The 208,096-nt window shown below is 62.6% G+C and carries 218 protein-coding genes, 6 tRNA genes and 3 pseudogenes (1 of these 227 cut by a window edge); 67 read left to right on the forward strand and 160 right to left on the reverse strand.

From position 1 onward, the window contains the following. Window positions 1–612, reverse strand: partial view of a tetratricopeptide repeat protein gene (locus JQ574_RS16255; RefSeq protein WP_212212396.1) — the start only. 624 nt of this gene lie to the left of the window's left edge; 612 of the gene's 1,236 nt are visible here — the first part of the coding sequence; the start codon lies at window positions 610–612; its stop codon lies beyond the left edge, outside the window. Window positions 613–889: 277 nt separating this feature from the next. Here JQ574_RS16255 and JQ574_RS16260 point away from each other — a divergent pair, with 277 nt between their 5' ends. Next, window positions 890–1,261, forward strand: a complete 372-nt coding sequence (locus JQ574_RS16260) for a PilZ domain-containing protein (RefSeq protein WP_212212407.1) — start codon at window positions 890–892, stop codon at window positions 1,259–1,261. A gap of 24 nt (window positions 1,262–1,285) precedes the next feature. On the opposite strand, the gene JQ574_RS16265 is transcribed toward JQ574_RS16260, so the two are convergent. The 3 genes from JQ574_RS16265 to clpS form a co-directional block, all read right to left on the reverse strand. Continuing rightward, window positions 1,286–2,887: a sensor domain-containing diguanylate cyclase gene (locus JQ574_RS16265; RefSeq protein WP_249119389.1), complete on the reverse strand. Its 1,602-nt coding sequence runs from the start codon at window positions 2,885–2,887 to the stop codon at window positions 1,286–1,288. Window positions 2,888–3,096: 209 nt separating this feature from the next. Continuing rightward, window positions 3,097–5,511, reverse strand: a complete 2,415-nt coding sequence (clpA, locus tag JQ574_RS16270) for an ATP-dependent Clp protease ATP-binding subunit ClpA (protein ID WP_192733728.1) — start codon at window positions 5,509–5,511, stop codon at window positions 3,097–3,099. A gap of 270 nt (window positions 5,512–5,781) precedes the next feature. After that, a complete protein-coding gene (gene clpS, locus JQ574_RS16275) occupies window positions 5,782–6,114 on the reverse strand; it encodes an ATP-dependent Clp protease adapter ClpS (RefSeq protein ID WP_192733729.1) in 333 nt (110 codons plus the stop codon). A gap of 496 nt (window positions 6,115–6,610) precedes the next feature. On the opposite strand from clpS, the gene JQ574_RS16280 reads away from it, so the two are divergent. Beyond that, complete coding sequence (locus tag JQ574_RS16280) at window positions 6,611–7,969, forward strand: pilus assembly protein (protein ID WP_212212410.1); 1,359 nt, start codon at window positions 6,611–6,613, stop codon at window positions 7,967–7,969. Window positions 7,970–8,121: 152 nt separating this feature from the next. On the opposite strand, the gene JQ574_RS16285 is transcribed toward JQ574_RS16280, so the two are convergent. After that, the gene (locus JQ574_RS16285) at window positions 8,122–8,460 is read right to left on the reverse strand and encodes a phasin family protein (protein WP_212212413.1); all 339 of its coding nucleotides are present in this window, start codon (window positions 8,458–8,460) and stop codon (window positions 8,122–8,124) included. A gap of 397 nt (window positions 8,461–8,857) precedes the next feature. Between JQ574_RS16285 and JQ574_RS16290 the strand changes: the two genes are divergently transcribed. Then, window positions 8,858–10,705 carry a D-alanyl-D-alanine carboxypeptidase gene (locus JQ574_RS16290; protein WP_212212417.1) on the forward strand — a complete coding sequence of 616 codons (1,848 nt, stop codon included), beginning with the start codon at window positions 8,858–8,860 and terminating at the stop codon, window positions 10,703–10,705. A 252-nt stretch (window positions 10,706–10,957) separates the two neighbouring features. Here JQ574_RS16290 and JQ574_RS16295 read toward each other — a convergent pair whose 3' ends face one another. From JQ574_RS16295 to JQ574_RS35900, 4 genes and pseudogenes are all read right to left on the reverse strand, one after another. Further along, window positions 10,958–11,686 (reverse strand): DnaJ domain-containing protein, encoded by a 729-nt coding sequence (locus JQ574_RS16295; RefSeq protein ID WP_212212420.1) that lies wholly within the window; start codon window positions 11,684–11,686, stop codon window positions 10,958–10,960. Between the two features lie 67 nt (window positions 11,687–11,753). Beyond that, complete coding sequence (locus tag JQ574_RS16300) at window positions 11,754–12,518, reverse strand: VWA domain-containing protein (protein ID WP_212212423.1); 765 nt, start codon at window positions 12,516–12,518, stop codon at window positions 11,754–11,756. Window positions 12,519–12,627: 109 nt separating this feature from the next. Next, window positions 12,628–13,512: an alpha/beta fold hydrolase gene (locus JQ574_RS16305; protein ID WP_212212425.1), complete on the reverse strand. Its 885-nt coding sequence runs from the start codon at window positions 13,510–13,512 to the stop codon at window positions 12,628–12,630. A gap of 161 nt (window positions 13,513–13,673) precedes the next feature. Continuing rightward, window positions 13,674–14,275: pseudogene (locus tag JQ574_RS35900) on the reverse strand (hypothetical protein). Here JQ574_RS35900 and JQ574_RS16315 point away from each other — a divergent pair. Further along, window positions 14,228–14,497, forward strand: a complete 270-nt coding sequence (locus JQ574_RS16315; RefSeq protein ID WP_212212427.1) for a hypothetical protein — start codon at window positions 14,228–14,230, stop codon at window positions 14,495–14,497. The pseudogene JQ574_RS35900 and the gene JQ574_RS16315 sit on opposite strands and share 48 nt — an antisense overlap. 38 nt (window positions 14,498–14,535) lie before the next feature. Here the strand turns inward: JQ574_RS16315 and JQ574_RS16320 are convergent, their stop codons facing one another. Continuing rightward, window positions 14,536–15,459 (reverse strand): division plane positioning ATPase MipZ, encoded by a 924-nt coding sequence (locus JQ574_RS16320; RefSeq protein WP_212212429.1) that lies wholly within the window; start codon window positions 15,457–15,459, stop codon window positions 14,536–14,538. Between the two features lie 325 nt (window positions 15,460–15,784). On the opposite strand from JQ574_RS16320, the gene panC reads away from it, so the two are divergent. After that, entirely contained in the window at window positions 15,785–16,636 is an 852-nt protein-coding gene (panC, locus tag JQ574_RS16325) for a pantoate--beta-alanine ligase (RefSeq protein ID WP_212212431.1), read from the forward strand. Window positions 16,637–16,640: 4 nt separating this feature from the next. Here panC and JQ574_RS16330 read toward each other — a convergent pair whose 3' ends face one another. The 4 genes from JQ574_RS16330 to JQ574_RS16345 all read right to left on the reverse strand — a co-directional run bounded on the left by JQ574_RS16330 (window position 16,641) and on the right by JQ574_RS16345 (window position 19,478). Continuing rightward, window positions 16,641–17,078 (reverse strand): DUF1489 family protein, encoded by a 438-nt coding sequence (locus tag JQ574_RS16330; protein ID WP_212212433.1) that lies wholly within the window; start codon window positions 17,076–17,078, stop codon window positions 16,641–16,643. A 39-nt stretch (window positions 17,079–17,117) separates the two neighbouring features. Next, entirely contained in the window at window positions 17,118–18,146 is a 1,029-nt protein-coding gene (locus tag JQ574_RS16335) for a hypothetical protein (RefSeq protein ID WP_212212442.1), read from the reverse strand. A 200-nt stretch (window positions 18,147–18,346) separates the two neighbouring features. Continuing rightward, window positions 18,347–18,550: a hypothetical protein gene (locus tag JQ574_RS16340; protein ID WP_192733742.1), complete on the reverse strand. Its 204-nt coding sequence runs from the start codon at window positions 18,548–18,550 to the stop codon at window positions 18,347–18,349. 271 nt (window positions 18,551–18,821) lie between these two features. Continuing rightward, the gene (locus JQ574_RS16345) at window positions 18,822–19,478 is read right to left on the reverse strand and encodes a glutathione S-transferase family protein (RefSeq protein WP_212212444.1); all 657 of its coding nucleotides are present in this window, start codon (window positions 19,476–19,478) and stop codon (window positions 18,822–18,824) included. Between the two features lie 98 nt (window positions 19,479–19,576). Between JQ574_RS16345 and JQ574_RS16350 the strand changes: the two genes are divergently transcribed. The 3 genes from JQ574_RS16350 to JQ574_RS16360 all read left to right on the forward strand — a co-directional run bounded on the left by JQ574_RS16350 (window position 19,577) and on the right by JQ574_RS16360 (window position 23,148). Further along, complete coding sequence (locus JQ574_RS16350) at window positions 19,577–20,254, forward strand: DUF599 domain-containing protein (RefSeq protein ID WP_212212446.1); 678 nt, start codon at window positions 19,577–19,579, stop codon at window positions 20,252–20,254. A gap of 1,345 nt (window positions 20,255–21,599) precedes the next feature. Further along, entirely contained in the window at window positions 21,600–22,250 is a 651-nt protein-coding gene (locus JQ574_RS16355) for a hypothetical protein (protein WP_212208979.1), read from the forward strand. Between the two features lie 355 nt (window positions 22,251–22,605). Further along, on the forward strand, window positions 22,606–23,148 hold the full coding sequence (locus JQ574_RS16360; protein ID WP_212208978.1) for a hypothetical protein: 543 nt from the start codon (window positions 22,606–22,608) through the stop codon (window positions 23,146–23,148). Between the two features lie 52 nt (window positions 23,149–23,200). Here JQ574_RS16360 and JQ574_RS16365 read toward each other — a convergent pair whose 3' ends face one another. From JQ574_RS16365 to JQ574_RS16380, 4 genes are all read right to left on the reverse strand, one after another. Beyond that, window positions 23,201–23,878: a nitroreductase gene (locus JQ574_RS16365; protein WP_212208977.1), complete on the reverse strand. Its 678-nt coding sequence runs from the start codon at window positions 23,876–23,878 to the stop codon at window positions 23,201–23,203. Between the two features lie 291 nt (window positions 23,879–24,169). Further along, window positions 24,170–24,991 carry a universal stress protein gene (locus JQ574_RS16370; protein WP_212208976.1) on the reverse strand — a complete coding sequence of 274 codons (822 nt, stop codon included), beginning with the start codon at window positions 24,989–24,991 and terminating at the stop codon, window positions 24,170–24,172. Window positions 24,992–25,089: 98 nt separating this feature from the next. Beyond that, on the reverse strand, window positions 25,090–25,908 hold the full coding sequence (locus JQ574_RS16375) for a hypothetical protein (RefSeq protein ID WP_212208975.1): 819 nt from the start codon (window positions 25,906–25,908) through the stop codon (window positions 25,090–25,092). 64 nt (window positions 25,909–25,972) lie between these two features. Beyond that, a complete protein-coding gene (locus JQ574_RS16380) occupies window positions 25,973–26,791 on the reverse strand; it encodes an aldo/keto reductase (RefSeq protein ID WP_212383684.1) in 819 nt (272 codons plus the stop codon). A gap of 435 nt (window positions 26,792–27,226) precedes the next feature. Here JQ574_RS16380 and JQ574_RS16385 point away from each other — a divergent pair, with 435 nt between their 5' ends. Beyond that, window positions 27,227–27,529, forward strand: coding sequence for a DUF1127 domain-containing protein (locus JQ574_RS16385; RefSeq protein ID WP_212208973.1), 303 nt, complete (start codon window positions 27,227–27,229; stop codon window positions 27,527–27,529). Here the strand turns inward: JQ574_RS16385 and JQ574_RS16390 are convergent. Both JQ574_RS16390 and mgtE read right to left on the reverse strand, forming a co-directional pair. Continuing rightward, window positions 27,526–27,852, reverse strand: a complete 327-nt coding sequence (locus tag JQ574_RS16390) for a DNA-binding transcriptional regulator (RefSeq protein WP_212208972.1) — start codon at window positions 27,850–27,852, stop codon at window positions 27,526–27,528. The genes JQ574_RS16385 and JQ574_RS16390 overlap by 4 nt on opposite strands. A gap of 75 nt (window positions 27,853–27,927) precedes the next feature. After that, complete coding sequence (mgtE, locus tag JQ574_RS16395) at window positions 27,928–29,361, reverse strand: magnesium transporter (protein WP_212208971.1); 1,434 nt, start codon at window positions 29,359–29,361, stop codon at window positions 27,928–27,930. Window positions 29,362–29,463: 102 nt separating this feature from the next. On the opposite strand from mgtE, the gene JQ574_RS16400 reads away from it, so the two are divergent. Continuing rightward, a complete protein-coding gene (locus tag JQ574_RS16400) occupies window positions 29,464–30,267 on the forward strand; it encodes a polysaccharide deacetylase family protein (protein ID WP_212208970.1) in 804 nt (267 codons plus the stop codon). A 226-nt stretch (window positions 30,268–30,493) separates the two neighbouring features. Beyond that, on the forward strand, window positions 30,494–31,708 hold the full coding sequence (locus tag JQ574_RS16405; RefSeq protein WP_249119402.1) for a polysaccharide deacetylase family protein: 1,215 nt from the start codon (window positions 30,494–30,496) through the stop codon (window positions 31,706–31,708). Between the two features lie 96 nt (window positions 31,709–31,804). On the opposite strand, the gene JQ574_RS16410 is transcribed toward JQ574_RS16405, so the two are convergent. From JQ574_RS16410 to JQ574_RS16425, 4 genes are all read right to left on the reverse strand, one after another. Next, window positions 31,805–33,211 carry an aspartate aminotransferase family protein gene (locus JQ574_RS16410; RefSeq protein WP_212208968.1) on the reverse strand — a complete coding sequence of 469 codons (1,407 nt, stop codon included), beginning with the start codon at window positions 33,209–33,211 and terminating at the stop codon, window positions 31,805–31,807. Between the two features lie 74 nt (window positions 33,212–33,285). Further along, entirely contained in the window at window positions 33,286–33,672 is a 387-nt protein-coding gene (locus tag JQ574_RS16415) for a hypothetical protein (protein WP_212208967.1), read from the reverse strand. Window positions 33,673–33,881: 209 nt separating this feature from the next. Next, a tRNA-Leu gene (locus JQ574_RS16420) sits at window positions 33,882–33,966 on the reverse strand. Between the two features lie 98 nt (window positions 33,967–34,064). Further along, window positions 34,065–34,307 carry a FliM/FliN family flagellar motor switch protein gene (locus tag JQ574_RS16425; protein WP_074276133.1) on the reverse strand — a complete coding sequence of 81 codons (243 nt, stop codon included), beginning with the start codon at window positions 34,305–34,307 and terminating at the stop codon, window positions 34,065–34,067. A gap of 74 nt (window positions 34,308–34,381) precedes the next feature. Here JQ574_RS16425 and lipB point away from each other — a divergent pair, with 74 nt between their 5' ends. Continuing rightward, window positions 34,382–35,107 carry a lipoyl(octanoyl) transferase LipB gene (gene lipB / locus JQ574_RS16430; protein ID WP_212208966.1) on the forward strand — a complete coding sequence of 242 codons (726 nt, stop codon included), beginning with the start codon at window positions 34,382–34,384 and terminating at the stop codon, window positions 35,105–35,107. Window positions 35,108–35,177: 70 nt separating this feature from the next. Here lipB and JQ574_RS16435 read toward each other — a convergent pair whose 3' ends face one another. Beyond that, on the reverse strand, window positions 35,178–35,606 hold the full coding sequence (locus JQ574_RS16435) for a 4-oxalocrotonate tautomerase family protein (RefSeq protein WP_212208965.1): 429 nt from the start codon (window positions 35,604–35,606) through the stop codon (window positions 35,178–35,180). Window positions 35,607–35,712: 106 nt separating this feature from the next. On the opposite strand from JQ574_RS16435, the gene JQ574_RS16440 reads away from it, so the two are divergent. Then, the gene (locus JQ574_RS16440) at window positions 35,713–36,579 is read left to right on the forward strand and encodes a LysR family transcriptional regulator (protein WP_212383685.1); all 867 of its coding nucleotides are present in this window, start codon (window positions 35,713–35,715) and stop codon (window positions 36,577–36,579) included. A gap of 13 nt (window positions 36,580–36,592) precedes the next feature. On the opposite strand, the gene JQ574_RS16445 is transcribed toward JQ574_RS16440, so the two are convergent. The 3 genes from JQ574_RS16445 to JQ574_RS16455 form a co-directional block, all read right to left on the reverse strand. After that, window positions 36,593–38,026 carry a TIGR01777 family oxidoreductase gene (locus tag JQ574_RS16445; protein WP_212208963.1) on the reverse strand — a complete coding sequence of 478 codons (1,434 nt, stop codon included), beginning with the start codon at window positions 38,024–38,026 and terminating at the stop codon, window positions 36,593–36,595. Next, window positions 38,023–38,634 (reverse strand): DUF4166 domain-containing protein, encoded by a 612-nt coding sequence (locus tag JQ574_RS16450; RefSeq protein ID WP_249119403.1) that lies wholly within the window; start codon window positions 38,632–38,634, stop codon window positions 38,023–38,025. Before JQ574_RS16450 ends, JQ574_RS16445 begins: the two co-directional genes overlap by 4 nt. 107 nt (window positions 38,635–38,741) lie before the next feature. Further along, complete coding sequence (locus tag JQ574_RS16455) at window positions 38,742–39,299, reverse strand: GbsR/MarR family transcriptional regulator (RefSeq protein WP_212208962.1); 558 nt, start codon at window positions 39,297–39,299, stop codon at window positions 38,742–38,744. 198 nt (window positions 39,300–39,497) lie between these two features. On the opposite strand from JQ574_RS16455, the gene JQ574_RS16460 reads away from it, so the two are divergent. The 4 genes from JQ574_RS16460 (at window position 39,498) to JQ574_RS16475 (ending at window position 44,453) form a co-directional block, all read left to right on the forward strand. Further along, window positions 39,498–41,021, forward strand: a complete 1,524-nt coding sequence (locus JQ574_RS16460; protein WP_212208961.1) for a PAS domain-containing sensor histidine kinase — start codon at window positions 39,498–39,500, stop codon at window positions 41,019–41,021. Between the two features lie 172 nt (window positions 41,022–41,193). Continuing rightward, window positions 41,194–43,146 carry a diguanylate cyclase gene (locus JQ574_RS16465; protein WP_212383686.1) on the forward strand — a complete coding sequence of 651 codons (1,953 nt, stop codon included), beginning with the start codon at window positions 41,194–41,196 and terminating at the stop codon, window positions 43,144–43,146. A gap of 190 nt (window positions 43,147–43,336) precedes the next feature. After that, a complete protein-coding gene (locus JQ574_RS16470; RefSeq protein ID WP_212208959.1) occupies window positions 43,337–43,561 on the forward strand; it encodes an MJ0042-type zinc finger domain-containing protein in 225 nt (74 codons plus the stop codon). Window positions 43,562–43,637: 76 nt separating this feature from the next. Beyond that, on the forward strand, window positions 43,638–44,453 hold the full coding sequence (locus tag JQ574_RS16475) for an RMD1 family protein (RefSeq protein ID WP_212383687.1): 816 nt from the start codon (window positions 43,638–43,640) through the stop codon (window positions 44,451–44,453). 25 nt (window positions 44,454–44,478) lie between these two features. Here the strand turns inward: JQ574_RS16475 and JQ574_RS16480 are convergent, their stop codons facing one another. The 5 genes from JQ574_RS16480 to JQ574_RS16500 form a co-directional block, all read right to left on the reverse strand. Further along, window positions 44,479–44,619: a hypothetical protein gene (locus JQ574_RS16480; protein ID WP_212208957.1), complete on the reverse strand. Its 141-nt coding sequence runs from the start codon at window positions 44,617–44,619 to the stop codon at window positions 44,479–44,481. Between the two features lie 65 nt (window positions 44,620–44,684). Further along, the gene (locus tag JQ574_RS16485; RefSeq protein ID WP_212208956.1) at window positions 44,685–44,984 is read right to left on the reverse strand and encodes an acylphosphatase; all 300 of its coding nucleotides are present in this window, start codon (window positions 44,982–44,984) and stop codon (window positions 44,685–44,687) included. Then, the gene (locus tag JQ574_RS16490) at window positions 44,985–45,863 is read right to left on the reverse strand and encodes an oxaloacetate decarboxylase (protein ID WP_212208955.1); all 879 of its coding nucleotides are present in this window, start codon (window positions 45,861–45,863) and stop codon (window positions 44,985–44,987) included. It lies immediately after the preceding gene. A gap of 120 nt (window positions 45,864–45,983) precedes the next feature. Beyond that, on the reverse strand, window positions 45,984–47,999 hold the full coding sequence (locus JQ574_RS16495; RefSeq protein WP_212208954.1) for an acetyl/propionyl/methylcrotonyl-CoA carboxylase subunit alpha: 2,016 nt from the start codon (window positions 47,997–47,999) through the stop codon (window positions 45,984–45,986). A gap of 217 nt (window positions 48,000–48,216) precedes the next feature. Next, window positions 48,217–48,426, reverse strand: coding sequence for a hypothetical protein (locus tag JQ574_RS16500; RefSeq protein WP_212208953.1), 210 nt, complete (start codon window positions 48,424–48,426; stop codon window positions 48,217–48,219). Window positions 48,427–48,870: 444 nt separating this feature from the next. On the opposite strand from JQ574_RS16500, the gene JQ574_RS16505 reads away from it, so the two are divergent. Both JQ574_RS16505 and JQ574_RS16510 read left to right on the forward strand, forming a co-directional pair. Continuing rightward, window positions 48,871–49,635, forward strand: coding sequence for a thermonuclease family protein (locus JQ574_RS16505; RefSeq protein ID WP_212208952.1), 765 nt, complete (start codon window positions 48,871–48,873; stop codon window positions 49,633–49,635). A 67-nt stretch (window positions 49,636–49,702) separates the two neighbouring features. After that, window positions 49,703–52,156: a PAS domain-containing sensor histidine kinase gene (locus JQ574_RS16510; protein ID WP_249119390.1), complete on the forward strand. Its 2,454-nt coding sequence runs from the start codon at window positions 49,703–49,705 to the stop codon at window positions 52,154–52,156. 16 nt (window positions 52,157–52,172) lie between these two features. On the opposite strand, the gene JQ574_RS16515 is transcribed toward JQ574_RS16510, so the two are convergent. The 5 genes from JQ574_RS16515 to JQ574_RS16535 all read right to left on the reverse strand — a co-directional run bounded on the left by JQ574_RS16515 (window position 52,173) and on the right by JQ574_RS16535 (window position 56,983). Continuing rightward, the gene (locus JQ574_RS16515; protein ID WP_212208950.1) at window positions 52,173–54,866 is read right to left on the reverse strand and encodes an EAL domain-containing protein; all 2,694 of its coding nucleotides are present in this window, start codon (window positions 54,864–54,866) and stop codon (window positions 52,173–52,175) included. A 121-nt stretch (window positions 54,867–54,987) separates the two neighbouring features. Next, the gene (locus JQ574_RS16520) at window positions 54,988–55,665 is read right to left on the reverse strand and encodes a hypothetical protein (protein WP_212208949.1); all 678 of its coding nucleotides are present in this window, start codon (window positions 55,663–55,665) and stop codon (window positions 54,988–54,990) included. A gap of 23 nt (window positions 55,666–55,688) precedes the next feature. After that, window positions 55,689–56,135: a PPC domain-containing DNA-binding protein gene (locus JQ574_RS16525; protein ID WP_212208948.1), complete on the reverse strand. Its 447-nt coding sequence runs from the start codon at window positions 56,133–56,135 to the stop codon at window positions 55,689–55,691. A 56-nt stretch (window positions 56,136–56,191) separates the two neighbouring features. Then, window positions 56,192–56,479, reverse strand: a complete 288-nt coding sequence (locus JQ574_RS16530; RefSeq protein WP_212208996.1) for a hypothetical protein — start codon at window positions 56,477–56,479, stop codon at window positions 56,192–56,194. A gap of 126 nt (window positions 56,480–56,605) precedes the next feature. Beyond that, complete coding sequence (locus JQ574_RS16535; protein WP_212208947.1) at window positions 56,606–56,983, reverse strand: tautomerase family protein; 378 nt, start codon at window positions 56,981–56,983, stop codon at window positions 56,606–56,608. 110 nt (window positions 56,984–57,093) lie between these two features. Here JQ574_RS16535 and JQ574_RS16540 point away from each other — a divergent pair, with 110 nt between their 5' ends. Next, on the forward strand, window positions 57,094–57,951 hold the full coding sequence (locus JQ574_RS16540; protein ID WP_212208946.1) for a LysR family transcriptional regulator: 858 nt from the start codon (window positions 57,094–57,096) through the stop codon (window positions 57,949–57,951). Here the strand turns inward: JQ574_RS16540 and JQ574_RS16545 are convergent. The 3 genes from JQ574_RS16545 to JQ574_RS16555 all read right to left on the reverse strand — a co-directional run bounded on the left by JQ574_RS16545 (window position 57,929) and on the right by JQ574_RS16555 (window position 59,358). Then, on the reverse strand, window positions 57,929–58,186 hold the full coding sequence (locus JQ574_RS16545; RefSeq protein WP_249119391.1) for a hypothetical protein: 258 nt from the start codon (window positions 58,184–58,186) through the stop codon (window positions 57,929–57,931). The two genes, JQ574_RS16540 and JQ574_RS16545, sit on opposite strands and share 23 nt — an antisense overlap. A 125-nt stretch (window positions 58,187–58,311) precedes the next feature. Continuing rightward, window positions 58,312–58,923: an NYN domain-containing protein gene (locus JQ574_RS16550; protein ID WP_212208945.1), complete on the reverse strand. Its 612-nt coding sequence runs from the start codon at window positions 58,921–58,923 to the stop codon at window positions 58,312–58,314. A gap of 165 nt (window positions 58,924–59,088) precedes the next feature. Continuing rightward, window positions 59,089–59,358: a hypothetical protein gene (locus JQ574_RS16555; protein WP_212208944.1), complete on the reverse strand. Its 270-nt coding sequence runs from the start codon at window positions 59,356–59,358 to the stop codon at window positions 59,089–59,091. Between the two features lie 513 nt (window positions 59,359–59,871). On the opposite strand from JQ574_RS16555, the gene JQ574_RS16560 reads away from it, so the two are divergent. The 3 genes from JQ574_RS16560 (at window position 59,872) to JQ574_RS16570 (ending at window position 62,914) form a co-directional block, all read left to right on the forward strand. Continuing rightward, entirely contained in the window at window positions 59,872–61,626 is a 1,755-nt protein-coding gene (locus tag JQ574_RS16560) for a PAS domain S-box protein (RefSeq protein ID WP_212208943.1), read from the forward strand. Further along, complete coding sequence (locus JQ574_RS16565; RefSeq protein WP_212208942.1) at window positions 61,623–62,288, forward strand: response regulator transcription factor; 666 nt, start codon at window positions 61,623–61,625, stop codon at window positions 62,286–62,288. The genes JQ574_RS16560 and JQ574_RS16565 overlap by 4 nt, the downstream gene beginning before the upstream one ends. 236 nt (window positions 62,289–62,524) lie before the next feature. Further along, a complete protein-coding gene (locus tag JQ574_RS16570) occupies window positions 62,525–62,914 on the forward strand; it encodes a response regulator transcription factor (RefSeq protein WP_249119392.1) in 390 nt (129 codons plus the stop codon). Window positions 62,915–63,777: 863 nt separating this feature from the next. Here JQ574_RS16570 and JQ574_RS16575 read toward each other — a convergent pair. The 3 genes from JQ574_RS16575 to JQ574_RS16585 all read right to left on the reverse strand — a co-directional run bounded on the left by JQ574_RS16575 (window position 63,778) and on the right by JQ574_RS16585 (window position 65,478). Continuing rightward, entirely contained in the window at window positions 63,778–63,957 is a 180-nt protein-coding gene (locus JQ574_RS16575) for a hypothetical protein (RefSeq protein ID WP_192733787.1), read from the reverse strand. Between the two features lie 48 nt (window positions 63,958–64,005). Next, window positions 64,006–64,242 carry a hypothetical protein gene (locus JQ574_RS16580; protein ID WP_211998140.1) on the reverse strand — a complete coding sequence of 79 codons (237 nt, stop codon included), beginning with the start codon at window positions 64,240–64,242 and terminating at the stop codon, window positions 64,006–64,008. A 657-nt stretch (window positions 64,243–64,899) separates the two neighbouring features. Continuing rightward, window positions 64,900–65,478, reverse strand: a complete 579-nt coding sequence (locus JQ574_RS16585) for a hypothetical protein (protein WP_212208941.1) — start codon at window positions 65,476–65,478, stop codon at window positions 64,900–64,902. 411 nt (window positions 65,479–65,889) lie between these two features. On the opposite strand from JQ574_RS16585, the gene JQ574_RS16590 reads away from it, so the two are divergent. Next, window positions 65,890–66,552, forward strand: coding sequence for a peroxiredoxin (locus tag JQ574_RS16590; RefSeq protein ID WP_212034861.1), 663 nt, complete (start codon window positions 65,890–65,892; stop codon window positions 66,550–66,552). A gap of 99 nt (window positions 66,553–66,651) precedes the next feature. Here JQ574_RS16590 and JQ574_RS16595 read toward each other — a convergent pair whose 3' ends face one another. After that, window positions 66,652–68,388 carry a methyl-accepting chemotaxis protein gene (locus JQ574_RS16595; protein ID WP_212208940.1) on the reverse strand — a complete coding sequence of 579 codons (1,737 nt, stop codon included), beginning with the start codon at window positions 68,386–68,388 and terminating at the stop codon, window positions 66,652–66,654. A 110-nt stretch (window positions 68,389–68,498) separates the two neighbouring features. Between JQ574_RS16595 and JQ574_RS16600 the strand changes: the two are divergent. After that, window positions 68,499–69,937 (forward strand): annotated as a pseudogene (locus JQ574_RS16600) (cryptochrome/photolyase family protein). Between the two features lie 6 nt (window positions 69,938–69,943). On the opposite strand, the gene JQ574_RS16605 reads toward JQ574_RS16600, so the two are convergent. After that, the gene (locus JQ574_RS16605; RefSeq protein ID WP_212208939.1) at window positions 69,944–70,819 is read right to left on the reverse strand and encodes a DMT family transporter; all 876 of its coding nucleotides are present in this window, start codon (window positions 70,817–70,819) and stop codon (window positions 69,944–69,946) included. A gap of 274 nt (window positions 70,820–71,093) precedes the next feature. After that, window positions 71,094–71,540, reverse strand: a complete 447-nt coding sequence (locus tag JQ574_RS16610; RefSeq protein ID WP_192733794.1) for a hypothetical protein — start codon at window positions 71,538–71,540, stop codon at window positions 71,094–71,096. Between the two features lie 231 nt (window positions 71,541–71,771). Here JQ574_RS16610 and JQ574_RS16615 point away from each other — a divergent pair, with 231 nt between their 5' ends. From JQ574_RS16615 to JQ574_RS16625, 3 genes are all read left to right on the forward strand, one after another. Continuing rightward, on the forward strand, window positions 71,772–72,029 hold the full coding sequence (locus JQ574_RS16615; protein WP_212208938.1) for a hypothetical protein: 258 nt from the start codon (window positions 71,772–71,774) through the stop codon (window positions 72,027–72,029). A 53-nt stretch (window positions 72,030–72,082) separates the two neighbouring features. After that, window positions 72,083–72,159 (forward strand) — tRNA-Arg (locus JQ574_RS16620). Window positions 72,160–72,217: 58 nt separating this feature from the next. Next, a complete protein-coding gene (locus JQ574_RS16625; RefSeq protein WP_409363399.1) occupies window positions 72,218–72,607 on the forward strand; it encodes a hypothetical protein in 390 nt (129 codons plus the stop codon). A gap of 51 nt (window positions 72,608–72,658) precedes the next feature. Here the strand turns inward: JQ574_RS16625 and JQ574_RS16630 are convergent, their stop codons facing one another. Continuing rightward, the gene (locus JQ574_RS16630; RefSeq protein ID WP_249119393.1) at window positions 72,659–73,129 is read right to left on the reverse strand and encodes a hypothetical protein; all 471 of its coding nucleotides are present in this window, start codon (window positions 73,127–73,129) and stop codon (window positions 72,659–72,661) included. A gap of 96 nt (window positions 73,130–73,225) precedes the next feature. Next, window positions 73,226–73,795, reverse strand: a complete 570-nt coding sequence (locus JQ574_RS16635; protein ID WP_212208936.1) for a hypothetical protein — start codon at window positions 73,793–73,795, stop codon at window positions 73,226–73,228. A 264-nt stretch (window positions 73,796–74,059) separates the two neighbouring features. On the opposite strand from JQ574_RS16635, the gene JQ574_RS16640 reads away from it, so the two are divergent. Both JQ574_RS16640 and JQ574_RS16645 read left to right on the forward strand, forming a co-directional pair. Further along, window positions 74,060–74,443 carry a VOC family protein gene (locus JQ574_RS16640; RefSeq protein ID WP_192733798.1) on the forward strand — a complete coding sequence of 128 codons (384 nt, stop codon included), beginning with the start codon at window positions 74,060–74,062 and terminating at the stop codon, window positions 74,441–74,443. A 110-nt stretch (window positions 74,444–74,553) separates the two neighbouring features. Beyond that, window positions 74,554–74,901, forward strand: a complete 348-nt coding sequence (locus JQ574_RS16645; RefSeq protein WP_192733799.1) for a GrlR family regulatory protein — start codon at window positions 74,554–74,556, stop codon at window positions 74,899–74,901. Between the two features lie 9 nt (window positions 74,902–74,910). Here JQ574_RS16645 and JQ574_RS16650 read toward each other — a convergent pair whose 3' ends face one another. Both JQ574_RS16650 and JQ574_RS16655 read right to left on the reverse strand, forming a co-directional pair. Further along, complete coding sequence (locus JQ574_RS16650; RefSeq protein WP_212208935.1) at window positions 74,911–77,592, reverse strand: PAS domain S-box protein; 2,682 nt, start codon at window positions 77,590–77,592, stop codon at window positions 74,911–74,913. Between the two features lie 247 nt (window positions 77,593–77,839). Beyond that, complete coding sequence (locus tag JQ574_RS16655) at window positions 77,840–78,610, reverse strand: AraC family transcriptional regulator (protein WP_212208934.1); 771 nt, start codon at window positions 78,608–78,610, stop codon at window positions 77,840–77,842. Window positions 78,611–78,680: 70 nt separating this feature from the next. On the opposite strand from JQ574_RS16655, the gene JQ574_RS16660 reads away from it, so the two are divergent. Continuing rightward, window positions 78,681–79,103, forward strand: a complete 423-nt coding sequence (locus tag JQ574_RS16660; RefSeq protein ID WP_212208933.1) for a nuclear transport factor 2 family protein — start codon at window positions 78,681–78,683, stop codon at window positions 79,101–79,103. An 18-nt stretch (window positions 79,104–79,121) separates the two neighbouring features. Here JQ574_RS16660 and JQ574_RS16665 read toward each other — a convergent pair whose 3' ends face one another. From JQ574_RS16665 to JQ574_RS16705, 9 genes are all read right to left on the reverse strand, one after another. Then, window positions 79,122–79,946, reverse strand: a complete 825-nt coding sequence (locus JQ574_RS16665) for an NUDIX hydrolase (RefSeq protein ID WP_212208932.1) — start codon at window positions 79,944–79,946, stop codon at window positions 79,122–79,124. Between the two features lie 4 nt (window positions 79,947–79,950). Then, complete coding sequence (locus tag JQ574_RS16670; RefSeq protein ID WP_212208931.1) at window positions 79,951–80,904, reverse strand: dihydrodipicolinate synthase family protein; 954 nt, start codon at window positions 80,902–80,904, stop codon at window positions 79,951–79,953. A gap of 71 nt (window positions 80,905–80,975) precedes the next feature. Beyond that, window positions 80,976–81,428 carry a GNAT family N-acetyltransferase gene (locus JQ574_RS16675; protein ID WP_212208930.1) on the reverse strand — a complete coding sequence of 151 codons (453 nt, stop codon included), beginning with the start codon at window positions 81,426–81,428 and terminating at the stop codon, window positions 80,976–80,978. Window positions 81,429–81,457: 29 nt separating this feature from the next. Beyond that, window positions 81,458–82,336 (reverse strand): SDR family oxidoreductase, encoded by an 879-nt coding sequence (locus JQ574_RS16680; RefSeq protein WP_212208929.1) that lies wholly within the window; start codon window positions 82,334–82,336, stop codon window positions 81,458–81,460. Window positions 82,337–82,480: 144 nt separating this feature from the next. After that, window positions 82,481–83,341 carry a MaoC/PaaZ C-terminal domain-containing protein gene (locus JQ574_RS16685; RefSeq protein WP_212208928.1) on the reverse strand — a complete coding sequence of 287 codons (861 nt, stop codon included), beginning with the start codon at window positions 83,339–83,341 and terminating at the stop codon, window positions 82,481–82,483. Window positions 83,342–83,571: 230 nt separating this feature from the next. Continuing rightward, entirely contained in the window at window positions 83,572–83,961 is a 390-nt protein-coding gene (locus tag JQ574_RS16690; protein ID WP_212208927.1) for a Zn-ribbon domain-containing OB-fold protein, read from the reverse strand. Continuing rightward, entirely contained in the window at window positions 83,961–85,109 is a 1,149-nt protein-coding gene (locus JQ574_RS16695; protein ID WP_192733811.1) for a thiolase domain-containing protein, read from the reverse strand. The genes JQ574_RS16690 and JQ574_RS16695 overlap by 1 nt, the downstream gene beginning before the upstream one ends. Before the next feature lie 1,723 nt (window positions 85,110–86,832). Next, on the reverse strand, window positions 86,833–90,324 hold the full coding sequence (locus JQ574_RS16700) for an indolepyruvate ferredoxin oxidoreductase family protein (RefSeq protein ID WP_212211715.1): 3,492 nt from the start codon (window positions 90,322–90,324) through the stop codon (window positions 86,833–86,835). Window positions 90,325–90,650: 326 nt separating this feature from the next. After that, window positions 90,651–91,292: a trimeric intracellular cation channel family protein gene (locus JQ574_RS16705; RefSeq protein ID WP_212211717.1), complete on the reverse strand. Its 642-nt coding sequence runs from the start codon at window positions 91,290–91,292 to the stop codon at window positions 90,651–90,653. Window positions 91,293–91,452: 160 nt separating this feature from the next. Between JQ574_RS16705 and JQ574_RS16710 the strand changes: the two genes are divergently transcribed. Beyond that, on the forward strand, window positions 91,453–91,860 hold the full coding sequence (locus JQ574_RS16710; protein WP_212211718.1) for a hypothetical protein: 408 nt from the start codon (window positions 91,453–91,455) through the stop codon (window positions 91,858–91,860). Window positions 91,861–91,947: 87 nt separating this feature from the next. Here JQ574_RS16710 and JQ574_RS16715 read toward each other — a convergent pair whose 3' ends face one another. Together JQ574_RS16715 and JQ574_RS16720 are read right to left on the reverse strand one after the other, a co-directional pair. After that, entirely contained in the window at window positions 91,948–92,760 is an 813-nt protein-coding gene (locus tag JQ574_RS16715) for an oxaloacetate decarboxylase (protein ID WP_212211720.1), read from the reverse strand. Window positions 92,761–92,826: 66 nt separating this feature from the next. Next, on the reverse strand, window positions 92,827–93,135 hold the full coding sequence (locus tag JQ574_RS16720; protein ID WP_212211722.1) for an NIPSNAP family protein: 309 nt from the start codon (window positions 93,133–93,135) through the stop codon (window positions 92,827–92,829). Between the two features lie 188 nt (window positions 93,136–93,323). On the opposite strand from JQ574_RS16720, the gene JQ574_RS16725 reads away from it, so the two are divergent. The 3 genes from JQ574_RS16725 (at window position 93,324) to JQ574_RS16735 (ending at window position 95,093) form a co-directional block, all read left to right on the forward strand. Next, a complete protein-coding gene (locus tag JQ574_RS16725; RefSeq protein WP_212211724.1) occupies window positions 93,324–94,022 on the forward strand; it encodes a helix-turn-helix transcriptional regulator in 699 nt (232 codons plus the stop codon). 180 nt (window positions 94,023–94,202) lie between these two features. After that, window positions 94,203–94,466: a GCG_CRPN prefix-to-repeats domain-containing protein gene (locus JQ574_RS16730; RefSeq protein WP_212211726.1), complete on the forward strand. Its 264-nt coding sequence runs from the start codon at window positions 94,203–94,205 to the stop codon at window positions 94,464–94,466. A gap of 120 nt (window positions 94,467–94,586) precedes the next feature. Beyond that, a complete protein-coding gene (locus tag JQ574_RS16735; protein ID WP_212211728.1) occupies window positions 94,587–95,093 on the forward strand; it encodes a hypothetical protein in 507 nt (168 codons plus the stop codon). Between the two features lie 75 nt (window positions 95,094–95,168). Here the strand turns inward: JQ574_RS16735 and JQ574_RS16740 are convergent, their stop codons facing one another. Together JQ574_RS16740 and JQ574_RS16745 are read right to left on the reverse strand one after the other, a co-directional pair. Continuing rightward, on the reverse strand, window positions 95,169–95,537 hold the full coding sequence (locus tag JQ574_RS16740) for a twin-arginine translocation signal domain-containing protein (RefSeq protein ID WP_212211730.1): 369 nt from the start codon (window positions 95,535–95,537) through the stop codon (window positions 95,169–95,171). Window positions 95,538–95,813: 276 nt separating this feature from the next. Beyond that, window positions 95,814–96,128, reverse strand: coding sequence for a hypothetical protein (locus JQ574_RS16745; protein WP_212211732.1), 315 nt, complete (start codon window positions 96,126–96,128; stop codon window positions 95,814–95,816). A gap of 152 nt (window positions 96,129–96,280) precedes the next feature. Between JQ574_RS16745 and JQ574_RS16750 the strand changes: the two genes are divergently transcribed. Beyond that, on the forward strand, window positions 96,281–97,528 hold the full coding sequence (locus tag JQ574_RS16750) for a glycerophosphodiester phosphodiesterase family protein (protein ID WP_212211734.1): 1,248 nt from the start codon (window positions 96,281–96,283) through the stop codon (window positions 97,526–97,528). Window positions 97,529–97,691: 163 nt separating this feature from the next. Here the strand turns inward: JQ574_RS16750 and JQ574_RS16755 are convergent, their stop codons facing one another. Then, window positions 97,692–98,039: a hypothetical protein gene (locus JQ574_RS16755; protein WP_212211736.1), complete on the reverse strand. Its 348-nt coding sequence runs from the start codon at window positions 98,037–98,039 to the stop codon at window positions 97,692–97,694. Window positions 98,040–98,314: 275 nt separating this feature from the next. On the opposite strand from JQ574_RS16755, the gene JQ574_RS16760 reads away from it, so the two are divergent. After that, the gene (locus JQ574_RS16760) at window positions 98,315–99,319 is read left to right on the forward strand and encodes an alpha/beta fold hydrolase (RefSeq protein ID WP_212211738.1); all 1,005 of its coding nucleotides are present in this window, start codon (window positions 98,315–98,317) and stop codon (window positions 99,317–99,319) included. A gap of 130 nt (window positions 99,320–99,449) precedes the next feature. Here JQ574_RS16760 and JQ574_RS16765 read toward each other — a convergent pair whose 3' ends face one another. After that, the gene (locus JQ574_RS16765; protein WP_212211739.1) at window positions 99,450–100,982 is read right to left on the reverse strand and encodes an acyl-CoA carboxylase subunit beta; all 1,533 of its coding nucleotides are present in this window, start codon (window positions 100,980–100,982) and stop codon (window positions 99,450–99,452) included. 129 nt (window positions 100,983–101,111) lie between these two features. Here JQ574_RS16765 and JQ574_RS16770 point away from each other — a divergent pair, with 129 nt between their 5' ends. Together JQ574_RS16770 and JQ574_RS16775 are read left to right on the forward strand one after the other, a co-directional pair. Beyond that, a complete protein-coding gene (locus JQ574_RS16770; protein ID WP_212211742.1) occupies window positions 101,112–101,525 on the forward strand; it encodes a DUF4260 domain-containing protein in 414 nt (137 codons plus the stop codon). 75 nt (window positions 101,526–101,600) lie between these two features. Then, entirely contained in the window at window positions 101,601–102,602 is a 1,002-nt protein-coding gene (locus JQ574_RS16775) for a dienelactone hydrolase family protein (protein WP_212211744.1), read from the forward strand. A 240-nt stretch (window positions 102,603–102,842) separates the two neighbouring features. Here JQ574_RS16775 and JQ574_RS16780 read toward each other — a convergent pair whose 3' ends face one another. Further along, the gene (locus JQ574_RS16780) at window positions 102,843–103,661 is read right to left on the reverse strand and encodes a penicillin-binding transpeptidase domain-containing protein (protein ID WP_212211814.1); all 819 of its coding nucleotides are present in this window, start codon (window positions 103,659–103,661) and stop codon (window positions 102,843–102,845) included. Between the two features lie 164 nt (window positions 103,662–103,825). On the opposite strand from JQ574_RS16780, the gene JQ574_RS16785 reads away from it, so the two are divergent. Then, the gene (locus tag JQ574_RS16785) at window positions 103,826–104,947 is read left to right on the forward strand and encodes a hypothetical protein (RefSeq protein WP_212211746.1); all 1,122 of its coding nucleotides are present in this window, start codon (window positions 103,826–103,828) and stop codon (window positions 104,945–104,947) included. A gap of 24 nt (window positions 104,948–104,971) precedes the next feature. On the opposite strand, the gene JQ574_RS16790 is transcribed toward JQ574_RS16785, so the two are convergent. The 3 genes from JQ574_RS16790 to JQ574_RS16800 all read right to left on the reverse strand — a co-directional run bounded on the left by JQ574_RS16790 (window position 104,972) and on the right by JQ574_RS16800 (window position 107,661). After that, the gene (locus tag JQ574_RS16790; protein ID WP_212211747.1) at window positions 104,972–105,238 is read right to left on the reverse strand and encodes an EscU/YscU/HrcU family type III secretion system export apparatus switch protein; all 267 of its coding nucleotides are present in this window, start codon (window positions 105,236–105,238) and stop codon (window positions 104,972–104,974) included. Beyond that, entirely contained in the window at window positions 105,235–106,815 is a 1,581-nt protein-coding gene (locus JQ574_RS16795) for a flagellar hook-length control protein FliK (protein WP_212383690.1), read from the reverse strand. The genes JQ574_RS16790 and JQ574_RS16795 overlap by 4 nt, the downstream gene beginning before the upstream one ends. Window positions 106,816–106,884: 69 nt before the next feature. Further along, window positions 106,885–107,661, reverse strand: a complete 777-nt coding sequence (locus JQ574_RS16800; protein ID WP_212272189.1) for an ATP12 family chaperone protein — start codon at window positions 107,659–107,661, stop codon at window positions 106,885–106,887. Window positions 107,662–107,832: 171 nt separating this feature from the next. On the opposite strand from JQ574_RS16800, the pseudogene JQ574_RS35145 reads away from it, so the two are divergent. Further along, window positions 107,833–108,250: pseudogene (locus JQ574_RS35145) on the forward strand (hypothetical protein). An 8-nt stretch (window positions 108,251–108,258) separates the two neighbouring features. Here the strand turns inward: JQ574_RS35145 and JQ574_RS16805 are convergent. After that, window positions 108,259–109,458: an RluA family pseudouridine synthase gene (locus tag JQ574_RS16805; RefSeq protein ID WP_212211750.1), complete on the reverse strand. Its 1,200-nt coding sequence runs from the start codon at window positions 109,456–109,458 to the stop codon at window positions 108,259–108,261. A 248-nt stretch (window positions 109,459–109,706) separates the two neighbouring features. Here JQ574_RS16805 and JQ574_RS16810 point away from each other — a divergent pair, with 248 nt between their 5' ends. Continuing rightward, window positions 109,707–110,660, forward strand: a complete 954-nt coding sequence (locus tag JQ574_RS16810) for an alpha/beta hydrolase (protein ID WP_212211751.1) — start codon at window positions 109,707–109,709, stop codon at window positions 110,658–110,660. A 19-nt stretch (window positions 110,661–110,679) separates the two neighbouring features. Here JQ574_RS16810 and JQ574_RS16815 read toward each other — a convergent pair whose 3' ends face one another. The 7 genes from JQ574_RS16815 to JQ574_RS16840 all read right to left on the reverse strand — a co-directional run bounded on the left by JQ574_RS16815 (window position 110,680) and on the right by JQ574_RS16840 (window position 115,340). Beyond that, on the reverse strand, window positions 110,680–110,970 hold the full coding sequence (locus tag JQ574_RS16815) for a helix-turn-helix domain-containing protein (protein ID WP_212211752.1): 291 nt from the start codon (window positions 110,968–110,970) through the stop codon (window positions 110,680–110,682). After that, window positions 110,970–111,077, reverse strand: coding sequence for a type II toxin-antitoxin system RelE/ParE family toxin (locus JQ574_RS35710; protein WP_409363430.1), 108 nt, complete (start codon window positions 111,075–111,077; stop codon window positions 110,970–110,972). The genes JQ574_RS16815 and JQ574_RS35710 overlap by 1 nt, the downstream gene beginning before the upstream one ends. A gap of 42 nt (window positions 111,078–111,119) precedes the next feature. After that, window positions 111,120–111,308, reverse strand: a complete 189-nt coding sequence (locus JQ574_RS35715; RefSeq protein WP_312014648.1) for a hypothetical protein — start codon at window positions 111,306–111,308, stop codon at window positions 111,120–111,122. Window positions 111,309–111,449: 141 nt separating this feature from the next. Next, the gene (locus JQ574_RS16825) at window positions 111,450–112,160 is read right to left on the reverse strand and encodes a tetratricopeptide repeat protein (protein ID WP_212211753.1); all 711 of its coding nucleotides are present in this window, start codon (window positions 112,158–112,160) and stop codon (window positions 111,450–111,452) included. Beyond that, the gene (locus JQ574_RS16830; RefSeq protein WP_212211755.1) at window positions 112,157–113,500 is read right to left on the reverse strand and encodes a replication-associated recombination protein A; all 1,344 of its coding nucleotides are present in this window, start codon (window positions 113,498–113,500) and stop codon (window positions 112,157–112,159) included. The genes JQ574_RS16825 and JQ574_RS16830 overlap by 4 nt, the downstream gene beginning before the upstream one ends. Further along, window positions 113,497–114,888 (reverse strand): DegQ family serine endoprotease, encoded by a 1,392-nt coding sequence (locus tag JQ574_RS16835; RefSeq protein WP_212211756.1) that lies wholly within the window; start codon window positions 114,886–114,888, stop codon window positions 113,497–113,499. Before JQ574_RS16835 ends, JQ574_RS16830 begins: the two co-directional genes overlap by 4 nt. Before the next feature lie 74 nt (window positions 114,889–114,962). Next, entirely contained in the window at window positions 114,963–115,340 is a 378-nt protein-coding gene (locus tag JQ574_RS16840) for a helix-turn-helix domain-containing protein (RefSeq protein ID WP_212211758.1), read from the reverse strand. Between the two features lie 118 nt (window positions 115,341–115,458). On the opposite strand from JQ574_RS16840, the gene JQ574_RS16845 reads away from it, so the two are divergent. Beyond that, on the forward strand, window positions 115,459–116,472 hold the full coding sequence (locus JQ574_RS16845; RefSeq protein ID WP_212211760.1) for a zinc-binding alcohol dehydrogenase family protein: 1,014 nt from the start codon (window positions 115,459–115,461) through the stop codon (window positions 116,470–116,472). 118 nt (window positions 116,473–116,590) lie between these two features. On the opposite strand, the gene JQ574_RS16850 is transcribed toward JQ574_RS16845, so the two are convergent. Further along, window positions 116,591–116,887: a DUF1330 domain-containing protein gene (locus JQ574_RS16850; RefSeq protein WP_212211762.1), complete on the reverse strand. Its 297-nt coding sequence runs from the start codon at window positions 116,885–116,887 to the stop codon at window positions 116,591–116,593. 92 nt (window positions 116,888–116,979) lie between these two features. Beyond that, on the reverse strand, window positions 116,980–117,774 hold the full coding sequence (locus JQ574_RS16855) for an SDR family NAD(P)-dependent oxidoreductase (protein ID WP_212211764.1): 795 nt from the start codon (window positions 117,772–117,774) through the stop codon (window positions 116,980–116,982). Between the two features lie 386 nt (window positions 117,775–118,160). On the opposite strand from JQ574_RS16855, the gene JQ574_RS16860 reads away from it, so the two are divergent. Further along, window positions 118,161–118,562 (forward strand): hypothetical protein, encoded by a 402-nt coding sequence (locus JQ574_RS16860; RefSeq protein ID WP_212211766.1) that lies wholly within the window; start codon window positions 118,161–118,163, stop codon window positions 118,560–118,562. Window positions 118,563–118,665: 103 nt separating this feature from the next. Here the strand turns inward: JQ574_RS16860 and rplQ are convergent, their stop codons facing one another. The 32 genes from rplQ to rpsL form a co-directional block, all read right to left on the reverse strand. Next, a complete protein-coding gene (gene rplQ, locus JQ574_RS16865; RefSeq protein ID WP_212211768.1) occupies window positions 118,666–119,082 on the reverse strand; it encodes a 50S ribosomal protein L17 in 417 nt (138 codons plus the stop codon). 142 nt (window positions 119,083–119,224) lie between these two features. Next, window positions 119,225–120,256: a DNA-directed RNA polymerase subunit alpha gene (locus JQ574_RS16870; RefSeq protein ID WP_192733847.1), complete on the reverse strand. Its 1,032-nt coding sequence runs from the start codon at window positions 120,254–120,256 to the stop codon at window positions 119,225–119,227. A 118-nt stretch (window positions 120,257–120,374) separates the two neighbouring features. Continuing rightward, window positions 120,375–120,764: a 30S ribosomal protein S11 gene (rpsK, locus tag JQ574_RS16875; protein WP_192733848.1), complete on the reverse strand. Its 390-nt coding sequence runs from the start codon at window positions 120,762–120,764 to the stop codon at window positions 120,375–120,377. Window positions 120,765–120,894: 130 nt separating this feature from the next. Further along, the gene (gene rpsM / locus JQ574_RS16880) at window positions 120,895–121,263 is read right to left on the reverse strand and encodes a 30S ribosomal protein S13 (RefSeq protein WP_211998091.1); all 369 of its coding nucleotides are present in this window, start codon (window positions 121,261–121,263) and stop codon (window positions 120,895–120,897) included. A 183-nt stretch (window positions 121,264–121,446) separates the two neighbouring features. Then, a complete protein-coding gene (locus JQ574_RS16885; RefSeq protein ID WP_212211777.1) occupies window positions 121,447–122,304 on the reverse strand; it encodes an adenylate kinase in 858 nt (285 codons plus the stop codon). After that, window positions 122,301–123,410, reverse strand: a complete 1,110-nt coding sequence (locus JQ574_RS16890; protein ID WP_249119394.1) for a preprotein translocase subunit SecY — start codon at window positions 123,408–123,410, stop codon at window positions 122,301–122,303. Before JQ574_RS16890 ends, JQ574_RS16885 begins: the two co-directional genes overlap by 4 nt. A gap of 95 nt (window positions 123,411–123,505) precedes the next feature. Further along, window positions 123,506–124,837: a preprotein translocase subunit SecY gene (gene secY / locus JQ574_RS16895; RefSeq protein ID WP_212211781.1), complete on the reverse strand. Its 1,332-nt coding sequence runs from the start codon at window positions 124,835–124,837 to the stop codon at window positions 123,506–123,508. A gap of 146 nt (window positions 124,838–124,983) precedes the next feature. Continuing rightward, the gene (gene rplO / locus JQ574_RS16900; protein ID WP_212211783.1) at window positions 124,984–125,472 is read right to left on the reverse strand and encodes a 50S ribosomal protein L15; all 489 of its coding nucleotides are present in this window, start codon (window positions 125,470–125,472) and stop codon (window positions 124,984–124,986) included. An 83-nt stretch (window positions 125,473–125,555) separates the two neighbouring features. Then, entirely contained in the window at window positions 125,556–125,747 is a 192-nt protein-coding gene (rpmD, locus tag JQ574_RS16905; protein WP_192733854.1) for a 50S ribosomal protein L30, read from the reverse strand. 41 nt (window positions 125,748–125,788) lie between these two features. Then, window positions 125,789–126,364 carry a 30S ribosomal protein S5 gene (gene rpsE, locus JQ574_RS16910; RefSeq protein ID WP_028349043.1) on the reverse strand — a complete coding sequence of 192 codons (576 nt, stop codon included), beginning with the start codon at window positions 126,362–126,364 and terminating at the stop codon, window positions 125,789–125,791. A 62-nt stretch (window positions 126,365–126,426) separates the two neighbouring features. Beyond that, on the reverse strand, window positions 126,427–126,786 hold the full coding sequence (gene rplR / locus JQ574_RS16915) for a 50S ribosomal protein L18 (RefSeq protein ID WP_212035204.1): 360 nt from the start codon (window positions 126,784–126,786) through the stop codon (window positions 126,427–126,429). A gap of 11 nt (window positions 126,787–126,797) precedes the next feature. Next, window positions 126,798–127,331 (reverse strand): 50S ribosomal protein L6, encoded by a 534-nt coding sequence (gene rplF, locus JQ574_RS16920; protein WP_192733856.1) that lies wholly within the window; start codon window positions 127,329–127,331, stop codon window positions 126,798–126,800. A 14-nt stretch (window positions 127,332–127,345) separates the two neighbouring features. Then, on the reverse strand, window positions 127,346–127,744 hold the full coding sequence (gene rpsH, locus JQ574_RS16925) for a 30S ribosomal protein S8 (RefSeq protein ID WP_211998087.1): 399 nt from the start codon (window positions 127,742–127,744) through the stop codon (window positions 127,346–127,348). A gap of 13 nt (window positions 127,745–127,757) precedes the next feature. After that, on the reverse strand, window positions 127,758–128,063 hold the full coding sequence (gene rpsN, locus JQ574_RS16930; RefSeq protein WP_074276047.1) for a 30S ribosomal protein S14: 306 nt from the start codon (window positions 128,061–128,063) through the stop codon (window positions 127,758–127,760). A 44-nt stretch (window positions 128,064–128,107) separates the two neighbouring features. Beyond that, window positions 128,108–128,665, reverse strand: coding sequence for a 50S ribosomal protein L5 (rplE, locus tag JQ574_RS16935; protein ID WP_192733859.1), 558 nt, complete (start codon window positions 128,663–128,665; stop codon window positions 128,108–128,110). Beyond that, window positions 128,658–128,972, reverse strand: a complete 315-nt coding sequence (gene rplX, locus JQ574_RS16940; protein ID WP_192733860.1) for a 50S ribosomal protein L24 — start codon at window positions 128,970–128,972, stop codon at window positions 128,658–128,660. Before rplX ends, rplE begins: the two co-directional genes overlap by 8 nt. Further along, on the reverse strand, window positions 128,972–129,340 hold the full coding sequence (gene rplN, locus JQ574_RS16945) for a 50S ribosomal protein L14 (protein ID WP_011473865.1): 369 nt from the start codon (window positions 129,338–129,340) through the stop codon (window positions 128,972–128,974). Before rplN ends, rplX begins: the two co-directional genes overlap by 1 nt. Before the next feature lie 80 nt (window positions 129,341–129,420). After that, window positions 129,421–129,669: a 30S ribosomal protein S17 gene (gene rpsQ, locus JQ574_RS16950; RefSeq protein WP_192733861.1), complete on the reverse strand. Its 249-nt coding sequence runs from the start codon at window positions 129,667–129,669 to the stop codon at window positions 129,421–129,423. Between the two features lie 10 nt (window positions 129,670–129,679). Further along, window positions 129,680–129,886: a 50S ribosomal protein L29 gene (gene rpmC / locus JQ574_RS16955; RefSeq protein WP_192733862.1), complete on the reverse strand. Its 207-nt coding sequence runs from the start codon at window positions 129,884–129,886 to the stop codon at window positions 129,680–129,682. A 5-nt stretch (window positions 129,887–129,891) separates the two neighbouring features. Beyond that, window positions 129,892–130,305, reverse strand: a complete 414-nt coding sequence (rplP, locus tag JQ574_RS16960) for a 50S ribosomal protein L16 (protein ID WP_025588649.1) — start codon at window positions 130,303–130,305, stop codon at window positions 129,892–129,894. A gap of 30 nt (window positions 130,306–130,335) precedes the next feature. After that, complete coding sequence (gene rpsC / locus JQ574_RS16965; protein ID WP_192733863.1) at window positions 130,336–131,034, reverse strand: 30S ribosomal protein S3; 699 nt, start codon at window positions 131,032–131,034, stop codon at window positions 130,336–130,338. Window positions 131,035–131,051: 17 nt separating this feature from the next. After that, the gene (gene rplV, locus JQ574_RS16970) at window positions 131,052–131,438 is read right to left on the reverse strand and encodes a 50S ribosomal protein L22 (protein WP_192733864.1); all 387 of its coding nucleotides are present in this window, start codon (window positions 131,436–131,438) and stop codon (window positions 131,052–131,054) included. A 10-nt stretch (window positions 131,439–131,448) separates the two neighbouring features. Further along, on the reverse strand, window positions 131,449–131,727 hold the full coding sequence (rpsS, locus tag JQ574_RS16975; RefSeq protein WP_027536815.1) for a 30S ribosomal protein S19: 279 nt from the start codon (window positions 131,725–131,727) through the stop codon (window positions 131,449–131,451). Between the two features lie 12 nt (window positions 131,728–131,739). Further along, window positions 131,740–132,573, reverse strand: a complete 834-nt coding sequence (gene rplB, locus JQ574_RS16980; protein WP_211998086.1) for a 50S ribosomal protein L2 — start codon at window positions 132,571–132,573, stop codon at window positions 131,740–131,742. Between the two features lie 12 nt (window positions 132,574–132,585). Then, the gene (locus JQ574_RS16985; protein WP_192733866.1) at window positions 132,586–132,885 is read right to left on the reverse strand and encodes a 50S ribosomal protein L23; all 300 of its coding nucleotides are present in this window, start codon (window positions 132,883–132,885) and stop codon (window positions 132,586–132,588) included. After that, the gene (gene rplD, locus JQ574_RS16990; protein WP_192733867.1) at window positions 132,882–133,502 is read right to left on the reverse strand and encodes a 50S ribosomal protein L4; all 621 of its coding nucleotides are present in this window, start codon (window positions 133,500–133,502) and stop codon (window positions 132,882–132,884) included. The genes JQ574_RS16985 and rplD overlap by 4 nt, the downstream gene beginning before the upstream one ends. A 1-nt stretch (window position 133,503) precedes the next feature. Beyond that, the gene (gene rplC, locus JQ574_RS16995) at window positions 133,504–134,226 is read right to left on the reverse strand and encodes a 50S ribosomal protein L3 (RefSeq protein ID WP_192733868.1); all 723 of its coding nucleotides are present in this window, start codon (window positions 134,224–134,226) and stop codon (window positions 133,504–133,506) included. Window positions 134,227–134,278: 52 nt separating this feature from the next. After that, the gene (gene rpsJ / locus JQ574_RS17000; protein ID WP_002712302.1) at window positions 134,279–134,587 is read right to left on the reverse strand and encodes a 30S ribosomal protein S10; all 309 of its coding nucleotides are present in this window, start codon (window positions 134,585–134,587) and stop codon (window positions 134,279–134,281) included. 89 nt (window positions 134,588–134,676) lie between these two features. Further along, window positions 134,677–135,867 (reverse strand): elongation factor Tu, encoded by a 1,191-nt coding sequence (tuf, locus tag JQ574_RS17005; RefSeq protein ID WP_192733869.1) that lies wholly within the window; start codon window positions 135,865–135,867, stop codon window positions 134,677–134,679. Between the two features lie 39 nt (window positions 135,868–135,906). Continuing rightward, the gene (fusA, locus tag JQ574_RS17010) at window positions 135,907–137,979 is read right to left on the reverse strand and encodes an elongation factor G (RefSeq protein ID WP_212211784.1); all 2,073 of its coding nucleotides are present in this window, start codon (window positions 137,977–137,979) and stop codon (window positions 135,907–135,909) included. Window positions 137,980–138,009: 30 nt separating this feature from the next. Continuing rightward, window positions 138,010–138,480, reverse strand: coding sequence for a 30S ribosomal protein S7 (rpsG, locus tag JQ574_RS17015; protein WP_192733871.1), 471 nt, complete (start codon window positions 138,478–138,480; stop codon window positions 138,010–138,012). Between the two features lie 15 nt (window positions 138,481–138,495). Then, the gene (gene rpsL / locus JQ574_RS17020; RefSeq protein ID WP_057849132.1) at window positions 138,496–138,867 is read right to left on the reverse strand and encodes a 30S ribosomal protein S12; all 372 of its coding nucleotides are present in this window, start codon (window positions 138,865–138,867) and stop codon (window positions 138,496–138,498) included. Window positions 138,868–139,566: 699 nt separating this feature from the next. Between rpsL and JQ574_RS17025 the strand changes: the two genes are divergently transcribed. Then, entirely contained in the window at window positions 139,567–140,793 is a 1,227-nt protein-coding gene (locus tag JQ574_RS17025; protein ID WP_212211785.1) for an NAD(P)/FAD-dependent oxidoreductase, read from the forward strand. Here the strand turns inward: JQ574_RS17025 and JQ574_RS17030 are convergent. The 12 genes from JQ574_RS17030 to secE all read right to left on the reverse strand — a co-directional run bounded on the left by JQ574_RS17030 (window position 140,733) and on the right by secE (window position 160,129). After that, window positions 140,733–142,787 (reverse strand): ABC transporter ATP-binding protein, encoded by a 2,055-nt coding sequence (locus JQ574_RS17030; RefSeq protein WP_212211791.1) that lies wholly within the window; start codon window positions 142,785–142,787, stop codon window positions 140,733–140,735. The genes JQ574_RS17025 and JQ574_RS17030 overlap by 61 nt on opposite strands. 139 nt (window positions 142,788–142,926) lie before the next feature. Next, entirely contained in the window at window positions 142,927–144,981 is a 2,055-nt protein-coding gene (locus JQ574_RS17035; RefSeq protein WP_212211793.1) for an FAD-dependent oxidoreductase, read from the reverse strand. A 306-nt stretch (window positions 144,982–145,287) separates the two neighbouring features. Next, window positions 145,288–146,382, reverse strand: coding sequence for a LuxR family transcriptional regulator (locus JQ574_RS17040; protein WP_212211795.1), 1,095 nt, complete (start codon window positions 146,380–146,382; stop codon window positions 145,288–145,290). 221 nt (window positions 146,383–146,603) lie between these two features. Continuing rightward, window positions 146,604–150,803: a DNA-directed RNA polymerase subunit beta' gene (rpoC, locus tag JQ574_RS17045; RefSeq protein WP_212211797.1), complete on the reverse strand. Its 4,200-nt coding sequence runs from the start codon at window positions 150,801–150,803 to the stop codon at window positions 146,604–146,606. A 154-nt stretch (window positions 150,804–150,957) separates the two neighbouring features. After that, window positions 150,958–155,076 carry a DNA-directed RNA polymerase subunit beta gene (gene rpoB / locus JQ574_RS17050; protein WP_212211799.1) on the reverse strand — a complete coding sequence of 1,373 codons (4,119 nt, stop codon included), beginning with the start codon at window positions 155,074–155,076 and terminating at the stop codon, window positions 150,958–150,960. 457 nt (window positions 155,077–155,533) lie between these two features. Then, window positions 155,534–155,911 carry a 50S ribosomal protein L7/L12 gene (rplL, locus tag JQ574_RS17055; protein ID WP_192733878.1) on the reverse strand — a complete coding sequence of 126 codons (378 nt, stop codon included), beginning with the start codon at window positions 155,909–155,911 and terminating at the stop codon, window positions 155,534–155,536. Between the two features lie 52 nt (window positions 155,912–155,963). Beyond that, window positions 155,964–156,482, reverse strand: coding sequence for a 50S ribosomal protein L10 (gene rplJ / locus JQ574_RS17060; protein ID WP_212035215.1), 519 nt, complete (start codon window positions 156,480–156,482; stop codon window positions 155,964–155,966). Between the two features lie 605 nt (window positions 156,483–157,087). Continuing rightward, window positions 157,088–158,041 (reverse strand): 2-hydroxyacid dehydrogenase, encoded by a 954-nt coding sequence (locus tag JQ574_RS17065; protein WP_212211801.1) that lies wholly within the window; start codon window positions 158,039–158,041, stop codon window positions 157,088–157,090. Window positions 158,042–158,121: 80 nt separating this feature from the next. Continuing rightward, on the reverse strand, window positions 158,122–158,814 hold the full coding sequence (gene rplA, locus JQ574_RS17070; protein WP_192733881.1) for a 50S ribosomal protein L1: 693 nt from the start codon (window positions 158,812–158,814) through the stop codon (window positions 158,122–158,124). Between the two features lie 6 nt (window positions 158,815–158,820). Further along, complete coding sequence (gene rplK, locus JQ574_RS17075; protein WP_065728804.1) at window positions 158,821–159,249, reverse strand: 50S ribosomal protein L11; 429 nt, start codon at window positions 159,247–159,249, stop codon at window positions 158,821–158,823. Between the two features lie 137 nt (window positions 159,250–159,386). Beyond that, window positions 159,387–159,917, reverse strand: coding sequence for a transcription termination/antitermination protein NusG (gene nusG / locus JQ574_RS17080; protein WP_211998187.1), 531 nt, complete (start codon window positions 159,915–159,917; stop codon window positions 159,387–159,389). Between the two features lie 20 nt (window positions 159,918–159,937). Next, window positions 159,938–160,129: a preprotein translocase subunit SecE gene (gene secE / locus JQ574_RS17085; protein WP_212211803.1), complete on the reverse strand. Its 192-nt coding sequence runs from the start codon at window positions 160,127–160,129 to the stop codon at window positions 159,938–159,940. Between the two features lie 372 nt (window positions 160,130–160,501). Between secE and JQ574_RS17090 the strand changes: the two genes are divergently transcribed. Beyond that, a complete protein-coding gene (locus JQ574_RS17090; RefSeq protein ID WP_212211805.1) occupies window positions 160,502–160,696 on the forward strand; it encodes a hypothetical protein in 195 nt (64 codons plus the stop codon). A gap of 44 nt (window positions 160,697–160,740) precedes the next feature. On the opposite strand, the gene JQ574_RS17095 is transcribed toward JQ574_RS17090, so the two are convergent. After that, a tRNA-Trp gene (locus tag JQ574_RS17095) sits at window positions 160,741–160,816 on the reverse strand. Between the two features lie 176 nt (window positions 160,817–160,992). Here JQ574_RS17095 and JQ574_RS17100 point away from each other — a divergent pair. Then, on the forward strand, window positions 160,993–162,216 hold the full coding sequence (locus JQ574_RS17100) for a serine hydrolase (protein ID WP_212383691.1): 1,224 nt from the start codon (window positions 160,993–160,995) through the stop codon (window positions 162,214–162,216). 41 nt (window positions 162,217–162,257) lie between these two features. On the opposite strand, the gene JQ574_RS17105 is transcribed toward JQ574_RS17100, so the two are convergent. Further along, complete coding sequence (locus tag JQ574_RS17105) at window positions 162,258–163,025, reverse strand: SDR family NAD(P)-dependent oxidoreductase (protein ID WP_212211808.1); 768 nt, start codon at window positions 163,023–163,025, stop codon at window positions 162,258–162,260. An 87-nt stretch (window positions 163,026–163,112) separates the two neighbouring features. Beyond that, a complete protein-coding gene (locus JQ574_RS17110; protein ID WP_212211810.1) occupies window positions 163,113–163,823 on the reverse strand; it encodes a histidine phosphatase family protein in 711 nt (236 codons plus the stop codon). A gap of 161 nt (window positions 163,824–163,984) precedes the next feature. Here JQ574_RS17110 and JQ574_RS17115 point away from each other — a divergent pair, with 161 nt between their 5' ends. Further along, on the forward strand, window positions 163,985–164,770 hold the full coding sequence (locus JQ574_RS17115; protein WP_212211812.1) for an SDR family NAD(P)-dependent oxidoreductase: 786 nt from the start codon (window positions 163,985–163,987) through the stop codon (window positions 164,768–164,770). Between the two features lie 696 nt (window positions 164,771–165,466). Here JQ574_RS17115 and JQ574_RS17120 read toward each other — a convergent pair. From JQ574_RS17120 to JQ574_RS17135, 4 genes are all read right to left on the reverse strand, one after another. Continuing rightward, a complete protein-coding gene (locus JQ574_RS17120; RefSeq protein WP_249119395.1) occupies window positions 165,467–165,820 on the reverse strand; it encodes an NIPSNAP family protein in 354 nt (117 codons plus the stop codon). An 87-nt stretch (window positions 165,821–165,907) separates the two neighbouring features. Next, a complete protein-coding gene (locus tag JQ574_RS17125) occupies window positions 165,908–166,819 on the reverse strand; it encodes a DMT family transporter (RefSeq protein ID WP_212207350.1) in 912 nt (303 codons plus the stop codon). Window positions 166,820–166,992: 173 nt separating this feature from the next. After that, complete coding sequence (locus JQ574_RS17130; protein WP_212207349.1) at window positions 166,993–168,051, reverse strand: phosphotransferase family protein; 1,059 nt, start codon at window positions 168,049–168,051, stop codon at window positions 166,993–166,995. 64 nt (window positions 168,052–168,115) lie between these two features. After that, window positions 168,116–169,348 (reverse strand): acyl-CoA dehydrogenase family protein, encoded by a 1,233-nt coding sequence (locus JQ574_RS17135; protein WP_212207348.1) that lies wholly within the window; start codon window positions 169,346–169,348, stop codon window positions 168,116–168,118. Window positions 169,349–169,531: 183 nt separating this feature from the next. On the opposite strand from JQ574_RS17135, the gene JQ574_RS17140 reads away from it, so the two are divergent. Continuing rightward, window positions 169,532–170,224, forward strand: a complete 693-nt coding sequence (locus tag JQ574_RS17140; protein WP_212207347.1) for a TetR/AcrR family transcriptional regulator — start codon at window positions 169,532–169,534, stop codon at window positions 170,222–170,224. Here the strand turns inward: JQ574_RS17140 and JQ574_RS17145 are convergent. The 6 genes from JQ574_RS17145 to JQ574_RS17170 all read right to left on the reverse strand — a co-directional run bounded on the left by JQ574_RS17145 (window position 170,221) and on the right by JQ574_RS17170 (window position 177,369). Continuing rightward, window positions 170,221–170,613, reverse strand: a complete 393-nt coding sequence (locus tag JQ574_RS17145) for a RidA family protein (protein WP_212207346.1) — start codon at window positions 170,611–170,613, stop codon at window positions 170,221–170,223. The two genes, JQ574_RS17140 and JQ574_RS17145, sit on opposite strands and share 4 nt — an antisense overlap. 112 nt (window positions 170,614–170,725) lie before the next feature. Continuing rightward, complete coding sequence (locus JQ574_RS17150) at window positions 170,726–171,952, reverse strand: CaiB/BaiF CoA-transferase family protein (RefSeq protein ID WP_212207345.1); 1,227 nt, start codon at window positions 171,950–171,952, stop codon at window positions 170,726–170,728. Window positions 171,953–172,136: 184 nt separating this feature from the next. After that, window positions 172,137–174,125, reverse strand: a complete 1,989-nt coding sequence (locus JQ574_RS17155) for an aconitase family protein (protein ID WP_212383692.1) — start codon at window positions 174,123–174,125, stop codon at window positions 172,137–172,139. Window positions 174,126–174,133: 8 nt separating this feature from the next. Next, the gene (locus tag JQ574_RS17160; protein WP_212294031.1) at window positions 174,134–175,132 is read right to left on the reverse strand and encodes a tripartite tricarboxylate transporter substrate binding protein; all 999 of its coding nucleotides are present in this window, start codon (window positions 175,130–175,132) and stop codon (window positions 174,134–174,136) included. 66 nt (window positions 175,133–175,198) lie between these two features. After that, window positions 175,199–176,416, reverse strand: coding sequence for a CaiB/BaiF CoA transferase family protein (locus tag JQ574_RS17165; RefSeq protein WP_249119396.1), 1,218 nt, complete (start codon window positions 176,414–176,416; stop codon window positions 175,199–175,201). Further along, on the reverse strand, window positions 176,413–177,369 hold the full coding sequence (locus JQ574_RS17170) for a hydroxymethylglutaryl-CoA lyase (protein ID WP_212207342.1): 957 nt from the start codon (window positions 177,367–177,369) through the stop codon (window positions 176,413–176,415). The genes JQ574_RS17165 and JQ574_RS17170 overlap by 4 nt, the downstream gene beginning before the upstream one ends. Window positions 177,370–177,469: 100 nt before the next feature. Here JQ574_RS17170 and JQ574_RS17175 point away from each other — a divergent pair, with 100 nt between their 5' ends. From JQ574_RS17175 to JQ574_RS17190, 4 genes are all read left to right on the forward strand, one after another. Beyond that, window positions 177,470–178,462: a LysR family transcriptional regulator gene (locus tag JQ574_RS17175; RefSeq protein ID WP_212207341.1), complete on the forward strand. Its 993-nt coding sequence runs from the start codon at window positions 177,470–177,472 to the stop codon at window positions 178,460–178,462. Window positions 178,463–178,623: 161 nt separating this feature from the next. After that, entirely contained in the window at window positions 178,624–179,742 is a 1,119-nt protein-coding gene (locus JQ574_RS17180) for a DUF3182 family protein (RefSeq protein WP_212207340.1), read from the forward strand. Further along, window positions 179,739–180,521, forward strand: a complete 783-nt coding sequence (locus JQ574_RS17185) for a S9 family peptidase (RefSeq protein WP_212207339.1) — start codon at window positions 179,739–179,741, stop codon at window positions 180,519–180,521. Before JQ574_RS17180 ends, JQ574_RS17185 begins: the two co-directional genes overlap by 4 nt. A 133-nt stretch (window positions 180,522–180,654) precedes the next feature. Further along, entirely contained in the window at window positions 180,655–180,876 is a 222-nt protein-coding gene (locus JQ574_RS17190) for a hypothetical protein (protein WP_212207338.1), read from the forward strand. A gap of 314 nt (window positions 180,877–181,190) precedes the next feature. Here the strand turns inward: JQ574_RS17190 and JQ574_RS17195 are convergent, their stop codons facing one another. After that, window positions 181,191–182,048 (reverse strand): SDR family oxidoreductase, encoded by an 858-nt coding sequence (locus JQ574_RS17195; protein ID WP_212207337.1) that lies wholly within the window; start codon window positions 182,046–182,048, stop codon window positions 181,191–181,193. 143 nt (window positions 182,049–182,191) lie between these two features. Between JQ574_RS17195 and JQ574_RS17200 the strand changes: the two genes are divergently transcribed. After that, the gene (locus JQ574_RS17200) at window positions 182,192–182,770 is read left to right on the forward strand and encodes an alpha-ketoglutarate-dependent dioxygenase AlkB (RefSeq protein ID WP_212207336.1); all 579 of its coding nucleotides are present in this window, start codon (window positions 182,192–182,194) and stop codon (window positions 182,768–182,770) included. Window positions 182,771–182,779: 9 nt separating this feature from the next. Here JQ574_RS17200 and JQ574_RS17205 read toward each other — a convergent pair whose 3' ends face one another. The 5 genes from JQ574_RS17205 to JQ574_RS17225 form a co-directional block, all read right to left on the reverse strand. Continuing rightward, window positions 182,780–183,973, reverse strand: coding sequence for a M20/M25/M40 family metallo-hydrolase (locus tag JQ574_RS17205; protein ID WP_212207335.1), 1,194 nt, complete (start codon window positions 183,971–183,973; stop codon window positions 182,780–182,782). Between the two features lie 121 nt (window positions 183,974–184,094). Then, on the reverse strand, window positions 184,095–184,472 hold the full coding sequence (locus tag JQ574_RS17210) for a YbaN family protein (RefSeq protein ID WP_212207334.1): 378 nt from the start codon (window positions 184,470–184,472) through the stop codon (window positions 184,095–184,097). A gap of 159 nt (window positions 184,473–184,631) precedes the next feature. Continuing rightward, window positions 184,632–184,705 (reverse strand) — tRNA-Gly (locus tag JQ574_RS17215). Between the two features lie 398 nt (window positions 184,706–185,103). Further along, window positions 185,104–185,469, reverse strand: coding sequence for an SH3 domain-containing protein (locus JQ574_RS17220; RefSeq protein ID WP_212207333.1), 366 nt, complete (start codon window positions 185,467–185,469; stop codon window positions 185,104–185,106). A 185-nt stretch (window positions 185,470–185,654) separates the two neighbouring features. Continuing rightward, window positions 185,655–185,855 (reverse strand): hypothetical protein, encoded by a 201-nt coding sequence (locus JQ574_RS17225; protein WP_249119398.1) that lies wholly within the window; start codon window positions 185,853–185,855, stop codon window positions 185,655–185,657. Between the two features lie 218 nt (window positions 185,856–186,073). Between JQ574_RS17225 and JQ574_RS17230 the strand changes: the two genes are divergently transcribed. Next, complete coding sequence (locus JQ574_RS17230; RefSeq protein WP_212207332.1) at window positions 186,074–186,469, forward strand: YciI family protein; 396 nt, start codon at window positions 186,074–186,076, stop codon at window positions 186,467–186,469. A gap of 17 nt (window positions 186,470–186,486) precedes the next feature. Here the strand turns inward: JQ574_RS17230 and JQ574_RS17235 are convergent, their stop codons facing one another. The 4 genes from JQ574_RS17235 to JQ574_RS17255 all read right to left on the reverse strand — a co-directional run bounded on the left by JQ574_RS17235 (window position 186,487) and on the right by JQ574_RS17255 (window position 188,026). Beyond that, window positions 186,487–186,642: a hypothetical protein gene (locus JQ574_RS17235; protein WP_212207331.1), complete on the reverse strand. Its 156-nt coding sequence runs from the start codon at window positions 186,640–186,642 to the stop codon at window positions 186,487–186,489. After that, on the reverse strand, window positions 186,639–186,872 hold the full coding sequence (locus tag JQ574_RS17240) for a hypothetical protein (RefSeq protein ID WP_212383693.1): 234 nt from the start codon (window positions 186,870–186,872) through the stop codon (window positions 186,639–186,641). The genes JQ574_RS17235 and JQ574_RS17240 overlap by 4 nt, the downstream gene beginning before the upstream one ends. Before the next feature lie 819 nt (window positions 186,873–187,691). Beyond that, window positions 187,692–187,841 carry a DUF5989 family protein gene (locus JQ574_RS17250; protein ID WP_249119410.1) on the reverse strand — a complete coding sequence of 50 codons (150 nt, stop codon included), beginning with the start codon at window positions 187,839–187,841 and terminating at the stop codon, window positions 187,692–187,694. Between the two features lie 99 nt (window positions 187,842–187,940). Then, a tRNA-Tyr gene (locus tag JQ574_RS17255) sits at window positions 187,941–188,026 on the reverse strand. 202 nt (window positions 188,027–188,228) lie between these two features. Between JQ574_RS17255 and rlmB the strand changes: the two genes are divergently transcribed. After that, window positions 188,229–189,056 carry a 23S rRNA (guanosine(2251)-2'-O)-methyltransferase RlmB gene (rlmB, locus tag JQ574_RS17260; protein WP_212207328.1) on the forward strand — a complete coding sequence of 276 codons (828 nt, stop codon included), beginning with the start codon at window positions 188,229–188,231 and terminating at the stop codon, window positions 189,054–189,056. A gap of 59 nt (window positions 189,057–189,115) precedes the next feature. Here rlmB and JQ574_RS17265 read toward each other — a convergent pair whose 3' ends face one another. The 4 genes from JQ574_RS17265 to JQ574_RS17280 all read right to left on the reverse strand — a co-directional run bounded on the left by JQ574_RS17265 (window position 189,116) and on the right by JQ574_RS17280 (window position 191,814). Beyond that, window positions 189,116–189,592 carry a hypothetical protein gene (locus JQ574_RS17265; RefSeq protein WP_212207327.1) on the reverse strand — a complete coding sequence of 159 codons (477 nt, stop codon included), beginning with the start codon at window positions 189,590–189,592 and terminating at the stop codon, window positions 189,116–189,118. Between the two features lie 48 nt (window positions 189,593–189,640). Then, window positions 189,641–190,099, reverse strand: a complete 459-nt coding sequence (locus JQ574_RS17270; protein WP_212207326.1) for a hypothetical protein — start codon at window positions 190,097–190,099, stop codon at window positions 189,641–189,643. Window positions 190,100–190,347: 248 nt separating this feature from the next. Continuing rightward, a complete protein-coding gene (locus JQ574_RS17275) occupies window positions 190,348–191,043 on the reverse strand; it encodes an urease accessory protein (protein ID WP_212207325.1) in 696 nt (231 codons plus the stop codon). 51 nt (window positions 191,044–191,094) lie between these two features. Continuing rightward, window positions 191,095–191,814, reverse strand: a complete 720-nt coding sequence (locus JQ574_RS17280) for a dienelactone hydrolase family protein (RefSeq protein WP_212207324.1) — start codon at window positions 191,812–191,814, stop codon at window positions 191,095–191,097. Between the two features lie 161 nt (window positions 191,815–191,975). Between JQ574_RS17280 and JQ574_RS17285 the strand changes: the two genes are divergently transcribed. The 5 genes from JQ574_RS17285 to JQ574_RS17305 all read left to right on the forward strand — a co-directional run bounded on the left by JQ574_RS17285 (window position 191,976) and on the right by JQ574_RS17305 (window position 196,101). Next, the gene (locus tag JQ574_RS17285; RefSeq protein ID WP_212207323.1) at window positions 191,976–192,320 is read left to right on the forward strand and encodes a hypothetical protein; all 345 of its coding nucleotides are present in this window, start codon (window positions 191,976–191,978) and stop codon (window positions 192,318–192,320) included. A 142-nt stretch (window positions 192,321–192,462) separates the two neighbouring features. Continuing rightward, the gene (locus tag JQ574_RS17290) at window positions 192,463–192,792 is read left to right on the forward strand and encodes a hypothetical protein (RefSeq protein ID WP_212207322.1); all 330 of its coding nucleotides are present in this window, start codon (window positions 192,463–192,465) and stop codon (window positions 192,790–192,792) included. Between the two features lie 177 nt (window positions 192,793–192,969). After that, window positions 192,970–193,044 (forward strand) — tRNA-Thr (locus JQ574_RS17295). A 2,448-nt stretch (window positions 193,045–195,492) separates the two neighbouring features. Next, window positions 195,493–195,723 carry a hypothetical protein gene (locus JQ574_RS17300; RefSeq protein WP_212207321.1) on the forward strand — a complete coding sequence of 77 codons (231 nt, stop codon included), beginning with the start codon at window positions 195,493–195,495 and terminating at the stop codon, window positions 195,721–195,723. 114 nt (window positions 195,724–195,837) lie between these two features. Then, window positions 195,838–196,101, forward strand: a complete 264-nt coding sequence (locus JQ574_RS17305; RefSeq protein WP_212383694.1) for a hypothetical protein — start codon at window positions 195,838–195,840, stop codon at window positions 196,099–196,101. A 40-nt stretch (window positions 196,102–196,141) separates the two neighbouring features. On the opposite strand, the gene JQ574_RS17310 is transcribed toward JQ574_RS17305, so the two are convergent. Together JQ574_RS17310 and JQ574_RS35530 are read right to left on the reverse strand one after the other, a co-directional pair. Next, window positions 196,142–196,414 (reverse strand): hypothetical protein, encoded by a 273-nt coding sequence (locus JQ574_RS17310; protein ID WP_212207319.1) that lies wholly within the window; start codon window positions 196,412–196,414, stop codon window positions 196,142–196,144. 177 nt (window positions 196,415–196,591) lie between these two features. Continuing rightward, window positions 196,592–196,726, reverse strand: coding sequence for a hypothetical protein (locus JQ574_RS35530; protein ID WP_283813745.1), 135 nt, complete (start codon window positions 196,724–196,726; stop codon window positions 196,592–196,594). Window positions 196,727–197,100: 374 nt separating this feature from the next. Here JQ574_RS35530 and JQ574_RS17315 point away from each other — a divergent pair, with 374 nt between their 5' ends. Both JQ574_RS17315 and JQ574_RS17320 read left to right on the forward strand, forming a co-directional pair. Beyond that, window positions 197,101–197,409, forward strand: a complete 309-nt coding sequence (locus JQ574_RS17315) for a hypothetical protein (RefSeq protein ID WP_212207318.1) — start codon at window positions 197,101–197,103, stop codon at window positions 197,407–197,409. A 314-nt stretch (window positions 197,410–197,723) separates the two neighbouring features. Next, the gene (locus JQ574_RS17320; RefSeq protein ID WP_212207317.1) at window positions 197,724–198,134 is read left to right on the forward strand and encodes a hypothetical protein; all 411 of its coding nucleotides are present in this window, start codon (window positions 197,724–197,726) and stop codon (window positions 198,132–198,134) included. A 96-nt stretch (window positions 198,135–198,230) separates the two neighbouring features. Here JQ574_RS17320 and JQ574_RS17325 read toward each other — a convergent pair whose 3' ends face one another. The 3 genes from JQ574_RS17325 to JQ574_RS17335 all read right to left on the reverse strand — a co-directional run bounded on the left by JQ574_RS17325 (window position 198,231) and on the right by JQ574_RS17335 (window position 199,657). After that, window positions 198,231–199,082 carry an alpha/beta fold hydrolase gene (locus JQ574_RS17325; RefSeq protein ID WP_212207316.1) on the reverse strand — a complete coding sequence of 284 codons (852 nt, stop codon included), beginning with the start codon at window positions 199,080–199,082 and terminating at the stop codon, window positions 198,231–198,233. Further along, the gene (locus JQ574_RS17330; protein ID WP_192733974.1) at window positions 199,079–199,447 is read right to left on the reverse strand and encodes a hypothetical protein; all 369 of its coding nucleotides are present in this window, start codon (window positions 199,445–199,447) and stop codon (window positions 199,079–199,081) included. The genes JQ574_RS17325 and JQ574_RS17330 overlap by 4 nt, the downstream gene beginning before the upstream one ends. Window positions 199,448–199,546: 99 nt before the next feature. Beyond that, window positions 199,547–199,657: a glucose transporter gene (locus JQ574_RS17335; protein ID WP_212207315.1), complete on the reverse strand. Its 111-nt coding sequence runs from the start codon at window positions 199,655–199,657 to the stop codon at window positions 199,547–199,549. 208 nt (window positions 199,658–199,865) lie between these two features. Here JQ574_RS17335 and JQ574_RS17340 point away from each other — a divergent pair, with 208 nt between their 5' ends. Next, window positions 199,866–200,129 carry a hypothetical protein gene (locus JQ574_RS17340; protein WP_212207314.1) on the forward strand — a complete coding sequence of 88 codons (264 nt, stop codon included), beginning with the start codon at window positions 199,866–199,868 and terminating at the stop codon, window positions 200,127–200,129. Window positions 200,130–200,222: 93 nt separating this feature from the next. Here the strand turns inward: JQ574_RS17340 and JQ574_RS17345 are convergent, their stop codons facing one another. The 3 genes from JQ574_RS17345 to JQ574_RS17355 all read right to left on the reverse strand — a co-directional run bounded on the left by JQ574_RS17345 (window position 200,223) and on the right by JQ574_RS17355 (window position 202,749). Continuing rightward, entirely contained in the window at window positions 200,223–200,462 is a 240-nt protein-coding gene (locus JQ574_RS17345) for a hypothetical protein (protein ID WP_212036121.1), read from the reverse strand. 189 nt (window positions 200,463–200,651) lie between these two features. After that, window positions 200,652–201,365 (reverse strand): outer membrane protein, encoded by a 714-nt coding sequence (locus JQ574_RS17350; RefSeq protein ID WP_212207313.1) that lies wholly within the window; start codon window positions 201,363–201,365, stop codon window positions 200,652–200,654. A gap of 337 nt (window positions 201,366–201,702) precedes the next feature. Then, window positions 201,703–202,749: an alpha/beta fold hydrolase gene (locus JQ574_RS17355; RefSeq protein WP_212207312.1), complete on the reverse strand. Its 1,047-nt coding sequence runs from the start codon at window positions 202,747–202,749 to the stop codon at window positions 201,703–201,705. Between the two features lie 147 nt (window positions 202,750–202,896). On the opposite strand from JQ574_RS17355, the gene JQ574_RS17360 reads away from it, so the two are divergent. Beyond that, window positions 202,897–203,427 (forward strand): MarR family winged helix-turn-helix transcriptional regulator, encoded by a 531-nt coding sequence (locus JQ574_RS17360; RefSeq protein WP_212207311.1) that lies wholly within the window; start codon window positions 202,897–202,899, stop codon window positions 203,425–203,427. A gap of 16 nt (window positions 203,428–203,443) precedes the next feature. Here the strand turns inward: JQ574_RS17360 and JQ574_RS17365 are convergent, their stop codons facing one another. Then, window positions 203,444–203,866 (reverse strand): hypothetical protein, encoded by a 423-nt coding sequence (locus JQ574_RS17365; protein ID WP_212207310.1) that lies wholly within the window; start codon window positions 203,864–203,866, stop codon window positions 203,444–203,446. 466 nt (window positions 203,867–204,332) lie between these two features. Here JQ574_RS17365 and JQ574_RS17370 point away from each other — a divergent pair, with 466 nt between their 5' ends. Further along, window positions 204,333–204,878, forward strand: coding sequence for a lipopolysaccharide assembly protein LapB (locus tag JQ574_RS17370; RefSeq protein WP_212207309.1), 546 nt, complete (start codon window positions 204,333–204,335; stop codon window positions 204,876–204,878). Between the two features lie 308 nt (window positions 204,879–205,186). Next, window positions 205,187–207,820, forward strand: coding sequence for an EAL domain-containing protein (locus JQ574_RS17375; RefSeq protein WP_212383695.1), 2,634 nt, complete (start codon window positions 205,187–205,189; stop codon window positions 207,818–207,820). Window positions 207,821–208,096: the final 276 nt, after the last annotated feature.

Below are 208,096 nucleotides of genomic sequence, written 5' to 3' on the forward strand. Positions count from 1 at the left end.
CCGGAGGATAACGTCAGCGTCCTGAATCGCTTCGTGAAAGCGACGATTTTCTTCCAGCATGATCAAGCGACTGAACCACATTTCCGGGTTGTTCGGGTCCAACCGTATCGCCTCATCGTGAGCCGCCTTCGCCTCGGCAAATTTGTCCGGACCGGCCATTGCGAACGCGACACCAATCAGACGATAAGCATCGGGGTAGTCGGGCTTAAGCCTCAATGCCTGAGCGGCCTGTTTGAGCGCGAGATCGAGCGCAGGTTGAAGCCCCGGATCGAAATAAGATCCTCCTCCACGGCGCAGTTCTTCATACGCCGTCCAGCCGCGGCGCAAATGCAGTTCCGCATCATCCGGAGCGATCCGCAGACCCGTCTCATAGTCCGCGATGGCATCGGGATAGCGGTCCAAACGCTGCATGGCACGGCCGCGGATCTTCAGGGCAGCGACCCGGGAGGCCGTCGTGGTCTCGTCCGCGTTCAGCACCAACGTGCAGACCTCGGCAGCCCGGGCCGCATTGGCCTGCAGGAGTTCCAGCGAACATTGGTCAGCCGCGAGCGACGGACCTGGGGCCAGCTGTACGACGAGCACCCAGAGTGCGATACCACCGCGCCGAAACATACCAACTTCCCGTCGTTGAACGGAAGCAGAGGTACAGCTTGAGGTGATAAAATAGGGCCAACGAGATATTCCGGATTTTATCCAATTCGCGTTTCCGGCGGATTAACCTGCTTCAGAGGCGACTTTTGTCCGGGCGGATCTACCCAGGGGCCCGCACGGCCCTGAATCGCCGCCATCGCGGCCGATGTCGGTTTACGTTAACGCTGCATTTTGCCGGCCAAAGCCTTTCGCGGCCGATAAAGCGGCGTAAAAGTCTTCCTTTGATTGGGAGATATCGATGCAGGACCGACGCGAGAACGCGCGCGACAAGGTGATTTACGGCGGCGTCGCGGAAATCGGCGAGAACGGTGCGAGCCGTGAATGCATCGTTCGCAACATCTCCGACAAGGGCGCCAGCGTCGAATTCAGCAACACCGCCGACCTGCTAAGGGAACAGATCTCGCCGAAGGAGCAGATCTCGCTTCGCATCGCACGGAAAGGCCGCTCCTTCCTCGCCAAGGTGGTGTGGTGGCGCGACAATTTCGTCGGCCTTGCCTTTAGCGGCCAAGCCCCCGAGCCGGTTTCCGATCTGGAGGAGCGGCTGCGCAAGAGCGAAATCAAGAAGCGACAGCTTCAGCGCCGCATCAACGAATTGCTCGGCGAACGCTGACGGGTTGCCTTCGCATCTTACGCCTCACTCCGCGGCGAGTTTTGTCGCCGGCGGCGGCGACCAACCAACGATACGATTGCGCCCCTGATCCTTGGCCTGGTAGAGCGCCTGATCGGCCGCTTTCAGCAAGGCCTCAAATCCCGGCATGCTCACGGTCGCGGCCGCAAAGCCGATACTGGCCGTGACCTTGAACGGGACCTCGTCAGCCTGCAACTTGCTGGCGGCGACCGCCTTGCAAATCCTGTCCGCCACGATCCGCGCCTGATAGAGATCGGTCTCCGGCAACAGCATCGCAAACTCCTCGCCCCCGATCCGCCCGACGATATCGGACGAGCGTTTGCTCTCCAGGCAGGCATTGGCGACCGCGACCAGCGCGTCATCGCCGACCGCATGGCCGTAGCGGTCGTTCACCGATTTGAAGTGGTCGACGTCGATCATCAGCACCGAGAGCGGCCGGTAGTAGCGCTGAAACCGGCTCCATTCCGCCGCGGCGAGCGCCATGAAATGGCGGCGGTTGGCGAGGCCGGTCATCGAATCCGTCGTCGCCAGTTCCTCCAGTTTCCGCGCATTGTTGACGAGATCGGTGATGCCCACGAAGGTGAGCATCCGGCCGCCGTTTTTCAGCGCCGTGCAATGCGCCCGAATGTGGCGGCCATCGGCGGTTTGCAAAACCCGCACCGGCTCGCTGACATCCCGGATCGCCGCAAGGCGGGCGGTGCAGAAGGCGTCCAGCTCGTCCGGCGGCATGCGGGCGCCCGCGTGGGGCGCTCTTCTGAGCAACGACTCGAAGGAAGGACGGCTGTCCGCCTCTGCTTCGGTCAACGCCCAATACTGCCGGATCTTGCCGTTGAGAAACTGCGCGTTGAGATTGCTGTCGAGCATGATGATCCCTTCCGACACATTGTCGAGGGCGCTGCGCAACACTTCCAGCTCGTCCATATGACGGACGATGTCGGTCACGTAGGAATAGGTGACAATTCTGCCGCCGTTCGGCAGGCTCGCGCATTGAACCCGCACCACAGCGCCGTTGGTCAGGCGCACGTCGATCGGCGTGGCGTCGCCTTCCCTTACCGTGCGGACGCGATTGGCAATGTGACGATCGATCGCGGCGGGCTCAATCTCGTAAGCCTTGGTGTCGCGGCCATGATACAGGAGCGCCACGAAAGACGGGTTTCGATCGGCTGTAGCGTCCGGCAAGGCCCACATGCGGCGGAAGGCGCGGTTGATGAACTGAGACTTCATGTCGGCGTCGAGCAGGACCACGCCGACGTCCATGACATCAAGCGCCGCCCGCAATGCCAGCGTCTGGCTCCGCATGATCTGATCAGCGCCCTTTGATCCATCGAGGCCGGCCTCGGCCGCTTCTGCCTTGACGTCTTCCACGTCGAACACGAGGCCGATCTGTTTCTCCGACTGCCACGAGCGCTTGCACGGAAGCGGATCGCCCTCGCCTGGTATCAGCAGATGAAAATGCTCGGGAATGCCGAGCACGGTCTCCACTTCGATCACGGCGCCGGTGTCGGATATCCGGCGAACGGTGCAGTCGATGGTGGACTGGCCGTAATTGGAGATCACCTTGCCGGCCAGGAAGGTCCGGCCGCGCGGCAGGGGTTTCTGTTCGGACATGGCAGCGTTTTCCAGTTTTGCCTGGCCCAATTAAAACGGGCGCATGGTCTAAACTGGCTTAACTGGTAGGTTCTGAGCGCGCTTATACGGGCGCCAGCCTCATCCCATTGCTAACGACCAGTTAACGGCAATTGAAGCCGGCAATCGCCCAGCAAAAAGCCGGCGGTCTTGCGACGCGCCGGCTTCGTTGATGCGTAAATCCTCGCCGCTCAGACCTTGACCAGCGGCCCCCGCGAGGCCGGCCCATTGGAGCCGCCCCCGCCATTGGGACCCGACTTCGGCTTCCGCGGCGTGGCGCGCTTGCGCGCACCGGGCAGCTTCTCCGGCTTCGGCGTCACCGGCCCTTCGACGAATTCGAAGCCGATCTTGTCCTTGTCTTCCGCCTCGTCCTTGATCAGCACGACGCGGACATGGCCGCCACCCTTGAGCCGGCCGAACAGCACTTCATCGGCGAGCGGCTTCTTGATGTGCTCCTGGATGACGCGCGCCATCGGACGCGCGCCCATCTGCTCGTCGTAACCATGTTCGATCAGCCAGGCCTTGGCGGGCTCCGACAATTCGATGGTGACGTCGCGATCGGCCAGCTGGGCCTCGAGCTGGAGCACGAACTTCTCCACCACCATGCCGATGACATCGGCATTGAGATGGGCGAACGAGACGATGGCATCGAGGCGGTTGCGGAATTCCGGCGCGAACTGCCGGTTGATCGCTTCGTGGTCGTCGCCTTCCCGCTTGCTGCGCGTGAAGCCGAAGGCCTGGCGCGCGAGGTCGGCCGCACCCGCGTTGGTGGTCATGATCAAAATCACGTTGCGGAAATTGACCTGCTTGCCGTTGTGATCGGTGAGCCGGCCATGATCCATGATCTGCAGCAGCACGTTGTAGAGATCCGGATGCGCCTTCTCGATTTCGTCGAGCAGCACCACGCAATGCGGATGCTGGTCCACGCCGTCGGTGAGCAGGCCGCCCTGGTCGAAGCCGACATAGCCCGGAGGCGCGCCGATCAGGCGCGACACCGTGTGCCGCTCCATATATTCGGACATGTCGAAGCGGATGAGCTCGACGCCAAGCGACGCCGCCAGCTGCTTTGCCACTTCGGTCTTGCCGACGCCGGTCGGACCGGAGAACAGGTAGGAGCCGATCGGCTTTTCCGGCTCGCGCAGGCCGGCACGCGCCAGCTTGATCGACGCCGACAGCGCGTCGATTGCCTTGTCCTGGCCGAACACCACGCGCTTCAGGGTCTGCTCGAGATGCTTGAGCACCTCGGCATCGTCCTTCGATACGCTCTTGGGCGGAATCCGCGCCATGGTCGCGATCGTGGTCTCGATCTCCTTGATGCCGATGGTCTTCTTGCGCTTGTTCTCGGCCACCAGCATCTGCGCCGCACCCGACTCGTCGATCACGTCGATCGCCTTGTCCGGCAGCTTGCGGTCGTGGATGTAGCGCGACGACAATTGCACCGCGGCCTCGATCGCCTCGTTGGTGTATTTCAGCCGGTGGTAATCCTCGAAATAGGGTTTCAGGCCCTTGAGGATCGCGATGGCGTCTTCCACCGTCGGTTCGTTGACGTCGATCTTCTGGAACCGGCGCACCAGCGCGCGATCCTTTTCGAAATGCTGGCGGTATTCCTTGTAGGTGGTCGAGCCCATGCAGCGGATCGTACCCGATGCCAGCGCCGGCTTGAGCAGATTGGATGCATCCATCGCGCCGCCGGAAGTGGCGCCGGCGCCGATCACGGTGTGGATCTCGTCGATGAACAGGATCGCGTTCGGATGCGCCTCCAGTTCCTTTAAAACCTGTTTGAGCCGCTCCTCAAAGTCGCCGCGATAGCGCGTGCCCGCGAGCAACGTACCCATGTCGAGCGAGAACACGGTCGCCGCGGCCAACACTTCCGGCACTTCCGAGTCGACGATACGCTTGGCAAGGCCTTCGGCGATCGCGGTCTTGCCGACGCCGGCTTCGCCGACGAACAGCGGATTGTTCTTTTGCCGGCGGCACAGCACCTGGATCGCCCGGTTGATTTCGGAGTTGCGTCCGATGACGGGATCGATCTTGCCGTCGCGCGCCTTCTTGTTGAGGTTGACGCAGTAGGTATCGAGCGCCTCGCCCTTTTTCTTGGCGTCCTCGTTGCCCTTGGTCTCGGTCTCCTCGTCGACGCCGCGAACCGGCCGCGCCTCGGAAACGCCGGGACGCTTGGCAATGCCATGGCTAATGTAATTAACCGCGTCGTACCGCGTCATGTCCTGCTCCTGCAGGAAATAGGCGGCGTGGCTTTCGCGCTCCGCGAAGATCGCGATCAGTACGTTGGCGCCGGTCACTTCTTCGCGACCGGACGACTGGACGTGAATCACCGCGCGCTGGATCACGCGCTGGAAACCGGCGGTCGGCTTGGCGTCGTCGGCCCCGTCCGTCACCAGATTTTCGAATTCGGTCTCGAGATAATTGACGAGGCTGGTGCGCAGCTTGTCGAGATCGACGCTGCAGGCACGCATGACCGCGGCAGCATCCGAGTCATCGATCAGCGACAACAGCAGGTGTTCGAGCGTCGCGTATTGATGATGCCGCTCGTTTGCAATCGCCAGCGCACGATGCAGGGATTGTTCAAGGCTTTGGGAAAAAGTTGGCATTCGCGTCCTCTGTGGCCCCCGGTCATCATGATCGCCATTACCCGGTCAGGCAACAACAACCTTCGTCGTCCCGTGTCATATAGTTACGCACGATCGTGGCGAAAGACAGGTTCCGTGAACAGTGGTTTTTCTCTAAACTTTCGCACCACCGCGATACGAGAACCAACCCGAAAAACTACTGGGGGCCGCCTACTTCCTCCGGGGCGGAACAATGCAAGACCCGTTCCTTTTAGCCGGTCGCCTTTTAGCCGGTCGAGGCGGGTGCAGCGGCTATTTCTTTTCCATCACGCATTGCAGGGGATGCTGATGCTTGCGCGCAAAATCCATCACCTGCGTCACTTTGGTCTCGGCGATTTCGTAAGTGAAAACGCCGCACTCGCCGATACCGTGGTGATGGACATGAAGCATGATCTTGGTGGCGGCTTCCGCGTCCTTCTGGAAGAACTTCTCCAGCACATGAACCACGAACTCCATCGGCGTGTAATCGTCGTTCAGGATCAGGACACGATAGAGATTCGGACGCTTGGTCTTCGGCTTGACCTTGGTGATGACCGAGGTCGACGGACCGTTCGTCCCCGCATTGCGGTTTTCGTCATTGCTCATCCGGGGAGCAGAGACGGCGGTCGCGGCGGGCGCGGACGAATAGGCTTTGGAGTTAAACTGCAACATGGCTCAGGCGTTCGACATTCCCATGGGAAACCGGACAGCGCATCGTCGCACGCTCGCGAAGGCCCCAAAACGACCACCACAAGGTACCCAGCAACGCTTTCCAGATCGCCGCTCCCGGTCCGATCCAGCGGCGGATCGGCTATTGGAATATGGGTCCAGTTGGAGACCACCGCAAGCGCATCAACGCTGCCCTGCCGGCCCGCAACCGGCCCCGAATCCCGGTCCGGCAATCCAGGCAAGGTTAATCGTTTCTGGCGGATTTGACAAAGGAAGGCCCCTGCCCGTTTAGCGGTCCTTGAGCATAGGCGGCAGTTCTGGCCACCGGTTTCCCGATACATGGGCTTTGACCCGTTTTTGCGGGAACCAATTTACCGCCTGTTTAGCCGCCCGGGCCGAAATACCGCTTGAAACCACTATTTCGGTGAGAGCCATGCTCAATACAGCCATTTTCAGTCGGGTGCGTACGGCCGCCGGGCGTTTTGCCAAGGCCGATCAGGGCAACATCGCGGTTCTGTTTGCCATCGCCGCCGTCCCGATCCTGAGCTTCGTCGGCGCCGCGATCGACTATACCCGTGCCAACAGCGCCCGGTCGTCGATGCAGGCTGCCCTCGATTCCACCGCCCTGATGGTGGCGAAAGACCTGTCGGACGGAACCATCAAGGCCTCGGATATCAACACCAAGGCGCAGGACTATTTCAAGGCGCTCTACACCAACACCGAAGCCAGGGAGGTGACGGTCACGGCGGAATATACCGCCAACACCGGCAAGGGCTCGACCATCAAGATCAATGGCTCCGGCAACGTGCCGACGGAGTTCATGAAGGTCGCCGGCTTTCCGCAAATCGGCTTCGACACCAGTTCAACCTCGCTCTGGGGCAACGTCCGCATGCGCGTCGCGCTTGCGCTCGACGTCACCGGATCGATGAACGATGACGGCAAAATGACCGCGATGAAGCCGGCTGCAAAGGCCCTGATCGACCAGATCGGCGCCCTCGCCAAGAACACGGGCGACATCTACATCTCGATCATTCCCTTCGCCAAGGACGTCAACGTCGGCGCCAGCAACTACGAACAGTCGTGGATCGAGTGGAGCGAGTGGGAGGCTGCGAACGGCAAGTGCAGCGGCAAGAACTCCGGGAACTACCCTACAAAAAGCTCCTGTGAATCGGCCGGCAGGACCTGGACGGCGAAGAACCACGATACCTGGAACGGCTGTGTGACCGACCGCGATCAGGACTACGATACCAAGAACACGACGCCGACTTCCGATCCCGCAACCAAGTTCTATGCCGAGCAGTACAACGCATGCCCGGCGCAGTTGCTGCCTCTGACGACCGACTTCGCCTCCGCCAAATCCAAGGTCGACTCGCTGACCCCGAACGGCGGCACCAACCAGCCGATCGGCATCGCCTGGGGATGGCAGTCTCTGACCCAGGGCGCGCCGCTCAACGCACCGCCCGAAGATGCCAATTACACCTATAAAAAGGTGCTGATCGTGATGTCCGACGGTCTGAACACGCAGGATCGCTGGCCGTCATACGGCAACGGCCAAGTCCAATACAACGGCGCCATCGACGCCCGCCAGCGCATCCAGTGCGACAACATCAAGGCCGACGGCATCGTCATCTACACGATGCACGTCAACACCAACGGCGATCCGACCTCCACAGTCCTGCAGTATTGCGCCAGCGGCTCGGACAAGTTCTCTACCGTGACGTCCTCGAGCCAGATCGCGACGGCCTTTAGCGCGATCGGCACGTCGCTCTCCAAGCTGCGCGTCGCGAAATAATCGCGTCGCAACCGGCACGAACAAAGCAAACGAAAAAAGCCCGGCCGCAACGGCCGGGCTTTTTTGTTTTGGAAGGTATCGCGCAGCGCTTAAAGCGTTTTCGAGCGAAGTGGATACCGGTTCGCGTAAAGGAAACGCGTCAAACAAAGAGTTTAGTGCGTGGCGGGAGCGAACTTCGCGACCAGGCCTTCGTAAGGCTTGAAGGTCTGCTTGGCCAGATCGGTATAGAGGCCGGCAATCTTCTGCGACTCGGCGACAAAGGTCTCGTAGGACGAGCGGGCGAATTCGGTCTGGGCTTCGATCGCCTTGTCCACCGACTTCACGCCGGACAGCTTTTCAACAAACGACTTGGTATCTTCGAACGACTTCTTGGCGTAGTCGCCATAAGCGGTCGCAATCGCCTGAACACCGCTCTGCAGGTTGCTCGCGGACGCGGCGACCGTTTCGAGATGCTCTTTTCCGTAGCTCTGAATGTCTTCAACCTTGACCATCTTGGAGTCCTTTCCCAGACTGAATGTAATTCGCCGGGAGGTCCCGGCTCCCTGACCACCCCTCCCTTATAGTGCACCGCACAATGGCTGTCAAGGAATCTTGTGCGACGCACAAATGCCGACGATTAGCGCCAAACCCCGGAGTGTTACGCAACGGTTACTTAACCTTTTGGAAACTCGCGCCGCCTAACCTGATTCCCGGACGTGTTCGCCTTCCGACAGACAGCCTGAATGCTGTTTGTGAACAATACCTTAGCTAGAACAGCGACCTGATCGGCCAGCCGGGGCCAAATTGCAACCAGGCTAACCGCTTCGAACAGGCAGCGTCACCGGGCCGAAGGGCACAATTTCGCCTCACGAACCGGTGATCAAGACAGAAATTGGGACGGGGAAGTAAATGCTTCGTACAACCTTAGCTTCCTCGCGCACGTTGCGAGTTTGCGTTCTCGGGCTGGTCACACTCACCACTGCAATCATCTACACCAGCGACAGCGCAGAAGCCCGCCGCTACCGCCAACGCCACCATGCCCGGCACCACGCCGCCGTGGCGAGCTATAGCCCGCAATTCGCTTCCATCATCGTCGACGGCAATTCCGGCGCCACGCTCTCCTCCAACAATCCTGACGCCCTCCGTCGTCCGGCCTCGCTGACCAAGATCATGACGCTCTACCTGCTGTTCGAGCAGCTCGAGCGCGGCAAGCTGAAGCTGGATTCCGAACTGGAAGTGTCCGCGTATGCTTCCCGACAGGCGCCGACCAAACTCGGCCTGAAGCCCGGCCAGACCATCAAGGTCGAAGACGCCATCAAGGGACTGGTGACGCGCTCCGCCAACGACGCCTCGGTCGTGATCGCGGAAGCCATTGCCGGCGATGAAGATGAATTCGCCAAGCTGATGACGCGCAAGGCGCGCGCGCTCGGCATGACCAAGACGGTCTATCGCAACGCCAACGGCCTGCCCAACGAGGAACAGCTCACGACCGCGCGCGACCAGGCAACGCTGGGCCGCGCGATCCAGGAACGCTTTCCGCGCTACTATCGCTACTTCGCGACCAACGTATTCTATTATCGCGGCCAGGCGATCCGTAACCACAATCGGCTGCTCGGCAATGTCGAAGGCGTCGATGGCATCAAGACCGGCTACACCCGCGCGTCGGGCTTCAATCTCGTGAGCTCGATGCGGCGCGGCAACCGCCATCTGATCGGCGTGGTGCTTGGCGGCCGCAGCGGCGGATCGCGCGACGCCACCATGCGCACCCTGCTCGCGGAAAACCTCGACAAGAGTGCCACCATCCGCACCGCCGCCGCCGTTACCGAACGTAATTCCGCCGAGGCCAGCGTCGAGGTGGCCGAAGTCGCCAGCACGCCGCGCCCGACCGAGGCGGTCCAGGCCAACAACGCCGTCGCAGCCTCCGAGCCCAGCATGGCCGCGATGCAGCCGACGCGCAGCGTCGCCCCGGCCAGGCCCTCGTTGATGGCCGCAGCCGCGGCCGCCCTGCCGGCGCCGCAACCGAAACCCGAACAGTCCAAGTTCGTAGCGCAGGCCAAGCCCGAACCGGCTCCGCTGACCAGCGGCGTGATTCAGACCCAGGCGATATCGGCGATCCCCGGCTCGGCCGAACCAATGAAGCCGGTCAAGGTCAAGACGGTTCAGGTCAAGGCCGGCGTGATGAAGCTGGCTTCCGCCAGCCCGTCCCAGCCTGTTGCCCCGCCGATCACCAGCACGATTGCGCCCTCCCGCCCGGAAGTGGCGGAGACCTCCAGCGCCGTCGTGGCGCGGGCCGAGCCCCGATCTGAAGCCGTCAAGCCTGAAGTGATCAGACCCGAAATGGCCCGTGCCGAACTGCCGCCGCAGCCCGCCAATCACGGTACCGGGCATGGCGTACTCGGCGTGCTGCCCGCCTCCAGCGTGCCGGCCGCCGCCCCGCAGGCACTCGCCTATGCCCAGCCACAGACGGTCCAGCAGAACGGCGCCATCAAGCCCGCGGCCGCCGTTACCCATACCGGCTGGATCATCCAGGTCGGCGCACTGGAAAGCGAAAGCGAAGCCCGCGCCCGCCTCGATCAGGCTCGCAATCAGGCCCGTGGCCTGCTCGGCAAGGCTGACTCATTCACCGAGCCGGTCGTTGCCAAGGATAATCGCAAGCTGTTCCGCGCCCGCTTCGCCGGCCTCGAGCGCGATCAGGCCGAGGCGGTCTGCAAGACGCTGAAGCGCGCCGACATCTCCTGCATCACCGTTCGTAACTGACCTTCTCTCTCTTTGTTCGCAAAGCCGGCGCCGCAAGCGCCGGCTTTGTTGTTTCCAGAGCACAGTTGCAGACGCCGTTCGGTCGCCGGCGGCAAATCGAACCTGCGCAAACTTCTCGTCAAGAATTTACGGTTAAGTTTTCCGGAATGAAGGATCGACCACGCCGGAAAACGGCGGGCGACACGGGGCATCAACCAGAGAATAGGGCAGCGGCAGCTCTCGGTTTGTAGCGTTTGGTAGCGTTTGCCGGAGTTAGCTGAGATGCGCGCGAAGCAGAGTATCCTTGGCCTCGTTTACACGGGCGGCGAGGTACGTCGAGCCCCCCTGGTCGGGATGCAGTTTCTTCATCAGGGCGCGATGCGCCCGGCTGATGTCGTCACGCCCCGCCCCCGGCTGCAGGCCAAGGATCTGATAGGCCTCCTCGTCCGTCATTTTACCGCTCGGCGGCGCGCGGCGCTGCCCCCCTGCCGCGTCGCCCTGCGCGTTCTGACGCCAGGCGGGAAACCGGCGGTCCAGATAGCTTTCAAGTAAGGCTACGCTCTCGGCGTCGAAGCCGGACATGATCGTCGTCAGCTGCACCAGGTCGAACTCGTCGAGCGAGCGGCCGGCATAGGGCCCGTCGACGATCTGGCCCGACAGGACGCCGCTGTCGTGATCGAGGCTCATGTCGAGAAACTGCGATCGCACGCGCGAGGTCTGTCCAGGCGAGCGCTGCGCGCCGCCGCCGAAGATCCCGCCGATATTGCTGAAGCCGGACGGGCCGAACGGCGACCAGCCGAGCAGTCCCGCTCCGAAGATGCCGAGCGGGATCGCCACCGCCAGTTCGCCCCTGAGCCCGGTGAAGGCCGCGACCGCCAGCGCGATGATTCCGCCGCCGATCTTGAGCAGCCGCGCAAGCACGACCGGATTGGCTGCACGAAACATCTGCAGCAGCAAATATAGCAGGACAACGGCGACGACACCGGCAATCAGGGTTGGCATGGGCCCAATATAGTCGCCCCGGCGGCAAAAAGCATGGCGATCCGCACCGGAAGAGCCAAGCTGGCGATCATTTCATCTGGCCGATCAGCTTGGCCGCGCCGCTTCCGGTCTTCGACAGCCGCAGCAGCGCTTCGCGTCCGCCGGCGGCATAGGCCGCGGCAGCTCGCAACAGCTCGCGCAATTGGGCTGCGGCGCCGGGATCGAACCTGCACCATGCCCCGCCGGTGAGGCGCGCGATCTCACGGAACGCGTGCTCGGCCGTAACGTCGTGGCCTTCCTGGAACATGAACACGGGCACCTTGAGCAGGCCGAGTTCACCGGCCTTGGCGCAGAGGTCGTCGACCGACTCTTCCATGGCGTCGCCGACGAACACCACGGCGCGCACGGCGGAAGCGACCGCTTCGCGACGGGCTTCCGAGAGCACCTTGCCGATCTGGGTATTGCCGCCCTGACAATCGATCTTGGTCATCAATTTAGCGAGTTGCGCCGAGTCGGAGATCCATCCCGTCGCGCGGCATTCATTGAGGCCGCGGTAGTAGACCAGGCGAATGTCGAGGCTGCCGAGCGACGCCGCTTCGCGAAACATGTCGGCCTGCAGCGCGCAGGCCATGTCCCAGGTCGGTTGCCGGCTCATGGTGGCGTCGAGCGCGAACACCAGCCTGCCCTTCGCGCCGGTCCGGTGCGGGGACATGGCGCGAGCCTTGGCGACAAAGGCAGCGATGTCTTCGGCCGCCGAGGGCCGCGCTTCCGGCAACGGAGCGCTGCGCGATTGGGGTTTCTGCGCCGAGAAGATGTCGGCGGAAGATTTCGGTTTGGTGGGTTCGCCGGCCATGAGCGCTCGCAATTACAGCAAGCTCTATGTGGGACTGTCCATACGGGGCGTCAATGCACCCGGTCGTGATCCGCCGGGATCAGGCAGCGGCAGCTTAACAGCTGAGCCGTTAGTTGGTCGCCGACTTGATGGTCGGTGGGTTGCTGGCCAGCGGCACCGGTCCCGGATTGCTCACGAGCGGATCCGGCACCTTGGTCGGCACCGGCTTCAGTGTGCTGCTGTCGCTGTTGTCAGCGATGAACTTGTCGAGCATCGTCTGGATCGACGACTTTGCCGCATCGGGCCCGGTATCGCGCATATCGTTGTGCTGGTAGCCGGTGTTCACAACCGTAATACCGGCCTGCTCGCACTGGTCGTCATCCGGCACCACGCCCGGGTCCGGCTTGAACTGCGTATCCTTCGAACGGAACGACAGGATCTTGAACTTGCCGTCGGTCAGGAACGGCACGCGCAGATTGTCCAGCGTGACCACCTTCTTGATCTCGTCGGGATACTGCTTGGCGAAATACATCGAGATATCGCCGCCCATCGAATGCCCCACCATGGTCACCCTGGCGTAGTCGGCGTTGGGCTGGACCTTCTTCATTTCGTCGATGGCAAAATGGATGTTGGCGACGCCGCGCTGAATTTGCGGCAGGCGGCCGACATAGAGTTCGCCGACCTTGGTCACCATCGGCGGATCGGTCGGCAGATCGTGCTGGGGGCTGACCGCAAGATAGCCGCGCGCCGCAAAGGCGTTGGAGAGGAACGAGTACTCGGTATGCTTGACGGTGTTGCCGTGGTTGATGACCGCAACCGGCAGCCTGATCATGCCGGCATTGGCCTGCATTTCCTTGTCGCGCCGAACGGCGATATTCACCGCAACCAGACGATTGTCCCGCGCCGGATCATGGAACGCGATGGTCTCGTGACGGATCGCCCACTTGCTCGCGGTAAAATACGCGACCGCAACCAGTACGGTAAGTGAAAGCAGAACGGCAATTCCACGTTTCATCGGCGTCCTCGGGGCCCCGGCGGGCTATGTGGAGACTCTTCGGCCTCGTTCTTGATGATATATGTCACAGCGGCGTGACATAAAGTCCAAATGTTGTGAATTGACCGCCTGATCGTTGTGCGATGCACCCATCTATTGTGCAGCTGCTCACTACCCGGCGATCATCTCCTATTGCCTTGTATATGACGGTCCCAACCAAGCTTCGGTTCGACCGATCGATAAAAGTCTAATGAAAACGGTATTGTAGGCAGTTCGTTCCCTTTTTTCGCACGCCGTGTCTGCCCCGGAAATCCCGGAAAACCACCGGATTCAGCCGGCGGTATAATGATCAGCTTCAGCGCCGGATCGTCATTGGCCTGGAAGCTCGCGTATTCCAGCTTCAGCCGCCCCTTCCTCGGATGGCTCAGGGATTTCTGGCCGGCTGCGGCGCCGCCAATATCATGGGCCTCGCACCAGCCCGAAAATTCGGGACAGCCCTGCCGCAGCCGTGCAAGCAGTTCCTGGAACGCGGGATCGCCGGCCCACAATCATGCGTGGCGCGGAATTGCGCCACGATGCGCCGGGCCTCTTCTTCCCATGAAGCGCCGAATAACTTTCGTGTCGCGCGGTTGGTCAGCACCGTGAGGAGAATGTTGCGGTCGCCTTCCGGCAGGCGGCTGAACGCAAAGATTTCATCCGCGGCCGCGCGGTTCGGCCTTACGGACGCGTGGTGCTGATGGGCGGCCTCGGCATGCTGGATGGCGCCGGTCTCGAACTGCCCTATTCATGGATGATGCGGAACTGCATCACACTTCGCGGCCAATGGATGTACCCGCCGCACGCGGCCCTGTTGATGGCCGGGCTTATTGGCGCGGGCCTGGTCAGCCTGGATCAACTCGAGGTCACGGCGTTTGCACTCGACGACGCCAACGCCGCGGTCGCGCATGCGGCAGGCAACAGCGGCCCGTTCCGGATGACGGTGATCGAGCCACCGAGATCGCGCTGAGGCCGCGGCGATCAGGCGCCGAGGATCGAGCGCCTGGGTCAGGCGCCGAGGATGTCGTGGACTTCGAGCGGCTTGTCGACCTGGCTGAACCATTCGGCGCGGTTGGCGGCCCGCCGCCGGCCCCGCTCGTCGAGCGGCAGCTTCAACTGGCGGAGCAGGCTCGTCACCTCCTCGCGCGCCGTCACATGGCCCATGCTCGGCCGCGTGCCGAGGGTGGCCTCATCGATGTCGTCGAGCGCAGTCAGCCCGCGCGGGAAGAATTCGCGGTAAACCACCCGCTCGGCAAGGCCGTCGATCGAACGGAAGCCCAGCCGCAACGACAGATCCTTCAGACTGTCGGCGACGAGCTGCTTGTTGCGCGAGCCGATCATCGACAGCCGGTTGCGCACCACGACCCAATCGGTCGAAGCGCCGTCGAGCTGGCGGCGCTTGCGCCTGGTGTCGCGCACCATCTCGGCATAGTGGCTTTCGCCGGTCACCGAATAGGTGGCGGGGTCGACGGTGCCGAGCACGTCGAAATCGAGGAAGCTGTCGTTGATCGGCGTCACCAGCGTATCGGCCATCGAATGGGCCAGGCGCATCAGATAGGAATCCGAACCCGGCGTATCGATGACGATAAAGTCGAAGGCGCGCTCGACCGTACTCACCGCTTCCATGAACTGCTGGAACTCGGAATTTTCATTGTCGGCGATCTGCATCGTCTCGCCGAGCTTGATGCAAAAGTGGACGGGAACTTCGAGATCGAGGCCGGTGCGGCGGGCCCACGCGGTACGGTTGCCGACGTACCGAGTGAAGCTTTGCTGGCGGCAATCGAGGTCGATGGTGGCGACCCGCTGACCGGCTTTCATCAAGGCGACAGCGATATGCAGCGCGGTGGTGGATTTCCCCGAACCGCCCTTCTCGTTGCCGAGCACGACGACGTGCGCCGAACCGGACTGACCCTGACTAGCCTGAACCAACATGACTCAACCCCAACCCCCGTTTGATATCTTCAAATCACGCGCGGCTGTGGTCAAGCAAAATGCGTGATAACACTTTTGAATCACTGTCTGCGTGCCTTAATCATGAATCCGCTTGTCGCGTTCATCTGTGATCGAGCGCACGTTTCCACGCGCCGGCCCTCTGGCGATACATGACCCATGCAGCTACGTCGGACTGCCGTGACGAGTTGCACGGGTTGATCACCTTGGCGGCAATGCCTCGGCCTTATAAGGTCGCATCGCCCGCCAAGAGGCCGCGGCTAACAGCCCCCTCATCCCAAAACATCGTGCAAGAGATCGAGCCCAGATGCCGCGAAGCCCTATGGTCGTCCGTACCGTCCCCGCATTGCGCCGCGCGCTTGATGGCCTTCGCGCCAGAAAGGCCACGGTCGCGCTGGTGCCAACCATGGGAGCGCTCCATGACGGCCATGTGTCGCTGGTTCGGCTCGCCAAACGCCGCGCACAGAAAGTCGTCGTCTCGATCTTCGTTAATCCGACCCAGTTCGCGCCAACGGAGGATTTCGGCTCTTACCCGCGGACCTGGAAGTCCGATGTCGCCAGGCTCGCGGCCGAGAAGGTCGACCTGATCTGGAATCCGGACGTCAAGGCGATGTATCCGGAAGGCTTCGCCACCCGGATCGTACCCGAAGGTCCGGCCACCGCCGGGCTGGAAGATCGCTTCCGCCCGCACTTCTTCGGCGGCGTCGCCACCGTGGTCGGCAAGCTGTTCACCCAGTGCCGGCCGGATGTCGCGATCTTCGGCGAAAAGGACTTTCAGCAATTGCGGGTGGTGACGCAGATGGCGCGCGATCTCGATCTCGGCGTCAAGGTGATCGGGTCGCGCACGGTTCGGGAACGCGACGGGCTGGCGATGTCCTCGCGCAACGTCTACCTCGCGCCCGAACAGCGCCAGGCGGCGCCCGAGCTCTATCGCGCGATGAAGCAAAGCGCGGCGCGCCTTCGCGCCGGCGAGCCTGTCGACGCCGTCATGCAGGCCGGCGCCGAGCTGATCGAGAACGCGGGTTTTGCGCTGGACTATTTCGAGGTGCGCCACGCCGAAACGCTGGCGCCGATCGCCTCGCTCAAGCAGGGGCCGATGCGGATGCTGGTCGCCGCCAAGATCGGAACCACGCGGCTGATCGACAATATCGCGGTTTAGGCCGCTACAGCAGCCCGAGATCGCGCAGTTCCCGCCGCATCGGCTCCGGCATCGACGCCACGACCGCGGCGGACTTGCCGAGATCGGCCGGCGCGCCGTCCTCGGTCAGATAGCGCCAGCCCTGGAACGGGCGCATCGGCCGCGGCGAGACGGCAATGACCTTGGGCTGCATCACCAGGCGGCACCGTCCGATACCGTCCTTGTCGCGGAACGGCTCGATCGCGATCAGCTTTTCGCGCGCTGCGATCTCTCCCTTGATCACCCAGTAGAGCGAACCGCCGGCAAGCAGTTCCTCGTCGCGTTTCGGCGTCATCCGGGTGACGTGGATGTGGCGGAGCGGCAAACCCTTTTTCCTGGCGGTTGCCATCCGTTCGGCAACCCAGCCTTTGAGTTCTTTGACCGACTCGCAGCCAACGGCGAGCTTGATGAGATGAAGCGGCATGGATCCGGGTTTAGCGGGCCGCGCGCCGTTTGAAAACGATCATTCGTTGGCGGGCGCAGCAGCTGTGGATGACACCGTCGGTGCTCCCGGTGCCCCCGGTGCCGGCGATAGCTGGACCGGCGCGGCCGGTGTGCGTTTCGGCGCCGGCGGTTGTTTTTTAGCTGCCGCCAGCGCTGGCGACGCGGTTGTGGTTGGTGTGGCTGGTGCGGCGGTCGTTGGTGCTGCTGCGGCCGGGGCCGGACGTGGTGAAGCCGGTGGATTGGCAGCAGCTGGGGCCGGAGCGGCACGAGCGGCGGGCGGCTCCGGGTTCATGATGCTGATGGGCGGGGTATTGGCCGCGCTCGGGAACTCGGCATTGGTGGGTTTGCCGGTGGGCATCGACGGCGGCAGCCCCGCGAGCAGCCCCGGGGATGTCGCAGCCAGGGGCGGCGCGTTCCACGACGGTGCATAGCGCGTGATCAGGTTCTCGTAGAGGCGCTCGTCCATATTGGCGACGACCTGGCGCTTGTCGGCCAGCGCGGCGAACGCCGCGCATGCGGCCGGCGTGCAATGGTCGCGCGCCATCAGCACATAGGCCATCAGCCCGTAGCGGTCGCGCTCGACGGCGCGGCGCAGCGCCTGCAGCTCGGAACTCGCCACCTTGTCGGCTGTGGCAGCATCGCCGAACCCGGTCAGGCGGGTGATCTGGGACGCCGCATAGGTGACCGCGGCAGCAACCGAGTCGGCGGACCCGAACAGCGTCTTCTCGCAGGCATTGAGGACGGCATCGCCGGCGAGTTCGTCGATACAAGAGAGCTGCGGCAACGCTGCACTGACCGAAGCCACCGGGGTCGCTGCGGACGAGACGGCGCCATCCGGCCCGAAGCTGCGGATGGTCGCGGCGACAGCGACGACGATCGCGAGCAGCGTCATGACCGTCAGCACGCCATTGGCCACGGATTTCTCCGCGCGCAGCAGCGTGATCAAAACGATGATTCCCAAAAATCCCGCCGCGGCCAGCGTCAGCCACATCGGAAAGGTCGGTGTGCGCCAGATCTGATCCAGCGAAGAAGCCCAGTCCCAGCTCATGCGCGGTGTCCCTCACGCAGCATAACGCGATCAGCGAATGCGTGTTTGCCCGCACTCGCTTCCGACAGAATGGTCCTGCGAACGGGGCCTTTTGACGGCGGGCGATATGGAACCGCGTCAACCGCAGGTTTGCGCACAGCTTCAGGAGACCGCAAGCTGCTCCGGAGACCGTAAACGGCTCAGGAGACCGCAAGCGCGGCTCAGGAGACCGCGAGCTGGCTTTCCTTGGCTACCCGTTCGAAAGCTTCGGTCGAGCTTTTGATGCGATACTGGCAGTCGTCGCCGTCGGTCGGAAGCAGCCGGATCACCTCATAGGTGCCGCTGGCGGCCGGTCGGGCAACGTTGCTGGCAGTGAAATAGACAGTCTCTCCAACGGTGAACTTGTGCTTCAACGCCCTCTCCATACGCAAGATTGTCGGCGGCGCTTAGTTGTCCCGCTAGCGATCGGCCGACTTGAGAACCCTGCGTCAACCTAGCACACCACGGGCCCAAAAATCCAGTAACATCGAGGCCTCCCGAGAACGGGTATCTTACAGATATTTCAGTGCGTTAAATGCCCGTTTGGGGGAATTTGCATAGCCGCTATTCCGGCCGCAATCTCCCCTCCCCCGACCCGCCGCAGCAAGGCGGGTACGGTCAGGACTGTTGGAACCGGACGGGCTAACGCCGCCCGCCTCAGATCGTCTCGAACCGGTCGATCAGCATGGTTTCGGCCAGCCCGTCGCGGGTCCACTCCTGGAACGCCGGCAGCGCCTCCATCGCATCGACGTAGTGCCGCGCCTCACCGGCGACCGGAATCGCGTAGGTGCGGAAACGATGCACGACAGGTGCGAACATCGCATCCGCGCCACAGAAGGCGCCGAACAGGAACGGCCCCGCTTTGCCGTAGCGCTGACGGCACTCGGCCCAGATCGCCTGGACTCGCGCCACATTGGCCTTCGCGTCGTCCGACAGCGCCACCGCACGGATCGGGCGATGCAGGTTCATGCCGCATTCGTTGCGCAGCGCCATGAAGCCCGAATGCATCTCCGCCGAGATCGAACGCGCATGGGCGCGGGCGGCGCGGTCTTCCGGCCACAGCTTCGCTTGCGGGAATTTTTCGGCGAGATATTCGATGATCGACAGCGAATCCCACACCGTGACGTCGCCATCGACCAGCGCCGGCACTTTTCCCGCATCGCTGAAGCTCAGGATGCGTTGCTTGTCGGCCGGGTTGTCCGTGTACAGGGGAATCACGACCTCCTCGAACGGAATATTGTTGGCGCGCAGCGCCAGCCACGGCCGCAGCGACCATGACGAATAGTTCTTGTTGCCGATGACGAGCTTCAACATTGCGGGAAATCCTGTTGGGGACGCCATCATGACATAGTGCACGGCAACCGTTCAACCTGTACGTCTAGAGTGACCAAAGCGACGACGGGGAATGCAGCATGACCGGATACTGGGTCGATATCGCGGCCATCACCTTCTTCATCGTGGAGTGGACGGTCTATGCCTTCACCCTCGAACGTACCGCCTACGGCCGTGACAGCCTGTCCGCCCGCATGCATGTCTATCGCGAGGTCTGGATCCGAAACCTGCTCGATCGCGAAACCCGCATGGTCGACATGCAGATCATGGCTTCGTTGCAAAACGGCACGGCGTTCTTTGCCTCCAGCAGCCTGATCGCGATCGGCGGCGGACTGGCGCTGCTGCGCGCCACCAATGATGCGCTGGCGGTGCTGGGCGCGTTGCCGATCGATCTGAGCCCCTCGCCCGCTTTGTGGGAAATCAAATGCGTCGGGCTGATCCTGATCTTCATCTACGCCTTCTTCAAATTCTCCTGGGCCTATCGCCTGTTCAACTATGTCGCCATCCTGCTCGGCGCGATGCCACCGGCCTCGGAAAAAGGCACCCCCGAGGCGGAAGCGCACGTTATCCGCACCACGCGATTGTTCGAATCCGCCGGCCAGCATTTCAATCGCGGCCAGCGTTCGTTTTTCTTTGCGCTCGGCTATCTCGGCTGGTTCGTCAGTCCATGGGTGCTGTTCGTCACGACAGCGATGGTCGTGATCGTGACCTGGCGCCGGCAGTTCGCGTCCAATGCGTGGAAGGCGATGGGGAGCTGAGAGTAACCAGAACTCTCTTTCCGTCATTCGTTGAATTCCGCGCATGCGAGAATCCAGTACGCCTCGGCTTTCGGCTCTCTCCACTCGTCGTCCCGGCCTTGAGCCGGGACCCATACCGCGTGATCTCCCGGTGAAAGCTCGGTAGTAGACACCGTTCGCAAAACTTTTCCCTGTGGTTATGGGTCCCCCGATGCGCAATTGCGCATCTGAGCTCAAGGCCGGGACGACAGCGGTGTTGTTGTTACACCATCATCCAAAACATACTTTCGCGATCTCGCGACGCATTGCGCCCGAGTTTTGCTTTCAAACTTCCCACCCTCTCCAATCAGAGGGCGCAGGGAATGCCGGATGCGCGCTGCACCCGCGGTCTCGTGTGCGATTGTGCTAAGAATGCTGCACACGAGCATACAGGGCAGCGGAGAGCATCCGACATTCCCTGCGCAATGGCTTTACGGCTTATAACGCGCTCTCCCCGGTGAGACGGCCTCTATTGCCACCGTCGCCCTTCGGAAGCGTTAGCTCCCTTAAGGCTTGACGCCGTTACGGGCGCCAGGACCACACGCTTTCGCCGTACGCTTCAGCCGCGACCGTCAATCGCAACCTCGGCGTCCACCGCGACCCGCCCCTCGTTGTGACGATGGCCAACGCCCTCTGAGTGGGACGGGATGGCGATAGATGCGCACTGATTTGGGTCGGACGACAACAGAAATATTTTGATTTACAGAAATTTTCTACTTGACATGATTTCTGTAAATCGGAATTAATTTGCCCGTCGGGTTGTTTTGTCGCACGCAGCCTGCGAGATTTCGCTTGCGTAGGAAGCGACGCAGCAACGTCGGCGACGGATTGAGGTGCAGGCGTTAGCCGCAATCGCTCAACAGGTAAGGCAATCGCTCTGGCGCAGCCGCAGCTCCGATCCGCTAGATGATCACGGTGCCCACATCCAACCGGAGGGAGAAAAGAGATGGCCTGGAAAAGCATCGTCAGCCCCCGTGCGACCGCACCGGCTTCTGCGCGCCGGTCCGCAATGTCTGGTTTTGCTCGCAAGACGGCTGAGACCGTCTCCGACATTGCCAGCATCGTTCAAAATTTGGTTATGGACGTCCGCGACAGCTACCGGCCCGAGCTGCACTACATGCGTGGCCCCGGCTCGAAATGCCGCGCCAAGCGTCAACCCCTAACCAACGTTCGATGCAGAAGTTGCTGGGCAGCTCGCAGGGCGGATTGAACCGACCTGTCCGCCCTACCGACTCTGGAGCAGCGATTGAACTTTCAAGCTGTCATGAGCGACAGACGCTAACGGATAATATTGGGTTGGGATGGCCAACCGCATACTGGACAATCCATGCGTCTTCTTTCGCTCTTCCTTTTGCTGTTTGCCAGTACAGCGTCCGCGCAACCCGCGCCCGCCGTCGACTGCGACGCGATCAAGAACTCCACGGTTCCCGTTGAACTGGCCTATCATGGCCAGGACGGGACAAGGACAGTCGTTCAGGCCCATCGAGACACATCGGGCGGCAGGGTTGTATGGACTCACCAGACACAGCCATCCACCCGCCCAAACCCACCCGTCTTCGTGACGAAGGCAGTTTATGTCGATGGGACCATCGCATCGGCTGAATGGACTACACCTTATGCCGGCAAATACTCGCATCACACATGGAAGTATGCGCCTGATGGACTCCCCAAGCATTTTGATCGTCGATCTGACATAACCTACAAGATGCGTACGGTATCGACGGACGGTGAGAATATTACGAAAGAGAAAACCAGTACGATCGCTTACAAGTTCAAATCAGAAGGAACAGTCGCGGTTGGAGCCTGCGTTCTCCAGGTGATCCGTGGCGAGAGCGAAAACACCAACGATGCCGGCCGCACCCGCCGTACCTTTCAACTCTACTTCCCGGAACTACAGATAATGGCCACGGCGACCGATGCAGAGCCCGTCGTGGATGGTCTCAGCACGGTCCTTTCCGAGATCAAGCCGGTGAATTAGCTCTTCCCACCTGCCCAAGCGTTCGCATTGTCCCCGCGGCCCTACCGGATTATGCGAAGTAGATCAGGCTGACCAACGTCCGGAAAAACCCATGGCACCAAGTCCTAAGAAAGAAGTCGGATCATGGCGCTGTCTCTTTGCAGACGTGCACGGCGCTGTGGAAAATCCCGGCCGGAGCGAGGAGCATTTTTTCTCTCGATGGATGCACGACCTTCTGCCTGTAGATCGATCGAAGAACAAACATCATCAACAACTTAGAAAGCCACACGAGCCGGCTGCATTGTCCGTCAATCGGACCGGGTTAACAGTCGACCGTACGATCGCCTGTGTTTGTCGTTCCTGCAATAATGGGTGGATGAACCAGATCGAAGGCTCCGCCAAAGCGATACTGTCGGAGCTTGTTTCAGGTAAACGCCCAAAGCTGACGGCCGCCCAGCAAGCAGCTGTCGCCTCCTGGATCGCGATGAAGACAATCGTCGGTGATCAGGACCACCCGACCACATCAGCAATTTCCGCTTCAGATTGCCACGCGTTCTACAATGACCACCGGCCGCCCGCGGGATGGAAGATTTGGATCGGCTCTTACGACGGCGCCGAGTGGCAGATGGGTTATACTCACTTCCCGTTTAGAGCCACGTATGGTGGCGCTGTTCCTCCCCATGATCGCCACTACAACATACAAGCAACACTTTTTGCCGCTGGATCGCTTTTCGTTCTGGCTTATAGCTCCGGCATCATCCCGGAGTTTCCGGTGAATGGCATCGAGTCACACCTCATGCCAATCTGGCCATTCCAATCTGATCCGATCGATCCCGAAAGCGTTGCGATAACAACCGATGCTGACGCGAACCGCTGGTACATCGCATTCGAGAACTTGGTAAAGCTCGCCAACGGCTAACCACTGGGCGAGGTATCCGCAACCAAGATTGCTCAAATGTAGTCGTTTGCGCCTAACTCTCGAAACCGACGAACACCGTGGCCTCCTCGACGGACTTTCGTTCGGACACGACCGCATTTGCCGGGAAGCTTTCATCCGGCCAGCCCAGCGCGATGCTTTTCATGATGACCTGATCGTCGGCTATGCCGGCGTGCTCGCGCACCACAGGTGATTGCATGATGCCCTGGCTGTTGATCACGGCGCCCAGCCCGCGAGACCAGGCGGCATTGACCAGGGCGGTCGCCACGGCGCCGCAATCGAACGGCGTGTCGTCGCTACCGTCAAGCACGCGGTCATAAGTGATAATCACACATACAGGCGCGTCGAATTGACGGAAGCCGCGCAAGACCCAGTCCTGGCGCCTGTCCTTGTCATCGCGCGCGATCCCCATGGCGGAGAATAATTGCTTGGCTACCCCGACCTGCCTGTCGCGGTGTGGACCTGCAAAGGCCTGACCGGTGCGGAATTCGCGCGACTGAGGTATGCCCGCCACCATCCGCTCGGTGTTGCCGGCGCGGATTCGATTCAGCGGTTCGCCGGTGACGATGTAGAAATTCCAGGGCTGGGTGTTCATCGACGACGGCGCGCGCATCGCCAGAGCGATGATTTCCTCAATCAGCGCCCTGGGTACCGGATCGGGCTTGTAACCGCGGATACTTCGGCGACCGAGGATGACGTCATCAAACTTCATTTTTCCAAGATTCCCCACATGACTTTTGAAGGCTGGATTTTCGCGGTTTCTTCGCTCCCGCGCAAGCCCGTAGGGCGGATTGGAGCCGAAGGCGTAATCCGCCGCCCCGCTACAGTGCCAATTATCCGTGCTATGTACCCGGTGCCGAACAATCGTCGCGCGTGCGATTTGCGAGCGGCGATTGCGGCGAAGAAGATTGCGCTACGGCTAAGCCGGAATGGCGGATTACGCCTTCGGCTCCAATCCGCCCTACGGCCTGCTTCGCGTCGCTCGCCAGACTCCAAGATCCGATCAATGCGACATCAATGTCGGTTTGGTCATCGAGGCAAGCATACCACGCGTCGTCCCACCAAGAATAAACTCCCGCAGCCGGGAATGCCCGTACCCGCCCATGACAATGAGGTCGGCACCTGTATCGGCTGCATATGACAGGATTGCATTGTAAACATTGATCTTGCGGACGGGGATGCGCTCAATCGTGGCGTTTACTCCGTGACGGGCCAGATGGGTCGCGATATCCACACCCGGAAGGTCTGCGCTCTTGGCGCTCTGAGCGTCCGCAACAACAATACTCGCCTTGCCGGAGCGGATAAGAAACGGCATGGCATCGGCGACCGCTCGGGCGGCTGCCCGGCTGCCATCCCAGCACACCATGACATGATCGAGTTTGAGGCGCTCCTTCTGAATAAAAGGTACGATGAGCACCGGTCTTCCGGATTCGAACAGCGCGGCCTCAAGGACGATATTCGTGGTTCGATGATCCCGGTCCCCTTCAAATTGGCCAATGACGGAAAGATCGAACCGTCTTGCGATTTGCGCAAACTGGGTTGGTCCGTCGCCGACGTCAGTTTCAATTCTGCGTGTTTCGGCTGAAACGCCAGCGCGACGCGTCGCCTCGTCAAACACGGTGGCCACGGACTCTGCGCGTTGTCGAGCTTCAGCCTGCTGGGCTCGAATAAAGTTGGCTGACAGGTCAAAGCCACCGACCACTGCCGGATAGAAGGCCGTCCCCATGATGTGCGCGCCGAATGTTTCCGCAACCGACAGCGCGTAATTGGAAACGCCATCTTGCGATTTACCGTAAGACAGGTTGACAAGAATATCTTTGATCATGGCTCTGCCTCCAGTTAGGTGATCGCGCATCTACCAGTTCATTTATCCCGGGCCGGCTACTCCCGTTAGTTCGCGTCAAGAAAACGCATCGAACAATATCACGAACCCGCGAAATCCTGCGGCGTAAAGCTGAGGTCGAGCACCTTCCATTCGCCGAAGCGGTCGGCCGGCAGCATCGCGTAGGGCTGGCAGGCTTCCAGCGCGCTGATGGCGCTGCGCATCAAGAGCGGGCCCTTGGCGGAAGCGCTGGCCTCGATCAGCTGCGGCTCCGCCGCGAGCTTGCCGTCCTGGCTCATGAACACGCGCAGTTTGACCTTGACGTCGTCGGAGCCTTTCAACGCGGGCGGAAGTTTCGAGCAGGTCCGCAAGTGCCGCCGGAACGCCGCGACGACGCTTGAATTGATGTCGGCGGACGTGGTCGCGGGCGCGTCGAAATTGTCTTTGCCCTTGTCGCCGGATGCCGGCGCGCTGGGCGGCATGGCCGGCGGCAGACCGAGCATGACGTTGTATTTGACCGACAGATCGGGCTCGGGCGGCTTGTAGGCCGGCGCCTGCGTCACTCCCTGTGGTGGCGCGGCTGGCTGCGGCACCGGGCTAGGCGCGGCCAACGCCTGCTTCTGCGGCGGCGGCGGAGGCGGTTGTTGAACCGCAGGTGGTTGAACCGCAGGCGCCGCCGCGGCCGCGGGCTTGTCGAGCGCGGTGAAATCAGGTTGCGGCGGCGGCGTCGCAGCCGGTTCGGACGCCTTCTCGATCTCGGCAGGAATGTCTTGCGGCGCGACGATATCGACCGCGATCGATTCAGGCGTGGCGGCGCCGAACGGATGCACGTCGGAGAACACAAGCAGCAACGCCAGCAGCGACAGATGGGCAATCACTGAAGCCGTCATGTCCGAAGGTATGATCTGGCGCAGGTTCATCGTACCAAGACAATCCAAGGGCCTTGCGATGGGCTTTGAGCATACCGCCCGGCGCGACCGCGGCTCAATCCCATTTCGGTGCGAAGCCGAAATCGGTGAGCCGGCCGCTGGCGCTGCCCATGTCGGAAATCTCGCGCATGTCGGCGTCCGACAGTTCGAAATCGAAGATCTCGATATTTTCCGACAGCCGCTCCAGCTTCGAGGTGCGCGGGATCGCCGCCACGTTCTGCTGCACCAGCCAGCGCAGGCACACTTGCGCTGATGTCTTGCGATAGCGCTCGCCGATCCGCAGCAAGGCCTGGTCGTTCTTGACGCGACCCTTGGCGACCGGGCTATAGGCCACCAGCGCCATGCCGTGGCGCGCGCAGGCTTCCATTACCTTGGCCTGGTCCAGATAGGGATGGTACTCGACCTGGTCGCAGACCAAGGGCTCCGGGCACGCCGCCACCGCCTCCTCGATCAGGGCCACGGTGAAATTGGACACGCCGATATGCCGGGCAAGCCCGAGCTGCCTGACCCGCGCCAGCGCGCCCAGCGTCTCCGACAGCGGCACCTGCGGGTTGGGCCAGTGCAGCAGCAACAAATCGACCTCGGTCAGGCGCAATCTGGCGAGACTTTCCTTTGCCGATCGCTCGAGGTCGTTGGGCGCGAAATGCGTGGTCCAGATTTTGGTGGTGACGAACACCTCGCCGCGCTTGACGCCGGAGCCGCGCAGCCCCTCGCCTACTTCGCGTTCGTTCTCATAGGCCTGCGCGGTGTCGATGTGGCGATAGCCGAGCCGCAGCGCCTGTTCGACCAGCCGCGCGCAGGTTCGTCCGCGCAATTCCCAGGTGCCGAGCCCGATCGCCGGGATTTTTGCGCCGTTGGCTTCGATGAAGTTCATACGCCCATTATGGTCCGCCGGCAGCTGAGTGCCAACACATAACGTTTTCGTGCGAAATGGATTGCGGTTCGCACAGCAATCAAGTTTACGCAGATTGCGTAGACTTATCGGCGGTAGAAAACGCGTTAGAAGAGACCGGGCCGTGTACCCATGAACCCGGCTGCGTGATGCGACGACGGCCACGTCCACTCGCCTCCAGGATGCGAGCCACGCCGGCACATCCCTTGATTTGGCGCGATCTCCGTGGTAGCTACGCTTCATGATCAACGTCGTGCGCACCGCGAACCGTAAAAACGTAACCCGCTCTCGCTGGGCCGTGGAAGGAGTCGTGCGCTAGAAATTCGACGACGCGATCTTTTCACCAGGCCCCGCCGGCATCGGACGGGGCCTTTTGTTTGGCCATGCTCCCTGCCAGCGCAACAGCAGGAGCATCCGATGCCACCCCAACAGACGAACATCACATCCGGGACCGAGCGCGATGCCGCAGGGCTCGGCCTCGACCTGCCCATCGCATTACCAATGGCAACGTCGACGCGGAACGTCCTCGGCTTGCTCAAGCGATATTGGCGTGCGTTTCAGGAGCGGCGCCAACGCCAGAGCTTGCGAGCCGGCTTGGCTTACCTGAGCGACAGAGAGCTGATGGACCTCGGCCTGACGCGCGATGAGATCGACTACATCACACCTCAACGCGATAGGATTAGAGATAGCGCGATGTACCTGTTGAGCCGTGGTGGCTAGATGGTGGCCGATTCCGTGGCGAGCGCGGCGAAAACCGTTTCCGGCGAATGGGCGATGACGGCGAGCAGCGCCCGCGCCGGTCCGCGCGGCGCGCGTTTGCCCTGCTCCCAGTTCCGGATGGTCTCGACCGGCACCCCGAGCCGTGCGGCGAATTCCGTTTGGGTCAGGCGCGAACGGCGGCGCAGGTCGCGAACCGCCGGCAGCGGCGTTGGATCCGCCGCTGGTGCGGCAGTTTGCTCCGGATGCGCCGGCGCGAGCGGAAACTCCTGCCCGTCCCGCAGTTCCACGATCCGTCCGTCTGCCTTGAGCCGCAAGCGCTGCATGTTCGATTCCCAATATGGGAATCATCGGCGAAGCCCGTTAAGGACCGATTAACGATACTTTCCCGTGCCGAGCGCTCACTTCAGCCCGAACCACAGCGTGGCGATGCCGAGGAACGAGAAGAAGCCGACCACGTCGGTGATGGTGGTGACGAAGGTGCCGGAAGCCACCGCCGGGTCGGCCCGCACCCGCTCCAGCACCATCGGGATCAGGATGCCGCCCAGCGCGCCGGCGATCAGGTTGACGACGATCGCAAGCCCGATCACGACGCCGAGGCCGGGGATCTTGAACCACGCCACCGCGGCGACGCCGGTGATCACGGCAAAGGCGAGGCCATTGACGAGACCGACCATCGCCTCGCGCAGGACCACGCGGAGCGCGTTGTTGGAATGAAGTTCGCGGGTCGCCAGCGCCCGCACCGCCACCGTCATGGTCTGGGTCGCGGCGTTGCCGCCCTGGCTCGCCACGATCGGCGCCAGCACGGCCAGCGCCACCATCTTTTCCAGCTGGCCTTCGAACAGGCCGAGCACCGAGGATGCCAGGAACGCGGTCGCCAGATTGACCAAGAGCCAGTTGAATCGGGCGCGCGCGATAGTCCAGACGCTGTCGGACAATTCTTCGTCGCTGGTGACGCCGCCGAGCGCTTTGAGGTCTTCGTCGGCCTCTTCCTCGATCACGTCGACGACGTCGTCGATGGTGATGACGCCGACCAGCCGGTTGGTGGTGTCGACCACGGGGGCTGCGACCAGATTGTATTTGCCGAACATCCGCGCGACCTCTTCCTGGTCGTCGAGCACGGAGACGCGGCGGCGGTCTTCCTCGATCAGGTCGGCGAGCGGCACCGGCCGCCTTGCGCGCAGCAACGTGTCGAGCGAGACCGCGCCCTGCCAGTGCTGGTTGGCGTCGACCGCGTAGATTTCATAGAACCGGTCCGGCAGGTCCGGGGTGTCGCGCATGTAGTCGATCGCCTGCCCGACGTTCCAGTCCGGCGGCACCGCGATGAATTCGGACTGCATCCGCCGGCCGGCGGAGTTTTCCGGATACAGCAGGCTGCGCTCCAGCGCGTCGCGCTCGGACGGCGGCAGCTTTTCGAGGATTTCTTCCTGGTCCTCCTCGTCGAGGCCTTCGAGCAGTTCGACGGCGTCATCCGATTCCAGTTCGCGAACGCCTTCGGCGACCGTCTCCGGTTCGAGCTCTTCGAGGATTTCCTCGCGAACGGTTTCGTCGACCTCGTTGAGTGCGGAAAAGTCGAAATCGGTCCCCGTCAATTCGACCAGGGCCACGCGATCGTCGGGTTCGAGCGCGCCGATCACATCGCCGAGATCGGCCTCGTGCAGTTCGGCCACGAACTCGGAAAGCGACGGGCGATCGGCGGCCTTGATGGCGCGGGTGATTTCCTCGACGAATTCGTGTCGGATGTGGCCCTCTTCATCCCGCATCAGGGCGGGATCGAGCGCGGACCCGTCAACAGGCCGCGCGGCGGCGGTGGCAACGTCGATATCCTCGGCCATGCCTTGCCTCACCGGGTTTGACAGAACTTGCGTTTGAGTTATCGCTGCACGCATTACCCAATCGGCAACGCCAAGCGCAATGCCAAAGATGCACAACGGCTGATGACCCCAGGATTCACCAGGACGCTCTGCACAGCCATCGCGGCCGCGACGGTGTGGACGGCTGCAGCCAAGGCCGCCGAATGCCCGCACAAGGACGCGCTCGGCACCTCACGGGTTCTGCGCGTCGATGCCGCTACCTCACCGCGCGTCGGCCTGAAGAGCTTTCCGCAGACCCTGCCGCTTGGAGATCGTGAGGTGGTCCTGACCTTCGATGACGGGCCGTGGCCGGGCACGACGCCGAGGGTGCTGGCCGCGCTCGCACGCGAATGCGTGCTCGCCACCTTCTTCCTGATCGGCAGGTCTGCTTCGGCGCACCCCGAACTGGTGCGCAGGATGGCCGCCCTTGGCCACACGGTCGGGCACCACACCTGGTCGCATCCCAACATCAAATACCTCAAGCCGGATGCGGCCACGGCTGAGATCGACAAGGGCTTTGCGGCGGTCGAAAAGGCGCTGCACGGGACCAGCACAACGACCCCGACTACGCCGTTCTTTCGCTATCCCTATTTCGAGATGACGCCGGCGACGCTGGACCTGTTGCAGAACCGCGGCATATCCGTGTTCGGCGCCGACCTCTGGGCCAGCGACTGGGAGCCGATGAAACCGGCCCAGCAGCTGAAGCTGCTCACCGAGCGGCTGCAGGCCGCCCGCAAGGGAATCATCCTGCTGCACGATCCCAAGGCGCAAACCGCGGCGATGCTGCCGGCTTTCCTGCGCTATCTGCGGCTAAACCACTACCGCGTGGTCCATCTGGTCCCAGCCGCCGCGGCGGCCAACGCCAGAGCTGTCCAAAACCCGAAATAAGTGTGGTATTTCGGCTATTAAGGCGGCATTCATGGCCCGCCGTTAAGGATTGCAAACAAGGCATTTTTCGAGTGAACCGAATACCGGTCCGCAGGGACCAACATTCGATTGGGAATGAAGCCGGGGTTTTATGATCGCTAACGCAGGTATGGGGCTCCGTCAGCGGGCATCGATTACTTTTTCAGCCGCCGTTTCAGCCACAATTTCAGCCGCAGTTTTCTTGGGAATGCTGACCGGCACCACGGCGCAGGCCGCGCCGGCCGCCAATTGCCCCGGCCATCCCGATGCGCTGGGCACGTCGCGCACGCTGGTGGTCGATCCGCGGCAATATCCGCTGATCGGCACCATGCAATATGCCAAGACACTGCCGCTGGAAGATCGCGAGGTGGTGCTGACCTTCGACGATGGTCCGCTGCCGAAATACAGCAACCAGATCCTCGATATTCTCGCCGCCCATTGCGCCAAAGCGACCTTCTTTTTGGTCGGACGGCAGGCCAACGCCAATCCCGAAGGCGTGCGCAAGATGCGCGATGCCGGCCACACCATTGCCACCCATACCCAGAACCATCCTGGGAACATGAACCAGCTGCCGCTCGATCGCGCCCAAAAGGAAATCGAGGATGGCATTGCATCGATCACGGCCGCGCTCGGCGACGGTACCGCGCCGGCGCCGTTCTATCGCATTCCGGGCCTCGGCCGTTCCGACGTCATCGAGCAATATGCCGAAGCAAAAGGCCTACAAATCTGGAGCGCCGATTTTCCCGCCGACGACTGGCGCCCGGTCTCGTCGCAGCGAGTCTATGATCTCGCGATGCAGCGGCTCGAAGCCAAGGGCAAGGGCATCCTGCTGCTGCACGATATCCAGGCGCGCACCGTCGCCGCCCTGCCGCGAATCCTGAGCGATCTGAAAGCCCGCGGTTATCGCCTGGTCCATGTCGTGCCGGCGACGCCGGACCGGCCGGCGACGCCGACCGAGCCGTCGCAATGGCAATTGCATCCGATATCGGAGCAGGTGGCGACGTCACGCTGGCCCAAAATTCCGAATTTCGCCTATACCGCGACCGCGGCCCTGCCCGCGCCCGCGCTGTCTCATTCCGATTGGCGCAATACGGCGCCTGCGGACCGCGCGCAGCGGCGCGCCTTGCGCGATGCGTTGTGGTCGCAGCAGGTGACCCTGGTGCTTGACCCGCCCGCGCTGCCGGTCCCGGCGTCCAGCGTGTTCAAGCTTCCGGAATCGATCCGCGTCACGATGCTCTATTCGCCGCCATCCGCACGCAAGCCCGAGCCGACCGCGCCCGCCGCGCACGAAGTGTCCGCCAAGCAGGCGGCACGCCCCGCCAAGCACGCAAAGCATGGCGGCAAGGGCGCCGCCAAACATGCGGCGCAGGTCAAGCCGGCCAAGAAGAACGCGGTCCGCATGGCCGGCCTGAAAAAGCGCTAGAACCTCGGCTCTGATGAAATCAGAACCGAAGCTCTAGATTCTTGTTTTGACGCGTTTTCTTCACGCGAACCGGTATCCACTTCGCTCGAAAACGCTCTACCCCGCCGCCGACTGCGCACGGCCGAGCAAACCGCGTTGCTCGGCAACGGCGTGCGCTTCGTCGAGCGCCGCCGCCACCGCGTCCATCATCTCGTCGATCTGCTCCGCCGTGATGATCAGCGGCGGGCAGACGAACACCGCATCGGGACCGGCGCGCACGATGACGCCGCGCGCCATCGCCCCTTGCTGGATCAAGGCGCCGATGCCTTCGGCCGGTGGCAGCGGCCGCCGTGTAGCCTTGTCGGCGACCAGTTGCAGCGCGCCGATCAATCCGACGCCGCGCGCCTCGCCGACCAGCGGATGCGAGCCGAGCGCGCGCAGCCGCGATTGCAGGTGCGGTGCGAGCGCTTTCACTTGGCTGACGATGTCGCGCTCCTTGTAAATGCGCAGCGTTTCCAGCGCGACGGCGGCGGCGACCGGGTGCCCGGCATAGGTGAAGCCATGGGCGAAATTGCCGACCTTGCCGGCATGGGCGGTGATGGTTTCGGCGATGGTGTCGCTGATGATGGTGGCCGAGATCGGCAAATAGGCCGAGGATAGCGCCTTGGCGACGGTCATGATGTCGGGCTCGATGCCGAACGTATCGCAGCCGAACATCTCGCCGGTGCGGCCGAAGCCGCAAATCACCTCGTCGGCGATCATCAGGACGTCGTATTTGCGCAGCACCTGCTGGATGCGCGGGAAATAATCGGCCGGCGGCACGATGACGCCGCCTGCCCCGTTCACCGGCTCGGCGATGAAGGCGCCGATCGTATCCGGCCCCTCGCGAATGATCATGTCCTCGAGATTGGCGACGAGACGATCGACGAACTGGGCCTCGCTCTCGCCCGGGCGGCCGTACAAATAGTGGCTCGGGCAGTCGGTGCGCAGGATGCCGCCGACCGGAAGATCCCATTCGACGTGGTTGGCGGCCAGCCCGGTCATGCTGCCGGAAAACACCGTGATGCCGTGATAACCGCGGACGCGGCCGATGATGCGCTTCTTGCGCGGCCGGCCCAGCGCGTTGTTGTAGAACCAGACGATCTTCGCCGCCTGGTCGTTGGCCTCCGAGCCGGAATTGGCGAACAGCACCTTGCCGAGCCCCTTGGGCACGATCTTGAGCAGTTCCTCGGCGGCCTCGATGCTGGGCTCGGTCGAGCGGCTGTTGAAGATGTGGTAGGTCGGCAGCTGCTCCATCTGGCGGCGCGCGGCCTCGACCAGGCGCGGCTCGCTGAAGCCCAGCGAGGTACTCCACAGCCCGGCCATGCCCTCGAGATAGCGCTTGCCGGTTTCGTCGTAGACATACACGCCCTCGCCGCGCGCGATGACGAGCGGCCCGTCGGTCTTGTGCTTGTCGAGATTGGTATAGGGATGGATGAGCGAGGCGACGTCGCGTGCCGCCAGGGAGTTGGGTCTGCCCGTCATTGGAATCGTGCTCCGATTTTTATTATGCTGACGGAGTAGAGCACAAAAAAGCGGTGGCCCGAAGGCGCAAGCGGCTAGTTGGTGACGATCTTGGCGATGCAGAGCAGTATGACGAGGGCGAGGAACAGCAGGTCGATATAGGCCTTGATCTCGCCGGCGTGGCGAAGCCCGCTGACCTCGGAGACGATCTGCTTGCGCGAGGCCGCGGCGGCCGCGGCCGCGCTCGGCCCCTCGGCGGCGACCTTGGCCAGACGCCGCGCCTCGATCTCCAATCGCTCAATGCGCTGGAAGAAATAGAACGAACGCAGCGCCGAGGCCGCGTGCATGGCGGCATAAACCAGCACGAGGATCGCCACCACCGCGCGCTGCGGATATTTGTCCAGGAAGTTAAGGGCGAAGTAGACCAGCGCCAGGAACACGAAGTTGGAGACGAATCGATAGGCGTAGCCCAAGAAAACCATTCACGTGCTCCGGATGGATTTGGAAGTGCCGAATTGCGGTCCTCGGACCGGGTAGCCGGCGATGCCCTGTTGTTTTACGCGAACGGTGTAACAGCAAGGCTACTTCCGCCTGCCCTGGCGATTTCCAACTGTTTCGCCCCTGCGGCGCTGCGAAGAATCACGCTGATCTCACCGAATCGATTGGGTCGGGCCCAAACTGCACGATTTTGTGGTGCGCTCGGAGGGACTCGAACCCCCACGATTTTACTCACTGCCACCTCAAGGCAGCGCGTCTACCAATTCCGCCACGAGCGCTTGGGATACCGGCTGGAAGGATTTAAGGCCTGCCGGATCAACGGCGCCGATGTAACAAATCAGAGATGGAGGGACAAGGCGGTTTTGCGACCGAATAACTACCTAACACCCGGTAATTTCGGCAGCATTTGCTTGACTTCGACCGCAATCCGGTTGCGATCGACCAGGACCACGCCGGAAGCCACCGGAAGGTTGTTGGCGAGGATCTTGACCTCGTCCGCCTCGGTGGCGTCCAGTTCGATGATGGCGCCGCGGGACAGCCGCATCACCTGGTGGATAGGCATCGTGGTGGTGCCGAGCACCACCATGAGATCGACGCTGACTTTATCGAGAGTGGCCACTACGAAACCGCCAAACTTGGACTAGATCTTGGACAAAATTGGGTGGTTTCACCTGACCACGTTATGGTTAGCCAATGGTTAATGACCGCCAAAGCCTTGATTTGACGACATTCGCGCAAGCCCCCGATGGCAGCGATGTCGAATGGCGGATTGCGGCCAAAACGGTGCCCTACCCTGACGCCGTGGCTGAAATGGAGATGCGGGCGGCCGCGATCGCGGACGGGCAAGCGCCCGAACTGGTGTGGCTGCTGGAACATCCGCCGCTGTACACCTCCGGAACCAGCGGCAAGGCCGGCGATCTGCTGGACCCGCGGTTTCCGATGTATGAGACCGGGCGCGGCGGCCAGCTCACCTATCACGGCCCCGGCCAGCGGGTGGCCTATGTGATGCTCGATTTGAAGCGCCGGCGGCCGGACGTGCGGGCCTATGTCGCCGGTCTGGAGGAATGGATCATCCGCACGCTCGCCGCCTTCAACGTGCGCGGCGAACGCCGCGAGGACCGCGTCGGGGTTTGGGTTGCCAGGCCGGACAAGGGACCCGTCCATGAGGACAAGATCGCGGCGATCGGCGTGCGGCTGCGGCGCTGGGTCTCGTTCCACGGCATCGCCATCAATGTCGAGCCGGAGCTGTCGCATTTTTCCGCGATCATCCCCTGCGGCGTCGCCGATGCCAGGTACGGCGTCACCTCGCTGGTCGATCTCGGCCTGCCCGTGACGATGGAAGACGTCGACGTCGCGCTCCGGCAGGCCTTTGAGGACGTGTTCGGCGCGACCAAAGCCCGCCTGCCGGAAGCGATCTAGGAGAGGCTTTTATTTTGATGCGTTTTCTTCACGCGAACCGGTACCCACTTCGTTCGAAAACGCTATGGGTTCACGCCGCCTCTTGCTGCGGCGGCACCTCCAGCTTGCCCGCGATGTAGCGCCGCTCCTGTGTCAGGCCGCCGAATCCGTACGCATCGCCCTTGACCTCGTCGACATGCGCGTAGCTCTCGTGGTGCAGCGGCCCGAGCAGTTCGCCCATGCGCTGGAACACCGCGGCCAGATAAGCGGCCTTCTCGTCCTTGGTGTTGGTGCCCTCGCTGACATGGACGTCGAGCCAGAAACTGGCGAGGCTCTGTTCGGCCAGCGACTTCCCACCGGCGAACCAGTCCGCGGCATCGACCGCGCGGACGATCACCGCGGTGACCCTGGGATCCTTGCGCAGGATTTTTGCGGTCAGATCGCTGACGGCGGAAGCGATTTCGGCCTTTAATGAAGGCGCCTTGCGGAAGCTCGAATAAGTGACGGTGATCAGCGGCATGATGGTTCTCCGTGGTGTCGTTTGCGTTCCCCACACCTAGACCTGTCAGCATCATTTTGGTATCTTATCTATGTTCATAACAGTGATAACTATTAGTGATGATGCCATGGCCACGCTGGATATCGACACCGTTCAGGCCTTCCTGCTGGTCGCCGAACTGCAGAGTTTTACCCGCGCTGCCGAGGCGCTCGGCACCACGCAGGCTGCGGTCAGCCTGAAGCTGCAGCGGCTGGAAGGTGTGCTCGGCAAGCGGCTGGTCGAGCGCTCGCCGCGCGCGGTGACCTTGACCGCCAACGGCACGGCATTCCTGCACCATGCCCGCGTCCTGATGGAGGCGCATGACCGCGCGCTGTCGGGCGAAAAGCCGGCGCGGCAGCAATTGTCGCTCGGCATCAGCGATCACGCCGCCGGCCCCGAACTGGTGCCGCTGCTGGAGCGGCTCCATGCGATGTCCTCGCAGATGTCGCTGGCGGTAACGATCGGCTTTTCGCGGGCGATGCTCGATGCCTACGATTCCGGCGAACTAGATGCCGTGGTGGTGCGGCAGGAAGGCAGCCGCCGCGGCGGCGAGCAGCTGACCGAGGATGAATTCGGCTGGTTCGCCGCGCCGCGCTTCGTCTGGCCGCACGGTGACGCCCTGCAACTGGCGACGCTGGCACCGCCCTGCGGCGTCCGCGCCATCGCCGTCCGCGCGCTCGACAAGGCCGGCATCCCCTGGATCGAAGCCTTTGTCGGCGGCGGCGTCACGGCGGTGGTCGCGGCGGCCCAAGCCGGATTGGCAGTCGCGCCACTGGCCCGGAGGATCGCGCCGGCTGGGCTGGTCGACATCGGAATAGCACAGAACCTGCCGGCACTTGGCGCATCGAAGGTGATGTTACACTCGAAGGTCAGCGACCCGGCAAAGCTCGCCGCGCTGCGGACATTGGCGGCGACGTTTCGCGGTGTGGTTACGGTTTCCCGCGCAAGCACTTAAGTATCCGCGCATTTTACAAGATCGCGTCGAACGCGCTGCGCAGCGTTTCGTGGCGGAACTTGAATCCGTTCATCAGGGCCTTGTTCGGCAGCACCCTCTGCCCGCCGAGCAGAAGCTCATTGGCAAAATCGCCGCCGACCCAACGCAGCAATGCATCCGGAATCCGGAACACGGCCGGACGATGCAGCCGCCGGCTGAGTTCTTCGGTGAACTTCAGATTGGTGACCGGGATCGGCGCGGTGGCGTTGATCGGCCCTGAGATGCCGGGGCTGGCGATCACATGGGCGATCAGGCGCACGAGATCGTCGCGCTCGATCCACGACATCCATTGCTTGCCTGATCCTAGCGGTCCGCCGAGACCGAACTCGAACGGCGTCAGCATGCGCGTGATGAAGCCGCCATCGGTTCCGATCACGAGGCCGATTCGCAGATAGGCTACACGCACGCCATGTTCGGCCGCCGGGCTCGCCGCACGCTCCCAGGCGTCGCACAATTCATGGCTGAAGCAGGCGTGGGATTTGGCGGACTCGGTCAGCACCTGATCCTGCCACAGACCGTACCAGCCGATCGCGGAGCCGGAGACCAAAACCTTTGGCTTGCGTTCGAGACGGCCAATCAAATCAACGACATCGCCGGTCATCTGAATCCGGGATTCGAGGATCTTGCGGCGCTTTGTCTCCGTCCACAGACCGTTGCCGATCGGCTCTCCGGCGAGATTGACGATGGTGTCGATTTTGGCATCCGCTGGAATCTGGTCGAGGCTCGTGATCAGGGTGATCGGCGGCGACAGTTCCGCTTTCGCGGGGTTACGGACCAGCGCAATCACCTGATGACCTGACGCGGTCAAGCTTGCGACCAGACGGCTGCCGATGAAACCGGTGGCGCCGGTAACGAGCACGGTCTGGCTATCAGGCAATTTCTCCACGAGGCCGGCCGCAGGCGCGCTTGTCATCCGTCCGAGACGCCGGGCCGCGGTAAAATCCCGCAATCCGCACAGCGCCGCGCCGACGGCGGCCGCCGCGGCGATAATGCTGAGCCACCCCGTATAAGCCGACTTGACCCCGGTCGGCTGCATCGCCCAGTCGATCAGAACCGGCAGCAGCAGCACCAGGATGGCGCCGTAATTGATCGCCAGCAGCGTATGGTTGATGCGCTCGCTGGCCGGCAGCTTCCGGCTCATGTCCTCTTCGACGAAATCCAGTAGCGTGATGACGACTTCCGCCACCAGCACCGCGATGATCAGCATCGCAAGGATGCCGTAGACTTCCAGCCAGCCGAGCACCAGGAACAGGAATGCATACATCATGTTGCGCACGCCATGGAGCTGCAACTCGTAGCGCTGCGACGGGCGCCAGGCCAGCCGCTCGGTCAGCTCATGGTGATAGAACGTGTCGAACACGCCCATTGCGATCTGAACGGCAATCAGGATCCATAGCAACGACGTCATGATGCGGCCTCCCGGAACACGGCGGACTGGCGAATGAGCCTGCCAAAACGCGGATGGACGATATCGAGCGTGAAACGGAACGTGCCGCCGCCGAGATCGGCATGGATCACGGTGATGTCGCCGGGCGTCAGCCAGGGCGAGAGCGCCAGCCGCAGCGGCCCGATCTGCAGGGCATAGCCGACGCTGCGAAACACCAGCGCTTCATGCTCGACGAAGATCCGCAGCGCCATGCTGATGCCGTGGCCGACATATTCCTCGAGCCCGGTCGGCCCGGCGAAGCGCTTCGAGGAATGGATGACTTGCGGAAATCCGTGTGAGCGGGCGCAGATGCGGGTCCAGATCTGGCCGCCGCTTGCCGCGTCCTCCGTCACCGTCACGACCATCGGAACGCCGGTCTCGGACCCGGTCGGCAGCGGCCCGCCGACCAGCCGCGCCAGCTGCGCCATCCACCAGCCGATCCGGCTGAACCAGGCCTCCTCGACCTCGCCGACATAGACGACCGTGGCACCGTCGACATGGCGCTTGGAAAACCGCCGCCAGACCGCCAGCGGCAATCGCCCCCAATCGGCGTCGGACAGCAGCGCGTGGAACCTGTCATCGTCGAGCAGTAGGTCGCTGGAAGGTTTTTTCGAAACGACTGGACGCTGGAAAGCTTGAGATCCTGATCGCTGACGCCATCGAACGCTCCTGCTACTCTCCCGCCTCGCCCTACGCGCTATTTGGTTTTTCCCATCGGCAGGAAGCTGACGATCTTTTCGCCGAGCTTGATCAGGGCGACCAATCTCGGCCGCGGCACCTTCAGCATCTGCATGTACCAGCGGTCGACCAGCTCGGTGAATTCCAGCATCTCCCTCAGCCGCTTGCTCGCGACCTCGCTGATGGTCGGATCATCGGCGGCATCGGAAACGCAGGCGCGCAGCGCATCGACCGCGGGGTCGATCTCGCGCTCCTTGCGACGGGACGCGATCCGCGCCGCCACTTCCCAGATGTCGGTCTCCGCCTCGTAATGATCGCGGCGGTCGCCGAGGATCGGCACCCGGCGGATCAGGTTCCAGGACAGCAGCTCCTTGATGGAGTTAGAGACGTTGGACCTGGCCATGCCGAGTGTCTCGGCGATATCCTCGGCCGTCATCGGCGCCTCGGCGAGGTACAGCAGGCCGTGGATCTGGCTGACCGAGCGGTTGACGCCCCACTCGTCCCCCATGTCACCCCAGTGCAGGATGAACCGCTCGACGGCGGCCGGGAGTTTCTTCTTTTCCGTTGTTTCTGTCATGACAGAAATATCAGACATTTCTGGACAGACGTCAAGACCCTCCACGCGAGTAACGGGCCACCATCTGTCCGCGGCGTGCCGCACGTTCCCGAACGTGCCCTGACCGATCGCGCCCGAGCTAAAATGTCCCTAAAACTTGTCCATTGCCCGGAACCATCCGGCACCCCGCGCGTTTCGGCCACTAGGTTAGGGGTTTAGATGTCCGAAATAGACCAACGACAGCAGCGGAATCTGTTCGAGAGCGAACGCAGTTTCCGGCTTCTGGTGGAGGGGGTTGCCGACTACGCGCTGTACATGCTCGATCCCACCGGCATCATCACCAGCTGGAACATCGGCGGTCAGCGCATCAAAGGCTATTCGCCGGCGGAGATCCTGGGCCGGCACTTCTCCTGTTTCTACACCGAGCCCGACCGCGCCAACGGCAAGCCAACGCGCGCGTTGCGCATCGCGCGCGAAACCGGCCGCTATGAGGAGGACGGCTGGCGCGTCCGCAAGGACGGCACCTTCTTCTGGGCGAGCGTGGTGATCGACCCGATCTACGAGGATGGCCGGCTGGTCGGCTTTGCCAAGATTACCCGCGACATCACCGAACGCCGCGAGGCCCAGCTCAAGCTCGATCAGATGCAGGCGCAGCTGGCGGAATCGCAGAAGCTGGACGCGCTCGGCCAGCTCACCGGCGGCGTGGCGCACGATTTCAACAATCTCCTGATGATCGTCAGCGGCAGCCTTCATACGCTCAGGAAGGGCGTCTCCGACGATCCCAAAATGCAGCGCGCACTGGCCGCTATCGACGGGGCGACAAAGCGCGGCGCAGCCCTAACCAGCCAGTTGCTGACATTCGCCAGGCGGCAAAGCGTCAATCCGCAAACGGTCGATGTCACCGAAAGAATCAAGTCGGTGCGCGATGTTCTCCACACCGGCGTCGGCGGCACGGTGACACTGCAATTCGACCTCGACCGCATCGTCTGGCCGGTCATGGTCGATATCACCGAACTCGAGACCGCGCTGGTCAATCTCGTGATCAACGCGCGCGACGCCATGCCCGACGGAGGAATCATCAAGATCGCTGCCGACAACACCAGGCTGATCGAGGAAGCTCATAGCGGCGACTATGTCGCCATCTCCGTGACGGATACCGGCACCGGCATCGCGCCTGACGTGCTGAGCAAGATATTCGATCCGTTTTTTACGACCAAACCGATCGGCAAGGGCACCGGACTGGGTCTTTCGCAGGTGCACGGTTTCATCCATCAGGCCGGCGGAACGGTCAAGGTTGCCAGCGAACTCGGCAAGGGTACGAAGATCACCATTCTGCTGCCGCGACAGCATGGCGGTCTGCCGGTTGACGAGGTCAGCGTCGTCGAATCCGGTGGAAGCGGCACCGTGCTGCTGGTCGACGACAATCCGGAAGTCGCCGCGGTCAGCACCAGCCTGCTCGAACAACTCGGCTACACCGTCCGCAGGGTAGAGAATGCCGAGGCCGCCCTGCGCGAGATCGAGCACGACGGGATCGACCTCGTATTCACCGACATCGTGATGCCGGGCAAACTGGACGGCCTCGGTCTGGCTCGCCGCCTCAAGGCGATGCGGCCCCAGCTGCCGATTCTGCTGGCGACCGGCTATAGCGATGCCGCCTTGAACGTGCGCGGCGATTTTCCCATCCTTCGCAAGCCCTATGAGATCCATCAATTGAGCCAGGCGATCGCAAAATTGCCGCGGTGACCGGCGGGCCGCGCCGTCCCGGTTCCACCGGCATCCCGGCCGAAATGCCGGCTTCTCCGTTGTTTTCCTGACCGGCTTATTAACCGCATCGCCACCTATTGGCCGCTAGATTCCGGCCACGCATTTAGCTTGCCGGTCAGAATGATTTGGCACTCCCCCATCAAGGCGGAAGATGCCCGACCGACACCTCGCAAACCAAAGCGGCCTCCTGCGGCGGATCACGCCGGGGATGGTCGTGGTGTTCTTTGCACTGGTCATGACGGCATGCATCCTGGGCGTCGTGGTCTGGAAGGCGCTCGAAGCCAAGTCGGCGGCGCTGTCGCGCGGCTCCACCGACATTCAAAACCTCGCCCACTCGCTGGCCGAGCACGCCGGGCACACCATCCAGGCGGTCGACATCGCGATGAGCGGCATGGTCGACTTGCTCAAATACCGAAACCCGGTGCCGGAACGTTTCAACAAACATCTGGCCGACACCGCGGCCGCGCTGCCGCAAATACGCGAGATCGGCGTCCTCGATACCGAAGGCAATTGGCGCTACTCGTCGCTGCCGGAAACGCCGCGCTATAACAATAGCGACCGAGGCTACTTCGCCTATCATCGCGACAGTGCGGACAGGACGCTGCGCATCAGCGAACCGATCCTGTCGCGCCTCACCGGGCGGCCGACGATCCTGCTGTCGAAGCGCATCAGCAAGGAGGACGGCAGTTTCGGCGGCGTGCTGACGGCCGCGATCGAAAGCGACTATTTCAGTGGCTTCTACCGCGCCTTCCAGCTCGGCCCGGACGGCGGCATCAGCCTGCTGCGAAATGACGGCGTCGTCATGTCCCGCTGGCCGTTCTCGAACCAGAGCACCGACCTTTCCAGACTGGACCTGTTCACGACACACCTCAAACGGAGCTCGGCCGGATACTACAAGATCACGTCACCGTTCGACGGCATCGTAAAGTATTTCGGCTACGAGCAGGCGCCGCGCTATCCGCTGCTCGTCACGGTGGCGATGTCCGAAGACTGGCTGCTCGCCAGTTGGTCGATGGACCTGCGCACGGATGCGATCGTGGCGGTGGTATTGCTGTGCGTGATCATCCTGCTCGCTGCCCTGCTCTCGGCGCAGTTCAATTTTCGCGTCAGGACCGAACGCGCGCTGCGGGAGAGCGAGCAGCACTATCGCCTGCTGGCGAACAATATCGCCGACGTCGTGATCCTGCTCAATGGCCGCGGCACGCTTCGTTATGTGTCCCACTCGGTCGAACAGATGCTGGGCGTTCGCCCGCAGGACCTCGTCGGCAAATCCTGCTTCGACATGGTCCACGCCGAGGACAAGCAAGGCGTGATGGCCGCGAGCGCGCGGCTGAACGGTTCGGGCGCCGTCAGCACAACCGAGTTCCGGACCTACCGTGCCGACGGATCGATCGTATGGGTCGAAAGCAACTTCAAGCAGGCATCGGAACGCGACAATCCCGCCGAGGCCGAGTTTGTCGGGGTGCTGCGCGACATCACGGAACGCAAGCGGATGGAAGATGAGCTGAACCTGCTCAACCGCCGCCTGACCCGGCTTGCGGCCACCGACGGTCTGACCGGATTGACCAATCGCCGCACCTTCGACGGCTTCCTGGCGCGCGAGTTTGAGGCCTGCGAAGAGATTTCGGTGCTGCTGTTCGATATCGACAACTTCAAGGGTTACAACGACACCTATGGACACCAGGCCGGCGACCGCTGCCTGCAGGCCGTTGCCCGCGCCATCGGCGATGCGACCTCGAATACATCGGGCCTCTCCGCGCGCTATGGCGGCGAGGAATTCGCCGTCGTTTTGCCGAACATTTCCGAAGACGACGCATTGAAAGTCGCCGAATCGATCCGGCTGACCGTGCGCGCCCTCGGCCTTCCCAACACCGCCGCCAATCGTGGCTTCGTCACCATCAGCGCCGGCATCGCCAGCCGGACGGGTTCGACGCCTGGTGAGGCTGCGCTGGTCGGAGAAGCCGACGTCGCGCTTTATGAAGCCAAGCGTCTCGGCCGCAATCGCAGCATCGTCTATTCATCGCTGAACCTGCGATATGTCGAAACCGGTTCGATCCAGCACGATCCAGACCTGCCGCCCGTCAAACGGAAGCTGGTGCATTAGCGCGCGCGTGTGCGCATCAAGGTCTTTGGCGAGACCATCCACATATAGTTCTGCATGTCAGCCCTGCTGCCATAGCGGCCGGATTTAGCGCGTGCGCCCAAATTTTATGCGGCTTGCGTCAAGCTGAATCCTTGTGGCGCCACATTGATCCCGAACAATCGCAGCTGCGGAAAACACTGTCAGGTTCCCCATGAAAATATCAGATTTCACTTGCCCATCCTGCGCGTCGGCTTACGAGGTCGCGGAATCAAGTTCACCGATCGGACGGCCGGGCCGGATTGAATGCACGACCTGCGGCCAGCTTCTCGATGTCTGGCAGGGTCCCAAGCTGAGAGCCTATCGGTTGGTGATGTCGTCGGAACACAAGTACCGGCACATCGACGCGCCGCCCTCTCCGGTTCGCGCGACCGCATAGACTGATATCGCATCGCGCCTGTCATCGAACGCGCGTAATCTCCGTCGGCCAGCATCGGCCTCGAGGAGACGGCGAGATGACCAAACCCGAATTCATTCCCGCTGAAATCGGGACGCGGGTGACGGCGCACGCGCTGCATGTTGGCGACCGCATCAATACGATCGGCTTCGAAACAGAGGCGCTCTCGGCGATCCCGCTCGCGATCAGGGTTGGCACGGGCGGCGTCGCGGTTCTGTTTCGCTACGGCGTGGCGGTGCTGATCGGCCTCGCGCCGGAAGAACACAGCCGCTTCCTGGAAACGCTGAAACCCCGGATCGACGGCAAACTGGCGCGCCCCGAAGAGGAAGCCGCCATTCTCGCCTTTTCCGGCGAGGCCGAGGATCAGGTCCAGTCCGGCGGCCCCATACAGTTGCGCGACATGTCGCCGGCAAGGCTCCTTGTCGTTGCCGACGTGCTGGCCAAGAGCGTCGTGCTGGCGCACGACGAACGCGAAGTGGCGAAGGTATTCGAGATCATCGAACCGTTTGCCAAAGAGCTGGCAGATCACGGACGAACCCGCCGTAATCGAAAAGGGATCATGCAACTGATCGGAAGCGCCCTGCTGGTCCAGCACAGGGTATCCGGCCGTGTCGCGATCGGAGAGAAGCCTGACGTGCTGTGGGATCGTCCCGACCTCGAGCGGCTTTACGCCCGGCTTGAAGACGAATACGAACTCAAGGAGCGCCTCGATGCCCTCAACCGGAAACTTGCCGTGGTCGCGGAGACCGCCAACACCCTTGCCGATATCATCGACACGCGCCGAACCCTGCGCCTCGAACTCATCATCGTCGGGCTGATCGCGTTCGAAGTCATCATCACGATCTATCAGCTTTACATGGGCAAGGATCACTGACCCGGGCTTGGCCGGACTCCCCTCGCTATCTCGGGCCCGGCCGCCACGACAGATCATCCGACCACAGATAGATCGCGATCGCGGCAAGGCACAGCACGAGGCCGACCCAGAACATCGGCGAATGATGGACACGCCTCCAATCGCGTTCGGAAGTTGGCGGTTTCATGGATCACCTCGTTGGCGGGTTTCGGCCGGCGACGACTATGGCAACGAACTTGATCCGCGCCAATGTCAGATCGTCGGCAACACCGAGAAGCGCTCCCCCGGCCGCAGCAGTTTCAGCGCGTCGGGATGGGCGTCCTCTTCCCTTACCGCGTCGACCCGCGCCAATGGCGGCCCGCGCCGGCACGCTGCGATCATGTCGGCGACGACATCCGCAGGCCCCGCGAACAGCGCCTCGACGCTGCCGTCCCTGCGATTGCGTACCCAGCCCTCGACATCACGCGTCATCGCCTCGTCCGCGACCCAGGCACGGTAGCCGACGCCCTGTACCCGGCCCGTGACCGTGACATGGCGGATCGCGCCGGTCATCTATTTCTTCAGCCCGAGAAATTCGGCGCTGCGCGCCTTCACATCGGCTTCGCGCATGGCCCGGCCGGTCAACTCAGACGATGCGAGGCCTTTGAGATTCTTCGGCAAGGCTCCCTCGCGCAGTGCTTTCAGCGTCTCGTAGACGGCCTGCGTGGCGGCGGCGAAAGGCGTGTGTCCCTGCAGCGCAATCTTCACCCGCTGACTTCCGAGAAAGGCCGCATCATTGAGTTCGCCCTGGGGGTTGCCGAGCACGATTGGCAGCGTCGTCACCGCGGCAATCGCCTCGACTTCCCGGCGCGTCGTGAGCCCGGTGAAGAACAGTGCATCGACGCCGGTGGCGTTGTAGGCTTTGGCGCGCACCAGGCATTCCTCGAAGCTCGCCGCCGACGGGCCACCGCCGCGTGTTCCGGTGCGGCCCATGATGACCAGCGCGGGATCGCTGCGACCGTCCAGCGCCGCCTTCATCTTGCCGACGCCCTCTTCGAGCGGGATTAGCTGCGGCTCCGAGACGCCGAAAGCCTGCGGCAGCAGCGTGTCTTCGATGGTGAGGCCCGCAGCACCCGCGGTTTCCAGTTCCTGCACGGTGCGCCGGACATTGAGCGCGTTGCCGTAACCATGGTCGGCGTCGACCAGCACCGGCAATGAAGCGGCCCGCGACATCCGGCGCATCTGTTCGGCGAGTTCGGTGAGCGTGATCAGCGCAATGTCAGGATCGCCGAGCACCGCCAGCGAGGCCACCGAGCCGCCGAACATGCCAAGTTCAAAGCCGAGATCTTCGGCGATACGGACGGAAACCGGATCGTAAACCGAACCCGGGCGGATGCAGGCGGATCCGTTGAGGATGGACCGCAGTTTTTCGCGGCGTTGTTGGAAGGCCATCGAGATTTCCTCCGTGTCTCGTCATTGCGAGGAGCGTTAGCGACGAAGCAATCCATTCTTGCTTGGCTGTTCTATGGATTGCTTCGCTGCGCTCGCAATGACGGCTTGATTGCTCCGGGGTTACGCAAACTCCAAAATCAGCGCATCCACCGCGAGCGTGGCGCCGGCGGCGGCGTGAATCTTCTTCACGGTGCCGTCGCGTTCGGCGCGCAGCACGTTCTGCATCTTCATCGCCTCGACCACGGCCAGCGTTTCGCCGGCCTTGACCTCCTGCCCTTCGGCAACCGCGATCGACACCACCAGACCGGGCATCGGGCACAGCAGCTTCTTGCCGGTATCGGCCGCCGAGTTCACCGGCATCAGCCGGGCGGCCGCCGCCTCGCTCTCGGTGAAGACGTTGACCGGAACTTCAAAGCCCTGATGCGCCAGGCGGATGCCGTTCGGGATCGCGCGCACCTGCATTGCCACATAATGGCCATCGATGGTGCCCTGCCAGACCGGCTCGCCCGGAGTCCAGTTCGAGACCAATTGATGCGGATTGCCCGGCAGATCGTCGGCGCCGATGAAGCGCACCGCGATTCCATCGGCTTCGCGCGCGACGTCGAGCGCGATTTCCGCGCGATCGAGCCACACCGCGCGGCGGCGCTCGCGCTGCACCAGCCGACCGTTCAACTGGCCGGAAATCTGCCGCTTGCGTTCGCCGAGCACGTGATCGATCGCAGCCCCGACCGCCGCAAGCCGGCGCGCGATCTCGCCTTCGGGCGGCCGCGCTGCAAATCCCTTCGGGAACTCCTCGGCGATGAAGCCGGTGGACAAATTGCCCTCGCGCCAGCGCGGATGGCTCATCAGCGCGGAGAGGAACGGAATGTTGTGTCGGATGCCGTCGATATAGAACGAATCCAGCGCCGTCGACTGCGCCTCGATTGCGGCCGCCCGCGACGGCGCATGCGTCACGAGCTTGGCGATCATCGGATCGTAATGGATCGAGATCTCGCCGCCCTCCTGCACGCCGGTGTCGTTGCGGATCGTGATGCCGTCATGGCTCGCTTCCGCGGGCGGGCGGTATTTCACCAGCCGGCCGATCGAGGGCAGGAAATTGCGGAACGGATCTTCGGCATAGACGCGCGATTCCACCGCCCAGCCGGTCAGCGTGACGTCCTTCTGCGCGATGATAAGCTTCTCGCCGGCGGCGGAGCGGATCATTTGCTCGACCAGATCGATGCCGGTGATCAGTTCGGTGACGGGGTGCTCGACCTGCAGGCGGGTATTCATTTCCAGGAAGTAGAAGCTCTTGTCCTGGCCGGCGACGAATTCCACCGTGCCGGCGGAATCATAATTCACGGCCTTGGCCAATGAGACCGCCTGCTCGCCCATCTTGCGGCGGGTGGTCTCGTCGAGCAGCGGCGACGGCGCCTCCTCGATGACCTTCTGGTTGCGGCGCTGGATCGAGCATTCGCGCTCGCCGAGATAGATCACGTTGCCATGCTTGTCGCCCAGCACCTGGATTTCGATGTGGCGGGGGTCGACGATGAACTTCTCGATAAAGACGCGGTCGTCCCCGAACGAGGATTTGGCCTCGGCCTTGGCCAGGTTGAAACCTTCGGCGACTTCGGATTTCGAATGCGCGATGCGCATGCCCTTGCCGCCACCGCCGGCGGACGCCTTGATCATCACGGGATAGCCGATCTCGTCGGCGATCTTGACCGCATGCTTTTCGTCCTCGATGACGCCGAGATGTCCCGGCACCGTCGAGACCTTGGCCTTGGCGGCGGCCTTCTTGGATTCGATCTTGTCGCCCATCGCGGCGATGGCGCCGGGGTTCGGACCGATGAAGACGACGCCCGCCTCGGCCAGCGCGCGCGGAAAGGATTCGCGCTCGGACAGGAAGCCGTAGCCGGGATGCACGGCCTGCGCCCCGGTCTTGCGGCAGGCCTCGACGATCTTCTCGATCACAAGGTAACTCTCGGACGCGGCCGGCGGGCCGATCAGCACCGCCTCATCGGCCATTTCGACATGAACCGCATCACGGTCGGCCTCGGAATATACGGCTACCGTTTCGATCCCCATGCGCCGCGCAGTCTTGATGACCCGGCAGGCGATCTCGCCGCGATTTGCGATCAGAATTCGTTTGAACATGTGCTTCTTGCTTGAGCTTTACTTGAAGGCTTGGATTTGAAGGCTTGGATTTTAAGGCTTGGATTTTAAGGCTTGGATTTTAAGGCTTGGGGCAGGATCCTCACCCGCAATGTGACATGCGGGAACGCGGCTAACAAACCCGTCGTACAGCAAAAATCGACCGAGGCAACGGTCCAGTTTCAGGCCGCCTGCTCAGGCTGCGGCCCGCTGCAGCCCGTCAGCCGGAATAGCTGTGAAATCGGCCGCGCGCATAGGCGTGCGACACCGCTTTCATCAGTTCGCCGACCTCGGTTTCCAGATATTCATTGGCCACGACCAGCGCGCGGACGGTCGCGCGCATATCCCCGCCGCAGGCCGAAATGGCCTGATCCACCGCCGTTTCCAGTTCGTCATTCAGTTCGGTGCCTGGCTGGGAGGAAGAAGACATGGAAATGATCCTTGAGCCCCATGTTCTCTATTTGTTCTAAACAAGTCAACTGATAGTCCCGACCGGCCCACGATTTCCCCGACTAATCACCGGGAGGCCCCGGGGCCAATGGAACCGAATATCGAGATCGCGAAAGATCAGGAGCGAAAGACCCCGATTCGAAAGCGGACCGGATGGCTGGTGGCCGTCATCGTATTTTTGGCGATGTATGCGGTCGCGATAAGCAGCGACCACACCTGGGGCCTAGAGCTGGGGTGGCTGCCTTCGACTTTCCTCGCTGCAGTATTCGGCTGGACTGCGTACAGCTTTTCCCTGGCTCTTCAGTGTAGTTGCGACCCTCATCGCGCTGCTCACAGCCTTGTCCTAGGTGCCATAGTTATTCCTCCGCTAGCACTGGCCCGTGCTAGAAGGTTGTGCCCGCCGAAATGAATTTGAAGTGAGACAATGCGATTCCTGATTTTCTTTGTCGCGATGCTGCTCGTGACATGCTCCCCCGTATCCCAAGCTTGGGCCGCCACGGCGACCGTCAAGGATGCCGGCACGATTCAACTGGGCAACGTGACCTACCGGCTCGACGGGATCGACGCCCCGGCATTCGATCAGCTCTGCATCGACGAACACGCCGACAGCTGGGCCTGCGGCATCGAGGCGCGCGATCAACTGGTCAAGCTGATCGACGGCCGCCAAGTCCGCTGCGACGATCTCGGCCCCGATCCCACCTTCAAAAAGCGGCGCCTCGGCGTGTGCAAGATCGAGGGCGACACCACCAGCCTCAGCCAGTTGCTGGTCCGCCAGGGCTTCGCCCTGAATATCGACGCCTCTGCAACCGGGCGTTTCAAGACCGACGAGGCCCGCGCCAGGGACGACCGTCAGGGACTTTGGAAAGGCTGTTTCGCAGCGCCGCAAGAGTTCCGCCGCGGCCTGAAGGACGGCACGCTGCTGGGCGCCGCATGCCGCGCCGATCGCGACCGCCAGATTCGCGAGGCCCTATTCCCCGAGGATTTCGTGATGCCGTCCGGCTGCAACATTAAGGGCAAGTTCGCGGTGCGCGCCCGCGTCACCGGCAATTTCGGCATCTATCATCTGCAGGCCTGCCGCAGCTATCCGGGACTGACCAATCCGGACCGGTGGTTTTGTTCCGAAGAGGACGCCCAGGCCGGCGGGTTCCGCAGAGCCTATAATTGCCGGCCCCCCGCCAAGAGCAAATGAAAGCAAATGATGCTGGCAAACCTTGCGCCTCTCGTGTGAGAGTGTGGCAAGAGGCTTGCGGGCGCGTATGACTCCTCCTGATCATTCCAACCCACTTCCTGAAGCAGCCGCCGCGGAAAGGCTGCGTCAACATCTCGAAGAAATCGCGCGCGAGCGCGACCGGGCTCATCGCGCGCTGCAGGAACGCGAGGCGGAGCTGGCGCGGATCCAGCGAATAGCCGGTGTCGGCGGCCTCGAGATCGATTTTCGCGACGGCGTCAAGAATCGCCGCTCTCCGGAATACCTCCTCGTTCACGGGCTGCCGCCCGAGGCGGCCGGCGAGACCTATTCGGACTGGGTTAGTCGAATCCATCCCGAAGATCGCGAGCGGACGGTCAAACATCTGTTCGGCGTGCTGCGGAGCGAGAGCCAGGACTATTCGGCCGAATACCGCATCATTCGGCCGAATGACGGCAACATCAGGTGGATCCGCGTCGTTGCGAAGATCGAGCGCGGCCGCGACGGTCGCGCGCAGCGCCTGGTCGGCGCCGATCTCGACGTGTCAGGTCAGATGCTGGCCCAGGAAACGCTGCGCGAAAGCGAGGAGCGCTTCCGCCTGATCGCCGACAGCGCCCCCGTCCCGATCTGGGTCACCAAGCTCGACCGCACGCGCTCTTTCGCCAACCAGGCCTATGTCGATTTCCTCGGGTTGCCGTTCGAGCAGGCGATCGGGTTCGACTGGCGCAAGGTGCTGCATCCGGAGGACCTGCCGCGCATCCTGCAGGAGTCGGTCGCCGGCGAGGCCTCGCTGAAGCCGTTCGTGCTGGAGGCCCGCTACAAGCGCGCAGACGGCGAATGGCGCTGGCTGAGGTCGGAATCCCAGCCGCGCTGGGACCCGACCGGAAACCACATCGGCTTCATCGGCGTCGCCCACGACATCACCGCCGCCAAGCAGGCCGAAACCGAACTGCGGAGACTGAACGAAACCCTGGAACTGCGAATTACCGAGCGGACGGCGCAACTGGAATCCAACGAAGCCCAGATGCGCGCGATTTTCGAGACCAGCCACCAGTACCAGGCGCTGCTCAATCCCCATGGCGATGTGCTCTACGCCAACAAGACGGCGCTGGACGGCATTCGCGCCGACGCCGCCGACGTCATTGGCAAGCCGTTCTGGGAAACGCCGTGGTTTGGCGCCACCGAGGGCATGCCTGACGCCGTCCGCAATGCCTTCGTCGCGGTCATGAGGGGCGACGAGGTGAAGACCGAGATGCGGCTGCATCTGCCGGTCGGCGAGCGCTATTTCGACTTCGCGATGCGCCCCTTGCGCGACCAGCACGGCGCCGTCATCGGTGCGGTTCCGGAAGCCATCGACATCACCGAGCGCCGCAAGGGCGAGGAAGCGCTGCGGCAGTCGCAGAAGATGGAAGCGGTCGGCCAATTGACCGGCGGTGTTGCGCACGATTTCAACAATCTCCTGACCATCATCCGTTCCGCCACCGACTTCCTGCGCCGCCGCGACCTGCCGGATGAGCGGCGCCGGCGTTACATCGATGCGATTTCCGATACCGTGGAACGCGCCTCGAAACTGACCGCGCAATTGCTGGCGTTTGCCCGCCGGCAGCCGCTCAAGCCCCAGGTGTTCGATGTCGGCGCCCAGGTCGAAGCCGTCGCCCAGCTGGTTCGTCCGCTTGTCGGCCCAAGGATCAGGATCGAGGTCGATATTTCAGCACCCGACTGCTTCGCGATTGCCGATATCGCGCAGTTCGAGACCGCGCTGATCAATCTTGCGGTCAACGCGCGCGACGCCATGGAGGGCGAAGGCCGGCTCGCGATCAGCGTCAGGAAGGCTCATTCCATCCCTGCCCTGCGTGCCCAGACCGGACGCAGCGGCGACTTCGTCGCCATCGCCATGACCGACACCGGCCTTGGTATCACCCCCGAGCACATCGAGGCGATCTTCGAACCGTTCTTCACCACCAAGGAAGTCGGCAAGGGAACCGGGCTCGGCCTCAGCCAGGCCTTCGGCTTTGCCAAGCAATCCGGCGGCGATATCGCCGTTCTCAGCGAGCCCGGACAGGGCGCGACCTTCACCATCTACCTGCCGCAGGCCGCGATGCCGACCCAGGCGGCGGAAGCCGCGGCCGCAGGCCAGGAGCCCGGCCCGCGCGGACGCGGCTACCGCGTTCTCGTGGTCGAGGACAATGACGATGTCGGACAGTTCTCCACCGAGCTGTTGGAGGACCTCGGCTACATGGTGCGCCGCGCCGACAATGCCGACACCGCGCTGGCGATCCTGGCCGAGGACGAGTTTGCCGCCGATCTGGTATTCTCCGACGTCATCATGCCCGGTATGAACGGGGTCGAGCTCGCCGGCGTCATTCGCGAACGTTATCCGGGCCTGCCCGTGGTGCTGACCAGCGGTTACAGCAACGTACTGGCGGAAAATGCCCATCGCGGCTTCGAGCTGATTCAGAAACCCTATTCGGTCGAGTCGCTGTCGCGCATCCTGCGGAAGGCGATTTCAGACGCGCGGCTTTAGCGGCGATCGGCAGCCGTTACGCCGCATTCTCGACCGCGGTCGGGCACGCGGCCAGCAGCGCGCGGATTTCATGCGCCGGCCGGGCCGCGCTGAACAGGTATCCCTGCATCTGGGTGCAGCCCAGATTCTGCACGGTTTCGCGCTGCTGCAAGGTCTCGACACCTTCGGCCGTCGTGATCATGTCGCGGTCGGCCGCGATGCTCACCACCGCCTTGATGATGGAGGCCGAACTCGAATTGCAGGTGACTTCCTTGACGAAGCTGCGGTCGATCTTGATCTTGTCGAACGGGAAGCGCTGCAGATATTGCAGCGAGGAATAGCCGGTTCCGAAATCGTCGAGCGCGATGTGAACCCCGAGCGCGCGCAATTGATTTAGCGCCACAAGCGCGGCGTCATCGTCCGCGATCAAGACCGCCTCGGTGATCTCAAGCTCCAGCCGGCGCGGATCGAGCCCGGTGTCGGCGAGTACAGCGGCGACCTTCAGCGACAGCGACTGCGAGCGGAACTGGATCGGCGAGACGTTGACGGCAACGCGCACATGCGCCGGCCAGGTGGTCGCTTCGGCGCAGGCGGTCCGCAGCACCCACTGTCCGATCTCCTCGATCAGGCCGGTCTCCTCGGCCACCGGAATGAAATCGGCGGGCGAAACCATGCCGCGCAGCGGATGCCGCCAGCGCAGCAGAGCTTCGCAGCCCCTGACCTCGTCGTTGCGCAAATCGACCAGTGGCTGGTAGTGCAGTTCGAATCCGCCATCGACCAGCGCCGCGCGCATATCGCTCTCGAGCTCGCGGCGACGGTTGGCCTGCTTTTCCATGCTCGGTTCGAAGAAGCGATAGGTCCGGCGGCCCGCCGCCTTCGCCGCATACATCGCCAGGTCAGCGCTCTTCAGCAGCGCGAACAGATCGAAGCCGTGACGCGGCGCGACTGCGACGCCGATGCTGGCGTCGCTGGAAAGGCGATGGCCGTTGCAATCGAACGGCGTCCGCAGCCGATCGTAAATCCGCGCGACCAGAATGCTGACGTCGTTATCACACGTGACGTGACGCTGCACGACGGCGAACTCATCGCCGCCGAGACGGGCGACGAAGTCTTCGGGCCCGACCGACTGGCGCAGGCGATCCGCGACGCCCTTGAGGAATTCGTCGCCGATCAGATGCCCGAGCGAATCGTTGATGCGCTTGAACTCGTCGATGTCGATGTAGAGGATCGCGAATTGCGCGGCTTCGGATTCCCCGAGCAGCGCTTCGGCATGGCGCTGGAACAGCGTGCGGTTCGGCAGGTTGGTCAGCGCGTCGTAATGGGCGAGATGCTGGATCCTCGCCTGGACGCGCCGCCTCTCGGTCACGTCTTCCAGCGTGGTCGCCCAGCCGCCGTCCGGCGAGCGCTGGTAGATCAGCTGGATCGTGCGCCCGTCAGGTGTCGTCGTCTCGATGATCCGAACGCCGTCGTCCGTGGGGCTCAGAAATCTCGCGCAATAGGCGTCGACGTCGCCGACAAAGGAGCCCTGCTCCTGGCGATGCAGGATGATGTCGCGCAAATGGCAACCTGGTTTGACGATGTCGGGTGATACGCCGAACATGTCGATATATTGCTGGTTGCAGACCACGAGGCGGGCCGAGGAATCGAACAGCAACAGGCCTTGAGTCATGTTGTTGATGGCGGCGTCCAGATGCTGGGTCTTTTCCGACAGCTTGTACTGGGCTGCTGCATGCTGGCTGCGCAACTGGCGCACGATCAGGAAGATCATGACGACAACGACGATGATCGCGAGCGCCGCCGCGCAAAACTGCAGTTTGGTCTGCGCCCGCCAATCGGCCAGCGCGGTCTCGGTCTTGGTGGTCGCAACGATCAGGATCGGAAAATGCATGAGCGAGCGGACCGCACCAACCTTGTCCTCATTCTCCGACGAGCTGGTGAAGCGTCCCGAGATGTTGCCGTTCAGGGCGAGCGCCCGCTGAAACGACGGCGACTTGGCGACGTTCACGCCGAGCAGCTTGGCTTCTTTCGGATAACGGGCGATGATAGTGCCGTCGCGGTGGATCATCGAAATCGCGGTATCGCTGTCCAGCGCCAGGGAGCCCACAAAAGCTTCGAAATGCGACGGCTCGACGCCGCGGCTGGCAAAGCCGATGATCTCGCCATTGCGGCCGACGATCTTGCGCGCAAACACCGTGGTCCAGACTTTCGTGACCTTGCTGACGACCGGTTCGACGATCACGTCGGGCGTCGGCTTTCCCGAGGTGAATTCCTGGAAATAACGCCGGTCGGAAATGTTCACGTCCCCCACCGGCCACATCTGGGAGGTATTGATCAGCCAGCCCTTGGCATTGAACAGGTTCAGGGCGCCGACATGCGGCAGCGTCGCAAGCCTTGTGCGCACCATCTCATGCGCGCTCAAGGTCGACATTTTCCTTTCGAATTCGTCTGGTGTGTTGACCCCACCGGCCCGGATATAGTTCAGGACGTCGTCGTGCACGTGCTGGAGATCGCTGAGCTGCTGGTCGAAATGGCGCGACAGCAGCAGCGCGGTGTTGTTGAGTTCGCGCTCGGCAACGTCCAGCGCACGCTCGCGGAATTGCAGCGCGAAATAGCCGGTGCCGAGCATGATCGCGATCACCGTCGCCGCGGCGCACAGAATGAGCCACTGCACCACGCTCAGGCGCATCCGGGACAGCACGCCGGCGATTGACCACCGCAGGCTCCCCGCCATGACGCTATCCGATGCACTACCCGGCATTCTTGTCCGCCCCCACAGTCGCTTTTGTACGGGAAGACAACCCAAGAGGGCGTTAGCAAAATCAGTTATTGCGGGGTTAAAGCGCGCACCCGGATCAGGCCATTTCCGGAACTTCCGCCTCTTTCAAGCTGCACTCGATCAAGGCCCCGTCGATCGCGAATGCCGAGAATGGCGAAAGCTCCGTCACGACCTGCAGCGCCGCGAAGAACTGCGCATCGCCGGGGCTCTTGAGGAAGAACCGGACATGCCCCGCCGACAGCGTGTCGCGCGACAACCATACGATCCCGGAGAACAGGGCGACCATGGTCTGCGCGTACTGGCCCGATGTCGCGACCCCGAGTTCGTAGAGCGGCGAGACCACGACAAAGCGCGCGCGCAGGATCGGGGTCGGGAATTTGCTCATCATCAGGCGGCTGACCTGACAAGCCGCGTGAATCTTCTCTCCGTCCGAAAGGCAATACAGCGTCGGGTTGTCGCCGTCCTTGGTCAGGGCGTCGAACGCCGCGTAGCTACCGTTCGAAAACGTGGAAAAGTCTTCGCCGACGCTTTCAGCGTCCTTTTTCCATTGCGCCTTGATCGAACGCCAGGACTTGTCGGAGCTCATCGGCAGGAGGCGCATGATTAACCGGTGGTTAACACAGGACGTGGTCACCGGTATTTTATAGCCTTCGGCTAAACGTTTGCTTACGGCCTGGGTCCGGCGGCAAACATTTGTGACGATTCGTTGATGCCCAGGGTGTCGGCGCAGGCTCGCCTTGCCGCGGGGCAGCATCGCCTCCGACTGAAGCGCTAGCCTTAGCCCGCAGCGATATCGATCAGCGCGATCCCGAGATCTGCCCGCTTCTTCCGCCGCAGCTTGGCGGGGACTTCGGTCAGCACCACCTCGAGTGTCGGCCGCACCGTGCCGGAAAGCAAATGGCCGCCCCGCGTCGATCCGTCGGACAGTCCGAGCACGATGTGGACGTGAAGGCTGGCCTTGCCGTCATCGCCGACGGCAACGTCGCCGAGCGCGCTCAGCACTTCGCATTGTTCGTTGACCTCGATCTTCTTGTAGGTCTTCGTTGCAAAATCGAACCAGCCGACGACAGCCTTTTCGAAGGCGCCGATCGCCGTCACGGACGCCGCCGTCATCCTTGCCTCGTTCGCAAACCGCGTCAGCGCCGCGAACGCCTCTTCGCCGGACTCCAGAATGACGACGTGGATCCGCCCGCCGGGGTCGTCGGCAACAAGCTGGTTCTTCATATCGATATCCTGCGTTTGCGGCCGCGGTACATGGCTTCTCATCGGCGAGCGATCGCCTAGGCCTTCTTGCCGGGCGGATCGCCGCCTTCATCCACGCGGCTCACCTGCTGGGCGCGCGCCTTGTCCTTTGGCTGATCCTGTCCGCGTTCATCGCGGACGATGCCCTGATCCGCACCCTTGGCACGATCCTTATCTCGTTCCTTGGCCCGATCCTCTGAGGGTTCAGCCTCACTCTCCGCTTTCCGCAACCGCGACTGGCCTTCCCTCACCAGCAACTCATCGCCGAGCATCTGTCCAATCACCTGCTCGGTTTGCGCCTCTGCTTTCTCTCTGAAGGTGCTCATGCAAATCTCCTTTCATGGAGAACGGTTGAAAGCAGCAAAGTTTCCGGTGGAGCCGATCAAAGATCTGCATACGAATGGGTTCCGTCTGCATACGAGACAGTTCCGAGCTGACTAACGATCCTCTGCTCAAGCGAATTGCGCGAGCCCGTGGCCGACGGACCAATTCTCCTTCGCGGCGTCGAGCACGTTCACGAACACATCCTCCGGCCGTATGCCGGGGCGCTCGCCAAGCAACTCCGCGATCCGCCGGAACAGCACTTTCTTCTGTTCCGCGGTGCGGGTGTCGAACACGGTGATCTGGATAAACACGAGGTCGTCGCTCCGGACGACGCCAAAGGCATTGCCGTAACGGAAGTTCGCTGCGTCATGCTCCGTGATGGTCATGAACTGGTCGTCTTCGGGCACGTTCAACGCTTCGCGCATCGCGCGATAAAGACTGTCGAAGATCGCCTGGCGGTAGGCTTCCGGCTTTCCGGCCCGCAGTGAGATGTGTAGCAGCGGCACAGCTGATCCTTTCCATATCGTCCTGGTCCATTTGGACTGGCCGTAACGCTAAATGCCGCCAGACTATTTTGACATGCTATGGATACGGATATCAGCTATAATGGCTGGAAATGACAGAGCGCCCCCTCGACCTCGATGCCATCAGGGCTTTCGTCCGCATCGCCGAACTTGGCAGCTTCACGCGCGCGGCTGAGGCCATGCGGACGACGCAGGCCGCGGTCAGCCTGAAGCTGAAGCGGCTCGAGGAGAGGTTCGGCTGCCGGCTCATCGAGCGGACGCCCCGCTACGTGCAGCTTTCGGCGCAAGGCGCAGCCTTTCTCGATCACGCCCGTGAACTGCTGGCGGTGCACGATCGTGCGCTCGCCGTATTTGCCGGTGCCCGGCAGCGCCTCACCATCGGCATCAGCGACCATGTTGCGGGGCCGGAGCTCCCGGCGCTGATCGCACGCATGAACGCGCAAGACCCGCAGCTGTTGATCGAAATCCGGATCGGATCGTCGGGCGACCTGCTGCAAAGCTTCGACCGGCGCGAGCTCGATACGGTAATCGTCCGCCTCGAGGCCGGGCGGGACGACGGAGAAATCATTACCGAAGAGAAATTCGGCTGGTTCGCAGCACCTGGCTGGCAGTACCGCGCGGGCGAGCCCTTGCCGCTTGCCACGATGGCCGAGCCCTGCGGCGTGCGTGCGATGGCCGGGCGGCTGCTCGATGCGGCGAACGTGCCCTGGACGGAAATCTTCGTCGGCGGCGGCGTTGCGGCGGTTGCAGCCGCCGTCATGGCCGGGCTCGGCGTTGCGGCGTTGGCGCCGCGCATGCTGCCATTCGGCGCCGTTGAGGTCGGCCCCAAGCTCGGACTTCCCGATCTGCCGCGCTTGCCGGTCTTGCTGCACTCCAGGGTCAAGGACGGCCGGCCGCGCGATGCGCTTGCCGCGCTTTCGGCTGCCTTCAGGAGCGTGGTCCGAGGTTAGCCAACGCCTCTGGTTCATGGGGCAAGGCGCTGCTCGCGCGCGAACTCGCGTCCGGCTCCGCCTGCTTCGCCGACGGCTGGCGCAGCCACTTCAGCAACTCGCGGGCGCTGAAGGCGATCACCACCTCATGGTGCCGCATGCCCTTGCCGCCCTTGACGAGGCCGAGATCGCGCACCACGCAGAAGCGCCCGCTGCTCATGCGGGCCAGGCGGCAACCTTTGAAGAAACCGAACATCGCACAATGATGCATCGGGACGCGATCCCGTCAATTCTTGACGGTGCGCGAATCCCTTTTGCGCGCGGGGATTCGTTCATCAGAACAAACACAGCACGGATGAGCGGGACGACATCCCGGAGACATCATGACCTGAGGTCATTCCCATTGATCGCCGCGTGCGACGGGAATTGCGACGATTGCTGGCGTATCTCACGTGCCGCCGGCCGCTCCGACGGATCACGCCCGAGCACTGGCTTCAATTCGGCAAGATCGATGAAGGCGTCGGCCTGACGCCGCAGGTCGTCCGCCACCATCGGCGGCTGGCTGACAATGGTAGAGATCACGGTCACGTGGACGCCGCGGCGTTGCACCGCTTCGAGCAGCGAGCGGAAGTCGCCGTCGCCCGAGAACAGGAACATCCGGTCGACATGATCGGCAAGCTCCATCGCGTGGACGGCGAGCTCGATATTCATGCTGCCCTTCACCTTGCGGCGGCCGCTGGGGTCGATGAACTCCTTGGTGAGCTTGGTGACGACGGTGTAGCCGTTATAGTCGAGCCAATCGATCAGCGGGCGGACCGATGTGTATTCCTGATCCTCGATAATGGTCGTGAAATAGAACGCCCGCAGCAGCGTACCGCGGCTCTGGAATTCCTTGAGCAGACGCTTGTAATCGACGTCGAAACCAAGCGCTCTGCAGGTCGAGTAGAGATTGGCGCCATCGATAAACAGCGCGATCCTGTCGGACGATAACATCAGGCACCAGCCCCCCAATTCGAGATGCGCAGCTCAGCAGAGTGACCGGCTTCGGCTCTGCGGACAAGTTGAAGGACACCGCAGCTGGCCGACGCGGGTGGCGTTGACGCCCCGGAGCAAGGGATCGTCGATGCACCACGCATGGTTCGGGCGAGCCTTGTCAATCTAGCGGGTCTCTTCATGATCAGTCCACCTGGAGCCGCCGAGAACGGCCGCACTCGCCTCAAGGAAGGCAAGATAGTTTTGATAGCAAACCAGAACGCCAAAATCGACCAGATCCAGCGCGGCCTCCCATGACCGATCGATCGGCACGGATCGCGCGCCTCCAGGAATGACGTAGGGTTGGAAGTTGGAGGTGGTGCTGTCCTGACGGCGTTTGGCACCCGGGCGAATATCGTTCGAGCAGTGGATCAATTGCAGGCTTGGCTTTGGCATCTCAATCCCCGAATTTGTGGCGGTACGAGACGGCGGTCGTTACGCAAGCGATGTTTACAATGCGGCTACCCCGGACAGCGGCGCCGAGGTTCAACGTTCAATCAGCACGAGCGATGGCGCGAGATACCTGCTGCCGCTCGGCTATCGCGCAAGCCTAGTCGCGGAGATTCGCCGAACCATTGAACGGAGGTTGATATGCACGTTACATTTGGGTGAGAGGAGCATACTTAGGTTTAGGATCAGCCGCCCAAGCCTTGCGAGGGACGAGCGCCCTCCTCCACCCGCAGCGATATCCAGTTGTCGACGTTGCGCGTTCCGCGACTGTCAACCGAGGCTTGCAGGCGCGACGAACGGCCGCGACCGCAAGCGCTTTGAGCCACCTGCGTATCGCGATGCACCATACCTCCGGGCCGGGAAAAGCTGCTAGGATACGGCCCATTCGTGGGGCCACGTGTTGCCGTCGATGGTGATGATCACCTGACGACGCGGCGCGGGGCCGGATGGCCGAATGCCATGCGTAACCAGATACTAAAATCCCGGCGCTCGGCCGAGCAGTCGCTGCTCGGCGGCATGGCGCTGGCATCGTTGACGGCGGCTTGCATCTGGCTCGTGCTCGGTCCCGCCCCGGAGGTTGCCGACTATCTGATTGCCGTCGCGCTGCTGCTCGCCCTGTTTCTCGCCTCATTGATCGTGATGCACCTGGTAGGAAGCACCCGCAGGCAAATGGAAGCCGCGCTTGAGAGCCGGGCAAGCGCCGAACAACGCGCAATAGAAGCCCTGCGCGAGAGCGAGGCGCAGTGGAAGGAGGTGTTCGAGCACAACCCCGTCATGTACTTCATGGTTGATGCGGACGGCATCGTCCTGTCGGTCAACACTTTTGGCGCCGCCCAGCTCGGCTATCTCGTCAGCGAACTACGGGGACAACCGGTGCTCGGGGTGTTCTTTGAAGCAGACTGGGACACGGTGCGAAAAAGCATTGAAGTCTGTCTGGCGCATATCGGGCAAACGCATAGCTGGGAGATCCGAAAGGTTCGCAAGGACGGTTCGGCGCTGTGGGTTCGGGAAAACGCGAAGGCCGTACGACGGCAGGATGACCGGCTGATCGTCCTGATCGCATGCGAGGACATCACCGAGCGCAAGGAGGCTGAAAACGCCTTGCGGCAGAGTGGGAACTATCTGGCGGAAGCACAGCGATTGAGCCACACCGGCAGCTTCGGCTGGCGCGTCGCCACCGGCGAAATTATCTGGTCGGACGAAACCTTCAGGATATTCGGTTTTGAAAAGGCACCTTCTGTCGTACTCGACACGGTCGTTCAACGCATTCATCCCGACGATCGAGCGGGCGCGCAACAGAACATCGACCGGGCATCCCGCGACGGCACGCATTTCGATCACGAATATCGATTGCTGATGCCCGGCGGCTCCGTCAAATATGTCCATGCAACGGCGCATGCCGTAACCGATGCATCTGATGGCATCGAATTTGTCGGCGCGGTGACGGACATCACGGCACGAAGGCGAGCGGAGGAGAAATTGCACGAGGCGCAGGCTGAACTGGCGCATGTCACGCGCGTGACGGCGCTCGGGGAGCTGGCCGCGTCGATTGCCCATGAAGTGAACCAGCCGCTGGCCGCCGTCGTCGCCAACGCCTCGGCCGCGCTGCGTTGGCTCGACCGCGACACTCCCGAACTGCAGGAAGCGCGCAGCGCTCTGGCCTCGATTATCGATGACGGCAACCGGGCGGGCGAAGTGATCCAGCGCGTCCGCGGGCTGGTAAGCAAGACCGCCGATCAGAAAGCGCCTCTCGACATCAATGCGCTCGTCAATGAGGTGGTCACCTTGCTGCATCGCGAACTGTTCAGCCAGCGGATCGTGCTGCGGAAGGACCTCGCGCCCGCTCTCGGCCAGGTCCTCGGCGATCGGATTCAGCTGCAGCAGGTCATCCTTAATCTCGTCATCAACGCCATTGAAGCGATGCAACCGGTCATTGACCGGCCGCGCAAGCTGGCGATCCGGACGCACCAGGATGACGCCCACGAGATTCTGGTCACGGTAACAGACTCCGGTGTCGGATTGGCCGTTCAGAATGCCGACCGGCTGTTCGCCCCGTTCTTCACCACCAAACCCGACGGCATGGGCATGGGCCTGTCGATCTGCCGATCAATCGTCGAGTCCCATGGCGGGCGATTGTCGGCCTCCGTCAATGTCGGGCCCGGCGCGACGTTTCAGTTCAGCCTGCCGATGCATCAAGAGGACCATACGCCGTGACCGGCCGCTCAAACTCGCCTCGCACCATTGGCGGCCCGGACGAGCCGATCGTCTATGTTGTCGACGATGACGTGTCGGTGCGTGAAGCGCTCCGGAATCTTTTCCGCTCGGTGGGCTTGCGGGTCGAAGTGTTCGGTTCGGGCGCTGAATTTCTGCAGAGCAAGCTGCCGGACGTTGCGAGCTGCCTGATCCTTGACATCAGGCTGCCTCGACTGAGCGGCCTCGACTTTCAGGCCGACCTTGCCAAGGCAGGCATTCACATTCCCATCGTCTTCATGACGGGCCACGGCGATATCCCGATGACGGTCAGGGCCATGAAGGCCGGGGCTGTCGACTTCTTGACCAAGCCATTCCGCGATCAGGACATGCTGGATGCCGTGACGGCGGCCATCGAACGCGATCGAAGTAGCCGGAATGAAGCAAAGATCCGCTCTGACCTGCACGCGCTGTTCGCGACCTTGACTGCCCGGGAGCGGGAGGTGATGGCGCTGGTCACGTCCGGGCTCATGAACAAGCAGATCGCGGCCGAAATCGGCATTGCCGAGATCACCGTGAAGATACACCGCGGAAACATCATGAGAAAAATGGCCGCGAAATCGCTGGCCGATCTGGTGAAGATGGCCCAGGCACTCGAAATACAGCGCCCGGCGCCGCCCCAATAGCCTGGCGGATAAAGCATGATCCGGAAAAGTGGGTACCGGTTTTCCGAAAGATCATGCTCAAACAAAGAGATGGAGCAGGATGACGGTTCGAAGAAACGTCATTCTGCTCTAGTTGAGCGCTCCAAATCCCGTTCTGCAAACCTAAGTATGATTTTCCGCCCCTGATTTGCGACGCACTCTGCTCCCAAGCGGCTTGCAGCAAGAGGCATTCTGCCAGCACGTCAGGAAGCACCGCTTTGGCCAACCCACCCGTGATTTCAATCATTGACGATGACGGCTCCGTTCGCACCGCGACCTACAATCTCGTGCGGACGCTTGGATACGTCGTTCACACCTTTGAATCGGCCGGAGCGTTCCTGCGGTCGCCTCATCTGGATGACACCTCGTGCGTGATCGCAGATATTCAAATGCCGGTCATGAGCGGTCTCGAGCTGCAAGCTCACCTGGTTGCCGACGGATACCGGCTGCCATTCATTTTCATCACGGCTTTCGCGACCGAGAGCGCGCGCATGCAAGCGCTGAAGGCCGGCGCGAGCTGCTTTCTCACCAAACCCTTCACGGGAGAGGCGTTGATCAACTGCCTCGACGCCGCGCTGGGCGAGCACGGCGAGGAAAAGAGCAGATGACCCGATCCGATTGGGTTAGCACGGCATCGCACCGCTATTCCGATCGGTCTGGCGACAGGGACAGAACAACCATTCCATTCCACCGAAATTGGCAGTTTCGAGCCGGTCATACCTAGGGATAAGCCGATCAACCATCTAGACAAGTTGAATATGGGGCGGGACGGAATGAGAGTGACGCATCGTTGCCCTCCGGTCATCCGACGGCACGACAACCAGTACACCACGATCAGTGAATGGCAATTCCTCAGGAGGAGGTCGCCATGCGTACAGGCCCACGCTGTTCCGAATGCGACAGTGAAGAACCCAAGATCGTATGCCTGCGAAATCCGGCGCGTGAACGTTACTGCGGACGTTCTTGTCTCGGCCAGGGCCAGGAGAAATTCATTCGCCTGATCCTGCGAACGAATGCGGAGGCCGCATCATGACAAACCGTTGCGACAATCCGAACTGCGACCGCCCCTTCGGGTTGGTCCGTTTCAGCTGGCGCTTCGGGCAATTCTGCTCGTCCAGGTGCCGCGAGCAGTGCAAGCGTCAGCGGGATCGTAACAAGGCCTACTGGAGATGGCTCTACAAATGCCCCGAGCCGTCTATCGCCGAACAAAAGTAATCCGGAAGATGCTGCCGCTCGTGGACTCTTGTCTCTCGAGCGGCCATCGAGCCGGCTGAACCGCGAATGTCGGGAGTGGGCGGGAAATCAAGGAGCTGCCATGACAACCGCACAAGCGATGTTGATCGGAGCACTACTCGCGTGGACGCCCTCGCTTCTTGTGCTCGCCTGGATCTTGCGGGACATTCGAGACACACGCGGCCAGGATTAGCCGCGATCCAGCTTCGGCGCGCGACTTGTCGTCCGCGCCGCGCCATCATCCGGCAAGCCAGCGACCCTTGTGGATGTCGAACTTCACCAGACCTTCGTCGCGCATTTTCAGGAGCAGCGACTGGCAGGCTTCCTCATTCGGAAGATTGGCGCGTTTCATGATCTCGTAGACCTTGAGCGGCTTCTCGCGAAGCGCATTCAGGATATTCTCGCGATCCTTGAGCATGACTATTCCCTGTAGACCAAAAGCGACATTGATTGTTGAACGTGCCGCTTAGACCATGGCCAGTTTGATTTGACCATCGTCAAGGATGCCGGTCGCCAGAGCCTCGCGCGCCATCCGCTCGATCACGGGCCAATTGGTGAGCAGATATTTGTGGGCCAGCGCCTGCGTCGGAAGATCGGTTTGCAGAAGGCAGCGCTGCCGCGCGTTGCCGTTCGCGATCTGAAAGGATACCGCTTGCGGTCCCTCGATGATCTCTTGCTCGGTGGGTTTGGCAACCAGCCGCATACGCTATTCCCTGTGAAACTTGTGAGGCCAGGCTGTTCGGATCGACCGCAACTGACGCGGATATATCGGGCGACCCGTCAGGACTGGTCGTTCTCGACCTTCGGGGAGCGTTTCTGCTTTTGGTCAGCACCGGGCTGCGTGTTGCGGACCGCGTTCGTCAGCATCTCCCGCAGTTCCGCCTTGGTCATCGGTGGTTGCCGCGCTACAGATGCTTTCCATTGTGCCATGGGATTCCATATGGGGTGCCGGATCGGGAATTAAAGGCCCATGTATGCTCGTGTGCGCATTCTTATGCACACATTGCACACGAGAGCGGGGGTGCAGCGCGCATCCGGCATTCCCTGCGCCCTCTGAACGGAGGGCGAGGAAATTACTGGCAAAGCTCGGGCACAACGTGTCGCGAGAATGCGAAACCGTATCTTCCGTCATTGCGAGCGCAGCGAAGCAATCCATGCATCTGTTATGCCGAGACGTGGATTGCTTCGCTGCGCTCGCAATGACGCAGATAGGCCGCGGCGTACTGGGTCCCCCGCATTCGCGGAGGACGACAGCGTTGTGTGGGGCCCGGTACCATCGCGGTCCAACCACCCTGCCCCACCATACAAAAGCGGCGGGGAAAATCCCCGCCGCTTTGAATTCAGCGATGCGAGAATGACGTTACATCATCCCCATGTCCAGCATGCCCGGCAGTTGCGCGAGCGGCAGTGCGGCGGCGCCGACCAGGGTCGCGACCATCGCGGCCAGCGCGTGGTTGGAGCGGCGCTTGCCGCGCATCTGGGCGGCAATCCACTCCAGCACCTTGGTGTCGATGTTGACGGCCTTGGCCGGGGCCCAGCTTTCGATGTCGGTGTCCGGCGACAGGGCAACCGTGCGCGGCGGCACGGGCAGTCCGGATTCGGACGCCGCATGATGGGCGACCGCCTTGGCCAAGAGATCGTCGAAACGGCCACCGTCGCTGCGCTCGGCGGCGGCGTCGCTGATTTCGAACAGCGCCTCGGCTTCGGCGCGGCTGACCGGCTGATGCTCGACGGCGGATGCGGTAAGGATGCGGGCGCACCAGGCGGCGTCATCGGCATCGAGAGCACGGGAAAAATGGATGCGGCCCTTGGTGGTCGGGCCCTCGCCGGTGATGACGCCGTCGCGCACGATGGTCAGCGCGTGGGCGGCGGTCTTGCGGCAGGAAGGCTGGAGAACGGCGAACGCTTCAATAGATTTGGTAGTATTAGGGGCAGACATAGCTTGCACTTCTCAATTTCTTTTTCTGATCCAGCATTGCGATGCCGGCGTAAACGAGTGGTTAACGATTCGAAACTTGCATTCCGAGATTTTTAGATGGTTGCCAATTAGTCGCTGTGACTCCAGTTAGTCGCTGTGACTGATGTCACGGTTCAGTTGAATGACCGATGAACGCCCCGGCAACCGGGACCGGGTCTTGCGGACCATAAAAGGCGATATCGGGGCAATCCGGGCGATTACCGCCGCCGTGGATTTTTCGTCGCAGGGGCGCAGATCGAAAGAAGGTGCTAGGAGTTCCCTATTCGCGGAGAAGGATCTCGCCTTTTTTGGCCGGAGGTTCCCTTCCACCCTGCTAGGGCCTATACAGATCAACAGAAATTCTCCTGCAACTTGAATAAGATGAGGTGTACCATGGCACTCCAGATTGGCGCAGTCGCCCCGGACTTCGAAGCCCAGACCACCGAGGGCAAAATCAAATTCCACGACTGGATCGGCTCAAATTGGGCGCTGTTGTTCTCGCATCCGAAGGATTTCACGCCGGTTTGCACCACCGAACTCGGCGCTCTCGCAAAGTTGAAGGGCGAATTCGACAAGCGCGGCGTCAAGCTGATGGGGCTCAGCGTCGATCCCGTCGACAAGCATTCGAAATGGTCGGAGGACATCAAGGAGACGCAAGGCGCGGCGCCGAACTATCCGATGATCGGCGACACCGATTTCAACGTGTCAAAACTCTACGACATGCTCCCCGCCTCCACCTCGGGGGATGTCGCAACGCGGACCGCTGCCGATAACCAGACCGTGCGCAACGTCTTCATCATCGGACCGGACAAGAAGATCAAGCTGGTGCTGGTCTATCCGATGACCACTGGCCGCAATTTCCAGGAAATCTTGCGCGTGATCGATTCCCTGCAAATGACGGCCAAGCATCGGGTCGCGACACCGGCCGACTGGAAACAGGGCGAAGATGTCATCATCGCCGGCTCGGTCACCGACGACGAGGCCAAGACGATCTATCCGCAGGGCTGGAAGTCGCCGAAGCCGTACATCCGGATCGTGCCGCAGCCGAAACAGTAACGGTTCATCGCGCATTCGCGCGTCAGACAAAAATATGACGCCGGTTCTGATGCCATCAGAACCGGCGTCACGGAAAGATAGGCAATAGCCAGATTGCGATCAGGCCGCGCGAACGCGGTCCAGGAACTTCTCGACCTCGGCCTTCAGATGCAGGCTCTCGCCCGACAGCGCCTGCGCCGAGGCAAACATGCGGTTGGAAGTCTCGCCGGTCTCGCCCGCGCCCTGTGCAGCGTTGCGGATGTTGACGGCGACGTCGGCGGTCCCGCTTGCGGCGGCCCGCACGCTCTGGGCGATGTTCGCCGTCGCACCGCGCTGTTGCTCGACCGCGGCCGAAATCGAGGTCGCGATATCGCTGATGCGCTCGATGGTCTGGCCAATCGCCTTGATCGCGCTGACCGACTCTTCGGTCGCAAGCTGCATGCTGCCGATCTGACTCGAGATCTCCTCGGTGGCCTTGGCGGTCTGGCCGGCGAGGCTCTTGACCTCCTGGGCCACCACGGCAAATCCGCGGCCGGCATCGCCGGCGCGGGCGGCCTCGATGGTCGCGTTGAGCGCCAGAAGATTGGTCTGCTCGGCGATCGAGGTGATCAGCTTCACCACGTCGCCGATCCGCGCGCCCGCCTCCGACAGCTCGTTGATGCGCTGGTCGGTGGCCGCGGCCTGCTTGACGGCGTCGGCCGCGATCCCGTTCGATTCCTGGACGCGGCGGGTGATCTCGGCAATCGAGTTGGAGAGTTCATCGGAAGCAACGGCCGCAGTGCGGACATGCTCGGAGGCGGTCTCCGACGCGCCCGCCGACTGGCCCGACAGCCCGGCGGTGGTCCGCGCGGTCTCGGTGAGTTGCTTGGCCACGCGCTCAAATTCACCCGAGGAATTCAGCACCTTGTCGAGGATACCGCCGACGCTGGTCTGGAACTCGTCGACAAACCCGCGCAATTCGGCCTTGCGCTGTTCGGCGGCGGCAGAAGCGGCCGCGGTCTGTTCGTCGCGAAGCCGGCGGCGCTCGAGCGAGTTGTTCTTGAACACCGCGACCGTGCGCGCGATCTCGCCGATCTCGTCCATCCGTTCGTGATGACCGACCTCGACGTCGCTGTTGCCGTTGGCGATGGCGGTGAGCGTCGCCGTGACCGAGGTCAGCGGCTTGGTCACGCGGCGCACGATCAGCATCGTCAGCATCATCACCAGCAGCGCTGCAATTCCCGCCGCGATCGCCATGTTCTGGATGGCATGCGACAGCATGGTCTCGAACTGCGCCATCGGAATGCCGACATAGAGAACGCCGATCACCTTTCCGGTCGAATTCGCGATCGGGTAATAGGCCGTCATGAACGTCTTGCCGAACAGCGTGGCCGGCCCCTTATAGGCCTCGCCGCGACGCAGGATCGGCTGTCCCGGATGGTCGGGCGCAAGCTGGGTGCCGACGGCGCGGTCGCCATTTTCCTTCTTCACGTTGGTGGAGCGGCGGACGAACTGGTTGCTGGCCTCGTCATAGACGAACAGCGTCGCGTTGCCGCCGACATAGCCGACCGAGCGATCGACGATCGCGTGGTCCTTGAATTCGGGCATCTTCGCCGCTTCGGCCTTGGCGACCATGCCGTCTTTCAGCGTGATCTTGGCGTCGGGGTAGGTCTCGGCAAAGGACAGCGCCAGCGTTCGCAGATTGACCTCGATGTCGCGAAGCGCCCGGTCGCCGAACTCAGAGTTGAGCGACCAATAGGCCGCGCCTACCACCAGCGCGGTATTCACCGCGATCAGGAGGACGGCGGAAATGACCGCCTTGGTGCCGAGACGAAGTTTCAGCGACGGCAGGAGTTTTCCAAGTGACAGCAAGGACATGTGCAATTTTCCCCAAAATCGGGCTCAATTTGACGGTTCTTGCTTACGATCGCATTAATGGGATGCAACCCTAGGCAAAGCCTCAGGAATTTGATGAAACTGATGCGCGCATGACGAGTCCTCGACCGGCCATCGTCTGGTACCGTGAGGACCTGCGCCTTTCGGACCATCCCGCCCTGCACGCGGCCGCCAGCACACAAGCGCCGGTTGTGTGCATTTTCGTGCTCGACGAGAGGACGCCGGGCGTTCGTCCGCTCGGAGGTGCTGCCCGCTGGTGGCTGGCGCAGTCGTTGCGCGCCTTGCAGGAGAGCCTCCGGGATCGGGGCGCGTCCCTCGTATTGCGCCGAGGGTCAGCTCCACGGTCATTGCCGGCCTTGCGCGCGAGGTCGATGCCGGCGCCGTCTATTGGAACGAGATTGCACAGGCACCGCAGCAGCGGGTGGCGGATCAGGTCGCGGCGGCACTCGGTGGTGTTAGGACTCACAGATCTCCCGGCGACCTGCTGGTGGCGCCGAGCCAGATCCGGAACAAGGAGAACCGTGGCCTGCGGGTGTTCACGCCGTTCTGGCGCCGGGTGCAATCTCTCGCGGATCCGCCAAAGCCGCTGCCGGCGCCGAAGAAGCTGAACGGCATATCCGATATTGCCAGCGATGCGCTCGAAGACTGGCATCTCGAGCCCATCCGTCCCGACTGGGCCGGCGGTCTGCGCGAAAACTGGCGGCCCGGCGAAGCTGCGGCGCAGGCGCGGCTCAAGGCGTTCCTCGCCGGTGGTATCGCCGGCTATTCCGGTGACCGCGACCGCCCTGACCGCGAGGGCACTTCGCTTCTGTCGCCGCATCTGCGCTTCGGCGAGATCAGCCCGCGTCAGGTCTGGCACGCCGCAAAATTCGCCGCCGCTGAGCACCCTCGCCTGTCATCCGATATCGATAAATTCCTCACCGAACTCGGCTGGCGCGAATTCTGCCGTCATCTGCTCTACGACGTGCCGGATCTCGCAACGCGCAATCTGCAGGCATCGTTCGACGCGTTTCCCTGGAAGCACGACACCAAGGCATTGCGCGCCTGGCAGCGCGGCCTGACCGGCTACCCCATCGTCGACGCCGGCATGCGCGAACTCTGGCACACCGGCGTGATGCACAACCGGGTGCGGATGGTGGTGGCCTCGTTCCTCGTCAAGCATCTCCTGATCGACTGGCGCGAGGGCGAGCAATGGTTCTGGGATACGCTCGTCGATGCCGATGCCGGCAGCAACCCGGCCAACTGGCAGTGGGTCGCCGGTTGCGGCGCCGATGCCGCACCCTACTTCCGGGTATTCAATCCGATCCTGCAAGGCGAGAAGTTCGATCCCGACGGCGTCTATGTCAGGCGCTGGGTGCCGGAGCTGAAGCAACTGCCCGACAAAGTGATCCATCAACCCTGGACCGCGACACCGCTTGAACTGGCAAGCGCCGGCATCGAACTCGGCAAAACCTATCCGCGGCCGATCATCGATCACAAGGCTGGTCGCGAACGCGCGCTCGCGGCCTATGCGAGCATTCGCAATGCCTGAACATCCTCACGCGGCGCGCCGGTTGACCAGCAACACGGCGGCGGCGCACGCGATCATCCCTACGATGGCGATTGCATCGAGACGTTCGCCGAACAGCACATAGGCCATCAGCGCCGTCACCGCCGGCACCAGATAGAACAGGCTCGCCACCGACGTCGCGGCTGAGCGACGGATCAGCCAGTACAACAACCCGATCGATCCGATCGACAGCACAACGACCAGCCAGCTCAGCGCGAGCGTGAACTCCGTGGTCCAATGCACCACGTTGTTCTCGAACAGCCATGCCCCGATTCCAAAGAAGATCGTCACCGCGACGTATTGCACGAGATTGCCCGCGCGCCAGTCGATCGCGTTGCAATAGCGCCGCTGGTACAGCGTGCCGAGCGTGATGCTGATCAGCGACACGCCGGAAGCGAGCCAGCCCCAGCCCGCGTCGCCGCTCATCGGCCGGTTGTGCAGGATCAGCACCACGCCCGCCAAGCCGAGCAAAAGTCCGGCCCATTGAATGGCCGTGACGCGCTCGCCGAGCCAGCGGTTGGCGATGGTCGAGGTCAGGATCGGCTGCAGGCCGGGGATCAGCGCGGACAGTCCTGCGGGAATCGAATGCGCAATCGCAATCGCGGTGCCGCCGAGATAGAACCCGTGCACCAGAATGCCGGCGACGGCGCTGTGGAAGATGCCGATCCGATCCGGCCAGCGGGGCCGCGCGATCGCGACGATGCCAGCCATCAAGACCACCACCAGCGCCATCCGGATCGCAAGATAGGTCAAGGGATCGGCGTTATTGACGACGTATTTGGTGGCGATGAAGCCGGTGCTCCACAGCACGACGAAAATCGCCGGCGCCGCCCGCGCGGCAATATCTTCATGGTCACGGTTCATTTGCGAACGCGTAGTGCCCGATCACATGCAATGCGGCAAGGACTGATCGCGCGGGTCGATCGCGCGCCATGTCGTGACAACATCGCAAGATCCTGAACGCACTCAAGGCCAGGGCCTGATGCCCGACGGTACCTTGCGTTTCTCGCTCGGCACAAACCCATTGACCACTACATGAGCCACTCGACATCCGCGAAAAGGCGCGGGAAATCGATCCGAGGCTTCGTGACGTTCTAAGGAGAACTGACGGCGCGCGGCCGGCGCGGTTGCGCCCGGCTCAAAACGCTTCCGGACAGGGATCGACGATCTTCCAGAGCTCGCCACCGTTCTTGATCTTCTTCATCTCGGTGGTGAGCCCGCCATTGCGGCGGATCCAGTCTTTCACGGTATCCGGATAATAGGACATCAGATCCGACGTTCCGTCAGAGCTCGTGACCTTGATGCCGAAGGTGAAGGCCTTGTCGTAATAGGCCTGATGGAAGCCGAGGCTCGCCTTGGGCGTCACGCAAATCTTGTTCATCGGCACGATGCCGAACACCAGTGTGCAGGCCGAGTTGCAGATGCCGTCGATGATGACGCGTTCCTTGCGGTCGCGGATGCGCTTGTACTTAACCTTGTATTCCTCGACGTAGCCGCCATGGTCGCGCGTGATGTGCAGATCGGCCCGCGCAGGGGTCGCGACCAGAACCGAGAGAGACAGCAGGGCAAGGGACGTGATGCGCATGGGTCGATCGGGAACCGGATAGCCTTGTCAAAGCGGAGGGTGGCCCTTGAAGCCCCGACCACACCGCAGAACCTTGGCCGGACTGTGTTGGGATTTCGTTAAGCATCCCTTAGGGGCCAAAAATAGGCAAGCTTCCGCCAGTTTTCCGCAGCTTTTCCGGTGGTTTCGCGTAAAATGGTGCCCGGACCGGCCAAAAACGTCTAGTTTTCAGTGGGATCCCCGGAGAATCAAATGCCCAAAGCCAAGTTCTTGATCGCCGCCGCCCTGTTTGCTGCCGCGGCCCTGGCGCCCAGCCTGGCGGACGCCCGCCATAACCGGCATCACCGCCATCACCATCACTGGCTGCCCTACCCGATCAGCTACATGCACAATTACGGGCCCGGCTCCCAGCCCGGCACTTTTGCCTATTATGACGGGCCCTCGACCAACTACTGCCGCCAGGGCTCGGCCGCCTACATCGGCCAGGGCGGCCGGCACCCCTGTTACTAAACGTTCCGCTGCTGGCCCTGCCCGGACAAGTCTGATAATCGGGCGGGCTACAGGCACTCGTAGCTCAGCTGGATAGAGCATCGGATTTCGATTCCGAGGGTCGGGAGTTCGAATCTCTCCGAGTGCGCCATTTCCGCGCATGACCGAACCGGCAAACCAAGCATTCGAGAGCGATTGACATGAGAAAGATGATCCTGGCGCTGGCGATCATGTATCCGGCCGCAGCGTTTGCTCAGGGAACGGCTACGCCCGCCCCAACCAACCCGGCCCCTCCTCCGACCGTTGGCGGCAAACCGCTGGTGCAGGTCGGGTCGAAAAAGCCTTCTGGCGAGAAGAAGTCGGCCAAGGCGGCGCCCGCCAAGCCCCTGTCTCCCGCCCAGAAACTGCAGGCGTGTCAGGACATCGACGACGGAACCAAGGAACGCCTGACCTGCTATGACGGCGTCTATGCGCCGCAGCCGAAACCGAAGCCGGCGGCCGCCAAGACTGTCAGTGAATGCCGGTTCGTGAAGGAAGAAGACGAGCGGCTGACCTGCTTCAACAAATTTGTCGACAAGCTTCCGCAGTTGCCCCGGTAACCGTCAAACCGGTTGTCCTCAGGGCGGCCGATCTCACAAGCGGATAGATGCTTACCAGGTGTTACTCCCGAAGAAGCCAAAGCCAAAGTGCTGCTGCTGGGCAAAGCGCATCGTCGGCTGCTGAACCGGGCGAACCTTGGCGATCTTGCGCTTGCGCGGAGCCTGCGGCTCAACCTTCTTGGCTTCAGCCGGTACGAACTGGGCAAAAGTGTCACGCACCCGAGCCTGGGCGTTGAGGTCGGCAATCGGCGCCGGAGCCGCCGCCACCTGGGTGGTCACAGCCGGCGGAACAATGGTGGGAAGGCTCATGTCGTAAACCACGCGTTCCGGCGGTTTCTGGTCGGAACGGATCCGCACGACGGTCTTGTCGATCGAGCCTGTCGAATTGCTGGCCACGGCGACCTGTTGCGGGGCAAAGGCATCGAGCGCGAACAACAGCGCGAGCAAAGCCGCGCCGACAAACAGGAAATAGCGCGCTACGGGCATTGACGTCGCTCCCCCCGCGCCGTTCGCGCGGTACATTCGGCTAACTGGAGATATGATGATTAGTTCCTGGGGCATCCCCCAGGTTCAACGGCGGCGATCACATTTTCGGGTTCGCAGCGCTGGGTCGCAGGGCTAAGTTCGGCTTGCCGTTACCAGCGAACATTTCGCCTTGTTTGCGTTAACGTTGACGAAGCCGACCAGCACGCCCGAATAGACCTTCCGGCTCCTGGTGTTCACGGTGTCGGGGATCACTCGCCGGCGGTCGGTCAAATGGCTGCCGTCGCGGCGGGTAAAGGCGCAGGCAATCTCGATATCCTTCACCGGATACTCATTGGCGTTGCGCAGCGTGAAGGTCACGAGCGCCTTCGAGCCCAGCCCACCCCTTCGCCACGATTGCGAGGAAATCCGCAAACCCTCGATCGGCGACCTCGCTTCCGGCGCGAGCGACAACGGTGCGGTCACCGCGGCGGGCGTCGAGGCTTGGTCCGGATTCGCCAAAGTGGTCTTAGCCGCCGCATCTTCAAGCAGCGATACATTCTGCGCGTAGATGACCGAGGAAGGTTCTGCTGCGGCGTCGCCCTCGGCGTCGCTTGGTCCGGGAAGCATCATCCATATCGTGCATCCCGCGATGGCGATGGCCGGCAACGCGAGCAGTCGCGCTTGCGGGGCTCCGAACGACCGTCCAGCGATCATCATGGCCATGCCCTCACCCGGCGGCGATATCACCGCACCCGCGCATGAAAAAGGCCCTACGGGCGTTACGCCGTACGGCCTCTCACACGACTGCCGCTGTACGGTTCCGCCGCTAGCTCAATAATCACGCACGGTCAGAATGGTTGCACGCGAGCTCGACAATTTTGCGGCCGCCGAGGCGCACCGCAGGGGATGGAATTGCGGACCACCGGCCGCTAGATTGGCGGCGCGGCAACAATCACCGCGACGGGCACGAGGCTTGGGGAGACGAATATGCCGACAGTAACTTGGGACCATGTCCACCTGCGCAGTCCCGATCCGGAAGCGACCGCGGCCTGGCTTGCCGATATTCTGGGCGGCGAGATCGTCCGCGGCCCAGGCCGAATCGACGTCAAGCTCGGTGGCGCCAATGTGTTCATCGCCCCTGTTGCGGCCGGTGACGGCGTCAACACGCCGCCGGTGACGCCCTATCAGGGCCTCGATCATTTCGGACTGACGGTAAAGGACATCGACGCCGTCGCCGCCGAGATCAAGGCCAAAGGCGTCGAGTTCACCAAGCCACCGACAACGATCCGGCCCGGCGTACGCATCTGCTTCATCCGCGGACCGCAGGGCATTTCCATCGAGCTCCTGGAGCGCGACCAGAAATACGCGTGATCCACCGCGCTGCGCGCGCATACAAACGGCCTAGCACGTTGACGCTGCGGGTGCCGCTTTGGCATAAAAGCTGACCGGGTTCCGTGGGCGCGGAGGCCGATTGGGACGTCATGAAGAACGGTCTGTATTCGATCCACGTCAGCCTGCTGGACGGGCGGTCCGGCAAGGGCAGCGGTGTGATTCTGTTCCGGGATGGCCAAATCCTCGGCGGCGATGCCTATCTGTTTTACACCGGCAGCTACACCGTGAAGGGTGATACCTTCAAGGGCGAGGTGCTAGTGCAGCGTCACACATCGAGCCCCGATGCCAATCCGCTGTTCGGCGGGCCGGCCCCCGTCGGCATCGGCGTATCCGGCACGTTCACCGATACGCGGGGAACCATGAACGGGACGGCGCTGGTCGGCAAAGCCAGCCAGATTTTCGGCGCCACGCTGCGCAAGCTGGCCGATACGAACTAGCGCGCCGGTCTACTCTGCCGCCATTTCAAGCGGCGCGATGCGCGGCAGGATCATCTGGATCCGCGTGCCGCCGCCCGGCTCCGAATCAAGGTCGAGCCGCCCGCCTAACCGGTTGGTCACGATGCTGTAGACGATGTGCAGGCCAAGCCCGGTGCCGCCCTGGTCGCGCCGTGTCGTGAAGAACGGATCGAACGCGCGGCGACGAACGTCGAGGGTCATGCCGCATCCATTGTCGGAAAACAGAACCTCGACATTGTCCTTGCCGGACTCGCGCACCTGGATATCGACCGTGCCCGGCTTGCCGTCCGGGAACGCGTGGGCCACCGAATTGAGAAACAGGTTGGTCAGCACCTGTCCGTAGGGCCCGGGATAGCTGTTCATCGTCAGGTTGGGCTGGCAATCGACATTGAGCGTCAGATTGTGTTTGCGAAGGCCCGGCCGCAAGCTCATCACCACCTGCTCGGTGAGATCGCCAAGGTCGAAGCTGCGCTGGTCGGAATAGTTGCGGTCGGCGGCGACCTGCTTGAACGACTGGATCAGTTCGGCGGCGCGATTGAGATTGGCGACGAGCTGCGATGACGCGTCGCGACTGGTTTCGAGAAAATCGGTCAAACTGGACCGCCGCAGTTCGCCACGCGCCACTTCGGCGGTGAAATTCGCCGCCTTGCGCTCCAGCGCGGAGGCGACCGTGAGACTGATGCCGACGGGATTGTTGACCTCGTGCGCGACGCCCGCCACCAGCCGCCCGAGGGCTGCGAGCTTTTCGGCTTCAATCAGCGAATTCTGCGTTTCCCGCAAATTTCGCAGCGCTCCTTCCGCGGCGTCCTTGGCCTTGCGCATCTCGAGTTCGACGCGCTTGCGCTCGCCGATGTCGAGCGCGACCGTGACGATGTTCTCGATCTCGCCCGAGGCGTCCAGTAGCGGCAGCTTGTTGACCAGCCATTGCCGCATATTGCCGGTAGAATCCTTGTACTCTTCCTCATAGAAGCCGAGTTCGCTGCCGCCGGCCAGCACCCGCTTGTCCGGCTCATCGGTCTTCGCCGCGCCATAGCGCGACATCAGGTCGGCCGTGGTGCGACCGATGGCTTCCCCGGGTTCGATGCCAAAAATACCGGCCATGTAGCGGTTCATCAGGAGATAGCGGAGCTGCCTGTCCTTGACGTTGATCACCGCGGGCACGGTATCGATCACCTGCTGCAGCAAACGGCGACCTTCGGCGATCGCATCCTCGGCCCGTTTCTGGTCGGTGATGTCGCGGACCGTTCCCTCGTAACGGATCAGTTCGCCATCCTCGTTGCGCACGGCGCTGGCGCTGTCAGAGAGCCAGAGCACCGTCCCGTCGCGCGCGCGAACCTGGTATTCGTACTCGCGTACCATGCCGTCGCGCTCCATCAGCCGCTCATATTCCACGCGCGCCTGCGGATCGACATAGACGGATTCGGAGACGTCGCCGAGACCGTTGATCAGATCCTGCGGCGTGGCGTAACCCATCATCCGCGCCAGCGCCGGGTTGGCATTCAGCAGCGCGCCTCCGGGCGTGGTGACGTAGATTCCGTCCACCGACGCCTCGAACAGTTTTCGATAGCTTTCCTCGGCGAGACGCTGTTCGGCCAGCGCACGTACCGCCGCCTCGCGCGCCGCATCGGCATCGACCAGCGTCTGGCGGAACACTTCGGCGGCTCGCGCGATGTCGCCGATTTCGTTGTCGACATCGGTCTGCGGGATCGAGGTGTTCTTTTCGCCGCCGGCCACCTTGCGGATCGAGGTCGCGATGGTTGCGAGCGGGCGCACGGTGCGCCTGACCACCAGCAGCGAGGCGAACAGCCCGATCAGGACGCCGGCGGTGCCGAGCACGATGCTCTGCCATTTGGCCTCCGTCAGCGTCCGGGCGAAATCGCGGGACAGTACATGGCCGCGACGCGCGCTGACCTCACGCAACAATTCGGTGACGCGCTGGATCAGGCGGCCCTCCGCGCCCAGCACTTCCTTGTCGATGTCGGAAATCTGCCGCTCGCGGGTCGAAATGTTGATAATCGCCAGGGCATAATCATCGACGGCCGCGCGAAGCTTTGGCTCCGCCATCGTCATCGAGCGCATGCTTTGCGCCGCCAGTTCAGCCGCGGAGGGATTTCGCGCCAGCAAAGCCGAGGCAATCTGGCTTTGGGTCTGAAACAGCGCCGACGCCATCAGTGGATCGGGGGTGTCGGCGATCGCGGCATCGAATTTCTCGCGCAGCGGCGGTAGCCCGACGATCAGCTCCGCGCGGCGGTTGATCAGCGCGGAAATACGCTCGATGCCGCTGCGGTAGGTCGACAGGCGCTCGGTGACGCCATCGATCATGTCCTGCTGTTCGGGAGCAAGCTCCAGCCGGGTTTTCTTCAGGACCTCGCTGAGCGAGGTCGCCGCCTCGCCGACCTGGACCGATTGGGTGCCGGGGTCGGTGACGAAATCCCTTGCCGCCAGCCGCAGCTCGTTCATGCGCCGGTCGATATCCTGGGCGAGGTCGCCGACGCTTTCCAGCCGCTGCAGCTCGGCGAAGGTCGCATCGATGTGGCGGATGGCGATGACGCTGGCGGTGGAGGTGATGATGATCACCGCCAGCACCAGCATGAAACTGCCGAATGTCAGCTGGCCGATCGACAACGAAAACGATCGCGTCATTGGCGAATTCGGCGGCAATTCAGAGGTCATGTTATCGAGGCCAGGCTCCTATCGGCGGCAATATACGACGTTATTCGGGTCGTGGGGAACATGCTGAAATAGCTCGCGAAGCCGGCCAGACCGGCCTGGCGGTGCACCGGTCCACCCCCCTTGGTCACGCTGGCGTCACACTGCCGGTCCCGGCTGCCCCAATCCGGGATTTTGGGCGCTGCGGGGCTTTGCCGTGCGGCAAAATGGCCAGGTCTTCCCTCGGGCATCACGCCCCACCGCGCCTTGCCTAGCCCTCCACAGGCTGCAAGGTTTTCAGCAGGTCGGACGGCATCATGCCGAACATGTCGCGAAAGGCGCTGCTGAAATGCGCCGAACTGGCAAAGCCGGCGGCGTGGGCGGCTTCAGTCAGGGACGAGCCCTCACCGCAGGCACGCACCGCCGCGCCCATCCGGTTCCAGATCCGGTAACGCCGCAAGGGCACACCGGTCTCCGCCTTGAACAGATGCAGGAACCGCGACGCCGACAGCCCCGCCTGCTCCGCCAGTTCAGTGAGCCGGTGGGCTTTATGCGGCTCATCCCGCATCAGCCGCAGCGCCACCGATATCCGCGCATTGGCTTTGGTGCGCGTGCCGACACCGAGCAATTCGCCGAGCGACGAACGTCCGTCGCGCGTCGGGATGCGATCTTCGGCAAGGCCGGTCATGATCTCGATCACCGCGGCCTCTTCCCGCAGATCGAACGCCGCACGCGGGCGCGTATCCGTCATTCGCGCCAGCAAGGCCTTGAGGTCGCGCCCCAGCGGATCGACATAGAGGAACGCCATGCGCCCGCGCGCGATCCGCAGATGATGCAGGCTGTTGGGCAATATCAACACGCTACGCGTGGAACGATAGTCGGTCGCGGGGTCCGTCGGATCGTCGGCCACTTCCAGCGCCGCATCGAGGCCCACGGCAAGCACGGCGGTCGCATTGCGGTGCGGCGTCAATCCGAAGGCCGGGCCGAAATAGAGCACGCGGGCGCCCCACCCCAACAATTTCGCCCCGCCGATTGCGCGCATAGCCAGTTTCTGAAAGCCCGGATCGTTCAGGCGGAGCTAGGGTGCCGGGATGACAACAGGACCCGGTACGATGACAGATAAGCCTGATGATACCGACAGCCAAGCCGCGATTGAGCGCACCCGGCAGGCCGTGACGCGCTACGCAAGCGCCTGGCTTGCCGGCGACCGCGCCGCGCTCGCCGCCTGCTACCACGACGACTTCACGCTGCACTATTTCGGCCGCAACCCGCTCGCTGGCGACCACCGGGGCAAGATGGCGGCGCTTTCGATCCTGGCCGAGGTCACCCGCCGCACCAGCCGGAAACTGCTCGGCATCGTCGACATCATGGCCGGCCCCGAGCGTGGCGCGCTGCTGGTGCGCGAGCGCTTCGAGCGCGATGGCAAGGCGGCGGAGTTCGAGCGGCTGCTGGTCTATGCCGTGCGGGACGGGTTGCTCGGGGAATGCTGGGTTTGGGATCAGGATCAGGCGGTGATCGACACGTATCTCGCGTGAGGCGTCTGTCTATGACGGCTAACCGACCGAGCCGACCTCGAACACGTCGCCGTCATAGCCGGCCTCCAGCGGGATACGCAGCTGACGGCCGCCATTGTTCCTGGTCATGATCGGCGTCACCGTGACGACGGACTTGCCTCTGGAATCCTCGAGCGCGGCCTGCACGCTGTCCTGTTTGCCGAGCTTGATCAGATTGCGCGTGGTGGGGAACGGCAGCTTGAAGCGGCCGGTTTCGCCGCCCTCCAGTGCCTCGCGCGGCGACACCCAGATTGAATCGGTGGATTCCTTGCCGTCATGGGCGCCGACCTGTTCGGGCGGCGCGGCGGCGAGGAAGAACCAGGTGTCAAAACGTTTCGGCATGCCTTCCGGCGTAATCCAGTGCGCATAGGGCACGAGTTCATCGAGCGCCAGCACCATGCCGTTGTCGGTCAGCACCTGGAGGAAGCTGATCTTGCTGTCGCACAGGTCGGCACGATGTGCGGTCTCGATCTCGCTGGCCCTTTTGGCGTCGACGAGCGTCTTCGAGCCCTTGGGGCGCGCCAGCAGGATGCCGCTCTCTTCAAAGGTCTCGCGGATCGCCGCGATGCGGAAGCTGAGCGTGGCCTCATCGAGCCCCTCGCCGCCTGAATACAGTTCGGGCGCCGCGATGATCTCCTGGTCGCCCTTGTCGACGCTGCCGCCGGGAAACACCAGCGCGCCGGAATTGAAGTCGATCTCATAATGGCGAACCATCATGAAGACCTCGATTTCGGCGCGGCTCATGCCGTCGCCCCTTCGCTCCGTGGCGTCGCGCAGCAACAGGATGGTGGACGCAGGGCGCGGTGCTTTGGCGGGTTCGGTCATCGGATCAACCCGCCGCGCTGGATTGCGGTTGCAGGTTGGCGCGGCGATCGACCCGCGCCACCCGCGACAGCAGATATTCGACTTCGGCCTTTGCCGTCGCCGTGATGGTCGCGCCCGGCTTGCGCTGCGCACTGGAGGCGATCACGCCGCGCTTCTGCAGCACGTACTTGCGCACCGCAAGGCCCGCACCGGGCTGCTGCTCGTAGCGGATCAGCGGCAGATGCGCATCGAACAGATCGTGCGCGGCGTCGCGCTTGCCGGCCTTTTGCAGTTTTACGACATCGATCAGCAATTCCGGGAAAGCGTAGCCGGTCATCGCGCCATCGGCGCCGCGCTCCATCTCGAAATCGAGGAACAGGCCGCCATTGCCGACCAGAATGGACATCGGCTTCAGCGAGCCGTCCTTCTGGAAGCTCCGCAGCGTGGAGATCTTCTCCAGCCCCGGCCAGTCCTCGTGCTTGAGCATCACGCAGGAAGGCGAATCCATCACGATCTTGCGAATCACCGCGGGCGTGAACACGACGTTGAGCGTCAGCGGATAATCCTGCAGCACCCAGGGAATGTCGTCGCCGATCGCTTCCTGCGCCTGCTTGAAATAGCCGGTGATCTGGTCGTCGGTGCGTAAGTGAGGCGGCGGCGCGATCATGACGCCGGCAGCGCCCGCGTCCATGGACGCCTTCGCCAGCGAACGCATGGTGGCAAATCCGGGCGCCGAGACGCCGACGATGATCTGCATGTTCTTGGCGCGTTTTACAAACCGGATCGCCACCTGCTCGGCTTCATGCGCATCGAGCTTCGGCGCCTCGCCCAAAATGCCGAGCACGGTGACGCCGTCGCAGCCGACTTCGGCATAGAAGTCGGTCAGGCGGTCGATCGATTTCTCGTCGATGCGGCCGTCATCGTGGAACGGGGTCGGCGCAATCGCAAAGGTGCCTGCGGCCTGGGCGGTAAGCTTCATGGTCAGTTTCCGTAAATGAGGGTGAGAGGACGAAATCCCTGAACTAGTGATACCACCGACTGACTGGCGCCTCAAAGCGAGAGATTGAGCCTGGGAATGAACCTTCCGGGGATCGAGCCGGATGGAACAACGCCATCGTCGACCGCCCCCATGCGGCGGTAGAACGGGGCCGCATCCGGGTCGGCGTCGATCAGCATGGTCGTGGCCCCCGCGGCGCGTGCCGTGGCCTTGGCCCAATCGAGCAGCTGTCGGCCGGTGCCGGCGCGAAGCATGCCCGGTTCGACAAACAGCCTTTCGAGCTGCGCGACATCGCCTTCGGATTTCACCTCTGCAACGCCGGCGAGACGGCCATCGACTTCAGCGACCTGCACGCGGGATGACATGATCGCTGCAGGCGTCATCGTCAGCTCCCTTCGGCACGCCTGCATGAAGGCCGCGTCATAGCCCCACACGGCCTTGGAGCGCAGGCACAATTCGGTAAGTGCCGGCGCTTCCTCTGGACGAGCGGGCCGCAGTGCGAGCATGAAGCCTCCTTCAGGGACGGGACGCGACGTCAGAACCTTCGCGCGCCCATCTTGATCTGTTCCTCGGAGAAGAAGATCTCCTTGGCGTGCTCGACGATATCCTGCGCCTTCCAGGCCTCGCCGGGCGGCTTCCAGCCTTCCATTTCCATCATCCGCATCTCGCGGACGCCGCGGGGACCGGAAACGCCGAGCGTCTTGCCGGTCTGGTCGCCCGACAAATCGCTGACCATGTATAGCACGGCCGGCGCGATGCCATCGGGCCCCAGCGCCGCTTTGGGGTTCTCGATATAGCGCGGCAGGTCCGCGGTCATGCGGGTCAGCGCACCCGGCGCCAGCGTCCAGATCCGGATGTTGTATTTGCGACCCTCGATCGCCAGCACATTCGACAGTCCCCAGATACCGCCCTTGGCGGCGCCGTAATTGGTCTGGCCGAAATTGCCGATCAGGCCCGAGGTCGAGGAAGTGTTGACGATCACGCCGCCGCCATTCTCGCGCATCCATTTGAACACCGGCTGGGTGCAGCAGAAGGTGCCCTTGAGGTGCACCTTCAGCACCTTGTCCCAATTGGCTTCCTTCGCCTTGGAAAAAGTCTCGTCGAGCAGGATGCCGGCGTTGTTCACGAGGATGTCGGCGCGGCCGAAATTCTTGATGGCGTCGTCGAACACCGACTGGCCGCCGGCCATGGTCGAGATGTCGGCGACGTTGGCAACCGCCCGGCCGCCCTCGGCCTTGATCGCCTCGACCACCTTCTGCGCCATGGTCTGGTCGCCACCGGAGCCGTCACGCGGGCCGCCGAGATCGTTGACCACGACCGCCGCACCCTCGCGCGCGAACAATTTGGCGTAGGCCTCACCCAGCCCACCGCCCGCACCGGTGATGAGCGCAACCTTGCCGTCGAGTAATCCCATGGTGGTTTCTCCTTTTTTCCGGTTTCGTGTCCCGGACGCGATGCAGCGTGTAACGCTGCTTCGCAGAGCCGGGACCTGGCGCAGTGGGCCCCGGCTCTGCAGCGCAGCACTCCGTGCCGTGCTGCGTCCGGGGCACGAGACCTCTTAACCCAGCACCGTCTTGCCGCTCTTGATCACCGTGACATTGCGCGACTTCACCTTGGCTTCGAACGAAACGACGTTGCCGTCCTTCCACAATTCCATCGTCACGGTCTCGCCGGGATAGACCGGCGAGGAGAATCGCGCCGCGTGCTGCTTGAAGGCGGAGGAGTCATAATCGGCATAGGTCTGCAGCACGCCGCGGCAGGTGATGCCGTAGGTGCACATGCCGTGCAGGATCGGTTTCGGGAAACCGGCCTTCCTGGCGAATTCCGGATCGGAGTGCAGCGGGTTGCGATCGCCGCACAGGCGATAGACCAGCGCCTGATCCGGGCGCGTGGAAATGTCGACGATCTTGTCGGGCGCGCGGCTCGGCACCTTGTGTGGCTCGGGCTGGCCTTCGGACGGTCCGCCAAAGCCGCCATCGCCGCGCGCGAAACGCGAGGCGACCAGTGTCGCGAGCTTCTCGCCCTTCTCATCCCTCAGCACGGTCTGGTGCCGGATCACCGCGCCCTTGTCCTTGCCCTTGTCGAACACGTCCAGCACGGTCGAGTCGGCCGTGATGTGCGCGGCGCCGGGCAGCGGCTTGTGGAAGGTGATGTCGCGCTCGCCGTCGACCACCATCACGCGATTGAGATTCATCTCGCCGGGCCCTGCCCCCCAGGCCGCCACCGAAGCGAACGTCGGAACCACCTTCAGCGGACGCGGCGTCAGCGTGCCCTCGTTGACGAAGGCCAGTTCCTTCTCGTCCATCGGATCGGCGCCCATCCCGATGCCGTAGGCGTAGAGCATCACCTCGCGGTCGGTATAGGCGTATTTCTGGCCGAGATTTTTCAGGGCCATCAGCTGTTCGTAATTAATCGGCATCTTCGCGCGTCCTTCCCGAATTTCTTTTTCTTCACCGGCGCCCGTTGCTGCGCCCTCTCCCCTTGTGGGAGAGGGCTACACCGGCGCTCGTTACAAACTCACTTGGGTGAGGGGTTGGTTCAGCAAGCACATATGCCAGCCGATAGAACCCCTCATCCGGCGCTTCGCGCCACCTTCTCCCACATCCGTCTTCGCCAAGGCTTCGGCGGACATGACGGGAGAAGGGAAACTTACGCCGGCGTGAAGAACGGCAATGGCGCGCCGTCGGTCGGCTTCCACACCACCTTCACCTTCTGGCCGATCTTGAGCTTGTCCATGTCGCAATCGACGATGTTGGTCTGCAGCGACGGGCCTTCCTTCAGCGTGACATAGGCGATCGCGTAAGGCCCGGTCGGGGATTTGCGCATCAGGCTGAAGGTGTAGATCGTGGCTTCACCGGAACTCTCCTCCCACTCGGTCTTGTCGGAGAAGCAGAACGGGCAGATCGAGCGCGGGAAATAATGCGGCTCGCCGCAGGCGGTGCAGCGCTTGATCATGAACTTGCCCTGCTTGGCGGCCTCCCAGAACGGCGCGGTCTCAGGGTTGCCTTGCGGCACGGGGAGTTTCTTTGCTTCAGCCATCACGCACGCTCCAGAATGCAGGTTGAGGCGGCATGGCGCACGCCGAGAAGTCCGCCGGTGCCGTGGGCGACCGCGAGATCGCAGTTTGGCACCTGCACCTTGGGATGCGCTTCGCCGCGCAGCTGGCGCACCGCTTCGATGATTTTCGTCATGCCGCCGCGGTTCACGGGATGGTTGCTGCAGAGGCCGCCGCCATCGGTGTTGAACGGCAATTTGCCGACGCCGGAAATCAGATTGCCGTCGGCGACGAACTTGCCGCCCTCGCCCTTCTTGCAGAAGCCGAGATCCTCGAGCTGCATCAAGACCGTGATGGTGAAGCTGTCATAGATCGAGGCGTATTTGATATCCTTCGGCGTCACGCCCGCTTCCTCGAACGCGCGCGGGCCGGACCAGACGCCGGCGGAATAAGTCAGATCGAGATCCTTGCCGCCGCGCGGGCCCTTCATTGCCTCGCCATGGCCGATCAGGCGCACCAGCGGCTTCTTCAGGCTTTTCGCGATCTCCGGCGTGGTGACGATCAGCGCGCCGCCGCCGTCGGTGACGACGCAGCAATCCATCCGGTGCAGCGGATCTGATATCATCGGCGAGTTCAAGACGTCCTCGACGGTGACGACTTCCTTCAGCATCGCATGCGGGTTGTACTGGGCGTGATGCGAGGCCGCGACCTTGATCCAGGCGAGCTGTTCGCTGGTGGTGCCGTAGTCGTGCATATGGCGCATGGCACACATGCCGTAGGCATTGTGGGTAGTCGCGCCATAGGCCGCCTCGAAATCGGCCTCGGCGCCGGCGGCGCGCGGCGGCATCGGGCCGGTGCGCGGCTTGCCGGCGAGCGTGATCAGCGCGATCGAGCATTTGCCAGCGGCGATCGCTTCGGCGGCGTGGCCGAGATGGATCAGATAGGAACAGCCACCGGTGTCGGTGGAATCCATGTGGCGCACTTTGAGGCCGAGATAGTCGACCATCGGCCAGAGGCCGCCCGGGGCATCGCCGGCGCAGAAATAGCCGTCGATATCGGCCTTGGTCAGCCCGGCGTCCTCGATCGCGCCCTTGGCGACCTCGGCGTGCAACTGCGCGGTGGATTTATCGGGTGCGTGCCGGGTCGGATGCTCGTAGATCCCGGCAATGTAGGCTTTGCCCTTGATGGTCAAATCATTCTCCGCTGGCGTTTCTTATTTCCATGGTTTTTCTGGCCTGTCGGGAGAGCCTTGGCAAGCGAGGAAATATTCCGTCAGGCGAGACGGGTGCGACGGGACTCAAGTCAGGATGATTATCTCCGGAAATCGTATCAGGTCACCGACGCTGTCGTCCTCCGCGTAAGCGGGGGACCCAGTACGCCGCGGCCTACCCCGTCATTGCGAGCGTAGCGAAGCAATCCATTCTATCGTTACGCGGCGCGATGGATTGCTTCGCTGCGCTCGCAATGACGGGGATACAGTTTCGCATTCTCGCGGCGCGCTGCGCCCGAAGTTTTGCAAATCGCTTCGCCCTTCAAAACAGAGGGCGCAGGGAATGCCGGATGCGCGCTGCACCCGCGGTCTCGCGTGCGATTGTGCTAAGAAAGCTGCACACGAGCATACAGGGCAGCGGAGAACATCCGACATTCCCTGCGCAGTGGCTTTACGGCTTATGACGCGCTCTCCCCGGTGAGACGGCCTCTATTGCCACCGTCACCCCTCGGAAGCGTTAGCTTCTTCAGAGCTTGACGCCGTTACGGGCGCCAGGACCACACGCTTTCGCCGTACGCCGTTGCCGCGACCGTCAATCGCAACATCAGCGTCCGCCGCATCCCCGCCCCTCGTCATGACGACGGCCGACCCCCCTCTGAGTGGGACGGGATGGGCGAGAATGTGCCGGTGATTTGGGTCGAAGGAAAGAGAAATATTTTTGATTTACGGAATTTTTCTGCTTGACACGATTTCCGTAAATCAGAACTGATTTGCCCGTCGGGTTGCTTTGTCGCACCCACCGCAGCCAGACTCCAGTTGCAAGCGAGGCGACGCAGCTGGGTAGGGCGGGTTCTCTTTAACCCGCCGCGCTCCATGCAAGATGGCGGGTTAAAGAGAACCCGCCCTACACGAGCTGATTTTCCCGTCGGGGTTCCATAAGCGACTTTCGTGCATTTCCTCGGAACGAAATCCGGCTTCCCGCGTGATAGTTCACGGGCACCTAGCAGCTGGAGGACCAGGATGTTTAGAGGAATGCGCAAGTATGCGCTCGGCGCCGCAGCGGCAACTGCTCTTTTTGTAACTCCGATCCCGGCCTTTTCCCAATCCGTTGAGGTTGGGCCGGGGGGCGTTCGAGTGTACGAGGGTCGAGGGGGTGGGCAATGCGAGCAATTGCGGCGTGCCTGCGAAAACAAGGACGCGCTAGGGGAGCGTGGGGAAGGAAATTGCCGCAGATACCGGGAGACTTGCCAAGGATCAGCTCGGAGAGACGTGTGCGGCGAACTGAGACAAGCCTGCCTCAACAAGGACCAGTTGGGCGAACGAGGCGAGGGAAATTGCCGCAGGTATCGCCAGACCTGTAGAGGACGCTTATAGAGGTCGCCAATTTTTCAGTGTTGCGGGGTGGTTCGATATCGCTCGGCACCGCCCCGCGCACCATCATCGCGATTTCAACGTCATAAAACGTTGACGGTCGTGGATTATGACTATCAATCATAGCGCAAGCGATGCGCGCCAGTAGTGTCGCGAAGGGCGGATGTACCCCTCGTGACAGTGAAGGCCTCCAGCTTCGGCTCGGAGGTCTTTTGCGTTTTACGAAGCTGGTGATCCGGCTTTCGCAAAGCTGCGTTCGGTGGCTATGGGTCCCCCGATGCGCCATTGCGCATCTGAGCTCAAGGCCGGGACGACGTAGGTGTGAGAGCTCGCCCTACTCCGCCGCGATCTGCCGTGGCGCGGGCGGCGGGTTGACGAGATCGGCCGCCAGTTGCGTGTAGCGTGCCTTGGCGTCGTGCACCGCCTTTTCCTTGACCGGGCCGTAGCCGCGGATGCGGTCGGGCAGCGAGAGGATTTCGACCGCGATGTCGAGCGTGAGCGGCGACAGCAGGCCGAGCACGGTTGCGACGTCCTTCTCGTAGCCGGAGATCAGGTCGCGCTCCATCTTGCGGTCGGCGCTGTAGCCGAAGATGTCGAACGCGGTGCCGCGCAGGCCCTTCATCTTCGCCAGCGTCCGGAAAACCGGCATCATCCAGGCGCCGAACGCGCGCTTCTTCGGCCGGCCCAGCGCATCGACGCCGCCACCGAGGATCGGCGGGGCGAGGTTGAAGCTGAACTTGAAATCGCCCTCGAACTGGTCGCGAAGCTGCTTTTCGAAGCGGCCGTCGGTGTAGAGCCGGGCGACTTCGTACTCGTCCTTGTAGGCGAGCAGCTTGGCGTAATTGATCGCGACGGCGCGCGGCAAGGCCTCGTCGTAGCCGCCATCGACAGCGGCATCGCGGACCTTCTTGACCAGCGCCTGATAGCGCGCGGCGAGTTTCGCATCCTGATACTCGGTCAGGAGGTTGCTGCGGTGGGCGATGATCTCGTCCAGCGTCATCGCATCCAGCGTCTTGGGTGCGACGCTTCCGTCCTGATCCTTCATCATCGCGATCAGCTTTGCGGGGTCGTGTGCGGCAAGGCGTCCAAGCTGGAACGCCTGGATGTTCAGCTTGATCGCAACGCCGTTGACCTCGATCGCCTGCTCGATGGCCTTGGCCGAGAGCGGCAGCAGGCCCTTCTGATAGGCAAAGCCCATCATCATCATGTTGGTGGCGATGGAATCGCCGAGCAGCATTTCGGCGGGTTTTGTAAAATCGAAGAACGACGAATCCTTGCGCAACGCGGTCTCCAGCACGTGGTTGACCTTGCGTGCCTGGAAATTGAAATCGCGGTTGAGGATGAAGTCGGCGATCGGAATGAGGTGGGTGTTGATGATGCCGGTGGTGCGGCTGGATTCGCAGAGCGTGATGGTTTCCTTGGACACGGCCACCACCTCGTCGGCGGCCAGCACGAGATCGGCGGTGCCGGTGACGATGCGCGAACAGGTGACGTCGGCAGTGTGTTCTGACAGACGCACATGGCTCAGCACCGCGCCGCCCTTCTGGGCGAGGCCGGACATGTCCAGGATCATGCTGGCTTTGCCCTCGATATGCGCGGCCATGCCGAGTAATGCACCGATGGTCAGCACGCCGGTGCCGCCGACGCCGCCGACGGCGACGTTGTAGGGCCGCTCCAGCGTCGGGCGCGACGCAGGCTCCGGCAGTTCGCCGATATCGCCGACGCCGCCCGGCGCGCGCTTGCGCATCTTGCCGCCGTCGATGGTGACGAACGACGGGCAAAAACCCTTCAGGCAGGAATAGTCCTTGTTGCAGGTCGACTGGTTGATGGTGCGCTTGCGCCCCAGCTCCGTCTCAAGCGGTTCGACCGAGATGCAGTTCGATTGCACCGAGCAATCGCCGCAGCCTTCGCAGACCGCCGGATTGATCATGACGCGGCGCGCCGGATCCTCCAGCATTCCCCTTTTGCGGCGGCGGCGCTTTTCGGCGGCACAGGTCTGCACGAACACGATCGCCGAGGCGCCCTTTACCTTGCGCAGCGTCTTCTGGACGGTGTCGAGTTCGTCGCGATGCGCGGTCTTCACGCCCGGCGCGATTTCGGACGCCGGATAGGCATCGGGATTTTCCGAGACCAGATAGATTTCGCGGATACCTTCGGCGTGAAGCTGGAAGGTGATCTGCTGCGGCGACAATTCGCCGTCGACATGCTGGCCGCCGGTCATCGCGGTCGCGTCGTTATAGAGGATCTTGTAGGTGATGTTGGCGCCGGAGGCGACCGCCTGGCGGATCGCGAGGCTGCCGGAATGGAAATAGGTGCCGTCGCCGAGATTGGCGAACACGTGCTCTTCCTTGGTGAAGGGGGCGACACCGACCCAGGGCACGCCCTCGCCGCCCATATGGGTGAATGTCTCGGTCGAGCGGTCCATCCACAGCGCCATGAAGTGGCAACCGATGCCGGCAAAGGCGCGGCTGCCTTCCGGCACTTTGGTGGAGGTGTTGTGCGGGCAGCCCGAACAGAAATACGGCGTGCGGGTGATCGGCGCCACCGCCTGCATCTGGCTCGCCTGCCGGCCGTTGAACCAGTCGGCCTTGGCGCGCAGCTGTGCTGCGATTTCAGGATTGAGATTAAGTCGAAGCAGCCGCTCGGTCAGCGAGCTCGCCAGCGAGGCGACGCTGAGCTCTTCGGCAAAGGGCAGGAAGCGCTTGTCGTGGTCGTCCATCTTGCCGATGATGCGGGGGCGGACGTCGTCGCGCCAGTTGAACAGCTCCTGCTTGACCTGGTTCTCGACGATCTCGCGGCGCTCTTCGATGATGAAGATTTCTTCAAGGCCGACAGCGAATTGCCGCACCCCTTCCGGCTCCAGCGGCCAGGGCATGCCGATCTTGTAGAGTCTGAGACCGATCTTGGCGGCGACTTCGGGCGTGATGCCGAGTTCGCGCAGCGCTTGCCTGATATCCTCGTAGCTTTTGCCGGACGCCATGATGCCGTAGCGCGCGTTCGGCGAATCCATGGTGACGCGGTTGACCTTGTTGGCGCGGGCAAAGGCGATGGCGGCAAAGCCCTTGTAGTCCTGCAGGCGGCGGTCCTGCGCGAAGCGGTCGTCGGGCCAGCGCAGGTTGAGGCCGCCCTCCGGCAGTTCGAAATCGGTCGGGATCACGAACGGCGTCATCTCGTCGGTGAGGTCGATCTCGGCGGTGGTTTCCACCGTCTCGGTGATCACCTTCATGCCGACCCAGCATCCGCTGTAGCGCGACATCGCGATCCCCAGCAAACCCATCTCGATCATTTCGTGGATGCTGGAGGGATAGAGATAGGGCATCAGCGCCGACATGAAGGCATGGTCCGACTGATGCGGGACGGTGGAGGATTTGGCGCCGTGGTCGTCGCCCGCGAGAACCAGCACGCCGCCGTGCTTGGCCGAGCCTGCCGCGTTGCCGTGGCGGAACACGTCGCCGCAGCGGTCGACGCCGGGGCCCTTGCCGTACCAGATACCGACCACGCCATCATAGTTGGCGCCGGGCGACAGATTGAGCTGCTGCGAGCCCCAGACCGCGGTGGCCGCGAGGTCCTCGTTCACGCCGGGCTGAAATTTGATGTTGTATTGCTCGAGATGCTTGCGGGCGGCGAACAGCTGCTGGTCGTAGCCGCCAAGGGGCGAGCCGCGATAGCCAGAGATGAAGCCCGCGGTGTTCAGGCCCTGCGCGCGGTCGCGGCGGATCTGCGCCATCGGCAGCCGCACCAGCGCCTGGATGCCGGTCAGGAAGACATGGCCGCTTCCCTGGGTGTATTTCTGATCGAGACTGATCGGACCCTGGTTGATTCCCATTTAAGCCCTCTTTGCCAGCCGCTTTGATCGCCAAGACGATTTCTGAGCAAGGCTGTGTTTTATGTAGGCGTCAGAACTTCTTAGAACCAGTCTATGTCGGATTTTCCGCTTCCCGCACCACAAATCTGGGCAAGGCAGCCGCGCGATCAAAGATCGCAATTTCGTGCCGGGAAGAACGCCGGCCGGTTTCGCTTTGTGTCGCCGGACCGCCCCGGCACGAAACGGCATGACGTGGCCGGCTGCCTTGAGTTTGGGGATAACGCGCCAAGCGGCCTTTGGCTGCAGGCGATTCTGGCTGGTACGTTATGGTGCGCTGCGTTCGTCGGTCAGCGCTGATCGCCGCCGAAGACGAATTTCGGCATTTCCCATTTATAGCGGATCGCGAGCAGCCGCAGCGTCAGCCCGAGCGCGAAGGTCAATCCGGTCCAGAGTTCGTGATTCAACTGCAAGGCGGAGCCGGTGACGTAGAACAACCCGGTGACGACGGAAACGCTGGCGTAGAGTTCGGAGCGAAACAGCAGCGGCACGTCGTTGCAGAGGATATCGCGCAGCACGCCGCCGGCGCAGCCCGTGATCATGCCGGCGACGATCACGATCGGCAGCGGCGCGCCGACTTGCCGGGCGACATCGCAGCCGGCCATCGTGAACACCACAAGGCCGATCGCATCGAGCACCAGGAATGCGAGGTTGAGCCGGTGCACATGGCGCGCAATCAGGATGGTCACGAAAGCCGCGATCGCGGTCAGCGCCAGGTAGGACGGGTTCTTCACCCAGACCAGCGGATAGTGCCCGAGCAGCACGTCACGGATGGTTCCGCCGCCGAGCGCGGTAATGCAACCCAGCATGCATACGCCGGCCCAATCCATGCTGCGGCGCCCGGCGGCCAGGGCGGCCGTCATCGCCTGCGCGGTCAGCGCCACATAGGACAACAGGTGCAGCACGGTATCGCTGGGCGGCAGGGCCCACATGGCAACCTCTTATGCGGCCTCTTCGCACCCTCTGGTTCGATGGAACCCGCGAATCACGGTTCCATCATTAACCGGTTGCAAGATTGACGCGGAACATCCGGCCGCGCCAGCCATTGTATCTCCGCTAAACACTTTGGGGTTCTAACGGAGGAACTGACTGATGACCTACAATCCGAACGACCCGTATCGTGCCAATCTGAGTGATGACGAAATCCGCCGCCAGGCACGTATGAACAGTCTCGACAACGAGATACAGGCCGACCCGCAGCTCGCAGAGGGTCCGGCCAGCGGCGCCAAGATCGCGATGTTCGCGATCGCCATCGCCGTAGTGATGGGTGCGTTGTTCTATGGTCTGAACACTACGAGCGTCAACGAGGCCGGCACCACGCCGTCCAGCCAGACCGCGCAGACACAGCCGGCCAACCCCGCGGCGCCTCCGGGCATGCGTGACGTAACGCCGAAGTCCAACAACCAGCCCGGCACGACCACCGGTGCCGCGCCGCCGCGTCCGGCAGCGCCCTCGCCGGCGGCGCCGCCCGCTCCGGCCGACGCACCGGCCAAGCAGTAACGGCTGAAGCAAGAGTGATCTGAAACGACAACGCAGCGGGCATTACGCCCGCTGCGTTTTTCTTTGTGCGTATTTGTTTGGAAGGTGTCAGCTGAACATCTTGTTGAGTTCGCCGCCGGGATAGCCGTTGGCGAACTCCGTGAACGTGCCCTGCTCCGCCATCTCCTTCGACGCCTTCATGAAGCCGGCCCACGCCATCCGCGCCAGCGCACCGCCGACGCTGATACGGCGCACGCCGAGATCGCCGGCAATCTTCAGCGACGGACCGGCGGCGCCGACCAGCAGATTGACCGGTTTTGGCGCGACCGCCTTGACGACCGCCGAAATCTCTTCCGGGGTCGAGATGCCGGGCGCATAGAGAACGTCGGCGCCGGCCTCGGCATAGGCAGTGAGCCGGTCGATCACGAGCTTCATATCCTTTACCCCGCGGAGGAACGCCTCGCAGCGGCCGGTGAGCAGGACGCCGCTATTATCGGCATCGATCGCCTGGCGCGCCGCCCTGATGCGATCGATGGCAAGCTCGCGTTCGAACAGCGGCTTGGAATTGTCGCCGGTAAAATCCTCGATCGAAAGGCCGGCGATGCCGGTCTTGACCGCGCGTGCCACGTTGACGCCGACCTTGTCCGCCTCATGCGCAAAGCCGTCCTCGAAATCGGCATTGACGGGAATGTCGACCGCCGCAGAGATCGCGGCCAGATGATCGCAGACGTCGTCGACGGTGACGCGGTTGTCGGCTTTGGCAATGGCCCAGGCAAAACCGGCGCTGGTGGACGCCAGCGCCTTGAAGCCGAGATGCTGCAACGCTTTCGCGCTGCCGACGTCGAACGGATTGGGGATGATGAAGCAGCCGCTCTCGTGCAACTTCTTGAAGGCGGCGCGTTTGTCAGCAGTTGTCAGCATGGTCACTCCCCGAATTGTTTGTTGGCGCGGCGAACATAGGTACGCACCGCCTGCTCCGCCAGACGCTCACGCCACGACCTTGCGCAGAAACGTGCGCTCCTCGGCGAGGATGAACTGGTTCTCCTCGGCAAAGCTGAAATTGGCCATACCCTCCTTGTCGGCGCGCAGCCGCGCCCGGTAGCTCTCGTAGGCCGCGAGGCTGTCGAACGAGATCAGCGCGAAGGCGATGTTGTTGGTGCCCTCATGCGGCATCCAGTAGCCGATCAGGTCGCCGCCGCATTTCGGAATGATGCTGAGCCAGTTTTTCGAATATTCCTCGAACATCGCCCGCTTGAACGGATCGAGCTGGTAGCGGATGAAGACGGTGATGGTCATGTTGTTCTCCGGTCCTTGTTGTCGTCATTGCCTGCGACAAACGCGAAGCGTTTGCGCAAGGGAGCGAAGCGACGAAGCAATCCATTCCTCCGCACGTGGCGCGATGGATTGCTTCGCTTCGCTCGCAATGACGTTCGAGCCAACACTACCCGCTTGATCGTCGGCGATGCTTCGGCTATCATCGAACTATGAAAGCAGGCCCCGACATCGCAATGGTCGCTTCCCTGGTCGGCGATCCCGCGCGCGCCAACATGCTGACCGGGCTGATGACCGGCCGCGCGCTGACCGCGACCGAGCTGGCGCACGAGGCCGGGATCACGCCGCAGACGGCGAGTTCGCATCTGGCCAAGCTGGAAGCCGGCGGCCTGATCGAGCAGGAGAAGCAGGGCCGGCACCGTTACTACCGCCTCACCGATCCCGATGTCGCCGGCGTGCTCGAGGGCCTTGCGGGGCTTGCGGAACGCGCCGGTCACACGCGTGTGCGCACCGGGCCGAAAGAGCCGGCACTGCGCCGGGCGCGGATTTGCTACGACCACCTCGCCGGCGATCTCGGCGTGCAGATGCTCGACAGCATGAAGAAGCAGAAGCTGGTCCGGCAAAGCAAGGAGACCATCGAACTCACCGGTGAAGGCAAGCGCTTCATGGCAAAGGCGCTGCAGATCGACGCCGATACGCTGGCCCATCCACGCCGGCCGGTCTGCAAGGCCTGCCTCGACTGGAGCGAACGGCGGCATCACCTCGCCGGCACGCTGGGTGCGGCGGTCATGAGCCGGTTCACCGAACTCAACTGGGCCGCACGCGATAGCGCGCCGGGCAGCCGCGTCGTCAATTTCACGCGCAACGGCGAGAAGCGGTTCGCGGCGCTGTTCGGCCCGAGCGAAGCTTAATTCGTGCAGCCGTTTGTTTACGAATTGGCCCCAAATGAGGCGTGGCAACGAAAATGTGACAGCCGCACAACCGGCAATTTCTTGCTGCTGTTTCACGAATCAACAACATTCATTTTCTATTCAGGTCCCGTGACTAGGTTCGGAACCGCGCCGCCTGGCGGCTAAAAATCGGGAGAAAACATGAAGTACCTTTTCGCTGCAGTCTTGGTCGCAGCCTCGTTTGCGAGCTTCAGCGCGGCGAATGCCGCGGGCGGATGCGGCCCCGGCTATCATCGCGGTCCCTATGGCGGATGCGTGCTCAATCGCGGCCGTGTTGTGGTGGCGCCGCGCGCCGTCTACGTCCCCCCGCGCGTCGTGCGGCCCCCGGTTGTTGTGGTGCGGCCCGGCGGCCGGGTTTGCCCCTACGGCATGGTCTGGGCCTACGGGCGCTGCCGCGTTCGGTAATATCAATTCATACGGCAGAAGGCCCCGCTCCGGCGGGGCTTTTTTTATGGGCAGGACGGCATTGAACGCCACGGCGTGTTGCGCAGACGAAGCGGGATGCACCTTTCCGGGCAAGCAGCCATGAACTCCCTCCGCTTTGTCGCCACCGCGATCGCGCTGGCCTGCCTCACCCTATCGGCGCGTGCCGAAGCACCGCCCAAATTCGCGGATTATCCGGTCAGGGTCTACGCCGGCAAAATCGCAATCCCGCGGCTGGTGACGCCGGATTTGCGCGCCCGCCGGGAGACTTTTCTCGCCGCAGCCGACGACGGGAAGATCGATGCGGCGGGCCGTTACATCGTGGTCAAGCTGCCGTGCGGCTCGACCTGCGTCGCGCCCACCTTGCTCGATGCGCGCACCGGCAAGATCATCGAGCTGTTCACGGTCTCCGGCTGGCACGAGGTGTCAGATGATTTCGATCCCGTCGTCAGCCGCGCCAACAGCCGCATGATCGTGTTCCGCGGCGCCCGCAACGAGGCCGGTATTGTCGGAAACCATTTCTATCTGATCGAAGAACGCGGAAGGCTGAAGCACCTTCACACGCAGGACACGCAGGCGAATTTCGAGACTTCGCCGAAAATCAAATAGCCGGATGGAATGAAGCCCACGCCGACCCGATAAGGCAGGGACGGCAAATGCCATCCCCGCCCGTCCCCACGAACGTTACCAGTAACGGCGTCGCCAGTAGCGACGGCGCCAGCGGCGGCGACGCCAGCCGTAATGCCTGCGGCGCCAGCCGTAATGCCGACGGCGCCAGCCCCAGCGCCGACGGCCCCATCCGCGGCCACGGCCCCAGCCACGGCCACGACCCCATCCGCGGCCACGGCCTCGGCCCCCGCGCACTTCCTCTGGCTGGAGCTGATCGACCTCATCGCCGGACGTGACGGCGGGTTGCGCATCCGGATTGGCAGGGAGTTGGCCGTCCGGAACCAGCGGCTGCGGCGTCAGCGGCGCCGCCTGTGCGCCGGCCGCAAGTGCGACACCACCTGCCGCAAATCCAAAGGCGAGTTTCAGAAAGTGCCGGCGCTCCATGACATCTCCTCCTCTGCGATCGGTTGGATTGAGCAGGAGAGTTTCGGTGCGCCGAGATGAATGCCAGCTGAACTGCGCATTCAGGTTTGGCTGTCCGCCACTAACGTCGTCCCGGCCTAGTGCGCAATTGCGCACGGGGGCCGGGACCCATACGCCGCGGCCGGTGTTGATGGAAAAAGAAGATAACGACCAGCGTGTTAAACAATTACCGACGGTGGCTATGGGTCCCCCGATGCGCAATTGCGCATCTGAGCTCAAGGCCGGGACGACAGTGAGTTACTTCGCAAATTCCTCGGCCAGCACCAGCGCCTCGCGCGTGCGCGTCACGTCGGGCCAGTCGCGGTTGAAATCGGCGATCAGCCGGGTCATGTCGGGAGCTTTGGTCGCGCGATCGAGCGCAGCCTCGTCGGGAAACTGATACATCGCGTGATGCAGCGCGGGATCGCTGAGGCTCCAGTAGCGCCACGCTTTCTCGGCGCCGAACGATTTGACAGCGTCCGGCAGATGCTCGCGCGAATACCAGGCATCGAACGCCTGACGCTTTGCGGCATCCGTCACGGTGGCGCGGACGACGAACAGGGCCTTCGGCATTTCGGTTCCTCCCGATTGTTATTTTGCGTAAGATCACCGCCGTGCGACCGCGCGAACTGTAGATAAACCGCAAGCGGGCGCAACCCCACACGCAGGCGTCATAATGTCGTGGTGATATCCGTTTTTTACACCGCCACTTCCGAGGTTCGTTCATGCACTCTCGCCGCCTTCTGGTTCTATTCTCCGCGCTCGCGCTGTTTGCGACCGCCGCTCCCGCCGCGGCGCAAAGTGTGCCCCTGCCCCGCGAGGCGCAGATCGGCCCGCGCCCGTTCTACCTCGTCGACAAGATGAAGGACGGCCCGCTCAAGGAAAAGCTCAGCCAATGCAACGGGCCGTTCCACAAGACCGATTTCTCGATCGGCCATCGCGGCGCGGCGATGCAATTTCCCGAGCACACAAAAGAATCCTATACCGCCGCGGCCCGGATGGGCGCCGGCATCATCGAATGCGACGTGACCTTCACCAAGGACCGCCAGCTGGTCTGCCGGCACGCGCAATGCGATTTGCACACCACCACCAACATCCTGTCGGTGCCGGCGCTCGCAGCCAAATGCACGCAAGGTTTCAGCCCGGCCGACCCCGCCGCCGGCAAGAAGGCCTCCGCCAAGTGCTGCACCAGCGACATCACGCTCGCCGAGTTCAAGTCGCTGACCGCGAAGATGGACAGCTTCAACCCTGACGCCACCAACGTGACCGATTACCAGAACGGCACGCCGCGCTGGCGCACGGATCTCTACGCCGCTTCCGGCACGCTGATGACGCATGACGAAAGCATCGCGCTGATCAAGAGCCTCGGCGCCAAGTTCACGCCCGAGCTGAAGTCGCCCGAAGTGCCGATGCCGTTCGACGGCGACTACACCCAGGAGAAGTACGCCGCGCAAATGCTGCAGGCGTACAAGGCCGCGGGCGTTCCGGCGAGCGACGTGTTCGCGCAGAGTTTTAATCTGGCCGATGTGCTGTTCTGGATAAAGACCGAACCTGACTTCGGCGCGCAGGCGGTCTATCTCGAGGACCGCTACGAGAAGCAGGGTCTTGATCCCGCCAAGCCCGAGACCTGGAAGCCTTCGATGGCCGAACTCAAGTCGTCAGGCGTCAGAATCCTGGCGCCGCCGATCTGGACCATGCTGACGCTGAACGACAAGAAGGAAATCATCCCGTCGGAATACGCCAAGGCCGCGAAGGCCGCCGGCCTCGATCTGATCGGCTGGTCGCTGGAGCGCGACGGCCCGCTCAACAAGGGCGGCGGCTTCTATCATCGCTCCATCAAACCGGCCATCGACCGCGACGGCGACACGCTGACGGTGCTCGACGTGCTGGCAAAACAGGTCGGCATCCGCGGCATGTTCTCGGACTGGCCGGCGACCACGACGTTCTATGCGAGCTGCATGGGGATGAAGTAACGGCACTCGCCGGAATCGTAGGGTGGGTTAGGCGCAAGCCGTAACCCACCGATGCGGTGGACGGAAAAAGATGGTGGGTTACGCGGAGTTTATCATCGGGCGCGCATTCGCGTGACCCGGTGGCTAACCCACCCTACGACACCGGTGGCGGGGCTGATACCCGTCAAGCCAGTTTCATCGGGGCATCGCTGACCATCCGCAGATCGATCCTGCCGATCAGATCGGAACGGGCCAACTCGGCGGCGCCGATGGCTTCCTCCGTCTGTCGCAAGGTGCTGACATTCGATCCGAGCGAGACAATACCGCCAAGGATCATCGCGATCGATCCGAGCGCGGAAACGATGCCGGCCCCGAACAAGCCAAGCATCGTCACGAGCAATAGCGCGGCGCCGCCGGCGATGGCCGCCTTGGAAGCCAGAATATACTTCCCGCATCGCTCGGCGGCCTCGGCAAGCTGCTCCAGCCGCGCTTCGATCCGTGAAATCTCTTCAGTCGGGTCGTCTTCGATCATTGAAGGGCAGATACCGGAATTGGTGGAAATCCACCCTACGCGCTGCGGGTGCCGGTGATCAAGACGTCGGGCTTCAGGCCTCTGCACGCTGGATCGTTCGAGCGACTTTTCCGCACCAGTTCACGGAGCGCGATCCCGATCAAGCGATGGTGACGTTTCGTGAAGGGCGCCCCCCTTCCACTCGAAACCTTAACGCCGGTATGTCGTTGCCTGAAGTGGACATCGCGTCTTGATTCCGATGCCGCCACGCGAGGCCAACGCCGTCGGAGTTCCCAATGAATCGTCTTTGTGCCGCGGCGCTGGCCAGCGCCCTGCTCGTTTCACTTCATGCACCAGCCAGCGCCGCCGCGCGCGAGCCCTATGGCATCGGGCTGGAAGGATTCGCCTATCCCTATCCGGTCAACCTGCTGCCGCTCACCAACGACGGCGAGCAAGTACGGATGGCCTATATGGATGTCGCCCCGGTGCAGCCGAACGGGCGCACCGTGGTGCTGCTGCACGGCCGCAATTTCCCGTCGAGCTATTGGGCGCCGGTCATCAAGACGCTTTCGGACGCCGGCTATCGCGTGGTGGTGCCGGACCAGATCGGGTTCGGCAAATCCTCCAAGCCGCAAGGCGAGCTGCATTTTGACACGCTGGCACGCAACACGATGACGCTGCTGGATCATCTGCAGATCGGCAAGGCCGATATCGTCGCCCATTCGCTCGGCGGAATGCTCGGCGTGCGGATCGCCCGCGCCTACCCTGACAGGGTCGACCATCTCGTGCTGACCGCGCCGATCGGGCTCGAGGATTACCGTCTCTATGTGCCGCCGACGCCGACCGAAAAGATTCTGGAGAACGAGGACAGACTGACCGCCGACGGATATCGCAAGCAGCTCGAGACCAATTATGCGCTAAAGCTGCCGGCAGACCAGGTCACGCCCTTCATCGATGCGCGTTTCAACATCAAGGGCAGCGCCGAATATCCGCGCTGGCTGCGCGCCTTCGTCAGCTCCGCGCAAATGATCTATCGCGAGCCGGTGGCGCATGAAATCCCGCTGATCACGCGCCCGACCCTGTTCATCATGGGCGCCGACGATCACAACGCACCGGGCAAAGCCAATGCGCCCGAAGCGTTGCGGCCGAAGATGGGCCACAACGCCGACCTCGCCAAGGCGCTCGCCGCCAAAATGCCGAACGCCCGCGCCGAAGTGATACCGGACACCGGGCATCTGGTGTTTCTGGAGGCACCGGCGAAATATAACGAGCTGCTGCTGGGGTTTCTCGGGGGCCGATAACGGTGCGTAGGATGGGTGGAGCGACCTGTCCGCCGTAGCTCAAAGAGCGAAGGCGGAAGCGATACCCATCAATTGCGGGCGCGAAGACCAAAGATGGTGGGTTACGCTTCGCTAACCCACCCTACGAAGCTTACAACGGCAAATTGTCGTGCTTCTTCGCCGGCATCTCGACCTTCTTATCCCTGAGCATCGCCAGCGCCCGCGCGATCCGCTTTCTCGTCGAATGCGGCATGATCACATCGTCGATATAGCCGCGTTCGGCGGCGATGAAGGGGGACAGGAAGCGGTCTTCGTATTCCTTCGTTCGCGCGGCGATCGCATCGGAGTCACCGATGTCGCTGCGGAAGATGATTTCCACCGCGCCTTTGGCGCCCATCACGGCGATCTGGGCGGTCGGCCAGGCGTAGTTCATGTCGGCGCCGATTTCCTTGGACGCCATCACGTCGAACGCCCCGCCATAGGCCTTGCGGGTGATGATGGTCACCAGCGGCACCGTGCACTGCGAATAGGCGAACAGCAGTTTGGCGCCGTGCTTGATCAGGCCGCCATATTCTTGGCTCGTGCCCGGCAGGAAGCCCGGCACGTCGACAAACGTCACGATCGGGATGTTGAAGGCGTCGCAGAACCGAACGAAGCGCGCGGCCTTGCGTGAGGCGTCCGAGTCGAGCACGCCCGCCAGCACCATCGGCTGGTTGGCGACAAAGCCGACGGTGCGGCCGGCGATGCGGCCAAAACCGGTGACGATGTTTTTTGCAAATGTCTCCGAGATCTCGAAGAAGTCGCCCTCGTCCGCGACTTTGAGGATCAGTTCCTTCATGTCGTAGGGCTTGTTCGGATTGTCGGGGATCAGCGTATCCAGCGACATATCGAGGCGTTCGATATTGTCGAAGCTCGGCCATTCCGGCACGCCGTCGGTGTTGTTAGAGGGCAGGAAGTCGATCAGCCGGCGCATCTGCAGCAGCGTCTCGACATCATTTTCGAACGCGCCGTCGGCGATCGAGGAGCGCGTGGCGTGCACGGAGGCGCCGCCGAGTTCTTCGGCCGTGACCACTTCGTTGGTGACGGTTTTCACCACATCGGGCCCGGTGACGAACATGTAGCTCGTGTTCTTCACCATGAAGATGAAGTCGGTCATTGCGGGCGAATAGACGTCGCCGCCGGCGCAGGGGCCCATGATGACCGAGATCTGCGGGATCACGCCTGACGCAATGACGTTGCGGCGGAACACGTAGGAATAGCCCGCGAGGGCAGCTACGCCTTCCTGGATGCGCGCGCCGCCGGCATCATAGAGCCCGATGATCGGCGCCCGCGCCTTCATCGCCATGTCCTGCAGTTTTGTAATTTTCAGCGCGTGGGTCTCCGACAGCGAGCCGCCGAACACGGTAAAGTCTTTCGCGAATACAAAAGTCTTGCGGCCGTTGACGGTGCCCCAGCCGGTGACGACGCCGTCGCCGGGGATCTTGTTCTTTTCCATGCCGAATTCGACCGAGCGGTGCTCGACGAACATGTCGAATTCCTCGAACGAGCCCTTGTCGAGCAGGAGTTCGATGCGTTCCCGCGCCGTCAGCTTGCCGCGGGCGTGCTGCGCCTCGATGCGCTTCTCGCCGCCACCGAGCTTGGCGCCGGCGCGCCGTTCTTCGAGGGTGTCCAGGATGTCTTTCATGTGCTGCCGCCCGTCTCAGGTCCGAATTGGCCGGGGTTCTAACACGGCCTTTTGCGAACCGGAAACACCCCTTCATGCCCTCTGGTACCGGTGCGGAAGTGCACCTATATCCGCACCTCTGCACAGGGGATGCAATTGACGGATACTGCGACCGCCGAGCCTGCCGGGGCCGTTACCGGGGGCCTGCGAACCATGCTCCGGCTGGAAGGCCTGGCGCTGTTTTTGGGGATGACGCTGCTCTACTGGGTCTGGGACGGATCGTGGTGGGTCTACGCCGTCCTGTTCCTGGCGCCCGACCTCAGCTTCGCCGCCTATTTTTTCGGGCCGCGCTTCGGGGCGATGCTCTACAACGCCGCCCACACCTACATGGTGCCGATGGCGCTGATGACAGTGGGCTTTGTCACCGCCGAGCCCTTGGTGCTGTCGATCGCAATGATCTGGCTCGCCCATATCGGCTTCGACCGCGCGCTGGGGTTTGGGCTGAAATATTCCACCGGGTTCGGCTTCACCCATCTCGGGCGGATCGGGAAGAGATCGACCTAGGGCTGACCGGTTTGACAGGCATTCCTCTGCTTGGTCTAGTTGCTCCCACGACGAAAAATACTGGGGGGCATACCGATGCTGAGAGACTGGCGCTTTGCCGTCACGGCCGCGATCTTTTGCGGCGGGATTCTCCTGAGCGACCCTGAGGCCAACGCGCAGTCGATCCCCAGGGACGTCGCCGCGCGCACCGAAATCTACGCGATCCCGTCGCTGACGATTTCGGACCAGCAATTTTTGAATGGCGACAGCAACGGCAAGCAGGTCACCGTCGCCGGTCAATTCCGCATCGCGCAAGGCACTGGAAAGCTGCCGGTCGTGGTGCTGATGCACGGCTCGAGCGGCGTCGGCGCCGGCATGGATCCGTGGGTGCGTCAGCTCAACAGCCTGGGGATTTCGACCTTCGTGATCGACGGCTTCTCGGGCCGCGGCCTCACCGCTGTTGGCCCGAACCAGGGCCTGCTCGGCCGGCTCAATTTCATCGTCGACATCTATCGCTCGCTGGAGATCCTGGCCAAACATCCGCGCGTCGACCCTGAGCGGATCGTGCTGATGGGATTTTCGCGCGGCGGACAGGCCACGCTCTACGCCAGCCTCGATCGATTCAACAAGCTCTGGAACAAATCCGGCGCGCAGTTCGCCGCCTACATCCCGTTCTATCCGGATTGCTCGACGAGCTATGCCACCGACACCGAAGTCGCGGCGCGTCCGATCCGGATCCATCACGGCACGCCCGACGATTATAATCCGGTGTCGAGCTGCAAGGCCTATCTGGCCCGGTTGCAGGAAGCCAAGCGCGACGTGGTGCTGACCGAATATCCGGACTCCCCGCACGGCTTCGATTCCGGCCTGCTCGGCCTCAGCACGACGACGGTGTCCACCAATGCGCAGACCGCCCGCAATTGCAAGCTCAGCGAGGGCGAAGGCGGCGTGTTGATGAATGGCGATACCAAGGCGCCGTTCAGTTACAAGGATGCCTGCATCGAGCTCAACCCGCATGTCGGCGGCAACCCGACGACCGCCGCGGAAGCGCGCAAGGCCGTGAGCGACTTTTTGCTGGCGCTGTTCAAGCTGGGGTGAATTGGAAGTAGGTCAGGTGTCTCATCGACAGCGGTGAGCCCCTCTCCCCTTGTGGGTCGAGACGAGCGAAGCTCGCTCTTAGAGGGTTGGGGTGAGGGGTTCTCTCCTCACGATCAATCTCACGGCGGATAGAGACCCCTCATCCGGCGCCATAGCCGATGCAAAGCATCGGCGTTCTAAGAACGGCGGCCGGAGGCCGCCTATGCCACCTTCTCCCACAAGGGAGAAGGGAAGAAGAATTCAAATCGCGACAATGTCCGACAGGCATTGCTGCGTCACCGTCATGCGCGCGGCGATGTGGGCGGGCTCCTTGCAGTCCATGTTCATCGCGAACACGGTCTGCATGTTGCCCTTCTCGGCCCACCCGACCATCCAGCCCAGTGACGGCCTGCCCTGCTCGGCGCCCAGCAAACCACTCTTGGCGCGGATCGTGGCGTCGCCGACTTTCGTTACGGGGAGGATATCGCGCACCAGCTCCTGGCTGCGCTTGCCGACCGGCAGCACGCCGCGCCGCAGCCGGTCGATGAAATCGATCTGCTGGACGGGGTCGATGCGCAGCTTGCCGGTCAGCCAGAACTGATCGATGCCGCCGCCGATGTCGCGGTTGCCGTACTCGAACAGGTCGAGATATTTCTGCATCCGCTCCGAGCCGATGCGCCGGGCGATCTCCTGATAGACGGGCACCGCGGAGACCGCGATCGCCGAGCGCAGGGTGTGGTCGGTGTTCCAGGCCGCGATGCTGCGGGTCACCCCGTCCCACTTGAAGATATCCTTGTCCGGGTCCTCGACCACGCCGGTCTCCAGCGCAATCAGCGAATTCGGAATCTTGAAGGTGGAAGCCGGCAGCTTGTCCTCTCCGGAGCGGACCTTGTCGCTGGCGATCATCAGATAATCGTCGACCTTGTAGCCGACGAAGGTGCCGACCGTTCCCAGGCTGAAGAACCGTTTTGCCAGATCGTCGCGAAATTCGCTGCGCTGATAAGAGACATTGGCGAAACCGCGCGAAGGCAAAAGGCTGGCGGCGGCAACAAGTCCGAGCGCATGGCGGCGATTGATCACGAGATATCCGAAACGATTGAGGAACGCAGGAACGATGCAGGTGGCATCGTGGTAAAACAATGACAACGGAAATGCCAGATTTGTCAGGGGATTCCCGAGTAGAATCGTCAAGATTGCGGCGCAAATTGAATGCTATCTGTGCGAATGGCATTATGGAGCCCGCCTTGAGGACGTTGTTTCTCCTGCCCGTCATCGCCTGCTTCGCCAGTGGCCCCGCAGCCCCTCAAGCGCCCTTCGCGCGTCACGCCGGCCAACCCGATTACGTGGTCACCATGGCCTGGAACTCCTGGGGCAAGTCCGGGCAGCGGACCGTGACCTATCACGGCAAGTGGAAGCGCATCGATCAAGGCGGCACGTCCGCCTATATCTCCGCGAGCGACGCCGTGCGTGTAGGCATTGACGATAACGCCCGATCCATCTCATTCGCGCACGGTCGCAAACCGAGTCGTCGCCGCAACGATGAACCTCGCAATACTGGCGAGCGGCAGACATATCTGGATGAAAGCTGCACCGTGTGGAACGTCTCGCGCCCCATTGACGAGCGTTCCAGGCACGGAGTCACCCATCTGAGTTGCATCACCGACCACGGCATCGAACTATGGTCGAAGAGCGTCGATGGGAAAGGCGAAGTGGCGGGTTCGGCTGAAGCCACCAGTATTGTACGCCGACCTGTCAGCCCGGAAGAAGTGCAGCCGCCACGCACACTTCTGGCATTGGATTGGTGGGATCAGAATCCACCGACGTCAGGCGCGAAATCGATCCCCGATCACGAGGTGGTCATGGAATTCTCCGACGGCACCGCCGGGGCGGAAAAAGCGATCCGCACCACGCGTCGTCATGGTGCCTGGGAATATCTGGACGAAAAAGTCAACCACTTCCGACGCAGCGTCAGGATCACGCACGATTCTCGCAGCTTCCGTCTGCAATATACTCATGCTGATGGTCACCCACATGAGGAGCTCCGCTTGGCAAGACACGAGCACGCACAATCAGAAGCCTCTACACTTACTCCCGAGCAAGCGAAAGCGATCGAGCCAAAGGATCTGGAGCGTTCCGAAACGGTCCTTGGTGAAACATGCCGATGGTTCGGCATACACATGCATGACGCGAGCCACCTTATTTGTCTGACAAGCGATGGCATTTTGCTGAAGGAAAGTCTCTCCGGCAGAAGTAGAACCGACGAACGAAGCTGGACCGCGATCCGCCTGTCTCGGCGCCCGATCAGTCTCGACGAGATAAAGCCGCCGGCTGAACTGCTCGATCCGCAGCGCTGGGGCATCGAATAGCGGCGAACGGTCGTTTCGTAGCAGCTACCGAATTCGCCCCGTCAGACGCAGCACGAAAATCAGCACTTCGGCGACCGCCTTGTAGAGCTCTTCCGGGATTTCGTCGCCGATCTCGACATGCGACAGCGCGCCCGCCAGCACCTCGTTCTCCTCGATCGGGATGTCGTGGGCCTTGGCGAGCTCGATGATTTTGGCGCCGATGGTGCCCTTGCCCTTGGCGACGACGCGCGGCGCGCCCTTTTTGTCGTAGTGCAGCGCGACCGCGAGCTGGTTGCGGACCTCGACGCTCATAGCGCGCGGTCCAGGAAATGCCCGGCCTTGGCAGGGGCGGCCTGCGGCGGCGCGCCGTCGCGGATCACGATCTCGCCGGGCTGCAGTTCGGCCCTGGTGAGCGCCTGGCTCAATTCTGATGCACCGGCGCGCAGCTGCGCGGCGGTGGCGGGACGTTCCGCCCACATCCGCACGGAGGTCTTTTCGCCAACCAGTGACACCAGCGCATGGATCGGACCGGTCGGCTCGACATCGAGCGAAAACCGCGCCCGCCACACCTGCTTGGCGGCCTCGACCTCGGCGGCAGCACCGTCGCGGGCAATCTCGAACTGCGCCATCGCCGTGCCCTGCGGCGTCACGAACGGGATTTCGAAATTCCAGCGCGGCGTCGTTGCGTCGACCTTCGGGCCTGTAACATCGATGCGGTCCGGCAGCGAGGCGACCTGCAGCAGGGTCTGCCGCGCAATCGCCGCATCGGTGTCGTCGAGCAGATGATGCGCGGTGGTGGCAAGCGGCGCGTCCGGCGCGAGCGAGGGTAACGCGACCGGCTGGGCCGTCGGCGAGGCGCCGCGAAACGGCGGCGGCGGCGTATTGGTGTGAACGGTGACATCGTCGCCGGGCGCCGCCTTCGATAGTGTTGCCGATCGCGCGGGCGTGCCGAATTGCTGCAGCGCTTCCTGCAGCAGGTTCATGGTCGCGCCCGCGCTCGGTCCGGAGTTAAGCGCCTGGGCGAGAGCGCCCTGCAGGCCACCGCGCGTTTGGGCAATCTCCTGAGCCACAGGCAGCCGCGCCTGCGGCAGCAGGATTTCGTGGACGTCGAGATCGGGAGCCACAGACGGTACGAGGCCGGGGGCGGCATTCGGCAAACCGGCCTGGGCCGGCGCCGCCTTCGTAGCCACCGCTGCATCCCCGCCGAGCGCCGATTGCAGCGTCTGGCGCAGCACGATCAGCGCGGCCTTGAGATCGGGCGCGCCTGATGACGGCACCGCGCCCGAGGCCAGCGACGCCTCGAGGAAAATCCCGGATTTCTGAAACGCGGTCTTGATGTCGGCGCCGTCGAGATTTTGGTCGAGGCTGGTCTGTTGCGCCAGCACCTGCGCAATCGCCGCTTGCAATTTCGGCGGCAGGTTGGCGGATGATACCGCGGCGCCGAGATTGGCGAATAATGGCGCGAGACTGTCCTGCTCGGTCGCCGCACTTTGCGCCGCGACCGACACCGCCGCGCGTTCCAGCGGCGTCAGGACGTTTTTGGAGGGGGCTACGATTGTCGGTCGGTTGGCCGCCGCGTCGACCATCGCCTGCGGCGACAGCGTGACGGCATCATTGGCGACGCCGCCCTGCCCGACCAGTGCAAGCCTTATCCCGTCCTTGGTCTGCGACACGGCGAGTTGCAGCGACTGCCCCGCCTGCAGCGGAATTTCGGTGGCGACATCGATGGAGAGCGCAGCGATCGCGATCCGCACCAGATTGGCGTCGAGAACCTTCAGGACCTGCGCGTTGACCACGCTGCCTTGCGCCAGCACGAGCTCGGGCGCCACGCCGCCGACCTCTTGGGCGGCCAGCACCGGAAGCACGGAATTGTTGATAGAGATCGCCATATCAGAGGTCTCGGCCAGGGCATCAGGCTACCCCGGCGTCGTAAACCTCTCGTTAACCGACCACCCGATTCAAGGCTTCAAGGCCTTCAGAATGGTGACCGCGGCGGTGAAATCAACCAGCCGGGCCGCCCTGCGGGCGGCGACCTCCTCGTCGAGGCCCCATTTTTCGATGTTCCAGTCCTCATCGACATGGGCGGCGGCCCAGACCTCTTCGGCGTTGCGCACGCCGTGGAAGAGCGCCAGCGCCAGCAGCGCCGAGCCGGTCAGTGTCGTCACCACATGCAGCGCCGCGACCGACCAGGGATCGGTTGGGAATACCGCGCGCGCCGCCTTGATCGCCGGCTCCGGCTGGGTGACGTGCACGATCCCCTCGGCCAGCATGAAATGGGCGCCGAGTTCGTTCGCCGCCCAGAACACCACGGGATCCCAATGCGCGGCTTCTTTTGCGACCAGCGCTTCGGGATGGCCAGCGCGATAGAACAGCAAATCGGTGCCGAGATATTTTTCGACGTCGTCGGCCACCGCATCGACGCGATCGATGACGCCTTCCCCGACGCTGTTGGCAAAGCGCGTCAGCGGCATGGTCAGGGGGTTGATGGTTTCGACCTGCGCATTCCATTCCGCCGCGATCGCCTCCGCAATAACAGCGTTGGGCGTGACGACATGGCGGCCGGAGGGCGTGCGGATCGGCTTGCCGTCGAGCGTGACCGTAAAGCCGCCATCCGCCTCGCCGACGCCGGCACTGGCGTAAAAGCGCTTGCGTTGTGGCACGCGGGTCGCGCGCCGCACCGCCTCCTCCGGGTCGAACGGAGACTGGCCGGCAACTTCATCGAATAATTCACGCATCCGCGCCTTATAGCGCTTTTGGGCGAAATGGACACCGCTTCACGCCAAAAAACGCTTCAATTCGAGCCGTGTGCAAGGCTTTCGCCTGATGTCATTTGCCGCCAAAATGGGCCCGGTGAAACCAAGAAAGGTCCGCGAGCCGTGAAACTCCTTGCTGCGATCCTGATTTCGATGGCTGTTCTCGCCGCCCTGCCCGCACAAGCCGGGTTCCGCACCCCGGAATCCCTGGTCCGCAACGTCTACGCCTATTACGGCAAGGGCTCGTCAGACCTGTCGAAGGGATTGCCGCGCAGCGCCGAGATCGCGGAACAGTTTTTCGATCGCAGTCTGCGAAGCGCGTGGATCGCCCCGCGCGAGGCGCCGTACGATTTCATGGTACAAAGCCCGACCTGGAAAATCGGCCCGGTCTCGACCAAAATCCTGCGCACGGAATCGGGCAAGACCTATGTCACCGCCAGCTTCAACAATAACGGCCGCGCGATCACGCTGAACTTCATCGCCGTCAAGGGGCCTGACGGCTGGGTGATTTCGGACATCGAAAGCCCGCAAGATTCCTTGCGGGCTGTTTCTCGCGCAGTTCAAGCGCTGACGGAGACGCTACTCCTCCGGCGCGTTCTCGATCGGATCGAAGCGGTCGGCCTCGAGGCCGAGCAGATTCCAGGACTGCAGCATGTGCGGCGGCAGCGGCGCGGTCGCGTCGATCACGCCACCGCGCGGATGCGGGATCACGATCCGGCGCGCCAAAAGATGCAGGCGGTTCTGGATGCCGCCCGGCAGGTCCCAGTTTTCCTTGTTGAAGTATTTGGGATCGCCGACGATGGCATGGTCGATATGCGCCATATGCGCGCGCAATTGATGGGTGCGCCCCGTCACCGGCTTCAGTGACACCCAGGCGAGTTTCTGCGCCGAGGTCTCGACCACGGCGTAATAGGTCACCGCGTGGCTGGCGCCTTCATCGCCATGCTTGGCGATCCGCATGATGGTGTCGTCCTCGCTCTCTTCCTTGGCGAGATAGGTCGAGATGCGGCCCTGCTTCGGCTTCGGGACGCCCGCCACCATCGCCCAGTAGATTTTTCGCGCCGAGCGATGGCGGAACGATCCGGTCAGCGCGGTGGCGGCAAAGCGCGTTTTCGCAATCAGGAGACAGCCCGACGTTTCGCGGTCCAGCCGGTGCACCAGCCTTGGTTTTTGCCCCTTGGCGTCGCGCATCACTTCGAGCATGTCGTCGACATTGCGCGTGATGCCGGAGCCGCCCTGCACCGCAAGCCCTGCTGGCTTGTTCAGCACCATGACGTCGGCGTCCTCGAACAGGATCATGTCCTTGAGCGCCTGCAGCGTCTTGGTCGCGGCTTCCGAGAGCGTGCCGCCGACCTTCGGCGTATCGAGCTTGAGCGGCGGAATCCGGATGCTCTGCCCCTCCTCGATCCGGTCCTTGCTGTCGGCGCGCTTGCCGTTGACGCGCAGCTCGCCTTTGCGGACGATGCGCTGGATGTGGGAGAACGACAGGCCGGGAAAGCGCGCCTCGAGGAAGCGGTCGACGCGCATGTTGTTCTCGTCCGCGGTCACGACCACGGTCTGGACCTTGGTCGGCAACGGCGGCGGCTCGGCGACGATCTTCTCAGGCTCGGGAACGTAAGGCGCCGGTTTCGGCGCGCGGGGCGCCGACGCGGAAAAACGCGCCGGCGGCTTGCCGCCCGGACGATGGGCCGGCCGCTCGGCTTTCGAGCCCCGATAGGGACGCGCGCCCTTGGGACGGTCGCCCGCCGGACGGAGAGGTTTTTTGACGCGACGGCTCATGATTGGCTTGGCTCCGGATAAGGCCGTTGCCTAGCGCAAAAGCAGCGAATCGTCACGGTGAATCGGCCGTTTCGGGGAAAGTTGGCGCAAAACCCGGCCGATCCGGCTTCAATTTCCGCTGCATTTGCCTCGCGCCAAATCCACCTGATAGTGGGTGTGGTGGGTCGCGTGCGGAAGCTTGTCCGACTGGCCGGCGGCCAGGCAGGCAGCGGCCGGATGATGGTTTGGAAGCAAACGGGAGTTGGGGAATGAAATCGACGACATGGGCCGTGAAGCTGTTTCTGGCCGTGATCGCAGCCATCTGGGCGGGTTCGGCTCTCGCGCAGCAGCCGGCGATGTCGGAGGATCTGGCGTGGAAGCTGCTGGAACTCGGGCGCACCATTGACCCGCCCAAAACCGCCGCGCTCTACGCGCCGATGCAGCAAAAGGAGCCCTACGAGGGCATCAAGACCGAGCGCGACGTCAAATACGGCGCGGCGGAGCGGCATCTGCTCGACGTGTTTACGCCGGACACCAATTCATCGGCGCGGCCGGTGCTGATCTTCATCCACGGCGGCGGCTTTGTTGCCGGCAACAAGCGCAACCCCGGCAGTCCTTTTTACGACAACATCATGCTGTGGGCGGTGAAGAACGGCTTCGTCGGCGTCAACGCCACCTACCGGCTGGCGCCGCAATTCGTGTATCCAGCCAGCGCCGAAGACCTTGCGTCCGTGGTGCTATGGGTGAGCGAAAAAATCCGCGAGCGTGGCGGCGATCCGGCGCGCGTCTTCCTGATGGGGCAATCCGCCGGCGCGGTGCATGTCGCCAACTACGTATCGCATCCCGAGCTTCACAAAGTGAAGGGCGGCGGCATCGCCGGCGCGATCATGGTCTCCGGCATCTACGACCTGACGGCATCGCCGGTCGGCGACGCCGAGATCACCTATTTCGGCTCCGATCCCTCGCGCTATGCCGAACGATCTTCACTGCGAGGCTTGCTGGAGACAAAGATTCCATTGATGGCCACTGCCGCCGAACTCGATCCACCGCGCTTCATCGAGCAATACGAATTGCTGAAACAGGCCACCTGCAAAAGCGCCGAGGGGTGCGCGCGCGCCTTCATGCTGCCGCAGCACAGCCACATGTCGGAGGTCTACGCGATCAACACCGCGGATACGCGGTTGACTGATGAGATTATGGAGTTTGTGAAGACGGGGAAGTAGCGACGCAACGGTCCGTTCATTACGTCAGCTCAACACGCAAGGTGCGCCCAACGGCGTTCGCAGCGCGGCGCAACGTCTCGAGCGTCACGGACGGTGTGCCGGGATCCAACAGCCGGTCAAGCTGACGCCGGCTGGTTTTCATCCGCTCTGCCATCGCACTCTTGGTAATGCCCTGCGCTTTCATCGCCTCCGCCAATTGCTCGGCGATGATCTCCTTGATTGCGCGTTCTTCGCACGCTCCAAGTACGCCCTGTTCGGCAAGGAATTCGTCGAACGTTTCTTCGCTCACGCGCGCTTTCTTCTTCACCATCACGTCACCTCTCGTTTGCGCTTCAGCGCGAGCTCAATGTCTTGCTGCGGCGTCTTCTGCGTCTTCTTGATGAAGCCGTGCAAGAGGATCATGTGCCCGTCACCCATGCAGAAAATCACTCGCCCAATTCGGTTGCTGTCAAAATCGCTTCACACCTCCCACAAGCCGTGCCCAAGCGGAGCACAATGCCCGATGGGCCAGCCAAACTCCACTTTCTGAATGTCCTTGCCTACCGTTTGACGGTCCCCGGAAGACAATTCCAAAATCCATTCCCGAACAGGATTGCGGCCCTGCTGGCTGATATAGAACCGAGCAGGCAGCTTTTTTTGTTCGGTCAATCATGTGGATTGCTCAATGTGCCATTTTTGGCACATTTTTGCAAGACCCCTTTTTCCGGCAGCGGCGTAGAATTCGTAGCCGGAGCCATCGACTTCCGACTTCGTCAGCTTGGTCGGCGAAGCGACATCAGCGAACGACACTCACTTGCACTGCGCGTCATTTCTCAACTTGGCGAGATCGACCTTCGCATTGGACGACGGACGCTGCTTCATCGCGACATCAGCCGCCGCGCAGGCGGCGTCGCGGTCGCCGTTCTGCAGGCGGGCGTGGGCGAGATTGATCCAGGCGTCGCCGAAGTCCGGCGTGTCCTTGACCGCCTGCTCCAGCACTGGCTGCGCCTCCTTCGGACGCTTGGCGACCAGCAGCACGCGGCCGTAGTCCGCATTCAGCATCTTCAGCGGATTGGGCTGCTTCTGCGCAATCCGGAACAGCTCTTCGGCGTAGTCGAGGTCCTTGAAACGAATTTGCGCGATCGCCGCCAGGCCGTGATAGACGACGCTCTGTTCGGGAGCGACGAGGTAGGCCTGGTTGAATCGCAGTGCGGCTTCGGGGTACTTGCCCGATCCAAGCGCCCGCCAACCACGCTTGACCACTTCGTCCAGCGCCTTCTCCTTGGTCCCGGCCGCCTGCACCAGGGCCTTGACGAACTTGTCGTCCTCCTCCCGCTGCGCGTCGGTCTTGGCTTCGAAGCCAAAGAACGGCTGTTCCTTGGCGGGCGCAGCATAGGTCCGCTTCGTCACCTGTATTCCCGGCGCAACCTGCACGGTGTCAGCCGACGCGGATTGCGCGAACCCCGCGACAAACAGCGCGCACGCAAGAGCGAACACGCCACGGCACTTCAGACCAGTCATTCAGCACTTCCTCCGCCGCGTTCGCGCCGCAGCTTCGCCCAATAGTCCAGCCGCTTGCGGATCTCGCGCTCGAAGCCGCGGTCGGGCGGATCATAAAATGTCTGGCGTCCCAGCGCTTCCGGGAAATAGTCCTGGCCGGAAAACGCATCAGGCGCATCGTGGTCGTATTCGTAGCCGGAACCGTAGCCTTCCGACTTCATCAGCTTGGTCGGCGAGTTGAGGATGTGTTTTGGCGGCAGCAGCGAACCGCCCTCCTTCGCCGTGCGCATCGCCGCGCCAAAGGCCTTGTAGGCGGCGTTGGATTTCGGCGCGGTGGCGAGATAGATCACGGCCTGCGCGATCGCCAGTTCGCCCTCGGGATGGCCGAGGAAATCATAGGCATCCTTGGCGGCGTTGCAGATCACCAGCGCCTGCGGATCGGCCAGGCCAATGTCCTCCACCGCCATGCGCACCACCCGCCGCGCCAAAAACAGCGGGTCCTCGCCGGCGTCCATCATGCGCGCGAGATAATACAGCGCCGCATCCGGATCGGAGCCGCGCACCGCCTTATGCAGCGCCGAGATCAGGTTGTAGTGGCCGTCGGCGGATTTGTCGTAGATCGGCGCGCGGCGCTGCAGGATGTCCTGCAATTGCGTGGCGTTGAAGACTTCGCCCTTGCGCGCGGCGCGCCAGACTTCTTCGGCGAGCGTCAGCGCGGCGCGGCCGTCGCCATCGGCCATCCGCACCAGCACGGCGCGGGCCTCGACGTCGAGCGGCAGCTTCTTGCCCTCGATCTTTTCCGCATGGGCGTACAGCTGCTCCACCGCCACCGCATCGAGCGAATGAAACACCAGCACGCGGGCTCGCGACAGCAGCGCCGCGTTGAGCTCGAACGAGGGATTTTCGGTGGTGGCGCCGACCAGCACCACGGTGCCGTCTTCCATCACGGGCAGAAACGAATCCTGCTGCGCGCGGTTGAAGCGATGCACCTCGTCGACGAACAGCAACGTGCCCTTGCCGGTCTCGCGGCGGGCGCGCGCGGCGTCGAACACTTTCTTCAGGTCGGCGACGCCGGAAAACACCGCGGAGATTTGCTCGAAATGCAGTTCGGTGGCATCGGCCAGCAGCCGCGCCACCGTGGTCTTGCCGGTGCCGGGCGGTCCCCAGAACACCAGCGAACCGAGCGTGCGCGTTTCCAGCATCCGCGTCAGCGCACCGTCGGGGCCGAGGATGTGATCCTGGCCGACGACATCTGACAACGACTGCGGGCGCAGCCGATCCGGCAGCGGACGCGGCGCGTCCTGCTCCATCCCTGCCGCGGCAAAGAGGTTGGCAGCTTCGCGTGGCTGCTTCGGGCTCATCCGCCGAGCGTCACGTTGATCTGCTGGCCGCCGCGTACCACGGTGATGCGCCAGATCCGCGACTGACTTTTCGAGGCCTTGTCGAGATCGCTGGTCTTGGCGATCTTCTGGCTATTGACCGCGAGGATGATGTCGCCCTTCTGGAAGCCGACGCTGGCGGCCGTTCCGCCATCGGCAAGATCGATCACGACGACGCCTTCGGTCGAGGCGTCCAGCCGCAGCTCATCGGCCACCGCCGGCGAGATGTTGGCGACCTTGGCGCCCTGGAACGGCGAGCGCGCGGTCAACACGATCTCGTCGCGGTTGGTATCGGGCGCGGTTTCCAATGGCATCGTCAGCTTCACGGTCTTGCCGGCGCGCTGCACGTCGATCTGCGCCGAACCACCCAATGGACGGGTGGCGAAGCGATAGTCGAACGCGTTGGGATCGTCGATCACCTGGCCATCGATCGAGGTAATCAGGTCGGACAGTTTCAATCCGGCGCGCGCCGCCGGGCTGTTCACCGCGACGTTGGCGACCAGCGCACCGGTCGGCGACTTCAGCCCCAGCGTCTCCGCAATCTCGGGCGTCACCGCCTGCAACTTCGCGCCGAGATACGGGCGCTTCACCGCCTTGCCGCCGCTCTTGGCGGAGGCCACGACCACGCGCACCATGTTGGCCGGAATCGCAAAGCCGATGCCCTGCGAACCGCCGGAGCGCGAGAAGATCGCGGTGTTGATGCCCGCAAGCTTGCCCGTCATGTCGACCAGCGCGCCGCCGGAATTGCCGGGGTTGATCGCGGCATCGGTCTGGATGAAGAACTGGTAGTCGGTGATGCCAACTTGCGTGCGCGCCAGCGCCGAGATGATGCCTTGCGTCACGGTCTGGCCGACGCCGAAGGGATTACCGATCGCGAGCACGACGTCGCCGACCAGCAGTTCATCGGAATTGGCGAAGTCGATCGTCGTGAACTTCTCCTTGTTGTCCTTGATGCGCAACACCGCCAGATCGGTGCGGCTGTCCTTCAGCACGATCTCGGCCTCGAATTCGCGCTTGTCGGCCAGCGATATCTTGACCTGATCGGCGCCTTCGATGACGTGGTTGTTGGTGACGACGAGGCCGGAGGCATCGACCATCACGCCCGAACCCAGCGAACGCTGCATCTGCTCGGGCTGCTGGCCGGGCACGCCGAAAAAGCGGCGGAAGATCGGATCGTCCAGCAAGGGATTGCGGTTCTGCACGGTCTTGGCGGCATAGACGTTGACCACCGCCGGCTGCACCCGTTGCACGATCGGCGCGAAGGAAAGCCGCAGCTCGGCTCCCGACGACGGCACGCGGCGGTCCTGCGCCAGCGCCGGCGTGGCAACGATCGCGGAAACCAGTAGCAGGGCAAGAGAGCGAATCAACATGCAAGAAATCCCGTAATTTGGTGCGTCAGATATAGATGCGAGGCGGCAACGAGAGAAGACAAGGCGGTACACGACTACGCTGCGCGATCGGGCGCTTTGATGGTTTCCGGCGCAGGTCCACAGGACAGCCGGTCCCGATGGCTCTCCCCCCACGCCTTCAGCGTATCGATCACGGGGCGCAGGCTCTCGCCGAGCTCCGAGAGGGTATACTCGACCCGCGGCGGCACCTCGGCATAGACCTTGCGGACCACCAGTTTGTCATCCTCCAGCGCGCGCAGCTGCTTGGTCAGCATGCGCTGGGTAATGCCGGGCATCCGCCGCCGCAACTCCCCAAATCGCTGGGTACCGGCCTGCAGATGGAACAGGATCACGCCCTTCCACTTGCCGTCGATCAGGTCGAGGGTGGCTTCCACCGAGCAGCCGGGCCGATGAGCAAAATTCCGCCTTTTCATGCGTTATTTTCCAATAGTATCCAAACAGGGACTAGTTCCCCGATTTTACAGTACTTGCCAAATTGATGCCAGCGCGACAGGTAGGCTCAATCAACAGAACTGGCAGGAGACAGCAGCCATGAAGGCCGTCGGATACCAAAAATCGCTCCCGATCGAGGACGCGAATTCGCTGATCGATTTCGAGACCGCCAAGGGCGAGCCGAAAGGCCGCGACGTCAGAGTCGCCGTAAAAGCGATCTCGGCCAACCCGGTCGACTACAAGGTCCGCAAGCGCGCCGCGCCGCCCGAGGGCGAGACCAAGATTTTGGGTTATGACGCGGCCGGTGTCGTTGATGCGGTCGGGCCTGACGTGACGCTGTTCAAGCCGGGCGATGAAGTGTCCTACGCCGGCTCGATCCTGCGCCAGGGCACCAATTCGGAATTTCATCTGGTCGATGAACGCATCGTCGGCCGCAAGCCGAAATCGCTTTCCTTTGCGCAGGCCGCCGCGCTGCCGCTGACCTCGATCACCGCCTGGGAATTGCTGTTCGATCGGCTCGGCGCGGTGCCGGGCAAGAGCGTCGATCCGCGCACGCTGCTGATTACCGGCGGCGCCGGTGGCGTCGGCTCGATCCTGATCCAGCTCGCGCGCCGCCTCACCGGCCTCACCGTGGTTGCCACCGCGACCCGGCCGGAATCGAAAAAGTGGTGCCTCGATCTCGGCGCGCATGCCGTGATCGATCACGGCAAGCCGATGAAGGAGCAGATCGAGCAGCTGAAAGTGCCGCCGGTCGGCCTGGTCGCCAGCCTCACCTACACCGATCAGCACTACAAGGGGATCGCCGACCTGATGGCACCGCAGGGCAAATTCGGCCTGATCGACGATCCCCCGGAATTCACGATGAGTGCGTTCAAGGGCAAGGCGATCTCGGTGCACTGGGAATCGATGTTCACCCGCTCGTCGTTCCAGACGCCGGACATGATCGCGCAGCACATGCTGCTGAACGATGTTGCCGACCTCATCGACAAGGGCGTGCTGCGCACCACGCTCGACCAGACCTTTGGCACCATCAACGCCGCCAACCTCAAACGCGCGCATGCGCTTTTGGAGTCGGGAAAATCGCGCGGCAAGATCGTGCTGGAGGGATGGTAGTTCGAGATTGCGTAGGGTGGGTTAGCGCAGCGTAACCCACCAACTTGCCACGCGATTTACTAAAGTGGTGGGTTACGCCTTCGGCTAACCCACCCTACGATCTACTACGATTACGATCTCAAACTGCTGGCACCCCCTCGACAAACAACAGCCGGCGCTCCAGCGCGGTCGCGCGCACCTTCAATGCCTCGGCGTATTCCGGCGAGGCATACCATTCACGCAGGCGCGCCATCGACGGGAATTCCACGATGATCATCGTCTTCGGCGGCGGTTCACCTTCGATGAGTTCGACGCGCCCGCCACGAACGAGATATTGCCCGCCATACTGCGCGATCGTTTCGGCAGCGAGGCTGCGATAGGCACCGAAGTCTGCCGCATCACGCACCTCGACTTCGGAAATGACATAGGCCGGCATCGAAGCCTTCCTTGTTTGGCGCGTTTTCTTTCCTCGAACCGGTCCCCACCCCCGGATCAAGTCCGGGGAATGCTCGAAAACGTAATGGCTCCTCACGCGATGGTCTGGATGATGCCGCCCTCGGCCCGCAATGCCGCACCGTTGGTGACGGAGGCTTCCTTTGAGCTGACATAGACCACCATGTTGGCGATCTCCTCGACGCTGGCAAAGCGCTCGACCAGCGACGTCGGGCGGTGCTGTTTGACGAAGCGGGCTGCCGCCTCCTCTACCGACTGGCCATTTTGCTTGGCGAGATCCCTGACGAAGGTCTCGACGCCTTCCGACATCGTAGGCCCGGGCAACACCGAATTGACCGTCACGGCGGTGCCGCGGGTGAGTTCCGCAAGCCCTCGCGCCACCGCGAGCTGCGCCGTCTTGGTCATGCCGTAGTGGATCATCTCCTTTGGAATATTCAGTCCCGATTCCGAGGAGATGAAAACGATGCGGCCCCAGTTGCGCATCAGCATGCCGGGCATATAGGCGCGCGACAGCCGCACGCCCGACATCACATTGACCTCGTAGAAGCGGCTCCAGTCCTCGTCGGGAATGTCGAAAAACCCCTTGGGCTCGAATATCCCGGCATTGTTGATCAGGATGTCGACGCTGGGCAGCGCTTCAAGCAGCGCGCCACAACCCGCCGCGGTCGAGACATCCGCGGCCACGCCGCGGACCTTGGCGCCGGGCGACGCCTTGCTGATGGCGGCAACCGCGCTATCGACCTTGCCCTGCGCACGGCCATTGACCACGACCGTGGCGCCCGACGCGGCCAGCCCCTTGGCGATGGCGTGTCCGATGCCGGCGGTCGAGCCTGTGACCAGCGCGGTCTTTCCCGCAAGATCGATGTTCATGAGGTATCTCCCTGTTTGATGACGGGGATATCGGGCGCGACAAGTGCAACCGCAATTGTTCTCTTCAGTTCGTGATCTCTCTCAGCCTCTCCGCTTTCGCCGTCGAGGACTCTTCCGAGGATTGGTCGGCCATCCCGCCGACCGTCAGCCGCTCAGGACGCGAATGGTGGCGCGCCGCCGTTGTGGTTCGGACCATTGGGGAAGCGAACGCTCGCTTCGGCCGAGACAAAAAAGCAGCGCCCGGAGGCCCGCTCGAAGCCGTGAACAGGTGTTCATGAATATTAAATCTGCCGCCCGGCCGCTCGGCCGCTTGCGGCGTGCAACGAACTTCACTTGAATGTGTTTATTGAGTGTCTGCTTTACGGATTTGCGGAAAGGAGTGTTCCATGAGGAAAGCACCTTTGATCCTGGCACTTGCGGCCACCCTCGGCCTGACGGCTGTCGCAGCGCCCTCGCCCGCCGAAGCGCGCTGGCGCGGCGGCGGATTTTTCCCGGCTGTGGCTGGCGGCCTCCTGGCGGGAGCGTTGATCGGCGGCCTTGCGTCCAACGCCTACGCCTATGGCCCTGGTTACGGATACTATGGCGGATATCCCGGCTACGGTTACGGATACCCTCGTTACTACGGCGGATACGCTCCGGCCTATTACGGCGGTTATGCGCCAGCCTACTACGGCGGATATTATGGCGGGCCCTATGTGCCCGTGGTTCGCTATCGCCGCGTGATCCGCCCGGCCTTCGCCTATTATGGCGGGCCCCGGTATTATCATCGCCACTGGCGCCACTGGTGAGTTAAGCGAACGCGGCGCTGGACATCGCGCGCCGCGTTCGAGTTCGGCAAATAAAAAGCGGCGCCGGAAAGCGCCGCTTTTAAGACCATTTGGCTTGTAAGGCTTACGCCGCTTCGGCGGACTTTTCCTGCACCGGGCCGGAGTCCTTGCCCTTGGCATCGACGTCGCGGTCGACAAATTCGATCACGGCCATCGGGGCGTTGTCGCCGTAGCGGAAGCCGGCCTTGATGATGCGGGTGTAGCCGCCCTGGCGGTCCTTGTAGCGAGACGCCAGCACGTCGAACAGCTTGCGGACCTGATCCTTGTCGCGCATTTCGGAGATCGCCTGGCGGCGCATCGCCAGACCGCCCTTCTTGCCGAGCGTGACCAGCTTCTCGACGATCGGGCGCAATTCCTTGGCCTTCGGCAGCGTGGTGACGATCTGCTCGTGCTTGATCAGCGCCGCGCACATGTTGGCGAACATCGCACGCCGATGCTCGGCGGTGCGGTTGAGCTTCCGGTGAACCTTGCCGTGACGCATGTTGAATTCCTCAATACTTATTCTGTCGCGACGGTTCGTCGGACTTGTTGCTCAGGTGGGCCGCCTGCGTTCGCCCTGGGAAGCGAGTAGTAAGTAGCGAATGGTTTGTCTTTCCATTCGCTATTCGCCACTCCCTATTCGCTCAATAGTGGTCTTCGAAGCGCTTGGCGAGCTCGTCGATATTCTCCGGCGGCCAGCCCGGCACTTCCATGCCGAGATGCAGACCCATCTGGGCCAGCACTTCCTTGATCTCGTTCAGCGACTTGCGGCCGAAGTTCGGGGTACGGAGCATTTCCGCTTCCGACTTCTGCACGAGATCGCCGATGTAGACGATGTTGTCGTTCTTCAGGCAGTTTGCCGAACGCACCGACAACTCCAGTTCGTCGACCTTCTTGAGGAAGGCAGGGTTGAACGCGAGATCGGGGATGATCTCCTGCGCCACTTCCTTGCGCGGCTCTTCGAAGTTCACGAACACGTTGAGCTGATCCTGCAGGATGCGGGCGGCATAGGCCACCGAATCTTCCGGCGTGATCGCACCATTGGTTTCGATCGTCATGGTCAGCTTGTCGTAGTCGAGGATCTGGCCCTCGCGGGTGTTCTCGACCTTGTAGGAAACCTTGCGGACCGGCGAGAACAGGCTGTCGACCGGGATCAGACCGATCGGCGCGTCCTCGGGGCGGTTACGCTCGGCGGCGACATAGCCCTTGCCGGCAGCGACCGTGAATTCCATGCGGATTTCCGCGCCCTCGTCCAGCGTGCAGATCTGCAGGTCGGGATTGAGCACCACGACGTCGCCGACGGTCTGGATGTCGCCGGCGGTGACGACGCCCGGGCCCTGCTTCTTCACGACCATGCGCTTGGGGCCTTCGCCCTGCATCTTGATCGAGATGTCCTTGATGTTGAGCACGATGTCGGTGACGTCCTCGCGAACGCCCGCGATCGAGGAGAACTCGTGCAGCACGCCGTCGATGTGCACCGACTGCACCGCTGCGCCCTGCAGCGACGACAGCAGGATGCGGCGCAGCGCGTTACCGAGGGTCTGGCCGAAGCCGCGCTCGAGGGGTTCTGCAACAACGGTCGCAAACCGGGCCGCATCGGTGCCCGGCGTTACCTGCAGCTTGTTCGGTCGGATAAGTTCTTGCCAATTTTTCTGGATCGTCACTGTGTCACCCATGTGTCAGTCCTTTGGGCCAGTCGTGCCCGCAACTGACGTTGGAGATCGCGGATCAGCCCGCGGCTGTCGAAATTCCAAGGCAATCGCGCGGCGGATAAATCCGCCCGCGACCAAAACATCAAACGCGCCGGCGCTTGCGCGGACGGCAACCATTGTGCGGGATCGTCGTCACGTCGCGAATCGATGTGACGGTGAAGCCCGCCGCCTGCAGCGCGCGAAGCGCCGACTCACGGCCCGAACCGGGGCCTGCAACTTCCACTTCCAGCGTGCGCATGCCGTGTTCCTGCGCCTTCTTGGAAACGTCTTCGGCCGCGACCTGCGCGGCATAGGGGGTCGACTTGCGCGAACCCTTGAAGCCCATCGTGCCGGCCGACGACCAGGCAATGGTGTTGCCCTGCGCGTCGGTGATGGTGATGGTCGTGTTGTTGAACGACGAATTCACATGCGCGATGCCGGAGGCGATGTTCTTGCGTTCGCGGCGGCGTATGCGGGTGGCTTCCTTGCCCATTCCAAAACCTTTCCTGTGATCTCAAACGCCGCCGTAGTGCCAGCGGCTACACCTAAGAGCGAATGGTGAGTGGCGAATAGCGAATAGGGGTCGAGCCCCTACTCGCCATTCGCCATTCGCTACTCGCCAATTACTTCTTCTTGCCGGCAATCGACTTGGCCGGGCCCTTGCGCGTGCGCGCATTGGTGTGGGTGCGCTGGCCGCGCACCGGCAGGCCGCGGCGATGACGCAGGCCGCGATAGCAGCCGAGGTCCATCAGACGCTTGATGTTGATGCCGACTTCACGACGAAGATCGCCCTCGACAAGATAGTCGCGGTCGATGACTTCGCGGATCTGCAGAACTTCCTGGTCGCTGAGCTGGCTGACGCGGCGCTCAACGGGAATCTTCACCTTCTCGATGATCTCGGCCGCGTTCTTCTGGCCGATGCCATGGATGTACTGGAGCGCGATCAAGACGCGCTTGTTGGTCGGGATATTCACGCCGGCAATACGGGCCACGGACTTCTCTCCTGTCACCGATCCCTCGCGGACCGGGCTATGTTCTTGCTAACTCGGGCAGGTGTCCGCAAACGCGAACACGACGCCCGTCCCCTCAGATTCTTTGGGGCCCGGCATCGTCTGAAACTATCCGACTTGGATGCGGGCTTATTAAAGGATTCAACTCGGTTTCGTCAACCGTCTCTATCGTTTAGCTCGCTTTTTCGTGACCTTTCTCACGGCCTTTTTGGCGGGCTTTTTGGCCACCTTTTTAGCCGTTTTTCCGGCCGTTTTCTTGGTCGCCTTTTTGGCCTTTTTTGCCCCCCTGGAGGCGGCTTTGGCGGCCTTTGGAGCGGTTTTGGCGGCTTTCCTGGCGGTTTTGGCGGCTTTTTTGCCCGCGGGCTTGGCGGTTTTCCTGGCGCCCGCCTTGGCCTGCCTGGCCGGCGCAGCTGCCTTCGATGCTTTGGGTTCCACCGCGCCGATGGCGGACAGGATCCGGTTAATTTCCCGGGTGACGTGCTCGATGGTCATCATACCATCGACCGTGAGCAGCTTCCGCCGCTCCGAATAGTAGTGAATCAGGGGCTCGGTCAGGGTCCGGTAGCTCGCCAGCCGCTTCGACAGCACTTCCGGAGTGTCGTCGATTCGCACTTCTTCGCCCCTCGCCCGCATCTCGGCGACGCGATTCTCGACGCGGTCGAGCAGCGCGCTCTCGTTGACGCGCAGCTCGATCACGGCGTCGAGCTTGATGTGCTTCTTCTTCAGCAGTTCATCGAGGGCTGCGGCCTGCGGCACCGTGCGTGGAAAGCCGTCGAGGATGAACCCGTTCTTCATGTCGGGCTGGTCGAGGCGGTCGGAGATGATTCCGATCACGATTTCATCCGGCACCAGCGACCCGCTCGCCATGATGTCTTTGGCCTGCAGGCCGACCGGTGTCTGCGCGGCCACCGCAGCGCGCAGCATCTCGCCGGTGGAGAGCTGGATCAGGTCGTGTTTGTGGACCAGCCGTTGCGCCTGGGTCCCCTTGCCCGCACCCGGCGGCCCCAAAAGGATCAATCTCATGACAATTCGCCCCCCGGCTTGGTGAGCGAATGCCCGCGCACCTGCGTTTTGATATCAAGGATAGTGCAAACCACAATCAGCGCCGAGCCACCACCAAAAAGAAAGGGCAGCTTACCGTAAGCCACCAAGGCTTCCGGAATCAGCGACACGGCCACGAGGTAGACGGCTCCGATGAAGGTCGTCAACGTCACGACGCGATCGAGATGGTCGGCGGTGGGTTCGCCCGGCGCCACGTCTGTAATCGCGCCGCCCCGCTTGTGCAAGACCTCGGCGATGCGCGCGGGATCAAGCACATAGGCAGTATAGATGAAAGCCAGCACGAAGACCGCAATGGATCCGAGGATCATGTGGACCGGCCGGGCGAACTGGATGTGGTCGTAGGCGACGGCGAGCGTGGGCGTCTGGCCGAGGGCCAAGGTCGCAAGCACCAGCGGAAGATAGAAAATCCACGGCGTCACGGTGGCCGGGATCAGGAACCCGGCGCTGTTGATCTTGATCGGCAGCACCGAGGAGCGCGCGGGAAGCAGGCGTGTTCCCGCCTGGCGCGCGGCATACTGCACCGGCACGTTCCGCCGCGCGCCTTCGACGAGCACGATGACCGCGACGCCCACGACCGCGAGGATCGCCAGCAACAGCAGAAGGCTGCCGGAGATCGCGCCTTGTCCCAGCAGTTGGAAGGTGGCGGAAATATCTGCCGGAAGCGAAACGATGATGCCGACGAACAGAAGCAGCGCTAGCCCGTTGCCGATCCCGTGGCGGGTGATTTGTTCGCTAAGCCAGACCAGGAAGAACACGCCGCCCACCATCGTTGCAGTGGCCGACAGCAGGAACCAGCCGCCGGGCTCGGTGACGAGGCCGGGAACGTCCTGAAGACCGGACGCGACGCCGAAGGCCTGGAATGCTGCAAGCAGCAGCGTCAGGATCAGCGTGAAGCCGGTAATCTTGCGGCGGCCGGCCTCACCCGATCGTTCCAGCGCACTCAGCCTGCCCCACACCACAGCGACAAGCTGCATGACGATCGCGACACTCAGATAGGGAATGATGAAGAGCGCGAAAACCGAAATGCGGGCGGCAGCGTGCGATGAAAGCAGCAGGCCGGCCTGCATCTGTGGCGAGAGGCCCGCAAGCGGGATATGACTGCCGAGCCGGAAGATGAGCAGCGCGCCGATCGTGATCGCGATCCGGCGCGGCAGCTCAGATTTCATCGACGGCGGCCCTTGAGCTTGGACTTGCGGATCAGCCCTTCATACTGATGGGCGAGCAGATAGCCCTGCACCTGCGCCACCGTATCCATCGTCACGCTGACGACGATCAGAAGCGAGGTTCCGCCAAAGTAGAACGGCACCGCGGCGTAGGAGATCAGAACTTCGGGAATCAGGCAGACGATGGCGAGATAGATCGCGCCGAGCACCGTCACGCGCGACAACACGTAGTCGATATATTCGGCGGTGCGCTCGCCCGGACGGATGCCGGGGATGAAGCCGCCATGCTTCTTCAGATTGTCCGCGGTCTCGGTCGGGTTGAACACGATCGCGGTATAGAAGAACGCGAAGAACACGATTAGCCCGAGATAGCAGAACAGGAACAGCGGACGGCCGTGGCTGAGCTGGGTGTTGAGCCACTGGAACCATTCCGGACCCGAGCCGGCGTTGAAGTTGGCCACCGTCGTCGGCAGCAACAGCAGCGACGAGGCGAAGATCGGCGGGATCACGCCCGAGGTGTTGAGCTTGAGCGGCAGATGCGAGGACTGGCCCTCGAACATCTTGTTGCCGACCTGGCGCTTCGGATACTGGATCAGGAGCCGCCGCTGCGCGCGTTCCATGAACACGATGAAGGCGATCACGACGACCGCCATCACGATCACGATCAGGATCAGGGCGGTCGACAGCGCCCCCTGACGGCCGAGTTCGAGCATGTTGGCGAGCGCCGAGGGCAACTCGGCGACGATGCCGGCCAGGATGATCAGCGAAATACCGTTGCCGATGCCGCGCGAGGTGATCTGCTCGCCGAGCCACATCAGGAACATGGTGCCGCCGGTCAGCGTGATCGCGGTGGAGATGAGGAAGAACGGCCCGGGCTCACTGACGACGTTACCGGCGCCCTGCAGGCCGACGGCGATGCCGTAGGACTGGAACGCGGCGAGGATCACCGTGAGATAGCGGGTATACTGGTTCAGCGTCTTGCGGCCGGCCTCGCCTTCCTTCTTCAGCGCCTCGAGCTGCGGCGAAACCGTAGTCAGAAGCTGGATGATGATGGACGCCGAGATATACGGCATGATGTTCAGGGCGAAGATCGCCATGCGGTTGATACCGCCGCCGGCGAACATGTTGAACATGCCGAGGATGCCGCCGGCCTGCGACTTGAACACCTGCTCCCAGGCCGCGGGATCGATGCCGGGCAGCGGGATATAGGTGCCGAGCCGATAAACAAGCAGCGCACCCAGTGTGAACCAGATGCGCTTCTTCAGTTCGTCGGCTTTGCCGAGCGCAGAGAAATTGAGGTTTGCCGCAAGTTGTTCTGCTGCTGAGACCATGTCTAGGCTTTCTCCCGCCGTCCCTCACGCCTCAAGCCCCGAGCGGGGCCATCGGCAGACGCCGGACATTATTTGGTGCTCGGCTTCGATAAGTCCATCGTTCAATCGGCGCATTGCCCGCGCCGCGGCGGGCAATGACGCAGATGTTACGCCGCCTCGCCTTCTTCCTTCTTGGCCGGAGCCAGAACCTTCACCGTGCCGCCGGCCTTTTCGACCGCCGCGATCGCCGATTTCGAGGCGCCATGCACCTCGATGGCGAGCTTGGCCTTGATTTCGCCGCGGCCGAGCAGCCGCAGGCCGTCCTTGGCGCGGCGCAGCACGCCGGCCTTCACCAGCGATTCGGCGGTGACGGTCTCATTGGCATCGACCAGCTTGGCATCGATCGCGTCCTGCAGGCGGTCGAGATTGATCTCGGCGAAATCGAGCTTGAAGATGTTGTTGAAGCCGCGCTTCGGCAGGCGCCGATGCAGCGGCATCTGGCCGCCCTCGAAGCCCTTGATGCGCACGCCCGAACGCGCGGTCTGGCCCTTGCCGCCGCGGCCCGCAGTCTTGCCCTTGCCTGAACCGATGCCACGGCCGACGCGCATGCGCTTCTTGCGCGAGCCGGCGTTGTCGGCGATATCGCTGAGCTTCATCGCGAAATTCCCTTATCTATGGAGCATGATCTTGACCGAAAACCGGTCCCCACTTTTCGGGATCATGCTCCTCCCTGTCTTGCTTACTCGCCGACGACGCGGACGAGATGTTGAACCTTGCTGATCATGCCGCGAACTTCAGGCGTATCCTGCAGCTCGGAAACCCGGCCGATCTTGTTGAGCTTGAGGCCGATCAGCGTCGCACGCTGCGAGTGGTGGCGGCGGATTGCGCTGCCAGTCTGCTCGACCTTGATCATCTTTGCGGCCTTGGCCATCGTCTTGACTCCGAACGGCGCGGGAAACTGCGCCTGATTGTTTATTCAGCCACCACTTCGGCATCGCCACCGACGCGGCGCGACTGCAGCGTGGACACCTTGATGTTGCGGCGCGCCGCCACCGAACGCGGCGAATCCTGATGCTTCAGCGCGTCGAAGGTTGCGCGAACCATGTTGTAGGGGTTCGACGAGCCGATCGACTTCGCCACCACGTCCTGGATGCCGAGCGTTTCGAACACCGCGCGCATCGGACCGCCCGCGATGATGCCGGTACCGGCGGGGGCTGCGCGCAGATAAACGCGGCCCGCACCGTGACGGCCGGCGATATCGTGATGCAGCGTGCGGCCTTCGCGCAGAGCAACGCGCGTCAGGTTACGCTTCGCCGATTCCGTCGCCTTGCGGATCGCCTCGGGAACTTCGCGCGCCTTGCCGTGACCGAAACCGACCCGACCCTTCTGGTCGCCGATCACGACCAGCGCCGCAAAGCCGAAGCGCTTGCCGCCCTTGACGACCTTCGCCACGCGATTGATGTGGACCAGCTTGTCGACGAACTCGCTGTCGCGCTCTTCGCGATCCCTGCTCCGTTCGCGTCCGCCGCGTTCGCGTTCACCTGCCATGGTGTTTTCCAATCTCAGGGAGCCTAACGCCCCTGTCCTTCATCTTGGTTCAAAATCGGTTGTTAGAAGCTCAATCCGCTTTCGCGGGCCGCATCCGCAAGCGCCTTGACGCGCCCGTGATACAGATACTGACCGCGATCGAACACCACTTCCTTGACGCCCTTCTGCACGGCGCGTTCCGCCAGCAGCTTGCCGACGGCCTTGGCCGCATCGATGTTGGCGCCCGTGTTGCCGCTCTCGCGCATGGTCTTTTCCAGCGACGAGGCGGAAGCCAGCGTCTCGCCCTTCAGGTCGTCGATGACCTGGGCGTAGATGTGCTTCGACGAGCGGAACACCGACAGACGCGGACGTCCATTGGCGGAGCGGCGCAGTGAATTCCTCACACGCTGCTTGCGCCGGGCATTCGTAACTTTCAGTGACATGGCCGGCTCCGTTACTTCTTCTTGCCTTCCTTGCGGAAGATGAATTCGTTGGCGTACTTCACGCCCTTGCCCTTGTAGGGCTCCGGCGGACGATAGGCGCGGATCTCGGCCGCAACCTGACCGACACGCTGGGAATCATTGCCCGTGATCGTGATCTCGGTCGGCTTCGGCACCGCGATGGTGATGCCATCCGGGATCGCGTAGACGACGTCATGGCTGTAGCCGAGCGCGAGCTGCAGGTTCTTGCCCTGCAGCGCGGCGCGGTAGCCGACGCCGGTGATCTCGAGCTTCTTCTCGAAACCCTTGGTGACGCCCTCGACCAGGTTTGCGACCTGGGCGCGCGCGGTGCCGTACATGGCCTGCGCCCGGTTGGTTTCGAGCTTCGGCGCGACCTTGACCGCGCCGTCCTCGAACTTCACCTCGACGTCGTCATGCACGACGAACTGAAGCTGGCCCTTCGGCCCCTTCATCTTGACGGTCTGCCCTTCGACGGTCGCCGTCACACCGGACGGGATCGGCACGGGCCGTTTGCCAACACGTGACATGCTAGAATCCTTCCTCAGAACACCGTGAAGAGAACTTCGCCGCCCACATTCGCGTCACGCGCGTCGTGGTCAGCCATGATTCCCTTCGGCGTCGACAAGACCGAAATACCGAGACCGTTGTTCACGCGCGGCAGGTTCTTCACCGAAGCGTAAACCCGACGGCCGGGCTTCGACACCCGCTCGATTTCGCGAATGACCGGCTCGCCGTCGAAATATTTCAGCTCGATCTCGAGCTCGCTGCGGCCGGAAGCATGTTCGACGCTGGCATAGCCGCGGATGTAACCCTCGGATTTCAGCACTTCGAGAACGTTGGCGCGCATCTTCGAGCCCGGGGTCGAAACCTTGGACTTCGAGCGCATCTGCGCGTTGCGGATGCGGGTGATGAGATCGCTGATCGGATCGTGCGTTGACATCTGACGACCCTCCTTACCAGCTCGACTTCACGAGCCCGGGAACCAGGCCCTTGGAGCCGAGTTCACGCAGCGCGATGCGGCTGAGCTTGTTCTTGCGATAGATGGAACGCGGACGGCCGGTCAGTTCGCAGCGGTTGCGGATGCGCGTCGCCGACGAGTTGCGCGGCATCTCGGCAAGCTTCAGCGTCGCCGCGAAGCGCTCTTCCATCGGCTTGGTCTTGTCGGCGATGATCGCCTTCAGCTTCGCGCGCTGGGGGGCGGCGTTCTTGGTCATCCGCTTGCGCCGGTTGTTCTTCTCGATTGAACTCTTCTTTGCCATGCTTGGCTCCTGGGTTTCCGCGTTTGAGAGGCTTTAACTGCGTCTCACTGCCGGAACGGGAAATTGAAAGCGGTCAACAAGGCACGCGCCTCGTCGTCGGTCTGCGCCGTGGTGCAAACCGTGATGTCCATGCCGCGGGCTTCCGAAACCTTGTCGAAGTCGATTTCGGGGAAAATGATGTGCTCCTTGAGGCCGAGCGAATAATTGCCGCGGCCGTCGAAGCTCTTCGGATTGAGGCCGCGGAAGTCGCGCACGCGCGGCAGCGCCACGTTCACCAGGCGGTCGATGAACTCGTACATCTTGGCCTTGCGCAGCGTGACCTTGCAGCCGATCGGCTGGTTTTCACGCAGCTTGAAGGTCGCGATCGCGACGCGCGAATAGGTCACGATCGCCTTCTGGCCGGCGATCAGCGACAGGTCGCCAGCTGCGGTCTCGGCCTTTTTGCGGTCGTTGACGGCATCGCCGACGCCCATGTTGAGGACGACCTTGTCGAGACGCGGCACCTGCATGACGTTGGCATAGCCGAACTGTTCAGTCAGCTTGCTGCGGATGCTCTTGTCATACTCCACGCGCAGGCGCGGCACATAAGCGGTTTCAGCCATCGATCTCTGCTCCCGAGCTCTTGGCAATGCGTACCTTCTTGCCATCAGCCTGAATCTTGAAGCCCACGCGGGTCGGTTTGCCGTCCTTGCCGACATACGCGATGTTGGACAGGTGGATCGGCGCCTCCTTGGAGATGATGCCGCCTTCCTGGGACTGGGTCTGCTTCTGGTGACGCTTCACCAAGTTGACGCCGCGCACGAGAGCCTTGTTCTCGTCGGGACGGACCTCGAATACTTCGCCGGTACGGCCCTTGTCGCGGCCGTTCAGCACGATGACCTTGTCACCCTTGCGGATCTTGGCAGCCATCACAGCACCTCCGGCGCAAGTGAAATGATCTTCATGTGGTTCTTGGCGCGCAGCTCGCGCGGCACGGGCCCGAAGATACGGGTGCCGACCGGCTCCGACTGATTGTTGATCAGCACGGCGGCGTTGCGGTCGAAGCGGATGACCGAGCCGTCGGCGCGGCGGATGTCCTTGCGGACCCGCACCACGACAGCCTTCATCACGTCGCCCTTCTTCACCTTGCCGCGCGGAATCGCTTCCTTGATCGACACAACGATAACATCGCCCACGGTGGCATAGCGGCGCTTGGAGCCCCCAAGCACCTTGATGCACATGACACGGCGTGCGCCTGAATTATCGGCCACGTCGAGGTTGGTCTGCATCTGAATCATTGATGCACCTCGTCCTCTTTCTGATGCGCTGAAACGCGCTTAAAATTTCCCAAAACCGGTCGGGCCAGGCCCGACCTGCTTCAGGCCGTTTTCTTCTGTTCGCCCCGGACAACCGTCCAGCGCTTCAACTTCGAGATCGGCTTGCTCTCCTCGATCCACACCATGTCGCCCGGCTTGAACTCGTTGTTCTCGTCGTGCGCGTGGTAGTTCTTGGAGCGGCGGATCGTCTTCTTGTAGATCGGGTGGGTGAAGCGGCGATCGACGCGCACCACGATCGTCTTGGCTTGCTTGTCGCTCACGACCACGCCCTGAAGGGTTCGTTTCGGCATATCCGGCCTCTTACTTCTTCTTCGCGCGCGCTTGCGCGGCGATGGTCTTGATGCGGGCGATATCGCGGCGGGCTTCACGCAGCCGCGTGGTGTTCTCCAGCTGCCCGGTGGCGCGCTGGAAACGCAGGTTGAAACGCTCTTTCTTCAGGTTGAGGACGGCGTCCTCCCTCTGATCGTCGCTCATCGCGCGAATGTCGGCGGTTTTCATCTCGGCCATGACGGTTACTCCGCAATGCGCGCGACGAAGCGCGTCTTGATCGGCAGCTTGGCAGCGGCGAGCGAGAGCGCTTCCTTTGCGGTCTGCACCGTGACGCCGTCGATCTCGAAAATCACGCGGCCGGGCTTGACCCGGGCCACCCACAATTCCGGCGTACCCTTGCCCGAGCCCATGCGGACTTCGGCGGGCTTCTTCGACACCGGCAAGTCCGGAAACACGCGGATCCAGACGCGGCCGGCGCGCTTCATGTGACGGGTCAGCGCGCGGCGTGCGGCTTCGATCTGACGGGCGGTGATGCGCTCGGGCGCCATCGCCTTCAGGCCGAACTGTCCGAACGACAACGTCGCGCCCGAAGTCGCAACGCCGTGGATACGGCCCTTATGCGCCTTCCGGAACTTCGTTTTCTTTGGTTGCATCATGGCTTACGCCCTCAAACCTTCTCTAATGTCTCAAGCAGCGTCGCGACGCGGACGGGTATTGTCGCCTTCGGCCATCTTCTTGTCCTGGGCCATCGGATCGTGCTCGAGGATCTCGCCTTTGAAGATCCAGACCTTGACGCCGCAGGTACCGAATGTCGTGAACGCGGTCGCCACGCCGTAATCGACGTCGGCGCGCAGCGTGTGCAAGGGAACGCGGCCTTCGCGATACCATTCCATACGCGCGATTTCGGCGCCGCCGAGACGGCCCGAGCAGTTGATACGAATGCCTTCGGCGCCAAGACGCATCGCCGACTGCACCGCGCGCTTCATGGCGCGGCGGAATGCGACGCGGCGCTCGAGCTGCTGGGCGATCGATTCGGCGACCAGGGTGGCGTCGAGTTCAGGCTTGCGGATTTCGACGATGTTGATGACGACGTCGGAAGCCGTGATGTCGGCAACCCGCTTGCGCAGCTTGTCGATGTCGGCGCCCTTCTTGCCGATCACGACGCCCGGACGCGCCGAATGGATCGTCACGCGGCACTTCTTGTGCGGACGCTCGATCACGATGCGGGCGACGGCTGCCTGCTTGAGTTCCTTGTGCAGGATCTCGCGGATCCGCACGTCCTCATGCAGCAGCTTGCCGTATTCGTTCTTGCCGGCGAACCAACGGGAATCCCACGTACGGTTGATGCCGAGACGCAGTCCGATTGGATTGATTTTTTGACCCATCGTCTTCTCCCGCGCCCTTAAGCGCCAGCCTCGGCCTCGACCTGACGAACCACGATGGTCAGGTGCGAGAACGGTTTGTAGATACGACCCGAACGGCCACGGCCGCGCGGCGAAAAGCGCTTCATCACGATGCCGTTGCCGACATGGGCCTCGGCGACGACCAGGTCGTCGACCTCGAGGTCGTGGTTGTTTTCGGCGTTCGCGATCGCCGATTCCAGGCACTTCTTGACGTCGACCGCGATCCGCTTGCGCGAGAACTGCAGGTCGGCCAGTGCCGCAGACGCCTTCCGGCCGCGGATCAGCTGCGCGACAAGATTAAGCTTCTGCGGGCTCACGCGCAGCATCCGGGCCACAGCCTTGGCCTCGTTATCCGCGAGCACTCTTTCGCGCTTTGGTTTGCTCATCGCTTATTCCTCAAGCCTTCTTGGCTTTCTTGTCGCCAGAATGGCCATGGAAGGTACGGGTCGGCGAGAATTCGCCGAACTTGTGACCCACCATTTCCTCGTTGACCGATACCGGCACATGCTTCTGGCCGTTGTAGACACCGAAGACCAGGCCGACGAACTGCGGCAGAATGGTCGAGCGGCGGCTCCAGATCTTGATGACGTCGTGACGGCCGGACGCGCGCGCGGCATCTGCTTTCTTGAGCAGAGAGCCTTCGACGAACGGGCCTTTCCAGACTGAACGAACCATGTCCGGCGTTCCTTACTTCTTCCGCTTGTGGCGGCTTAGGAGGATGAATCTGTTGGTCGACTTATTCGAACGGGTCTTCTTGCCCTTGGTCGGCTTGCCCCACGGGGTCACCGGGTGGCGGCCGCCCGAGGTGCGGCCTTCGCCGCCGCCGTGCGGATGGTCGATCGGGTTCATGACGACGCCGCGGTTATGCGGACGCCAGCCGAGCCAGCGGGTACGGCCGGCCTTGCCGATCGAGATGTTCATGTGATCGGGGTTCGACACCGCGCCGATGGTGCCGCGGCAACGGCCGTGCACCAGGCGCTGCTCGCCCGAGTTCAGGCGCAGAATGACGTAGTCCTGATCGCGGCCGACGATCTGCGCATAGGTGCCGGCGGAACGTGCGATCTGGCCGCCCTTGCCGATCTTCATCTCGATATTGTGCACGATCGTGCCGACCGGCATGTTGCCGAGCGGCATGACATTGCCGGGCTTCACGTCGACATAGTTGCCGGCAACGACGGTGTCGCCCGCCGCCAGCCGCTGCGGCGCCAGGATGTAGGCCTGCTCGCCGTCCGCATACTTGATCAGCGCGATGAACGCGGTGCGGTTCGGATCATATTCCAGGCGCTCGACGGTCGCTGAAACGTCGACCTTGTCACGCTTGAAATCGACCATCCGGTAGGCCTTCTTGTGGCCACCGCCACGAAAGCGAACCGTGATACGGCCGGTGTTGTTGCGGCCGCCATTGCTCTGCTTGCCCTCGGTCAACGCCTTGACCGGCTTGCCCTTGTACAGCGCCGAACGGTCGACCATCACCAGCTGGCGCTGGCCCGGCGTCGTCGGATTGTATGTTTTCAATGCCATCGTCGTAACGCCTTATAGTCCGGTGGTGACGTCGATGCGGTGGCCCTCTTCGAGGGTCACGATCGCCCGCTTCACATCCGACTGCGAACCGAAATTACCGCGGAACACCTTGGTCTTGCCCTTGCGGACCAGCGTGTTCACGCTCTTCACCTTGACGTCGAACAGCTTTTCGACGGCTTCCTTGATTTGCGGCTTGGTCGCCTTGGAGGCAACCTTGAACACAACCTTGTTGTGCTCGGACGCTACCGTCGCCTTTTCGGTCACCACCGGGGCAACGATCACGTCGTAATGGCGCGGATCGATATTCTTCATTTGAAGCGCGCCTCCAACGCATCCACCGCCGACTTGGTCAGCACCAGCTTGTGACGGCGCAGAATGTCATAGACGTTGATGCCCTGGATCGGCAGCACGTCGATGTTCGGAATGTTGCGGGCCGCGGTCGCGAAACCGGTGTTGACCTCGGCGCCGTCGATGATCAGCGCATTGGTCAGGCCGAGACCCGAGAAATGCCCGACCAGAGCCTTGGTCTTGGCGGCCTCGAGCGTCGCCGATTCGATCACGATCAGCCCGCCGTCCTTTGCCTTGGCGGAGAGCGCATGGCGAAGTGCCAGTGCGCGCACCTTCTTCGGCAAGGCGAAGGCGTGCGAGCGCACCACCGGACCGAACGCACGGCCACCACCGCGGAACTGCGGAACGCGGGCCGAACCGTGACGAGCACCGCCGGTGCCCTTCTGCTTGTACATCTTCTTGCCGGTGCGCCAGACATCGGCGCGACCCTGCGTCTTGTGCGTGCCGGCCTGGCGCTTGGCGAGCTGCCAGTTGACGCAGCGCTGGATGATGTCCTTGCGCGGCTCCAGGCCGAAGATCTCATCGGACAGCTGGACCGAACCGGCTTCCTTGCCCTCAAGGGTCGTGACTTTCAGTTCCATCTCACGCGCCCTCCTGCTCGGCCGGTGCAGCAGCCTGCTCGGCGCCGCCGACAACCCTGAACTTGCCGGGCTTCGGAGCTTCCTTCGGCAACGGCTTCTTCACCGCATCACGCACCGAGATCCATCCGCCCTTGGAGCCGGGAACGGCACCCTCGACGAGGATCAGGCCGCGCTCGACGTCGGTCTGCACAACGCGCAGGTTGAGCGTGGTGATGCGATCGACGCCCATGTGACCGGGCATCTTCTTGTTCTTGAAGGTCTTGCCGGGATCCTGACGTCCGCCGGTCGAACCGATCGAACGATGCGAAACCGACACACCGTGGGTGGCGCGAAGACCGCCGAAGTTCCAGCGCTTCATGCCGCCGGCAAACCCCTTACCGACCGAGGTGCCGGTGACGTCGACAAACTGGCCAACCACGAAATGGTCCGCCTGAATTTCGGCGCCAACCGGGATCAGCGCGTCCTCAGACACGCGGAACTCGGTGACCTTCCGCTTGGGCTCGACCTTGGACACCGCAAACTGGCCGCGCTCTGCCTTGGGCAGATAGACGGTCTTGCGGGTACCGGAACCGAGCTGCAGCGCAACGTAACCGTTCTTTTCGGTCGTGCGGTGGCCCAGAACCTGGCAATTGCCCAGCTTCAGCACGGTCACAGGGATATGTTCACCGGTCTCCGTAAAGACCCGCGTCATCCCGACCTTTTGTGCGATCACTCCGGAGCGCATCGGCGTGCTTCCTGTTCTTTCTGTCCGCTAACTTCGGACGATCTAAAAAAATCTAGAGCTTGATCTCGACGTCGACACCGGCGGCCAGGTCGAGCTTCATCAAAGCATCGACGGTCTGCGGAGTCGGGTCGACAATGTCGAGCAGGCGCTTGTGGGTGCGCATCTCGAACTGCTCGCGGCTCTTCTTGTCGACGTGCGGTGAACGGTTGACGGTGAACTTCTCGATGCGGGTGGGCAGCGGAATGGGTCCGCGAACCTGAGCACCGGTGCGTTTCGCCGTGTTCACGATCTCGCGGGTCGACGTATCGAGAATTCGATGGTCGAACGCCTTGAGACGGATGCGAATATTTTGGCCGTTCATTGCCGCTGTCTTTCTTTGTCGTCGTATCTGCGAATGGTGGCTAGCGAGTAGCGGATGATTTCATCCGCCACTCGCCAATTCCTGTTCGCTTACTCAATGATGGCGGAGACGACACCCGAGCCGACGGTGCGGCCACCTTCGCGGATCGCGAAGCGGAGCTTCTCTTCCATCGCGATCGGCACGATCAGATGCACTTCCATCGCGATGTTGTCGCCCGGCATCACCATTTCGGTGCCTTCGGGCAGATGCACGACGCCGGTCACGTCGGTGGTGCGGAAGTAGAACTGCGGCCGGTAGTTGGTGAAGAACGGGGTGTGACGACCGCCCTCTTCCTTGGTCAGGATGTAAGCCTCAGCCTTGAACTTGGTGTGCGGCTTGACCGAACCCGGCTTGCACAGCACCTGGCCACGCTCGACTTCCTCGCGCTTGGTACCGCGCAGCAGCGCACCGATGTTGTCGCCGGCCTGGCCCTGATCGAGCAGCTTGCGGAACATTTCGACGCCGGTGACGATGGTCTTCTGGGTATCGCGCAGACCGACGATTTCGATTTCCTCGCCGACCTTGACGATGCCGCGTTCGACACGGCCGGTCACCACAGTGCCGCGGCCCGAGATCGAGAACACGTCTTCGACCGGCATCAGGAACGGCTGGTCGATCGGACGCGCCGGCTGCGGGATGCTTTCGTCGACGGCCTTCATCAGCTCGAGAACCGCATCGTGGCCGAGCTTCTTGTCCTTGTCTTCGAGGGCGGCGAGAGCCGAACCCTTGATGATCGGGATGGTGTCGCCCGGGAATTCGTACTTCGAAAGCAGTTCGCGGACTTCCATCTCGACCAGTTCGAGCAGTTCCGGATCGTCGACCATGTCGCACTTGTTCAGGAACACGACGAGCGCGGGAACGCCGACCTGACGGGCGAGCAGGATGTGCTCGCGGGTCTGCGGCATCGGGCCGTCGGCGGCCGACACCACCAGGATCGCGCCGTCCATCTGCGCCGCACCGGTGATCATGTTCTTGACGTAGTCGGCGTGGCCCGGGCAGTCGACGTGGGCGTAGTGCCGGTTGGCGGTTTCGTATTCGACGTGAGCGGTCGAGATCGTGATGCCGCGCGCCTTTTCTTCGGGCGCCTTGTCGATCTGATCGTACGCCGTGAACGTCGCACCGCCGGTTTCAGCCAAAACCTTGGTGATCGCTGCGGTCAGCGAAGTCTTGCCATGGTCGACGTGACCGATGGTTCCGATATTGCAGTGCGGTTTGTTACGTTCAAATTTTGCTTTGGCCATTTGACTCTCCGTTTAATCGTTGACTGCCGCCAACGACAATCAGGCAAACTTCTTCTGGACTTCTGCCGACACGTTCGCGGGTGCTTCCGCGTAGTGATCGAATTGCATGGTAAAGGTCGCGCGTCCCTGGCTCATCGAGCGCAGGTTATTCACGTACCCGAACATGTTCATGAGCGGCACCATCGCGTTGATGACGTTGGCGTTGCCGCGCATGTCTTGACCCTGGATCTGGCCGCGCCGCGAATTCAGATCGCCGATGACCGAACCGGTGTAGTCTTCCGGGGTCACCACTTCGACCTTCATGATCGGCTCGAGCAGGACGGACTTGCCCTTCTGCAGCGCTTCGCGGAACGCCGCGCGCGATGCAATTTCGAAGGCCAGCGCCGACGAGTCGACGTCGTGATACTTGCCGTCGACCAGCGTCACCTTGACGTCCACCACCGGGAAGCCGGCGACGACGCCGGAACCCATGACGCTGTTGAGGCCCTTTTCGACGCCGGGGATGTATTCCTTCGGCACCGAACCACCAACAACCTTGGACTCGAATTCGTAGCCCTTGCCGGGCTCGTTCGGCTCGACCACGATCGACACTTCGGCGAACTGACCGGTACCGCCGGTCTGCTTCTTGTGCGTGTACTTGACCTCGGCCTTTTTGGTGACGCGCTCACGGAACGCCACCTGCGGCGCGCCAATGTTCGCATCGACTTTGTAGGTACGGCGCAGGATGTCGACCTTGATGTCGAGGTGGAGCTCGCCCATGCCCTTGAGGATGGTCTGGCCGGACTCCTGGTCGGTCGACACCCGGAACGACGGATCTTCCGCAGCGAGCTTCGCCAGTGCGACGCCGAGCTTTTCCTGGTCGGCTTTCGACTTCGGCTCGATCGCGATTTCGATCACCGGCTCCGGGAATTCCATCTTTTCCAGGATCACCTGCTTGTCGGGATCGCACAGCGTGTCACCGGTGCGCGCTTCCTTCAGGCCGGCCAGCGCGACGATGTCGCCGGCATAAGCTTCCTTGATGTCTTCGCGGTTGTTCGCATGCATCAAAAGCATGCGGCCGATACGTTCTTTCTTCTCGCGGGTCGAGTTGACCACGCCGGTACCGCTCATCAGCACACCCGAATAGATGCGGCAGAAGGTGATGGTGCCGACGAACGGATCGTCCATGATCTTGAATGCGAGCAGAGCCAGCGGCTCCTTGTCGTCGGCCTTGCGGGTGACTTCGTTGCCGTCGTCATCGATGCCCTTGATCGCGGGCACGTCGACCGGTGACGGCAGATAGTCCACGACCGCGTCGAGCAGCGGCTGCACGCCCTTGTTCTTGAACGCCGAGCCGCACAGCACCGGGAAGAACGCGCCGGTCAGCACGGCCTTGCGGATCATGCGCTTCAAGGTCGCGACATCGGGCTCCTTGCCGTCGAGGTAAGCAGCAAGAACGTCGTCGTCGAGTTCGACGGCGGCTTCCAGCAGCTTCTCGCGATATTCATTGGCCTTCTCGACCATGTCTTCGGGAATATCGATGTCGACGAACTTGGCGTCGAGCTTCTCTTCTTCCCAGACCACGCCCTTCATGCGGACGAGATCGACCAGGCCCTTGAAGTTGTTTTCGGAGCCGATCGGAAGCTGGATCGCAATCGGCTTGGCGCCGAGGCGATCGACAATATCCTGCATGCATTTGTAGAAGTCGGCGCCGGTCTTATCCATCTTGTTGGCGAAGACGATGCGCGGAACGCGGTACTTGTCGCCCTGACGCCAGACGGTTTCGGTCTGGGGTTCGACGCCCTGGTTGGAGTCGAGCACGCATACCGCGCCGTCGAGCACGCGCAGCGAACGTTCGACTTCAATGGTGAAGTCGACGTGGCCGGGGGTGTCGATGATGTTGAGGCGCTTGCCTTCCCAGAACGCGGTGGTCGCAGCCGATGTAATCGTAATGCCGCGCTCCTGCTCCTGCTCCATCCAGTCCATCGTCGCGGCACCTTCGTGCACTTCGCCGATCTTGTGGCTCTTGCCGGTATAATAAAGGATGCGCTCGGTGGTCGTGGTCTTGCCGGCATCGATATGCGCCATGATACCGAAGTTGCGGTAGTTCTCTATGGCATGAACGCGGGGCATGGGTTGTTCCTTAAAATCCGTGTTTCGCCGTTACCAGCGATAGTGCGAGAAGGCGCGGTTGGCTTCAGCCATCCGGTGCACGTCTTCACGCTTCTTGACGGCGTTACCCCGGTTATTCGACGCGTCGAGCAGCTCGGCGGAGAGCCGCTCCGTCATCGTCTTCTCGTTGCGATCGCGCGCCGCGGTGATGATCCAGCGAATGCCCAGCGCCTGACGGCGGACGGAACGCACTTCAACCGGCACCTGGTAGGTGGCGCCGCCGACGCGGCGCGAACGCACTTCGATGGTCGGCATGACGTTTTCCAGCGCCTGCTCGAACACCGGCAGCGGACCCTGCTTGGTCTTGGCCTCGATCATGGCGAGCGCGCCGTAGACGATGCTCTCGGCGGCAGACTTCTTGCCGTCGTACATGATTGAATTCATGAACTTCGTAATGATGATGTTCCCGAACTTCGGATCCGGGTTCACTTCACGCTTTTCAGCTGAATGGCGACGAGACATCTTGGCTGTTCCCGCTTACTTCGGACGCTTCGCGCCGTACTTCGAACGACGCTGCTTACGGTTCTTGACGCCCTGGGTATCGAGGACGCCGCGGAGAATGTGGTAGCGCACGCCGGGCAAATCCTTGACGCGACCGCCGCGGATCATGACCACCGAGTGCTCCTGAAGGTTATGGCCTTCACCGGGAATGTAGCCGATCACTTCGAAGCCGTTGGTCAGGCGCACCTTGGCAACCTTACGAAGCGCCGAGTTCGGCTTCTTCGGGGTCGTGGTATAGACGCGCGTGCAAACGCCGCGCTTCTGCGGCGACTGCTGCAGCGCCGGCACTTTCTTGCGCGACTTCTGCACGGTACGCGGTTTTGCGATCAGCTGGTTGATCGTCGGCATGTCAGCCTTCACCCTTTAGTTCGCGCGAAACCGGAGATGGCTTCGCAAATTCTTCTCGGGACTAGCCGCCCCGTTCGGCCGCCCTGCACGGGAAAACACCCACGCAAAACGAAATCGCGCCAACCACTCATTGCTGAGCGGAAAGCGCTTCGACGCCACAGAGGACCGCGACTGAAGACCGATCAGCGTTCGCTGTTCGGCCTGCTACCGAGGTCATGCATCCGAGTTCACTCTCAAGAGAACGTGCTCAAGAGAACTAAAATCGCACTGGCATTGCCTAGCTATATGATCGACAGCGTTTGAGCGGCATTCGTCGAGGTTGGTGCCCGTCTCAGTCCAGAAGGATTTGGGTCCATAAGGATTTGAAGGGTGTTCCGTTCCGACGCTGGCGACGCTCACCGCCTGTCGTGAAGTGGGGGTCTTCTATAAGCCGTGGGTAGCTAAGTCAAGCGAAACGACAACGCAGGAAACGCCTATGGCACCGGCAGATTCAGAGCTTCGCGTGAATCGGTGCGCACCGAAATTGGCGGCACTCCCCGCTTCCTCGAATCGAACGGTGCCGGCGATTCTCGGTTATTTTACCCGGGTAAATATATTCAGAAGCATAATTCCCGGGTTCCCGTCCAAAGCGGATTGCCAAGCTAAGCCTTTATTTGCCTTTCCCGGCACAAAACTGGCCCTTCAAGGCCGGAAATTCCTATGCGGTATACCGACGTTGCAATTATCGGGGGCGGCCTCGCCGGCTCGACCGCGGCCGCGATGCTCGGACGCGCCGGGATTCCGACGCTCCTGATCGACCCGCATGAAAATTTTCCGTTCGATTTTCGCGTCGAAAAGCTGAGCGGCGGCACCCAGGTCGACCTTTTGCACAAGACGGGATTCGCCGATTCGCTGCTGCGTTCGACCACCCATGACGGCGAAAACTGGATCGCGCGGGCCGGCTATCTGCTCGACAAGCGGCCCAGCCAGCAGTTCGGCATCATGTATGACGCGCTGATCATGGCGATTCGGGCCGAAATCCCCAAACCGGCCGAACTGGTCCACGCCAAGGTCACGGATGTCTCGACCAGCGACCATCGCCAGAAGCTCACGCTCTCGAACGGCGAATCGATCTCGGCGCGGCTGGTGGTGCTGGCCAACGGGTTGAACATCGGGCTGCGCCGCAATCTCGGCATCGAACGCCAGATCATCAGCGCGTGCCACTCGATCTCGATCGGGTTCGACCTTGCGCCCGCCGGTCGCGCCGCTTTCGCATTTCCCGCGCTGACGTATTTCTCGGAACGTCCGAGCGGCCGTATCCCCTATCTGACGCTGTTTCCGGTCGGCACGAAGATGCGGGCCAATCTGTTCGCCTATCGCGAGGCCGACGATCCCTGGCTGCGCGAGATGCGGCACAAGCCGGTCGAGACCATGAATGCCGCGCTGCCGCGGCTGCGCCGCATCACCGGCGAGTATACCGTGTCAGGCGACGTCAAGATCAGGCCGGCAGATCTTTACGTCAGCACAGGCTATCGGCAGCCCGGCATCGTCCTGGTCGGCGACGCCTTCGCGACCACCTGCCCCGTCACGGGCACCGGCGCCGACAAGGTACTCACTGACGTCACCCAGCTATGCAACGTCCATATTCCCGCCTGGCTGGCGACCGAGGGCATGAGCGAGGCCAAGATAGCGTCGTACTACGAAGATCCGGTCAAGCAGGCCTGCGACGCCTGGTCGATGGCGAAGGCCTTCAGCTTCCGCAAGGTCACGCTGGACCGCGGCATCTACTGGCGCGCACAACGCCTGGCGCGGTTCCTGGCGTGGTTTGGCAAAGGCAATTTGCGACGGCTACGCAAGGCCATCAGCGCGGAATCAAAAACCCACGCTCACTCCTCGTCGTCCTCGTCCTCGTCATCATCGTCGTCTTCATTGTCGTCGTCGGCCTGACCGGCCGCATTGTGCGGCCTGTGGCCCTGGTCGTCCCAGAGCTTGCGATAGGCGCCATTGCGGGCAAGCAGTTCCGCGTGCGAGCCGCGTTCGATCGCCTTGCCGTTTGAAATCACGATAATCTCGTCCATCTCGACCACCGAGGTCAGGCGGTGCGTCGACCAGATCATGGTGCGTCCCTCCGCGACCTTCAGCAGCGTGCGATTGATCGCAGCTTCCGTGGTCTGGTCGAGCGCGGACGTCGCCTCATCGAGCAGCAGGACGGACGGATTGCGGATGACGGCGCGCGCGATCGCGATGCGCTGGCGCTGGCCGCCCGACAGCGTGTCGCCGCGTTCGCCGACCGGCGTGTCGTATTTCTGCGGCAGGCTCATGATGTACTGGTGAATCTCGGCCTTCCTGGCGGCCTCCTCGACCTCTTCGTCGCTCGCGCCTTCCTTGCCGAGCCGGATGTTTTCGCGGATCGACATGTTGAACAGCATGTTCTCCTGGAACACGATCGCCATGCTCCCGCGCAGCGATTCCAGGGTGACCCGGCGGACGTCGACGCCGTCGATGGTCAGGCGCCCCTCGTCGGGTTGGTAGAGCCGCAGGACCAGGTTGAGCAGCGTGCTCTTGCCGGAGCCGCTGGGTCCGACGATGGCGATGCGCTTGCCGGCGTTGAGCTTGAGGCTGAGATTGTCGAGCACCGGCGTCTCGCTGCCCTCGTATTGGAAGGTCACGCGATCGAAGGTGATGTCGTTGGTGATGCGCGGCAGATCGGGCGCGCCGGGGCGGTCGGCCCCGCGGGTCGGCTCGTCCAGCAGTTCCTCCATATGCCGCACCGACGCGGCCGCCTGGATCGACACCGGAATGAAATGCATCAGATGGGCGATGTTGTAGGACACCTCCCAGAACGCGCTCTCGAAGGTCACGAAGGTGCCGATGGTGATCTGGCCCTTGGTGGCGAGATAGGCGCCGATCGCGAGCACCACGAGATGCAGCAACAGCACCGAGATCGTGACGGTGCGTTCCACCATGGTCGACAGGAACACCGCGGACGCGGTCTTGATGCGCACATCCTGGTTGCGCAAGGAGAACCAGCCGAACGCGCGGCGCTGCAGGCTGAACGCTTTCACCACCGCCTGGGCCGCGACGTTTTCCTGCACCGTGCCGAGCAGCGCCGATTCATTCAGCTTCTGCTCGTAATTGGCCTGCACCGCCTTTGGCGTCAGAATCCGCGGGCCGATCAGCGTGATCGGAAACACCAGAAGCGCGACGGCCGCGAGCTGCCAGTTCAGGAACAGCATCAGGATGATGCCGGCGATCAGTTCCAGGAACGGCAGCGCCGCGCTGTTGGCAAAGGTCTTGACCGCCCCCTCGAACGCCGAGAGGTCGATCGAGAAGCGCGAGAGAATTTCGCCACGCTTGGTGCGGGCGAAATAGCCCGCCGGCAAGCTCTGGACATGCTCGAACAACCGGGTCCGGACATCGGAAATGATGCCGGCCGCCAGCCGCGCATCCCAGCGCTCATACCAGATCGCGACGATCGAGGTGATGATGCCGGCGACCGCGAGCACGCCGAGGATCTTGTACAGGGCCTGGAAATCCTCTTCGCCGAGCGCGTCGTCGATCAGGAACTTCAGGCTGAGCGGCATGATGACGTTGAACAGCGTCTCGACCAGCACGCCGAAGGTGACGATCGCCAATGGCTTCCTGTAACTGCCCAGATACGGCCGGACGAAGCCATAGACCGTCGCCATCGCGCCGGCAGCTTCCTTCGCGGTGAAGACGACGAGGTCCTCGTCATCATCTTCGTCGAGCTCCAGCTCGTCGTCGTCCTCGTCCTCGTCCTCGTCCTTCTTGGCTTTTTTGTCTTTTATGCCGTCATCGGCGGCGGGCACGCCGGCGGGCTTGCCAGTGGCGACAGCCTCGAGCGCGAGCCTCTTCTCAAGCTCAGGATCATCCGCTGGCGCGGGATTCTGATCATCCGAAGAAGGAGGCTTTGGCGCCATGAAACCAACCGATGCTGCACGGCCGGCATGACCGCAAATCGAAACGCGATAGCGGTGGACGCTACCGCGCCGATCCTATGCGATCAGGATGAATTCGGCAAAACAATTGCCAAACAACCCGAATACCGGCAGCTGCCGATCAGTCTTCGGACTCCACCTTGTCGAAGAACGAATAGCGCAGGCTGTCGGAGTCGGCGTACCACTGCCCCGGCCCCTTGTTGGCGGCAAGCGTCGCCGCCCACAATGCATCGGTGACGTCACGGCGATGCATTGAGAGGTCGAATCCGTTGCCGAAGAACAACTCCGACCATTCCCACCAGGTGCCGAGCTTCTTCACCCCGCGCAGCAGGTCGTAGCGGTCGATCAGCGCCGGCGGCGTGTCCGACGTGACGGAGCCGAACAGCAGTCCGGTCTTGATCACCCGGTTCAGCTCGCGCACGGCACGCGGCACCTGCTTCTCCGCGACGTGGCACAGGCTGGTCTCGAACACGAAATCGAATTCGCCGTCCTTGAACGGCAAATCGACGATCGAGCCGAGCTTGTTGAATTTCTTCAGCGCCTTCGGCGTCCGGGCATGGATGGCCCGGTTGTTTTCGATGCCCCAGGCGTCGATGCCGCGCTCGCGCAGCGCGCCAACCAATTCGCCGCTGGCGGACCCGGCGATCAGGAGCTTGTAGCCCCTCGCCCGGTTCCAGACGATCTTGATCAGGTCCGTCAGATAGGCCGGGTCGGTAAACTCGCGCCAGACCTCGCTGTAGGGGCCAAGCCCGCGATAATTCTGGAAATAATCGCGGTCGATCTTGTCGGAGAGCGCCCCGCCCGCCTGCGCGCGTGCGCGGCGCAGCCGCATCATCTCGGAGACGATGATGTCGGTGGCGGCGTCGGAGGAGTCGAGCAGTCCGTTCAGCGTGGAGTCGAACAGATAGTCGCCGACCACGACGATCCCCGGATGTTCCTTCGGCTCGGGCCGGTGGTTGGTCATGACGTCGCGTACCGGCAAGCCGCCCGGCAACGCGTTCACCGACGACAGCCAGCGATGGATCTTGCCTTCCTTGAAATAGTCACGGGCGTTGCCGAGCGCCGCCGGCAGCGACTTCAACGCGGCGTCGATCAGTTCCTGGTCGCTGAGATTGGCAAACGCCAGCGCGTCGGAACCCGCGATCAGCCAGTTCAGGACGCCGTGCTTGCCGACGTCATGGCGCGCGCCCTCGTTGTAAACGCAGCAGCCGCCGAATGCCTCCGACATGAACCAGGCGCCGGGGATCTTCTCGCCCCAGAACGGTTCGTCGAACAGGATCGAGACCCGCAGATAATGCGCGGGCCGGTCGAAATAGGCGACGTGCTTGACCATCGACTTGCGCAGCTCTTCGCCGTTCCAGCGCATCGTGCCAAGCCAGGAATGCGGCAGGCACATCACCACGAGATCGAAGTCCCGCGTCTCCGGTCCCTTGCCGTTCATCATGTTGAGCTGATAGCGGCCGGAGGACGTCTTGCCGACCTGGAGCACCCGGTGATTGAGCTGGATATCGGCCGTGACTTCGCTGCGCAGGCAATCGACCAGTTGTTCGTTGCCGTTCTGGATCGAATACAGCCCGATATAGCCGTCGACATCCATCACGAAGTTCTTCAGCGCGTTCAGCCCGTTGGTGTTGTGCGGCTCGGTCGCGATGTCGGAGCGGGCCATCACCTTGAAGAAGCGCTTGGCGGTATCGTCGTCGACGAACTTTTCGAGCAGCTCCTCGGCGGTCATGTAGGCCCACGGATGCTCGTTGTCATGGGCACCGACGCCTTCGTAATATTCGATCGGCGACACCATATCGCTGCAGCGCTTGCGGAAGCCCTCGATCGCGGCTGCGGTCTTCGCACCGTATTTGCGGCGCATGCCCGGCACGTCGTTGAGGAGTTCGCCGTCGAACTGCACCTGCTCGGCGTCCATCGGAATGGTCTGCAGGCCGAAATGCTGGATCAGCTCGCGCAGCGGATCGGGTCCGGTCATCGAGTAGTCATAGATCTCGGCAACGCCGGCCTCATACATCGCCGGCGCCGAATCGAATTTGCGCGTGACGATCTTGCCGCCGACCCGGTCGGATGCCTCGTAGATCGTGATGCGGCAGAGATCGCCGAGCTTCTTTTTCAGATACCAGGCGCTCATCAGCCCCCCGGGGCCGCCGCCTACGATTGCAAGATCGAGCATGTGTTTTCCGCAAGTTCCCGACGGCCCCCAGGTGCGGCCGGTTTAAGTCTCCTTAGCAAAAGCGCTTTTCACCCTGAAGGGAAGATGAACAAAGCAAGTCCGCGCATCGCAGCAATGCCGGAAAGCGCCAGGGAGCCCGCCATAACCGCGCTTTTTCATCCGAATCCGTACTCTTACGGGTTTCGGCGCCGGCGGTTGATCGGGCGTCGCCATGTGTGGATTCACAGCCACGTAGCTCGCAAGCGGAACCGCCGGCCTTATTCCCGCAGACGTGGAGTATGCCTTCGGACTCCCGCGGACGTTCTGTTATTTCGGGAACGCCTTGCCGGCGAGCAGACTGATCAGTTCCTGCTGCCGCGAAAGGCCTGTTTTCGTGAGCACCGACTTGAGCTGGGTGCGGACCGTTTCGCGGCTGACACCAAGCGTCCCTGCGAGTACCTCGACCGTGCGGGCTTCGCTGATGCCGCGCGCCACACGCGCTTCCGCCGGCGTCAGGTCGAACAGGCCCTGCAGGACTTCGGCGGTCGGCACCGCGGCGCGATCGACCGGCGTCACCACAAGCAGCACGGTCGCTTGTGTGAAGATGTCGCGCGCGGCCCCACGGACGGGAATGACGTGCAAGACCATCGGCAGATAATTTGCCGTCGCGGCAACCGGTATGGACTTGATGATCCGGCGATCCCCAAGAGGCCGCGCGGCGAGCGCTTCGGCCAGCAGCGCATCCGCCGTTATGTCCGTCATTGTCACGCGCTCGGCACGGTCTTCAAACAGCGAAGGCATCAAGGCTTCGAACAGGCCGTTGGCCGCGAACACCTGGCCGCGCGCACGAAGCACCGCGCCGGGCAGGCCCAGCGCCTGCAACGCGTCCGCCTGGGCGCGTGCGCGCTCGAAGCCAAGGCGGTTTGCCGTAAGCGATGCCCGCGCTAGATGCGGCCGCAGTCCATCCAGGAAGGTGACGATCTCGCGCGGCACCGGACCAAGATCCTGGTGCCGCGGCACGACGATTGCGACCGAATCGCCGCTCGGTATCGGGATGATCGTGCCGGCCCGGTAGCCGAGGCCGTATTTGCGATAAAAATTGCAGTAGACGTCGTTGGTTGCAATTTCCTCGTCCGAGAGCAGATCGCCGTCGGTGAGGAAGCCTGCATGATTCAGCGCGATGGCGCGCGGCAGATTCGGATCGCGCTCGCTCCATCCGTCGTTCAAGAACAGCGGCATGGTCGCATCATATTCGACTGAGTTGACCGCGCTGACGTATCCGTCCCGCACGGCGAACATAAACCCACCGCTACCGCTGGTCGCCGCTCCGAGCTCGCCAAGCACGGCCGGCCAAAGCGAAGGAATGAGCCCCGCCTCGTAAATGCGGTCGATCAATTGCTCGGAATGATCCATTTCGCTCATGGAAAACCGTGAAAATGGTTGCCCGGATACGATTCACGTCTTGATAGCACGCCCCCGCTTTGCGGGTGAAGCACCAGGACGCGCCGTCGACAGCCAGCTTCCCAATGGGCACTCCCGTTTGACGGAACCGGGCGGTGTCACAGCGACACGTGAACGCCAACCGCAGCAAAAAGGCCGGCTTGCGCCGGCCTTTTCTCTTACAGCCTATTCGTGCGGAAGCCCTATTCCGCGGGCGGCAGCGCCAGCGGTTCCGCTTCCGGAGCGGTCGGCACGATCGCAGCCTGCTTCTCGCGCTCGTCGAGGATCAGCTTGTCGCGCTTGACCGCGACTTCGCGGATCTTGGCCATCGAGGCGCCGGTGCCCGCCGGGATCAGCCGGCCGACAATGACGTTCTCCTTGAGGCCTTCCAGCGGATCCACCTTGCCGTTGACGGCGGCTTCGGTGAGCACGCGGGTGGTCTCCTGGAACGAGGCCGCCGAGAAGAACGAGCGGGTCTGCAGGCTCGCCTTGGTGATGCCGAGCAGAACCGGCGTTCCCGTGGCGGGCTTCTTGCCCTCTTCCTTGGCCTTGAGGTTGAGCGCGTCGAACTCGATCTTGTCGACCTGCTCGCCCGAGATCATGTCGGTCTCGCCCTGGTCGGTGATCTCGACCTTCTGCAGCATCTGACGGACAATCACCTCGATGTGCTTGTCGTTGATGAGCACGCCCTGCAGCCGATAGACTTCCTGGATCTCGTTGACCAGATAGGCCGCGAGTTCCTCGATGCCCTTGATCGCCAGGATGTCGTGCGGTGCCGGATTGCCTTCGACGATGAAATCGCCCTTTTCGACGATGTCGCCGTCCTGCAGATGGATGTGCTTGCCCTTGGGGATCAGGTACTCCCTGGTCTCCTCGTTCTTGTCCATCGGCTCGATCGAGATGCGGCGCTTGTTCTTGTAGTCGCGGCCGAAGCGGATCGTGCCCGCGATTTCCGCGATGATCGCCGCATCCTTTGGCTTGCGAGCCTCGAACAGTTCGGCGACGCGCGGCAGACCGCCGGTGATGTCGCGGGTCTTGGCGCTTTCCGTCGAAATACGCGCCAGGATGTCGCCGCCCTTCACCTTCGCGCCGGTGTCAACCGACAGAATGGCGTCGACCGACAGCATGTAGCGGGCATCGCCGCCACGCGCGAGCTTCAGCACCTTGCCGTCCTTGCCCTTGACCACGATGGCCGGACGCAGATCCGCCCCGCCACGCGACGCGCGCCAGTCGATGACGACGCGCTTGGCGATACCGGTGGATTCGTCGAGCGTTTCCGAGATCGACTGACCTTCAACCAGGTCCTCGAACCCGATGGTGCCCTCGACTTCGGTGAGAACCGGACGGGTGTACGGATCCCATTCCGCGATCCGCTGGCCGCGCTTGACCATGTCGCCTTCATCGACGTGCATGCGCGCGCCGTACTGAATGCGGTGGGTCGCACGCTCGGTGCCGTCGGCGTCGGTGATCGCAACGACCATGTTGCGGACCATCGCGATCAGATGACCTTCGCTGTTCTTGGCGATGGCCTTGTTCTTGATGGTCACCTTGCCGTCGAAGTTCGACTCGATGAACGACTGTTCGTTGATCTGCGCCGCGCCGCCGATGTGGAACGTTCGCATCGTCAGCTGGGTGCCGGGTTCACCGATCGACTGCGCCGCGATGACGCCGACCGCTTCACCATGGTTGACCGGCGTGCCGCGGGCCAGATCGCGGCCGTAGCACTTGCCGCAGATGCCGTTGACGAGTTCGCAGGTCAGAGCGGAGCGGATCTTCACTTCCTGGATGCCGGCCTGCTGGATGGCGTCGACATGCATTTCTTCCATCAGCGTGCCGCGCTTGACCACGACCTTGTTGGTCGCAGCATCGCGCAGATCCTCGCCCGCGGTGCGGCCGAGAATGCGCGACGCCAGCGAGGCCACGACCGTGCCGGCATCGACGATGGCGCGCATCTTGATGCCGAGCTTGGTGCCGCAATCGTCCTGCGTGATGATGCAGTCCTGCGCCACGTCGACCAGACGGCGCGTCAGGTAGCCCGAGTTCGCGGTCTTCAACGCGGTGTCCGCGAGACCCTTGCGGGCGCCGTGGGTCGAGTTGAAGTATTCGAGCACCGACAGACCTTCCTTGAAGTTGGAAATGATCGGCGTTTCGATGATCTCACCCGACGGCTTGGCCATCAGGCCGCGCATACCGGCGAGCTGACGCATCTGGGCCGGCGAACCGCGCGCGCCCGAATGCGCCATCATGTAGATCGAGTTGATGTCGGCGTCGGCGCCCTTGGCGTTCTTCTTGGTCGAGGAGATTTCCTTCATCATCTCCTTGGCGATTTCTTCGGTCGCCTTCGACCAGGCGTCGACCACCTTGTTGTACTTCTCGCCATGGGTGATCAGGCCGTCATTGTACTGCTGCTCGAAATCCTTCGCCAGCGTACGGGTGGTGTCGACGATCTTCCACTTGGAGTGCGGCACGACCATGTCGTCCTTGCCGAACGAGATGCCGGCCTTGAACGCGTTGTAGAAGCCGAGCGCCATGATGCGGTCGCAGAAGATCACCGTCTCCTTCTGACCGCAGTGACGGTAGACCTGGTCGATGACGCCGGAGATTTCGCGCTTGGTCATCAGCTTGTTGATGATGTCGTACGAAATCTTCGCCGAGCTCGGCAGCAAATTGCCGAGCATGACGCGGCCCGCGGTGGTTTCGATCCAGCGCTTGGACACCTTGCCGGTATCGTCGATGCCTTCCCACCTGTACTTGATCTTGGTGTGGAGGTGGATGACCTTCGAATGCAGGGCGTGCTCGAGTTCGGCCATCTCGCCGAAGATCTTGCCCTCGCCGGGCAGGCCTTCGCGCATGATCGACACGTAATAGAGGCCGAGCACGATGTCCTGCGACGGCACGATGATCGGCTGGCCGTTCGCCGGATGCAGGATGTTGTTGGTCGACATCATCAGCACGCGCGCTTCCAGCTGCGCTTCGAGCGACAGCGGAACGTGCACGGCCATCTGGTCGCCGTCGAAGTCGGCGTTGAACGCGGCGCAGACCAGGGGATGCAGCTGGATCGCCTTGCCCTCGATCAGGACAGGCTCGAACGCCTGAATGCCGAGGCGATGCAGCGTCGGCGCGCGGTTCAGCAGCACCGGATGCTCGCGAATGACCTCGTCGAGGATGTCCCAGACCTCGGGACGCTCTTTTTCGACCAGCTTCTTGGCCTGCTTCACCGTGGTGGACAGACCCTTGGCGTCGAGCCGCGAATAGATGAACGGCTTGAACAGTTCGAGCGCCATCTTCTTCGGCAGGCCGCACTGATGCAGCCGCAGTTCGGGACCGACCACGATCACCGAACGGCCGGAATAGTCGACGCGCTTGCCGAGCAGGTTCTGCCGGAAGCGGCCCTGCTTGCCCTTGAGCATGTCGGCCAGCGACTTCAAAGGCCTCTTGTTGGCGCCGGTGATGACGCGGCCGCGGCGGCCGTTGTCGAACAACGCGTCGACGGCCTCCTGCAGCATGCGCTTTTCGTTGCGGATGATGATGTCGGGCGCGCGCAGCTCCATCAGCCGCTTCAGGCGGTTGTTGCGGTTGATGACGCGGCGGTAGAGGTCGTTGAGGTCCGAGGTCGCAAAGCGGCCGCCGTCGAGCGGCACCAGCGGACGCAGGTCCGGCGGAATCACCGGCACCACGGTCAGGATCATCCATTCCGGCTTGTTGCCGGAATAGCGGAACGCTTCGACGATCTTGAGGCGCTTGGCGAGCTTCTTGTGCTTGATGTCGGATTCAGTTTCCTGCATCTCGGCGCGCAGGGACTGCTCGAGCTTTTCGAGTTCGAGACCCTTGAGCAACTCGCGGATCGCTTCGGCGCCGATCATGGCGGTGAAGCTGTCCTGGCCGTATTCGTCCTGCGCCTTCAGATACTCGTCTTCCGACAAGAGCTGACGGTCCTTGAGCGCGGTCAGGCCCGGCTCCAGCACGACGTAATATTCGAAGTACAGAATCCGCTCGAGATCCTTCAGCGTCATGTCGAGCAGAAGGCCGATACGGGACGGCAGCGACTTCAGGAACCAGATGTGCGCGACCGGCGCCGCCAGTTCGATATGACCCATGCGCTCGCGACGGACGCGGGAGAGCGTCACTTCGACCGAGCACTTTTCGCAGATGATGCCCTTGTACTTCATCCGCTTGTACTTGCCGCACAAGCACTCGTAGTCCTTGATCGGCCCGAAGATGCGGGCGCAGAACAGGCCGTCGCGCTCGGGCTTGAAGGTCCGGTAGTTGATGGTCTCCGGCTTCTTGATTTCGCCGTACGACCACGACAGAATCTTCTCCGGAGACGCAATCGAAATCCGGATCTGGTCGAAGACCTGAGCCGGCGTCGTCGGATTGAAGAGATTCATAATTTCTTGGTTCATCGTCTTCTCCTCGCGTGCCGATCGTCACCGGCAGCAAATTCGAAACTCTTTGTCAGCGCGCGCCCTGCTCAACGTCCGAGCGGAGTGCGAATGCCCGGCACATCTGAGCGAAGGCTTGCTTCGCTCGCATGCGCCGGACATGAAATCGTAAGCGTTACTCTGCCGCCTCGGACGTCGTGGCCGGGCCGATCTTGGAGTTGTGCAGGTCGACGTTGAGGCCGAGCGAGCGCATTTCCTTGACCAGCACGTTGAACGATTCCGGGATACCCGCCTCGAACGTGTCGTCGCCGCGCACGATCGCCTCGTACACCTTGGTACGGCCGGCGACGTCGTCCGACTTCACGGTCAGCATTTCCTGCAGCGTGTAGGCGGCGCCATACGCTTCGAGCGCCCAGACCTCCATTTCGCCGAAACGCTGGCCACCGAACTGCGCCTTGCCGCCCAGCGGCTGCTGGGTAACGAGCGAGTACGGTCCGATCGAACGCGCGTGGATCTTGTCGTCCACGAGATGGTGCAGCTTGAGCATGTAGATGTAGCCCACCGTCACCTTGCGGTCGAAGGCGTCGCCGGTCCGGCCGTCATAGACGGTCGACTGACCCGAGGCGTCGAAGCCCGCAAGCTTCAGCATTTCCTCGATGTCGGCTTCCTTGGCGCCGTCGAACACCGGCGTTGCGATCGGCACGCCGTGGCTCAGGTTCTTGCCAAGCTCCATCAACTCGCCGTCGTTCAGCGTCTTGATGGTTTCATCGTCGCCATAGATCTTCTTCAGGGTCTCGCGCAGCGGCTTGAGATCCTGCTTCTGATAATAGCTGTCGATGGTCTGGCCGATGCGCTTGCCGAGGCCCGCGCAGGCCCAGCCGAGATGCGTCTCCAGAATCTGACCGACGTTCATGCGCGAGGGCACGCCGAGCGGATTGAGCACGATGTCGGCATGGGTGCCGTCCTCGAGGAACGGCATGTCCTCGATCGGAACGATCTTGGACACCACGCCCTTGTTGCCGTGACGGCCGGCCATCTTGTCGCCGGGCTGGATCTTGCGCTTCACCGCGACGAAGACCTTGACCATCTTCATCACGCCGGGCGGCAATTCGTCGCCACGCTGCAGCTTTTCGACCTTGTCGAGGAAGCGCTGTTCAAGGCCCTTCTTCGATTCGTCGTACTGCTTCCGCATCGCCTCGATTTCAGCCATCAGCTTGTCGTTGGGCGAAGCGAACAGCCACCACTGCGAGCGCGGATGCTCGTCGAGCACCGCACGGGTGATCTTGGTGTCCTTCTTGAAGCCCTTCGGACCGGCGATGCCCTGGCGGTTTTCCAGAAGCTCCGCCAGGCGGCCGTAGACGTTACGGTCGAGAATCGCCTGCTCGTCGTCGCGGTCCTTGGCCAGACGCTCGATCTCTTCCCGCTCGATCGCCAGCGCACGCTCGTCCTTGTCGACGCCGTGACGGTTGAACACGCGCACTTCGACGATCGTGCCCTGCACGCCCGGGGGCACGCGGAGCGAGGTGTCGCGGACGTCGGAGGCCTTTTCGCCGAAGATGGCGCGCAGCAGCTTTTCTTCCGGCGTCATCGGGCTTTCGCCCTTCGGCGTGATCTTGCCGACCAGGATGTCGCCGGCGCGGACTTCGGCGCCGATGTAGACGATGCCGGCTTCGTCGAGGTTCTTCAGCGCTTCTTCCGAAACGTTCGGAATGTCGCGGGTGATTTCTTCCGGACCAAGCTTGGTGTCGCGTGCCATCACCTCGAATTCCTCGATGTGGATCGAGGTGAAGACGTCGTCCTTCACGATCCGCTCCGAAAGCAGGATCGAGTCTTCGAAGTTGTAGCCATTCCACGGCATGAACGCGACCAGCACGTTGCGGCCGAGCGCGAGTTCGCCGAGATCGGTCGAGGGACCGTCGGCGATGATGTCGCCCTTCTTGACGATGTCGCCGACCTTCACCAGCGGACGCTGGTTGATGCAGGTCGACTGGTTGGAGCGCTGGTACTTCATCAGCCGGTAGATATCGACGCCCGACTTGGTGGGATCGAGATCCTCGGTGGCGCGGATAACGACGCGGGTAGCGTCGATCTGGTCGATCACGCCGGAACGGCGGGCCGCGATCGCAGCACCGGAGTCACGCGCAACCACGCCTTCCATGCCGGTGCCGACGAACGGCGCCTCGGCGCGAACCAGCGGCACCGCCTGGCGCTGCATGTTCGAGCCCATCAGCGCGCGGTTGGCGTCGTCGTTCTCGAGGAACGGGATCAGCGCCGCGGCAACCGAAACCAGCTGTTTCGGCGACACGTCCATGTAGTCGACCTTGTCAGGCGTGATCGGCAGCACTTCGCCGGCGTGACGGCAGATGATCAGGTCCTCGGTGAAGCGGCCCTTGGCGTCGAGCGGCACGTTGGCCTGCGCCACGCGATAACGGCCCTCTTCCATCGCCGAGAGGTACACGACCTCCTCGGTGACGCGGCCGTCCTTCACTTTGCGATAGGGCGTTTCGACGAAGCCGTACTTGTTGACGCGCGCAAACGTCGCCAGCGAGTTGATCAGACCGATGTTCGGGCCTTCCGGCGTCTCGATCGGGCAGATACGGCCGTAATGCGTCGGATGCACGTCGCGCACTTCGAAGCCGGCGCGCTCGCGGGTCAGACCGCCCGGTCCAAGCGCCGAGAGACGGCGCTTGTGGGTGATCTCCGACAGCGGGTTGGTCTGGTCCATGAACTGCGACAGCTGCGAGGAGCCGAAGAATTCGCGCACCGCGGCAGCCGCCGGCTTGGCGTTGATCAGGTCCTGCGGCATCACGGTGTCGATATCGACACTGGACATGCGCTCCTTGATCGCGCGCTCCATGCGGAGCAGGCCGATGCGGTACTGGTTTTCCATCAGTTCGCCGACCGAACGCACCCGGCGGTTGCCGAGATGGTCGATGTCGTCGATCTCGCCCTTGCCGTCGCGCAGGTCGACCAGCGTCTTGATGACGGCCAGGATGTCTTCCTTGCGCAGCGTGCGATGGGTGTCGGGCGCGTCGAGCTCGAGGCGCATGTTCATTTTGACGCGGCCGACCGCGGACAGGTCGTAGCGCTCACTGTCGAAGAACAGCGACTGGAACATGGTCTGCGCCGAGTCGATGGTCGGCGGCTCGCCGGGACGCATCACGCGGTAGATGTCGAACAGCGCGTCTTCACGCGTCATGTTCTTGTCGGCATGCAGCGTGTTGCGGATGTAAGCGCCGACATTGACGTGGTCGATGTCGAGCAGCGGCAGTTCCTTGTAGCCCTGCTCGTTGAGCGCCTTCAGCGACTTCTCGGTCAGTTCCTCGCCGGCTTCGGCGTAGATTTCACCGGTCTTCGGGTTGACGAGGTCCTCGGCCAGATAGTTGCCGATCAGCTCTTCGTCCGACAGACGCAGCGCCTTGAGGCCCTTTTCCTGCATCTGGCGCGCGCTGCGCACCGTCAGCTTCTTGCCGGCCTCGAGCACGACCTTGCCGGTGTCGGCGTCGATCAGGTCGTTGATGGTCGAGTAGCCACGGAAACGGGTGGCGTCGAACGGCACGCGCCAGCCTTCCTTGGCGCGCTTGTAATTGATCTTCTTGTAGAAGGTGGACAGGATCGTCTCGCCGTCGAGACCCAGCGCATACATCAGCGAGGTCACGGGGATCTTGCGGCGGCGGTCGATGCGCGCGAACACGATGTCCTTGGCGTCGAACTCGATGTCGAGCCAGGAACCGCGGTACGGAATCACGCGGGCGGCAAACAGCAGCTTGCCGGACGAATGGGTCTTGCCCTTGTCGTGGTCGAAGAACACGCCCGGGGAGCGGTGCATCTGGGAGACGATGACGCGCTCGGTGCCGTTGACGACGAAGGTGCCGTTCATCGTCATGAGCGGGATATCGCCCATGTAGACGTCCTGCTCCTTGATGTCCTTGACCGACTTGGCGCCGGTTTCCTCGTCGATATCGAACACGATCAGGCGCAGCGTCACCTTCAGCGGCGCCGCATAGGTCATGCCGCGCTGGCGGCACTCGTCGACGTCGTATTTCGGCGGTTCGAATTCATAGCGGACGAACTCCAGCATCGAGGTGCCGGAGAAATCCGAGATCGGGAACACCGAACGGAAGACCGCCTGCAGGCCCTCGTCCAGACGGCCGCCGACCGGCTCATCGACCATCAGGAACTGGTCATAGGACGCCTTCTGAACCTCGATGAGGTTCGGCATCTCGGCGACTTCCTTGATGTGTCCAAAAAACTTGCGGATGCGTTTGCGACCGGTGAATGTCTGCTGCGCCATCGTGGCCTCTCATTTTCGTCGCCCTTGATGGACGAACCTTCCGAAGCGCGACTGCCATCGCCCCCGGGTTGAATTTTCGAATCGCTTCGCCGGAACCAAGCCCAAATTCAGGAATTAAGTCCCAAATCCGTTCTCCAGACCTTCAAAACGCAAAACGACGCGCAAGGCGCATGACTGCACCTCGCCCGTCCAACCATCGCTTCACGGACTGAAAAAGCCCGAAATTTGACTGTCTCCCAACGGCTTACGCCGAGAACCCTGCCGTTCCCGCCGCCTACCGTATTTTCCTGCTGCCAGCCCGATATGGGATGACAATAGTGGAGATTCGAGGGTTAACCCCGCGAATCCCCACACATTTTTGTGTACGCCGTGCGTCCGGTTGTCCCATAGCACGACTTTTGCATCGATCTCGGGTGCAGCTGCGCCCCGCCCGGGACCTTGTCTCAAGTAACTTGCGTTACTTGAGTTCAACCTTGGCGCCGGCCTTTTCGAGCTGGGCCTTGATCTTCTCGGCTTCGTCCTTGTTGACGCCTTCCTTGACCGGCTTCGGCGCGCCTTCGACGAGGTCCTTGGCTTCCTTGAGGCCCAGGCCGGTGATGGCGCGGACTTCCTTGATGACTTCGATCTTCTTCTCGCCGGCGGCGGCGAGCACGACCGTGAAGTCGGTCTTTTCTTCAGCGGGAGCGGCGGCAGCGCCACCACCGGCCGGACCGGCAACCGCAACGGCGGCAGCGGCGGACACGCCCCACTTTTCTTCAAGGAGCTTTGCGAGCTCGGCAGCTTCGAGCACGGTCAGGCTCGAGAGGTCGTCGACGATTTTCTGTAAGTCAGCCATTGATCTGTTTCCTTAAACGTATTGGTTCGAACCAGGTTTGATTTGCGAAGGGTCAGGCCGCTTCGCTCTTTGAGGCATAGGCCTGGACGACGCGCGCGAGCTTGGCCGCGGGCGCAGTCGAGAGCTGAGCGATCTTGGTCGCCGGCGCCACCAGGAGGCCGACAAGCTTTCCGCGCAGTTCATCGAGTGACGGCAGCGAGGCAAGAGCCTTCACGCCGTTAACATCCAGGACGGTTTTACCCATCGAGCCGCCGAGAATGACGAACTGCTCGTTCGTCTTGGCGAATTCGATGGCAACCTTCGGCGCCGCTACCGGATCGTCTGAAGTGGCGATCACGGTCGGTCCCTTCAGCAGGGAACCGATGGCAACGACATCCGTGCCTTCAAGAGCAATTTTGGCGAGACGGTTCTTCGAGACCTTCACCGACGCACCCGCCTGCTTCATCTGCGTGCGCAGCTTCTGCATCTGGGCCACGGTGAGGCCGGAATAGTGGGCGACGACTGCAACGCTGGTGGTCTTGAAGACCCCGTTCAGCGCCTCAACCGCGTCCTTTTTTGCCGCTCTTTCCACAGCAAGCTCTCTCCGGTTGGCGGCCTTCGCGTGAGGCGAGACCGCCGGGTTGCACCCACCGTCTCACCCAAAACCTGACCTCAAGACACCAGTCCTTCGGACACGTCGGGCAAGACGACATTGAAAAGCCTGCCCTCCCGAACCAGATGGCGCGGGGTGTCGAGGTTCGAACCAAATCGGCCCTCACGCCGCATGACGCGACGCCAGGCAAAATCCGGTCTTCACCCGTCTGTGCAGGCTATGCGATTAAGCCGTTGAAGAGACTTGCATCTCAGTGCAAATTTCAACTTGGGCGCCTGCAGTCTTGGACAGGATCGAGGTTATCCGGCAAGCCGGACGCCCCCTGCCGCTTTCCAGCCCGACGATGGGTTTCCTTCCTTTCGAGCAATCCATAGCGGATGTCCTGAAAGGAATGATCTCCTACCGTATCGGGTTTTCGGAATGCGAGCACAGACGTGCCAGCAACGGCCAGCACGCCCGGAAGCACGTTCTTTACCGAGTCTCGCCCGTCTTGCCAAGGGCAAAATTCAGGCCGCGGCCACAAATGGGGAAACGCCCCTTCCCGGCACGGTTCCCGTCCGCCAGGCGTTGCCAGCGGCCGGTGATCAGCCGACCTTCACCGCGTAAGGCAACGGCTTGCCGGCGAAATACGCCTCGAGATTGGCCATCACGCAGTCCTGCATCGCCACGTGCGATTCCAGCGTGTGACCGCCGATATGCGGAGACAGCACGACGTTCGGCAGTGCCGTCAGCGCATCCGGCGCATGCGGTTCCCTGGCGTAGACGTCGAGGCCGGCGCCGGCGATGGTCTGGTCGGTCAGCGCTGCGACCAGCGCCTGCTGGTCTATCACCGACCCCCGCGCGATGTTGATGACATAGCCGTCCTTGCCGAGCTTGTTCAGGATATTGGCATCGACCGCGTGATGGGTGTCGCTGCCGGCACGAACGGCGATCATCAGGACGCTGCACCATTCCGCCAGCGCCTCGAGCGTCGGAAAATATTGATACGGCACGTCGTGCTGGCTGCGACTGAAATAGCCCACTTCGGTCTCAAAGGCTGCAACACGCGCGGCGATCTTGCGGCCGATCTCGCCCATGCCGTAGACGCCGATCCTGCGGCCGAGCATGCCGGCCTGCGGACGCATCATCGGCGACGGCTTTGCGCCGGCCCAGCTTCCGCTGCGCACGTAATCGTCGGCCGCCAGCAAGCGCCTTGTCGCCGCCAGCATCAGCGTCACCGCAATGTCGGCCACGGACGCGGCATTCGCGCCCGGACTGTGGCCGAGCACGATGTTGCGCTTGGCCACGGCTGCGAGATCGACGCCGTCATAACCGGTGCCGTAACAGACGATGGCTGCCAGTTTCGGCATCTGGTCCATCGTATTGGCGCTGAGCGGTGTGCCGCCTGCCGTGATCATCGCGCGAATATTGGAGAGCTGTTCGGCCGAGAACGTCTCGTTCGGCGGCTTGCCCGCGGCATCCAGCAATTCGTAGCGCTCACCGATCCGCACCAACAGGGCTTTTGGGAAGCGCGAATAGACCAGGACCTTTTCGGGCATCTTGTTCTTCCCTGTCGCAAAACAAAGGGCGGAACCGGTCACCCGATTCCGCCCTGTTTTCTCATCAGTGCCGCAAGACCTTAACCGAGCAGCGTGCCCGGCTCGACCTTGACGCCCGGGCCCATGGTGGAGGAGACCGCCACGCGCTGGATGTAGGTGCCTTTGGAGCCGGCGGGTTTCGCCTTGGAGACCGCATCCGCGAGCGCCTTGACGTTCTGCACCAGCTTTTCTTCGGTGAACGAGGCCTTGCCGATGCCGGCCTGCACGATGCCGGCCTTCTCGACGCGGAACTCGACCGAGCCGCCCTTGGCGCCCTTCACGGCGGTGGCGACGTCCATCGTCACGGTGCCGATCTTCGGGTTCGGCATCATGCCGCGCGGACCGAGCACCTTACCGAGGCGGCCGACCAGCGGCATCATGTCGGGGGTGGCGATACAACGGTCGAAATCGATCGCACCGCCCTGCACCTTCTCGACCAGGTCTTCGGCGCCGACGACGTCAGCACCCGCAGCCTTGGCTTCTTCCGCCTTGGCGCCGCGCGCGAACACGCCGACGCGCAGGGTGCGGCCGGTACCGTTCGGCAGGGTCACCACACCGCGGACCATCTGGTCGGCGTGACGCGGATCGACGCCGAGATTGATCGCAATCTCGATCGTCTCGTCGAACTTCGACTTGGCGCGTTCCTTGACCATCTTGATGGCGTCCGCGAGCGGATAGAGCTTCTCGCGGTCGACGCCCTCGCGGGCCTTCTTCAAACGTTTTCCGATTGCCATGGTCCGTTACCCCGCAACTTCCAGACCCATCGAACGGGCGGAGCCCTCGACCATCTTCATGGCCGACTCGACGGAATCGCAATTGAGATCCTTCATCTTCTTCTCGGCGATCTCGCGCACCTGCGCTTTGGTCACCTGGCCTGCCTTGTCGCGGCCCGGGGCTTTCGAACCGGACTGGATCTTGGCGGCCTGCTTGAGGAAGAAGGACATCGGCGGGGTCTTCATCTCGAAGGTGAACGAACGATCGGCGTAGATCGTGATCACAACCGGAATCGGGGTGTTCTTTTCTTCCTTCTGCGTCTGGGCGTTGAACGCCTTGCAGAATTCCATGATGTTGAGACCGCGCTGACCAAGCGCGGGACCGATCGGGGGCGAAGGATTCGCAGCACCCGCCGGCACCTGCAATTTCAGGTATCCGGTCACTTTCTTTGCCATACGTCACTCCTCATGTTGCTCCGGATCATCCGGAAGCTTCACAGGACCGTGGTGCGGTTCAACGGATGACTGGCGATCATCCATCTCCTCCCACGGCACTTTTCCCTCTCCCCGCATGCGGGAAGAGGTCAAGACGATCAGACCTTCTCGACCTGACCGAATTCCAGTTCGACGGGCGTAGCGCGGCCGAAGATCGACACCGCGACCTTCACGCGCGAACGCGCCTCGTCAATTTCCTCGACCACGCCGGAGAACGACGCGAACGGTCCATCGGCCACGCGGACGTTTTCGCCGATTTCGAACGACACCGACGCCTTGGGACGTTCGACGCCTTCCTGCACCTGGTGCAGGATCCGCATCGCCTCGGACTCCGAGATCGGCATGGGCTTGTTTTCGGCGCCCAGGAAGCCGGTCACCTTGGGCGTGTTCTTGATGAGATGGAACGCCTCGTCGGTCAGCTTCATCTTCACCAGCACGTAGCCCGGGAAGAACTTGCGCTCGGCGTCGATCTTGCGGCCGCGGCGCACCTCAGTGACCTTTTCGGTCGGCACCAGCACCAGTTCGAACAGGTCCTCGAGCCCGCGCTGCTTGGACTGTTCGCGGATCGATTCGGCGACCTTCTTCTCGAAGTTCGAGTAGGCGTGAACAATATACCAGCGCTTGTCCATCGTTTGGGTTCCGGTGCTCATCAGTGGACGCCCAGCAGGAAGGTAATGAGATAGCGGATAATCATATCCGCGGCGAAGAAGAAGATCGAAGCCAGCGCCACCATGATGAACACCATGATGGTGGTGATGGTCACTTCGCGGCGGGTCGGCCAGGTGACCTTGGCGGTCTCCGAACGCACTTCCTGCAGGAACTTGAACGGGCTGATAGCCATCGTTGGGTACCGCGTCCTTTGAGACGAATTTCTGAATTTAAGTGAATCCGAACAGCCCTCTAGCGCCCAGCCCTCTCTCGAAGGATGAGCCGCCATGCGGGCTCGATTGTTCGGGGGATTTCAAAAGCCGCGCCGGATATCCGCATAACGGGCCGACAGCAGGTGGCGGGTATCTACTGCCAGTCGGGCAAAAGGTCAAGGTATCCGCCGGTCGGCGGGAGGCCCCCGGCCGGCTGAACGGCCCGGGCCGGACCGAAGGCCCTTGGTTAACCGCAGGTAGCGGGCGCGCCTCAAATCCGAATCAGAGCGTGGTCTGGTTCTTAAAGGCTCCCCGCCATCCTGACCGTCCCCTTGATGGACCATGAGGTGACGATGTCGCTGCTCAGCCAACACCAGACCGGCCAGGACGGACCTGCAGGTGACATCGCCTGGAGCGTTCTCGACGCGGCCAACGACCTCGGCGATACCGTCACCATCGATGCCTGCCGGCGCGTGATTGACGCGAATCTGCGCGGCCTCGCGCCCGCGACTTCGGACATGGCGATCGTCGTGGGGTTCTTCGGCTAGTTCGGGACCGGCGGCAGGAACCTCGACCAAGTCCTTGATTTAGCTGGCAGGGGCGGCAGGGCTCGAACCTGCGACAACCGGTTTTGGAGACCGGTACTCTACCAACTGAGCTACACCCCTACGCGAACCATGCGTCGCCGCCGGTTTCGGCCCGTTTCAAGCATAGGCCATGCCCCGATTGCAAGGGCGAAGCCGTGCGCGGCCCCCTGGAAATCGGTCACCGCCCTGTTCAAGTCAAGGGTTCTGCGCCAAACTTCCCCTCCCTGCCATAACAACAAGAGCAATCGGGAGAGACCATGAACGCGCAGACTGCCCCCAAACACGCCGCCGCCCCGCAGACCCCATCCCTCCCCCACGCCAAGCCGGAACAAATCGGGTTGTCCAGTGCCCGCCTGCAGCGGATGTCGGACGCCTTCAAGCGCGAGGTTGACAAGGGAACCCTGCCGGGCGCGACCGTGCTGGTGGCCCGCCGCGGCCAGATCGGCTGGTTCGACGCGATCGGCCGGCAGGCGCCCGCTTCTTCCGCGCCGATGGCGAAGGACAGCATCTTCCGCATCTTCTCCATGACCAAGCCGATCGTTTCGGTTGGCATCATGATGCTGATCGAGGACGGCCACTTCATGCTCAGCGATCCCGTCGCCAAATTCATCCCCGAATTCGCCACCCAGAAGGTCGGCGTCGAGCGCACCGGCCAGCTCGATCTGGTGCCGTTGAAGCGGCCGATGACGGTGCAGGATTTGCTGCGCCACACTTCGGGCATCACTTACGACCACACCGGCAACGGACTGGTGCAACAGCTCTATCAACAGTCGCGGCTGCGCAGCCGCAAGATCACCAATGCCGAACATGCTGTCATGGTCGCGAGCATGCCGCTGATCTGCCAGCCCGGCGCGGAATGGAATTACAGCCGCTCCACCGACATCCTCGGCCGCATCATCGAAGTCATCTCCGGCAAGTCGCTCGGCGCCTTCCTGACCGAACGGATCCTGGCGCCGCTGCAGATGGCCGAGACCGCGTTCCACACGGCTGAGGAAAACGCCGGCCGGCTGGCCGAGGCGTTCCCGTCCGATCCCTGGAACGGCGACAAGGTCCAGCTCTTCAACATGCTCGAGAAGCCGGTGATGGAATCCGGCGGCGGCGGGCTGGTGTCGACCACGATGGACTATGCCCGCTTCAGCCAGATGCTGCTGAGCGGCGGCACGCTCGATGGCGTCAGGATCGTCGGCCGCAAGACGTTGGAACTGATGGCGTCCGATCACCTCGCCCCGTCAGTCAAGGTCAACTCGCCCTTGATGCCGGCGGGCCACGGCTTTGGCCTTGGCTTCGCGGTCCGCACCCATGACGGCATGGCGCCGTTCCCGGGCTCGCGCGGCAACTTCTTCTGGAGCGGGATGGCCGGGACCTTCTTCTGGATCGACCCGAAGGAGGACCTGTTCGCGGTGTTCATGATGCAGGGCCCGGGCCAGCGGGAATACATCCGCACGATGTTGCGTAACCTGGTGTATGCGGCGGTGGAATAATCCCGTCGTCCCGGCCTTGAGCCGGGACGACGAGATAGAGATCAACTGATCGTCGCCCCGCCATCAATCACAATCGTCTGGCCGGTCATGAAGTCGCCGGCCGCCGATCCCATGAACACGGCGGCGCCGGCGATTTCGTCGGGAGTGCCGATGCGCAGCAGCGGCGAGCGCGCGGTCGAGGCCTTTAGCGTTTCCGGATTGTCCCACAGCGCCTTGGCAAAATCGGTCTTGATCAGGCCCGGCGCGATGCAGTTCACGCGGATGTTGTGCTTGCCGTATTCGCAGGCGAGGTTGCGCGCGAGCTGCATGTCGGCGGCCTTCGAGATCGCATAGGCGCCGAGCACGGTCGAACCCTTCAGGCCGCCGATCGAAGACACGATGATGATCGAGCCGTCCTTGCGTTCGATCATCTGCGGCACGACCATGTTGATCAGCCAGTTGTTGGCGACGATGTTGTTGTCCAGGATCTTGCGGAACTGATCGTCGGAGATGCCGCCGAGCGGACCGTAGTAGGGATTGGACGCCGCGTTGCAGACCAGCACGTCGATCTTTCCGAAGGCGCGGTTGGATTCATCGACGAGGTTTTGCAGGTTTTCCTTGCTCGAAATATTCGCCGCGATCGAGACCGCCGTGCCCTTGCCGAATTTCTCGTTGATCGATTTGGTGACGGAATCGCAGACATCCTGCTTGCGCGAGGAGATCACGACCTTGGCGCCGTGCTCGGCCATCCGCTCGGCGATGGCAAGCCCGATGCCGCGCGTGGAGCCGGTGATGACGGCGACTTTGCCCTTCATGTCGAACAAGCTCATGTCTCTCTCCCAAATGTTGGTCCGGCCGCAAGCCGGTTCTCGTTTTTCGAATTCAAGCTAAGCAGCCTTTGAGGTGTTCGACAACGCTCAAGCAAGCTTTGTCGCAGGCGGAACGACCTCCGGCCCGGCCGGCTGATGCATCGCATTGTGCGAGGGGTCGGCAATCCATGGCTGTTGGTTGACCATCGGTAGCCGCCAGGTCGAATGGCTTCCGGTTGCGATGTGATCGAGCCGCGTCACCGATACGTTGTCGATATCGAAGGCGAGGCCCTTGTCGGGTTGACCGCCCAGCGCAAGACCGACCGCGGCCTTGATCGTTCCGCCATGAGTCACGGCAATCACGTCCTTGCCGGCATGCTCAATCGTGATGCGCTCGATCGCGCCGCAGACACGGTTGTAGAGATCCATAAAACTTTCGCCGCCGGGTGCTGCTTCGTCGATCGCCGCGAACCAATGAGAACCGGTGGGACGGCTGGCCAGAAACGCCGCGCGATTCATGCCCTGCCATTCGCCGAGATGCTGTTCGGCAAAGTCCTTGATGTGCGGCATCTCCGCGGGTTTCGGAAATCCGGCGGCCCAGATCGCGTCCGCGGTCTGATGCGTGCGCTTCAGGTTGCTTGCATACCAAACCGCGCCCCGCGGCAGAATTTTTCCGACTGCGTCAAACACCACGCGGTCACTGGTGTCGCAGCCCAGATCCTTCTGCCCGTAGATGCAGCCGCCGTCTTCGCGGACCGGCGCGTGGCGCACCCACCACCAGCGCGTCGTGACCTCGTTCGGTTTGCCTGGATTGGACATCGCCAAAGTCCCTCAATAGTGTTTGCAATCGTCTTTGATGTCGCTGTACGTCAGAGCACGCACCGCCTCAAGTCACTTCGACGTTCTTGAGCGTTTGAAAACTTGTTTGAAATTCCGCAAGGCGGCAGACGCCGACCTTGTATACTCCAGGGAGAAACTTCATGGGCCGCCTCGAAGGCAAATCCGTCATCATCACCGGCGCAGGCAGCGGAATCGGGCGCGCGGCCTCCTTGTTGTTCACCAGGGAAGGCGCAAAACTGATTGCGGTCGATCGCAGCGAAGCGGTGAACGAAACCGCAAAGCTCGTCAGCGACGCCGGCGGCATTGTCGAAGCCGTGATGGCGGATGCGGGATCGGAAGCCGACGTGAAGGCCTTTATCGACAAGGCGGTCTCGAAATACGGCAAGCTCGATGCGATCTGGGCCAATGCCGGCGTCAGCGGCGGACTGGTTCCGATTCCCGAACAGACCGTGGAGCATTGGCAGGAGGTGCTGCGCATCAACCTGATCGGACCGTTCCTCGCGATCAAGCATTCGATGCCGCACATGATCAGGCAGAAGTCGGGCTCGATCGTCTGCACCGCTTCCGTCGCAGGTCTCAAGGCCGGCGCCAGCGGACATCCCTATGGCGCGAGCAAGGCCGGCGTCATCAGCCTGGTGCAGACCACGGCCTATTCGCTGTCCGGCACCGGCGTGCGCATCAATGCGGTGTGCCCCGGCCTGATCGAAACCGGCATGACCAAGCCGATCTTCGACAACGCCAAACAGCGCGGCACCGACGGCAAGATCGGCCAGCTCAATCCGCTGAAGCGCGCCGGGCAGCCGCATGAACTCGCGGCAATGGGACTGTTCCTTGCGAGTGACGACGCGTCCTACGTCAACGGCCAGGCGATCCCGGTCGACGGCGGCTTGACGGCGTCGATGCCGTATACGGGCAAGCCGGTTTGATTGCTGCGTCCATCGCACCATCAACGCGTCGTCCCGGCGAAGGCCGGGACCCATACCGCGTGTCTCGGTAGAAGCTCGGTAGCAGAGACCGTTCGCAAAACTTCTTCCTGTGGTTATGGGTCCCGGCTCAAGGCCGGGACGACGGCGGTGGTTGTTGTGCCACCATCATACAATACGCAGTTTCACATTCTCGCGGCACGATGCGCCCGAGCTTTGCCAGAAATCTCCTTGCCCTCCAATGAGAGGGCGCAGGGAAGACCGGGTGCGCGCTGCACCCGCGGTCCCGTGTGCGGTTTGCACTAAGTAGGCTGCACACGAGCATACAGGGCAGCGGTGAACACCCGGCCTTCCCTGCGCAATGGCTTTACGGCTTATGCCGTGATCTCCCCGGAGACGAGTTCTGGGTTGACTCCGTCGCTATCGTTTCCGCTTGCGCTTCTCCGACAGCTTGACGCCTGCAACGGGCGCCAGGACCACACGGTTTTGCCGTACGCTAAATCCACGCCGTCGTCAGACGTGAACCAGCGTCCACCGCATCCCGCCGCGCGTTCGTGACGTGCGCACGCCCCTCTTGTCGGGCGGGACGCGACAATTCAAACCGCTGATTTGCCCGACGAGGAAAGCGAAATTTTGCCCGTCGGGTTAATTTGTCGCAGCGCGAGCAATCCATCCGCCGTCAGAGCGCAGTAGCGCGTGTCAGGAAGCCGACAGCAAACTCCCTTTCGCCGGCGAATAATCCACCGGCACCAGCCAGCGATCCTCGATCTGCCCGACCATCCGACCGTGCTCCGCGTGCGTCACGCGCTTGATTTCGGACCATTCGGCATCCGCCATGAAGGCCGACCATGCCGCAATCCTGCTCGCCTCGTCGGGCCATTCCAGCAGATAGGCAAATTCGGTTCTGCCACCGAATTTGGTTTCCCACATCGCGACGATGCGAAAGCCGTATCGGTTGCGCATGATACGCGCCGCGTGATCGCGGAATCGCGCGTGGAACGCGGCCTTGTTGTTTTCGAATATCTCGTAGATGCGCAGTTGCTGGATCATCATGGCCTCTCCCTCATCGAGAGATATGGCCTCGGCGTCTTCTGTCAAATCCCCTGCCGCAATGAATGCCATCAACAAAGGATACGAAGCTCACAGCCCGTCGGGCGGGATGCCTGACGTGGTTGCCGCCACCGGGCGCGCGCGGACCCGTTCGCGGTAGAAAGCATAGAGGCCGGACGAGACGATGATCGCGGCGCCTGTTAGCATCATGCCGTCAGGCTTGTCGCCGAACATGAAATAGCCGAGCAGCATGGCCCACAGCAGCGCCGAATAGCGGAACGGCGCCACCGCCGAGATATCGCCCGATCGCAGCGCCACGATCATGCATTGATAGCCGATCAGCACCAGCACCGCCGCCAGCGCCAGCATGCCCAGCGCATGATTGGACGGCGGGGTCCAGCCGCCGAGCGGAAACAGGATGACCGCGCCGGCCGATGTCACGGTCACCGTCATCAACAGCGTGATGAACAGCGAGGGAATTTTCTCAGGGATTTTCCTGGTCGAGAGATCGCGCAGGGCGCAGAACGCCACCGAGACCAGCGCCAGCAGCGAAAACTGGTTGAAGCCTGCAATTCCCGGCCGCACGATGATGAGCATGCCGACAAAACCGGCCGCGATCGCCAGCCAGCGCCGCCAGCCGACCGGCTCGCGAAACACCAGCGCCGCGCCGAGTGTGATGGCGAGCGGCAAGGCCTGAAAGATCGCTGACGTATTGGCCAGCGGCAGATGGGTGAGCGCCGCCATGAACGAGATCGTGCCTCCGACCTCGCCGAGGACGCGCAGCGCGACCGGCGCGGTCATCACCGTGCGTAGCGGGCGCAACGCACGCTGATGGAACGCGAGCGCTGCGACCAGCACGATCGCGAACAGGCCACGCACCAGCATCACCTGGCCGAAATTGATTTCCGCCGACACCGCCTTGGTGATGGAGTCGTTGATCGTGAAGGCGGCCATGGCGGTGGCCATGATCAGGCTGCCGCGGATATTTGGGGAGAGAGCCAAGATGGATTCCGGTGAATCGTGGATCGTAGGGTGGGCAAAGCGACTTCGTGCCCACCATTAGCAACAACGATCTGGAGAAATGGTGGGCACGGCGCTGACGCGCCTTTTGCCCACCCTGCGGATGCAATGAATGAAACATGGCGCGATCCGGATGGACCGCGCCATGTTGCAAATTATTTCGCGCCGGCCTTCTGCGCGTATTCCCAGGAGGCCTGCGACAGCGGCACCGTGCGCTTCGCCGACTCGATGGCCTTGGCATTGGCCGCGGTGCCGTCGCGGATCCGGCCTGCAATACCCTGCGTGATGCCGGCAAGGCGGAACAGGTTGTAGGAGAAATACCAGTTCAGGTCGGGGACCTCGGTACCGGTCACGTTGCAGTAGATCTGCGCGGCCGCTTCCATGCTCGGGATGTTCAGCGCCTTGAGATCGGCGTTGGCGAGGCCCGGCATGGTCCATTGCATCAGGAGGTAAGTGAAGTCGGCCATGGGATCGCCGAGCGTCGACAATTCCCAGTCCAGCACCGCCTGCACGCGCGGTTCGGTCGAATGGAAGATCATATTGTCGAGGCGGTAGTCGCCGTGGACGATGGAAACGCGCTTCTGCTCCGGCACGGTCTTCGGCAGCCATTCGGCGAGCTTTTCGAATTCCGGAATGTGCTGGGTCTCGGAGGCGCGGTATTGCTTGGTCCAGCGATCGACCTGCCGCGCAAAATAATTGCCGGGCTTGCCGAAATCACCGAGGCCGATGGCCTGCGGATCGAACAGATGCAATTTCGCCAGTGTCTCGATCTTGCTGGTGAAAATCTTGTAGCGGTCGCCCGGCGTCTGGGTCGGCAGCGTGGGATCCCACAGCACCCGGCCCTCTTCCATCGACATGATGTAGAACGCCGAGCCGATCACGCCGTCGTCGGTGCAGAGCGCATAGGCCTTCGCAACCGGAAAGCCCTGCTTGCTCAGCGCGGCGATGACGCGGAATTCGCGATCCACCGCATGCGCCGACGGCAGCAATTTGCCGAACGGCCTGCGGCGCATCACGTAGGATCGTCCGGGCGTATCGAGCCGGTAGGTCGGGTTGGACTGGCCGCCCTTGAACTGCAGGACGGTCAGCGGTCCCTGATAGCCTTCAACGTTTTCGCGCATCCACGCATCGAGGCGCTTCTCATCGATACGATGACGCTCCTCGACTTCCTTGGTGCCTGAAAACTCTTCGTCTTTCCTGACGCCGTCCGCCACGATGACGCTCCCTTGAGATTTCTTAGTTTCCTTTGGAGAGCGCCATCTGAAGCGTTCCCGTTAATTAGTGCGACGTGTTTGCATACTTCCGAAGTTCAAGTCTGGCAATGGCGCGATTGTGCACCTCGTCCGGACCGTCAGCCAGGCGGAGCGTACGGATATGGGCATAATCCTTCGCCAGGCCGGCTTCGTCGGAGACACCGCCGCCGCCATAGGCCTGGATGGCATTGTCGATGATCTTCAACGCCATGTTGGGCGCGGTGACCTTGATCATTGCGATCTCGGCCTGTGCAGTCTTGTTGCCGACCTTGTCCATCATGTCGGCAGCCTTGAGGCACAGCAGGCGATTCATCTCGATGTCGGCGCGCGCTTCGCCGATACGCTGTTCCCACACCGAGTGCTCGATGATCTTCTTGCCGAACGCGGTGCGCGAGGCCAGCCGCTTCACCATCTTCTCAAGCGCCTCCTCGGCCTTGCCGATGGTGCGCATGCAGTGATGGATGCGGCCCGGACCAAGACGGCCCTGCGCGATCTCGAAGCCGCGGCCCTCGCCGAGCAGGATGTTTTCCGCAGGCACGCGAACGTTTTCCAGCAGCACCTGGGCGTGGCCGTGCGGCGCATCGTCATAGCCGAACACCGGAAGCATTTTCTCGACCTTGATGCCGGGGGTATCGAGCGGAACCAGGATCTGCGACTGCGCCTTGTGTTTCGCCGCGCTCGGATCGGTCTTGCCCATCAGGATCGCGATCTTGCAGCGGGGGTCGCCGACGCCTGACGACCACCATTTGCGGCCGTTGATGACGTAGTGGTCGCCATCCTTTTCGATGCGCGTTTCGATGTTGGTCGCGTCCGATGACGCCACCGCGGGCTCGGTCATCAGGAAGGCGGAACGGATTTCACCGTCCATCAGCGGCCGCAGCCACTTCCGCTTCTGCTCCTTGGTGCCGTAGCGGATGAACACTTCCATGTTACCGGTATCCGGGGCGGAACAATTGAACACCTCCGAAGCCCAGGAAATGCGGCCCATCTCTTCCGACAGCAACGCATATTCGAGGTTGGTCAATCCCGCGCCGCGGAATTCGTCATCCTCATGCGCGTTCGGCGGCATGAACATGTTCCAGAGGCCTTCGGCCTTGGCCTTCTTCTTCAGATCCTCGAGGATCGGGATAACCTTCCAGCGCGGTCCCTCTGCATCCTGCTTATCGTAGATCGGCACTGCGGGCCGAACATGCGTTTTCATGAACGAACGAACGCGGTTGAGCCATTCGGTCTGGCGTTCTGACATATTGAAGTCCATGGGACGCTCCCTTCTGAAGATATTCGCTGGCTTTTGAAACCTTTGGCGGCACTGTCTGCCCGCCCCTCGCGCGCCGCAAGAGATTTGCTGGCGCACGAACCGAGGTGGATTGACATTTCCGGCCCTTCAAACGATAGTTTCATACACACGTTTGAAATGCAACTCCCCAACAGGGGACCAGATATGGCGTCCGATCATACCCGCTCCGCCATTCTCGCCGCCGCCGAACGGCTCTACGCCGATCGCGGCTTTGGCGACGTGACGCTGCGCGACATCGTTGCCGAGGCGAATGTCAATCTCGCCGCGGTGAATTATCATTTCGGATCGAAGGACGAGTTGATCGCGGAATTGTTCGTGACCCGCAGCCTCGCCACCAACCGCGAGCGGCTCAACGAACTGAAGGCGGCCGAGGAAGCCGGCGGCGGCCGCGCCTCGATCGAGGCCATCATGCACGCGCTGGTCGGCCCGACCTTGCGCGGCTGCCTCGGCCCGGACCGCGAAGGCTCGACCGCGGCGCGCTTCATGATCCGCGCCTCGATCGAGTCAGTGCCGCCGATCCGCCGCATCAAGAATCGCGAGGTCGATCATCTGCGGAAATTCGTCGCCGCAATGCGCCGCTCCCTGCCCGGCCGCGACGATGCCGAGCTCTATTGGGGCCTGCATTTTGCCCTCGCGATGTCGCACCACACGATCCGGGAAAAGGAGCGGCTGACAAAGCTGTCGGAAGGTCAGTGCGACCTGAACGACGTGCACGCGATCGTCGAACGCGTGGTCGCGGTATCGGTGATGGCGCTGACGGGCGGCGAGCCGGCGAGGAAAGCACCGGCCCGGTCCATGGCGCCGCCGTATGGCCGGCTGACGCGGCAGGATATCTAGAGAACTGCTACGCAGTCGATCTCGATGTCGAACGGCCCCATCCATTCCGGGACGCACACGAAAATGCGCGCCGGCGGATCGACCGGAAAGTACCGCGCATAGATCGCATTGACGGTCGGGAAGTGCTTTGCCGACGTGCAGTAGATATTGCACTTCATCACGTTCTGCAGGCTGGTGCCTGAAGCCTCCAGGCAGAGCTTCATCTGCTCCAGGACGATCTCGGTCTGGCGCTCGATCGGCGCGGCACGCACCTCGCCGGTTTCCGGATCGAACGGCGGAAAGCCTGATACAAACACCATGTTGCCGGCCCGCGTGACCGGCGAGATCGGCGCGTTCCACTTCGCGAGATAAGAGGACAATGGCTCGACGCGGATCACTTCTCGTTTCATGGCGGCACCTCGGTTCGAATCGAGCCCATGATGCGACACTAGCAGCCGCCAGTGACATCATGTTTCGACCGAGGTGGAAGTGTCGTTACCGGGTCCAGCCGGGTTTCGCGCCTTAGACGATCTTCTGCGCCTTCAACGCCTCGACCTTGGCGTCGTCATAGCCGATCGTCGCCAGCACTTCCCTGGTGTGCGCGCCGAGCAGCGGCGGCGCGCGATAGTCCTTTACCGGCGTGCCGGAGAACGAGATGGCGTTGCGGATCAGCGACAGTTCCGGCTCGAAGGGATGTTCGACCTTGACCCGCATGCCGCGCGACTGGACGTGCGGATCTGAAAACACCTGCTCGAAATTGTTGATCGGACCGGAGGGCACGCCGGCCTTTTCCAATTCGTCCAGCCAGTACGCCACCGGCTTCTTCAGGAACAATCCGGCGAAGATCGCCATGATCTCCTTGCCGTGCACGACGCGGTCGTTGTTCTTGAGGAATCTTGGATCGGTCGCAAGCTCGGGGGCGCCCAACACGGCGCAGGTGCGCGCGAACTGGCCGTCATTGCCGACCACCAGCATCAATTCGCCATCGGTGGCGCGGAACACGCCGGCCGGCATGCCGCCATTGCCCCAGGTGCCGCGCCGCGGCGGCGTCACGCCGTTGACGAGGTAGATCTGCAACCAATGCGACAGCGAGGCGATCACGGTGTCGAACAGGCAGACGTCGACATGCTGCCCCTCCCCGCCATTGACCTTGCGGTGGAACAGCGCCGAGAGAATGCCGATCGAGGTGTTCATGCCGGTCATGTAGTCGACGATCGACGGGCCGACCTTCATCGGCCCCTCGCCGGGTTCGCCGTCGATATGACCGGTGACGCTCATCAGGCCGCCCATCGCTTGCAGGATGGCGTCGTAGCCGGCGCGCGGCGCGTAAGGCCCGGTCTGGCCGAAACCGGTCACCGAGCAATAGATGATGCCGGGATTGATCGCCTTGATCGATTCATAATCCAGCCGGTAGCGCTTGAGGTCGCCGACCTTGTAATTCTCCATCATCACGTCGCAGGATTTTGCCAGCTCGCGGATGATGTCCTGGCCTTCCGGCGAGGCGATGTTGACCGTGACCGACTTCTTGTTGCGGTTAGCGCACAGATAGAACGAATTGTTGTTGTTGGCCTTGCCTTCGGGGTCCTGCAGATAAGGCGGGCCGAAGGCGCGCGCGTCGTCGCCGCCGCCGGGACGCTCGATCTTGATCACCTCGGCGCCGAGATCGCCCAGCATCTGCGCCGACAAGGGCCCCGCCAGCACCCGCGTCAGGTCGAGAATTTTGATGCCTTTGAGTGGCAGAGCCGACATGAAACTTCCTCCGAAACTTTTGATTTGGTGGCGCCGGAATGTCCCCCCCGGCGCGCGATGCCCAGCGGATACACTATTTTGCGGCCATGAGCCCTGCATTGGCGGCATGCAGGTATCCGTTTGTGGCTTGTGGCGCGCCGAGCGGAAGTCGAGGTGGGGTGCCTGGAGGAGTGTGCAAAACGAATTATCGGCCGTCCGGCACCGTATCGCCTTCCCCTGCTTTCAGTGCACGCAATTGCCGAAAGCTCACGATCCGACCGGCAATCGCACTGGCCGCGACTGTGGACGGGCTCGCCAGCCAGACTTGCCCGGGCCCGGAGCGGCCTGGAAAATTGCGGTTGATCGCGCTTACCGTCACCTGATCGGCGCGCTCGGAGACGCCGGGACCGGCATTCACACAGGCGCCACATCCCGGCTCGACCAGTTCGACACCCACGCGTTCAAACACGTCAAGCATTCCGCTTTGAACGCAGAAGTCACGGACATCCTGGCTGCCGAACTGGAGAAAGAAGCGTGTGCCGGCAGCGACCCGCATGCCGCGCTGCGCCGCCCATTCGAGCACGGCGTGGTAATGCAGCAAATCCTCGCGCTTGCCGCCTGTGCACGAGCCGCCATAGGCGATATCGATCCCCACCGTCTCCGCCAGTTCCGATATGGCAACGCCGCGACCGGGATCGCCGGGCCTCGCCAGCATCGGCTCGAGCCTGTCGCACTCGATCTCGATGAGGTGAGCCAGTTCGGCCCCTTCGTCGCTGCACATCCATGGCTCGAGCTGCAGATCGATGCCGCGGCGCTCCCTGACAAAGCGCTGCGTCTCCGCATCGGGCACGACGATTGCGCTGAAGCCGCCGATTTCCGCCACCATGTTGGTCAGCGTCGCACGCTCGTCGGTAGACAGGTTTGACAGCGCTTCGCCGCAATACTCGAACATCTGGCCGATCGCACGTCCCTCGCGCACGTAGGGCAAACGCAAGAGGTGCAGAACGATATCCTTCGCCTCGACGCCGGCCGGAAGGCGGCCGCTCAGCCGCACACGGCATGTCCGGGGTACCTCGACACGCACCTCTCCCGTCATCCACGCGTTGGCCATTTCGGTCGTGCCAATGCCGAACGCCAATGCTCCCAGGGCACCGCAATGCGGCGTATGGGAATCCGTGCCGACGACCAGCTGACCCGGCTTCACGTAACGCTCCGCCATGATCGAGTGGCTGATGCCTTCCGAACCGTCACGGTCAGTAAGGTAGCCGTGCAGGCGCACCCCATGCGTCTCGCAGAATTGCTGCTGCACCCTGGCCAATGCCTGCGCGGCTTCGAGCAGGCCGCGGGCGCGCCGCTCGGGCGCCATGGTCTGGTGGATGAAGGGCAAGTGATCACCGAAGCAGATGATGCTCGCACGATCATGCAGCGTGATCGGGCCCTCGCCCATTTCCCGCGCGAGAAAGCTGACGCACATCGGCGTTACGTATTCGTGCGCATAGCGCCAGTCCGCCCGTGCGAAGACGGCTTGCCCGGGACGAACCGCAGCCGAATGGCCGGCGGATGCGCGTGCGATGATCTTTTCGGCATAGGTCATCGGCCGCGATGCGGTGGTGCGCATGGCCGGCGACGAGCCGTCCTTTCGCGCGCGCGCCAGCTTGAACAACCCTCCGCGCCGAATGAGCTCGGCGGTGAGTTCGTCCTCGCCTTCGGTAAACTCGCTGACGGAAATGCTCTCGCCGCGGCGTATCCGTTCGATCAAGGCGAAATCGGTCGAGGTGTAGATGCCCAGATTACGGCAGTTCTGCCGGTAGATGCGCTCGAAGCTTTCGGCGATCACCAGCCTGATGCCGGCGCACCATTCCGCATAGGGGCTGGCCTCGCGCGACGAGCCCTTGCCGTAGCGGCGCCCGGCCACCGTCACGCCGAACCCGCCGGCCTTGACGCTGCCGGCAGATACCGGGAGGCGCTGACCGCATTTCAGGCCGAGATAGGGATATTCCCCGAGCTTCTCGTCGTAATAATAGCAGATCGCGGCCGGGGTGATCTCGTCGGTCGACACGTCGCTGCGCAGCGGCAGCGCCTCGGCCAGCGAGACATCCGTCCCTTGCAACTGGCTTTCCACCACGTCCGCGTCTTCAGAGAGGAACAGGATGCGGCCGTCAAAGCGGACCTGTGTGGCTGGTTCCGATGTCATGACGCCTCTCATTCGGCGGTGATGCCGAGAGCGCGGATGAGTTCACCGCGTGCCTGATAGTCGACCTCGATCTGGCGCCTGAAATCATCAGGCGTGCCACCGAGCGCGACCATGCGCTGCTTATCCAGCCAGGTGCGCATCGATTCCGTTGCAAGGATCTGATTTATCTCCTTGTTCAAGGTGGCTATCACCGCCTTCGGCGTATTCTTTGGCAGCATGAACCCGGTATAGCTGATGACCTTGAACTCCGGAAAAGTTTCGCTGATCGCCGGCACGTCGGGAAGCAACGGGAATCGCTTTTCCGACGTGACGCCGAGCACCTTGATCTTGCCTGCCATCGCCAGCGGCTCCACCGCCGTCGGTGCGCCAAACAGCAGCGGTATCTGCCCGCCCAGGAGATCGTTCACAGCAACCGACGTTCCCTTGTAGGGAATGTGGGTCATGGTGAAGCCGCCGTACTTCTGCAGCATCTCGCCGGCGAGGCGATGCGGCGTCGAACTGCCAGGACTGCCGAAACTCAAATTCTGCGTCTTTTGCTTGCCCAGCGCGACCAGCTCGGCCACCGAATTCGCCGGCACATTGTTGGCAGCGGCAAGCAGCAGCGGCGACCACATGACGTTGACGACCGGCTCCATTGCCTTCGAAAGGTCGAAGTGATTACTGGTGGCGAGGTGCGGGTCGATAGCGACCATCGCGTCCGTCACGAGGAGGATCGTGTATCCGTCGGGCTCGGCGCGTGCGGCCGCCTGCGCCGCGATCATGCCATTGGCACCCGTCTTGTTTTCGATGACGACGGATACTTTGAGGTTCTCGCCGAGTTGCTTGCCGATGATCCGGGCTAGTGCGTCGGCCTGCCCGCCCGCGGAATAACCCACCAGGATTGTCAGGGATCGTGATGGATATGGCTGCGCCTTGGCGCCGAGCACCGTCGCAACCAACGCCATTGCAACCAGCACCACGACGCCCAGCGCGCGGGCTTTTCCTCGAACCAGTTTGCCGGATGTCATGCTCCGCCTCCTCCCTGAGATCACATTATCCAGGTGCGGTTGAATTCACCGCGCTCTGGTTCGTTCTTATGCGGGCTCGTTCGCGACCGCGCCCAGCACGCCGGCCGAACGCAAATCCTCAATGTCGCGCTCCGAATATCCGGCGGCCCGCAGAATCTCGTCCGTGTGCTCGCCGATCCGCGGCGGCTGGCGATCGAGGCCGGGCCGTTCCTGCGCTTCGCCGAACTCGACCGGCAGCGCCGGGATTCCGACCAGCGGCCCGCCACCTAGTCCCCATACGGCGGTCGCAAGCAGCCCGCCATTGTCAAGCAGATGCGGATCGGTCGACAATTCGTCGGGCCGGCCGACCCGCGAATAGGCCACCCGTGCCGTTTCGCATTTTGCCAGGATTTCGCCGAGCGGCAGCCGCGCGATCCGCCGTTCCAGTTCGGGGAGCATCCACTCGCGCGCTTCGCAGCGGGCGGCGTTGCCTGCAAACCTGATATCATCGCGCCAGTCGTCGAAGCCGAACGTTTCGCAGAAGCGCTGCCAGTGGCCGTCCGAAGTGCAGCCGATGAAGACCTGACCGCCATCGGACGCGGTGAAAACGTCGTAGACGCCCCAGGCATTCTTGCGTGCCGGCATCGGCGGCATCGGACCGCCGATGACCGCGCTGCCGACGACGACGGCGCCGAGCATGAAGGTCGCGCTTTCAAACAGGGAACTGGCAACTTTCTGCCCGACGCCCGTCGCGTCGCGTTCGCGCAGCGCGGCCAGCGCAGCCACCACGCCAAATACGCCGCCGAGAATGTCGATCACGGGCGCGCCAGCGCGGAGTGGCCGGCCGGGCGGACCCGTCATGTAGGCGAGGCCGGACTGCATCTGCACGACTTCATCGAGCGCGCCGCGATTTTCGTACGGCCCTTTCAAAAAACCCTTCATCGAAAGGTAGACCAGACGTGGATTGATCCGGCGCAGATCCTCCCAGCTGCATTTCAGCCGCTCGATGGTTCCCGGCCCAAAGTTCTCCAGCACCACGTCAGCATCCCTGACGAGCCAGTGCACGATCGCCTGTCCCTCGGGCCGCTTCAGGTCGATCGCGATCGACCGCTTGTTGCGATTATAGGTCGCGAAGAATCCAGCGGCGAAGCCCGGCAGGCGCCGCGTCGGATCGCCGCCGGCAGGCTCAATCTTGATGACGTCGGCGCCGAGATCGGCAAACAGCACGCCCGCACACGGGCCCATGATGGTGTGGCCGAAATCAAGCACCTTCAACCCCGCCAGCGGCCTGGACGCCGTCATCATGCAGCCCTTTTCCTGAATGCAGCGAGCGTTCCCGATCGCAACGCGGCGCTCGGCAGGCGGTGTCCGACGATGCGCTCGGCGAGACGCCCGGCCTCGATCAGCGCCTCGATGTCGAGGCCGGTGGCGATGCCCATCTCGTCGCACAGCAGCGCGAGCTCCTCGGTGGCGATGTTGCCGGGCGCTCCGGGCTGGCCGGCGAACGGGCAGCCGCCGAGCCCCGCCACCGCCGCATCGAACGCGGTCACGCCGAGCCTCAATCCCTCATAGGCGCATGCGATGCCCTGCCCCCGCGTGTCATGCAGATGCAGGGCGATCCGCAGGTTCGGCCAGCGGTCACGAACGGCGCCGACCGCGGCCGCGACCCGGCGCGGCGTCGCCCAGCCCATGGAATCCGCGAGCGCGACATCCCGCACCTCAACGCCGAATTCGCGCGCGACGGCTAGCCCGTCCGCCACCGTCCCCACGACCGTGGTGGGCGAGACGTCGCCGGAGAAATTGCAGCCGAAGGCGGCCATGACGATGATCTTCGCGATCGGCACGCCCGCTTCCTGGTGCACGCCCACATATTTGCGCATGGCTTCGATTTGTCCGGCGCGATCGCGGTTGAGATTTCTAATGGCGAAAGCTTCCGATGCGCTTAGCGAAATGAACCCGGCAAGGCTCAGCTTCCCGCCGAACGCAAGTGCGCGCCGCAATCCGCCCTCGTTGAACCACAGCGCGGAGTATTCGACGCCTTGCCGTGCGGTGAACCCCTCGACCACGGCCTCGGCGTCGGCCCAACCCGGAACATGCTTGGCGTTGACGAAGGAGGCGATCTGGATCCGGCGCAGGCCGCAATTGGAAAGCGCGTCGATCAGCGCGATCTTGTCCGCGGTCGCGATCGGGCCCTGCTCGATCTGAAAGCCTTCGCGAGGCCCCTCTTCGCTGATGACGACGCTGTTCGGCAGGTCCATGCGCCGTGGCTCCTCCGGGTGATCTTGTTGGATGTGAGCTTGCCGCGCCCCAAGACATCTGACAAATATAATATCACGATCAATCTGTTCTATTAATTAGATGACGGGAGCGATCACGGTGGCGTTGGGATTGCGGCAGATCAGATACTTCATCGCCATCGCCGATGCCGGCGTGCTGTCGCGGGCGGCGGAGAGGCTCAACATCGCCCAGTCGGCGCTCAGCCATCACGTTGCCGCGCTCGAAAACGATCTCGGCGTCAAACTGCTCGAACGAAGGCCGCGCGGCATCGCGCTGACCGCGGCCGGACGCCGGCTCTACGAGCACGCCAGCGCGGTCCTGTCGGCACTCGGCAAGGCCGAAGAGGATGTCCGGACCTATAATGAGGCCGCGACCGGTCCGGTCTGCCTCGGCCTCAGCCATACCGGGATTTCGCTGGTCGCGCTCGATCTGATGAAGGCGGTTCGAACCATCGCGCCGGGCGTTTACCTGAGCATCGTTGAGGCGCTGTCACCGGCGCTGACCGAGCGCGTCCTGTCCGGCACCGTCGATCTCGCGCTCGCCTACAATCCCCCGCGGGACGCCCGTCTGGATGTCGAGCTGCTGCTGGAGGAAGACCTTTACCTCGTCGGGCATCCGAGCCTGATCGGCCGGTCGGCCACTCCGATCGCCTTCTCCGCGATTCCGCAGCGAAGCGTACTTGGGTTGTCGCCGATGCCGGCATCGCGCGCCATCATCCAGACCCAGGTTCTCCGCAATCAGGTCATCCCAAGCGAAACGCTCGAAGTCGATTCACTGCCGGCGCTGCGAATGGCGCTTGAGGCCGGCCTCGGATGTGCCATTCTTTCCCGCGCCACCGTGCTCTCCGACCTTGCGGCGGAGAAATATCATGCGCGGCGCATCATCGATCCGCCGCTGACGCGCTCGCTTGGGCTGATCGCGCTGGCGGACCGGCCGCAGACTAAGGCGTTCCTGGAGGTGCGCAAGACCGTGATCGAGGTCGTGCGCGCCGCCATCAGCAACAAACGCTGGCCGGCAACGGAGTACGGCCGGCGACGTGCGGCCAAAGGGCTGAAAGCCGCAAAGCCACGCTGAAATCGAAGGGCGCGTCCGTTCGCACGCAGCGAGCGCGGCATTGTCATCGAAATGTCGCGGAACAGGTCTTCTCCCGCAACGTTTCCCTGATGTGCAAGCGAGCTGCGCGACTTTCTCAGGGAGTCGTATCTCAATCGGTATACCTTGATCGGGAATTTTCGATGGCGAACGAATTTCTCGGAGAGAGGACAGTCGTCATCCACGCCCCAGCCGGTGCACGGTTTTGCACAACCCACGAAAGGCTTGTCCACCTTGAGATTGCCAAACGGATCGCCGCACTCAAGGGCGGTTGTTTTGGCGGTGAATTCGATCACGCCCGCGCCTACCGGAGCCAGCCTTATCTGGTGCCGACCGACACCATCATCGGGATCGATCAGGCGCACGAGTTAGGCGTTTTCACCGAGCATGACCTGTTCGGCGGCGTTGTGCCTCATGCCTTTGTCGGCACGAAGGCGATTACCCATGGCCTGATCGAGGAGAATGCCACGGCGCCAACCGGCTGGTCGCACGATTTTGCGAAGATCGTCCGCGACATCGTCCCCCGGGGATATACGGCCTTCAGCCGCGACGACGCGCATCTCGCGGCGCACCGCTTGCTTCATGACCATCCCATCCGGATCAAACCAGTCAAGGCAACCGGTGGGCGGGGCCAGCTTGTCGTCGGGAATGTTGGTGAACTCGATTCGGCCCTGGAGCAAGTTGATCAAACGCAACTCACACAGTTCGGACTTGTCCTCGAAGAGAACCTTGGCGATCCCAAAACCTACAGCATCGGGCAAGTTCGGCTCGACGAGCTGGTCGCCAGCTACCACGGCACACAGAATCTGGTAAGCAACAATTCGGGGCGAACCGCCTATGGCGGCTCCGATCTCACGGTCGTCCGTGGCGAGCTCGACAGCCTCATGACGCTCGATGGCCTGTCGGACGGCGAGCGCCTCGCCATTGCCCAGGCCCAGCGGTACGACGCAGCTGCGATGCGCTGTTTTCCAGGCATGATCGTCTCACGACGAAACTATGACGTCATTGAGGGAACCTCGGCCACGGGACGACGTTGCTCCGGTGTTCTTGAACAGTCATGGCGGATCGGCGGTGCAACGCCGGCCGAGATCACCGCGCTTGAGGTCTTGCGTGCCGATCCCGGCCTCCAGACCGTGCGGGTCTCGTCGGTGGAAGCTTACGGAACCAGTCCGGCGAAACCGGCCAACGCGATTGTCTATTTCGAGGGCGTCGATGAACGGCTGGGTCCAATGATCAAATACGCGCACGTAAAGCCTGCATGAACCCGGAACAGACAGCCGTTACAATCGACGTCGACGATCAGCGTCTGGCCGGCACGTTGCTTACCCCCACAAGCTCGTTGCCGGGCGTGTTATTCGTCCACGGCTGGGGCGGCAGCCAGGAAACGGACCTGGTTCGCGCGCGCGAAATTGCCGCGCTCGGATGCGTCTGCCTGACCTTTGACCTTCGCGGCCATGCCGGAACCAAATCCCAATTCGAAAGTGTCACGCGCGAGCAAAACCTCCACGATCTCATTGCGGCCTATGACGCGCTGATGCGGCATCCAACGGTCGACCGGTCCTCGGTTGCCGTCGTTGGCAGCAGTTACGGCGCGTATCTGGCGGCGCTTCTAACCACGGCAAGGGCGGTGCGCTGGATGGCGCTTCGGGTGCCCGCCCTTTACAGGGATGACGAATGGGACGTGGCGAAGCGGCAACTCGACCGCGAAGTGCTTGCTGCATACCGGCGGAGCGCCGTCTCCGCGAAAGACAATCGGGCGCTTCGGGCGTGTGCGCAATTCGGCGGCGAGGTCCTGATCGTCGAGTCCGAGCACGATGACCTCATCCCCCATGAAACGATCATCAGCTACAGGTCGTCGTTCCGCAACGCCCATTCGCTTACCTACCGCACCATAGGCGGGGCCGATCACGGACTGTCGGAGGCGAAGCACCAACAGGCCTATACGTCGCTGCTCATCAAGTGGATGACCGAAATGGTGCTCGGATCCCGCGGCGCCGGACAATCGCGCGCAGCCAATACTCCGGCCCATGTCATCAGCTAGCGCCTGCAAGCCGAATGGCATCCGTATCGCCTTCAACGCCTGGCCTTTCCGATAGCAAGGAACGGAACTGCCGTCGGGGGCGTTATTTCCATATCGATTTGGCTAGTGACGACGCGCTTTACGAGCAACACGAATGTCTGATTCACATCACTACTTCCTGGCGCATGCGCGCGAAGCGATCGGCAAGGCACGGCGGATGCCGCCCGGGCGCGTCAAGAAAAGACAGCGCACGGTGGCGCGCGTCTATCACTTGCTCGCCAAGGAAGCCGCCTATGTACCCAACATTCACCACATCGACGATTTCAGACAAGCACGTGAACTCGAACGGTCGAACCGCAAGGAATTCAGCAACTGAAAAACGGGTGCCCACATGCCGGAAACCAAAACCAGTCGGCAGATCTACGATGAGAGCGTAAAAATTCGCCGGCAAGTCGATGACGGCCGGCCGAGGCAATCGGAGGACGACATTCAGCGGGAGCAACTCGGACCGCGCGGGGTACCCGGACAGCCGGATCCCGCAATAATGGTCCCACAGCGCAGGAAGAAGACCCCGTCGGATTTCGATCCCGGCCATACGGCTTGAGGTCCACCAGCCCAACGCGTCAGACCACGCTGCCGGAAACTGCGGGGGCGCCGAAGCGCCCGCAATCAGACCGGACAGACCTTGGCCTAGATGAAAGGCTTGCCGCCCGTGACCGCGACGGTGGTTCCGGAGGTGAAGCTCGACAGCGGATCCGCCAGCATGACATAGGCCGTGGCCAGTTCGGCCGGCTGTGCCGCCCGTTGCAAGGGGACCTGCTTGCCGAAATTCTGCACGGAATCCTCCGGCAACGTCGAGGGAATTAAGGGCGTCCAGATCGGTCCCGGCGCAACGGCATTTGCGCGAATGCCCTTCGGCGCCAGCATCTGCGCAAGACCGCCGGTGAAATTCTGGATGGCGCCTTTGGTGGTGGCGTAGGCCAGCAGGATCGGATTGGGCATATCCGCGTTGATCGATGCGGTGTTGATGACCGCACTGCCCGGCTTCATGTGCGGCACGGCGGCCTTCGTCAGATAGAACATCGCATGGATATTCACCTCGAAGGTCAGTTGCCATTCCTCGTCACTGATCTCGCCGATGTCCTTGAAAGCGGCCTGATGGGCCGCGTTGTTGACGAGGATGTCGACCCCGCCCAGTTCATCGACGGCACGTTTGATGACGGAACGGCAATGCTCGGGACGGCGCAGGTCGCCGGCCACAAGGACGGCCTTGCGACCTTCTTTCTCGATCAGCGCCTTGACCTCCTGCGCATCTTCTTCTTCGCTGAGGTAGGAAATCAGTACATCGGCGCCCTCCCGCGCGAAGGCGATCGCCACGGCGCGGCCGATGCCACTGTCGCCGCCGGTGATGACAGCCTTTCTGCCTTTCAGCTTGTCCGAGCCTCGGTAACTCTTCTCGCCGTGGTCCGGCCGCGGATCCATCTTGGCTGTTGAGCCAGGCATCGGCTGTTTCTGTTTCGGATAAGGCGGCTTGGGATAGTCGGGCATGACCATTCTCCAGGGATGCGACACTCCAATCGCCTAATCGCCGGCCAGCGCAAGTGTTCCCTCCCCTTGGTGCGGAGCTCACCCTTCCTTCGCGGTTGCTTCGTCCTATATGAGAACCGCCCCACAACGGATGGATCGCCGGATTGGCCGAGCAGCAGCTTCCACTTTTTGCGGACCAATCGCCCGCTCCGGAGGGCCTGCGCTACGCTACCGATTTCGTTTCGCCGGCGATCGAACGGGACTTGATAGCGCGCATCGCGCAGCTTCCGTTGCAGCCGTTCCAGTTCGGCCAGCACGAGGGCAAGCGGCGGGTGGCCTCATTCGGCTTCCGCTATGACTACACGTCGCGGCGGCTGCAGGACGCCGATCCGATTCCCGTATGGCTGGCGCCATTGATCGAGCGGGTCGCGACCTTCGGTGGCGCGGGCGTTCGAATAGCGCAAATCCTCTGCACCGAATACGACACCGGCGTCGGCATCGGCTGGCACCGCGACAAACCGCATTTCGACCAGATATTCGGATTGTCGCTGGGCTCGCCCTGCAAGTTTCGATTTCGGCGGCCGGCAGGTGCCAAATGGAGCCGCTTCACGCTCGAGGCGGCGCCGCGGTCCATCTATCAGATGACCGGGGCCGCGAGATCAGTGTGGGAGCACAGCATCCCGCCGGTGGAGGCGCTTCGCTATTCGATCACCTTCCGGAGCATGGCTGAGAGCTCGTCATGATGGCTACCCTCACCGCATCGTCGCGAGCTGAACTGCGAGCGCGCACGCCTTGTCGTACTCGTCGAGATTGATCCACTCGTCGATCGTGTGCGGCTCGTTCTGACCCGCGCCGAAGGTCACGGTCGGAACGCCGTGGCGGACCATCCAGTTGGCGTCCAGCCCGCCATTGGCGGCGCGGATCGTCGGCGTTGCGCCGATGCCGGACACGGCCTCGATCGCGCGCTTGACGACGGGCAGGCTCTCTTTCATGCGGAACGGATAATAGTCGGTCTCGGCCTTGAACTTGACGCGGCCCGACTTGCCGTCGCTGTTCTTCACGCTCTTTGCGGCCTTCTCGAACGCCGCCTTGTAGGCTTTCGTGATCTCCCTGAAAAACTTGCTGTCATGGCTGCGGCTTTCGCCGCGCACGTGCACATAATCGGTGACGACATTGGTGGCGTCGCCGGCCGGCCTTCCCTCGCCGCCGGTGACGGGGCCGACATTGCTGGTGCCCTGCAGCTTGCGCTTCACCACCTTGCCGAACCAGCCACCGGCCTTCACATCGGCGAGCGCCAGCGCCAGGATCATGGTCGAACTGATCCCGCGCTCCGGTGCGACGCCGGCGTGCGAGGCGCGGCCGAATATCTCGACCTGCCAGCGATCCGCGCCGACGGCGCCGATCGTGACGTTGGAGGCGGAGCCGCCGTCGTAATTGAACGCCATGACCGGCGAGCCGAGCTCGGCGGTCTTGACGTGGCGCGCGCCATAGAGCCCGCTCTCCTCGCGCACGCAGAACAGCAGCGTGATCGGCGGATGATCGAGATTCTGCTTGGCAAGCTCGGCCGCCAGCGTGACGAGAACGCCGCAGCCGGCGCGGTTGTCGCCGCCGAGCGCGGTCTTCGCATCATTGACGATCTTGCGTCCCGCCAGTTTCGGTTTGGCTCCGGCGCACAGCGGCACGGTGTCCATGTGGGTCATGAACATGATCCGCGGCTGGTTGTGCATCGCGCCGCGGCCGGGCAGATCGACAATGAGATTGCCGGTTTCCGTTGGCACGGGAATGCGGGTGTTGGCGTCATCGAGGCGGATCGCGCTCGCCGGCACGCCGCTTTCCTGCAGCGCCGCGCTGAGTTCGCGTCCGATCGCGGCCTCCTTTCCGGTCACGCCCTCGACGGCGAGGAAGCGCATGAGACGGTCGGTGGCGGTTTTGACGTCGACTTGCATGGTGGGTTTCCTGATGAGGCGCTGCGGACTCTCGCGAGCATCGTTCGAGATGGCCGGCTGCACAAGGCGACTTGGAATCAGGACTGGCATGCGGACGCCACTGTGCTCGTCGCGGCGATCGCTAGATCGAAGTGTCCTGCCGGGCCACCGCCGGACGCGAGACGACGTAGGCGGCGCAGGCCAGGAAACCCGCCGCCACGGCCAAAGCGAGCGGCACCGACGGCGCGAAGCTATAACAGAAGACAGCGAACCCGAACGCCATCCCCGCGCAAGCCATGATCTTGGCGGTGCGCGGGATGGCTCCGGCGGCGCGCCAATCCCGCAGCGGTTTTCCCAATGTCGGATGCTCGAGCAGCCAGGCCTCGAAACGGGGCGAGGAGCGCGCGAAACACGCCGCCGCAACGATCAGGAAAACCGCCCCCGGCATCAGCGGCATTACAAGGCCGATCACGCCGAGCGCGACCATCACCCAGCCCAGGCAAAAATAGATGATGCGCATCAGACCTGCCGCCCGCCCAGTTCTTCAAATAAAGGATTGCTCTTCAATAGGATTGCTCGCTCCCGGCTGACGCCATGGCTTGCCGAGCCGGAGCTCGCCGCGTAACCGCGCTTTCGGGGCTTCGGCGCGGCAGCCTTCTCTCGCTTCGCGAGCGAAGGCTGGAGCGGGTGAAGGGAATCGAACCCTCGTATTCAGCTTGGAAGGCTGCTGCTCTACCATTGAGCTACACCCGCATTGGGCGATCACCTAACACGCCATGCGGGCGGCCTCAACCACCCAGGGAACCGTCGATAAACTGCTGGGAAACCGGCAGGAAACTGCCAAACACGGCCCGGTTGCCTGACAAACAGGCCCGGTTCCGGCCGGAATCCGCGCCGCTCAGCCCCCTTAACAGCGACAGATTCGCTGCCTATACTCTTATTTCCATCAACAACGAAAGGAGGTGATCCAGTGTCTCTTACCAAGCGCTGTCACCTCGCTGGGATCGCCCGCTAGGCTCTCGCGCTTAGAGGCTTGGCACGGGGCGCTCTCAGCCCTGGACCAGCGAGTTCAAAAGTTGGGGCGCGGCGGGAGCAATCCCGCCGCGCTTTTTGTTTGTGGGGGTGGAATTGCAACTCGCGACCAAAGCAATTCATCTACACACGAGGAATTTTCGAAACACCCACCCCATCGGCCGGGAAGCGACATTCGAAATATAGGCCCACTGCTTTCCGTTCTCTGTGGTCTGGTCCGAAATCCGAATGCGTTCGCCGTTGGCGATTTTGCCGACGATCTTTCCGTTCGGTGACGTCCGGATGTTGAGCGGCGTTCCGGTCGGATCGGCGACGACGCATGAATTGCGATCCTGGTCCGGTCCGGCCGACTGCAATTCCTGCCTAGTGCCCGAGAGCGCCTTTTCATCATTGCCGATGGTGCCGCCGGCATTGCCGGATTGTGCAAAGGCCGCCGCAACACAGCAGGCGCTCACGAACGTGCCAAGCAAGGCGATCTTCAGCACGGCACGTTTTGCGCCACAGTGAACGCTGCTCCCATCTCTTCCTCCATCGCTGGCGGCATTGTTCCGCAAGCCCGGGACGAGAGCAATAGGGGCAGACTGTTCGATTCCGAGGTTCAGAAGTGGTTGAGCACCCCGTTCAGGGTGAGGTCGGCCATAAGGTTGGAGTTAGCTAACGCGAAGGCCGGTCAGAAGCCGCAGAGATTGACCGATCGCGGACGCGCGCCGCGGCGGCTTTCGACAATGTTCTCGCCGCCATTGGTGGCCGAGCTGCCGTAATAGCGGTGGTGGCCGGAGACATCGTGCCAGTCGCCGGGCTGCGTCGATGCCGGCGACGCCGAATGGGACCGGGTGGCGTCACTGATGATCGAGGCTGGCTTGCGTTGCATGACCGTCTCCGTGGATGATGCGCAGTTGCTGCGTTCTGTTCATCAGTCGTTAACTGGCCACCGCGCGTTCAAGCACCGCGCCCTATATCGTGTTTCCGGAATGTTTCGTGACCTGCCTCACCCGGCGACCATCTGACGCTTTGTTGAAACGGTCCTGTCGGGATAGGGCTTTACGTCCTCGCAGGCGTCCAATCCCGCCAAAGGCCAAGGAGATATCGATGCTTTACGCCATTCTGGCCTATCACGTGGAAGCCGAGGTGCAGTCCTGGACGCCGGCGGAGGACGCCGCCCTGATGACCGAGTTGCTTGGAGTTCATGACCGGCTCAACGAACAGAAATTGTTGGGGCCGTCGGCGCGGCTGGGGGCGACGGGCAAGGCCCGCACCTTGCGCGGACCGGGCGCGGGGGTCGTGATCGACGGGCCGTTTGCCGAAACCAAGGAGCAGCTGCTGGGACTCTATGTCGTGAACTGCGCCGATGAGGACGCCGCGATCGCGGTGGCCCGCGACCTGCGCAAGGTCAATCCGACCGCGGTCTACGAGATCCGACCGATCGCCCTCTATCTTCCCGGAGAGCCGTTCCCGACCACGGAGACGCCGGGCCTTACCACCTAGGGCTACGACGCTCAGGGCTAGAGTTTTGCCGGTCCGGTCAACCGGCGAATCACAGAGGTGGCAAGCTTTACAACGCCTGAAATCACCGCCCCGATCAGTTCCAGAACGGCGCTCACGAACTCGAGCACGCCGAGGAAATCAAGCAGCCAGAGCAGCAGCACGCCCGCGATCAAAATCGGAATCTGGCCGCTTGGTCGTGAGCCAGCTCGCCAGGGTTCAAGCTGCGGCAATTCGCGTGAGGCGTGTGCGGCAGGCGGGCCTGTTGCGGCGCCTTTGCCGTCAGGCGGCCGAGAAACCCGTCGATCTCCCGCGCCACGCTGACGGCGGACCGCTCGTCCATTTCGGCCGCGGTTTCATCGACCGATGTCTTGATGTCGTAGCTGGACGGCGGCTGCTGCGGCAACGTCGCGACGTTGTGACTCTCGGATTTATACTTGAGCCAGTAGTAGACCCAGGAAATAGCGACGCGGTATGGCCAGAGTAAAAAGCGCTTTGGCCCGTCGGCATGAACCGACAGGCCACGTTGCGTTCATCTCGTGCCGCGCGTGCTAGGGCTTGATCAGACAAAGCCCAATTGTTGGAGCGGTCGCACATTTTGCTCCTTCAGATACCCCGCCACTGGGACAGAAAACCGACACCAACATTTCGTTGGATTCGCAGCTCACTGCGCCATCGCCTTGAACGGCGCGAACGCTCGCCGTCGCCGGATCGCCCTTGTCGCCCTTCGGGCCCCTTTCGCCCGGAGCGCCTTGTGGACCTTGCGGCCCCTGTGCCCCGGCCTGGCCCTGCGCACCGGGCACGCCCTGGAGCCCCTGCGGCCCAGCTTGGCCTTGCGCACCGGGCACGCCTTGGAGGCCCTGCGACCCTTGGGGGCCGGCCGGTCCCTGAGGGCCCGGGTCGCCCTTTGGACCAGGATCTCTGCCGCACCCAGCGAGCGCGAGCGCAACACCAACGGCAAGTATCGGAAGAATCCTCATGCAAAGCCCCCTCTGCGTTCGTCCGACCGCTGATGGTCGCGACCTTCCACCAGTATGCCTCCAACCGCGGGAAGGCTCCAGAGTTCAGCAAATGTCTGAAAGTCGCATGGGCGAGCCCGTCCGGCAGGCTGCGATTGCTGATCGAATCAGTAAACTCCTCGGTGGTCTCCATCGCTCAGGAATCGGGACGCAGTGCGAAATCTTTCGTCTCAAGCAAGGCCCGGCATGGGCCTGATGCCGTCCATCTAGAAAATCGCGTAAATAAAAGGTGCGACCGCAGAGCCTTTCGACAAGACGAGCAGCGACCCGAACAGCAGCATCATGATGAAGATCGGCAGCAGCCAAAACTTCTTCCGCACCCGCAGAAACATCCAAAATTCGGCCAGAAACGACAGCATATCCGAACCCAGAATTTGTGATTCACCGGGCTTCGGCGCGGCAGCCTTCGCTACGATAGGGCCTGCCTAGCCGTAGCTGGCGGAGCCAGCGAAGGATGGTGGGGGAAGAAGGACTCGAACCTTCGAAGTCATAAGACGGCTGATTTACAGTCAGCTCCCTTTGCCACTCGGGACACTCCCCCGTTTAACTGCATCGCAAACCCAACCGCTTGATGGCGGCAGACAGGCCATGGATGACGTTAATACCTGGAGCCGATGGCGCGCTCCCGGTCGGGCGCGTTTATGGGCGAAGGGCCATGGCAAAGTCAACCAAGGGAAGGCTCGAAAAACGAGCCTCGAGGGGCCAAATTGCCATAATCCGGAACCCGTGACACAAGCTGGCCCATGAGCGATCGCGACCGAAAACCGCCGTTCCGCCGTGGCGGCGGCAAACCCTTCGAAAAAGGCCGGAAACCGGGCGGTCGCCCGGCCTGGCGCGACCGGGACACGGGCCCGGACGGGCCGGTGATTCTTTATGGGTGGCATACGGTGGCGGCGGCTTTGGCCAATCCGGAACGTCAGATCCGCAAACTATTTCTGACCGAGAACGCCGCCCGGCGCCTGGCCGACGAGAATATCGACACCCGCGTGCCCCCGGAACTCGTCCGGCCGAGCGCGATCGACCAGCGGCTGGGCCCCGATGCCGTGCATCAGGGCCTGCTCGCGGAGGCCGATCCCCTGCCCTCGCCCGATATCGATACGCTTGATCAGGAGGGCATCGTGCTGGTGCTCGACCAGATCACCGATCCGCACAATGTCGGCGCCATCATGCGTTCGGCCGCGGCGTTTGCGGTCAAGGCGATCGTCACGACCGCGCGGCACAGCCCCGAGGCGACCGGCGTGCTGGCGAAGTCGGCGTCCGGCGCGCTGGAAATGGTGCCATTGGTGACCGTGCAGAATCTCGCCCGCGCGCTGAATGAGTTGAACGACCGTGGCTTCATGACCGTTGGCCTCGACAGCGAAGGCAGCGAAGACCTCGGCGCTGTCGCATTACAGCAGCCGCTGGCGTTGGTATTGGGCGCCGAAGGCAAGGGCTTGCGGCAATTGACGCGCGAGACCTGCAGCGTGGTGGCGCGCCTCGACATGCCCGGCGAGATCAAGAGCCTGAACGTCTCGAACGCCGCGGTGCTGGCGCTCTATATCGGCGCCTCCCGGCTGGGATTGATGAAATAAAAACAACGCCCGCTCGCATGATGCGAACGGGCGCCTTCGTCTTGATTCGAACTTTCGGATCAGTAGCGGCCGAAGCGCGCGCCGCGATAGCCGTAACGAGCGCCGTAGCCATAGCGTCCGGCATAACCGTAACGGGCGCCGTAGCCATAACGGAAGCCCGGACGGAAACCGTAGCGGTAGCCGTAGGCCCGCGGCGCTACGACGCCACTGCCGTAGCCGTAGCCGTAGCCGTAATACGGACGATAGCCGACGACGGTGTCTTCCTGATAGACGCGCGCCGGAGCCCAGGCGCCGGGACCGGAATAGGTCGGGCCCTGGTTGACGTAGTAATATTGCTGCACGGGATCGGCGAGCCGGTCATAACCCCAACCCACGCCGCCGCAGGGATTGCAGCCCGCCGAGGTGTAGGTCGCAACAACCGGTGCCGCGTAGACGACGGGCGCAGCGTAACCGCAGCTCGTGTAACCGCACGCCATCGCGGGCGCGGTGGCCGTCACGGCGACGGCCGCGACCAGTCCTGAAATCAGATGACGCATTACTCTCTCCTGTGGGTGTTTGCCTGTTGGTGTTCTTGTTGGCGTGGTTTATGGGCGTGGAAGTAATCCCGTGGGATGCCGACGACGCCGGTCTTCCTGCGGTGCGTAGATGATCTCGGGCGGATTGACCGGCACGTTGGATTGCGCCGGCAGCGGTGCCGACTGTGCAGACCAGGATTGGTGATAGCTTTCGGCCGGCTGCGGCAACCGTCGGTTCGCCGGCGGCTCGATTTCCAGACGGCCGTAACCGGGCAGATGACCTGCGCTCGGATAATAATGACCGACACGCGGCACCGGGTCGATATAGCGGCCGCCATAGACGGTCGGCTGCACATGCGTGCCCCTGAGGAGGCCCCAGTCGCCCTCGACCACCGAATAGGATGCATCGACGCCGTTGATGATGACGGGAACACCGGGGCGACCCGGAATCACGATTTCAAACCCGCCACCGGCCAAGGCCGTCGACGTCGTCGCCATCAGAATTGCCAGTGTCACGCCAATGCGCATCGCTTGGGACCCCGTTTTCCTTTGGCCGCAATTTAGTCGAACGGGCATCCCCAAGGGTTAAGGGGCCGGACCAAACTGCCGGTAAGGCTAACGCGTCAGCATCCCCAGTCGCTCAATTGCGAGCGAACCCGATCAGCAATTGTTAACGGGGCGAGCCCGACCCATCGGGATCTCTCCGACGTCATTCCCCGATGCGCATTGCGCATCGGGGAATGACGAGAGAGAAAGAGAAGGCGAGAGGGAATATCTCAGGCGAACAAATTTTCGACGATCGTCGTTGCGCCGATGGCGATCGTGACGATACCCACCGCCCCCTGCAGGCCGCGATTGGCCCAAGTGAGCCAGCGCGCGGACACCGCGAGCGGCACGGCGATGACGGTGGACAATGCGCCCATGCCGATCATTGAGCCGATCCCGAACAGCGCGACATAACCGAGCCCGACCGCCGCACTCGACGCCTGCGAGACCGTCAGCACCAGCAGTGCAGCCGAGCCCGCCATGCCGTGCATCAACCCGACCAGTAATGTGCGCCAGCGAAAGCCGTGTTCGTGGGCGTGTGCGGTGCGCAGATGCGGCGTGGTTTCGCCGGCATGGCTGTGGGCGTGAATATGCACGGTGCCGTCGCCATGGCCGTGCTTGTGAAAATGCACGCGGTCCCGCCACAGCCGCCACAGCACATGCGCGCCAAGGCCGACCAGCATGATGCCGACGGCGGCCTCGAGCGGTCGCGCCACGCTTTCCGGGATCGCGCTGCCGAGCAGGATGGCGCAGCCGGCGAACACGAACAGCGTCAGCGTGTGGCCGAGCCCCCAGGTCAGCCCGTGCTTGACGATGTCACCGACACGGCTGCGGCGCACGGCGATGCTGGAGACGGCGGCGATATGATCGGCTTCGAGCGCATGCTGCATGCCCAGCAAAAACCCAAGCCCCAGAATTCCGAACATATGCCCCCTGCGCGCTACAAGCGCTTATCAAACACCAATCAACTGTTCTTGTCAGGTCAACACTTCATCGAACAGTCCCCGCATCGCTGCCCATGATCGGCGATCGGCCTGCTCATTGTAGAGCGCGGTGCGCATCATCGAACCGTCGGCGGCGGGGTTGGTGAAACCGTGCAGCGTGTTGCCATAATTGATGACCTGCCAGTCGCGGACGTGGCCTTCGCGCATCTCGTTCTCGAACGCTGTGACCTGATCAGGCGGCGCCAGTGGATCCTCCGCGCCGGTGAGCACCAGCACGCTGGCCTTCACGCGGCCGGGCTGCGCGGGCATTTTCGTCGCCAGCACGCCGTGGAAACTGACGACAACCTTGAGATCCGCGCCCTCGCGCGCGAGCTCCAGCACCACCGAGCCGCCGAAGCAGAAGCCGATTGCCGCGAGCCGGCTGGTATCGACATCAGGCAGATTCGCCTGCGCCGCGAGCGCGGCGCGGCCGCGGGCGTGGAGTTTTTCCGGCTCGGCACGCAGTCCGCCAACCAGGGTCGCGACTTGCTGCAGATTGCTCGCCTGCCGCCGGTCACCGAACATGTCGGCCGCGAGCGCGATATAGCCGAGGTCTGCAAGCCGCCGCACGCGTTCCATCGCAAACTCGCCGAGCCCCAGTCCCTCGTGAAACACCAGCACGCCCGGCCGCGGACCTGCGGCATTGTCGTTCCAGGCGAGATAGCCCCGCAAATTGACGTCGTCGCAGCGGTAATCGAGGTCGCGCGTCGGCATGAAATTCTCTTCAAGCTCTTGAAGTTCTCTTGGTTCTTTGGGGGCGCTTCAAAATGCGGGGAACAGGAACATCACACCGGTTTGAACGCAGCACAACCCAAAATCGGAACATCGAGCGCTGCGATCGGTTGGCCCCGCACAACATTTGCGGAGAGCAACCAATGACAAAACTGAAACTTCTGGGCGCAACGGCATTGCTGGCAGCGACGATTGCGACACCTGCGATGGCGCAGCAGTGGACGAATGATTACAACTATCGCCATCGATCGTCCGGCTTCTGGCCCGGCGAAGTCGCAGCCGGCGTCGTCGGCGGCGCGGTTGGCGCAGCAGGCGCGATTGCGACCGCCCCGTTCCGCAACCGTGATTCCTACGCCTATTACGGCGGACCGGCCTATGACGATTCCTATGCCTATCCCGTCCAGCGCCCGCAGAGCCTGCGTCCCGCCTGCGGCATTCAACCCGACGCGACCTATATGGGCCCCGACGGACGCTGGCGCCCCTGCTGACGAGGCGTGAGCGGTCCGGGCCAATAACGCCGAATAGAATTGCGGCCAGGGAAAATACGGAACGACCTTGCACCCCGGACCTGGCTTGGCGTGACGAAAACTGGCGTCACCAGAAAACCCGCGTCATGAAAAGGAGAACCGTATGACAATAATCAAAACCCTCGGCACGGCTGCGATCATCGCATCCGCGTTGGCGGGCCCGGCCATGGCGCAGCAGGTCACGAACACCGGCAGCTATCAGCGTCAGGCCTCTCCGGATCAGGCCTATCGGCAGAACGGCAACTGGCAGAACAGCTACAACCGCTGGGACGACCGCAGCGGGTTCCGGGCGGGCAACGCCGCCGCAGGCACCGCGTCCGCGATGGCAGTCGAACCGATCGGCGGCGAAGAATACGCCCGCCGCAACGGCTTCGTCTGCATCCCCGGCACCCTGTTCCGCGGCGAAGACGGCCGCCGGCACATCTGCCAATAGGACAAGCGGATCGAGATGCGGAAAAAGGCGGCCGGAAGGCCGCCTTTTTCATGTGCAGGCGTAACGGAAACGGGCTTTCGAGGTGCTGGCCCTTTGCGGGCAAGTCTGGTATTCGACCGCCGAAGATTGGTGGAAACCTCGCGCGTTATCCTGGCTGGCCCGCCATCGCTTCAATTCGCCGGTTTAGCTCAGCGGTAGAGCAGCGGTTTTGTAAACCGAAGGTCGGGAGTTCAATCCTCTCAACCGGCACCAGCGTCTCTTGAGTGGTGCGAGGAACTGTCACCGTCCGGCAACATCCATGATGTTTCGCTTCTCGGAACACCAATTAAGACTCCCACGCTCGAAAGTCTTGCGGCAGATTCGACGCTACCGGGGTTGGGAGTATTGTCATTGCACTGACAATCAATTTTCCCGGACGGGCCGCAGCGCGCAACGCCTGCGGCCTTTTTCATTGGCCAGCAAAAGCCGGCGCAGAAATACCGGATCGTGAATGCAAACCAGTCTCGCACCTGGTACGCGTCAAGCTTCGATCAGGCTCGGGACCGACACCGAAGCGACATGGAAAGATTACCTGCCCCGATGCGCCGGACCGACCTCATCGAGCATCGCCCGCCATCGCCCCTTCAAGGCTTGGTAACTTGCCGATGCCGCTGCCGACGCAATCGACCAATGGCTGCGCGCGGCGCGCTCCGCTGCAATTATGCAAACAGCCAATCGTAGGTCGTCGCAACGAGCTTGCTAAGTAGGTAGAACCAACCTGCCGTTGCAAGGATAACAGGAACAAAGAAAGCCACCCCAACGATCACTTGCTCTCGCCTTTGGCCGCTGGGGGCCACTGACGCCTCGGCAGCCGCTTTTTCGCTTGAACTCATAACACTCGCCCCGTTTCAAAAGTAGCAAAGCGCGCGGCGTGGTGGCATCGGCATCCTATTGTTCGCCATGTAGGCCGCCTCAGTTGGGGGCCTCTTCCATTCGCGATGCCGCTAAGAAGCGGCCCCAACCTCGGGGCTGGGGGCTGAGTTGGGGCCGCCCATTCCAACCGTGGGCAACGCGGAAAAAGGCGGCCTACGGTTAGCTAAATTACCGCAACTCGGTCGATCGTTCCGAACTAGTTTGGAGTACCTCGGTTGGTGGCCTCATTCGTTGTGCCGATCGCACCTGCGAACCGCAATCCGTCGTCGCCCGAACCCGAACGCACCGACTGCTGGCAAACAATGGAGATGGGACGTCGGCTTCTACCCGGCATGACATCGCGGTCTCTCCCGCAGCGGCTACGTCAACTTTTCGACCAGGTGCTGGGCGGATTCGAAACGGCGTGGAAAGATTGTCAGCCACAATGCACGGAAGCCGACTTCGTCGAGTATCGGCGCCAGCGCGCGGCTGGCTGTGGCTGCACGAGTCCGGTACCTTCGTGAAGTACACACTGGCCGGCGCGCATTTGTTTGCTTAACGGTTGCGGCCTCCCGTTAGTGGTTTTACTTGAATGATAACCCATTCGGGTGATGCGCACGTTTTCCGCGAGCGAGTGGGAACCAAAGCGCAGTTTAGCAACTTACTGACTCACCTTTGGCGGGGTGAGTTGAGTAATGGACGACTCAAGCGGCGATAAACTATCAGGACCGGAGAATCGCGAGCATCACGGGTGCAGGTGTGGCGCGCAGCCCAAAGTGGTTCACAAGATGATGGACCCAACCCGTGGCTTGACGGTACGAATGTTTGAATGTCAGTGCGGCGAACGCAGCTGGACCGAACATAAGGACTAAACTCTTCCGATGAGTTCCTTACGACTGCCGCTGGATCTGACCAAAAGCGATAGAGAAATGGGGGCCAAGAAGGCGCGGCAATGATAAGGCAATCTGAAATCTACCGGCAGAACGCTGAGAACTGCCTGCGTCTGGCTGGCTCGCGTTGGCCGAAGAGCAAGACTGGATCGACGGGGAGACATCCGCCAATGCAGAACCCGAATGATGCTGTACTGTCCGGCTGAAGGCGAAGGGGAATAAATGGACCTGCTGTCTTCGATTGGCTTGCCGCATTGGCTAATGATCGCGGGAGCTATTTTAATCGCGATCGGCTGCCTTGGTCTTGTGTTTAGCCGGAACAGGCAAGCCGCTAGTAACCCAGATCCTGATCGTGATTCAGCTTTGCACGACTTGCAGCCACGCTAACTCATGGCGTATCGGCGCATTGAGTTCAGAGTGGCCCAGGGCTTCGATCGAAAATGGAAATGGTTTGTCGGTCTAGCGTCAGGTCGACGGCAAGGCGAAGCGCTGATGACACCGGCGACGCAACGAGGCTATTCTTTCTCGTCGAGGTCGGGAACATCCCACAACAAGAACGCCATGATGATAAGCGCTGGAGTCCAAGCTAGCATGGCCCCAAATGCAATGGCCTGCACTGTTGTCATGATCACTCCGGGGTTGTCCCAACCTTGGGTCACTTAACCTAACGCGCTGGCTCTGGATAGCGGCGTTGTCAAACTGTTCACAAAAAATGACATTTTCCTTCCGACAACATGTCACGGTCGCCGTAAGGTATTGATATGATTGAATGCGGGCCGGTTTTGTAAACCGAAGGTTGGGGGTTCAACTCGCTCAACCGGCACCAGTCCGCGTTCAAAGTCGCAAATGCGACAACAACGCTTGCACGGTTTACATCAGCATCCAGCGCCGTATCAGCCACGCGAGCCCGAGCGCGGCTATGATGACGCCGACGCCGAGCAGATCCACCGAAATCGCAGGCGAGCCGTCTGGCAATCTTGAAAATGGATTCCAGCTCGGCCCTTTTGGAGTGATCGACTTTCACCCGATTGACGGTGAAAAGCGCGAGCGCGGCCCAACCGATAAAGAGTCAAACCGCATGGCAGACATAGGCCGCTGGCGAGCTGACACCATTATACTTCAACATGGCACCTCCCGAACAATGGCTTGATGAATACGGTTCTGAAGTGCGCGCTTCGAGTTGTCAGGCACCCAAGTAGTTTTCTACCCTCAATCCTCGCTATTCACAGCTACGGCAAGATTCCCGTTATCCTCGCTATTCACAGTGAACACTTTTCGTACCGTTCTCAGTGAGCCGCTTGATACAGACCACAAGATCAAAAAATCTCAAGCGACTCTTGACCGGGAATCGCAAATCAGAACCTGTACGGCCTTAGTTCAGAGGGCCACCGTGCAAGATCCATTTACTGATTTCATGACTGGTAAGATTTCCGAACGGCACGCCAAACAGGACCGGCGCCTATTCGGACTGATGTACCTCTGCATTGCCGCTTTGATCGTGCTGGCCGTCGCCAAGCTGTTTATCTGACGGCGCAAAGAAAAAGCCCGGATTGCTCCGGGCCTCTTCGTTACCAATGATGGTAGTGGCGATGATAGTGGCGGCGATAGTATCGCGGGCCATCGTAATAGGCGTACGGCCCACCGCCGTAATAGCCGTACCTCGGTCCATAGTGGTAGCCGCCGTGGTAGGCATTGGCCGCCGCGGCGGCGCCTAGCACGCCAGCGGCCACGCCGAAGCCGATCGCCGCGTTACGCCCGCCACGGGCCTCGGCCGGCGAGTTGACGACAGCGGTTGTCGCAAGCGCGGCAACGGCTGCGAGAGTTAATCCTATCTTTCGCATGTGCGCTCCTTTCCGTTGCCGGGTTAACGCCTGCCCAGCGAGCCTGTTGCGGGAACTTGCGCCAGATAATTTTTGAAGGTTTCGGAAACGGAGTTCTGTTCCGGTGATTCAGCGGAGTTCCGGAATGCGTTGGGTGATCGCGCGTCCGCTTGCGAGCGCAGATTGAGCGCCGCGCCGTCAGGGCTTCACGGCGTAGGACATCGCAATACCCAGCGCGAGGCCGAGGCCGATGCCCATAGCGATATTGTCGATGGCAGCACCGATCGCGACGCCGAGCACTGTTCCGAGGGCAAGGGTGCGGCCTTCCTGCATGGCGGCGTCGCTGAGCTATCGACTGCTGGTCCGCTCGACGTCAGGCGCTCTCGGACTCTTGTCCGACCGGTTCGGGTCATCGACCTGGGATTTGAGGTCGGCGGCCTTCTCGACCAGGCCCGCTGCCACATTCGGGTCCGTGACTGTCCGTGCGAATTTGAGAAGCGTAGTTGCCTGACGCGTCAGATACTGCCTGCCCACCACTGCTGCTATCTCCCGCTTGCTGTCCCACAGACGTTACGCTGCAACGCAGGAATCGTTCCGAGTGATGTGTTACGAAGTGCACATTTAATCTTTGTTCCATCCGATACCTGCGGCATTTTGGGTTCCCGTGGCCTCCCGGAACCAACCCCGTTCGATCACGTTTTTGCTGCATGAGAATTCGGGAAGAGAACTGCAATCTGGTTTTGCTCACCGGCGTGACGCTGGTGAGTGCAGTCATCGCGGGCGCCGCGGGCTTTTGGGAACCTGCCTCCGACGTGAGCAAAAACAGGCAGGTCTATGCCGCCGCCGCGACGTCGTCGTCGGCCGCTGCGGCGTCTTCGCCGTCGGCCGCCACAACATCGTCGTCGGCCGCCGCGGCTTCGCCGGCGGCACGGCAACCGGCCCGTCTCGTCGACCAGACGCCGGTCCGGGTGATCGGCGCGCCTTTCGTGCCCAACACCAATCCGCGCGAGCGCTAAGCAAGGACGAGGGTCGAGCCGTGAGGGCCGACCCTATTTTCTAATGCCTACGCAACGCACACCCGCGCTGCGAGCCACGGCCCGCTCTACTTTGCACGGGGTTGTTTCGCGATTTTGGGTCTGGCCCTGCGGTGCCTCCGATGGCACCCGCTGGCATGGCACCGCTGGCGGAGGTACTACGCAGGATGTCCCCCACAGGGTGTCGCCCTTTTGTCACCTCGCCGGCAAATCGAATGCCTTCATTAGCCAAGTTCAACACTTGCTCTTGATTCCACAAAAGCCTTTTGCTGGAATGACTTGGGTTGAGGTGTGCGATGAAATGGATGAAGGAACGCGACCTCCTGATCGCGCAGACGATGGCATTCGTGCAATCGGTGACCGGGAAGAAGCCGGACGCGGCGCAATTCCTTGCGAATCCGGCCTCTTTCGTAAGCCCGGAAGCGCCCGCACCCTTTGACGTGCCCAAAGCCACGCCCGCGGTGTCGATGCCTGACATCGAGGCGATGCTGGCCGAAACCATCTCCGTCGCGCCGCCGAAGCCGGTCCAGAACGCACGTCCCGAGCCCAAGGTCGATTTCCAGTCCGAAATCCGCGCCCGTGTCGCCAATTTCCGCGCGCATCAGGAGCGCTTCAACCGCGAGCGCGAGGCCTATTGCAGCGCCACCATGGCCAAGGTCCACGCCGCGCTGCGTGAAGACACCGCGCCGCCGCCGCTGGGCAAATAGCCCTCGCCTCAATCCTCTTGTTTGACGGGTTGTCGTAAGGCGGATCGGAATCCACCCACGGATCAAGTCCGAGGGCATGCTTCGCTTGAAAATCCTCTAGGCCCTGCCGATCTTCTCCAGCACCGGCAGCAGGTGCGTCAGAAACAGCTCCGGGTTTTCGCTCATCGGGAAGTGGCCGAGCCCTTTCATGATGGTGACTTCGCAACCCCTGATGCTGTTGGCCACGGCCAGCGTTTCCTCCGGAGTGCAGGAGTAATCATACTCGCCGGACAGCAGAAACAGCGGACAGCGCCTGGTGTCGATCTCTGCGACGCGGCCGCGGATGTCGCCGTCGAGCTTGTAGAAATACAGATCGCCTTTGAAGACGCCGGGTCCGCCCTGCATGTAGTGCCAGATCGTTTCCCAACGCTCACGGTCCGGCGCATCGGGGCCGACCAGACCGGAGACGATGGCGCCGCAGACCTCGCCGCCATGCACATCCGGCCGGTGCAGGAAATTCAGATCGTAATAGGGATCGACATGCGCGCCGGCCTGCAGGCCGATGATAGCGCGAAAGCGCTCCTCGGGATGTTCGAGCGCCAGATGCAGCGCGATGCGGCCGCCGATCGAGCAGCCGATCAGGATCGGCTTGTCGAGCTCGAGTGCCGCCGAAACTTCCAGGACCATGGTCGTGTATTGCGCCGAGGTCAGCTGGTATTCCTCGTCGTGCCAGCCGGCCGGCGGCGAGGATTTGCCGTGCCAGGGCATGTCGAAGGCGATGACGCGATGCTTTGAGGTGATGCGCACATCGTTCATCAGCGCGCGATATTGCCGGCCATCGCTGCCCGCGGTGTGCAGGCACAGTAACGGCGTGCCTTCGCCCGCTTGCTCGAAATAAATGCGGTGCGGCCGGCCGAACAATTCCAGATGCATGTAGCGGCCGACGATCGGCTCGAACCTCGCGCTCATGCGCCAGCTCCCGTGGCGCGGAGCTTGGCCAGCGCTTCCTTGAAGTAACGCAGATGGGCCATGAAGATCTGCAGATTGCCTTCGGCCCTCAGCACGCGCCGCTTGATCAGCGCCAGCAAATCGTTGGAGCCCGGCGGCGGGCGCTCGCTCCAGAACTTCTTCCATTCCTCCTCGGAGGCGCGAAGCGCGAAAGCCGAAGACGGCATCACTAACGGCCCTGGCGTCACCGACACGATTCGGCCCTCATGGATCGAAATCAGAAAGGCTGACTGGCCGACCTCCAGAAGAAAGCTGGTCGTGAGATAGCGGCCGCGCCGGACCAGTCCCGCATCGCCATTGACCCGCGCTTGCAGCGTCTCGATCATTCCCGTCCCGCCCGTCATGTCATCGAGCCGCCTCGCGGCCCGAACTTGTTGTGTTGCATGATGGGTGGATTGGTCGCGCGGTCAATCGCTCCCCGGCCGCTAAAGCCACGCCCAGACCAGCGCGATGTTGGCCGCGCAGGCCACCAGCAGCGCGACCGTGAGCGTGAGTTGGACACGCTCGCAGGAGTGAGTCTGGACGATCGTTCTCATGGCCGAAACATCCAGCGATTCTAGCCGAGGAGTCTCGGGGATTCTTTTTCGCGGGATTCATGACTCGTTTACGACTCAGGGACTCCGCCAAAATGCCGTCGAAACGGGCCATTTCAGCCCTTCGTGAGCCCTGAACGGGCGGAATACCAGCCAAGCCAGAACCCAAAAGGGGCTGCAACGTTGACCGTTTTTGCTGGAGCCCCCACGCATGCCCTACGCGCTATTCTGCCAAGAGGCCAAGCTGAGCAAGGCCTATCCGACCGAGGCCGATGTCTGGAGGCTGGCCCGACAGTCGGGGCTCGTGGTCGATGCGGTTTCCGATGAGGAAAGGCAGGCACCGCGACCGGTGCTGGACAATGACTACGAGATCAAGCCCTGCCAGCCGGACCCGGACGAAGATCCGGCGCGAAACAAGGCCGAGGCCGAGCGCGACGCCCGTTCGGTGCTGCAGTTGGGTTCGAAAGCGGCCTGACGCAGCCGCTTCGCGGGTGTCGTCGGCGGAGATAAAGGCCGCACGGGAACGGGCCGGCCTTACGGCCGGAGGAAAAATCGAACGATCGCCTACTTAAGGCGTCGCAGCTGCCAGTGAAGCCTGTTCCGAGGCGAGCACGACGCAGGCCTTGCGACGGTTCAGTCCCCTGATCGCGCCGGTCACCTTGAGCACCTTCCCAACCGGACAGTTGGCGTCCTGCACGAAGGCGATTTCATAGGGAGCAAGGATGAGCGGTTCTGATTTCAGGACAGTCTGGGCAAGGCATGGCAGCGACGCTGCGGAAAATATCAGCCCTAACGCAAAAGCACGCATGTTTGATTGTCCAACCAGCCGATCGGACCATAATAGCCGAAGATGACAAAAAGTTGCGCGCACCGCGAAGATTATTTTTCGCGAGTACCAACAGCTGCGTATAGCGCTTCGTGCCCTCCGGCGGCGCCCCCTGAAAACAAAAAGGCCGGCTTCCCGCCGGCCTTTTCCGTCTGGTTAGGTAGCAAGCCCTCAGTATTTGGAGGCCGCGGGGCCACCCCAGCCAAACCGGTAGTTCACGCCGACCTTGACGGTGTGTTCGTCGTTCCGGAAGCTCTGGCCGGTGACGTCGGCGGGGCCAGCCGTGAAGGTGGTTTTGCCGAAATCATAATACTGGTACTCGGCCTTGGCCGACCAGTTGGGCGCGAACATGTATTCGAGGCCGCCGCCGACCGTGTAGCCGTCCTTGCGGTTGCCGCTGGTGGTGAAGCCCGCCGGGACGCCGCCCACGGTGACGCCGAGATTGTTGCCGTCCCGCCAGGCATAACCGCCCTTGGCGTAGAGCAACGCCGGACCCCAAGTGTAGCCGACCCGGCCGGTCACCGAACCAAGCTGGTCGGTATTGCTGGTCACCAGCGTACCGCCCGGGAACAGCACGCCATTATTGCTGCCGCCGTTCAGCCAGCTGTATTGGGCTTCGGCACCCACCACCCAGTTGGGTGCGAACTGGTAGTCGAAGCCGCCCTGCACACCGCCGAGGAAGCGCGCGTCGCTGCTTTGCAGGGAGTCGGTACCCGCAAAGGCCCCGCCGACATGGCCGCCGATATAGAAACCGGTCCAGTTATAGACCAGCGCCGGCGCGGTGTAGGCCGGCGCCTTGGTATAAGGTCGAGGCTGGATGTCCGCCGCGAAAGCAGGAGCCGCCATTGCGGCCAACGCGGCAGCGCCGAGCAAAATCTTCTTCATCTTCATTCCCCGTGACTAACGTTCCGCCATCAAACCAAACAACGTGACCTCAATTAGGTTGCTTTGCGGCAATGCCGGAGCACCGAACGGTGCTCAACTGTGACGGCGCGGCAACAGAGCGCTTTGGTTCCCTCGCATATTAGGTTTTTTCCTGCGTTAACCGGCAGGTATCCCGCTTTGTTGATGTCGGAGATAACTAAGGCGAGGTTCAAGGGTCGCCAAAAAGTGATTGAATTCCGTTCATCTATTCGGGTCGGAGGACCCTCCGCAAAAGAGCCGCCATTCGGGGTTTCCGGGACGCCCGATCTTCAGGGCATCCCCAGAAGCCCTCCCCGGCTCAATAGCCGGCAATCTCGATCACCGCCTCGGCAAACGCCTGCGGCGCCTCCTGGGGCAGATTGTGCCCGATGCCGCCGGTGATCAGGCGGTGCGCGTATCTGCCTGAGAACTTCTTGGCATAGGCGGCAGGATCGGGGTGCGGAGCGCCATTGGCATCGCCTTCGAGGGTGATTGACGGCACCGAGATCACCGGAAATGCGGCGAGCCGCTTCTCCAGATCGTCGTATTTCGCCTCGCCCTCGGCCAGGCTGAGCCGCCAGCGATAATTGTGGATCGAAATGGCGACATGATCCGGGTTGTCGAGGGAGGCTGCGCTGCGCTCGAACGTCGCGTCGTCGAAATTCCACTTCGGCGAAGCCGTTTGCCAGATCAGCCGGGCAAAATCGCGGGTGTATTTCTCATAGCCGGCCCGGCCGCGCTCGGTCGTGAAATAGTACTGGTACCACCAGGAAAGCTCGGCCTTCGGCGGCAGCGGCGCCTTGTTGGCCTGCTGGCTGCCGATCAGGTAGCCGCTCACCGCAACCAGCGCCTTGACCCGCTGCGGCCAGATCGCCGCGACGATGTCGGCGGTCCGTGCGCCCCAGTCGAACCCGGCGATAACCGCCTTCTCGATCCTGAGCGCATCCATCAGATCAATGACGTCGACCGCGAGCGCGCCCTGCTGACCGTTGCGGGGCGTGTCGCTGGAGAGAAACCGCGTGGTGCCGTAGCCGCGCAGATGCGGGACGATCACCCGGAAACCGGCCGAGGCCAGGATCGGCGCGACGTCGACAAAGGCGTGAATGTCATAGGGCCAGCCGTGCAGCAGGATGACCGGAGGACCATCAGCGGGTCCTGCTTCGGCGTATCCGACGTTGAGGGCCCCGGCGTTGATCTGCTTGATGGCAGGAAACGACGTGTGCGTCCCAGGCTTGATCGCCGTCACCGGTTTGGCGTTACCGGACTGTGCGCCGGCCGGGCCAGCCAGAGCGAATTGGGCGGCTGCCAGAGTCGTTGCAGCGGCGCCAAGAAAACGGCGGCGACCAAGGTTGATGTTGTCGGACATGTGGGCTCCCTCCTATAATGATCGAATACGATTAACTCGGACACGATCTAATAGCCCAATATTCTTGATGTCAACCCTTCCGATTTAATCGTATCCGATATATATGCTCTGCAACCGTCACGATCGCGTGTGCCCGGGAGCATCAGGATGAAACCGACCAAGTCTTCGAACCCACTGCCTGCAGATCCACAGCCTACGGATCGAAAGCTCGCCGACTTCCTGTGCTTTGCGGTCTATTCGGCCAACCTCGCCTTTGGCCGGGCCTATAAACCACTTCTCGATGAACTTGGCCTCACCTACACGCAATATATTGCGATCGTGGCGTTGTGGGAAAACGACAACCAGACCGTCTCAAGTCTGGGCGAAAAGCTGTTCCTCGAATCCAACACGCTGACCCCGATCCTGAAGAAGCTCGAGACGATGGGTTATCTGCGCCGGCAGCGCGATGCCGCCGACGAGCGCCAGGTGCTGGTCAGCCTGACCGAGGCCGGGCGCGGGCTGCGCGAAAAACTCGGAGGACGGAATCTGGTGAAGGCTTCCGGGCTTTCGCCGGAGGAATTCCCCAGGCTGCAGAAGGCGGTGGTCACGGTGCGCAACAACCTGATCAAATCAATGCAGGATACGCCGACCGGCGCGCCGGCAAGCCCCTCGGCCGCGGCGGCAAAGCAAGGCGCGTAATCCCGAGCGCCGGCCGCTACCGCGCCATCTTTTCCAGGTCGGGGAATGGCGCATAGACCGCACCGGCGCAGGGCTCGCTGGCGTTTTCAATGATGCGGTCGAGCCGGCCATCGACGTAAAGTATCGCGCGTTCGCGCGGTTCGGCGTAATTGCCGTCGGAATCGCGCGGGCTGAAGCGCAGGCAACTGACGTAACGCAGCCGTCCCCCGACGACACGTTGTATCGGCTCCGCCATCACGGCGTTACGCACGCCGACCGGGTTGTTGAGATAGGTCCTCATGAACAGGAGTATCTCGCCCTTGTAATTGTTGGGAAACGGCTGATTGGAGACGCCGCGGTCGTCGGTATAGGTGATGCTCCTGACCTCGTCGCTGCCCGCGCAGGCCGCGAGCACGATCGGCAGCAACACGATCGCCGCGAATTTTGCTGATGTCCCCAAGCGTAAGTCTTCCACCTGCCCCCGAGGCTATCTCTTAGACCGGGCGGCGCCGAAATGGAATTCGCAACTCGCTTATCGCGCCCGGATTGGACCGCTGACATCGGCGCCAACCCACGGCCATTGGGGAAGCAATGGCGCGTGGGTCGGCCTGATACCCGCGGGCGCGTCAGGGGCAATGGGGATCGAACCGCGCCCGCGGATCAGTTTGATGGTGGCTGCGGACGACACTAGCGCCCCCGCGCTGAACCCCTCGTGAAGCGCGACAGCGGACGTCGTTCATCTGCATGACATCTTCGTCATGTTCCCAAAGCAACGCCAAATCACGGGAATGGCATTATGCGTCGGGAATGTTCCCAACCGCCAGGTGTTCAAATCAGCGAGCTTCGGTATAGGATCGCCTGATGGCACCGTCCTTTTCTACTTTTTTCGAAGTCGGGTTTCTTGATCTGTTCAACTGGAGAGACGCATGACCAAACTTGCTATCAGGCTTCTGACGCTGGCGATGTTCACGCTGACGCTGACGGCGGCCCCCGTCGTCAGCGTGGTCTACGCCGCACCCGACAGCAGTCCGCCGCCGCCGCCCGATAACAGCAAAAAGAAGAAGCGATCGAGCGAAGTGCGCCCGAGCACGCAGGAAACCGCATTTGCAACCGGTTATCGCGCCGCCTATGCCGCGATCTACGATCGCCACGACTACGCCTCGGCGATCGAACAGTTGAAGGCGCTCGGCCGCGACGACAGCGCCGCGGTCGCCAATCTGATCGGCTATTCCTATCGCCAGCTCGGCGACTACAAGGTGTCGCAGATCTGGTACGAGCGCGCGCTCAAGGCCGACCCGACCCACGTCAAGACCTGGCAATATTACGGCTTGTGGCAGGTCGAACAGGGTAACCGCGAATCCGCGCAGTACCATTTGAACAAGATCGCGGCGCTTGCCGGCACCTCGAGTGAGGAATACCGCTCGCTCGCCGCAGCGCTCGAAAAGCCGCCGGGAACCGGTCTGGCTTACTGAGCCGTCAACGCCCTCGCTTCGTGGCGGGGAGCGGCAATACGAAAATGGACGGGTGCCGACGCGATCCGCCGCCGGCACCTTTCCTTTTTCTGTCACGCACAACGGAAATTGCGTTCCAGCCTGGCCGCTGACGCCGGTTGCTCGGCTATTCATTAGCGAATCCTTAAGGATGATCTCTTTCCGCCAACCGGGACGGGATCGAAGAACCATTTCAACACCCATGCTCCCCTAGGCTTTTCACCAAAATGACGCGCCGCCCCATCGGACCAAGGCCCCGATGGGTTCCAGACGGGCATCAGGGTTGGATGATGAGCACAGGCGATTACCCCGCGGCCGAAACGCCGGACGTTCTGCTGGCCGCGCTTGAGCGGGCGAACGACGCCGTGCTGATCCTGGATCGCGAGCTTCGCGTCAGCTATTGCAACGCCGCGGCCGAACTCATCTTCGGGCTGGACCGCGCAGCAGCGCTCGGTTGCCATGTCGGCGATCTCGGGCTCAAGGACCTTCAACATCATCATGTCGCGACGCCGGCCTCGGACCAGGTGAGCCGCAACGACGTTCCGCATGGACGCAACGCCGAGATCACGATCGCGCGCAAGGATGGCAGCCGGATTCGCGTGGCGCTTTGGCTTTCGAATCTCGAGATCGACGGGCAATGCCGCACCATCGCATTCGTGCGGGACATCACCAAGGAGGTCGCGCGGCGTGAGAGGCTGGCCCTGCTCTCGCTGGTCGCCGACAGGACCAGCCGCGCCGTCATCGTCACCGACCGCAATCTGAAGGTCGTCTATACCAACGCCGCGTTTACGGGAATGTTCGGGTACTCGCTCGAAGAGGCGAAGGACCGGTTTGCAGGCGAACTGCTGGTGGGCCGCTATACCGACCGCAGGACGCTGGCCAGGCTGCGACGCTGGGTCGGCGAGGAAGCCGGCGGTGAAGAGGAAGTCCTCGCCTACGACAGGAACGGCGACGAGATCTGGGTCTCGGCCAACGTCAAGACGTTCCGCGACGGGCGCGGACGGTCCAACTACATGTTCGCCCTGCTGACCGACATCACCGAGACCAAGCAGCTGCGTTCGCTGCAGCAGCTGATCATGAGCGCGCTGGCCGATGAAATCCCGATCGCCGACATCGCCGACCGGCTTTGCCGGCGCGTCGAAGAGATCGCGCCTGACGTCGTCTCCTCGCTGCTTCACATCGACGCCGGCGGACTGGTTCACCCGCTGGGCGGTCCCAGCCTTCCCGAGGACTATTCGCGGGCGCTGGACGGCGTCGCGATCGGTCCGAACATCGGCTCCTGCGGCTCCGCGGCGTATTTTGGCAAGCCGGTGCTGGCGGAGGACATCGACACCGACCCGCGCTGGCAGCCGTTCAAGACCCGCCCGCTCGAGGTTGGCCTGCGCGCCTGCTGGTCCACGCCGATCAAGGGCAAGGACGGCCGCGTGATCGGTACCTTCGCGTTCTACTACCGGGAATGTCGCGCGCCCAGCCGCTGGCATCAGCGGATCGTCGACGCCTGCGTCGATCTCGGCGGGCTCGCGATCGAGCGCAAGGAGGCCCGCGCCCAGATCGCGCGGCTCGCCTATTACGACATGCTGACCGGCCTGCCGAACCGCGCGCGCCTGCGCGATCTGATCCTTGAGGCGACCAACGCCTGCGCCGACCGAGGACACGTTGCGCTGGCGTTTCTCGACATCGATAATTTCAAGGACGTCAACGATACGCTCGGACACTCGGCCGGCGACGAACTGCTGGTCGGATTTGCCCAGCGCCTGCGCGCGCAGATCCAGCCGGGCGACATGCTGGGGCGGCTCGGCGGCGACGAATTCGTGATCGTGCTGCCGAACCGCAACGCGGCCGAAGCCTCGCTGATGGCGTCGCGGATGACGGAGGCCCTGGTCAATCCGATTCAGATCGGCGCCAAGCAGGTCGCGATGTCCGCCAGCATCGGCATCAGCATGTATCCGGACAACGCGACCGATATCGATACGCTGATCCAGCAGGCGGATGCCGCCATGTACAAGGCCAAGCAGGCCGGCCGCTCCACGTTTCGCTTCTTCAGCGCCGACATGGATCGGCTGGCCGAACAGCGGCTGGCCCACAGCGCGGCGTTGCGGCGCGCGCTCGCCAACGACGTTCTGCAATTGCAGTATCAGCCGCAGATCCGGACCGGCGACGGCGGCATTTATGGCGTCGAGGCGCTGGCGCGCTGGTATGATCCGGAGCTCGGCGAAGTCTCGCCTTCGAAGTTCATCCCGCTCGCCGAAGAGTGCGGACTGATCGAACAGATCGGCATGTGGTCGCTCCGCGAGGCCTGCCGGCAAATGGCGGAATGGCGCGGCGCCGGCGTGGATATCCCCTGCGTGTCGGTCAACCTGTCGCCGATCAATTTCCAGAACCCGAACCTGGCCGCAGCGGTCGCCGGAATTCTCGCAGACCATGACCTGCCGCCGGAAGTGCTGATGCTCGAGATCACCGAAGGCGTGATCATGAACGAGCGCTCGGTTGCGATCGAGACGATGCATGCGCTTCGCGACCTGGGGGTCGGCCTGTCGCTGGATGATTTCGGCATCGGCTATTCGAGCCTGAGCCGGCTGGCGCATCTGCCGATCCGCGAGTTGAAGATCGACCGCAGCTTCATGCACGATGTCGGGAGCGACCCCAGCGCGCTGGCGATCGTCACATCGGTGGTTCGCGTTGGCCAGAGCCTGCACCTCACCGTCGTCGCCGAAGGCGTCGAAAGCGACGGGCAGCTGAACTTGCTGACCGAACTTGGCTGCGACGTCGTTCAAGGATTTCTCTACGCCCGCGCGCTGTCGCCCGACGCGTTCGGCCGCTGGCTGCTCGACCATAGCGCCGCGCAGGCGAGTAGGATGCTGCGGCACGTCGGACGATCGCTGGCCGAGGCTTCACCGCGCGCCGCTTCCGGCACCAACTCGTAAAGCCGCTTTTATCGTCGTCCCGGCCTTGAGCCGGGACCCATACCGCGTGATCTCTCGATGAAGACTGGGTAACAGAGACCGTTCGCAAAACTTCTTCCTGTGGTTATGGGTCCCCCGATGCGCAATTGCGCATCTGAGCTCAAGGCCGGGACGACAGCGGTGTTTGTTGTTGCACCGTGGTCTAAACGTAGTTTCGCGATCTCGCGACGCATTGCGCCCGAGCTCTGCCAGAAATTCCGTGCCCTCGAAAATAGAGGGCGCAGGGAAGACCGGGTG

Origin of the sequence: Bradyrhizobium sp. AUGA SZCCT0158 (assembly GCF_018130065.1) — a bacterium.
GTDB lineage: Bacteria > Pseudomonadota > Alphaproteobacteria > Rhizobiales > Xanthobacteraceae > Bradyrhizobium.

Excerpts from the sequence above, each read along its gene's own strand:
- JQ574_RS17370 (WP_212207309.1), top strand. The coding sequence starts at position 204,333 with ATGACCAAACTTGCTATCAGGCTTCTGACGCTGGCGATGTTCACGCTG.
- JQ574_RS17135 (WP_212207348.1), bottom strand. The coding sequence starts at position 169,348 with ATGGACTTCAATATGTCAGAACGCCAGACCGAATGGCTCAACCGCGTT.
- JQ574_RS16825 (WP_212211753.1), bottom strand. The coding sequence starts at position 112,160 with ATGACTGGTCTGAAGTGCCGTGGCGTGTTCGCTCTTGCGTGCGCGCTG.
- JQ574_RS16340 (WP_192733742.1), bottom strand. The coding sequence starts at position 18,550 with ATGGAGAGGGCGTTGAAGCACAAGTTCACCGTTGGAGAGACTGTCTAT.
- JQ574_RS16850 (WP_212211762.1), bottom strand. The coding sequence starts at position 116,887 with ATGCCGGCCTATGTCATTTCCGAAGTCGAGGTGCGTGATGCGGCAGAC.
- JQ574_RS16415 (WP_212208967.1), bottom strand. The coding sequence starts at position 33,672 with ATGGTTTTCTTGGGCTACGCCTATCGATTCGTCTCCAACTTCGTGTTC.
- JQ574_RS16745 (WP_212211732.1), bottom strand. The coding sequence starts at position 96,128 with ATGCCGAAGGCCCTGTTCGTCGTCCGCGCCACCGTGACGGATGCCGCA.
- JQ574_RS17310 (WP_212207319.1), bottom strand. The coding sequence starts at position 196,414 with ATGCGAAAGATAGGATTAACTCTCGCAGCCGTTGCCGCGCTTGCGACA.
- JQ574_RS16805 (WP_212211750.1), bottom strand. The coding sequence starts at position 109,458 with ATGAGCCGTCGCGTCAAAAAACCTCTCCGTCCGGCGGGCGACCGTCCC.
- JQ574_RS17355 (WP_212207312.1), bottom strand. The coding sequence starts at position 202,749 with ATGTCCGACAACATCAACCTTGGTCGCCGCCGTTTTCTTGGCGCCGCT.
- JQ574_RS17290 (WP_212207322.1), top strand. The coding sequence starts at position 192,463 with ATGACAATAATCAAAACCCTCGGCACGGCTGCGATCATCGCATCCGCG.
- JQ574_RS16455 (WP_212208962.1), bottom strand. The coding sequence starts at position 39,299 with ATGACAGAAACAACGGAAAAGAAGAAACTCCCGGCCGCCGTCGAGCGG.
- JQ574_RS17270 (WP_212207326.1), bottom strand. The coding sequence starts at position 190,099 with ATGCGCATTGGCGTGACACTGGCAATTCTGATGGCGACGACGTCGACG.
- JQ574_RS16605 (WP_212208939.1), bottom strand. The coding sequence starts at position 70,819 with ATGAACCGTGACCATGAAGATATTGCCGCGCGGGCGGCGCCGGCGATT.
- rpsK (WP_192733848.1), bottom strand. The coding sequence starts at position 120,764 with ATGGGCAAGGAAGCCACCCGCATACGCCGCCGCGAACGCAAGAACATC.
- JQ574_RS16810 (WP_212211751.1), top strand. The coding sequence starts at position 109,707 with ATGAAATCGACGACATGGGCCGTGAAGCTGTTTCTGGCCGTGATCGCA.
- JQ574_RS16635 (WP_212208936.1), bottom strand. The coding sequence starts at position 73,795 with ATGGCCATGATGATCGCTGGACGGTCGTTCGGAGCCCCGCAAGCGCGA.
- JQ574_RS17325 (WP_212207316.1), bottom strand. The coding sequence starts at position 199,082 with ATGAGCGCGAGGTTCGAGCCGATCGTCGGCCGCTACATGCATCTGGAA.
- JQ574_RS16590 (WP_212034861.1), top strand. The coding sequence starts at position 65,890 with ATGGCACTCCAGATTGGCGCAGTCGCCCCGGACTTCGAAGCCCAGACC.
- JQ574_RS16495 (WP_212208954.1), bottom strand. The coding sequence starts at position 47,999 with ATGTTCAAACGAATTCTGATCGCAAATCGCGGCGAGATCGCCTGCCGG.
- JQ574_RS17030 (WP_212211791.1), bottom strand. The coding sequence starts at position 142,787 with ATGGCGCCAAAGCCTCCTTCTTCGGATGATCAGAATCCCGCGCCAGCG.
- JQ574_RS16760 (WP_212211738.1), top strand. The coding sequence starts at position 98,315 with ATGAATCGTCTTTGTGCCGCGGCGCTGGCCAGCGCCCTGCTCGTTTCA.
- JQ574_RS16480 (WP_212208957.1), bottom strand. The coding sequence starts at position 44,619 with ATGAAACCGCCAACTTCCGAACGCGATTGGAGGCGTGTCCATCATTCG.
- rpsC (WP_192733863.1), bottom strand. The coding sequence starts at position 131,034 with ATGGGTCAAAAAATCAATCCAATCGGACTGCGTCTCGGCATCAACCGT.
- rplR (WP_212035204.1), bottom strand. The coding sequence starts at position 126,786 with ATGTCACTGAAAGTTACGAATGCCCGGCGCAAGCAGCGTGTGAGGAAT.
- JQ574_RS16890 (WP_249119394.1), bottom strand. The coding sequence starts at position 123,410 with ATGCAGGCCGGCCTGCTGCTTTCATCGCACGCTGCCGCCCGCATTTCG.
- JQ574_RS16280 (WP_212212410.1), top strand. The coding sequence starts at position 6,611 with ATGCTCAATACAGCCATTTTCAGTCGGGTGCGTACGGCCGCCGGGCGT.
- JQ574_RS17100 (WP_212383691.1), top strand. The coding sequence starts at position 160,993 with ATGAACGCGCAGACTGCCCCCAAACACGCCGCCGCCCCGCAGACCCCA.
- JQ574_RS16855 (WP_212211764.1), bottom strand. The coding sequence starts at position 117,774 with ATGAACATCGATCTTGCGGGAAAGACCGCGCTGGTCACAGGCTCGACC.
- nusG (WP_211998187.1), bottom strand. The coding sequence starts at position 159,917 with ATGGACAAGCGCTGGTATATTGTTCACGCCTACTCGAACTTCGAGAAG.
- rplD (WP_192733867.1), bottom strand. The coding sequence starts at position 133,502 with ATGGAACTGAAAGTCACGACCCTTGAGGGCAAGGAAGCCGGTTCGGTC.
- JQ574_RS16985 (WP_192733866.1), bottom strand. The coding sequence starts at position 132,885 with ATGAAGAATATCGATCCGCGCCATTACGACGTGATCGTTGCCCCGGTG.
- JQ574_RS17190 (WP_212207338.1), top strand. The coding sequence starts at position 180,655 with ATGTCTGATTCACATCACTACTTCCTGGCGCATGCGCGCGAAGCGATC.
- rpsL (WP_057849132.1), bottom strand. The coding sequence starts at position 138,867 with ATGCCGACGATCAACCAGCTGATCGCAAAACCGCGTACCGTGCAGAAG.
- JQ574_RS16795 (WP_212383690.1), bottom strand. The coding sequence starts at position 106,815 with ATGGCGATCTCTATCAACAATTCCGTGCTTCCGGTGCTGGCCGCCCAA.
- JQ574_RS16885 (WP_212211777.1), bottom strand. The coding sequence starts at position 122,304 with ATGAGATTGATCCTTTTGGGGCCGCCGGGTGCGGGCAAGGGGACCCAG.
- JQ574_RS17230 (WP_212207332.1), top strand. The coding sequence starts at position 186,074 with ATGCTTTACGCCATTCTGGCCTATCACGTGGAAGCCGAGGTGCAGTCC.
- rpmD (WP_192733854.1), bottom strand. The coding sequence starts at position 125,747 with ATGGCCAAGGCCGCAAAGATGATCAAGGTCGAGCAGACTGGCAGCGCA.
- JQ574_RS16715 (WP_212211720.1), bottom strand. The coding sequence starts at position 92,760 with ATGCTGACAACTGCTGACAAACGCGCCGCCTTCAAGAAGTTGCACGAG.
- JQ574_RS17180 (WP_212207340.1), top strand. The coding sequence starts at position 178,624 with ATGGCGAACGAATTTCTCGGAGAGAGGACAGTCGTCATCCACGCCCCA.
- JQ574_RS17155 (WP_212383692.1), bottom strand. The coding sequence starts at position 174,125 with ATGACATCGGAACCAGCCACACAGGTCCGCTTTGACGGCCGCATCCTG.
- JQ574_RS17315 (WP_212207318.1), top strand. The coding sequence starts at position 197,101 with ATGAGAATTCGGGAAGAGAACTGCAATCTGGTTTTGCTCACCGGCGTG.
- JQ574_RS16385 (WP_212208973.1), top strand. The coding sequence starts at position 27,227 with ATGCCACCCCAACAGACGAACATCACATCCGGGACCGAGCGCGATGCC.
- JQ574_RS17065 (WP_212211801.1), bottom strand. The coding sequence starts at position 158,041 with ATGCCCGAAAAGGTCCTGGTCTATTCGCGCTTCCCAAAAGCCCTGTTG.
- JQ574_RS16460 (WP_212208961.1), top strand. The coding sequence starts at position 39,498 with ATGTCCGAAATAGACCAACGACAGCAGCGGAATCTGTTCGAGAGCGAA.
- JQ574_RS35710 (WP_409363430.1), bottom strand. The coding sequence starts at position 111,077 with ATGGGTGACGGGCACATGATCCTCTTGCACGGCTTCATCAAGAAGACG.
- JQ574_RS17160 (WP_212294031.1), bottom strand. The coding sequence starts at position 175,132 with ATGACATCCGGCAAACTGGTTCGAGGAAAAGCCCGCGCGCTGGGCGTC.
- rplB (WP_211998086.1), bottom strand. The coding sequence starts at position 132,573 with ATGGCATTGAAAACATACAATCCGACGACGCCGGGCCAGCGCCAGCTG.
- JQ574_RS35530 (WP_283813745.1), bottom strand. The coding sequence starts at position 196,726 with ATGCAGGAAGGCCGCACCCTTGCCCTCGGAACAGTGCTCGGCGTCGCG.
- rlmB (WP_212207328.1), top strand. The coding sequence starts at position 188,229 with ATGAGCGATCGCGACCGAAAACCGCCGTTCCGCCGTGGCGGCGGCAAA.
- lipB (WP_212208966.1), top strand. The coding sequence starts at position 34,382 with ATGGTTAATGACCGCCAAAGCCTTGATTTGACGACATTCGCGCAAGCC.
- rplE (WP_192733859.1), bottom strand. The coding sequence starts at position 128,665 with ATGGCTGAAACCGCTTATGTGCCGCGCCTGCGCGTGGAGTATGACAAG.
- JQ574_RS17165 (WP_249119396.1), bottom strand. The coding sequence starts at position 176,416 with ATGATGACGGCGTCCAGGCCGCTGGCGGGGTTGAAGGTGCTTGATTTC.
- JQ574_RS16645 (WP_192733799.1), top strand. The coding sequence starts at position 74,554 with ATGAAGAACGGTCTGTATTCGATCCACGTCAGCCTGCTGGACGGGCGG.
- rplA (WP_192733881.1), bottom strand. The coding sequence starts at position 158,814 with ATGGCAATCGGAAAACGTTTGAAGAAGGCCCGCGAGGGCGTCGACCGC.
- JQ574_RS16475 (WP_212383687.1), top strand. The coding sequence starts at position 43,638 with ATGACCAAACCCGAATTCATTCCCGCTGAAATCGGGACGCGGGTGACG.
- rpmC (WP_192733862.1), bottom strand. The coding sequence starts at position 129,886 with ATGGCCGAGATGAAAACCGCCGACATTCGCGCGATGAGCGACGATCAG.
- fusA (WP_212211784.1), bottom strand. The coding sequence starts at position 137,979 with ATGCCCCGCGTTCATGCCATAGAGAACTACCGCAACTTCGGTATCATG.
- rplC (WP_192733868.1), bottom strand. The coding sequence starts at position 134,226 with ATGCGCTCCGGAGTGATCGCACAAAAGGTCGGGATGACGCGGGTCTTT.
- JQ574_RS17145 (WP_212207346.1), bottom strand. The coding sequence starts at position 170,613 with ATGAAACGAGAAGTGATCCGCGTCGAGCCATTGTCCTCTTATCTCGCG.
- JQ574_RS17320 (WP_212207317.1), top strand. The coding sequence starts at position 197,724 with ATGAAATGGATGAAGGAACGCGACCTCCTGATCGCGCAGACGATGGCA.
- JQ574_RS16720 (WP_212211722.1), bottom strand. The coding sequence starts at position 93,135 with ATGACCATCACCGTCTTCATCCGCTACCAGCTCGATCCGTTCAAGCGG.
- JQ574_RS17205 (WP_212207335.1), bottom strand. The coding sequence starts at position 183,973 with ATGCAAGTCGACGTCAAAACCGCCACCGACCGTCTCATGCGCTTCCTC.
- JQ574_RS16485 (WP_212208956.1), bottom strand. The coding sequence starts at position 44,984 with ATGACCGGCGCGATCCGCCATGTCACGGTCACGGGCCGGGTACAGGGC.
- rplQ (WP_212211768.1), bottom strand. The coding sequence starts at position 119,082 with ATGCGTCACGGCAAGGTTCACCGGAAGCTCAACCGCACCGCCGAGCAT.
- mgtE (WP_212208971.1), bottom strand. The coding sequence starts at position 29,361 with ATGGCCGAGGATATCGACGTTGCCACCGCCGCCGCGCGGCCTGTTGAC.
- JQ574_RS16730 (WP_212211726.1), top strand. The coding sequence starts at position 94,203 with ATGAAGTACCTTTTCGCTGCAGTCTTGGTCGCAGCCTCGTTTGCGAGC.
- rplF (WP_192733856.1), bottom strand. The coding sequence starts at position 127,331 with ATGTCACGTGTTGGCAAACGGCCCGTGCCGATCCCGTCCGGTGTGACG.
- JQ574_RS16615 (WP_212208938.1), top strand. The coding sequence starts at position 71,772 with ATGCCCAAAGCCAAGTTCTTGATCGCCGCCGCCCTGTTTGCTGCCGCG.
- JQ574_RS16755 (WP_212211736.1), bottom strand. The coding sequence starts at position 98,039 with ATGATCGAAGACGACCCGACTGAAGAGATTTCACGGATCGAAGCGCGG.
- JQ574_RS17115 (WP_212211812.1), top strand. The coding sequence starts at position 163,985 with ATGGGCCGCCTCGAAGGCAAATCCGTCATCATCACCGGCGCAGGCAGC.
- JQ574_RS16505 (WP_212208952.1), top strand. The coding sequence starts at position 48,871 with ATGCGATTCCTGATTTTCTTTGTCGCGATGCTGCTCGTGACATGCTCC.
- JQ574_RS17275 (WP_212207325.1), bottom strand. The coding sequence starts at position 191,043 with ATGTTCGGAATTCTGGGGCTTGGGTTTTTGCTGGGCATGCAGCATGCG.
- JQ574_RS16800 (WP_212272189.1), bottom strand. The coding sequence starts at position 107,661 with ATGCGTGAATTATTCGATGAAGTTGCCGGCCAGTCTCCGTTCGACCCG.
- JQ574_RS16465 (WP_212383686.1), top strand. The coding sequence starts at position 41,194 with ATGCCCGACCGACACCTCGCAAACCAAAGCGGCCTCCTGCGGCGGATC.
- JQ574_RS17210 (WP_212207334.1), bottom strand. The coding sequence starts at position 184,472 with ATGCGCATCATCTATTTTTGCCTGGGCTGGGTGATGGTCGCGCTCGGC.
- JQ574_RS16640 (WP_192733798.1), top strand. The coding sequence starts at position 74,060 with ATGCCGACAGTAACTTGGGACCATGTCCACCTGCGCAGTCCCGATCCG.
- rpsN (WP_074276047.1), bottom strand. The coding sequence starts at position 128,063 with ATGGCAAAGAAGAGTTCAATCGAGAAGAACAACCGGCGCAAGCGGATG.
- JQ574_RS16335 (WP_212212442.1), bottom strand. The coding sequence starts at position 18,146 with ATGAGCTGGGACTGGGCTTCTTCGCTGGATCAGATCTGGCGCACACCG.
- JQ574_RS17340 (WP_212207314.1), top strand. The coding sequence starts at position 199,866 with ATGCCCTACGCGCTATTCTGCCAAGAGGCCAAGCTGAGCAAGGCCTAT.
- secE (WP_212211803.1), bottom strand. The coding sequence starts at position 160,129 with ATGGCTATCAGCCCGTTCAAGTTCCTGCAGGAAGTGCGTTCGGAGACC.
- rplP (WP_025588649.1), bottom strand. The coding sequence starts at position 130,305 with ATGATGCAACCAAAGAAAACGAAGTTCCGGAAGGCGCATAAGGGCCGT.
- JQ574_RS16680 (WP_212208929.1), bottom strand. The coding sequence starts at position 82,336 with ATGGGATTACTCGACGGCAAGGTTGCGCTCATCACCGGTGCGGGCGGT.
- JQ574_RS16540 (WP_212208946.1), top strand. The coding sequence starts at position 57,094 with ATGACAGAGCGCCCCCTCGACCTCGATGCCATCAGGGCTTTCGTCCGC.
- JQ574_RS16655 (WP_212208934.1), bottom strand. The coding sequence starts at position 78,610 with ATGCGCGCAATCGGCGGGGCGAAATTGTTGGGGTGGGGCGCCCGCGTG.
- JQ574_RS16575 (WP_192733787.1), bottom strand. The coding sequence starts at position 63,957 with ATGCTCAAGGATCGCGAGAATATCCTGAATGCGCTTCGCGAGAAGCCG.
- JQ574_RS16840 (WP_212211758.1), bottom strand. The coding sequence starts at position 115,340 with ATGAAAAGGCGGAATTTTGCTCATCGGCCCGGCTGCTCGGTGGAAGCC.
- rplX (WP_192733860.1), bottom strand. The coding sequence starts at position 128,972 with ATGGCTGCCAAGATCCGCAAGGGTGACAAGGTCATCGTGCTGAACGGC.
- panC (WP_212212431.1), top strand. The coding sequence starts at position 15,785 with ATGCCGCGAAGCCCTATGGTCGTCCGTACCGTCCCCGCATTGCGCCGC.
- clpS (WP_192733729.1), bottom strand. The coding sequence starts at position 6,114 with ATGAGCAATGACGAAAACCGCAATGCGGGGACGAACGGTCCGTCGACC.
- JQ574_RS16410 (WP_212208968.1), bottom strand. The coding sequence starts at position 33,211 with ATGACGGGCAGACCCAACTCCCTGGCGGCACGCGACGTCGCCTCGCTC.
- JQ574_RS16380 (WP_212383684.1), bottom strand. The coding sequence starts at position 26,791 with ATGAACTTCATCGAAGCCAACGGCGCAAAAATCCCGGCGATCGGGCTC.
- JQ574_RS16390 (WP_212208972.1), bottom strand. The coding sequence starts at position 27,852 with ATGCAGCGCTTGCGGCTCAAGGCAGACGGACGGATCGTGGAACTGCGG.
- JQ574_RS16595 (WP_212208940.1), bottom strand. The coding sequence starts at position 68,388 with ATGTCCTTGCTGTCACTTGGAAAACTCCTGCCGTCGCTGAAACTTCGT.
- JQ574_RS16685 (WP_212208928.1), bottom strand. The coding sequence starts at position 83,341 with ATGCCGATTAATTACGAACAGCTGATGGCCCTGAAAAATCTCGGCCAG.
- JQ574_RS17150 (WP_212207345.1), bottom strand. The coding sequence starts at position 171,952 with ATGTCGGCTCTGCCACTCAAAGGCATCAAAATTCTCGACCTGACGCGG.
- JQ574_RS16675 (WP_212208930.1), bottom strand. The coding sequence starts at position 81,428 with ATGCTCGCACTGCGGCCCGCTCGTCCAGAGGAAGCGCCGGCACTTACC.
- JQ574_RS16370 (WP_212208976.1), bottom strand. The coding sequence starts at position 24,991 with ATGATCAAAGATATTCTTGTCAACCTGTCTTACGGTAAATCGCAAGAT.
- JQ574_RS16580 (WP_211998140.1), bottom strand. The coding sequence starts at position 64,242 with ATGCGGCTGGTTGCCAAACCCACCGAGCAAGAGATCATCGAGGGACCG.
- JQ574_RS17040 (WP_212211795.1), bottom strand. The coding sequence starts at position 146,382 with ATGAGCGAAATGGATCATTCCGAGCAATTGATCGACCGCATTTACGAG.
- JQ574_RS16710 (WP_212211718.1), top strand. The coding sequence starts at position 91,453 with ATGACCTACAATCCGAACGACCCGTATCGTGCCAATCTGAGTGATGAC.
- JQ574_RS16860 (WP_212211766.1), top strand. The coding sequence starts at position 118,161 with ATGAGGAAAGCACCTTTGATCCTGGCACTTGCGGCCACCCTCGGCCTG.
- JQ574_RS16520 (WP_212208949.1), bottom strand. The coding sequence starts at position 55,665 with ATGCTGCCCCGCGGCAAGGCGAGCCTGCGCCGACACCCTGGGCATCAA.
- JQ574_RS17225 (WP_249119398.1), bottom strand. The coding sequence starts at position 185,855 with ATGCAACGCAAGCCAGCCTCGATCATCAGTGACGCCACCCGGTCCCAT.
- JQ574_RS16725 (WP_212211724.1), top strand. The coding sequence starts at position 93,324 with ATGAAAGCAGGCCCCGACATCGCAATGGTCGCTTCCCTGGTCGGCGAT.
- JQ574_RS16445 (WP_212208963.1), bottom strand. The coding sequence starts at position 38,026 with ATGACGTCGTTGCTATGGATCCTGATTGCCGTTCAGATCGCAATGGGC.
- rpsQ (WP_192733861.1), bottom strand. The coding sequence starts at position 129,669 with ATGCCGAAACGAACCCTTCAGGGCGTGGTCGTGAGCGACAAGCAAGCC.
- JQ574_RS17280 (WP_212207324.1), bottom strand. The coding sequence starts at position 191,814 with ATGCCGACGCGCGACCTCGATTACCGCTGCGACGACGTCAATTTGCGG.
- JQ574_RS16560 (WP_212208943.1), top strand. The coding sequence starts at position 59,872 with ATGCGTAACCAGATACTAAAATCCCGGCGCTCGGCCGAGCAGTCGCTG.
- JQ574_RS16300 (WP_212212423.1), bottom strand. The coding sequence starts at position 12,518 with ATGGCCGGCGAACCCACCAAACCGAAATCTTCCGCCGACATCTTCTCG.
- JQ574_RS17140 (WP_212207347.1), top strand. The coding sequence starts at position 169,532 with ATGGCGTCCGATCATACCCGCTCCGCCATTCTCGCCGCCGCCGAACGG.
- JQ574_RS16790 (WP_212211747.1), bottom strand. The coding sequence starts at position 105,238 with ATGAGCGTCGAGGTCCGCAACCAGCTCGCGGTCGCGCTGCACTACGAC.
- JQ574_RS16305 (WP_212212425.1), bottom strand. The coding sequence starts at position 13,512 with ATGAAACGTGGAATTGCCGTTCTGCTTTCACTTACCGTACTGGTTGCG.
- tuf (WP_192733869.1), bottom strand. The coding sequence starts at position 135,867 with ATGGCCAAAGCAAAATTTGAACGTAACAAACCGCACTGCAATATCGGA.
- rpsE (WP_028349043.1), bottom strand. The coding sequence starts at position 126,364 with ATGGCAGGTGAACGCGAACGCGGCGGACGCGAACGGAGCAGGGATCGC.
- rplK (WP_065728804.1), bottom strand. The coding sequence starts at position 159,249 with ATGGCAAAGAAAGTGACCGGATACCTGAAATTGCAGGTGCCGGCGGGT.
- JQ574_RS17265 (WP_212207327.1), bottom strand. The coding sequence starts at position 189,592 with ATGCGTCATCTGATTTCAGGACTGGTCGCGGCCGTCGCCGTGACGGCC.
- JQ574_RS17185 (WP_212207339.1), top strand. The coding sequence starts at position 179,739 with ATGAACCCGGAACAGACAGCCGTTACAATCGACGTCGACGATCAGCGT.
- JQ574_RS17350 (WP_212207313.1), bottom strand. The coding sequence starts at position 201,365 with ATGAAGAAGATTTTGCTCGGCGCTGCCGCGTTGGCCGCAATGGCGGCT.
- rpsG (WP_192733871.1), bottom strand. The coding sequence starts at position 138,480 with ATGTCTCGTCGCCATTCAGCTGAAAAGCGTGAAGTGAACCCGGATCCG.
- JQ574_RS17330 (WP_192733974.1), bottom strand. The coding sequence starts at position 199,447 with ATGATCGAGACGCTGCAAGCGCGGGTCAATGGCGATGCGGGACTGGTC.
- JQ574_RS16290 (WP_212212417.1), top strand. The coding sequence starts at position 8,858 with ATGCTTCGTACAACCTTAGCTTCCTCGCGCACGTTGCGAGTTTGCGTT.
- JQ574_RS16515 (WP_212208950.1), bottom strand. The coding sequence starts at position 54,866 with ATGGCGGGGAGCCTGCGGTGGTCAATCGCCGGCGTGCTGTCCCGGATG.
- JQ574_RS17175 (WP_212207341.1), top strand. The coding sequence starts at position 177,470 with ATGACGGGAGCGATCACGGTGGCGTTGGGATTGCGGCAGATCAGATAC.
- JQ574_RS16530 (WP_212208996.1), bottom strand. The coding sequence starts at position 56,479 with ATGAGCACCTTCAGAGAGAAAGCAGAGGCGCAAACCGAGCAGGTGATT.
- rplO (WP_212211783.1), bottom strand. The coding sequence starts at position 125,472 with ATGAAGCTCAGCGATATCGCCGACAACGCCGGCTCGCGCAAGAAGCGC.
- JQ574_RS16320 (WP_212212429.1), bottom strand. The coding sequence starts at position 15,459 with ATGTTGGTTCAGGCTAGTCAGGGTCAGTCCGGTTCGGCGCACGTCGTC.
- JQ574_RS16350 (WP_212212446.1), top strand. The coding sequence starts at position 19,577 with ATGACCGGATACTGGGTCGATATCGCGGCCATCACCTTCTTCATCGTG.
- JQ574_RS16355 (WP_212208979.1), top strand. The coding sequence starts at position 21,600 with ATGCGTCTTCTTTCGCTCTTCCTTTTGCTGTTTGCCAGTACAGCGTCC.
- JQ574_RS16765 (WP_212211739.1), bottom strand. The coding sequence starts at position 100,982 with ATGAAAGACATCCTGGACACCCTCGAAGAACGGCGCGCCGGCGCCAAG.
- JQ574_RS17195 (WP_212207337.1), bottom strand. The coding sequence starts at position 182,048 with ATGCCCGACTATCCCAAGCCGCCTTATCCGAAACAGAAACAGCCGATG.
- JQ574_RS16740 (WP_212211730.1), bottom strand. The coding sequence starts at position 95,537 with ATGGAGCGCCGGCACTTTCTGAAACTCGCCTTTGGATTTGCGGCAGGT.
- JQ574_RS16400 (WP_212208970.1), top strand. The coding sequence starts at position 29,464 with ATGACCCCAGGATTCACCAGGACGCTCTGCACAGCCATCGCGGCCGCG.
- JQ574_RS16770 (WP_212211742.1), top strand. The coding sequence starts at position 101,112 with ATGCAATTGACGGATACTGCGACCGCCGAGCCTGCCGGGGCCGTTACC.
- JQ574_RS16870 (WP_192733847.1), bottom strand. The coding sequence starts at position 120,256 with ATGGGTGACACAGTGACGATCCAGAAAAATTGGCAAGAACTTATCCGA.
- rpsH (WP_211998087.1), bottom strand. The coding sequence starts at position 127,744 with ATGTCAACGCACGATCCGATCAGCGATCTCATCACCCGCATCCGCAAC.
- JQ574_RS17120 (WP_249119395.1), bottom strand. The coding sequence starts at position 165,820 with ATGATGATCCAGCAACTGCGCATCTACGAGATATTCGAAAACAACAAG.
- secY (WP_212211781.1), bottom strand. The coding sequence starts at position 124,837 with ATGGTCTCAGCAGCAGAACAACTTGCGGCAAACCTCAATTTCTCTGCG.
- JQ574_RS16330 (WP_212212433.1), bottom strand. The coding sequence starts at position 17,078 with ATGCCGCTTCATCTCATCAAGCTCGCCGTTGGCTGCGAGTCGGTCAAA.
- JQ574_RS16735 (WP_212211728.1), top strand. The coding sequence starts at position 94,587 with ATGAACTCCCTCCGCTTTGTCGCCACCGCGATCGCGCTGGCCTGCCTC.
- JQ574_RS17110 (WP_212211810.1), bottom strand. The coding sequence starts at position 163,823 with ATGTCCAATCCAGGCAAACCGAACGAGGTCACGACGCGCTGGTGGTGG.
- JQ574_RS16295 (WP_212212420.1), bottom strand. The coding sequence starts at position 11,686 with ATGCCAACCCTGATTGCCGGTGTCGTCGCCGTTGTCCTGCTATATTTG.
- JQ574_RS17335 (WP_212207315.1), bottom strand. The coding sequence starts at position 199,657 with ATGAGAACGATCGTCCAGACTCACTCCTGCGAGCGTGTCCAACTCACG.
- rpsS (WP_027536815.1), bottom strand. The coding sequence starts at position 131,727 with ATGGTTCGTTCAGTCTGGAAAGGCCCGTTCGTCGAAGGCTCTCTGCTC.
- JQ574_RS16775 (WP_212211744.1), top strand. The coding sequence starts at position 101,601 with ATGCTGAGAGACTGGCGCTTTGCCGTCACGGCCGCGATCTTTTGCGGC.
- JQ574_RS16315 (WP_212212427.1), top strand. The coding sequence starts at position 14,228 with ATGGGCGGCCTCGGCATGCTGGATGGCGCCGGTCTCGAACTGCCCTAT.
- JQ574_RS16550 (WP_212208945.1), bottom strand. The coding sequence starts at position 58,923 with ATGTTATCGTCCGACAGGATCGCGCTGTTTATCGATGGCGCCAATCTC.
- JQ574_RS16610 (WP_192733794.1), bottom strand. The coding sequence starts at position 71,540 with ATGCGCATCACGTCCCTTGCCCTGCTGTCTCTCTCGGTTCTGGTCGCG.
- rplN (WP_011473865.1), bottom strand. The coding sequence starts at position 129,340 with ATGATTCAGATGCAGACCAACCTCGACGTGGCCGATAATTCAGGCGCA.
- rpsJ (WP_002712302.1), bottom strand. The coding sequence starts at position 134,587 with ATGAACGGCCAAAATATTCGCATCCGTCTCAAGGCGTTCGACCATCGA.
- JQ574_RS16830 (WP_212211755.1), bottom strand. The coding sequence starts at position 113,500 with ATGAGCCCGAAGCAGCCACGCGAAGCTGCCAACCTCTTTGCCGCGGCA.
- JQ574_RS16285 (WP_212212413.1), bottom strand. The coding sequence starts at position 8,460 with ATGGTCAAGGTTGAAGACATTCAGAGCTACGGAAAAGAGCATCTCGAA.
- JQ574_RS16500 (WP_212208953.1), bottom strand. The coding sequence starts at position 48,426 with ATGTCTTCTTCCTCCCAGCCAGGCACCGAACTGAATGACGAACTGGAA.
- JQ574_RS17285 (WP_212207323.1), top strand. The coding sequence starts at position 191,976 with ATGACAAAACTGAAACTTCTGGGCGCAACGGCATTGCTGGCAGCGACG.
- rpoC (WP_212211797.1), bottom strand. The coding sequence starts at position 150,803 with ATGAACCAAGAAATTATGAATCTCTTCAATCCGACGACGCCGGCTCAG.
- JQ574_RS16260 (WP_212212407.1), top strand. The coding sequence starts at position 890 with ATGCAGGACCGACGCGAGAACGCGCGCGACAAGGTGATTTACGGCGGC.
- JQ574_RS16700 (WP_212211715.1), bottom strand. The coding sequence starts at position 90,324 with ATGGGAATCAACCAGGGTCCGATCAGTCTCGATCAGAAATACACCCAG.
- JQ574_RS16470 (WP_212208959.1), top strand. The coding sequence starts at position 43,337 with ATGAAAATATCAGATTTCACTTGCCCATCCTGCGCGTCGGCTTACGAG.
- rplL (WP_192733878.1), bottom strand. The coding sequence starts at position 155,911 with ATGGCTGACTTACAGAAAATCGTCGACGACCTCTCGAGCCTGACCGTG.
- JQ574_RS17105 (WP_212211808.1), bottom strand. The coding sequence starts at position 163,025 with ATGAGCTTGTTCGACATGAAGGGCAAAGTCGCCGTCATCACCGGCTCC.
- JQ574_RS16265 (WP_249119389.1), bottom strand. The coding sequence starts at position 2,887 with ATGTCCGAACAGAAACCCCTGCCGCGCGGCCGGACCTTCCTGGCCGGC.
- JQ574_RS17025 (WP_212211785.1), top strand. The coding sequence starts at position 139,567 with ATGCGGTATACCGACGTTGCAATTATCGGGGGCGGCCTCGCCGGCTCG.
- JQ574_RS16630 (WP_249119393.1), bottom strand. The coding sequence starts at position 73,129 with ATGTACCGCGCGAACGGCGCGGGGGGAGCGACGTCAATGCCCGTAGCG.
- JQ574_RS16365 (WP_212208977.1), bottom strand. The coding sequence starts at position 23,878 with ATGAAGTTTGATGACGTCATCCTCGGTCGCCGAAGTATCCGCGGTTAC.
- JQ574_RS16835 (WP_212211756.1), bottom strand. The coding sequence starts at position 114,888 with ATGTTGATTCGCTCTCTTGCCCTGCTACTGGTTTCCGCGATCGTTGCC.
- JQ574_RS16490 (WP_212208955.1), bottom strand. The coding sequence starts at position 45,863 with ATGGCCTTCCAACAACGCCGCGAAAAACTGCGGTCCATCCTCAACGGA.
- JQ574_RS16510 (WP_249119390.1), top strand. The coding sequence starts at position 49,703 with ATGACTCCTCCTGATCATTCCAACCCACTTCCTGAAGCAGCCGCCGCG.
- JQ574_RS17170 (WP_212207342.1), bottom strand. The coding sequence starts at position 177,369 with ATGGACCTGCCGAACAGCGTCGTCATCAGCGAAGAGGGGCCTCGCGAA.
- JQ574_RS16660 (WP_212208933.1), top strand. The coding sequence starts at position 78,681 with ATGACAGATAAGCCTGATGATACCGACAGCCAAGCCGCGATTGAGCGC.
- JQ574_RS16705 (WP_212211717.1), bottom strand. The coding sequence starts at position 91,292 with ATGTGGGCCCTGCCGCCCAGCGATACCGTGCTGCACCTGTTGTCCTAT.
- JQ574_RS16670 (WP_212208931.1), bottom strand. The coding sequence starts at position 80,904 with ATGAAGCTTACCGCCCAGGCCGCAGGCACCTTTGCGATTGCGCCGACC.
- JQ574_RS16360 (WP_212208978.1), top strand. The coding sequence starts at position 22,606 with ATGAACCAGATCGAAGGCTCCGCCAAAGCGATACTGTCGGAGCTTGTT.
- JQ574_RS16525 (WP_212208948.1), bottom strand. The coding sequence starts at position 56,135 with ATGAAGAACCAGCTTGTTGCCGACGACCCCGGCGGGCGGATCCACGTC.
- JQ574_RS16650 (WP_212208935.1), bottom strand. The coding sequence starts at position 77,592 with ATGACCTCTGAATTGCCGCCGAATTCGCCAATGACGCGATCGTTTTCG.
- JQ574_RS16405 (WP_249119402.1), top strand. The coding sequence starts at position 30,494 with ATGCTGACCGGCACCACGGCGCAGGCCGCGCCGGCCGCCAATTGCCCC.
- JQ574_RS16440 (WP_212383685.1), top strand. The coding sequence starts at position 35,713 with ATGGCCACGCTGGATATCGACACCGTTCAGGCCTTCCTGCTGGTCGCC.
- JQ574_RS16815 (WP_212211752.1), bottom strand. The coding sequence starts at position 110,970 with ATGGTGAAGAAGAAAGCGCGCGTGAGCGAAGAAACGTTCGACGAATTC.
- JQ574_RS16665 (WP_212208932.1), bottom strand. The coding sequence starts at position 79,946 with ATGACCGAACCCGCCAAAGCACCGCGCCCTGCGTCCACCATCCTGTTG.
- JQ574_RS16545 (WP_249119391.1), bottom strand. The coding sequence starts at position 58,186 with ATGTTCGGTTTCTTCAAAGGTTGCCGCCTGGCCCGCATGAGCAGCGGG.
- JQ574_RS16345 (WP_212212444.1), bottom strand. The coding sequence starts at position 19,478 with ATGTTGAAGCTCGTCATCGGCAACAAGAACTATTCGTCATGGTCGCTG.
- JQ574_RS16435 (WP_212208965.1), bottom strand. The coding sequence starts at position 35,606 with ATGCCGCTGATCACCGTCACTTATTCGAGCTTCCGCAAGGCGCCTTCA.
- rplV (WP_192733864.1), bottom strand. The coding sequence starts at position 131,438 with ATGAGCAAACCAAAGCGCGAAAGAGTGCTCGCGGATAACGAGGCCAAG.
- rpoB (WP_212211799.1), bottom strand. The coding sequence starts at position 155,076 with ATGGCGCAGCAGACATTCACCGGTCGCAAACGCATCCGCAAGTTTTTT.
- JQ574_RS16690 (WP_212208927.1), bottom strand. The coding sequence starts at position 83,961 with ATGGCTGAAGCAAAGAAACTCCCCGTGCCGCAAGGCAACCCTGAGACC.
- clpA (WP_192733728.1), bottom strand. The coding sequence starts at position 5,511 with ATGCCAACTTTTTCCCAAAGCCTTGAACAATCCCTGCATCGTGCGCTG.
- JQ574_RS17035 (WP_212211793.1), bottom strand. The coding sequence starts at position 144,981 with ATGCTCGATCTTGCAATCGTAGGCGGCGGCCCCGGGGGGCTGATGAGC.
- JQ574_RS16750 (WP_212211734.1), top strand. The coding sequence starts at position 96,281 with ATGCACTCTCGCCGCCTTCTGGTTCTATTCTCCGCGCTCGCGCTGTTT.
- JQ574_RS16845 (WP_212211760.1), top strand. The coding sequence starts at position 115,459 with ATGAAGGCCGTCGGATACCAAAAATCGCTCCCGATCGAGGACGCGAAT.
- JQ574_RS17360 (WP_212207311.1), top strand. The coding sequence starts at position 202,897 with ATGAAACCGACCAAGTCTTCGAACCCACTGCCTGCAGATCCACAGCCT.
- JQ574_RS16625 (WP_409363399.1), top strand. The coding sequence starts at position 72,218 with ATGATCCTGGCGCTGGCGATCATGTATCCGGCCGCAGCGTTTGCTCAG.
- JQ574_RS16585 (WP_212208941.1), bottom strand. The coding sequence starts at position 65,478 with ATGTCTGCCCCTAATACTACCAAATCTATTGAAGCGTTCGCCGTTCTC.
- JQ574_RS16375 (WP_212208975.1), bottom strand. The coding sequence starts at position 25,908 with ATGAACCTGCGCCAGATCATACCTTCGGACATGACGGCTTCAGTGATT.
- JQ574_RS17375 (WP_212383695.1), top strand. The coding sequence starts at position 205,187 with ATGAGCACAGGCGATTACCCCGCGGCCGAAACGCCGGACGTTCTGCTG.
- JQ574_RS17345 (WP_212036121.1), bottom strand. The coding sequence starts at position 200,462 with ATGCGTGCTTTTGCGTTAGGGCTGATATTTTCCGCAGCGTCGCTGCCA.
- JQ574_RS16555 (WP_212208944.1), bottom strand. The coding sequence starts at position 59,358 with ATGCCAAAGCCAAGCCTGCAATTGATCCACTGCTCGAACGATATTCGC.
- JQ574_RS17300 (WP_212207321.1), top strand. The coding sequence starts at position 195,493 with ATGATGACGCCGACGCCGAGCAGATCCACCGAAATCGCAGGCGAGCCG.
- JQ574_RS17090 (WP_212211805.1), top strand. The coding sequence starts at position 160,502 with ATGTCGCTGCTCAGCCAACACCAGACCGGCCAGGACGGACCTGCAGGT.